The organism is Aliiglaciecola lipolytica E3 (assembly GCF_000314975.1).
GTDB classification, from domain to species: domain Bacteria; phylum Pseudomonadota; class Gammaproteobacteria; order Enterobacterales; family Alteromonadaceae; genus Aliiglaciecola; species Aliiglaciecola lipolytica.
Genome location: NZ_BAEN01000014.1, coordinates 1 through 161740 on the forward strand (window position 1 = coordinate 1; position 161740 = coordinate 161740).

Annotated in this window: 114 protein-coding genes, 1 tRNA gene, 1 pseudogene and 1 CRISPR repeat array; of the genes and pseudogenes, 80 read left to right on the forward strand and 36 right to left on the reverse strand. The window is 41.3% G+C overall.

Annotated elements, in window-relative coordinates; all coding sequences use genetic code 11:
- Window positions 1–35 precede the first annotated feature (35 nt).
- Window positions 36–726: a CRISPR direct-repeat array (repeat unit 28 nt; unit sequence GTTAGCTGCGGCACACGCAGCTTAGAAA).
- Window positions 727–930: 204 nt separating this feature from the next.
- The 4 genes from GLIP_RS21240 (at window position 931) to GLIP_RS01715 (ending at window position 4523) form a co-directional block, all read left to right on the forward strand.
- A complete protein-coding gene (locus GLIP_RS21240) occupies window positions 931–1818 on the forward strand; it encodes a TolB family protein (RefSeq protein WP_008842819.1) in 888 nt (295 codons plus the stop codon).
- A gap of 142 nt (window positions 1819–1960) precedes the next feature.
- Window positions 1961–2788 (forward strand): universal stress protein, encoded by an 828-nt coding sequence (locus GLIP_RS01705; RefSeq protein ID WP_040521631.1) that lies wholly within the window; start codon window positions 1961–1963, stop codon window positions 2786–2788.
- 34 nt (window positions 2789–2822) lie between these two features.
- Window positions 2823–3614 (forward strand): DUF432 domain-containing protein, encoded by a 792-nt coding sequence (locus GLIP_RS01710; RefSeq protein ID WP_008842822.1) that lies wholly within the window; start codon window positions 2823–2825, stop codon window positions 3612–3614.
- 24 nt (window positions 3615–3638) lie between these two features.
- Window positions 3639–4523: a mechanosensitive ion channel family protein gene (locus tag GLIP_RS01715; RefSeq protein WP_008842823.1), complete on the forward strand. Its 885-nt coding sequence runs from the start codon at window positions 3639–3641 to the stop codon at window positions 4521–4523.
- Window positions 4524–4559: 36 nt separating this feature from the next.
- Here GLIP_RS01715 and GLIP_RS01720 read toward each other — a convergent pair whose 3' ends face one another.
- From GLIP_RS01720 to GLIP_RS01730, 3 genes and pseudogenes are all read right to left on the reverse strand, one after another.
- Complete coding sequence (locus GLIP_RS01720; RefSeq protein WP_008842824.1) at window positions 4560–5708, reverse strand: ABC transporter permease; 1149 nt, start codon at window positions 5706–5708, stop codon at window positions 4560–4562.
- A pseudogene (locus GLIP_RS01725) lies at window positions 5705–6642 on the reverse strand (ABC transporter ATP-binding protein). Before GLIP_RS01725 ends, GLIP_RS01720 begins: the two are co-directional and overlap by 4 nt.
- Complete coding sequence (locus tag GLIP_RS01730) at window positions 6639–7637, reverse strand: HlyD family secretion protein (protein WP_008842827.1); 999 nt, start codon at window positions 7635–7637, stop codon at window positions 6639–6641. The pseudogene GLIP_RS01725 and the gene GLIP_RS01730 overlap by 4 nt, the downstream one beginning before the upstream one ends.
- Window positions 7638–8022: 385 nt before the next feature.
- Here GLIP_RS01730 and GLIP_RS01735 point away from each other — a divergent pair, with 385 nt between their 5' ends.
- From GLIP_RS01735 to GLIP_RS01745, 3 genes are all read left to right on the forward strand, one after another.
- The gene (locus GLIP_RS01735) at window positions 8023–9582 is read left to right on the forward strand and encodes a sodium:solute symporter family transporter (protein WP_008842828.1); all 1560 of its coding nucleotides are present in this window, start codon (window positions 8023–8025) and stop codon (window positions 9580–9582) included.
- 115 nt (window positions 9583–9697) lie between these two features.
- On the forward strand, window positions 9698–10111 hold the full coding sequence (locus GLIP_RS01740; RefSeq protein WP_008842829.1) for a CBS domain-containing protein: 414 nt from the start codon (window positions 9698–9700) through the stop codon (window positions 10109–10111).
- A 392-nt stretch (window positions 10112–10503) separates the two neighbouring features.
- Window positions 10504–10941, forward strand: coding sequence for a CC0125/CC1285 family lipoprotein (locus GLIP_RS01745; protein ID WP_008842830.1), 438 nt, complete (start codon window positions 10504–10506; stop codon window positions 10939–10941).
- Window positions 10942–10957: 16 nt separating this feature from the next.
- Here the strand turns inward: GLIP_RS01745 and cynS are convergent, their stop codons facing one another.
- The 4 genes from cynS to GLIP_RS01765 all read right to left on the reverse strand — a co-directional run bounded on the left by cynS (window position 10958) and on the right by GLIP_RS01765 (window position 14796).
- On the reverse strand, window positions 10958–11404 hold the full coding sequence (gene cynS, locus GLIP_RS01750; protein ID WP_008842831.1) for a cyanase: 447 nt from the start codon (window positions 11402–11404) through the stop codon (window positions 10958–10960).
- 10 nt (window positions 11405–11414) lie between these two features.
- Complete coding sequence (locus GLIP_RS01755; protein WP_008842832.1) at window positions 11415–13145, reverse strand: bifunctional protein-serine/threonine kinase/phosphatase; 1731 nt, start codon at window positions 13143–13145, stop codon at window positions 11415–11417.
- Window positions 13132–13998: a formate/nitrite transporter family protein gene (locus GLIP_RS01760; RefSeq protein WP_008842833.1), complete on the reverse strand. Its 867-nt coding sequence runs from the start codon at window positions 13996–13998 to the stop codon at window positions 13132–13134. Before GLIP_RS01760 ends, GLIP_RS01755 begins: the two co-directional genes overlap by 14 nt.
- Before the next feature lie 285 nt (window positions 13999–14283).
- Window positions 14284–14796: a hypothetical protein gene (locus tag GLIP_RS01765; RefSeq protein ID WP_008842834.1), complete on the reverse strand. Its 513-nt coding sequence runs from the start codon at window positions 14794–14796 to the stop codon at window positions 14284–14286.
- Window positions 14797–15031: 235 nt separating this feature from the next.
- On the opposite strand from GLIP_RS01765, the gene GLIP_RS01770 reads away from it, so the two are divergent.
- The 4 genes from GLIP_RS01770 (at window position 15032) to GLIP_RS01785 (ending at window position 23024) form a co-directional block, all read left to right on the forward strand.
- Window positions 15032–16375: a tetratricopeptide repeat protein gene (locus GLIP_RS01770; protein ID WP_008842835.1), complete on the forward strand. Its 1344-nt coding sequence runs from the start codon at window positions 15032–15034 to the stop codon at window positions 16373–16375.
- The gene (locus GLIP_RS01775) at window positions 16348–17523 is read left to right on the forward strand and encodes a FecR family protein (protein ID WP_008842836.1); all 1176 of its coding nucleotides are present in this window, start codon (window positions 16348–16350) and stop codon (window positions 17521–17523) included. Before GLIP_RS01770 ends, GLIP_RS01775 begins: the two co-directional genes overlap by 28 nt.
- A 12-nt stretch (window positions 17524–17535) precedes the next feature.
- Window positions 17536–20721: an Ig-like domain-containing protein gene (locus tag GLIP_RS01780; protein WP_008842837.1), complete on the forward strand. Its 3186-nt coding sequence runs from the start codon at window positions 17536–17538 to the stop codon at window positions 20719–20721.
- A 74-nt stretch (window positions 20722–20795) separates the two neighbouring features.
- Window positions 20796–23024, forward strand: a complete 2229-nt coding sequence (locus tag GLIP_RS01785) for a CHASE2 domain-containing protein (protein ID WP_008842838.1) — start codon at window positions 20796–20798, stop codon at window positions 23022–23024.
- 41 nt (window positions 23025–23065) lie between these two features.
- Here GLIP_RS01785 and GLIP_RS01790 read toward each other — a convergent pair whose 3' ends face one another.
- From GLIP_RS01790 to GLIP_RS01800, 3 genes are all read right to left on the reverse strand, one after another.
- Window positions 23066–24664: an HD family phosphohydrolase gene (locus GLIP_RS01790; protein ID WP_008842839.1), complete on the reverse strand. Its 1599-nt coding sequence runs from the start codon at window positions 24662–24664 to the stop codon at window positions 23066–23068.
- A gap of 204 nt (window positions 24665–24868) precedes the next feature.
- Entirely contained in the window at window positions 24869–25552 is a 684-nt protein-coding gene (locus GLIP_RS01795; protein WP_008842840.1) for a PEP-CTERM sorting domain-containing protein, read from the reverse strand.
- Between the two features lie 253 nt (window positions 25553–25805).
- Window positions 25806–28208 carry a serine/threonine-protein kinase gene (locus GLIP_RS01800; RefSeq protein ID WP_008842841.1) on the reverse strand — a complete coding sequence of 801 codons (2403 nt, stop codon included), beginning with the start codon at window positions 28206–28208 and terminating at the stop codon, window positions 25806–25808.
- 179 nt (window positions 28209–28387) lie between these two features.
- Here GLIP_RS01800 and GLIP_RS01805 point away from each other — a divergent pair, with 179 nt between their 5' ends.
- Window positions 28388–28984 carry an ECF-type sigma factor gene (locus GLIP_RS01805; protein ID WP_008842842.1) on the forward strand — a complete coding sequence of 199 codons (597 nt, stop codon included), beginning with the start codon at window positions 28388–28390 and terminating at the stop codon, window positions 28982–28984.
- A gap of 2 nt (window positions 28985–28986) precedes the next feature.
- On the opposite strand, the gene GLIP_RS01810 is transcribed toward GLIP_RS01805, so the two are convergent.
- The gene (locus GLIP_RS01810) at window positions 28987–29898 is read right to left on the reverse strand and encodes a PEP-CTERM sorting domain-containing protein (RefSeq protein ID WP_008842843.1); all 912 of its coding nucleotides are present in this window, start codon (window positions 29896–29898) and stop codon (window positions 28987–28989) included.
- 878 nt (window positions 29899–30776) lie between these two features.
- Here GLIP_RS01810 and GLIP_RS01815 point away from each other — a divergent pair.
- From GLIP_RS01815 to GLIP_RS01900, 19 genes are all read left to right on the forward strand, one after another.
- Window positions 30777–31385: a DUF4255 domain-containing protein gene (locus GLIP_RS01815; protein WP_008842844.1), complete on the forward strand. Its 609-nt coding sequence runs from the start codon at window positions 30777–30779 to the stop codon at window positions 31383–31385.
- Entirely contained in the window at window positions 31382–32185 is an 804-nt protein-coding gene (locus GLIP_RS01820) for a hypothetical protein (protein ID WP_008842845.1), read from the forward strand. Before GLIP_RS01815 ends, GLIP_RS01820 begins: the two co-directional genes overlap by 4 nt.
- Window positions 32186–32285: 100 nt before the next feature.
- Window positions 32286–34193 carry a phage tail sheath family protein gene (locus GLIP_RS01825; protein WP_008842846.1) on the forward strand — a complete coding sequence of 636 codons (1908 nt, stop codon included), beginning with the start codon at window positions 32286–32288 and terminating at the stop codon, window positions 34191–34193.
- Window positions 34194–34213: 20 nt separating this feature from the next.
- Window positions 34214–34663 (forward strand): phage tail protein, encoded by a 450-nt coding sequence (locus tag GLIP_RS01830; protein WP_008842847.1) that lies wholly within the window; start codon window positions 34214–34216, stop codon window positions 34661–34663.
- Window positions 34664–34689: 26 nt separating this feature from the next.
- Window positions 34690–36765 (forward strand): phage tail sheath family protein, encoded by a 2076-nt coding sequence (locus GLIP_RS01835; protein WP_008842848.1) that lies wholly within the window; start codon window positions 34690–34692, stop codon window positions 36763–36765.
- The gene (locus GLIP_RS01840) at window positions 36765–37301 is read left to right on the forward strand and encodes a phage tail protein (protein WP_008842849.1); all 537 of its coding nucleotides are present in this window, start codon (window positions 36765–36767) and stop codon (window positions 37299–37301) included. Before GLIP_RS01835 ends, GLIP_RS01840 begins: the two co-directional genes overlap by 1 nt.
- Before the next feature lie 39 nt (window positions 37302–37340).
- A complete protein-coding gene (locus GLIP_RS01845) occupies window positions 37341–38819 on the forward strand; it encodes a CIS tube protein (RefSeq protein WP_008842850.1) in 1479 nt (492 codons plus the stop codon).
- On the forward strand, window positions 38816–38986 hold the full coding sequence (locus tag GLIP_RS21855) for a hypothetical protein (RefSeq protein WP_008842851.1): 171 nt from the start codon (window positions 38816–38818) through the stop codon (window positions 38984–38986). Before GLIP_RS01845 ends, GLIP_RS21855 begins: the two co-directional genes overlap by 4 nt.
- Window positions 38979–40055 (forward strand): phage late control D family protein, encoded by a 1077-nt coding sequence (locus GLIP_RS01850; RefSeq protein WP_008842852.1) that lies wholly within the window; start codon window positions 38979–38981, stop codon window positions 40053–40055. Before GLIP_RS21855 ends, GLIP_RS01850 begins: the two co-directional genes overlap by 8 nt.
- A 60-nt stretch (window positions 40056–40115) precedes the next feature.
- Window positions 40116–40775 (forward strand): phage baseplate assembly protein V, encoded by a 660-nt coding sequence (locus GLIP_RS01855; RefSeq protein WP_008842853.1) that lies wholly within the window; start codon window positions 40116–40118, stop codon window positions 40773–40775.
- 7 nt (window positions 40776–40782) lie between these two features.
- Window positions 40783–42639: a hypothetical protein gene (locus GLIP_RS01860; RefSeq protein ID WP_008842854.1), complete on the forward strand. Its 1857-nt coding sequence runs from the start codon at window positions 40783–40785 to the stop codon at window positions 42637–42639.
- Window positions 42636–43037, forward strand: a complete 402-nt coding sequence (locus tag GLIP_RS01865; protein ID WP_008842855.1) for a GPW/gp25 family protein — start codon at window positions 42636–42638, stop codon at window positions 43035–43037. The genes GLIP_RS01860 and GLIP_RS01865 overlap by 4 nt, the downstream gene beginning before the upstream one ends.
- A gap of 6 nt (window positions 43038–43043) precedes the next feature.
- Window positions 43044–45233, forward strand: coding sequence for a putative baseplate assembly protein (locus GLIP_RS01870; protein ID WP_008842856.1), 2190 nt, complete (start codon window positions 43044–43046; stop codon window positions 45231–45233).
- On the forward strand, window positions 45233–47449 hold the full coding sequence (locus GLIP_RS01875; protein WP_008842857.1) for a phage tail protein I: 2217 nt from the start codon (window positions 45233–45235) through the stop codon (window positions 47447–47449). Before GLIP_RS01870 ends, GLIP_RS01875 begins: the two co-directional genes overlap by 1 nt.
- Window positions 47450–49021: a hypothetical protein gene (locus GLIP_RS01880; protein WP_008842858.1), complete on the forward strand. Its 1572-nt coding sequence runs from the start codon at window positions 47450–47452 to the stop codon at window positions 49019–49021.
- Complete coding sequence (locus tag GLIP_RS21245) at window positions 49014–51113, forward strand: AAA family ATPase (RefSeq protein ID WP_008842859.1); 2100 nt, start codon at window positions 49014–49016, stop codon at window positions 51111–51113. Before GLIP_RS01880 ends, GLIP_RS21245 begins: the two co-directional genes overlap by 8 nt.
- Window positions 51114–51132: 19 nt before the next feature.
- Window positions 51133–52548 (forward strand): hypothetical protein, encoded by a 1416-nt coding sequence (locus tag GLIP_RS01890; protein ID WP_008842860.1) that lies wholly within the window; start codon window positions 51133–51135, stop codon window positions 52546–52548.
- Window positions 52545–56792 (forward strand): hypothetical protein, encoded by a 4248-nt coding sequence (locus tag GLIP_RS01895; RefSeq protein ID WP_008842861.1) that lies wholly within the window; start codon window positions 52545–52547, stop codon window positions 56790–56792. Before GLIP_RS01890 ends, GLIP_RS01895 begins: the two co-directional genes overlap by 4 nt.
- 19 nt (window positions 56793–56811) lie before the next feature.
- Window positions 56812–58554, forward strand: a complete 1743-nt coding sequence (locus GLIP_RS01900; RefSeq protein WP_008842862.1) for an eCIS core domain-containing protein — start codon at window positions 56812–56814, stop codon at window positions 58552–58554.
- Between the two features lie 48 nt (window positions 58555–58602).
- On the opposite strand, the gene GLIP_RS01905 is transcribed toward GLIP_RS01900, so the two are convergent.
- Together GLIP_RS01905 and GLIP_RS01910 are read right to left on the reverse strand one after the other, a co-directional pair.
- Complete coding sequence (locus GLIP_RS01905; RefSeq protein WP_008842863.1) at window positions 58603–59538, reverse strand: cation diffusion facilitator family transporter; 936 nt, start codon at window positions 59536–59538, stop codon at window positions 58603–58605.
- Between the two features lie 18 nt (window positions 59539–59556).
- Window positions 59557–59925 carry a DUF3703 domain-containing protein gene (locus GLIP_RS01910; RefSeq protein WP_008842864.1) on the reverse strand — a complete coding sequence of 123 codons (369 nt, stop codon included), beginning with the start codon at window positions 59923–59925 and terminating at the stop codon, window positions 59557–59559.
- An 83-nt stretch (window positions 59926–60008) separates the two neighbouring features.
- Here GLIP_RS01910 and GLIP_RS01915 point away from each other — a divergent pair, with 83 nt between their 5' ends.
- The 3 genes from GLIP_RS01915 (at window position 60009) to katG (ending at window position 63252) form a co-directional block, all read left to right on the forward strand.
- Window positions 60009–60398 carry a Cd(II)/Pb(II)-responsive transcriptional regulator gene (locus GLIP_RS01915; RefSeq protein ID WP_008842865.1) on the forward strand — a complete coding sequence of 130 codons (390 nt, stop codon included), beginning with the start codon at window positions 60009–60011 and terminating at the stop codon, window positions 60396–60398.
- A gap of 55 nt (window positions 60399–60453) precedes the next feature.
- A complete protein-coding gene (locus GLIP_RS01920; protein ID WP_008842866.1) occupies window positions 60454–60792 on the forward strand; it encodes a P-II family nitrogen regulator in 339 nt (112 codons plus the stop codon).
- 237 nt (window positions 60793–61029) lie between these two features.
- Complete coding sequence (gene katG / locus GLIP_RS01925) at window positions 61030–63252, forward strand: catalase/peroxidase HPI (protein WP_008842867.1); 2223 nt, start codon at window positions 61030–61032, stop codon at window positions 63250–63252.
- A gap of 58 nt (window positions 63253–63310) precedes the next feature.
- On the opposite strand, the gene GLIP_RS01930 is transcribed toward katG, so the two are convergent.
- Entirely contained in the window at window positions 63311–63820 is a 510-nt protein-coding gene (locus tag GLIP_RS01930) for a lactoylglutathione lyase family protein (RefSeq protein ID WP_008842868.1), read from the reverse strand.
- Window positions 63821–63918: 98 nt separating this feature from the next.
- On the opposite strand from GLIP_RS01930, the gene GLIP_RS01935 reads away from it, so the two are divergent.
- The 5 genes from GLIP_RS01935 (at window position 63919) to GLIP_RS01955 (ending at window position 71736) form a co-directional block, all read left to right on the forward strand.
- Complete coding sequence (locus GLIP_RS01935; protein WP_008842869.1) at window positions 63919–64809, forward strand: LysR family transcriptional regulator; 891 nt, start codon at window positions 63919–63921, stop codon at window positions 64807–64809.
- Between the two features lie 171 nt (window positions 64810–64980).
- Window positions 64981–66378, forward strand: coding sequence for a glucose-1-phosphate adenylyltransferase (gene glgC / locus GLIP_RS01940; RefSeq protein WP_008842870.1), 1398 nt, complete (start codon window positions 64981–64983; stop codon window positions 66376–66378).
- A 78-nt stretch (window positions 66379–66456) separates the two neighbouring features.
- On the forward strand, window positions 66457–66804 hold the full coding sequence (locus GLIP_RS01945) for a rhodanese-like domain-containing protein (protein WP_008842871.1): 348 nt from the start codon (window positions 66457–66459) through the stop codon (window positions 66802–66804).
- A 388-nt stretch (window positions 66805–67192) separates the two neighbouring features.
- Window positions 67193–70108 carry a TonB-dependent receptor gene (locus GLIP_RS01950; RefSeq protein WP_008842872.1) on the forward strand — a complete coding sequence of 972 codons (2916 nt, stop codon included), beginning with the start codon at window positions 67193–67195 and terminating at the stop codon, window positions 70106–70108.
- A gap of 140 nt (window positions 70109–70248) precedes the next feature.
- On the forward strand, window positions 70249–71736 hold the full coding sequence (locus GLIP_RS01955) for a tryptophan halogenase family protein (protein WP_008842873.1): 1488 nt from the start codon (window positions 70249–70251) through the stop codon (window positions 71734–71736).
- 43 nt (window positions 71737–71779) lie between these two features.
- On the opposite strand, the gene GLIP_RS01960 is transcribed toward GLIP_RS01955, so the two are convergent.
- The gene (locus GLIP_RS01960; protein ID WP_008842874.1) at window positions 71780–73162 is read right to left on the reverse strand and encodes an MFS transporter; all 1383 of its coding nucleotides are present in this window, start codon (window positions 73160–73162) and stop codon (window positions 71780–71782) included.
- Window positions 73163–73629: 467 nt separating this feature from the next.
- Here GLIP_RS01960 and GLIP_RS01965 point away from each other — a divergent pair, with 467 nt between their 5' ends.
- On the forward strand, window positions 73630–74703 hold the full coding sequence (locus tag GLIP_RS01965; protein ID WP_008842875.1) for a LacI family DNA-binding transcriptional regulator: 1074 nt from the start codon (window positions 73630–73632) through the stop codon (window positions 74701–74703).
- Between the two features lie 91 nt (window positions 74704–74794).
- On the opposite strand, the gene GLIP_RS01970 is transcribed toward GLIP_RS01965, so the two are convergent.
- Complete coding sequence (locus tag GLIP_RS01970; RefSeq protein ID WP_008842876.1) at window positions 74795–76720, reverse strand: amylosucrase; 1926 nt, start codon at window positions 76718–76720, stop codon at window positions 74795–74797.
- Window positions 76721–77010: 290 nt separating this feature from the next.
- Between GLIP_RS01970 and GLIP_RS01975 the strand changes: the two genes are divergently transcribed.
- From GLIP_RS01975 to GLIP_RS01990, 4 genes are all read left to right on the forward strand, one after another.
- The gene (locus GLIP_RS01975; protein ID WP_008842878.1) at window positions 77011–77727 is read left to right on the forward strand and encodes an ABC transporter ATP-binding protein; all 717 of its coding nucleotides are present in this window, start codon (window positions 77011–77013) and stop codon (window positions 77725–77727) included.
- A complete protein-coding gene (locus GLIP_RS01980) occupies window positions 77724–78968 on the forward strand; it encodes an ABC transporter permease (RefSeq protein WP_008842879.1) in 1245 nt (414 codons plus the stop codon). Before GLIP_RS01975 ends, GLIP_RS01980 begins: the two co-directional genes overlap by 4 nt.
- On the forward strand, window positions 78965–79744 hold the full coding sequence (gene moeB, locus GLIP_RS01985) for a molybdopterin-synthase adenylyltransferase MoeB (protein WP_008842880.1): 780 nt from the start codon (window positions 78965–78967) through the stop codon (window positions 79742–79744). The genes GLIP_RS01980 and moeB overlap by 4 nt, the downstream gene beginning before the upstream one ends.
- 107 nt (window positions 79745–79851) lie before the next feature.
- Window positions 79852–81603 carry a DUF885 domain-containing protein gene (locus tag GLIP_RS01990; protein WP_008842881.1) on the forward strand — a complete coding sequence of 584 codons (1752 nt, stop codon included), beginning with the start codon at window positions 79852–79854 and terminating at the stop codon, window positions 81601–81603.
- Window positions 81604–81776: 173 nt separating this feature from the next.
- On the opposite strand, the gene GLIP_RS01995 is transcribed toward GLIP_RS01990, so the two are convergent.
- Entirely contained in the window at window positions 81777–82319 is a 543-nt protein-coding gene (locus GLIP_RS01995; protein ID WP_008842882.1) for a nicotinate-nicotinamide nucleotide adenylyltransferase, read from the reverse strand.
- A gap of 184 nt (window positions 82320–82503) precedes the next feature.
- Between GLIP_RS01995 and GLIP_RS02000 the strand changes: the two genes are divergently transcribed.
- Window positions 82504–83157 carry an isochorismatase family protein gene (locus GLIP_RS02000; protein ID WP_008842884.1) on the forward strand — a complete coding sequence of 218 codons (654 nt, stop codon included), beginning with the start codon at window positions 82504–82506 and terminating at the stop codon, window positions 83155–83157.
- Window positions 83157–84386, forward strand: a complete 1230-nt coding sequence (pncB, locus tag GLIP_RS02005; RefSeq protein ID WP_008842885.1) for a nicotinate phosphoribosyltransferase — start codon at window positions 83157–83159, stop codon at window positions 84384–84386. Before GLIP_RS02000 ends, pncB begins: the two co-directional genes overlap by 1 nt.
- A 26-nt stretch (window positions 84387–84412) precedes the next feature.
- Here the strand turns inward: pncB and GLIP_RS02010 are convergent, their stop codons facing one another.
- Entirely contained in the window at window positions 84413–85723 is a 1311-nt protein-coding gene (locus tag GLIP_RS02010) for a M20/M25/M40 family metallo-hydrolase (protein ID WP_008842886.1), read from the reverse strand.
- A 230-nt stretch (window positions 85724–85953) separates the two neighbouring features.
- Between GLIP_RS02010 and gnd the strand changes: the two genes are divergently transcribed.
- Entirely contained in the window at window positions 85954–87420 is a 1467-nt protein-coding gene (gene gnd / locus GLIP_RS02015; protein WP_008842887.1) for a decarboxylating NADP(+)-dependent phosphogluconate dehydrogenase, read from the forward strand.
- A 226-nt stretch (window positions 87421–87646) separates the two neighbouring features.
- Here gnd and GLIP_RS02020 read toward each other — a convergent pair whose 3' ends face one another.
- Window positions 87647–88609 (reverse strand): hypothetical protein, encoded by a 963-nt coding sequence (locus GLIP_RS02020; RefSeq protein WP_008842888.1) that lies wholly within the window; start codon window positions 88607–88609, stop codon window positions 87647–87649.
- A gap of 807 nt (window positions 88610–89416) precedes the next feature.
- Here GLIP_RS02020 and GLIP_RS02030 point away from each other — a divergent pair.
- A complete protein-coding gene (locus tag GLIP_RS02030; protein WP_008842890.1) occupies window positions 89417–91984 on the forward strand; it encodes a TonB-dependent receptor plug domain-containing protein in 2568 nt (855 codons plus the stop codon).
- A gap of 80 nt (window positions 91985–92064) precedes the next feature.
- Here GLIP_RS02030 and GLIP_RS02035 read toward each other — a convergent pair whose 3' ends face one another.
- Both GLIP_RS02035 and GLIP_RS02040 read right to left on the reverse strand, forming a co-directional pair.
- Window positions 92065–92502, reverse strand: a complete 438-nt coding sequence (locus GLIP_RS02035) for a diacylglycerol kinase (protein ID WP_008842891.1) — start codon at window positions 92500–92502, stop codon at window positions 92065–92067.
- A 63-nt stretch (window positions 92503–92565) separates the two neighbouring features.
- Window positions 92566–93219: a dUTP diphosphatase gene (locus GLIP_RS02040; protein ID WP_008842892.1), complete on the reverse strand. Its 654-nt coding sequence runs from the start codon at window positions 93217–93219 to the stop codon at window positions 92566–92568.
- Between the two features lie 209 nt (window positions 93220–93428).
- Between GLIP_RS02040 and GLIP_RS02045 the strand changes: the two genes are divergently transcribed.
- Window positions 93429–95789 carry a zinc-dependent metalloprotease gene (locus GLIP_RS02045; RefSeq protein WP_052154916.1) on the forward strand — a complete coding sequence of 787 codons (2361 nt, stop codon included), beginning with the start codon at window positions 93429–93431 and terminating at the stop codon, window positions 95787–95789.
- 60 nt (window positions 95790–95849) lie between these two features.
- Here GLIP_RS02045 and GLIP_RS02050 read toward each other — a convergent pair whose 3' ends face one another.
- Window positions 95850–98471, reverse strand: a complete 2622-nt coding sequence (locus tag GLIP_RS02050; protein WP_008842894.1) for a bifunctional diguanylate cyclase/phosphodiesterase — start codon at window positions 98469–98471, stop codon at window positions 95850–95852.
- A gap of 340 nt (window positions 98472–98811) precedes the next feature.
- Between GLIP_RS02050 and GLIP_RS02055 the strand changes: the two genes are divergently transcribed.
- The 13 genes from GLIP_RS02055 (at window position 98812) to GLIP_RS02115 (ending at window position 110772) form a co-directional block, all read left to right on the forward strand.
- A complete protein-coding gene (locus GLIP_RS02055; protein ID WP_040521637.1) occupies window positions 98812–99147 on the forward strand; it encodes a metalloregulator ArsR/SmtB family transcription factor in 336 nt (111 codons plus the stop codon).
- Window positions 99148–99160: 13 nt separating this feature from the next.
- Complete coding sequence (locus GLIP_RS02060; RefSeq protein ID WP_008842896.1) at window positions 99161–99631, forward strand: arsenate reductase ArsC; 471 nt, start codon at window positions 99161–99163, stop codon at window positions 99629–99631.
- A gap of 2 nt (window positions 99632–99633) precedes the next feature.
- The gene (gene arsH, locus GLIP_RS02065; RefSeq protein ID WP_008842897.1) at window positions 99634–100350 is read left to right on the forward strand and encodes an arsenical resistance protein ArsH; all 717 of its coding nucleotides are present in this window, start codon (window positions 99634–99636) and stop codon (window positions 100348–100350) included.
- Between the two features lie 9 nt (window positions 100351–100359).
- Entirely contained in the window at window positions 100360–101373 is a 1014-nt protein-coding gene (arsB, locus tag GLIP_RS02070; protein WP_008842898.1) for an ACR3 family arsenite efflux transporter, read from the forward strand.
- Between the two features lie 30 nt (window positions 101374–101403).
- Complete coding sequence (gene arsC / locus GLIP_RS02075) at window positions 101404–101823, forward strand: arsenate reductase (glutaredoxin) (protein WP_040521638.1); 420 nt, start codon at window positions 101404–101406, stop codon at window positions 101821–101823.
- Window positions 101824–101942: 119 nt separating this feature from the next.
- Complete coding sequence (locus GLIP_RS02080) at window positions 101943–103322, forward strand: DUF1800 domain-containing protein (RefSeq protein ID WP_008842900.1); 1380 nt, start codon at window positions 101943–101945, stop codon at window positions 103320–103322.
- Entirely contained in the window at window positions 103319–104479 is a 1161-nt protein-coding gene (locus GLIP_RS02085) for a DUF1501 domain-containing protein (protein ID WP_008842901.1), read from the forward strand. Before GLIP_RS02080 ends, GLIP_RS02085 begins: the two co-directional genes overlap by 4 nt.
- Before the next feature lie 51 nt (window positions 104480–104530).
- Window positions 104531–105238, forward strand: a complete 708-nt coding sequence (locus GLIP_RS02090; RefSeq protein ID WP_008842902.1) for an AraC family transcriptional regulator — start codon at window positions 104531–104533, stop codon at window positions 105236–105238.
- 98 nt (window positions 105239–105336) lie between these two features.
- Window positions 105337–106293 carry a DMT family transporter gene (locus tag GLIP_RS02095; RefSeq protein WP_008842903.1) on the forward strand — a complete coding sequence of 319 codons (957 nt, stop codon included), beginning with the start codon at window positions 105337–105339 and terminating at the stop codon, window positions 106291–106293.
- A 139-nt stretch (window positions 106294–106432) separates the two neighbouring features.
- Complete coding sequence (locus tag GLIP_RS02100) at window positions 106433–107659, forward strand: acyl-CoA dehydrogenase family protein (RefSeq protein WP_008842904.1); 1227 nt, start codon at window positions 106433–106435, stop codon at window positions 107657–107659.
- Between the two features lie 14 nt (window positions 107660–107673).
- Entirely contained in the window at window positions 107674–108714 is a 1041-nt protein-coding gene (locus GLIP_RS02105; protein ID WP_008842905.1) for a phosphotransferase, read from the forward strand.
- 3 nt (window positions 108715–108717) lie between these two features.
- A complete protein-coding gene (locus GLIP_RS02110) occupies window positions 108718–109692 on the forward strand; it encodes an NADPH:quinone oxidoreductase family protein (RefSeq protein WP_008842906.1) in 975 nt (324 codons plus the stop codon).
- Window positions 109693–109812: 120 nt separating this feature from the next.
- Window positions 109813–110772, forward strand: coding sequence for a hypothetical protein (locus tag GLIP_RS02115; RefSeq protein WP_008842907.1), 960 nt, complete (start codon window positions 109813–109815; stop codon window positions 110770–110772).
- A gap of 32 nt (window positions 110773–110804) precedes the next feature.
- On the opposite strand, the gene GLIP_RS02120 is transcribed toward GLIP_RS02115, so the two are convergent.
- From GLIP_RS02120 to GLIP_RS02135, 4 genes are all read right to left on the reverse strand, one after another.
- The gene (locus GLIP_RS02120; protein WP_040521641.1) at window positions 110805–111182 is read right to left on the reverse strand and encodes a DUF3718 domain-containing protein; all 378 of its coding nucleotides are present in this window, start codon (window positions 111180–111182) and stop codon (window positions 110805–110807) included.
- 96 nt (window positions 111183–111278) lie between these two features.
- Window positions 111279–111809: a hypothetical protein gene (locus tag GLIP_RS02125; protein ID WP_008842909.1), complete on the reverse strand. Its 531-nt coding sequence runs from the start codon at window positions 111807–111809 to the stop codon at window positions 111279–111281.
- A gap of 204 nt (window positions 111810–112013) precedes the next feature.
- Window positions 112014–113657 carry a long-chain-fatty-acid--CoA ligase gene (locus GLIP_RS02130; RefSeq protein WP_008842910.1) on the reverse strand — a complete coding sequence of 548 codons (1644 nt, stop codon included), beginning with the start codon at window positions 113655–113657 and terminating at the stop codon, window positions 112014–112016.
- Window positions 113658–113774: 117 nt separating this feature from the next.
- The gene (locus GLIP_RS02135; RefSeq protein ID WP_008842911.1) at window positions 113775–114542 is read right to left on the reverse strand and encodes an SDR family NAD(P)-dependent oxidoreductase; all 768 of its coding nucleotides are present in this window, start codon (window positions 114540–114542) and stop codon (window positions 113775–113777) included.
- A 429-nt stretch (window positions 114543–114971) separates the two neighbouring features.
- On the opposite strand from GLIP_RS02135, the gene GLIP_RS02140 reads away from it, so the two are divergent.
- From GLIP_RS02140 to GLIP_RS02155, 4 genes are all read left to right on the forward strand, one after another.
- Window positions 114972–117032 carry a 3-hydroxyacyl-CoA dehydrogenase NAD-binding domain-containing protein gene (locus tag GLIP_RS02140; protein WP_407638128.1) on the forward strand — a complete coding sequence of 687 codons (2061 nt, stop codon included), beginning with the start codon at window positions 114972–114974 and terminating at the stop codon, window positions 117030–117032.
- A 36-nt stretch (window positions 117033–117068) separates the two neighbouring features.
- Window positions 117069–118250, forward strand: a complete 1182-nt coding sequence (locus GLIP_RS02145; protein WP_008842913.1) for an acetyl-CoA C-acyltransferase — start codon at window positions 117069–117071, stop codon at window positions 118248–118250.
- A gap of 25 nt (window positions 118251–118275) precedes the next feature.
- Window positions 118276–120075: an acyl-CoA dehydrogenase C-terminal domain-containing protein gene (locus tag GLIP_RS02150; RefSeq protein WP_008842914.1), complete on the forward strand. Its 1800-nt coding sequence runs from the start codon at window positions 118276–118278 to the stop codon at window positions 120073–120075.
- Between the two features lie 93 nt (window positions 120076–120168).
- Complete coding sequence (locus GLIP_RS02155; RefSeq protein ID WP_008842915.1) at window positions 120169–121068, forward strand: alpha/beta fold hydrolase; 900 nt, start codon at window positions 120169–120171, stop codon at window positions 121066–121068.
- Window positions 121069–121183: 115 nt separating this feature from the next.
- Here the strand turns inward: GLIP_RS02155 and GLIP_RS02160 are convergent, their stop codons facing one another.
- From GLIP_RS02160 to GLIP_RS02170, 3 genes are all read right to left on the reverse strand, one after another.
- Window positions 121184–121579 carry a DUF3718 domain-containing protein gene (locus GLIP_RS02160; RefSeq protein ID WP_008842916.1) on the reverse strand — a complete coding sequence of 132 codons (396 nt, stop codon included), beginning with the start codon at window positions 121577–121579 and terminating at the stop codon, window positions 121184–121186.
- 400 nt (window positions 121580–121979) lie between these two features.
- Entirely contained in the window at window positions 121980–122375 is a 396-nt protein-coding gene (locus GLIP_RS02165; RefSeq protein WP_008842917.1) for a DUF3718 domain-containing protein, read from the reverse strand.
- 227 nt (window positions 122376–122602) lie between these two features.
- Window positions 122603–123505 (reverse strand): LysR family transcriptional regulator, encoded by a 903-nt coding sequence (locus GLIP_RS02170; RefSeq protein WP_008842918.1) that lies wholly within the window; start codon window positions 123503–123505, stop codon window positions 122603–122605.
- A gap of 150 nt (window positions 123506–123655) precedes the next feature.
- On the opposite strand from GLIP_RS02170, the gene GLIP_RS02175 reads away from it, so the two are divergent.
- The 5 genes from GLIP_RS02175 to GLIP_RS02195 all read left to right on the forward strand — a co-directional run bounded on the left by GLIP_RS02175 (window position 123656) and on the right by GLIP_RS02195 (window position 129991).
- The gene (locus tag GLIP_RS02175; RefSeq protein WP_008842919.1) at window positions 123656–124102 is read left to right on the forward strand and encodes a MaoC family dehydratase; all 447 of its coding nucleotides are present in this window, start codon (window positions 123656–123658) and stop codon (window positions 124100–124102) included.
- Window positions 124103–124336: 234 nt separating this feature from the next.
- Window positions 124337–127033 (forward strand): TonB-dependent receptor plug domain-containing protein, encoded by a 2697-nt coding sequence (locus tag GLIP_RS02180; RefSeq protein ID WP_008842920.1) that lies wholly within the window; start codon window positions 124337–124339, stop codon window positions 127031–127033.
- Window positions 127034–127189: 156 nt separating this feature from the next.
- Complete coding sequence (locus tag GLIP_RS02185) at window positions 127190–127492, forward strand: 4a-hydroxytetrahydrobiopterin dehydratase (RefSeq protein ID WP_008842921.1); 303 nt, start codon at window positions 127190–127192, stop codon at window positions 127490–127492.
- Between the two features lie 197 nt (window positions 127493–127689).
- A tRNA-Met gene (locus GLIP_RS02190) sits at window positions 127690–127766 on the forward strand.
- A 359-nt stretch (window positions 127767–128125) separates the two neighbouring features.
- Window positions 128126–129991 carry a sulfatase-like hydrolase/transferase gene (locus tag GLIP_RS02195; protein ID WP_161602032.1) on the forward strand — a complete coding sequence of 622 codons (1866 nt, stop codon included), beginning with the start codon at window positions 128126–128128 and terminating at the stop codon, window positions 129989–129991.
- Between the two features lie 229 nt (window positions 129992–130220).
- Here the strand turns inward: GLIP_RS02195 and GLIP_RS02200 are convergent, their stop codons facing one another.
- The 6 genes from GLIP_RS02200 to GLIP_RS02225 form a co-directional block, all read right to left on the reverse strand.
- On the reverse strand, window positions 130221–131174 hold the full coding sequence (locus tag GLIP_RS02200) for a transposase (RefSeq protein WP_008842924.1): 954 nt from the start codon (window positions 131172–131174) through the stop codon (window positions 130221–130223).
- Between the two features lie 135 nt (window positions 131175–131309).
- A complete protein-coding gene (locus tag GLIP_RS02205; RefSeq protein ID WP_008842925.1) occupies window positions 131310–132413 on the reverse strand; it encodes an SMP-30/gluconolactonase/LRE family protein in 1104 nt (367 codons plus the stop codon).
- Window positions 132414–133140: 727 nt separating this feature from the next.
- A complete protein-coding gene (locus tag GLIP_RS02210; RefSeq protein WP_008842926.1) occupies window positions 133141–136803 on the reverse strand; it encodes a VCBS domain-containing protein in 3663 nt (1220 codons plus the stop codon).
- A 99-nt stretch (window positions 136804–136902) separates the two neighbouring features.
- The gene (locus GLIP_RS02215; protein ID WP_008842927.1) at window positions 136903–139935 is read right to left on the reverse strand and encodes a TonB-dependent receptor; all 3033 of its coding nucleotides are present in this window, start codon (window positions 139933–139935) and stop codon (window positions 136903–136905) included.
- Window positions 139936–140632: 697 nt separating this feature from the next.
- Window positions 140633–142543 (reverse strand): CHASE3 domain-containing protein, encoded by a 1911-nt coding sequence (locus GLIP_RS02220; RefSeq protein WP_008842928.1) that lies wholly within the window; start codon window positions 142541–142543, stop codon window positions 140633–140635.
- Window positions 142544–142717: 174 nt separating this feature from the next.
- Window positions 142718–144199 carry a sulfatase family protein gene (locus GLIP_RS02225; RefSeq protein ID WP_008842929.1) on the reverse strand — a complete coding sequence of 494 codons (1482 nt, stop codon included), beginning with the start codon at window positions 144197–144199 and terminating at the stop codon, window positions 142718–142720.
- Window positions 144200–144441: 242 nt separating this feature from the next.
- On the opposite strand from GLIP_RS02225, the gene GLIP_RS02230 reads away from it, so the two are divergent.
- On the forward strand, window positions 144442–146067 hold the full coding sequence (locus tag GLIP_RS02230) for a sulfatase (RefSeq protein ID WP_008842930.1): 1626 nt from the start codon (window positions 144442–144444) through the stop codon (window positions 146065–146067).
- A 3-nt stretch (window positions 146068–146070) separates the two neighbouring features.
- On the opposite strand, the gene GLIP_RS02235 is transcribed toward GLIP_RS02230, so the two are convergent.
- Window positions 146071–146781 carry a GDSL-type esterase/lipase family protein gene (locus GLIP_RS02235; protein ID WP_153886242.1) on the reverse strand — a complete coding sequence of 237 codons (711 nt, stop codon included), beginning with the start codon at window positions 146779–146781 and terminating at the stop codon, window positions 146071–146073.
- Window positions 146782–147222: 441 nt separating this feature from the next.
- Between GLIP_RS02235 and GLIP_RS02240 the strand changes: the two genes are divergently transcribed.
- The 8 genes from GLIP_RS02240 (at window position 147223) to GLIP_RS02275 (ending at window position 161670) form a co-directional block, all read left to right on the forward strand.
- Window positions 147223–150924 carry a DUF1592 domain-containing protein gene (locus GLIP_RS02240; protein WP_008842932.1) on the forward strand — a complete coding sequence of 1234 codons (3702 nt, stop codon included), beginning with the start codon at window positions 147223–147225 and terminating at the stop codon, window positions 150922–150924.
- Window positions 150925–150935: 11 nt separating this feature from the next.
- Entirely contained in the window at window positions 150936–152294 is a 1359-nt protein-coding gene (locus GLIP_RS02245) for a DUF1552 domain-containing protein (RefSeq protein WP_008842933.1), read from the forward strand.
- Window positions 152295–152319: 25 nt separating this feature from the next.
- Window positions 152320–153648 (forward strand): L-fucose:H+ symporter permease, encoded by a 1329-nt coding sequence (fucP, locus tag GLIP_RS02250; RefSeq protein ID WP_008842934.1) that lies wholly within the window; start codon window positions 152320–152322, stop codon window positions 153646–153648.
- 8 nt (window positions 153649–153656) lie between these two features.
- On the forward strand, window positions 153657–154178 hold the full coding sequence (locus GLIP_RS02255) for a sigma-70 family RNA polymerase sigma factor (protein ID WP_008842935.1): 522 nt from the start codon (window positions 153657–153659) through the stop codon (window positions 154176–154178).
- Window positions 154175–155869 (forward strand): LamG-like jellyroll fold domain-containing protein, encoded by a 1695-nt coding sequence (locus tag GLIP_RS02260; protein ID WP_008842936.1) that lies wholly within the window; start codon window positions 154175–154177, stop codon window positions 155867–155869. Before GLIP_RS02255 ends, GLIP_RS02260 begins: the two co-directional genes overlap by 4 nt.
- Window positions 155870–156036: 167 nt before the next feature.
- A complete protein-coding gene (locus GLIP_RS02265) occupies window positions 156037–158025 on the forward strand; it encodes a glycoside hydrolase family 97 protein (protein ID WP_407638127.1) in 1989 nt (662 codons plus the stop codon).
- Window positions 158022–160421, forward strand: a complete 2400-nt coding sequence (locus GLIP_RS02270; RefSeq protein ID WP_008842938.1) for a sulfatase-like hydrolase/transferase — start codon at window positions 158022–158024, stop codon at window positions 160419–160421. The genes GLIP_RS02265 and GLIP_RS02270 overlap by 4 nt, the downstream gene beginning before the upstream one ends.
- 1 nt (window position 160422) lies before the next feature.
- Window positions 160423–161670, forward strand: coding sequence for a DUF6786 family protein (locus GLIP_RS02275; RefSeq protein ID WP_008842939.1), 1248 nt, complete (start codon window positions 160423–160425; stop codon window positions 161668–161670).
- Window positions 161671–161740 lie beyond the last annotated feature (70 nt).

Here is a 161740-nt window from a genome sequence, read left to right on the forward strand (position 1 = left end):
AAATCTTTCGAGGGCAACCACCACCCCGCATACAGGTTAGCTGCGGCACACGCAGCTTAGAAAATAAAGGGTTTACCAGAACCACCGAGCAACCAGTTAGCTGCGGCACACGCAGCTTAGAAATCTTAATTAATTAATTAATTGAACACACTGGCTAAAGTTAGCTGCGGCACACGCAGCTTAGAAAGTTAATGCTGAGCTAGGTACGATTTCTTTGATGTTAGCTGCGGCACACGCAGCTTAGAAAATCTCAATGCAATCCAAGCTAGACCACGTATAGTTAGCTGCGGCACACGCAGCTTAGAAACATGGGTAGATAAAGCTATTGCGGCACAACAAGTTAGCTGCGGCACACGCAGCTTAGAAAGACAACGTGGGACAATCAAATGATAATGATAGGTTAGCTGCGGCACACGCAGCTTAGAAAATATATGGCAGCACCTTTAAAAACAGTAAGCGTTAGCTGCGGCACACGCAGCTTAGAAAGAAAAGCAAAACCTGAAAAGAATATTAGCTTAGTTAGCTGCGGCACACGCAGCTTAGAAAGAAAAGCAAAACCTGAAAAGAATATTAGCTTAGTTAGCTGCGGCACACGCAGCTTAGAAAATAGCTAGAGGCTCCTGATATAGTGCAACTCTGTTAGCTGCGGCACACGCAGCTTAGAAATTCAAAAATATTTAAGCTCTACGCTTCAACGAGTTAGCTGCGGCACACGCAGCTTAGAAATGACTTAAAGCTCAAGGCGAACGTTTATTACTGTTTGCTGCCGCAGAAACAGTTTAGAAGTTAACAGAAGTGACAACTTAATGGAGCAATGGACACTCAACTAGACAATTGCTTTTACACAAAGATATGATGAGGTTGCTTTAGCTATTATCACTTCAATATGCCTTTGGACATCAGCGTCAGATTATTGATAAGGAATCAAAAATGAAAAAAACTATGCAGTTATTGGCTTCGTTGTTTGGGGTTGCAATAACGACTGTGAGTGCGCAATCAATACCTGGGGCAGATATTTTTATAGCGGACTTGTCTGTGCAAAATGGGCAACTCAAATTAGGTGAGCTTAAAAATATTAGTAGCCGAAAGGGATATGATAATCAGCCTTATTTCCTAGCGGATAATCAAACGTTGCTTTATACCTCACAAATCGACGGTCAAACCGATATTTTGCGGTACAAGATTAACACTGGTGAAACAGAAAACTTAAGTTCTAGTCCTGAAAGCGAGTATTCGCCTACGCCTATGCCTAATGGCACTGAGTATTCGGTGATTTATGCCGTCGATGGTAAGCAGGAGTTGTGGGCGTATCAGCTTGCGGGCGAGGGCAAGCGAGCATTGTATTCAGGTGACGAATTGATAGGCTATCATGCTTGGATTGATTCTCAACAGGTGTTAGTGACAGTGTTGCAAGAAAGCAGCATGAACTTACAACTATTCGACTCTCAAACACGTACTTTGAGCCTAGTGTATCCGTTAACTGGCGCGAGCCTATATCAGATTCCAGAGAGTCATTTGATGAGCTTCAATACACTTATTGATGGCAAACACTGGTTAATGCAACTAGACACCAAAACGCAGGCAACGCAAAAGTTGGTAGAATTGCCTGAGGAATCACAATATTACACCTGGACTGCCGATGGCAAAGTCATTGTCGCGAGTAACCTGCAACTTTGGTTTTGGGACAGTCAAGTTCAAAACGCAACACTGAGTAAGTTTGCCGATTTTGAAAAAACTTGCCCTGAAGGAGCCAGTCGCATCGCTGTAAATAAGCAACAAACTAAATTGGCTTTGGTTTGTCATGGAGACAAGTTTTAAGTGGTTGCAGTTCAAACAAGACATAACTTTATTCGTTGTTGTTGACCCAGATCAGCTAAATTATTGTTTATTTAGAGTATGTTAAAGGCATATTAGATGACGCTTTAGATGTCTACCATTCATATTAAATAGAGGAATGTTTATGAAACACATTTTAGTTGTTCTAGAAAGGGAAGAGAGCGTTAATCCAATGCTGATCAAAGCGCTTCGGTTCGCGCCACAAAGCATTACCTGTTTATTATTTGTGAGTGGTAAAGAGCCTAGTCTTGCAGAAAAACTGCCAAATTTAATCAAAAGCGAAGTGAATGATGTATGTAAAACCACGATTCTCGTTGAAGCATTTGTCAAAGAAAGTGAAAAAGAAGACCTGCTAATTAAGGTACTAAGTAGCGACAAGTTTGATACGACGTTTATCCATAGACCGCAATTGGGTCGTGAAAAACTCGATTTTTCGCTAATTAAGGCAGCATTGAAAGGTCCAATTAAATCCAGTATTTTCTTGTGTGGAGATAACCGTTGGCGTGGACAACTAAAGCTGTTAGGCACTGTCGATATTTTTACTAGAACGGCGGCACAAAAAGAGCTAAATAACAAAGTACTAAACACCGCTGCACAGGTTGCTATACAATTAGATGCCGAAGTGAAGCTCTTAGGCGTGATTCCGATTCCGCGCATTAAACAAGAGTTTGATATTACCGAACCTGATGAGGTTATGGTGAAAAAAGGGGCGGTCTCAAAAGCTAAGCTTGAAAAGTTGGTGCAGGAAAGTGGTACATTAAGTGATTATTCACTGAAAATAGCCGCAGGTTCGGCCTATTCAGAAATCCCCTCTGTTGCCAGTAAATCCAAATCCAACATCGTCATCATTGGTAATGTCGGCAGAAAAGGCATTAAAGGGTTACTGATAGGTAATACCGCAGAGAAAATTTTAACGCGATTAACGGTTGATGCCTTAATTGTTCGACAATAGATCACAAAACAGCGAGATAACATAAGAACCTTTTATGAAAAAAGCATTACCGTGGTGGGGAGAGTTTAGCTTTACACCGTCAGAGACAAAATGTTGGCGCATTAAAAATCGTCTCATTGCGATCAAACGAGGTAGTCGTGAATGGACTATTTGGAATAACCAGACTGCTACCGAAATGGATCTTGCCATAGCGGTAAATAAACCAAAATCCAGAGAATCCTTTGAAGATATCGAGTTTTCTCGATATTTATTGGGCGATACAACAGACACCTTGATCATAGAGCCTTCGCTAGCCGACAGAGCTGTGGTGGTAAGACCCAACCGCCCGCTGGTGGTAATGCCACAAGAAAAAATCAACCTGTATGTCAGCACGCCTATCTGGGTAACGGTGTTAATTCCGGAGCGTGATGTTCCTATGGCAGATATTCCTTTTTGGCGTCCTTCTGATTCGTGGTTTGGACCATCTACCATGTCTGGCGATTTGTGCTATTCAAAATACACAGATGCAAAATTGGATATAGAACGTTTGGAAAAACGCTCCCACAGGGCATCAACCATGGTCACGATTAAGAATGATCAAGACAAACCGCTTACCATTGAGCGCTTGAATATTCCTGTTCCAGCGCTCAAATTATATGTTAATCAAGATGGTGAGTTTTGGACCGATCAGGTTTCTATTTTGCAACGTTTCGAGCATAACAAGTCTATTTCCCACGTGCGGCATTCTCCCCCGGAGAATATTCAGCTAATGGAACTCGTTTCTGAATCCCGTGAGCTGAGTAAAAAAGCGTCGTTTTTATCTTCTATTGCAAGCTTGGTAGATTAATCGTTACACCTAAAGTTGAGACACATGAAAGAACAATCTGAAACCACTAGTTATCTAGATATGCTGCACATTTTCGATATTACCCAAGCCATTATCATTCTTGTGCTGGGCTATTTTTTAGCGAAATTTCTCAGCAACTTAGTTATGCAATTCAATTTCGCCAATATGACCAATCATGGACAGGTACTGTTAAGACGCGGCATTTTTTATGGCGTCATGGTGCTTATGTTTATCTCTGCACTGCGGGAGCTCGGGTTTGATCTGTCTGTGGTACTAGGGGCAGCGGGTATTTTAAGTGTGGCAATTGGTTTTGCTTCACAAACCTCTGCATCTAACTTAATTAGTGGTTTGTTTTTAATGATGGAGAGACCATTTTCGATTGGTGATGTTATTCGTGTGGATCAAACAACTGGAGAGGTGATATCTATCGATTTATTGTCAGTGAAAATTCGCACGTTTGATAATCTGTATGTGCGCGTGCCTAATGAATCGATGATTAAAACCCAAGTGACCACACTTACTCGTTTCCCTATTCGTCGTGCAGACTTAAAAGTAGGCATAGCTTACAAAGAAGATATTGAAAAAGTAAAAGTCATATTGGCGGATATCGCAGATAAAAACCCACTGTGTTTAAGCGAGCCGGCACCAGTATTTATCCTGCTCGGATTCGGTTCTTCTTCTATCGATATTCAATTCTCGGTGTGGAGTAAACGCGAGAATTTTCTAAAACTGAAAAACGAAATTTACCAACAAATTAAAGTGGCATTTGATCAACATGGCGTTGAAATTCCGTTCCCACATGTAAGTTTGTATTCAGGCGAAGCTTCCAAACCTATCCCAATTTCGTTGACCTCTAATGAGTCTGACAGCGTTCTCGGTGATTCGACAAATAAACTAAATAAGGATTAATTAGAACATCTAATCAGCGTACTCAAGGCCATCGAATTAATCTAAATTTTTCTTAAATCGCATGGAAGCGACAATCAAGCCTACTAGCGTGAAAATAACCAGCCAATAGACATCATAGCTCATGTCTGTAAAAGCGACGTCTTTTAACACAACACCTCGAATTAGACGCATAAAGTGCGTCGCGGGTAACAATTCTGCAATTAATTGTGCGGTTTCTGGCATCCCTTCATAGGGAAACATGAAACCAGACAATAATATTGAAGGTAGCAATACAAATACTGTCATTTGCATCGCCTGCAATTGATTTGTTGCAATTGTTGATATTACTAGTCCCAATGTGAGGCTGGCAGCTATAAACAATATAGTTACACCGAATAAAGACAATAATCCTCCATTTATTGGTACATTAAATACCCAATGGCCCAACCCCAAAATTATAGCTACTTGAATGAGACCAATAAAAATATAGGGAATTATTTTACCTAGCATCAATTCTAATGGTTTGATAGGTGTGGTTATTAACATTTCCATATTACCTTGTTCACTTTCTCGTACTATGGCGGCGGAGGTGAACATAATCATTGTCATGGTCAGTATTATGCCGAGCAATCCTGGAACAATATTCACCGCAGTGCGTTGTTCAGGGTTATAAAATAGGGTCACTTCAAAAGTTGGAGTTGAACGATTGGCGGGCTGACGCAACAGTTCTACTAATGGCATATTCCGTAAGCTTTTAATTGCACTTGCAATCATGGTGTCTGAACCATCGACTACCCACTGTGCCAAAGGGCGGCTGGTTTCCTCGTTGGAAGAAGCGGGTAAGCTAAAACCAATACTAGGACTGCGGGCCAATCTCTGACTTACATCTTTAGGGATAATTAAAATTGCGCGCACTTCTGTGCGTTCCATGGCCTTTTGCGCGTTTCGTAATTCAGTAAATTGCTCTGTAAATTTAACTACTTGGGTTGCCGACACAGTTTGGATTAACACTCTGCTAAGCGTTGTTTGGCTATTGTCCACCACTGCGACAGGAATATGTCGTATATTTGTGTTTATGGCATATCCAAATAGAATGAGCTGTACAAGAGGTATCATAATCACCATACCAAAGGTCATTTTATCTCGTTTCAATTGCATCAGCTCTTTAAAGAAGATCGCCTGAACGCGGTGCATGCTGGCGATCATTGACGACCACCTCCCGTACAAGTGATAAAAACATCTTCCAAGCTGGGGCGTACTTTAGTTAATTTATCACTGGTGATATTGATATGATGCTGTAAGTAGGCCAGAGGATCTTTTACAGAATTTTTAACCAGAACCCGTAGTCTCGCACCCAACTGTGCTGCTGTGATAATTTCAGGCAGTTTGATTAGCTGCTGTTTGAGTTGGCGGATACCGTCGATTTCAATTTCAACCACATGCGCAGCCATTTGGTTCATGAGTTCTTCTGGGCTACCATCAGCGCGTTTACTTCCATTTTCTAATATGGCTAATTTGTGGCAGCGCTCAGCTTCGTCCATGTAATGAGTTGATACCAAAATGCTGGTACCTTGTTCACATAAATCAAACAACTGTTCCCAAAACTCACTTCGGTTTTCGGGGTCTACAGCAGATGTCGGCTCATCTAAAAACAGTAATTCAGGTTTATGTAAAGTGGCGGCAGCTAACGCTAAACGTTGCCGCTGGCCCCCGCTTAATTCACCTGCCAATTGACGTTGTTTTTGGTTGAGTCCGTAGGTTGCCAATAGTTCTTCAATTCTTTGTTTTTGCAAGGTACCTGTGATGTCGTAAATTTTGGCTATGAATTGCAGGTTTTCTTTTACGGTTAGGTTGCTATATAACGAAAATTTTTGTGTCATATAACCCATCTTCAAACGCAATTTGTCAGCTTCAAGCGGCAAATTAAAACCTAGAACGTTAACTTTGCCTGATGTCGGTTTTAACAGCCCTGTTAACATTCGAATTGCAGTTGTTTTGCCACTGCCGTTGGGTCCTAAAAAGCCGTAAATTCGTTTTTTTCAATTTCTAAATCGAGTCCGTCTATGGCTTTTAGTTCACCAAAGTTACGGTTTAATTGCTTAGCCTGAATGGCCAACATTTCGACAGGAGTATTTGTCATGGGAGTTCCACTTGTACAGCGACACCATTAGCGAGGTCAGCATATTTGTCAGGTAATTGCACTTCAGCTAGATACATTAAACGTGCACGCTCTTCTTGATTCAGCGCGTAATATGGGGTGAATGCAGGCTCAATTGAAATCCACCGCAATGTCCCTTCAATTGTCTGCGCTACTCCATCTATGTGCACCTGTAACCTGTCACCGGTTTTCAGGTTAACCCGATAAGGTTCTGGAACGTACACACGTGCATAAGGGGCTTTACCGGCTAGGACTATTGCTACCGGGCTGCCCATGGTCACCCTTTCACCTAAATTCCAGGGAAGGTTATCCAACCGACCATCACGTGTGGCGACGATGGTGAGATCATCGAGTTTTCTATTTTCACTGGCCAAGGCTGCTTGCATGATCGCTAATTTCGCTTCAGCCATTGCTAAATCTTCAGGACGAGTACCATTGGTTAGAATCAGAAGTGCTTCTTCAGCTTCGTGCACAGCTGCCGAATTAGCATCTCTAGTGGCGCGCGCTTGATCTAGTGCGGCTTGACTGACCAACTTTTGCGAAATTAAGTTCTGTGCTCTACTGTATGCAGCTTCACTTTCTGTTAACGCTGCCTTAGCCCCTTCTAATTTAGCATTGGCGGCTGCTACCTCTTCAGGACGAGCTCCATTTCTAAGTTTATTTAAATTAGCTTGCGCCTCTAAAACATATGCTTCAGCTTTTCTAGTTAGCGCACTTTGCAGTTGATTATCCAACTTTACCAACACATCTCCTTTTTGAACCTGTTGTCCCTGATCTACGGGTAATTCGATCACTATTTCATTGGCGGTAGCTGTGTGAGCAATTCTATCCCGTTCTAAGGTACCCAGTGCAAAGCCATTCATATTTTTTTGGCAGCCAATGAGCATGCTTAACGTTAATATTCCGACTATCGAAATGCGGCTCGTTATGGTTTGGGAAATTGCCAAATAGCGTAAGTTGTAAAGCATTCTATGCATGATTTATCCTTACTTTGAACTGAATTTGTAAGCAAGTTGAGTGCGATACATGTGGCTTAATAACTGGATACTGCAACTTGCATTATCGGTTTAAATCGACTTCAAAAAGCAACTGTAAGCATGCGTATCTAATGTATATCCACTAAGCTATTAGGTTTTGCGTCATCCAACTATTACAAAAATTGTTTGATGCTCGATTTCTGAGTTTGCTGCAGCGTGTCTAGAAGCCATTATTTAACCCTTAAAGTTAGAGTACACCTGAATGATTTTTCAATCTAGTTGCTTAGTGGGCAATCGTACATTTCACCATTTGCCAATTCCTTGATAAGGTAAAGAAAAAGGTTATTCCACAACTATTGCATCAAAATTATTAGGGAGAGTTATTTTGTCAGCGTTGGATTATTCGATTGTTGCGGTTTACCTATTAGGGTTGTTAGCCATGGGGCTTGCATTGCGCCATCAAAAAAATCGAGATGATTATTTTCTGGGGGGACGAAGTTTACCTTGGCCTGCACTGTCATTATCGGTTATGGCTACCCAACTGTCAGCGGTGAGCTTTATTTCAGCGCCTGCTTTTGTTGGCTTGCGTGAAGGGGGAGGCTTAATTTGGCTATCCTATGAATTAGCATTACCCATCGCCGTAGCACTTATGCTTTGGCGTCTATTACCGTCATTACATGCTTCAGGCGTGGTGAGTGTTTACGATTATTTAGAAAGGCGTTTCTCTCGCTCAACACGCTTACTAATTAGTTTTGTGTTTCAGCTCAGTCGTTCTGTAGCGACTGCAATCATGATTTATGCTATTTCGCTGATTTTACAAGGCACTATGGGCTTAGAGCAGTGGCATAGCATAGTCTTGATTGGCGTGATTACCCTAATATATTCAGCGCTTGGGGGCATGAAAGCGGTTGTGTGGGGCGATGCAGTACAAATGATCCTAATCTTTGTTGGTGCCTTAACCTGCCTTTGGGTGGCACTTGATCACATTGGTGGTGTAGAAAAAGCACTTATGCTTATCGAACCCCAGCGATTAGTTGCAGTAAAACCCGATCAGTTTGGTTTTTCAGGAAACGATTTTGGTCTGCTACCTATGTTGTTCGGTGGCCTAGTGCTATATGCCTCCTATTACGGCTGTGACCAGTCGGAAGCGCAACGTTCATTGTCTGCTCACAATCTTAGCGACTTACGTAAAATGATGTTAACCGTAGCGGTATGTCGGTTTCCTATTACTTTGGTGTATTGTGCTGCGGGCTTAATCATTGGTGCGTTGGTGATGACAACTCCATCTTTGCAGGCACAAATCCCCGCAGATAATCCCGATTGGATGATGCCCATTTTTATTATCAATTACCTGCCTAGCGGCATTATCGGTCTGCTAGTAGTGGCGATTATGGCAGCGGCGATGTCATCGTTGAGCTCTGCGGTTAACAGTTTAGCAGCGGTTTCGGTTGAAGATATTTGTCGCCTATTCAAACATCAACCGAGTAATGACGCATATCTTAAATACGCTCGTTTGGCCGGGATTGGCTGGGGCTTAATCACATTATTTTTATCTCTCGTTGCTGGCGACATAGCCCCTACCATCATTGAGGCGATTAATAAAATTGGCTCAGTGTTTTATGGTCCAGTGCTGGCGATATTCTTATTAGGAATTTATAGTAAAAAAATTGCTTCGGTCGCGGCAAATACTGGTTTGGCAGCAGGGGTTCTGGTAAACATGAGTTTATGGTTATTTAACAGCCCTATTTTTTGGTTCTGGTGGAATTTAATCGGATTTGTAACCACGATTTCGGTCGGTTTATTAATGACAGTTTTTACTAAACCCACAAGCTCTCACCAACCTAGTGTAAGATTGCTTAAGCTTTCAAATGTACTGATACTAGTCGCTTTAAGTGTGCTGTTAACACTATTTTGCTTCTTTTTGCCTGACATATTAACCGCTTGATAGCTCAACTTGACTATTAAGCGGTCATTTCATGTAAAGGTATTTAGACTCTTAAATTACCTTTGATAATTGTTCGTAAACCTAAATTGGTCCTATCTATAACGGAGAAAGCTACATGATCACAGCTAGTGTAATAGAGTGTATGAATAGAGATTTTGCAAAAATATATGCAGAGATGCCAGTGGCTGAAGCGTCAGCTAACTTGATCAAAAAAGAATCTCTTGGCGGGCCTGTGATTGATGCAAATGGGAAGTTAGTGGGGTGGATTTCTGAGCAAGAATGTTTACAAGTGACGCTACAGGTAGTTTATCACAATACCAGAGTGGCGATTGTTAGAGATGTTATGCGAACAGATGTATTGACTGTGTCAGTAGACAGTGACCCATTAGAAATTGCACAGCAAATGCTTAAATCAAAACCGAAAAGCTACCCTGTGGTGGATGCCAGTGGCAAGGTATACGGTGTATTGACACGAAGACGTATACTCAACATGTTGGATAAAAAACTGCGAGAGCTGGGGCAAAGTTGAGTTGGTTGATTGGGTCTGCAAAATAGCTATAGGTTAAGGCTTGGCTAAGGTATAAATGTATTCAGAAACGAGAATAATTTACTGATAACTATGTAAAAAACTCCCTTTTGCATTTATTACTGAATTTGTGAACTGCCAATTTACAAGGGCTGTGGCCTTATTTGCTGATTTTCAAAGCTGGCACATAAATTGGAATAACATCCTTAAAGAATATGAATTTAATATTGTTTGAGCGACTTAATATGCGCTTAGGCAATTAAAGTAGCCATCTTTAAGGAATGTACATGAACACTAAAATCATACCGTTTGAGATCATCACACGTACTTCAATTTTACTTATGTTAATGAGCCTAGTGTTAGTCGGTTGCGCTTAGGTTAAACCAACTGGGTTTGTGGCCGCAGAATCTTATGGGGATTTAGGATTCAGTGAGAAAAAGCTCAGTGATGATCAATATCAAATTATCTTCAGTGGTAACGCAAAAACTGACACCACTACGGTTAAAGATTATGCACTCCTACATGCAGCTAACCTTACGATTGAAAAAGGGTATAAGTGGTTTGAAATTATTCAAAGCAATACAGATGTTGAAACCAAAGAAGTGAAAAAGGTCGTGCCAGATACCACAGCAAACCCAACGGTGACGTCCAGTTGTGGCGTGTTAGGCTGTACTATCACTTCGGCATCAACCTACCAGGGAGGAGCGGTTGTCTCTGAGCGAGTTGCAGATAAAATCAATGCGACCTTGATGATCAAAATGGGTAATGAAAAACCAGCAAACCCTAATAAAGTCTTTGATGCGAAACAATTAGCGTCGAATCTATCTAACTAATTAATTCGCAATCGGCCTAATATGATTTATAAGGCAAAAACTTTCCTGACAGGACGATATTGACTCTATCTCCTGCAGGATTGTTTTCCCGTTGGATATCCATCGAAAAATCTATAGCACTCATGATTCCGTCGCCAAACTCTTCGTGAATCAATGACTTAATTGTAGTGCCATACACATTTACCAACTCATAAAACCGATAAATTAGTGGATCAGTGGGAACACTTTCAGGAAGTGACCCTTTATATGGAACTACTTGTAACCAAGCTACGTCATTTTCATCTAAGTCGAAAAGCTCGCCAATTTTCTCAGCTTGCTCAGATGTAAATGTCATTTGCCCTAAACAACCTGCCGTTGTCCATTCTTTTGATTTACCAATTAGATCGGCTACTTGTTGCCAACTAACGCCTTTTTTGACTTTTTCTGTCAATATTTTACAGGTCACTTCTTCGCGGTGGTTCATAATGAAATCCTCAGTTATTAAATAATATATACAGTAAATAGACGTTAAATAAGGCCAACAATGCGCTTAAGCATTGCCAAAACTTAAGTGGGTTTCGTTCTAGTAGAGGTGCTTTACTTTGCCTAACAAATTGGGGGTTAGGATGTCGTAAATCATGCAAGAACTCTGACAGTTCGTCATAGCGTTTATATGGATCTACTTGCAAAGCTTTGCGCAAACAGGCATCCACCCAACTGGGAATATGTCGTCGATTATCCAAAACCGACTGGTAGTTTAACTTTCGTTGTTGCGCATATGTGCGCGTTTTGGCCATATGAGTTTCATAAGGAAAACGGCCACTGAGAAGGTGATAAGTTAACACGGCGAGGGAAAATAAATCTGATCGTACCGTGCCCATTTCCCCTAAAAAATACTCTGGTGCCATGTAAAGTGCTGTGCCAGGAAAAGGCAGTGCTAATTTGTCATTCCCAAGCTCTTCGATTCCGGCAACTACAGTAGAGCCAAAATCAATGATTTTTACCGTGCCATTAAGATCTATCATGATATTTTCAGGACGAAGATCTTGATGTAGCATTTCGAGTCGGTGAAAAGACTGTAAACCTCTTCCAACTTGTTCAATTACGTCTCTGACTGTCTCTAGATCCGGATTCGGGTTGTCGACTAACCATTGTTGCAAGGATTGACCTTCAACAAATTCAGACAGGTTGTAGAGATAATTTTTCTTTCGTTCATATTTCGGTGCGGCTAATACATGCACATTATTGATGCGCCGAGATATCCACTCTTCTAAACAAAAGCGTTCTAAATAACCTTCGTCATCGCGTAAGTCGACCGAAGGCGTTTTTAAGACGAGAGGTTGTCCTGATTCGACATCATTCACTAAATAAACATGGCTACGCGCAGAAAAATGCACCTGACGAACAATATTGAAACCGTCAAATTGCTGACTGGGTGTTAACACCGGCGGTAAGGGCAATTCATCTACCCGATCAGTTATCGGGCTTGTAAGGGGAGGGTGTAGCTCTTTCACCTGTAATAACTGTAGTGTGATATTGTCATCACTGCCGTTTTGTAGGGCATGATCGGCCAGCTTTTCGGCCAGATTGTCATTAACTGAAGGATGTTGGGAAAATTGATTCAGTAACCAAGTCGTGTCTATAAAATCATGAAAACCATCAGTAGATAAAATAACAATATCATGTTGTTTCAATTCAAGTTGGTGGTAGTCAACCTCGACGTTTTCTTGCATGCCTAAAGCGCGACTTAAGTAGCTTTTGCCCTCTGCTGCCAAATGTTGATGATCGTTTGTCAGTTGCTCGAGTCTGCCATTTCGACACAAATAAATCCGTGAATCACCGATGTGAAAAATGTGTGCCTTATTGCCTTTAATCACCACCGCGCTAAACGTACACACATATCCTTTATCTGGTTGGTAAGGATGCTCTCCTTTTTTACTATGGGAATATAACCAAGCGTTAATGGAGGCAATTACACGTTTTCCAGACGTTTCAACTGACCAAGCATCGGATGTAGAATAGTAATCGTGAATAAAGCTATTTATCGCTGCTTGACTAGCAATATGGCTTACTGGGCTTGAGCTAATACCATCTGCAACGGCCGCAGCTAAACCTTTAAGTTGTTGTTGAGGCGATGTAGGTGAGGCTACATCGCTAAAATCTTGATTGCTAAGTTTACGGCCAGCATGTGAATACTGACCGTTAATTAGTTTAGCTTGCAGCATTTGGTGCAGTCGTGCCAGTTGCTAATGTTTCTGGTGCAACTTTAGCGACTTTGCGTTTAGAGCCTGTGCGAACATGGGTGCTGTATAGGGTTAGTCCAGTAAAGGCTAAGCCACCAACCAAGTTACCTAGGGCAGTTGGAATTTCATTCCATACAAAATAATCAACAACAGAAAACTCACCGCCTAAAATAATGCTGAATGGGAACAAGAACATATTTACTACTGAATGCTCAAATCCCATAAAGAAGAATAAAAAGATTGGCATCCACATTGCGATTACTTTTCCGCTAACATGGGTAGAAATCATGGCACCTACTACGCCTAAAGACACCATCCAGTTACACAGCATGCCGCGAATAAAAATGGTAAACCAACCAGCTGTGCCGTATTCAGCATAACCAAGGGTTCTTGACTCACCAATGCTAGCTACCTTTGTACCAATTGCACCTGGGTCAACATTGAAACCATAAGTAAATATAAACGCCATTAAAAATGCGACTGTTAGCGCACCACCAAAGTTACCTAAGAAAACTAATCCCCAGTTGCGCAATATGCCTTTTATGGTCACACCAGGTCGTTTATCGAGCCAGGCTAGTGGACATAAAACAAATACACCGGTGAGAAGATCAAATCCCATCAGATAAAGCATACAAAAACCCACAGGGAATAAAATCGCTCCAAGTAGAAACATCCCGGTTTGGACTGCGATAGTTATGGCAAAGACGGCGGCAAGTGCCAAAATTGCGCCAGCCATATATCCGCGAATTAATGTATCGCGAGTCGACATGAAAATTTTAGATTCGCCTGCATCTACCATTTTGGTAGCGAATTCGGCTGGTAGTAAGTAAGCCATAAGTACCCTCGTAATATTTTAGTGATCAATTTTGTTCGCTGTTACTCACGCCAATATTGCTGGCCTTTAGTTTTCTACAGGCAAAAAAAACGTTCAAATTCCTATACAGTGCATAGGAAGTTGAACGCCATTGTTCGAATATTTTTACTGTAGACTCTTCGTTGAGTTAACAATATTAATAAAAGCAAATTGCTTGCCAAAAAATAAAGCTAACTAAATCAATGTCTTAATCATTTCTAGTGTTCTGGGATGAGCTTTATTGGTGCAACAACTCACTGTTTTAAATCATAGTGTTAAAATTGACGTTATATTTTCAAACTGTGATAGGTTTCTTTTAGTGGCGTTATTTGTCATTTCTTGCTCCACTCCACGTTTGCTACTTTGCTCTATGTAGTTTTCCAACGCTATTTTTAATTGTTCTATTTTATTTGCTAAAAAATCTATGTTTTTTTGGTTCTCTGCTGAGCGCGGAACCTGTTTGGAAAGTGCTTCATACTCTTGTTGTTTTGCTTCTAATTCAGCTTCTAACTCATCAATTTTCTGTTTATCTATACCTAATCTATTGGCGAGTAATTGCGCATAACTATTTTGATAAAACTCTTCTGCGTTGGTTTTTGCTAATTCATTCGTAGAGGTAGAGTCGGCGGACAAGGTTTTTTGTTTGTCAGACTGCAAATCATTACCGCTGCTCAACGCAAAAGATTGCCTCTGTTCCTCACTTTTTTCACTAGTTTTTGTCGTGTTACCGTGGCCATAGCGTACTTGCCAGTGGGAATAGTCAGCTGAAGTTACTATCACAAGCAATTTCCTTGAAATGAGTTTAATAAAACAACAGAGCAACTTTCGTACCTAAAACTAGGCGCCGGATACGCACACAAAAGTTAAAGACACTCAATTTTTGGTGAAGAAAGTTCTCGCGAATAGCTGATGAGGCAATTTTTTGCATTAAATTACTAAATAGTTGACCTAACCGTTCCTATTTTACGCTTTATCTATAACAGGTATTTTTTAAGCGCTTTTTGGGTTGGGGAAAATGGATAGTAAATACAATTTGAAAGCTTCATGTTTTGTGCTGCGCTGTTTTTTGATTTTGGGGATAGGCGTCGGGTTTCCGGTTTATGCACAAGTAAATAATCTAGAAACAGTAACTGCAAAATTATATGCATTGTTGGAAGAACAGGAGTTTCAATCGGCTTTCACGTTAGCTCAACAACACAGCGATACGTTCGAAGGAGATGCTAAGTTTGACCTTGGTTATGGTTTGGCAGCAAAAAGCGCAGGACACTGCAATTTAGCATTATATCCACTAGAGCGAGTGGTGCAATTGCAACCTACGTCAGTGGAAGCACGCTTTGCGCTAGCCAATTGTTATTACGAGTTGGGAAATTTGCAGGCGGCTAAATCTGAGTTTAATTATTTATCTCAGTTGCCATTATCAGAGCAAATTAGCGGATATGTTGGGCAGTTTAAGAATGCCATTGAGCGTAGGCAAAATGAAACGACTGGTGGGTGGCAAAATACGCTTCAATTTGGACTAGGGCAGGATTCAAATCCCAATAATGGTGTTGAAAACGAATTTGTCAGCATACCTGTGTTGGGCCAAGTTAGACTGTTTGAGCAAAGTAGAGAAGTTAGCAGCAGTTTTTACAATGTCAGTGGCCAATTTAGCTATTTCTCACCTATCGATAAACAATCAGCGTGGTTTGCTTCGGCAGGGATGTCCTACACCGGGTTTTCGGAATCCCTTGCACTTTCCCGTTCGAATCTAAGTGGACTTGTAGGCTACGTTTCGCAATTACATAAGGTTAACTGGGGAACGCGAGTATTTTATCGTCCCCTTTGGTTAGACGAAGAACACTTTCTGGATTACTTTGGTGTGGTGGGAGATTTAAGCACAGAAGTTTTTGCGGATTCTAAGGTGGGTGCGGAACTTACCTTGGCACGCCTTGATTATGCTGAAATTGAGCCATTAACTCGTCTTCAAAAAAATCTAAGTATTTGGTTTGATACTCCCACTTTTAGTGGCCAAAGCCGCATTTCACTAAATGTTGCTGACGAACAAACCGATGAAACGCGTTTTGATTTTAACTCCCGCAAAATAACAGGTCTTAGCTATCGTTTGGATAGCCAAATCAACTGGCAGTGGTCTTATCAAGTAGCAGTCGATTATTCAAAAATTGAATACGATCAAGCACATCCGCTATTTGCCCAAATTCGCGAAGATACCTTAAGTCAATTAAGCGTCGATTTATATTATCAATGGTTAGAGAACTGGTTGTTGAATGCACAAGTCAGTGTGACCAAAAATGCCAGTAATTTAGATTTGTATGAATACAAAAGGAGCAACGTATGGCTTGGCGCACGTTATCAATTTTAACTAATGCGATGAGAATGGCAGGGGGCACGCTAGCTATTACTAGTATCTTGTGCTTATCAAATTTAGCAAGTGCTGCTCAACAGGATGCAGGCAAAACGATAATGGCTAAAGGGGATGTGATGGCCCATAACGACAATGCTGAGCGTCAACTCGTTAGGCGTTCGCCTGTTTATAAAGCGGATTTAGTCACCACTGGAGACACGAGTACGTCGCAGTTACGCATGATCGATGGTGCGCTTTTATCTATGCAAGCTAATAGCGAATTACGCATTGCTGACTATGAGTTTTCGCCGCAAAACCAGCAAGGTAATGTCAGTATGTCGCTTATCAAAGGTGGGTTACGCACGGTTACAGGGGCTCTTCAGCAGAATTCGGACAATTATCGATTAACCACACCTGTCGCAAGTATCGGCGTTCGGGGGACGCATTTTGAAGCAGAAATGGTCGAGGCTGATCTCTATCTGGCTGCTTGGGATGGCATTATTTTTATCGAAGTAACCGCAGCCAACTCGGGTGAAAAATTTTCGTTGGGGCCGACTTTACGGTATCAATTTGCGATTGTTCGGGCGGATGGCAGTGTGGAGTTTTTATTGCAAACACCGGGGACGTTTTCCGCAGGTCACAGTAGCGAGATCTATGCACAACCAATACAGCAATTTGCTCTGGTCGATGTGTCGGAAGCAGAAAATAATATTTATATAGCCCAAAGCGTGAATCAAAAATACATCGATAATGAACGCTTTGCAGCCAACTGGTTGCCTGATGATCCCCTTGTTGTGTCACGTACAGGCTCAGTAGCGTTTGATTTAGTGGAACAACACTCGGTAGTAAGTAGTTCGGGTTCAATTTCTGATTTTACGATGTCAATTACAGTCGATTTCGATGCTTCTACTGTGCCTACCGGCAACCTGTCATTTGTAGATAGCGGTGGTCAATGGTTTGCTGCCTTTAATGGCTTATTAAATCAGCAGGGTTTGGATGTGGACGTGAACTTTGCTTCTCATGGCAATAATCTCGCGAGCGGTTCTATTGAAGGTCTATTAATTGATCAAGCTCAAGGAATCTTGGGCAACCTTAATTTGGCTGAAATTAATACGCCGTCGATAACCGCAGACGGTGCATTTGAACTTCGCGAAAGTAAACCATAAGGAATGACCAGTATGAATATTAGATTAACAATTGCTGGTGGATTAATACTCCTGCTACTTAGCGGATGTGGCGGAAGCAGCAGTGATAGCGCACCTATCTCATTTAAGGCTGGCAGCCAATCCACAAGTGACAGCGAAGGCCGGTTTGTTTTGCCAACAGCTAACACAATGGTGGATGGCAATATTTTGGTTAGTGTTGAAGTGTCAGATTTAGATGGCTTGCAATCTGTTTACTTGCGCTTCAATGACAGTTCAGAGCAGCTCATATTGTGCACAACTTCGTTGACTGCAAGTGCGACCAATAGTTGTGGTAGTACTACATTTTCACAGGTTGAAAACGGTATTTATCCGGGTAATTACAATGCAGAGCCGGGTCCTTTGCGGATCAGTTTGTGGGTTACAGATTCAACTCAAACAACCACTATGGTGGCAACCACAAGTATCGATTGGCAGCCCAAAAGCATTGAAGGTTTTACGGTTGTACGCAGTACCAGTGGTCAACAAGCGGAAGTGGTTTGGCAGGAAAATCCTGACTTGTTGCGATACAACCTGTATATCGCTACACAAAGCGGAGTAAATATAGAAAACTATCAAACGCTTGATGAAGGGCAGGCCGCTTTTGCACTCACTCAGCCGCCCTTTGTATTTGAAAATTTAGAACCAACTCAAACGTACTACATTTTACTCGCGGGAATTGACGGCAGCGGTGAAAGTGCCCGAGCGCAAGAGTTCATATTATTGCCAAACGATCAAACTAATTTTCCGCCACAAGCAAATGATGATGATGAAACCATTGATGAGGACGAAAGCGCAACGTTTGCGCCTTTGGATAATGACTCAGATCCTGATGGAGATCCGTTAACTCTACTTTCTGCAAATGCAGATTCAGGTCAGGTTACGGTGAATGGCAACGAACTAGATTATCAGCCGCTGTTTAATTTTAATGGACAAGCAACAATAACCTATCAAATTGGTGATCCTTTTGGCGCTACCGACAATGCGCAAATCACCGTGACCATACTCGCTGTAAATGATCCACCTGAAACTCAGGATGATTCAGCTTCAACGACCATTAATGATCCAATAAATGTGGATGTCTTAGCCAATGATAGCGATCCAGATGGTGATAATTTAACCATTACGAATGTCGAAGCAACGAATGGCTCAGTAGATATTGAAAACGATGGGACCTTGACCTATCAGCCGGATCTCGGTTTTGTCGGCATTGACGACGTGGTTTATGAGGTGTCGGATGGCAATGGATTAGATGCGCAAGGTATACTAACAGTGACTGTTTCCAATTCGGATCTGCCACCACAGGCACAAGATGACAGTTATGACATGGTGGAAAACACGGTATTTAGTATTCTAAAAAGTAGCGGTGTTTTACTCAATGATTCTGATCCTAATAATGACGCCTTAACGGTTAATACCATTCCTGTTCAGAATCCGAATTCTGGCGTATTGACACTAAATAGTGACGGTAGTTTTAATTATACACCTAACTCGGATTTTTTCGGTGTCGATACATTTGTCTATGAAGTACTTGATCAAAGTAACCTCAGTGACACTGCGACTGTCACCATCAATGTGCAACAATTACCAGAAGATTTAATCGGTGACTCTACATCTATTTCTGGACAATTTCGCTACATAGGAAGAGGGGAAACCTCGCCAGGAAGTGGTGTCGGTACAGGCTTATATAGAATTGGAGATTGCCTGCAAATAATTGATACTTATTGCAGTTTTGTTGGGACCTACCAAGAAGCCGGTAACAGCGGAAATCAGCCTAATGAGATAGGTTCATATGCAATGGTTATGACGTATCCAGGTACTGGTGAATCGCCGGTTGTAGCTCAATCAAACGCACCGGGCAGTGATATTTTATTTTTTACCGATCTGGGTAACGCATTATTCGAGCTATATTTGTTCCCACCTTCAGGTCAAGTCATTAAATCTGCTTTTCCTGATCCAAACTTTGCCACATTACAAAACTTTGGTGCGTATATTATTCCTCCACTAGATTGTCAGGGCCTACCAAATAATACTGAATGTAAAATTGGTAACGTTGGCTTGACTGTAGATGCGGTACTGACTGCAAATTTGGACGTGTTAGATTTTGTCATTAATGGGTATGCTACCGTTGATGTTAGTAGCGAGCCTGTAGCTCTAGAAGATCAGTTTGTCACTAGTGTTGATCAAGTCTTAGCTGTCAATGCGCCCGGAGTTTTAGATAATGACAACGATGCAGATATTACCGTTATCGGCGATACCTTAGAGCAGCGAAATGCTGTATTAACGGCGCTTAATACACCTGTTGCCATTGCTGCAGATGAGTATCGCCAGTTACTCTATGTGTATGCAGCTAACACCGATTCCGTGTCGGTATATGATCGTTCCGGCGCTGTCAAAGCACCTTTACCTTGGCAGGGAGAAAGCGCAAATGATGCCGACTTAGATGTTGCTCCTGTTGCGTTAACGATGGCGAATGTTGCGCTAAATCAAGGCACACTATTGATGATCAATGGTGAAACCGATAATGCTGAGATTTATGCGGTGGATCCGCAAACAGGCATAGTGCTAGCCCAACTTAATACAGAGTTTGGTAGCAGTCATGTGGTTGGCGGCGCTTACAACCCGATCAGCAAAACATTTTTCCTGTTACAGGACAATGTACCTGTAAACGGCCAAGCCAATCAGGTAGCTGAAATCGACCCCAATACGGGAGAGGTTATCAGTAACTTTTTCTTCAATCAGAACGATTCAATGTTTGATGTTAGCTTTGGTGATCTAGAAATAAACAGTACTACGGGTAATCTGTATTTAGTCAGTAATCTGGAAGGCCGAATCGCTGAATTTACTCAAACCGGTGATTTGGTGCGTTATATCAACCTTCCTATTGAGGTGACAAGCCCTAGTGGTATTGCCATAAACGCTGCTGCGGATCGAGTATGGTTTGTAAACAATACAAATTCCTCACCTATTATTGAAGCACAGTTTTCAAATCTGGGGCAATTTCCCGGAATGGTAGCGACCTTGATCACGCCGACGCAAAACGGCACTGTTACACTTAATTTAGATGGCAGTTTTACTTACAGTCCAGCAGCCGGATTTAGTGGAGAAGACAGTTTTATTTATCAGGTTGAAGATCAAACCGGTAAATTTGCTCGAGCGTCAGTGAGCATAAATGTTCAGTAATATGCGCGATGGGTTACTTTTGAACAGTTTGAAAAAGCGACGCATTTTAAGATCGCAGTTGGCCTTGGTGATTAATGCTGACTAGTTTAACAAGAGGCACCACTAAAAGACGCTGGAAGCATGCACCAGCGTTTTTTTTAATATTGGTAGTTATCTTAATTCAATTATTCGACTGGAGCGTAATTCAGTTACCTAGAGAGCGCATAGATGGTTTAATTTACGATCTCAAAGTGAAGCGGCTACCGCCATGGCCCGAATCGGTAACCAATATACAGATCGTCGATATTGACGAATATAGTCTTGCCGCAGTAGGCCGAATGCCGTGGTCTAGAGAGCACTTCGCCAATCTAACGAGCAAGTTAAGCCAGCTTGGCGCTATCGTTATCAGCTTTGATGTGCTGTTTGCGGAACCCCAACATAATCCTGCTGAAGCTGTTTTAAGCCAACCTGAGGTGTCGGCAAAGTTTGATTCTGCAATGCTCAATTCAATACAAGCACAATTCAATTACGATCAACATTTTGCCGATGCGATCACCACTACTGACGTTATATTACCGACCTTATTTCATCGAGAACTAGACACCAGTTCGGGGCTTGCTTTACAAATTGGCGCGTTAGATTCGCAAGGTGTTTTACAAACACAACCTGATTTGCCGTTGACGATTCCCACCTATCCCGGCTTTGCAGGTGTATTACCTAAATTCGCGCCTGTTGCCAGAGGACAGGGGTTTATGAATTCCTTTGAAGACGCCGATGGTTTTATTCGTCAAGTCGCGTTGTTAGCTCAGGTAAACGGTAAAGTTTATCCATCATTGGCGCTGGAAACATTTCGAGTTTACAGCTTAGTGGATCACCTAATCCCGCAGTGGGAAGCGCTACAAGGCAAGGCGTACTTAACGGGACTTTCAGTCGGAGATCAATTCATTGCGACGGATAACGAGTCTAAGATATACATACCATATCGCGGTACCAAGAGAACATTTCCGTATACTTCTGCTGCAAATGTGCTGTTAGATGAAATTAACGATAATCGTTTTGACCAAGCCGTCGTCTTTATTGGCTCTTCTGCTACTGGTCTCGCTGATTTGCGTTCCACACCTGTAGAATTAGGGTTTCCAGGCGTCGAGATTCAAGCGACGATTTTCGATGCATTGATAACCCCTTCAGAAATTCCTTATCAACCCGAATGGTGGCGTGAAGCCATGTTGTTACAATTATTAGCGATAGGCTTGTTGTGCTTTTTATTTTTCCCGAATCGAACACCGGGCGTAACAACTGGATTGTCTGTCTTATTCTTATCTGGCGTTATCGGCTTAAATTTACTGTTGTGGTTTGGTATGTCGATTTATTTGCCTTTATTTTCACCGCTTCTACTCACTGTTTTATTGTCTTCATATTTTATTAGTCGTGGATTTTTCTTTGAAAATAAAAAGCGCCGTCAAGTTAAAGCTGTGTTTGATCAATATGTGCCACCTGCTCATATTGATCGGATTTTACAAGATCCGGAATCAGTCAATTTATCGGGAGAGAAAAAAGAGCTGTCAGTTATGTTTAGTGATATTCGCAGTTTCACCAGTATTTCTGAGAGTATGCAAGCTGAAGAGTTAAAGCTATGGCTTAATCAGTTTTTTTCGCCAATTACGCGGGTTATTTTAGAGCATGACGGCACCATTGATAAGTACGTAGGGGATATGGTGATGGCGTTCTGGGGGGCGCCTCTTGATGAACCAAAACACGCGAGCAAATCCATAGCAGCAGCCTTTTCGATGCTAGAACAATTAACCATTTTGAATCATACGTTTGCACAGCGACAACAACCCCTAGCGCAGATCGGTATAGGTATTAATACTGGCGAAATGAACGTAGGAGACATGGGGTCAGACTTCAGACGCAGCTATACAGTGATAGGCGATGCGGTTAATTTAGGTTCGCGTTTAGAAGGTTTAACCAAGTTTTATGGTGTAGACATTTTAGTCAGTGAATATACCCAACAACAAGCTTCTGACTATCACTTTTGTTTGGTTGATCGGGTCAAAGTAAAAGGAAAAGTGAAACCAGTTACCATTTATGCACCTCTTGCAAAACAAGTAACAGAAAAAATGCTTGAGCAAAATTTGCAGTTTAACTTAGCAATTGAGAGTTATTTTGCGCAGGAGTTTTATGCTGCTTTAACTATCTTAAAGCAACTTGATGATTTTTCGAATCCTCATTTATTAACTATGTATTTTCAGCGTATTGAGCACTTTGTTGCCAATCCACCGCCATCGGATTGGGATGGCAGTTTCACTCATACCAGCAAGTAACCTTGGCAGTATAACCCCATTGGGATTATTCCAGATTCAGATTAATTAACTGAAAAGCCAGGAATTTTAGTTAAGTCAATTTGGTCCATTTGTTCGGGTTTAAGAAACTCTGCAGCATATTCTTCATACACTTTTTCTTTGATAAACACGTCAAAAAGATCGGGGTCGATATGGTTGTCTAATTTCATGTAGCCCATGATGCGTAAACATTCACTGATTTTTTTTGCATCTTTATAAGGTCTATCGGCTGCGGTTAAGGCTTCGAAAATATCGGCAATCGCCATGATTCTGGCTGGTATCGACATTTGTTCACGGGTTAGTCGTTTGGGATAACCTGTGCCATCCATTTTTTCGTGATGCCCGCCGGCAAATTCAGGAACGCGCTGTAAATGTTTTGGAAAGGGCAGGGTATCAAGCATTTCAACGGTGATATCCATATGGCGATTTATTATGGCGCGCTCTTCGTTATTCAAGGTGCCTCGCGCCGTACGTAGATTGTATATTTCATCGTCGGTAAGTAATGGCATAACTTCACCGTTAACTTGCACATTGTGAGATTTAGCTATAGTAACTAAATAATCTTGGTCTTCTTGTTTCATAAATTCGCCGCCGGTATTGGCTTTTACTACAAAAGCTAAATCTGCGTCTAATTGACTTAAAATAACTTGTAACTCCAACTGTAGCTTTTCAACTGCACCAGATTCTGCATTCATTTTACGTAAGTAATCCAGTTCGATTTGATTTTTAGCTAGTGCAAAGCGGGTTTCGATTAACGCTATTCTATCGAATACCGTTTCCAGCTTTTTAGATTTATCCATCACGTATTCTGGGGTTGCCACTTTTCCGCAGTCATGGATCCATCCCGCAAGATCTAATTCATGCCTATCAGCATCATTCATTGTAAAAGATGCCATGGGCCCTTCATTGTGGCGATGCACGGCTTCTGCAATCATCATAGTTAACTGTGGCACTCGACGACAATGACCACCGGTATAAGGAGATTTCTCATCGATAGCTTTTGCAATTAATCGGGTAAAAGCTTGAAACAGCTCTTCCATATTATCAATGAGTTGCCTATTCGTTAAGGCTACAGATGCCAACGAGGCAAGGGCCTCAACAGTGCGTGCAGTTTCCTGATCAAACGGAATAATATCTGAGCTGCCGTTGTTTCGTGCGTTCACCAATTGTAAAACGCCACTTAAATCACCTTCATGATTTTTCATGGGAATGGTTAATATAGAATGGGTTTGATACTCAAATTGCTGGTCAATATTATTTAGCCGATCTGCGGAAGCGTCCACAGATTGTTGCATATCTTCAATATTGATAATTTCACCAGTCGCGGCAGATTTGGCCACAATCGCGTTTTCGTTAATTTTACCGTCGATATAAATAGGGATGGAATTAAGACTGATAGCACTACCTGAAGAACCACCTAAATGTAGCTTCAGGCTGTCGTTAAAAAGCGTGTCAAATACCAACTCATTGTTGTCGTTTACCGAGTAAATTGTACCACCATCAGCATTGGCTAACTTTTTGGCTGAAAGTAAGATTGATTCCAATAGTTTTTGGGTATTCTTTTCACTAGATAGGGCAACGCTTACGGTTAAAAATTCGTTTAATATCGGGCTAATATTCACTATCAGAATCCTCTTAGTTGATAACCTTATTTATCGCCTTTTCTGGCTTGTTTTTCAACCATTTAAGCGGTTATTTAGGAACTAATTTATAGAGATTTTTAAAGCGGATAAATATGTAGGCGAATAATTAATTTGCGAAGCTAAAAAACAAAAAAACGGTGCTTAAAAAGCCCCGTTTTTACATAATATTTAGTGGCTTTTTATTTAGCTTTTGCGCTTGCGGCTTTTTGCTAACAGACCAAGACCTAATGCTAATAATGCATAACCGGCTGGTTCAGGAATTTCACCTGGATTTTCACCAGCAACAGCCGATCCAAACGTGACATCATCGTAAGCTGTTTGGTTTACAGTACCTCCGAAATCGATTGACAAAGCAGTCCCTGCAAACGTTGCACCAACAGCTGTCCAATTACAAAATTGACCATTTGGATCACCAACGCAGTTATCACTAAATTGCGCTGATAAATCAAGAGTAGCTAGCACATTACCAGTCGCATTTAGGCCGTCATATACAAAAACCTGTGCTGCGGTAGACGAAGAGTAAAAGAACGAAAAGCCAGTATCAAAACCAGGCGTGTAATTTAAAATTGCCGTACCTGTTAAGAAAAATAAAACTGTATCTGCAGATGGTTCGTTCGCAAAGTTACCAGAGCCTCCTGCATCGCCATCAATAAGTCCGAGGGAGTTTGAGCCAAATGAAATATCATAATCGACACCTGAATTACCTTGACTATCAGTACCACCATTATAAAATTCATTGATTGCAGCACTGTTACCGACACCTTCGAAATCTAGTACAATAACATCAGCATTTGCTGCGGATGATGCGGCAAGTAGTGCGCTCGCTGCGATCGTTTTAGCTAAGCTCGATTTATAAAATTTTTGCATATTTTCTTATTCCTTGTGAGTACTTTTAAAGTAAAATTGCCACACTTTCTCTAATGCGAAAAAAGACCACTAAGACAATCGGTTAAAAAGTAAGCACAACCCGTGCCGAGAATTATTTCCTTTACTTTTCAATTTGTTGTGAGTTTTTTAAATTACATTATTTACTAATTTGTTAAGATTATTGACAAAATTAAGTGAGTAAAATTTACCCGGTAAATAATTTATAGATGAGAGTTAACTGAGAACATTTTATCTAATCCAATAACCATTTCATGGTGGGTAAATCTTCACCATTTCGACATTTTTCGATGGCTGAAGGCAGGCGAGTTGCACCATTGTACATATAGCCACTAAGTTGCTTTGTCGCCACAAAAGGCCGCAATAGTTGCTCGGCGATTTCAAAGCTCGTGCATGCATCGGCTAATCGATCTACATCTCGGTACATGTAAGCTAAGATCAAATGGGAAAATGCCCAGGTTGAATATTGAGAAGGTTCGGGTTTAGCTTCTGCCAAGCGTTTTTGATCAGCAACTATCTCAATTTGCTGAGCGATAGCTTGTTCAAAATCGCCCATTTCAGCCAGTAGTTGAGATTTTGCTTCACGCATTTGCATGGCTAGACGAGTGATAGAGGCGTCTCCTTCTTGCAAGGTTTTTAGCTTTTCAGTGGATGCGGTTGCTTTATCTAAAAATTCAACCGATTGATTTTGATCGTGTAAGTTTGCTGCTGCGCCATACGCGATGTAATTTGTCCAAGCCAGCAAATAAAGCAGCATGGGATCATTCGGTTGTTCGGCTTCTAATGCACTTAGTTGACTATCTGCTTTACGAAAATTTTCAATTGCTTCCGCATTATTTCTGTCAATAAAATCAGCCATGGCTAACCAATAGAAGCTGTAGGCTTGATCCTGTTTTGCTATTAGACTTTGCTGCAATGACGGTGGCCATTGCAGTACATCTTGACTTAGTCGATTAGCGTTTTCTCTTAGATATTGTGAATCACCTGCTTGATCCGCTCGTTCCAGATCTGTATATATCAAGTTTCGACGGGCTAGATACCATAATTCACCTCTGCCTGATTGCGGAACTGCATCCAATAATTTTCGGGCATTGGAAATTGTTTGTTGCGCAGCGGCTAAATCGCTGTCATCGTGAACAAGTATCATTGCTTGTGCGGCCATTAACTCGGCTTGGGTTGCATTTACATCGGGTAAATTGGGGGCCGAATTAGCCAACTCTTGCAACATGATCTGGGCTATCGATAAGTTGTCTCGTGAAATATTTACGTCACCTAAATTAGGTTCTGCAGGCACACCAAATATACGCGCTAAACGAATATATCCTTGTGCGGTTTCTAGTTTAAGTTCAGGAGATGCATTTGGCTGTTTACTTAAATTTGCAAGATATTCTTGTCCTCTATTGGCCAAATCTGCACGTATATTGGTATTCCCTGCAACACGTTTTAAATCATCATACAGATCGAAAATTTGATACTTTGCTAATGTTCTAACATCGTCAAATCGAGCCTGCGCTTGTTCCAGGTTGTTTTCAGCCCGTTGATATTGATAAATTGAGGTTCCCCAAGCAGCCAATATCGCCACTACTGCAAACCCTGCAACCAGTGAGGCTTTTGTATGACGCTTAATAAACTTAGAAAATTTATAAGTGTTCGATGTAGAATAAGCCGTCACTGGAAATTGATTTAAATAGTTTTCAAGCTCTACGATAAATGCATTAACAGTTTGAAAACGAAGTTGTGGGTTGGAGGCTGTCGCTTGAGTTATTATTGCTTTCAATTCTTTAGGAATACGACGCTCTTTAAACATGGCTTCCAGTAACTTACCCAAAGAGTAAATATCAACTAAGGTGTTATTACCTTCCCCTGTGGCACGTTCGGGTGCAGCGAAGCCTGGTGTGAAACTCATGCTAGCTAAGGAGTTGGAGACGTTATCATTTTCGGATTGATTGGATGTGGGTTTGGCGATACCAAAATCAATTAATTTTACATCACCAGCTTTATCAACTAGCACATTTGATGGCGTTAAATCGCGATGAATAATCAGGTTTTGGTGTGCGTAACGAACAGCTTCACAGGCTTTAATCAACAGTTTGATGCGTTTCGAATCACTTAAATTTTGTTGTTCACACCATTTGGTTAACGGCTGTCCGTCAATGAACTCCATTATAAAATAGGGCATATTTTGCGGAGTCTGACCACCATCGTAGAGGCGTGCAATATTAGGATGTATGAGTTGCGCTAGGGTTTGTCTCTCGCGTTCAAATCGCTGGATCAGTTGCTCGGATAACACTTTTGTGCGGATGACTTTTATTGCCACATCGTGCTCAAAGTCACCACTGTCACGTTTCCCTTTGTAAACCGCGCCCATACCACCTTGACCAATTAATTGGGTTATTTTGTAAACCCCAATTTTTTCAGGTATGTCGATCGATTCAGAATCAACATCTACCTTTCCGGTGTGCATGACATTTTCTGAGATTGCATCTTTTTCTAATAACTGCAAAACCCGATCTCGGAGTTTAGTATTTGTTCCTGTTTGTGCAGTAACCCATTCTTTTCGTTGTGTATTGGGAATATCCAATGATGCTTCAAACAGTTGCATTGCTTGTAGTTCGAATTGTGTTGATTCTGTGGTCATGAATTCATCTCAGATAACGGTCAATTGGGTTGTTATTGATGTCAGTTTACATTTTTAATTTAGTATAAACATTCGACATATATTATTGATTTTATTATTCTAAACTTAGCACATATGGAATATATGCTATTTTGGTTTCGTTGCAATTCGTAGTTAACCAACTGCCTTTTGGGAAAAATATGTCATTTTCTAACACTCACTCTGGTTCTGTCGATCAATTGTTAATTGCCTGGCGACAAGGCGATGTCAATTCGCGAAACATGCTTTTTGACGTGCTATATAATGAACTAACCCGACTTTCTGCTTTTTGCCTGCAACGCGAAGGCGGAGTATCTCTATCGGCAGGCGATTTGGTTCACGAAGCAGCTATTCGTCTAGTTAATCTTGAACAAATTGAATGGCAAGATAAAGCCCATTTTTTAGCTATTTCTGCACAAATAATGCGTCGTGTTTTAGTCGATCATGCGCGAAAAAAATATGCAGACAAACGTTCCCATCAAAAAGTGACATTGTTAACCAATCATTCTGCAGATAACGATCGCGATGATACCTTCAGCTTATGTTTATTGGACGAAGCACTTAACAAATTAGCCGACATTGATAAGACGCGTGCGCAAATTGTTGAAATGCGTTATTTCGGCGGTGTTTCCATTGAGGAAATTGCCGCCGTTATAGGTGCATCTCCTTCAACAATCAAGCGCAATTGGCGTGCTTCTCGCGCTTGGTTATTGAGCGAACTTGATATGCAGGAGCAATTACCCGATGCCGAAACGTGAAGTTAAGCGCTAAGCTGATGTTTCAATTTACGTCGGGTGAACAACAAGGCTATTCCGGAACCAAATAACAACAAAGATTCAGGTTCTGGTATTTGATTTGGGCCCTCATCATCCGCAGGTAGTTTTGCTAACCCCATAAATTCACCTGAACTTGAATAGGCTTCTACGCCATTAGCAAAGCTCATGTTGAATGACGCTGTGTTCAAAAAATTAGCATCATATGACTCTAAACCATCGCCGTATTCTGTACTGACAATCATATTGGTATATGCAAAAATGTCGTACACTTCATAATCTGATGCTATCTCCACAGAGCCAGAAACACTGGTAAATAGATCGTAGAAACTGCTTTCTGCATCAGCGTCAATCGGATCAAATGCCGAACTGTACTCGTACAAAATAGGAGACGAATCATTAAAGCCGGGCACAAAATTATTCCACGATACTTCGCCCGCAGGGTAAACCGCGATGCCTACGTCATAAAAAATACCTGGCGATGAATCTACGCCTGGAATCAATGGTGCTCCTGCAAACACATCTAAGAAACCTTCAATGTCGAAACCTACATCCCAGTTGCTTCCTGCGCCATTTTTAATAGTGACTCTTTCACCAAAACTACCAAATGTCTGCAAACCATCCAATGTCGTTCCAAATTCAGAAGAATACATCTTCACCGTACCTTCACTTAAGTTAACGGTGGATTCTGAATATCCTGCGACACCTTGGCTTAGTTTGACTTCAGTGGCACCATTTTCGGTAATGCCGTCAATTAATTCGCCGGCACTTACCCGCAAAGCTGGTCTAACAAAGTAAGATAAGTCATCGACCATAACGATAGACATAGCCGGCTGAATAGCGCATGCAGTAAGTAAAACAGCTCCGCTTGCTTTTATAATGTGTTTTCTAAGTTCCATTTTTCTATCCTATTTAAGATAAGGTTTCATACTCAGTTGTTTTACGGTACCTCTGTGCTAAACAACACAATCCTTTCAACTACATTTAAAAACTGAAAAAAACAGCGATCGCATAAACCGCTATTTTAAATAGGCGTAAAAAAATGACTGAGGGGTCAGAAATTAAGCAATTTTGGTTAATTATTTTTGTTTTGTTAAAAATAGAGATGAAAAAGAGGTTTTTATGATGCTCTAATTAATTGACATTGAGCACGACTGAGAATCGAATTAACAGCTCAAACTAAAAACACTTCACCGTCGATGCGACTTTTTAGTCGCGAGAAAGTAACAGAGGTAGTCGCATTTATATCACCATTTTTGCGCTGCGCTTTTCAGTACTACTATTCTTTACATTTAAAAGAAAAATAATTTCTGCGAGTCTGCATTTTACTCACCCAAATCCAACTCGAACGCATGCAAGTAAAAATAAGGCCCTCGTCAATTTCCGACCATCCCGCCCTGCAACAATTGGTTAAAAAGTGATCTAAAAATATCGATGCGGGGTTGCATTAAATGATTAAATGCCTAAAATTTGATCAGTGATAGGTTTTTTAATTTACCGCTTAAGATATAGGTTTTGTGTTTCCTTCCTGAATTTATCTCGTAGTTGATAGCGAATAATAAGAATAAATACCTCAGTGGTATTGTGATTAATAATTACTAAATAGCAGTCAAACAAATCTGTTCAAATCGAGATTAACTTGTGTCTTGAGTGGTTTGGGTAGGTTTGTCGATCGTGAGATTTTCTGAAGAGTCCCATCGATTGGCAAGTCAATCCGGCTTTTGAAGTAGCAGAGCAATTGATAAATGGATGAGTCAATGTTTACGAGTATACTGAAATGGCAGATTTTGCATCTGTAGCAGCAGTCGGCAGCAGTCTAGTTCGCTTTTTAACTCACTGCTTTTCTCAACAGCAGCCAATCCCCGGTGGGTCTAGTACTACTGATACAACGGTTGTGCTTGCTAGAACTGAAGATCTTAACTTAGAAGATAACCCTCTTATATCGCCCCCTTGCTTATCAATATTTCTCTATCGTGTTGATTTCAATAATACCAGTAGAGCTGCGTTTTCGGGTAAAGCGCTGGCAAAAGGCAGGGCATATCTACCCTTAGAATTTCACTTTTTAATGATCCCATGGGGAATTACCGCAGACCAAGAATATCGCATTCTAGGTAGAACGATGCAGTGTTTTGAAGACAACCCATTATTAACTGGGCCTATGCTCGATCCTGTTACCAACTGGGCAGCTAATGACAGTATCCAACTGAGTTTAGAGGATTTATCTACAGAAGATTTAATGCGCATTTTTGATTCGCTCCCAGTGGATTACAAATTGTGTGTTCCCTATATGGCAAAAATGCTTGTTATGCATGGACGTAGACAAGAAGCATTGCGAGAAGTCGGCCTTTCGGAGCAAATCCTTAGTGGTGAGGTGATTCAACCATGACAACCGCACTCATTGATACAGGGATAGTACTAAATAAACGGCTTCTACTTGGCATATTACCTGTTGATGCGTTGACGCGTGAAGATTTACCCTTTGCCATTACTATCGACATTGAACAGCCACTGAGTATTAAATTAAGTAAACACAATTCTGGACGATTTTCGCTGGCTTATCACGCCGATCTAACGTCTCCCATACAAATTCGGATTTTCGATTTACAACGCCGTTATGTGCCACGCAGATTGTCGATTCCGGTGCAGACATTAGCGCAAATATTAAGTATTGAAACGGCGCAACAAGAAAATTATTTGCAATCTCGACAACGATTCCCGGTGTTATTTCCTGGCGCAGCATACCCTATAAACGGACGTGCGACTGGATTGAGGGGCAAGGTGTTGTTCAATGATTTACCCGTGCGTTGGAGCATTGTAGAGCTTCGATCTGCACAAGACGCAACAATCGTTTTGGCTAGAGCTAGAGGGGACGATCGCGGTGAGTTTTTAATTTTAATTCCCCCCAATGCCGTTCCTGATGAAAGCTTAAACCAATCAGTTGCCTTTGAAATACTGGTTTATGCGCGAGCGACAGCCTTGCCAGAAACGAATAACCAACCTCACGACCCATTGTGGGATTTACCTGTGGAGGTAGTCGTGGATGTTCAGCCCAACGATCCAGTTAGCTCTGGAGAAGCGATACCGCCCGAGTATGTGGCGTCACAAACGCCCGTTTCAGTTACCTTTCAATTAAGTCATATGTTATCCAGTCATGATGTTGATGACATCGTTTTTAACCCGCCTTAGGAAGTATGTGAGGGTAATTTGGTTAGCAGTTTATTGATTAATTTAATTAAGAAAACGTATTAAACATCGGAAATTCCGATAGTAAAGGAGAACAAGAGCCATGCCAGAATATCTAGCCCCAGGCGTCTTTGTAGAGGAAGTTAGCTTTCGATCTAAATCCATCGAAGGTGTACCAACCAGTACCACTGGATTTGCCGGAATGGCAAAGTGGGGACCGGTTTGTTATCGAGAGCAGGGTATACAAGGACCGATAAGTTGTGAACCACGACTTATTACCAGTTTTACCGAGTTTGAACGTGTTTATGGTGCATTGGAAAATATCCAAATCGATGATGCCGGTGCAACCGTTCCTAGACTTCCTTATCTCGCCCATAGTGCCAGAGCTTTTTTCGAAAACGGTGGCAAGCGATTATATGTTTCTCGCGTGTTTGCACCTAACACTGGATTTGATTCTGCTGATTTTGATACTGCAGCTGATGCATGGGGGATCGGTCGGGTTGCCGTTTCGATTACTGGTAATCCCGATGCCATTTTACAAGCCCGATGGCCCGGCGAAATGGGCAATATGTTCGTTAAAGTGCTAGTCACCCGAAGTAAAAATATTGCTTATGAAAACGACGACTTAGGTTTGGTACAAGTGAGAGGGGTACAGGCTGGCGCGGTAGTGGAGGTTACGTCAGCTGCTAATTTACCTGCACCGCTCGGTAATGCGCCATTGGACCTTAATAATCTCAGGGTAGTGGCAATCAATTCTGACGGAGTACAAACCTTTATTTCAGGAGCCGATGGCAATCCTGATGCACCAGCAAATGATGATGTTATTCAACTCGTGCAACTGCGTTTTCAGGTCACCATGGGTAGTCAAATTAATGAGTATGCTGATTTGGCGACGGATCCTTCACAAAAACGTTATCTTGGTCGTATTTTCGATATTACAAATCCTGAAGATCCCGATTGCCCGTTTTGGTTTAATTGGCAGCCAACGGCTGGGAACACCATTGCAGCAGCTCAGTTAGCCGCAGATTTGCGTGGTACTGAAGGTGCTGAAGACGTCTATGGATATCGCTTTGAAGGGGGCAATGACGGTGTGCAAGTTAGCCCTGATGATTTAGCGGGTAATGCTGCTGATCCAGATGATGCTAGCTTAAAAGCCACTGGCTTAGAAGCGTTAGCGGAAGTGGAAGATATTGCAATTGTAGCCTTGCCTGATTCCGGAGATATGGGTTCAACGGTCTTGAGCCGTGTGGCAGCGCAAAATCTTGTCTCGCATGCGGAAAGGGCACGCTACCGTATTGCTGTTGTTGATGGACCTATTAACAGTTCGTTAAATGATATTCGGGATTTTCGCGCGCAATTTGATAGCAAATATGCGGCGATTTATTACCCCTGGATTAATATTTTTGATCCCAATGAGCGATTTTCCCAAGGCACGCCGCCACGCCAAATAGCGCTTCCCCCTAGCGGTTTTATTACTGGTATTTATGCACGCAATGACATTGAGCGTGGCGTACATAAAGCGCCGGCCAATGAAGTCATTAGAGGTCTCACGCGTTTTGAATTGAACATCAATAAACCTCGCAACGAAGTGATTAATCCTGAAGGAATCAATGCATTGCGTTATTTCGAAGGTCGCGGGTTTCGAGTTTGGGGGGCACGCACTATGAGTTCAGATCCTGAGTGGAAATACGTCAATGTGCGTCGCTTATTTATCTTTATTGAAAACTCGATTGATCAAAGTAGTCAATGGGCCGTGTTTGAACCTAACAACCGAATCTTGTGGGATAACATCCGGCGTATGGTGGAAGACTTTTTGCTCGTTTTATGGCGCGATGGTGCGTTATTAGGTGCGAAGCCCGAAGATGCTTTTTTTGTTCGCTGTGATCGCACAACCATGACCCAAAATGATTTAGATAATGGACGTTTAGTGTGCTTGATAGGTATTGCGCCGGTGAAACCCGCTGAGTTCGTGATTTTCAGAATTGGTCAATACACCGCTGATGCCAGCTAACTACTAAGAGGAAAATAGACATGGCGACATTTAGAGAAGACCCATACAGCGCCTTTAACTTTTTAGTCTCACTCAATGACGGACAGGAATCTGAATTGGTTGGTGGATTTTCAGATGTCAGTGGCTTAGGTGTTGAAGTGAGTTATGCCGAATATAGAAACGGCAATGAAAAAGTCAACACGGTTCGCAAAATTGCGAATACCTTCAAAGTTGACGACATCACCTTAAAACGCGGTTTAATTGGTTCTACTTCACTGTGGGAGTGGTTAAACAACGTTAGTGCCGGCGCACATGAGCCACGCTTGGTAGTCATTACCTTGTTAGATGAAGCTCGAAATGCGGTAGCTAGTTGGGAGCTTCGTAAAGCGCAACCTAAAAAGTGGACAGGTCCCGCTTTAGCAGCAAAAGGTGGCGGTGAAGTGGCAATGGAAGAGTTAAGTCTCGTTTGTGAAGGTTGCAAATACAGTTAATTAAGCGACACGAAGGAATAAGTTCAATGGCTTTAGGCTTGGCGCTCGGTGCACCTAATATTATTTCCATAGCAGACCAGACTCAGCGGCAGTTGGGACAGGTCAAAATGGATGTGTGTGCGTTTGTAGGCGTCGCACCTAAAGGACCGTCTCGTGCTCATCAAATATCTGTTGATGAAACCTACGATTTGCAAAAAGTGGTTGATAATTGGACATCGAGAGATAGAACGGTTGCTGTAAAAGTCACGAGTTGGCAGCAATTCCGCGATCTTTATGGCGGATTTGAATCACCTTCTCGTTTGGTATATGCAGTGGCTAACTTTTTCGAACAAGGCGGTCAGGAAGCATACATTTGTCGAATTGTGCATGACTATGAAACGAGTGCTGAAAACTTGGCCGGGGTGGCCACCTGTGAGCTGAATAAAATCTATGCAGGTGGAGCCCAAATTAGGTTAAGTGCAAAAAACGAAGGGGATTGGGGAAATAATCTTCAAGCTGCAGTTGGGTTTACATTTCAACCCGTTGAGTTTTTGCTTGATAAAAGCGACTCCACAACACTCTCTTTTGACAATTTACAAGGTCTGACAAAGGGATGTTTATTGCGAGTTGTGAATGATGATGAAACGTCTCCAAGTGACAACTTTTCAGAATATCGTTTTATCGAACATTTTATTCAACACGGAGATCAATTTACGCATTCCACGTATTGGGAATTGGATTTAAGCACTGACGTGTTGCCGGCAAACCCTACTAAAATTGAGTGGGTAAAAAGTCAAATAAGCATTTTGGATTCCATCACCGGTATTCAAGAGTACTTTGATAATCTAGCGCTCAGTCCAAGTCATCCGCGTTTCATTGCTCGGGTGTTGCTGACTGATTCGCAACTAGTCAATCCGCAACAAGACTGGATGTTAACCCAAGTTCTGCCTGAATCTATGGACCCTTATAGTCAAAATCTTAGTCATCTAACAAGTGAGCAGCAATTGGCAATCGAGCCTTGTCAATTTATGGGGGGAGAGGATCGCTTTGACGATATTGAACATGCCGATTTCTTCGATGCCAATTGGGTATTGGGCAATGAGAAAAGTGGCAGTGGAATTCATTGTTTGTCGAATATAAAGGACTGTTCGATTTTAGTTGTACCTGATCTTTATGCACCAGAAGCATTTGAAAAGGTAGATCAAAATGAAAAAGTTGAGCTATTATCGGGAGCTGAATTTGCGCCTTGCTTTGAAGCTGCACAACCACAGTTAGAAGTAGAGCAGGTAAGCCCTAACCTCCCTAAATTATTGCTCGATCCCCGTGTGAACGCCGACCGTGAACATATCATTGCTCTACAACTCCAACTGGTATATTTCGCCGATCAATTGAAAGAATTTGTGGTCTTGTTAGACGTGCCACCGGAACAAACCCCACAACAGATTCTGCAATGGCGTTCCAAGTTTAATAGCCAATATTGTGCCGCCTATCATCCTTGGTTAAAGGTTAATCAGTATGACCAAAACGGCCAAGTTGGAAACTTACCAAAGATCATTAATCCGTCAGCCGTTGCTGCCGGCATTATTGCCGCCACAGAACTACAACATGGGTTAGCTCATGGTCCGGCTAACCGCCAGGCTAAGTCTGTTTTCGCGCTACAAATTCATGTGCCGGATACGTTTCATGATCAACTACATCCACTGGGAATTAATGTCTTTACCCAACAACGAGATGGAGTATGGCTAAGTGGGGCGCGCACAGTGAGTCAACAACCACAATGGCGTCAACTAAGTGTTGTTCGATTAATGGTGATGTTGCGTCGTGTATTGCTTCAACAAATGCAATGGGTGGTATTTGAACCTAACAGTCCGGCATTGTGGTTGGATGTGAAATTTAAATTACAGAGTTTTCTAAGGCAACTTTTTATCGCCGGTGCATTTAAAGGAGAAACCCCAGAACAAGCTTACTTTGTGCGATGCGATGAGACTCTAAATAGTCCGCAAATCGTTGATTCTGGACGTTTGATCGCGCACATCGGCGTTGCACCAGTTGAACCCCTCGAATACATCATATTGCAGTTTAGTCGAGAAGCCGATGGTGCACTGAAAATGGTGAGTAAATAATGGATAGCCAATTTTTACTGTCTAATTTTAATTTTGAAATCACGCTAATTAAAGCGGCCAATATTGAGTCTGGCAGTAATTTAGCGCCTAACCCGAATACTAGCGGGAAAGATGTTTTGGGTGATGGTGGATTCGCCGAATGCAGCGGACTCGAGATTCAGATGGATGTGCAACATATTCAAGAAGGTGGGCGCAATGATGGCGTTATTCAGCAAGTTGGCTTTGCGAAATATCAGAATTTAGTGCTCAAAAGAGGCATGTTTTATAACAAGGACAATAGTTTAGCCACAGACGTTTGGGAGTGGATCCAAGCCGTATTAGGTGGAATACGACCTGTCACGCGTTACGACGGCATGATCAAAGTCTATGGACATCGGAAAAATCAATCTAAACCAGCTCCCATCATTGCCACTTGGGCCTTTGAACGCGCCTTGCCAGTAAAAGTCAGCGGTCCAACTTTGAATGCAAAAAGCGGGGATGTAGCAGTAGAAGAATTGCATTTGGCCCATGAAGGGTTGCGGATGTTATTCAATTAATTAGTTACAAATCGATAATTCAATTTAGGAATGAGATAAGTGAGTAAATTAGTTAAAGCAACATTACAGAAGGTTATGGCTGATGAAGCTGAAACCCCGGATGGCGAGGCTTTTCCCGTACAGTTTAACCCTGCGTCATTAAAAATACGTTTAACTAATCAAATTGAAGGTGGTCGTTCTACGGCTAAGCAAGTTCGTCAACAAACCGGGAATAGTTCACGCACACTTTCGTTAGAGTTAGTTTTTGATACAGCGGACGAAGGTAGTACCGACTCGCCAGTTTCGGTGCGTGATAAAACTAAGCAGTTAGAACAATTTATCTCTACCCCACAAAATAACCCTGATCCGCCGCCAAAATTAAAATTTCATTGGGGCGATTTAACCGTCGTAGGCATTGCCGATAGTATCGATGTGAGCTTGGAGCACTTTGCCGCTAATGGGTTTCCTTTGCGTGCAAAAGTTAGCTTAAGTATCAAGGAACAAGATCCAACCATTGTCTTCAAACCGGCAGATCGGGGTACCGGAAATGCACAATCACCCGGAGCAAATGTTGGTTTACCCGGGGCTGGGACTAATCTCGGTTTTTCAGCAGGCATTAGTGTTGGTGCCGGAATTGGGCTAAGTGCAGGTTTGGGTGTGGGCGCAGGAATCGGTATCAGCGCTGGAGTAGGAATATCCGCCGATGTGAAAGTGGGTGTGGCTCTAGAAGGAGAAATGGGCGCAGAGTTCGCTGCCAGAATGGGCGTAGAACCAACCGCTTGGCGTGGTTTAGAAACCGATAATAGCAGTGGTAGCAGCTTGAATGCAGGTAGTCAGGTTGCTTTTAGCAGTGGTTTAAACACTCAACCAGGAGTAGGTACAAAAAGTGGTGTTAATGCGGGATCAAATGTGACCAGTAATGCCGCTTCTGGCCTGAATTTGTCGACACAGAGCCAGTCAAGTAGCAGTGTCACTGGGTTGGCAGGCAAGTCCCCAAAAAATGCTGATTCTGCTGGTAAAGCGATGTCTAGTTTAGGCGGAATTGGAGCTACTATTAATGCGCTTAAATTTGAGAAAAGTCAGCAACAAACAAGTACGTCTACTGCGGCATTCGGACTAGATCTAAAACAAATTACACAACTAAATAATCCAAGTGCGGTCAGTGTTTCTCATCGAAAATCAATTAGTCGTGCTCCATTAGTTAGAACACCGAACGACAGCAACGAAGCCGAAAATATCGAAGCAATCGGTCAAGAAAATCTACTGGATAAACGGGCAATGACGTTCGCCCAAGGCATACCCTTGCAACCGTTATTCGGGGTAACCCGTACTCAGAATATCTTTGCTGTGTATTCCCATCGTGAACAATCCATTACTTCTCATGATCAAGGTGTGCCATTTAGTTCAAATGCCACTATTCCTGCGTGGATTGCGCTACCGCAAAAAGACCGGGTACGACAATCCATTGATAGTTTATCAACAACCATGTTTAAGCCGGGCCACGCTTGCGGATGTCATAGCAATGGAGCAAATAAATGACTGCTTATATTGATCGAATTGTGACCGAAGTGGTGGTTCAAAACGAGCGAGAACAAGGCCAAGAGCAAGTGGATTCGCGTTTTATTGAGCAACAAAAAATAGAAGCCGCAATGAAAGTGCAATATCGCAAATCTCAACGAACACGTGCGGAAGGCATAGATGATTGACGAATTGTTTTTTAACGCCAAGCCTGCTTTCAATCTTGATGGGGAAGACATTAGCGAGTTAATTCGGGATGTGGTGTACATGAGCGTGAAAGAAAGTGTTGATGGATTGAAAACCTTAGAAGCCAGATTCACTGCTATTGGGCCCATGCAAGGCCGAAACGTTGAAAGCTTACTGTATTTGGACGGGCGTTATGTGGATTTTGGTAAGCAGGTGAAAGTCGCCATTGGTGCAAGTGGTAGGCAACGCAATATTTTTGATGGCTACATAAGCGCGTTGGAAATTCATTTTGAAGAAGGCCAAGAGCCTGAGTTTAGTTTTTGTGCTGAGGATAAATTGATGGACTTTCGCATGATCCGCAATTCAAAAACCTTTGAACAAATGAATGATCAACAGATCGTTGAAGAGATTGCGGGTGAGCATGGCTTAAATAGTGAAGTGGATGCAAATGGACCAACCTACAACCAAATTCAGCAATGCAATATGAGTGATCTGGCTTTTTTACGCGAACGCGCACGTTTACTACAAGCAGAGGTGTGGGTTGAAGGCGATACTTTACATTATAAGACCCGTGACAAGCGCAGTGGTACGAGTATGACGTTGATACGCGGTACTGATTTGATGCAGGTCAGCGTGAGCGCAGATTTAGCACATCAAAAAACCAAAGTGCATATAGCGGGATACGACGCTACTGAAGCCCAGTCTATTGATGAAACAGCAGAAGAAGATGTGGTTAATGGCGAGATTGGCAGAGGGCGTTCAGGTGTGTCCATTTTACAAAGTGCGTTTGGCGAGCGGATCAGCAAACGGGTGATGGAAGTGCCATTGAAGGCGGAAGAGGCGAGCGCTTGGGCTGCTGCCGAAATGCAACGCAGAGCGCGACAGTTTGTGACACTCAATGCAGTGGCAGTAGGTTTGCCTGATCTAATAGTCGGTAGCGTTTTGAATATTGAACAAGTGGGTGAACCCTTTTCAGGGGACGGTTATTACGTCACGAAACTCGAGCACCAGTTTACGCTTGCGCACGGACATCGAACGCACTTTGAGGCTCAACGAGCATTCATTAATTAGTTAGTTGGCAAGATGTTAATTTCATAGCTGGAGGACAGTGATGTTTTTAAGGAGTGGTAAATGACAAATCAATATGCACCGGATGGTGGTAGACAGCGCTATTTTGGAGTGTATCCGGCCATAGTGTTAAATATTGTTGATCCAGAGAACTTAGGCAGAGTGTCAGTTAGCTTTCCTTGGTTAAGTGATGCAAATGTTGAAGCCTGGAGTACGTTAACCACACCTTATGCCGATGATGAGCAAGGGTTGCAAATTATGCCAGAAGTGGGTTCTCAGGTGATCGTCGCGTTCGAAGCTGGCAATTTGCGCAGACCATACATTATCGGATCTTGCTGGAATGGTTCAGCCGTACCTCCAGAACAGCCGCAAGATGCCAATAATATTCGAACTTTAAAAACACGCTCTGGAAGCGAGCTTACCTTTGATGATACTGACGGTGCGGCAAAAATTACCTTAAAAACAGCAGGTGGCCACGAATTACTGTTAGATGAAGCATCAAGCGCGATCACCTTAACTCATTCGTCAGGACACAAAATTGAATTTTCTGCATCTGGTGCGATTGAGATTACCGCCAACTCAACCGTAGAGTTAAATGCAGCAGCGTTTAACGTACATGCTCCAGTCGCGAATTTTGACGGCATTATAAATTGCACAACGATGATAGCGAGTGCCGCTGTGGTTTCACCATCTTATACGCCTGGTGTAGGAAACTTATGGTAATGCAACTATGTTAGATAAAGCTGAACATCCATGGAAATTGGTAGGCCCTTGGTATCGCAACCAATCATTAGGTGGCTACGTTGCCAATGCGCCGAATAAGCTGGCAAAAAATCGTCATTCAGCACCAATTATTCAAAAATATGCAGATGCAAATTTCGTGAATACGTTAGTGCAAGAGCCTCAGCACTCCTTACGATTCAATAGTGAAGATTTTGTGCATCCGTTTAGTCACGATCCTAATCAGGTTATTACCCCAATAGAACGAGCTGAATCGAATTCTCCTTTAAAACTGTTTTTAGACACGCATAGCCGGTTTTATGTGGTGGTATGTGAATTACATTGTGATGTGGCGGGTTTTCCAAGGGTAGAGCGCGATAAGGTTTGCGAAGCAGGTTTTGTGGTAAGACGCAGAGTGCCTATTATTAACCCTGCATTGAAAAATAAAGTAAGCAGCTTGTTGGCACAGCGCAGTCAACTGCAAAATGACCTCAACAAAATCAATATTGATCTAAAAACTGCGCGGTTAAAACAACCGAATAGCAATACCGATATTGGTGGATTATTAAAGTCTCAAAGTGCGCGTATTTTTTCGGGATTGCACACTGGCAATGCGGAAAGTTTGACAGCAAAACTTTCCGATACGATAGCACAACTAAACCAGTTGACTGTTAACGGTGATATTAACATTGAATTGCAAGGCTGGCATGCTAGCGAACTCAAAGGTGTAGGCAGTTGGCAGCCTGTTGAGGAAACACCTGAGCAAGTTGAAGAACAGGTGATACCCATGTATCCATTGATCGCCGACCCAACCATTAAAGACCATTCCGCAGCCAATAAAACCCTTTGGTTTGGTGTCATCCCTACGAGTTTGGCCGATGTGGATGCAAATAATAATCCACGATTTGATGATGCTGACTTATATGAAATTCGCTGTTTCGTGCGCCGTCACCACAGTCAATTTCCTATCCAAAAAAATAAAACTGACTGTTGTGGCGACGTGATTTGGAGTGAAGCCACCGAAGGTTACCAAGTAGCCGCCCACTTTGATCTAGATGGTACCAGTCATCGACCGGTGAATATTAAATTACCTGATTTACCCGCGATCCGTAATCAGGTCAATAATGCTCCTGCCGGACGGGGAGCTAATGCACGAATAATTGCACCGCCTGATTCATCTTTAAATTTTGCCACTGATAATATGGATATGCCAGAGGGAGGAGAGCCGTTAACGCGCGCTGGGCAACAAATCTGTTTCTTCTCGATTCTGCTGTTTTTTATTGTCGCCATGTTTTTGTTTCGGCTGTTTTTACCTATCTTACTTTTCATTTTCAATCTGTGGTTCTTATTGAAACTAAAATTTTGCATCCCACCGTCATTTCAATTCGACGCGGGCTTGGTGGCTGATTTGAGTTTTGATGGTTCGTTTGGTGTTGATTTTGACGCATCCATTGATGCTCATGTGCAGTTAATGGCTGATTTTAGCGCTGATCTGGCGGTTCAGATGTCGATTGAAGGCCCCGATCTGGAAGCAAAGTTTTCCCAACCAGGTTTCAGTATCACTGTGAATAAGGGCAAAGAAAATCAAAAAATATACATCAGTGCTGAGCAAATGGAGGGCGACTTATCTCGCATGATTGCCAACGGCATTAATGCTAGTGATGACATGCGTAATGAAATGGTAAATGGCGGCAGTGGACCCGGTTTGAATGCCAGTTTATCACTCAACGAAATGGCCGGCATTTTTATCGCCATGCAAACTGAATATGAAGATAGTCAACATCCTGAACTTGAAGGGCAATTGAATACACCTGAGCGAGGTTTGGTGTATTTCCAAAAAGTTGAACCTGCTAAGGAGGCCGCATGAGTCAGGCTTCGCCATTAAAAGCTTTTTTAGGAAAAGGTTGGTCTTTTCCGGTATATCCGAGCCAAAACGATAAAACCATCAGTTACGTCGAAGGTGCTGAAAAAGTGCGCCAGTCAATCTGGATGATTTTGCAGACAGAACCTAAAGAACGGATTATGCGGCCAAATTTTGGTTGTGGTTTACGTCGCTATTTAATGCAGCCAAATAATGCGTCAACCTGGGCGGGAATACAGCGTGATATCGAAAGAGCTTTGATTCGCTGGGAGCCTAGAATCAAGTTGGAAGAAGTAAAAGTGCAGGGGGCAGACGACCCTTCAGTCGCCATGATTAGCATCCGGTATTCGCATGTACAGGACGGTAGTCGTGAGAATCTCGTTTTCCCATTTTACCTGGAGTAGCTACGGATGAGCTTGAATAAACCTATTTTAGATGACCGTTCATACCAGCAAATTCGTGACGAATTAATCGCGCGAATTCCTATTTATGCGCCGGAATGGACCGATCATAATCCTAGCGATCCAGGTATTGCATTAATTGAGCTGTTTTCCTATTTAACTGAAAACTTACTTTATCGTTTTAACCAGATTCCAGATGCCACCAAAATGGAATTTCTGCGTTTATTGCAGATACCGTTACACAGTGCATATCCATCAAAAGCCATGCTGACTCTTTCAACAAAGGAACCGCAAGGTGTAGCCGCTAAATTATCCAGTCAGGCTAGTGCAGGGGATATCAAATTCACCACGTTACAAGAAGTGAATGTTTTACCCGTAAGTGCAGTGGGTGTTTTAAAAGTACAAGATCAAATCCCCGATGAAGATACGGAGCAGGGTATCTTCTACCAGCAGGCAGCAGCGAGCGTCGATGCAAGCAATACGATTCCTTATCATACAGAAACCATTTGGCAAGATGAGCCCGGTGTATCCAGAGATTTGAATAGTTCGGTTGATGGCATTTTGTGGGTAGCGGTGTTATCCGAAAAAGCCAACGAAACCGAATTAGTTAAGCAACGTTTGTTAGCACATCCAAAGGGACCACTGTTAATTAATATTGGTTTTGTCCCTGAGATAACATTAGAAACGGATCTTGATCATCACAGCATTTCTTTTGCTAATCGTTTTCGTTGTCCGGGTGAGGGAACGCAAGTAACCGGAAAACCGGTTAGCTGGCAAATATCAACAGGGCGCATTAATAGTCAAAACCAACCCATTTATTACCCGTTGCAAGTGTTAGGAGATACCACTGAAGGACTCGATAAAGAAGGGGTGGTGAGAGTGCAGTTACCCACCGAAGAACACAATATGTCGGTGTATCAGTTAGATGACCCTAATATGCAAGGCGTCGGGGATTTCCCGCCTACTTTAGATGATGAAATGCAGGCTAGAGTAATTTTTTGGTTGCGTGCTTTTCGGAATGATGACAGCTCTATTGGCAAAGTGAAATATGTAGCCGCAAACGCGACTCAGGCCGAACAAGCAGTTGATGCAAAAGCCGAATTTATTGGCACCGGAAATGGTCAACCCAATCAAGTTTATAGCCTAAACCATGCACAAGTGCTGGCCAATAGTTTGTTGCTACAAGTAGAGGAACCGCAAGGCTGGGTTGAGTGGCAAGAGGTAGAGGGCTTTTATTCAAGTCATGAAAGTGACAGGCATTTTATGCTCGATAAACAAGCCGGACAAATTCGTTTTGGTACTGGGATTAATGGCGCAGTCGTGCAAATTGGTCAGCGTATAAGAGTGATCCAATATCGATATGGTGGTGGCCGCAGCGGTAACGTAGCAGCAGAAGCAATTAATAAACTGGTAGGTGTTCCATTAGCTAAAGTTGTGAATCCTTTGGGCGCTTATGGTGGAACAGATGCAGAAACACTGGAAGCTGCATTAGAGAGAATTCCAAGCGAGTTACGTCGGCGTAATCGGGCCGTGACACGCTCTGATTTTAAAGAACTGGCACTGCAAGCGCCTGGTGCTGATTTGGCGCGTTCAGAAGTATTACCCCGCTATCATCCTGCTTTACCTCAATTAGAATCTGCCGGCGTAGTCAGTGTTGTGGTGTGGCCTAAAGAAGACAAACACAACCCTAATGCCCCCTTGCCCAATAAAAACCAACTTCGTAGCGTCTGCCAATATTTAGACGCAAGACGGTTAGTGACTACTGAAATGTATGTGTTGCCGCCCAAATACGTACCTATTGCTGTTGCCGTGGGGGTGAAAGTTAAAAATGGTTTTGGTATTGATGCGGTGCGCCATTGGGTTGAATTAGCCTTGCGTCAATTTTTAGCACCGCTTCCCCCATACGGCCCGGGTGGACAAGGTTGGCCTCTAGGGCGTCGTGTTCACGGCGCAGAACTTGAAGCCGCTGCTCATCAAGTTGAAGGGGTAGAGTATTTAGAAGGGTTACAACTGATTGGCTGGGATAATAACGGCAATGAAATTGCAAATACGGTTAATTTACAAAAAAACGAGGTACCCGAACTTATCGGCATTAGCGTGGAAAACGGTCCGATCACCCTAAATCCTGGCGATATTATTTCGCCAAAAGAGACTGACGCGGTAGTTATACCTGTCCCTGTTATTAAGGACGTGTGCTGATGACAGAATTTGCAATGTTAGCAGGCGTAGATCAGTGGCTACGCTCAGCCCATGAAAACACCAGTGTAGATTTGCATGAGCAAACAGTGCAATTGGCATGGCAACATGAGGAATTGCAAGAACCCAAAGCCGAAACAGTTAGCCCGGCTGGCTTAGCCTTTGACCCTTGGTGCCGGGTTTATCATTCGTTACCTGAAAATAATGATATTGAGAAACTACTGTGGTCTGAAAAGCGCCAGCCAGAGCGGGCTAAGTCGTTATTTACTGCTGAGCATTATTATCTTGGCGAGTTTACTAGCACGCAAAAACGCACAGACATTAGTCGACCAGTAGGGTTGGCAGTGGATCGAAAAGGACGACTATTTATTGCTGATAGTGGTAATCAACAGATTCACATTTTTGATTTAGTTGAAAATACCTTAATCCGTACCTTGCATTTAGATGGGGTACCGAGTGTTGTGCGCAGCGATGGCCAACAGGTTTTTGTGATAGTTTCTTCAGAAACTGACGATACACAATTTGATGATACCAAGTTAATTAAACTTAATGCGACTCAGCTTCCACAAAGCGTCGCCCTTGCATTGCCAACTGAAGTTAAAAAATTCAGTTTGGATAGCGTTGCGGTAAATCAACAAGGACGAATTTTTGTCCTGTTAAATGCAGGAACCGAAGATGCTTTAATATGGGCCATCGATGGCCAAAATGACATCATTGATGTGCCATTCGCTACTGACGTTTTAGCCGCTCAGGATGACGTAATTGTTGTGGCTGGCGCGGTAAATGGCGATTTTCAACGCTTTAGAATAAGTCCAAATAGTATCGCACAAATGCCGCATTTAAATGCGCGTTATTATGACGGCAGAGGAATAGCATTAGATCCACTGGGTAATATTGCTTATTGGTCACACAAAGGGTTAATGAACGCCACCGTGGCTAAAATTAAATATGTCAGCCATGGGAGGTTTATTAGTTTTCGACTAGACAATCAGGAAATGCAGCGCCGTTGGGGACGCATTTTTATCGATGCCTGCCTCCCCGTGGGCACGCAACTTAAATTAGGCTATATCGTCAGTGATGAGCACCTCAGTGGCACGCAAATCCCTGCAACACCGCCACAAAATTTTGGCGAGTATGAGCTGATCAGGCCTGATTTGACTCCACCTCTACCGTCCCATTTAGCACTGAATAACACGGATGTTAGGCAATCATTGCATCGCCGTAGCCAGCATCGCGAGTTACCTTGGTCTTTTACCGACGAACCTTGGCGGACATACGAAGCGCCAGTCAATGCGCCTGCTGGACGTTATTTGTGGTTGGTCATCGATTTATTCGGTAAATCACATTCATCACCTAAAATTAAAAATATCCGCGTGGAATATCCTGCTGTGGATGTTTTACGACGCTTGCCTCGCGTTTTTGCTGAACAAGGTGCTGCAAGTGACTTTCTACATCGTTATTTAACCCTTTTAAACAGCAATTTTGACGAATTAGAGAAGCGTTCAAATGAGCGTCACCAACTCCTCGATCCTTTTGCTGCTCCCAATGCTTCCTTGCCTTGGCTAAGTAGTCTCTTAGGCATGGAGTTGGACGCACGCTGGTCGCACGAAGCCAAACGACAAATTATTAAAGAAGCTATGTGGCTATTCAAATTTCGCGGCACGTTAGCTGGCTTAAAACGTTTTATTGAAATATATCTGCAGCGCGACATTACCATTGTTGAACATTTTCAAGTACGTGGGTTAGGTGGCGCGATTGTAGGAGAAGATTCGGGAATAGCCTCTAATTCTATCTTAGGAGCGGGTTTTCGCATTGGCGGTAAATTAGGTGAGGCAAATGCTCACTCAATCGCCCAACAAGCGCATTCAGACGAACTGCAAACAGAAGTGTCTTTGGTTGACGCAATAAGCTTACATGCCCACAAGTTTAGCGTCATTGTTCCTATGCTTTTAAATGATGAAATACGTTCAGTTATCGAACATATTCTTGATCTTCACCGGCCTGCGCATACTGTGTTTGATATTTGTTCAGTCGACTCCGGAATGCGTATAGGCACGGGGTTGCATCTAGGAATGTCATCGGTAGTCGGCCAAAGCTCAGGTTTTGGTCAGGTACAAATAGGCAAGACCGTTTTAGGAACCACTGATGTATTAGGGCAGGCAAAAAGCGGTATGACTGTAGGAAACAGTCAGATCGGGTTTGACTCTAGGGTGGGCTAAATGAACATTCAAATAAAAGAAGTGTTACGCCGTTATCATTTGAGTGAAACAGAGTCTCATCAAAAGGCCAGATTGAACTTACTTACCGAGCAGTTATTTCGTGAGTATATTGATTTAGCGTTAATCAGTAATGGTCTAAGTGATAAAGACATTGTGTGTATACGCACTTGGCATGTGCCGATTGTCTTTGACCCTAATAAAACAGACATTGAAGTTTTTCAAAGTTGGTTGGCAAAATTAGACGCTACTTTAAAGCAACTTTTCGCCCAGCCTGATCCCTCAAATTGGATAAGGTACAGTTCAGAAATCGATGTACTCACATCAATTCCTATCATGCTTGCGAGTCGTCAACTAGACGATGTTTGGGCGTGGCAGCAAATGGGTATTGTGCGTGATGACAATATGGATTTTGACTCTGCGAAAAGTGATTGGTTGGCGTATTTAGAAAGAAACCCAACTACATTAAAAGCCGTGTTCATTGCATTGGCCGTCGACGGACGGGTAAAGATGCTATTCCAACATCAATTTTTAGATTTTTACGATGCAGTGCGCTTGATTGACAAAATACTTGAATTCAAACCCGATTGGTCATTGTTGTTATCTCAAGTCAATATCCAGTGTACTGGTAATTGGCCAACTTTACTTGCCCAAGTGTCGCTAAATCAGCTTTCCCAAAACAACAGTATTTCTGGTTCTCAAGCACTAGTGGGCGAGACTTGGTTGGTTTTTTATTCAATGTTGAAATCAAGTAGTGGCCACAAAAATGATGCAACAAAGGCAATAAATACAAAGCCAATAGATGACATCAAATGTTTGGTTTTTTCTGCACTGTTATCTGATTGGGTGAAATCTGGCTATCGCTTGGAAATAACCAATAATGCAAAATTGATCTCTTTTGCTGTGATGCGTATTGAACAAGTAACAACAGCACTATCGAGATTCACAGAACCTGCCCCCATGTCTGCTAATTCAAATTCTTCAAGTCATAATGAAGATTTGCAAAGTCAAGATGAAGCTGTGGACTTATTGTTCACTGACATCCCAATTATATCGCAATTATCACCCACAAATGTCTTGTTGCTGAGTGAATTTGCTGGGTTGTTATACATAATAAATCTACTCAAGCGCCCGGTTTGGCAAGCACAACTGGTTGCATTATTAGAGCATGGCGATTCGCCTAGCGTGTTATTGCGAGCTCTCGCTAAACGATTATTACGTTCTGTCAGCGATGACCCGGTTATTGATGTGTTTAGTGGCGAAATTACTCAAATTCAAAAAGACAACAAGGTAAGTGATCCGCTTAACCAAAAACAAATCGATGCACTTGATGACTTTGTGCAGCAATTGAAACAAGAAATAATTCATATGTTAGGCGATCGGACACCGCGAAACGAACAACAAATATTGGATTGGTTGTGCCGTCGCAAAGCCCGCATTGACTATCAACCAGGCTGGGTGAACGTTACCTTTGAACTCGACAGCATAGATACTCAAGTGCGCGCTGCTGGATTAGATTTAAATCCAGATTACGTGCCTTGGTTGGGATATGTGGTGAAATTTTATTATGAATAAGCCACTCACGCACCTGATAGACGAAAACTTGATTCCACGTTCAGATAACAGTGATTATTCAGAATTCGGTTTTGGTAACACAAATGTTTATTGTGCAAAGAGTAGAGCGGCGGTCTTACATCAAGTCGCGTTTTTGTGCAGTAAATTAATTGCATTGTTAGAAAGTCGATTTACTCAAGATGATACCGAGCTTCAAGCTGGATTAGTATTTTTGCACGATTATCTGAATTTAATTGAGCAGCATTTAATTTCGCTAGAACCATCAAGTGCAGTTGAATCTTTGTCTACTTTATCTGTGCAGACTACTACGGATATGAGTGCTGAAACCGCGCTAGAAAGATTAACCCAACAATTAAAGTTATCTTTAATTGAATTGCAATTATTGGTGCTAGCAGGGATGGCAGAAGAGCATGAGGGCTTTGCTAATCTATTTAGTCAATTGCATCCCAGTCGACTACCTTATCCTACACCAGCATTGCTGGCTCAGTTGGTATGTAAGCATATCGAAGATCGACAGGCGTTAGCTTACTGTCTTAACGAATCAATCTTAATTAAAACCCAGTTAGTAAAACTGCGAGGTGAAACACCGACCTTTAGCAGATCAATCCACATGGAATCTGGTGTTTGGTATGCATTAAACAGTGCCAATTCACTATTCTCGCTCCATCAACCCGAAAAAATTCATTGCTGTTTTGAAGGCTTAGATAAATGGCTAAACGAAACAAGTGCTAACCATGCCAAGCATTGTCTGGTGAACAAGATGGATGCACTCATTTTAATTAAAAGCTCAGAAGTCTATGTGGGATTAAACCGTGCACTGGCACTTTTAGAAACGACCCAAAATAAGCCGTTAATATTGCGTGTTACTGACAAACATAGTGACAAAGATTTTAATGATTTTGCCTGCCAATGCTTAATGTCAGGCAGTATCCCAGTATTGTTATGCGCAGAGCTGCATCCACTAAACCTGGCGTTATTACCCCAACTTTGCCCTACAGTGATTATATGTAGTGTAACGAATGTCCATTTAGTCGCGAATACAAAAATACAGATAGAGCTTACCATTCAACGGCCAGCGCACACTGAAGCCATTTCGATATGGCAGAAATTATTACCTGAATACGCAGATAATGCGGCGCAATTAGCTTCTTGGTTTCCACTTGACCCTTATCATGCGCAACAGCGCGTGACTACATGGCGTTCTCTTCAGGTCGAAAAACATTCTCCCGGCAATTCCGATCTCGCAAGTGTATGCAAACTCTTTAAACACTACTCAGGCGCATCGCTGCCACAAGGCATTAAACGCATTACGCCGCAATTAGGCTGGTCTGATTTGGTTTTGCCTGACGATAAAATTCAGCAATTAAAAGAAGCAACTACACGATTAAAACTACAACACAAAGTGTTAGATGAATGGCGGTTTTTACACAATCGCCGCGGAGCAAAAGGCGTTCGTTTGCTTTTTTCAGGCGTGCCAGGCACCGGAAAAACCTTATCTGCAGAAGTGTTAGCCAACGAGTTACAGGTAGACCTTCTGATTGTTGATTTAGCCGCAGTGGTGTCTAAATGGGTTGGGGAAACAGAAAAAAATCTTGCCAGTGTGTTTAGCTATGCAGAGCAATCTCAAGCGGTTTTATTGTTCGATGAAGCCGATGCCATTTTTGGTCGACGCACAGAAGTGAATGATTCACATGATCGCTACGCAAACCTGGAAACGGCATACCTACTCACCCGACTTGAGGCTTACGATGGGTTGGCAATATTGGCAACAAATTTTCGCAATAACATTGATGTGGCTTTCATTCGTCGCCTCGATTTCATTATTGATTTTCGCGAGCCAAGTATTCCTGATAGAGAACACTTATGGCGTTGTCATGTGCCCAACACAGCACCGTTAAATCAAGATGTTAATTTTACTCAGTTGGCCACGCTATTTCCGTTGGTAGGCGGAGAAATTAGAAATGCTGCTGTGGCTGCGGCCTACTACGCGGCCCAACAACAGCAAGATATACAACAAGCGCACTTTATTATGGCTATTCGCAAAGAGTTTGAAAAAACCGGCAAAGCCTTTAGAGAAGTGAACCTAACATAAGGATTATTGGAGAAATATTGTGAGCGCAGAAGCAATAGTGAATCAAACATCGGGCAGTGCCGGTTTAGCTAACCAAATATTGCCGGTGGATCCGTTTCGATCTCTGTATGTACATTTTGGCATGCTGTTGGGCGTCGATGATTTTCAAACCTTAGATGCCTATCATCGCGGTAAGATGTGGTATCACAACGCTTGGTTGCACGGTGAAGGAGTAGTGTGGGGTCTCGATGTGGTGTTGCCACACATAGATGATCCAGAATCAGACGAGATTGAGTTTTCTGGCGAGATAAAAGTATCGGCAGGTCTGGCGATGGATGGCGTTGGCAGAGAGCTGTTACTTGAACACGCAGCTTGCCTTAATCTTGCAGCTTGGTATGCAGCCAATCAAGATGACGTAGAATTACAACAAGTCATCGAAATAGATGAAGAAAGTGGCGATATTATATTCGATGCACACGTGACATTGGAATTTCAAGCCTGTTTGAGTCGTCAAGTACCAGCGTTAAGTGAGTCTTGTGATGCTAGTAGCACCTCAACAGCCTATTCTCGGGTTGTTGAAACGGTTAAAGTGATTTTAAGACCGGGTGAATACCAATCACCACATAACACTGATTATTATCGTCTAAATTTATTATTCGGCTTAGCACAGCCCAGAGAAGATGAGGATGGTGCTATTTTGGAGAGTGATGCTGATGTCCTTGCGGCTAAAGCAGAAATTCTCGCTGCCGACGAAAATGACAAAGCCGCACTGTGCCAAAAATGGTTCACACATTTTGCGGTGTTAGATGGTATTACTCTCAAACCTGACACTACGATTGGTACCACACAATTTGCTAGTTTTCCGCAACATACGCCAGCCAAAGTGCTGCTGGCAAATCTAAAAGGACTGCGACTACACAAGCAAGACGATGAATGGCAACTCATCGCTGGCGATGTTGATCCATTTGTTCGACCTTATTTATTGCCGACATCTGCTATTCAAAACTTATTATGTGGTGCAATTCATCCCGATGCTGAAATAGGCGAGAGTACACCTGATGCTCCTTCTGGCGATGCCGGTGGTCCTAGAATTGATGCTGAAAGTGTCACTATGCAAGGTACTGAATTGATTAAAATGAAGGTGGTCGGGTCACCACTGATGAAAGCAAGTGCAGATGCCAAAGGCATAACAGTGAGCGCATTTGATACCCGAGATGGTTGGGTTTCATGTGATATCAAACAGGTTACATATGATACCAGCGATAATAGTTTACACGTAGAGCTGCGTGATGCACCTGCTGGGGTTCTTGTTCGACTTATTGTTAAGGGGACGGGAGAAACACCCATATTAGGTCGTAATCGAATCCCGTTAGCAGGCGGTGTCGATAGCCCTGCTGGTACTGCCTATCAAGGCAATGATTTCATCTACATGTTTAAAACTAGGAGCGGATCATGAGCAGTCTTAACATTTCTAAAGTAGGTCAAAGTGCGTCTAATTCCGATGCTGGACACAATGTTATCGACAGCGCTAGTTCTTTGACTCGCTTAAACTATTTTGACGGTAAGTTTTTACGCGCCCCAGATTTACAACTTGAGCAATCTGCGTTGCTGAATCAAATTCGATTATCCAATCAATCTGCCGGCGGAGGCATTGTGAATGGATTTGACTGTGTGCTTGCCTCGGGGCAAAAAATAGCGATCAGTGCGGGTCTTGGATATGACTGGCAAGGCCGCGCACTGGTCTTGAGTCAAGATATCGAAATTGGGATTAATACATTACTCACTCAAGCTGCAACAACATCAATTAGCAGCGAATTAAAAAGTGAAGTACGCAGTAGCGATTTTAAAACCTGTGAAATAAGAGCTGCAGATTCTGGATCAAACAATGTGTTAAGCAAACAAGAGTTGTATTTGATCGTTGTAAATCATTTAGAGGCATTTTGTGGTGAAGAAGACGTATACGGTAAGTTGTGTTCTGAAGCTTGCATAAGCAGTACGCAACGAACTCATATAGTGGAAGGGATAAATATTCGAGCTGTGCCTTTTGCGCTCACCGAGCCACTTAAAGATTCGACACAAGTTACTATGGCACAGAAGCACCTGCGTTCACGCACTGTGTCAGCTTATTTCGAGCAAGAAAAAAATACCATTTCGTCGTTGATTAGCCAACAAGGACTTAATGCTGCAACTTGGTGTCTAGGTGCAGAAGCATTAAGTGGCGAAGGCATTGCCATTGGTATGTTATCTAAGGTAGGGGAAACCGTCGTATTTTTAGATGCCTGGGGTGTGCGTAGAGAGCGAATTGTACCGCCTCCTCAGCAATATTGGGCAGCGCGTATGGGAATGCGCAATTGGCAAATATATTTGGCGCAGATACTTCAGTTTCAATGTCATTTGCGAGACTGTTTAGGTAAATTTGATCCACTAGATCCTCCCTTGACTAGCGATCCTTGCGCGGATGAAAAAGCGTTAATTAAGACCGCAGCAGTAGACATGCAGCAATTGCTTTCTTACTACACTGACGTGTCAGCGAAACTCACGCAGATTGAGCGGCTTCCTCAGGCCAGTAAAGAATCGCAAGTTAACATTGCTACCTTGGACGTCGAAGCTTTAAGGGCCAGTATTGATCGATTACAGGCGGTCGGGAGTAGTCGGGTTAGTCAACAATTATTGATTGATTGCGGCATCGTTGAATTGCCTAGCGCCGGTTATCTTCCGGTGGTAGCAGACTCATCTATTTCGATAAACCAACAAGTTCGTCAACTGATGGGAAGAGGTGTCGATTTGCGGTTTTGTGCGGTGCGGGCAGATTATGTGCATCATGCACTTGAAGAAGCTCAGCATATGCAGCGCATTTGTTTGTTATCCGGCTTGGATAATCAGGCGAACATACAAGAAGTAGATATTCTTGTCCCCGAAGGACAGCTAAGCCAGTCTGAAAAGCCGGTTAAGCAACCGGGTTTTCAAGCACATCTTGATTCAACTGATGCGATGCTGGGGATGATGTTGCATTTGGTTGCTGATGCATTTAAAGATAGCTTAGATAAAAATAGTATTCGCGACGAAATGGTGATGCGATCTGCGTCCATGGGTCGCAATGTCAATGTCAGTGCGGTGAACGTTTCCGCTGGTAAACTCGATTTTGGTAAAGATATGACGGGCGCTGCTCGAGCTGAAAACCAAAATGGTAACTTAGGCTTTTATCTAGCCACAGAAAACTCTGCCTCTACAAGTGTTGAAGGACAAACGATAAAAACCGACATTAACTTGTGGGGACAAATGCAATCCAATCAGGATGTTTTTGCACTGTCGGCTGGTGGCAGAGCACAAGTGTCAGCGCGGTTTTTAATGGAAGCAAGTTTATTATATTCGGGCAACGATCGTGATATTGCATTGGATACGATTGTAGAACTGAATATTAGTGGACAGCTAATTATCGAAAAAGTGACGCCACGGGAAGGTACAACTAAGCTTTTTGGTCGTTTTGTTGGCGATAGCATTTTGCAATACACAACTACTCAGAATGGTGTACCTAAAACCCAAGTCTCCAGCGCCAGTTTAAATGATGACATTGTGTTGAGCCGTCAACTTACAGAACAGGGTTCTGCCATTGAAATTAGTATTCCAAGCCCTTCACTTTTTGGTAATTCGGATTTAGTAGATATGACTTACACTCAAGCGTGGAACGCTGCGGGTGAGTGCGAGGTGGTTGGCCAACTAACTACATTGGTGGAGGGAAAACCACAACAACGAAACTTTTTATCTGGCAAATTTATTCCAGACGATAACGCGTTGTCGCCCGGCAATCCATTTTACAATAAATCATTGGTCGCCTTAAAACAGATCGCGGGTGCACTAAACAATCAAGGGTTTGTTGAAACTGCTAGCCACCTATTGTTCCCACCGCCAGTGAGTGTGCCCAGCGAATTGATCGTTAAAGGTCAATATCCATGGGTTTTATTTCATCGAAGACGTTCTAAAGTGTGTGAAGGGGCCACCATTCCGGATGTTAATTTGGCATCCCGAAAATATCAAATTTATTTGCTAGAGTTAACAGCTGATGTAGATCTAGATAAAATATTTGCTTCATTAGAGCGTGGTTTTGAATCAACGGTAGCAAATGCTAAATCCATTGTTGAGGTAGAGTTTTCGGCCAGTTCAGCGGCAATTAATAGTGCGCACAATTCACTGCAACAGGCATGGAGAAGTGCCGTAGGCAGTAACGCACAAGTCGTGATTGCAGCGATTGCAAGTGGCGGAGATGTGGTCAATGAAGGTGATGCATTGGCAACCTCAAGAGTGAATAGTACTAATGCGGTGCTAGACGATGTAAGCGATTTTAAAACTGAATTACCCATAGTAGTAAAACAAACCTTGCCTACTGGTATGAGTGCCCAAGGACGCGATGGCGTTATTGTCTACTTTGCGCAACAACAACAAGATCAAGTCGAAACCGACTGTCATGCCGTGTATCAAGTACTGACTTCTGATCCCGATGCTATACCGCGCAGAATCAGTGACGCAGTGGCTAAATATCAACCCGGTTCAACTAATGTTACGTTGGACGATGTATTTAATTCTGATATTGCCAGGAAGTTAGACGTTAAACCCATGTTTAAATCAAAGACTGGGGATTTCACTTCAGAACAACAAGTGAGTAATGTCAAAAAAGTGTGGGAAGAAGCTGGAAATTATTTGATAACCCACGCTGGAGCCTTTCATCCTCAAGAGGATACGACATCAGCACAAGTGACTCTCAAACAAACCGAATCTATCGTAGATGTGTTAGGCATGTTAGCTGACAAGCCAGAGGATAATATGGCGACCTTTGCTATTCCTGGCGGCATGTTAGGTGAGTGTCAAAAAGCCACTGTTTTAGTTAGTGCTACACAATGTCATGAGGTCTTTTTAGTCGCTTCTTCAGCTTTGGACATAGAATTAATTCCAGGAGAGCAAGTAAATGAAGCCGAAAGTGCCGCGCTAGATCTAATTTTAGCTGAAGCCGATTCTGGAGTTGGACGTAATCAAGCAGCTTACTATCGACTCAATGCACTGCAATATTACTGGGATTCAATAAAAGTGGAAGCGGGCTCACAACAATTGTTTGTGAATAATTGGCAAGCACATCTGAGTCAAAACGTGGCTTTACAAGAAATGTTAAATAGTGCCAGTGCTATCTCGGTCTACTCTAGTGTAAAACCAAGTTTAGGAGAAGATGGAAGCCCTGAGCATATACCCAACGCTGACAATGCCAAAGCACAAAATGAGGTGCTCGCAGAATTGATGAGTCTGGGCGATGCAACGAATCATTTTGCACTCGCCAGTAAGCGCACATCTTTTCCAAGCAATTGTGCAGTCATTAGTTTTGTCATCTTAACACCCGGCCAAATAATCGGAGCAATTCCAGGCGATTTAGCCAAAATTGTTAGATTCGATGACAATAATGAGGTAGTCAAAGACGAAAAGTTTAATGCCGCTGTAAAGGAGTTGATTGAAAAAGAGACCCAAATAAAAACCATCGAACTGGTAAGCAAAGACGGTTCTGATGCAGCGGTGAAAGTCGCTGATACACAAGCCAGAGCACTCAAAAAAGTGCTACAAGCTGAAGGATTAGCCACACGAATGGCTACCATCAATGCTAGAGCACCCACTAGCGTGGAAAAGAACATGGAAAATAAACTGTTCTTAACGCGCAAGTGATTCTTCTGGAGGCAGGCAGATGTTAAAAACTCGTCCAAGTAATAACAGCCAGAATATTGATAATTCAGGTCACGCAAGCAAAAAAAATATTGCGTCCTCGCAGGTGGCGAATAGCAGTAATAAAGACGGTAGCGTAGAGCAACCGTCTGCACCGCTAATGAATCATCAATGGACACGTCTGATACAAAATGGAAGTACCGGGCCCACAATTCAGCGTAAGTGTGAAAGTTGCGAACAAGACGAACAAGATGCTTTGGCTTTACAACCCAAATTGCATATCGGCCCTGCAAACGATACGTATGAACAGGAGGCCGATACAGTCGCTGATGTGGTTATGCATAAGCCGGGCGTTAGTGTAGGCAATATATCGAGCTTAAAGCAGCGACAAACCTCCGCAAAAGCAGAAAGTTCAAATCATGACACGAGTCAGAAATCTACCGGGGATAGCAGTGGACTAGGTAATTACGTCAACTCACTTAATGGCAAAGGTCATGGAATGTCTAGGGTTGAAAATCGATTTTTCTCCCAGCGTTTTAATCGCTCATTTGACGACGTCCGTTTACACACCGATAGTGAAGCTAATCAGGCGGCTAAAGGAATACAGGCTAAGGCGTTTACTTATGGCAATCATATTGTGTTTAATCGCGGCGCTTATCAGGTAAACCAACCTAAAAGCATGCATTTAATGGCGCATGAACTTACTCACGTCGTCCAACAAGGTGGTGCGAATGGTACGCTCAACAAAAAGCCAATCGATGCCGTCAGCCATATTCAAAAAACACCAGAAGGAGAACTCACCCCCGAACAAGTAGGGCAAGATCCTGGTTTGTTATTGTGTTTTATTCTTTGTGAAATAGGTGTACCGCCTTCGATCTGGAGAACTGTGACAGGAATGGTATTACAGGCGGTTTGGGAGGAATATAAAGTACGCTATTCACAAGCTCAGGCGAATGTCGCATTTAGACGATTTCAGTTGGCGTTTAACGCGTATTCTCCGATCAAAGTTATCCAGTTTATTTTAACCTTTGCTGTTCAGGGTAAAATAGGTCTTATCCCTATTAGAGCCGCGGCCGCTACTGCCATTAAACGTAGATTAGAAGCAATGCTGATCGCGCGGGGAGCTACAACTGCTGGTTTAGTTGCCGCCGAACAAATTGCCAGAAAAGTGGTGATTGTTATTGAAGTTGCTATCGCCGCAGGATGTGGTTTGTATTGTGGTTCGATGGCATTGGGTCGTGCAATAGTGGCACTGACTGAAGCTGCTGCAGAAGGTATTGTTGCATTTGCTGAAGGGCTAGAAACGGCTGGCGAAATTATGGGTTCTATTGTCGGGGGGATCGCGACCGAATTATTTGTACGTCCAATATTTACCAGTTTAGCAGTGGCGGATATTTACAATTGGGATTTGGCTGGAATGCCGGGGTCTACTCGAGCTGATATGTTAGTGATGGGATGGTATTTATCCTCTCAGCTAAATGGTGAAGATATGGATACGTTACTTACCCAAATAGCCAAACCAATAAACCAATATCCTAATGATTTTCAAGACTTAATTTTTCAAACTATGGCTGAGATTGCCAGTGAACGGGATGAATTAAATGAAGAACCATTAGAGTTCACGCCTTACAGTATTCTCCGTCAGAGCCCCATTGTGTTTATACGGTTATTAAACGAAGAGGGGTATCTGCTTTTTAATCAAGATCCAAATGATGTAGCCGACGCCATGATTTATGGTGGTGATGAAGCGGAAACACAGGACTAGCGACTGCAATAAGATGGCATTTGCCTACAACTCCTAACGACAGAACTTTTATTTGTCTCTACATACTTCATCTGAAAATTCAAATTCGATTGTCGTATGCGCCAAGCCAAAAGGTGATAGCTGCTCATTTAAGTCTGCTTTTAGCGCTTTCATTTGTTGAATCCCAATCTGCTCATTTAACACTAAATGCGCAGTCATAACGTGCTTTTCGCCATCCAATGACCAAATATGTAAGTGGTGCACATCATCTATGCTATCAGGTGACATAAGAATATCTTTTACGTTGTCATGGGTAGACTTGTCGGGCGTAGCTTGTAAAAAAAGCACTAGTGTAACTTTCAGGTTTTTTACCACGTTAATGAGAATGAATAAGGTAAATGCAATAGATAAAATCGGATCTAAAATTGGCCACGGTTTAAACATTAACACCACAGACACTATCAATACCGCTACCCAACCCAGCACATCTTCCATTAAATGCCAATTCAACACCCGTTCATTGAGCGTTTCACCTGCACTTAGTTTAAATGCTGCATAACCATTTACAGCGACACCAAAAATGGCTAACACAAACATACCTTCTGTTTGCGGCATTTCCGGATTACTAAGTCTGGGAATTGCTTCGAACAATATCCAAACTGCCCCAACGATCAATATCAGACTGTTGAGTAACGCTCCTAGCAATGAAAAGCGTCTAAACCCGTAGGTGAAAACGGGGTTAGCATCTTTTTCACCTAATTTATTTAGCCCCCAAGCTGTGCCAATCGCTAAACTATCACCTAAATCATGCACAGCGTCAGCCATAATTGCGGTACTGTTAGTTAACCAACCACCAATGAATTCAATAATGGTAAAAGTCACGTTTAAAAAGAACGCCCAACCAATTCTTTCTGAGGCAGTATGGTGATGGGCATGACTATGACCGTGAGAATGACCGTGAACATGAGCGTGAGAATGACTCGAATTGTGGTTGTGGTTTTCCATTCAGTTACTCTTTGATTTTCAATCTGAGATCTTTTGTTCTATCGCATCAATGATGCGTTTATTTTGCGCAGATATTGGCATAGATGTAAAAGGACCAACATTTGCCCCGCCAGTATTGCCGGAGGGTAATAACCCAAAGCAAGTTTTGGTTAAGGCGCCGAAAATACGCAATATTTGCCCGAAAACTTCCACAATATCTCTTTTTTCGAAGCCATGCTTTAGCATCAAGTAGTGTACTAAACAATGTAAGTACGTAGACTTTTGCCCGATAACATGAGCGTCTTCTAATAAATTAAAGGCCTGCGCATGATTGCCAACCATGTTAGCTTGTTTGGCTAATTGAATTTTGTGTAGCACATGAGGCTTTGCATGTTTTGTATACTGCATAGATTATTTTGACCACGTTGATGGTTAATGGAATACAGTGTAAAGTCTATACCTACTATAGAGTCAAGAGGGCAGAGGCGAAAATGAAGATAGGTGAGCTCGCAAATAAATCTGGCTGCTCCGTGCAAACTATCCGTTTCTACGAAAAGCAAAAGTTACTCAAACAGCCACTGCGAAACACCAGTAATTATCGCGAATACGATCTAAATGCGTTGAAGCAGTTAACCTTTATTCGTCAATGTCGCTCACTTGATATTTCGATTAGTGAAATACAGCAGTTGATTGCAATGCGTTCACAGCCAGATAAAAGTTGTAAAACAGTGAATGATATGGTCAACAGTCATATCCAAGAAGTTAGTGTTCGTATCAGCGAATTGGAAAATTTAAAAGTTGCTTTATCCGAGATCGCATCTGCTTGCTCCGATGGACATTCAGTGAGTAACTGTGGTGTATTAAAAAAGCTTGAAATTTAATAGTTTCAATATACATTGCCAATGAATATTGTTGCCCAATAAAATAGGAATTTGAATGAAAAAAATAGAAGCGATTATTAAACCTTTTAAACTCGATGATGTAAGAGCTTCTTTAACCGAAGCCGGTGTATCTGGGCTTACGGTGACAGAGGTGAAAGGGTATGGCAGGCAAAAAGGACATACAGAAACGTATCGTGGCGCAGAATATAATGTGGATTTTTTACCGAAGGTAAAAATAGAAGTAGTTGTTCCGGACGCAGATGTTGATCGTTGTATTGAGGCGATTATGGAAGTTGCCGCGACTGGAAAAATAGGCGACGGAAAAATTTTTGTTACGCCAGTTGCTCAGGCTATCCGAATTCGTACCGGAGAACAAAACGACGAGGCGGTCTAATAGTTTTGGATTCTATTTATAATATTAGTTTTCAGTGTAAGCAGAAAATAAGTTCTGCTTACACAGCTCGTCGCAAGCTCTAACTGCTAAAAATACTTTTCTCAAGATAAAATGTTATCAGATTGTAAAAATAGATTGGACTAATCTATTTTTCCTATAATTTCTCGCTCCTTATTACGTAGATTTAAGTCTATAGTTTCCTCGATTACCCGTATAATAGTCATTCAGGACAAAACTATGCTCAAATCTAAATTACCCGTGCTCACTGCGCTAAGTCTGGTTTTTTCTGCCTTTAGTGCAACTCAAATCAGCGCTGCTGAAACGCAACAAAATATGCACTTTTGGTGGCCAGATAAACTCAATCTACAACCCTTACGCCAACAAGATCCGCGGTCAAACCCGTATGGTGAAGATTTCAACTACGCCGAAGCATTCAAAACCTTGGATTTGGATGCGGTAAGAAAAGATATAAAAGACGTTCTAACGAACTCACAACCTTGGTGGCCTGCTGATTATGGGCACTATGGCCCATTCTTTGTGCGCATGGCGTGGCACAGTACTGGTACATATCGAATGTCAGACGGGCGAGGCGGTGGTGCTGGTGGACAACAACGTTTCGAACCACTCAATAGTTGGCCTGATAATGTTGGTTTGGATAAAGCGCGAAGGTTACTTTGGCCTATCAAACAAAAGTATGGACGCAAAATTTCTTGGGCCGATTTAATGGTGTTAACTGGCAATGTTTCCATGCAATCAATGGGGTTCAAAATATTTGGCTTTGCCGGTGGCCGAGAAGATGATTGGGAGCCTGACATGGTGTTCTGGGGGCCGGAGACAACTTGGCTGGCAGACGAACGCTATAGCGGTGATAGAGAGCTTCAAAAGCCGCTTGCGGCAGTTCAAATGGGACTGATTTATGTTAATCCGGAAGGCCCCAATGGCAATCCAGATCCTTTGCTTGCCGCAAAAGATATCAGAGAAACTTTTGGTCGTATGGCAATGAACGACGAAGAAACCGTGGCCCTCATTGCTGGTGGGCATACGTTTGGTAAGGCACATGGCGCTCACAAACCCGAGGAGTGTTTAGATGCCGAACCTGCTGCGGCTGGTATTGAAGAGCAAGGTTTTGGATGGAAAAATAAATGTGGGAAAGGACATTCTGAAGACACCATAACCAGCGGATTGGAAGGGGCTTGGTCGGTCAATCCTACGGCTTGGACGCATCAATATTTAGATAACCTTTTCGGCTTCGAATGGGTCAAAACGAAAAGCCCAGCGGGCGCTACTCAGTGGATACCTAAAGACAACGGCGGGGCAAATATGGTCCCTGATGCCCACGACTCTACTAAACGTCACGCGCCTATTATGTTTACAACCGACTTGGCTTTAAAGTTCGATCCAAGTTATCGAAAAATAGCAAAACGATTCCATGAAGATCCCAAAGAGTTTGAATTAGCTTTCTCTAAAGCCTGGTTCAAATTAACCCATCGCGATATGGGACCAAGAGCACGTTACATAGGAGAAGATGCGCCAAAAGTAGACCTAATTTGGCAAGATCCGCTGCCAGAGGTTGACTACAAACCTATCAGCGAACGCGACGTGAAAAAGCTCAAAGCGGCAATCATGGACTCAGGTCTTTCTATTTCTGACCTAGTTAGAACTGCATGGGCGTCTGCTGCTAGTTTCCGAGCAACTGATATGCGTGGGGGAGCTAACGGCGCAAGAATTCGCCTTGCACCACAAAAAGATTGGGAAGTGAATAACCCGCAAGAATTAGCACGGGTGTTAAGTCAATTAGAGGACGTGCAAACGAAATTTAATAAAAAGTTAAGTCGTGGCAAAAAAGTCTCATTAGCTGATGTGATAGTGTTAGGTGGCGCAGCGGCCATTGAAAAAGCGGCTAAAAATGCGGGTTACACCGTGGATGTGCCTTTCACACCGGGACGAGTCGATGCGACACAGGAATTAACCGATGTCGAAGCATTCGAAGTGCTTGAATTACATGCAGATGGTTTCCGAAATTACTATGCGCAAGATAGTGCTTATTCTCCTGCTGTGATGTTGGTTGACAGAGCTAATACGTTAAATCTCACGGTCCCTGAAATGACCGTACTAGTGGGCGGAATGCGTTCGCTAGGCGCAAATGCAGATCTGAGTCGTCACGGCGTATTAACCGACAATACAGATAGTTTAAGCAACGACTTCTTTGTCAATCTTTTGGATATGTCGACAAAGTGGTCAAAGTCAGACAATCAGGCAGGGTTGTATGAAGGACGGGATTGGGCTTCTGAAAAATTAAAGTGGACAGCCACCCCAGTTGATCTTGTATTTGGATCTAATTCTGAACTTCGCGCTGTTTCTGAAGCGTTTGCTTCTAATGATGCGAAGCAACAATTTGTAGATGACTTTGTTAATGCGTGGAGTAAAGTGATGACGGCCGACAGATTTGATGTGAAATAAATCAATGACGTCAAACCAAGAACGGCAACACTAATGTTGCCGTTTCTTTTATTTAGATTTAATTATATGCACCACTTGAATAAATAAGTTCATAACTGTGACTATAAATTTCTAAAATATTTCCGAACGGGTCTTCCATGTAAATCATGCGGTATGGTTTTTCGCCGGGATAATAGTATCTTGGTTCTGGCATGCGTTTTTTGCCGCCTGCTGCAACGATTTTATCGGCTAAGCCTTCTACATCAGGATCTTGTACACAAAAATGGAATATACCAGTTTTCCAGTATTCGAAATTGTCCTCGGGATTCTGCTGGTTATTGAATTGGAAAATTTCTACGCCAATTCGGTCTCCTGTGGATAAATGTGCGATCTTAAAACTTTTCCATCCAGCACCAAATACATCAGTACACATTTCACCAATTGGACTGGTGTCTTCTTGTATTTCAGTTGGTTCCATAATTAAGTACCAACCTAGGGTTTGGGTATAAAACTCAACCGCTTTATCAAGGTCTGGCACAGATATGCCTATGTGTGAAAAAGAGCGAGGATATTGTTTAGTAAGGCTCATTAAATTTACTCCGTAAGGTTATGTTGAATACATAGTACAAAGTATTTTTGATTGTGATAAATTATCAATAATTATTATTTTGATAACAAAAAATTATCATGTTAAATCCCATTTGGTTAAACACATTTAAAACTTTGATAGAAACACGTCATTTCACGCGGACCGCTGAAATTTTACATATGACACAGCCCGGTGTTAGCCAACATATTCAGAAGTTAGAAGAGGCGTGTGGCTATAGTTTAATAAAAAGGCAAAACAAAACATTCGACTTAACGTTGCAAGGCGAGCTCTTGCATAAATATGTAATAAAAATGCAGCGTCAAGAAGCTGAATTTATGGAAACCTTAAATGCGAATGATAAAACCTCGGGAGACTGCTTTATTTCCTGTTCGGGATCGTTAGCTACTTTATTATTTTCTGACTTTATTGCATTACAGTGTCAGTACCCGAATTTAGTTGTGCACCTTGAAGCCGCGCCTAATAATCGTATCTTGCAACAGATCTTAAACGGAGAATCTGATTTAGGCATAGTGACTCAACGGCCAGACTCATTGTTATTTTCTGATGAAATTATAGGACAGGAAGAATTAGTCATGGTTTTTCCGAGCTCAACGACGATAACAAACACCAATTTAGTAACCACCATGATGTCGCTAGGTCTGATTCGTCATCCTGATATAGACCATTATTTGCGTTTGTATTTAGCCCATTGTGAGCAACAAGTTTTGACGAACTTTGATGTGAGGAAAATCAAAACCAAAGGATACGTCAACCAGATTCAACAAATTTTGCTGCCGGTTAGTAAAGGACTAGGGTTTACGGTTTTACCGCGCTCCACAGTGGAGAGCTATGCAACACCTGAGCAATTACATATTTTCGATATGAGTCATGTGGTGGCAGAAACCCTATATTTGGTTACTAAACATAAGCGTGAATTGCCAGCTAGGTTTGAATTAATTAAATCCAAAATTAAACATGTCTTAAACTAAAATCATTGACTACTGTGCATTAAGAATTATAACTGAGTTACAAATTGTATAAAAAACTTCACATTATTTTTAGATTATTTGACTAGTATCAATGCTAGCTTCTGAAAAGATGCTTTAATTATTAATGTGGACAGGTGGTTCGTCCTATTAAATTCAATAGTGAGGTAAACCATGTCATTTGCAACACACTTAAATATGTCTCGAATTATCGATGATACCTTTGTGGTCTTATTGGCCGGCGGAAAGGGGACTCGACTCCACGAATTAACTGAATCACGCTCCAAGCCCGCGCTAGAGTTTGGATGCAATCATCGCATCATAGATTTTCCATTATCAAATTGTGCCAATTCAGGTCTTAAAAGAATCGGTGTGGTCACCCAGTATAAAGCGCAGTGTCTAATACGTCATTTAGTAAACGGTTGGTCGAATTACCATCGTGGATTTAATACGTTTCTGGAAATTATGCCCGCTTCTCAACAAGTTAATAATGATTGGTACAGTGGCACAGCTGATGCGCTTTATCAAAATATTGATTTTCTAAAATCCACACAAGCAAAATTTATTTTAGTATTGTCTGGCGATCATATTTATAAAATGGATTATCGTACTTTACTAACTAAACACGTTGAATCAGGTGCGGATATGACGGTGTCATGCTGCGAAGTTCCAAAACATGAAGCAGCTGGTCAATTTGGTGTTATGAACGTGGACGCTGAAGATAAGGTTATTTCTTTTGAAGAAAAACCGTCTAATCCTAAAGTGCTAAAAAACTCTGCAGGGATGGTTTTAGCTTCGATGGGAAATTATGTATTTAATATTGATTTTTTGGTGCAACAACTCGAAAGAGACGCAAAAAGTGTTGTTTCAAAACACGATTTTGGCAAGGACATAATCCCTAAACTCATTCAACAATTTCATATTCAGGCACAACGGTTCCATTCACCAGATAATGTTAAAACTGACTATTGGAAAGACGTAGGAACCTTAGATGCCTATTGGCAGGCAAATATGGCTTTGTTAGAGCAAAATCCCAGTGCAAAAGTGCATGATGTAAATTGGCCAATTTGGAGCAGTCCGAGTTGCAATGCGCCAACACATTTTAGAGGTGGCAAATTGGGTGGTATTGCGAATATTAAGGATACGCTGCTTGCCAATGGCGTTACACTAAATGAGTGTACAATCAGTCGTTCATTGTTGAGTCATAATGTGACGGTTGAAGCAGGCGCTAATTTAACAGGTGCAGTGATCTTACCGAATGTGAAAGTGGGTAAAAATGTTGTATTAAATCATTGTATTATAGATCAAAATTGCGAAATTCCAGCCGGAATAAAGATCGGATTAAACCTACATGATGATGAACATCGTGGCTTCAGGATCAGTCAACAGGGGGTTGTATTAGTGAATCAAAAGATGATTGATAATTTAACCCGCAAACAACCTAAAAATAGCTTTCATCGACCCCATAGAGAGCAACTCCCTAAAAACTCAATGCAACAAACGCTCTCCCAATCCACCCTCAATTATGACGTCGAGAGTACTAACGAAAATAACTCGCTTTCCATGTTTTGACGAGCATCATCAAGCGGCTTTAAAATTTGAAGTAGTCCTTTAGTTGCAATAGTTTGAATATATTTGATAGGAGGAGTAATGCTTAAAACGATCTCAACCCTATTACAGGAAGTAAAACAAAATGTGCGTATGGTGACTGCAAAAAATGCTAAAGCGGAACAATCGCAAAATAATGGGCATATCATTGACGTGCGTGAACCTGAGGAGTTCCAAGCCGATTCAGCACTAGGGGTGATCAACATTCCTCGCGGTTTATTGGAAGTGAAAATGCTAGAACTTGAACCTGACCCTAACCGCGCAATTTATTTACACTGTGGTACTTCTCTTCGCGCAGCATTGGGAGCAGAGCAACTCGCGCGAGTGGGTTATCAAAATGTCAGTGTTATTACCTGTCCATTGGAAGAAATAAAAAAGGTCTGCTGTTAAAAGCAAAACACCTTTAAATTAGCGTGTTTAATTAACCGTAAACAGGCCATTAATCGAAAAGTACACTTAAGTGTACTTTTTTGTTTCTTGTCGTTTTTATCGATGTTTTATGTAGAGTTAATACAAGCAAAAACGCGTCTTTATAGCAGCAACATTCCCACTTTTTTGCAACCAAATTTCAATATTTGGTTGAGATAATATGCTTATGGCACTCAACTAAATCATTTAAGTGAAATCGCTTTCTTAATTCCTAAATGTTATAAAGGTTGGGTTTTATTGCTATCTTAATCAATTAAGAAAAAACTTGATTTAACAAAGTTTGTTAATTATTATTAACATTAGCGTAACACCTACGCGCAACAATTAGAGTTGATAAAGGGCACACATAATGATCACTAAAAAAATTTTTAAACCCGCACTGCTTTCTGTCGCTGTTTCAGCAGCAATGTGTTCGGGTCAGGCACTTGCACAAGATGCAAGTGCGCAGGACGATAATGTTGAAGTAATTGCTGTAAAAGGTATTCGCGGTTCATTGATTCGCGCACAAGCAGTAAAAATGGATAACAGTTCCATCGTTGAAGCAATATCTGCTGAAGATATTGGTAAGTTACCCGATTCATCCATCGCTGAGTCATTAGCACGTTTACCCGGTATGGCTGGTGAGAGAGTTGGCGGAAGAACATCAGGTATTTCAGTACGCGGTTTTAAAGAAGATTTTACGGGTACGTCGCTCAACGGTCGTGAATTGATCGGTATAGGTGATAACCGTGGTGTGGAATACGATTTGTATCCATCAGAAATCATGACAGGTGCCACCATTTATAAAACAACTGATGCAACTTTGATGGTGCAGGGTATCGGTGGTACGGTTGATTTACAGACTGTAAGACCACTGCAAGCTTCTGAAACTCTTACCATTAATGGTAATTATGAGATAGCTGGTCGTGATTCAGACAATCCTGAATTTGATAATAAAGGGCACAGGTTGTCGTTGTCTTTTGTCGAAAAGTTTGCCGATGACACGATCGGGCTCGCGGTTGCGTTGGCTACCACTGAGTCACCCAATAACCAACGTAAATATGGTGTTTGGGGTTATGGCACAAATGATGACGGACAAATAACACCTTCAGGGCTTGATACACAGGCTATTAGCTCAGTGTTAGAGCGCGATACTATTTCCGTGGTTTTACAATTCCAACCGACAGACGATTTGGATATTGTAGTTGATGCTTTAGATATTAGTTATTCAGACTCTGGCGTAATTCGTGGTTTTATCGAACCATTCAATGTGGGAACCGTTACCGGTAGCGGCATTAATACGTCAGGTACACAAATTGAAGCTAACCCTGTACTTCGTACTGACCCAGCGCAAAAAGACGGTGATTTACAAGTATTGGGTTTGAACATTGAATATCACCTAAACGACAGCTGGTCAGTTGAATTAGATGCCGCCAAGAGTGAATCATCTAAGCGTGATCTACGCGGCGAATCTTATGCTGGTTTAGCGCGTTCAGGCACACTGACTAATGAAGAGCTGGGTTCTCGTGAATTTGTTATGAGCCAAGATGGTGTGTTTTTCACAAGTTCTACTGGCTTAGAAGCCTTTTCAGATCCTACTGCACTGCAATTAACTGGTCCTCAAGTGTGGGGTGGTGGTCTTGCTAATTTAGCCGATGAGTTTACCTACGACGATACTAGTATCGTGCAAGCAAATGGTAACCCTTATGACTACTTTAATGGTCAAGATGGTTTCTTAAACTACGCGGATTTTAAAGAAGAACTAACCACCATTAAGCTAGAAGCAACTGGGTTATTAGACGGTGAGGTTTTCCATCAGGTTACTTTTGGTATCAATTATAGTGACCGTTATAAAGACAAAGAAAACAAAGGATTCTTTGCTAAATCAAGCGCTTTCCCATTATCTACAGCCATTCCAACCGAGTACTTGTATGACGGCTTAGCTGATTTGACTTGGGCTGGCCTAGGTATGGTTGTTGCCTATGATGGCTTCGCACCTTACAACGATGGAACTTATACCCAATACGACGCAGGCTTGTTGGAGCCTGATCGCTTAGGTGATACTTATGTGGTTGAAGAAGAAGTCACTACCTTGTATGCAAAAGTCGACTTTGGTACTGAAATTGGTGATTTTCCGGTAACCGGTAATGTTGGTTTGCAATATGTGCAAACTGACCAGTCTTCATCAGGTTACACTGGGGTTGTAGGCTCTAATTTTGCAGTGTGTGATGCAAACGGTGATGGTCAAATTGACAGTGATTGTTTAGTGTCTGTTAGTACAGATTACAGTCATGTTTTACCGAGCTTGAATGTTACAGTTGAAGTGGCAGATAACCAGTTTGTGCGCTTTGCGGCTAATAAAGCCATCAGCCGTGCACGTATCGATCAAATGAAAGCCTCTGCTTTTGTGAAGTTTGATCAAAATATTGATTTGATTGCTATTCCAAACACCATTGAAGATGTGAATGAGTATGGGTCGCCCTGGTCTAAGTCGGCAGGTAATCCGTCATTAAAACCGTTAGAGTCAAATAACTTCGATATTTCTTATGAACATTACTTTGAAGACGAAGGGTATTTATCTGCGGCATTATTCTACAAAGATTTAGTCAATTTAACTCGTGATGGAAGCTTCTTAATCAACTTCCGTAATGACGAGACAAATGAAGGCGCTGATTACTTTATCCCTGGATTCCATGACCGTATCATTGACCGTGACGGAACCTATGGCCCCGCTGGTATTGTGTATGAAGAGGGTGACTTAGTCACACCACCGGATTATGGCACATTCTCGTATTTTGAAGATGGCTTAGAAGGATCTGTTAAAGGATTGGAATTGACGGCTAATCTGCCTTTCAATATGTTTGCAGATGCACTTGATGGATTTGGTATTGCAGCTTCAGCTACCTTCATTGATGCTAAGCTAGATGATGGTTCACCTATTGTTGGTCAATCTGACAGAACCTACTCGTTAACCGCATACTATGTGTTAGGTGGCTTTGAAGTACGTGTCGCAGGAACAGATCGCTCCGAATTCAGCACGTATCAGCGTGGTGGTTCTAACAAAATTGATACTGCAACTCGTAATGCTGTGACCTTGGTAGATGCGCAAATCAGTTACGATTTTGAAGACTCTGATATTGACTACTTACAAGGTTTACGGATTTCATTGCAAGGCACTAACTTAACCGATGTAGATGAAGAAAACATTGATGATAACGGTATTGTTACCTTGCGTCGACAATTTGGTCCGTCATACATGTTGAACTTCAATTATTCATTTTATTAATTTAAATTGATTTAAGTAATTTAACTAACCTCAAAAGTTTCACGGCTTTTGAGGTTTTTTACATTTAGGCTATTTGCTTTTAAAGTGTTAGTTATCACAATGAGTCTGGAACAGATTCACTTTAAATAAAGGTTATAGGCATGCAAAAAGCAGTGCGTAAAGTCGTCATCGCTGGCGGCGGAACTGCCGGTTGGATGACAGCCGCTTTACTTCGAAAAGTGCTACAACAAACAATTGAAATTGAATTGGTAGAATCTGAAGCGATTGGCATCGTTGGAGTAGGTGAAGCCACTATTCCGCCGATCCAAATATTTAATCAATATCTTGGCTTGGATGAAAAAGAATTTTTAAGAGAAACCAAAGGGACTATTAAGCTAGCCATTAAATTTGAAAACTGGCGGGTACAAGGCGAAAGTTACTATCATACTTTTGGCGCGCCTGGTGCAAACATTGGATTTTGTAGTTTTCAACACTTTTGGTTAAAAGCCAAAGAAGCAGGTAACGAACATACTTTATGGGATTATGATTTAAATTACTTGGCTTGTGAGCAGGGTAAATTTAATAAAATTAATACCCAAAATCCAGTCTACGATATGCAATATGCATATCATTTTGATTCCGGTTTATATGGTCAATACCTACGTAAATTAGCTGAAAAAGCCGGTGTAAAACGTACTGAAGGCATTATTGCGCAGGTCAACCAAGATCCCCGTTCAGGTTTTATCACCTCACTTGAACTTAACAATGGTCAAAAGATTGAAGGTGATCTGTTTATAGACTGCACTGGTTTAAGAGCGTTATTGAGCCGTAAAACATTGGGCGTAAAATACGAAAGTTGGGACCACTTTTTGCCTGCCGACAGTGCCATTGCTGTGCCCACCGAACGTTTTGAACACACCGTTCCCTATACGCGAAGCATTGCCCATGCGAATGGCTGGCAATGGCGCATCCCGCTTACCCATCGAAATGGTAATGGTATCGTTTATAGTTCTAAATATTGCAGCGATGATGAAGCAATGCAGACACTGATGGGGAATTTGGACTCTAAGCCATTGGACGAGCCTCGGAAAATACAATTTGAAACTGGCAGAACAGAGCAACAGTGGCATAAAAACGTAGTGGCCATTGGCTTATCCAGTGGTTTTCTTGAACCTCTAGAATCAACCAGTATTCACCTGATTCAGTCTGGGATTGTTAGGTTGCTAAAAATGTTCCCTAATCAAGGGATAACACCCGCTATGGTTGAAATGTATAACCAGGAGTCGAAACAGGAATTTGAAACTATCCGCGATTTCATTATTTTGCATTATCACGTGAATCAAAGAAACGATTCTGATTTTTGGAAAGATTTACGCAATATGGATATTCCACCGCGTTTACAACAAAAAATTAATGCGTTTAAAGAGTCCGCAGCTATTTTTAATGATAATAACGATATCTTTCGGGATGCGTCTTGGTTACAAGTGATGTTAGGGCAGGGTATAAACCCGACTGATTATCATCCAGCCGCAAAGGTGCATGGTGACAAAGCGTTACTGGATATAATGCACAAAATTTACCATGCTAAGCAGCAACCTTTAACCAAAATGTTGCCTCACGATGAATTTTTAGCCCGTTATACGGGCTAATTTAGTGCTCAATCATTAGACGCATTATCAAGAACCACCGAGCTTAGCGCTCGGTCATGGTTCTTGCTGTTGCTTCTGATTCCAATACTTCTCCAGTTTGTACATTTACTGACTTATCTTTTAGACGCGAAGCGAAAAATGCCGCCAGCAGCATACAAATACCGCACAATACCAGCGCATTTCGAGGATCGCTTTGCAGCAGCGAATCGTAGAATAAGCCGACAGTAAACATACTGATGATTTGCGGTAAACAGATAAACGCATTTACCAGCCCCATATAAACACCAATTTGCTTGGCGGGTACTGAATCAACGACGATGATGAAAGGCATCGTCATAATACCAGCCCATCCCATACCTACTAAAACCATGGCAGCGTAAATAAAATATAGGTTGGAAGTGAATAGCATGGATACAAAGCCGATACCGGCCAATCCAAGTAATAGCGCATAGGTGTTTTTCTTACCTAATTTTCGCACTATAGAAGGTACCAAAAATGACATACAAAGGGTGGTAACATTCATGACAGTTAGCGCTACGCCGCCTCGAGCTACCCCTTCAATGAATAAATCAGATTTAGGATCTACCGCATTAAAACTATGGCGAGCGATAGATAAGCCAAGGTATTGCCACATCAAAGGTAAACCGTACCACGAAAAGAATTTAACCCACCATAACCGTCTAACCTCATCGGGCATGCTTTTCACTGCACCAATAATATCTTTTATAGCGCCTAGCATGGCATTTTTATTCTTACGTTCAGCTAAAAATTGCTCTAAATCTTCGGGAGGATCTTCTTTAGTGGTGAAAGCAGTCCACGTCATGGTCGTAACCATTGCTATGACCCCAATCACGAACGAATATTTTACAACATCAGGGATGGCATTAATCGCGCCTTCTTCAGACACACCTGATACCCCTATTGCAAGCATGATAAGTGGCATTAACCCAGCAAGAATTTGACCTGCAGCGACCATAAAGGTTTGCACTGCATAGCCTATGGTGCGTTGAGGAGAATTAAGTTTATCACCAACTAATGCGCGGTAGGGTTCCATCGCGGTATTCATACCGGCATCCAGAATCCAAAATAAACCTACTGCCATCCATAAATAGGGCACATAGGGCATGAACATAACAGCGACACTACCGACTAATGCACCTATTAAAAAGAATGGTTTGCGTCGGCCAAAGCGGGTCCAGGTTCCATCACTTAATGCTCCAATTAATGGCTGAATAAGCAAGCCCGTAATGGGGCCGGCCAACCACAAAATCGGTAATTCGGATTCCACTGCACCGTGGTAACGGAAAATAGGACTTAGGTTGGCTTGTTGTAAACCGAACCCGTATTGAATCCCCAGGAAACCAAAACTCATGTTCCATATTTGCCAAAAAGACAAGTTTGGCTTTTGATGACTGTTTTGCGACATAACGTACTCTTTAGTTTTAGTGAGTCAGCGCTAAAAATAGCTTTTGAATGACATATGTTAATACTATGTTAGTTTAATCTTAATGGTTTAAGTAGATAAAAGCTAGAAATTATTAAGGCAATTTTCATTTTGTTTACGAGGATAAAGAAGTGAATTTTGATATATGCAGCAATCCATTTTTTCGTAAAATACGATTAACCGTTAAAATGGGAACTAATAATCGCTTTCTAGATTTTTTCTAATCATATCAACGTATTGATTTTTAATGACTAATCAGGTTTTAGCTAAAATTCCACGGATTTGTGTTCGAGATTGAAGTCGATATGAAAATATAAAAAACAGAAAAATTTAACTTTTTCTTATAGCTTTAATTTAATTAACCTTTAAGATTGTTAAGTAAATATTAAGATCTCTCTAAAATTTAAGATATCGATTAAGACGTATTCAAGAGAGTTCTATATTAGAATATGCAACAACTAGAATCGAACGGAGTAGTGCAGGTGAGTAGAACGAAAAAACTAAATCTTAAGCAAGTTGCGGAAGAATTGGGTGTGTCAACTGCCACTGTGTCTAATGCCTTCAACCGTCCTGATCAATTATCCGCAAAATTACGCGAACGTATCTTACTTGAAGCTGCAGAGTTGGGTTATCACGGTCCGAACTTGGCCGCTCGAACGTTGCGGCGAGGTGAATCAGATGTCATAGGTGTGATGTTGTTAGATTCACTAACCTATAGTTTGTCTGACCCAGTTGCCAATCAATTGTTGCAAGGTATTGCTGAAGTATTAGTTGAGCGTAACAAGCATATGTTGCTGCTATCTAGTCGAATTGAGGCTGGCCAACAACGTGGAGCAGAATCCTTACCTGACGGCTTTATTTTATACGGAGCGATTGATCAACATTCCTTTGATTTCATTCTTAAAACAGGTAAGCCGGTTATCGTGGTCGATTCTGAATATAAAGAAACGGCCTCTGTGAATATTGATAATCAAAATGGTGCATTTCGAATCGCTGAATATGCGATTCATGATGAAAATGAGAAAGTTGCCATTTTAGGTCTTCGTTTGATAAACACGGATAGAGTATGTCGATTGACCGAGGCTGACTTGGCACAAGAGTCACAAGAAGTCTCTCAGGCTCGTTTAGCGGGGTATCAAATGGCTGCCGAGCAGAAAAACTGCCATATTCCAGCGGCCTCGATGTGGCATATTCCTATTAATGACGCTGAGCTTGCAGAGATTGCGGCCCGTGAAGCTTTGACGGTGAACCCACGGCCTACGGTGTTATTATGCATGAGTGACATCATTGCGTTAGCTGCGATTCGCGTGGCTCGTGAATTGAATATTCGTGTGCCAGAAGAGCTCAGTATTACAGGCTTCGATGATATACCAGAGTCGGCACGTTCAGAGCCGCCAATCACAACGGTTTGTCAGCAAAGTATCGAAAAAGGGCGTATGGCTGCTCGTCTATTATTGGACGGAAAGGCGAAAGAACACCTCGTGTTGGAGACTCGGTTAGTGGTGCGAGGAAGTTGCAGATAGCAATACTTTTGCCGTCAAAAAAAGGATGCACAAATTATAACGCTGTGTACTATTACAGAGCGCTATAATTTAGTGAGTCAATCAAAAATAGTTATTCTGCTGTAAGCCACATTACCTGATAAGGTGCTAACACAATATGGTTTTGATCAGCGCAGTAAGTTGTTGCGGTCAAGTGCTCCATACACACATCTGCATTAAGTAATCCTAAGATTTTGCCGTTAATAATTTGCTCATGCTCACTAAAGTTATTTATCGCTAAAAAAGTAGCATCTTGACTTTTACGCGTATAAGCAAAAATATGCTGGTTTTCGGTTGCCTGAATATGCGTATTTGCATCACCCAAGACCACTAATTGTTTGCGAAGCTCAATTAATTGGCGCAATCTATTTGAGACCTTGTTGGCCACGCTTGTAGTGCATTTCGCGTCGTCAAGGGCGTGTTCGCTTAACGCGATACGATGGACCCAACGATCATCATGCATTTTGTCTTGTTGCTGACGATAACTGTAATCGTTTAACAAGCCAATTTCGTCACCTGAATAAAGCAGTGGAATTCCACCAATAGACATGATGACAGCGTTTATTAGCTGAATTCTGCTTAAGGCATTTTCAATTAAATGCTGATCGCCGAATTCAATTGCTTGTTCGAGACCAGTAAGCGATGCCATTGAACCACACACTCTGCAATCACCGTTGCTTGGATTTTCGCCAAATGCGACGCCTTTCGCAAAACTACCAGGAAATCGACCTGTATAGAATTGATTTAAGAATTGACGGTGATCGTTACCATTTATTCCTAATTGGTTGGCAATATCATCATCAAATGTCCAGCCAATATCGTCATGGCACCTAACGTAATTTACCCAACTACATTTTGGTGAGATCTCAAAACTTTTTTGCATAGAAGCCGTCAACAATCTCGTTTTACGTGTGGCTAAACTGTTCCACAGCAATGCCATCAATAGAGGATTGTATGAGAGCTGACATTCTTTGGGATCAATATATTTGAGCACTTCATCTGGATGCACTATGGCTTCGGACTTAAATACCACAGCAGGGGCGGAAATTTGCAAGCAGCAGTTAAACGCTTGAATAAGTTTATGTGCTTTATCTTGGTTTTCACAGCTAGTTCCCATTTCTTTCCAAATAAAGGCAAGTGCGTCTAAACGCAGTGCTTCACATCCTAAATTTGCTAAATAGAGCATTTCATCGGTAATGGCATTAAACACTGCTGGGTTGGCATAATTTAAGTCCCATTGGAAATTATTGAAGGTGGTCCATACCCACTTTTTAGCGTCTTCATTCCACGTGAAGTTTCCACGTCGTACCTGAGGGAATATTTCGCGTAAATGTTGTTCATATTGGTCGGGAATTTCGCGATCATCAAACATGTAGTAGTAATCTTGGAATTCACGATTACCATGCTTAGCAGCTTCGGCCCACTGATGTTCGTCAGATGTGTGATTAAATACGAAATCTAACACTAAGCTAATATTTTCGTTTGCCAGCGCTTTCGCTAGCGCCTTTAAGTCTTTGGTCGTTCCTAACTTTTCATTTACCTTACGATAGTCAGATACAGCATAACCGCCATCACTGTCACCTTGAGGAGAGTCGTATAAAGGCATTAAGTGCAAATAGGTAATGCCTAGTGACTTCAAATAAGGAATTTTGGCTTTAAGTTCAACCAAATCATTGGCAAATAAATCGACATAACATGCCATACCTAACATGTTTTCATTTTTGTACCATAAAGGATCAGATAAGCGTTTTTTATCTTTTGTTTTTAACGCGCCGGAACGTTGGCCATATCCTTTTGCCAAACACGTGACTAATTCTTGTAAGTAAAAATGGCAGTCGTAACGATCTCCATAAATATCGATAAAAAGCGCAAATAATCTGGGGAATTGGCTATTTAAACGCTGCTTAAATGTTTGCGTATCGGTTTTATTTAACATCGACAAGTCAATCACATTCATGATGCGATTTAACGCGCGTTCACATTCAAATTCCAGATTCATAATTTGCCTTGATAAAAATCGATCTAATTCGTTTAAGATTAATTGCTTTCAGGATATTAACCCTTGCGATGCAGATATTCAATAATAAAGTACTAACAAATAAATAACATCCTGAGGTTATTATGGTTATTGTCTTAAACGATTTAGTTTTCGGTCAAAAATATAACTTTGAAATCACATTACTATTTAAAATTCTTGTTGACGCTCAAATTGGCCAATTAGCAATTGTTTCTGTGGTAATGACAAGATAGAGTTAGTTCAAACGACATTAGCTAACAATAAAAGACGTTATGACCCATTCTGGAGCAGCTATAGAGTTTGACAATGTTACTTTTCGCTATCCTCAGCAGCGATTTGCAAAATCAAGTGACGCTAAAGATCTCGCTATTAAGATTAATAACTGGCAAGTAAGTACAGGACAAACCATTTTTGTATCGGGTGATTCAGGCTCGGGCAAAAGCACACTGTTAAATTTAATTTGTGGCACTTTGACACCAACGACCGGCACTATTTCTATTTTAGGGCAGCGTTTTTCAACCTTATCGGAACAAAAACGTGATCGATTTCGGGCTCAGCATATTGGCGTGGTGTTTCAGCAGTTTAACTTAATCCCGTACCTTACGGTGAAACAAAATATTGACGTTGCTGCTTATTTTGGAAAAGGTCGTAAGGCTACGTCATCAAAAGAAATTGATGATTTATGTCAGCAACTTAATCTTGCGACGGAATTACTTGAAAGACCAGCAAGCCAACTCAGCGTTGGTCAGCAACAAAGAGTGGCTATCGCTCGCGCGTTAATAAACCGGCCTGAATTATTAATTGTCGATGAACCAACTTCAGCATTGGATGCATCTGCACGGGATGGCTTTATCCAATTATTGCTTAACTGTGTCCAACAATACGAATTTACCTTAATTTTCGTGAGTCACGATCTAAGTTTGGCGAGTCATTTTGAACAACATATTAAAATTGCAGACATTAATGAAGTGCTCGAGGTGAGAGCATGATTACCACTATTGCAGTTCAAAGTTTAAAGCATAGATTATCAGCTGTGTTGCTGACCATGTTATCTATTGTGGTCAGCGTATCCTTGTTACTTAGTGTAGAACATTTAAGGATTCAAACTAAAGCCAGTTTTGGACGCACAATTTCGGGCGTTGATTTAATTGTAGGTGCGCCCACTGGCCAATCAAATTTGCTGCTATATTCGGTGTTTAGGATAGGTAACCCAACCAATAGTGTGTCGTGGGAAAGTTATCAAACGCTGTCAAAACTCCCCAGTGTTAAATGGATAATCCCTATCGCATTGGGGGACTCCCATGAAGGTTTTCGAGTATTAGGTACTAATACCGACTATTTCAAACATTTTCAGTACGGCAATAAGCAATCATTAAATATAGACAAAGGCAAAACATTTGATGCGCCTTTTGATGCGGTAATTGGCGCTGAGGTAGCTGAAAAGTTAAACTATAAACTCGGTGATGAAATCGAAATGTCCCATGGTTTAGGCGAGGTAAGTTTTACCAAACATTCAGAATCTCCCTTTGTTGTTACGGGCATTCTCGCATCCACAGGTACACCCGTAGATCGCACAATTCACGTGACCTTAATCGGGTTAGAAGCGGCACATATGAATGCCACAGAAATACACAAAATTCACGAATCCATTGCTGCAGGTGAAACAATCGATGTTGAGATAGATAGCGTGACCGCAATGTTTATTGGGTTGCAGGCAAAGATGCAGGTTTTCCAATTACAACGCGCTGTTAATCAATATAAAAAAGAACCTATGCTGGCCATAATGCCAGGCGTTGCATTTGCAGAATTGTGGCAGTTGGTCGCAAATGTGGAAAATATTTTGTTATTTATATCTGTACTAATTTTATTTTCTTCGTTACTTGGTTTAGCCACCATGCTGCTGACAACTGTTAGAGAACGTCGACAGGAAATGGCCGTGTTACGGGCAATTGGTGCACATTCTTGGGTCGTGTTCTTATTGATCCAAATGGAGGCGTTGTTATTGAGTTTAGGCGCAAGCATCATTGCAGTATTGTTGGTTTGGGCAGGCTTCCAGTTTGGTTCAACATGGCTAAGTGCTGAATATGGTCTGTTTATTGAAAATACGGTTTTGGGAATACGTTCAATTGCAATTATTGGGATTGTTAGTGTAGCCACATTTATAATTGCCTGTGTGCCAGCATTTAGTGCGTATCGACAGTCATTGCAACAAGGTATGAGTAATAAATGATCGAGAATACGCCTCCCAAACAATTAAGCCATAAACTTGCGATGCGTTACTCTCGACAAGTCATGTTGCCTGGGTTCGATTTAGAAAAGCAAGAATTGTTGTTATCTAAAAAAGTACTCGTCATTGGGGTAGGCGGATTAGGTTGTGCTGCAGCTCAATATCTAGTGGCTAGCGGTATTGCACAGATTACTTTGGTCGATGACGACAAGGTCGATGAAACAAATTTACCACGTCAAATTCTACACGGTGAGTCTGATGTAGGAATGAATAAATGCCAGTCAGCAAAAAACAAGTTAGCCAAGCTTAATAGCGCGGCTAAAATCTCAACTATCGAAAACCGTTTGCATGACGACGAACTTGAGCAAGTCTTAATAGCACATGATATTGTTATTGATTGTAGCGACAATCTAGCCACTCGAAATCAATTAAACCGTGCCTGTTTACAGGCTCAAAAACCGTTAGTCTCTGGGGCGGCAATTCGTATGGAAGGCCAAATTTTTAGCATGCAACCCAGTGCGAAAAATGCGTGTTATGGCTGTTTAAGCCGGCATTTTGGTGAACAATCTCTTACCTGTAGTGATGCCGGTGTAATGTCTCCATTAGTAGGTGTCATTGGCTCAATGCAAGCTTTAGAAGCGATCAAAATAATGGTTGATTACGGGCAACCATTAAATAATCAATTGATGTTGTTTGATGCGATGACCTTGCAATGGCAGAGGTTTAGCGTGCCTAAAAGTGCTGATTGTAAAGCATGCGGACAGGTAAATTCTGAATAATTGTGTGACTCGAATACGATGCCATTGTAGCACTGGCTTGATCTTTCAAAAGCAACTACACTGGCCAACATACGGCCTCAAATTAGGTTAATTAAGCTGGAACAGACATGCCTACAAACACGTTACCTCGATTGATATTTTTGCTAAGTTTTTATGCCCTTTTTGCCCAAGCAACTCCCGATACAAATACTAAAATATTTCAACAAATATTGGACGAACATTGGCAGCACGAAAATCGGGAGCAATTGTTCTTTCGCAATGATCCGGATGCGTTTAGGATGAATGGAAAGTTGCCGGATATGTCGCAACAGGGAAGAGAAAGAAGACAGAAGTTTAATCAAAAAATCATCCAACGTCTTGCCGAGGTAGATGTTTCTCAACTTTCAGAAAATCAACAAGTTACCTATAAATTGTTTGCTTATGAAAGACAAGCAGAAGCGAAAAGCTACCAACAACTTGATCGCTATTTTCCGCTAAATTATTACTCCGGTTATCACAGTTATTTTGCTGGCGCACCGGCAAATATGTCATTTTTAACGTCTGAAGATTACGAAAACTATCTAGTGAGTCTGGCTGACTTTCCGCGCTATAACCAAGAATTTATTGATGATTTAACAGAGGCAGTGAAAAAAGGGTATGTGCATTATTGCGAGACCTTTAGAAACTATGATAAATCGATTAGCAAACATATTGTTAAGAATGTTGAAGACAGTGTTTTTTGGGCGCCGTTGGCCAATATCCCAACCAATATAACTCAACAGAATAAACTGCATTATCAACAAAAAGCCAAACAGCTTATCCGTGATGAAGTGATTCCTGAGTACCAAAAATTCTATGATTTTTTTACTCAACAATATATGCCCAACTGTCGTAAAAAAGCCGGAATAAGTAGTGTTGACGGTGGCTCTGAATATTATAAATATCTAATTGAGTATTACACAACAACCGATCTGAGTGCTGAGCAAATTCACCAAATTGGTTTGGATGAAGTTGCACGTATTAAAAAAGACATGTTAACCATAATTGATGATGTTGGTTTTCAGGGCAACTTTAACGAATTTATTGCATTCTTGCGTAGTGATGAGCAATTTTATACCGATAGTGCACTGGATATGATTGAAAAAGCCAGCTACATCAGTCGCAAAATGGCTGGACAGTTACCTAAGTGGTTCAGTGTATTGCCACGCACAACATTTGATATTAAATCGAGCCCCAATGGTGGTGCATATTACGTCGCATCGGATGGCAGTGGAACAACTGCGGGCACTTACTTTTTAGATACCCAAGATTTACAAAGCCAACCCTTATACACCCTTGAAGCATTGACATTTCACGAAGCAGAGCCAGGACATCATTTCCAAAGTTCAATTGCACAAGAAATCGATATGGCAAATTTTAGAAAAAAACTGTACCACTCAGCTTATGGAGAAGGATGGGGTTTGTATTCAGAGCGGCTAGGTAAAGAAATGGGATTTTACCAAGATCCATATAGTGATTTTGGGCGCTTAACCTATGAAGCTTGGCGTGCTTGCCGACTGGTAGTCGATACAGGCATTCATGCTAAAAGTTGGACGCGGCAACAAGCGATAGATTATTTAGCCGAAAATACAGCATTGAGTATGAGTGATGTTGTTGGTCAAATTGACCGTTACATAAGTTGGCCCGCTCAGGCATTGTCTTACAAAATCGGTGAATTGAAGATTGTAGAACTTCGAGAGTTGGCGCAAACGCAACTGGGCGAACAATTTGATGTGAGAAAGTTTCACGACCAGATACTTAAGAATGGCAGTTTACCGCTGGATTTACTTGAACAGCTAAGCAAAGACTGGATCAGTGAACAAAAAGCAAAACAACATTAACTAGCTGGCAATGTCATTGAAATGGGGAGTTAGTGTAAGTTTGTACTATTGCGGTCGCTCCTAGTCTTTTTTTGTAGCTAGTAGCGACACGCTATGCGGGCTCTATTGAACGATTAAATAATGCGTACCCTAGATTGATTTCAACTATAAATTACTTCAGCTTGTGGGTTGATTTACTGCTGTGATTCGCATAAATAGAGTCCATGGGTATGAATATAGTCAGCCACACCTTTTGGGACTTGCTTATCAATTTCATTGCGATTTAACAAGTTGTTGCGTACGTCTGTCGATCTTACTTCCACTCGCTCAGGGACAACAAGAATATTCCAGTTTTCGAGAATTTCTTGAGATTTATAAAACTTGTGCCAATTTTTGTGATTATCGGGTCCCATCACAAACGTGAGCTTTGCATCTGGATAATATTCTGATTGCAAATAAGACATTAGATCATAAGTGTAGATAGGATTCGTGCCGTCACTTAGTTGATCTTCAATGGGGAATACTTCAATCTTAGAAATAGAAAGCTGGTCTGCAAATAATCGTAGCATAGCGATTCTTTGCTCATAAGAAATCATCTTTTTAGAAAACGCGTGAGCATATGACGGAACCAACAATATGCTGTCGAAAGCTGGTTCATGGGAGTTAATGTATTCAATTGCGTCTTGATGCCCAAAAGTAGGCGGATTAAATGCAGCACCAAAAATCGCTATATTCATATTGCGGGTTCCAGAAGAAACAAAAATATTGTTGTTTATAGTTAGTTAAAGTACTTCTCTATTGAGCCATAACTTTGGCAAAAAGTGTAGTAAAAACCGTTTAAAATTATATGCATAGGTTTCCAAATGTTGGAAAAATGTATATAGCGTAAGTGTAATATTAAAATTTGAGGTTAAGCTGTTAATGAAATCAAAAGTTGCATCAATCAACGTGGATCCTCAAAAAGGTTTTACACCTATTTGTCCAGATGAGCTACCTGTCGTGGAAGGTGATCAAATTGTTCCTGAACTTCTCGCGCAAAATGCCTTGGCAGATTTGATTATCGGTAGTAGTGATGCTCATTGTGAGCAAGCTTTATTTGTCGTTGATGATGCAGATGAACAATTTAAACCCCTAGATTATCCAAATACTGACTGCACATTTAAGATCCATTGTCGCCCCGGCACCAAGGGATTTGAATTGCTCGATGGTTTACCAGCAGCAACTGAATATGACTTTTTTGTGTGGAAGGGGGTGGCACCTGATCTTCATCCCTACGGGGCTTGTTATCATGATTTAGCCGAGAAGTTATCTACTGGGTTGATTGAGTATTTGGTATTTCATCAAGTAGACAAAATCATTGTTGGAGGATTGGCTACAGATTTTTGTGTGGCAACCACGGCCAAACAGCTACAAAAAAGTAAACGGTTTGATGTGGCGATCAATTTAGCAGCTTGCCGCGGTATTTCACCTGAAGGTGTGGCAGAGCAGCTTGATTTAATGCAAGAGATGGGCATAACTGTTTTAGAAAACAGTCAAGCAGTAAAAGTTTGGATATCAGGGCAGGGCATCTCATAATGAATTTCCCTAAAGCCGCCGCAAGACGTAATTCGTTATTTAGAAAAAACCTTAATTTTTCTGCGTTAGATAACGACTACTATAAAATGAATATGTGGCAATGCTTCATGCATCAATATCCCTATATTGAAGAGGCGGAATATCGTTTTTTTATGCGTAGTGATGTGGACCTCCGCCCATATAAAGCAGAAATCCAGCAAGAGTTACAAAAACTAGACGGTTTGAAGTTTACTGACGACCAGATTCGTTGGTTAGAGAAAACACCATGGTATACCAAAGATTTTATTGAGTGGGCCAGAATGTGGTCTTTTCAAAGTCGTTTTTTATACATTTCAGAACAAAATAACCAATTGTCGATTGTCGCACGCGGACCATTAATGCATATCCATAATTTTGAAATGCCGGTGCTTTCTACTGTTGCTGAGGTTTATAATCGCAGAAACTATCCGCAAAAATCATATGAAGATGTGCGAAAGCCGCTGTTTGCTAAAATTGACTGGCTAAATCAGCAGCATCAAAAACATGATTTAACCGGCCTGACCTTGGCTGACTTTGGGACTCGCAGACGCTTTAGCTATGAAACACAGTTAACCGTGGTGGATATGCTAAACACAAAATTGCCTGATTTCTTCATTGGTACCTCAAATATGCATATTGCCAAAGAACTGGGTGTTAATCCTATCGGCACTATGGCCCATGAAATATTTATGTTGTCACAACAGGTAGGGGTGCAGTTAGCTCATTCACAAAAACATACATTGGAATGCTGGGTTAAAGAGTTTCGAGGACAGCTAGGTTATGCATTGACGGACGTGATTGGTATGGATGCATTTGTCAGAGACTTTGATTTATATTTTGCTAAGTTGTTTGAAGGTTTGCGCCAAGACTCTGGATGTCCATTTGAATTTGGCGAGAAAGCGATAAAAATGTACAAAGATTTGAAGTTGGACCCGACCACCAAAACGGTCATATTTAGTGACGCCTTAGACTTTGAGAAAATGCTAGAGTTGTTTTTACACTTTAGAGGACGGATCCGCACATCTTTTGGTATAGGAACGTTTCTCTCCAATGACGTAGAGGGTGTTGTACCACTGAATATGGTGATGAAACTCGTTAAAGTGAATGATCGGCCCGTTGCCAAAATATCTGACACCATCGGTAAAAACTTATGTGACGATGAGAACTTTGTTCGCTATCTCAAAGATGTTTATAACGTCACCTGGGCCTGATCCAATCTAGTCATGTTTTGTAAACTTTATTTACTATTTTGTTGCTGGGCCAATCGATAGATTAATATCGCTGCTTTATGCATGTTTTTGGCGAAGCTTGTCATATCGGCCTGTTCGTCTTTAGTGTGACCTCCAGCACCCATCAAACCTAATCCATCTAACGCCATTTCTACATGATCAGCGGCAAAGGAAATATCTGCTGCACCAGCATTACGTGGGTTAACCGCGACTACTTTACCGTATCCTAACGATTCACTGACATCGCTGTACCAGCTGAGCAACTGATAATTTTTTTCAGTAGGTGCCATGGGAGGGTATCCATTGCCAATCGTTAATGTTGCATTGGTATGCAGTAAATTCTGTTTTACGATTTTTTGCATCGTACTTTTTGCAGTGTCTAATTCTTGCGGCGTTAATGCTCTGATTCCGCCTTTTACAATAACGTGTTTGGCAACGACATTATTTTTGCCAAACGCCGTCCCGTTAGCAGTTTGTTGATCAAAAGTGGTATCCGTTCCGCCTAGAATTATGCCAGGATTAAACGTTAAATTACCTAAATGTGCCAGTTCCTGACGAAATGCATCAAGAATACGAGCGGCTTCAAAAATCGCCCCGTAGCCAACATTTTCACTAAATATTTGTGATGAATGTGCGGCCCTTCCAGTTACATCTAGTTGCCAGTCGATTGAGCCTCTGCGAGCGACCACTGCGGTCTTGATATCACTATCTCCATCTTCAAAACCTAATGCTATATCAGCCCATTTGGCTGCGTCGATAATGGCTTTTTTTGAGGCAGACAAGGGTTTACCGCTGCGCTCTTCATCTCCTGTCATTACTATTTTTATACTTACGTCGTCGAGTATTCCAAGGTTTTTAAGTGCGCGCATTACTTCGATGATGATCACGTCACCACCTTTCATATCGGTAATGCCAGGGCCTGCGACTTTATTGTCTGCAAGTGTTTGATACTCCTGAAAGCTATCATCTTTGGCAAATACCGTATCTAAATGACCTATCATTAAAATCTTTGGTCCTTTATTGCCATAACTCGCTATCAAATGGCCAGCACGATCGAATTCAGCACCACCCTGCCAGTGTGTTGTAAAACCTATCTCATCTAGTTCCTTTTGAAATAATTGTCCTACTGATTTCACACCAGCAAAATTCATCGTTCCGCTATTAATATTGACGGATCTTTTGAGTAGTTCTTGTGCTTCTGGTAGTTGCTCATTTAGCAACGCAACTATCTCGGATTCCACTTGAGCATTAGATTGGTTGGCAGATGTAGCTGCGGTAAACACAATGAGAAAATACAGGAATGGTGTTATACGATTCATAATAAACCTTAATTATATTGCTAAGTAGCAGCATAAAATTTGCCGAAAGTAATGTCTAGCGCTTAAGAAAACGTTCTTAACTGAATTTTTTTATAAAATGTTCAAGTATCGAACTATAAAAACGCTGCATATTCCTGTAAATTACGCGCACTTTTTGTCAACTTCTAGGCCTTAGTCAATACTGCGTGAAAGTCGTGGTAGCTTGACCAGCAAATTCAACGAGGAATTACATGAAAACACTTTCTGACATAGCCGTAGTAGGCTTAGCCGTCATGGGCGAAAACCTGATTTTAAATATGGCCAGTAAAGGTTTTACTGTTACTGCTTACAATCGTTCGTATAACAAAGTGGAAAACTTTTTGGCTACACGTGCTAAAGACAAGAGCATACGTGGTGCGGATTCGATTGATTCACTAGTTGCTTCTTTATCTTCTCCTCGCAAAATCATGTTGATGGTCAAATCCGGTCAACCAGTCGATGACTTTATCCAGCAGCTTATCCCACATTTAGACAAAGGCGACATCATCATTGATGGTGGTAATAGTCAATTTGAAGATTCAAATCGTAGAACGGCGATGCTAGCTGAAAAAGGATTGTTGTACGTTGGTACAGGTGTGTCTGGTGGAGAAGAGGGGGCATTGTTAGGCCCGTCAATTATGCCAGGTGGAAACCCACAAGCCTGGCCACATGTTAAACCTATATTCCAAGCTATTTCGGCTAAAGTGAAAGATGAAAACGGTGAGTTAACTATTCCTTGTTGCGACTGGGTTGGAGAAGGTGGCGCAGGTCATTTTGTCAAAATGGTTCACAACGGTATCGAATATGGCGATATGCAAATTATCTGTGAAGGCTTTATTTTAATGCAGGATTTGCTAGGCATGAGCACTGACGAAATGCAGGCTGTGTTTAAGCAGTGGAATGAAACCGAATTATCTAGTTACCTAACTGAAATAACTGCAGATATCTTAGGCTTCAAAGAAAACGGTGAACCGCTTGTAGACAAAATACTAGATACGGCTGGCCAAAAAGGCACGGGTAAATGGACAGGCATCACCGCCTTACATCTTGGGGTTCCACTAACGCTAATTGGTGAAGCTGTTTTTGCACGTTGTTTGTCGGCGATTAAAGGTCAGCGTGTGCAGGCGGCTAAACTAATTTCTGGCCCTAATGCAGAATTCAAAGGTGATAAAGAGGCATTTTTAGAAAGTATCCGTCAAGCTCTATTGGCTTCAAAAATAGTCTCGTATGCACAAGGTTTCGCCGTACTGCAAGAAGCAGCGAAAGAATATAAATGGAATTTGGATTACGGCAGTATCGCTATGATGTGGCGCGAAGGCTGTATCATTCGTTCTGTGTTCTTAGATAATATAAAAGCAGCCTATGATAATAACCCTGAGCTAGACAATTTATTGTTAGATGATTACTTTAATAAAGTCGTTGAAAATGCTCAGCAAGGATGGCGAGAAGTGGTAGCTACTGCAGCATTGCAAGGTGTAGCAGCACCATGTTTATCTTCGGCACTTAGCTATTTCGACGGTTATCGTACTGAAAATTTGCCAGCTAATCTTTTACAAGCGCAACGTGATTACTTTGGTGCACACACTTACGAACGTAAAGATAAACCTCGTGGTGAGTTTTTCCACACTAATTGGACTGGGCGTGGCGGTGATACGGCATCCACAACCTATGATGTATAAGGTTTGATTTATCTGAGAAAGGCTGCATTTGCAGCCTTTTTTGTGTGGGTTTCACTAGTCAGTAAAATGGGTTTTAAGCATAAAAAAACGCCACCAACTTGAAGTGGGTAGCGTTTTAAGAAACTTAAATCAGTTATACTGTATATCGTTAAACTGTTTCTGTAGAACTTTTCACGTTTAGTGCTCCTTCGCCAAAATTTAAACAGTTATTGGCGACAAAAATAGACTATTCGGATGTGATCACTAGTATATACCCGAAGCCAGGCAGTAACAAGTCTCCTTGCTTTGCTAAGGTCCAAGTTTGGTAGCCTTCTGCACGCAGCCCTTCTTTAATACTTTCGGTAAACACCCCTAAACCACTTTTAACTAAGCGCAACTTGTACCCATTGTTAATTCGAGCCGATACTATCGCACCCTTAACATAACGACTAATTGAGACGTTAATATAAGGTTCAGTACTAAGACTCTGTTTATAACGAATAGTTCGTCTTATTCGCACCTTCGCTTTATTCTTATCTATAGGTACTGAAAGTGAATACACATTGTCTTTGTTCTTGGTGAAAAGTGAGTCTTTATTGCTTTGATGAACATTTTCCAACTCCAGGTCTTCTATGGTGATAGCTTCACCCTCTAAAAAGGTGGAAAAATTTTGCAAAAACGTGCATTCATCTATTTTAGGATTAATGACAATATTGGCATCAAATGTGTTCATAATTGTTATGAAACCGTCTTTACCAACATGGATATCGTATGAGTGGTCATAATCCTCAAAGTGATACTCTAACTCGTCATCAAAGAATGCTTCATTCAGTTTTTCTGCCGCCATGTCGTATATATCAGGCAACACATCTTTCAGTCTCGAACATGTAAGAACCGACCAACGCTTAGGAACATCTACAATTTCGCTCAGCTTTTTAGGATCGTTGAAAACTTCAAAAACTTGCTGTTGAAAAATACTGGTAAATTGTGCGGATTTCATAATACTTGCAAAAACACCCGCGCCTAGAATGGCACTAGAACCTTTTACCAGAAAATCGCTGATAATAATTGCACCATTGAATGAAAGCTGTCCAATTAAAATACCAATAATAAGTGTTGCAAGTCCTCCCCAAAAAAGTACGGCAACAACACCTGTAGTCAGTGTAGATATAAAAGGTTTATGAGAATGTAATGGATTGGTATTGCCCATAATAACGTCCCTGAATAAATTGTTTTGGGTGCAATTAATAATAACAACATCTGCTATTTACGCCACTTACTCGAAAAGGGATTAGACGTGATGTAAATGTACTTTTGAAGTTTATTTATTTTTATAAGAGGAGGATGCGATATTTGGTATGAATTAAGCGGTAGATGGAGTGTTGTTTTATATTCTGAAGCGTAAACTACCTATGAATAGTTTTATTGTGTCGCATTTTAGTTTTAACTTTGTATTTCAATTAGACATCCAGTGTCAAATTGCCATGGGTTATAACGATGTGACAACTGAAACGCTTCTCCCCAATTTTCCAGATAATCTGGACCTTTTCGCCCCGCTTCCTGCGGGGCTTTTTTATGTCTTATATTTTTTGCTTTGGCAATATAGCAAAAATCCCGTCAAAGTTTATGTGTAAAAGAGCTAATAAATATTCGATTTTCAACATGGTTAAACAGTATAAATTCATTTAAAAAACAAATAGATAGGTGTTTGCAAACGATTGTTTTTTTGCGTTTTGTGGATATTTATGCGCTTTTAACGTTAAGTGGTTGATGAGTAACTTGCTATTTTTAAAGGATTTTTTTTAGCTAACAGTGTTGTAATTTTACCGAGACCCATCTATAACTAATACTGTGATCGCGCGACAAAAAATCTAAAATACAAAATAAATCGCTGATCTAGCATGAGAAAATACGGTATCAGTGCACTGATAAGCACTTAGCCGTTTCGCATGTCAACGTCAAAAAGTTTTTGAATATATGACGGAAAATCCAAAAAATTATTATATGGGAACAACACATGAAAAATAATTTATCTAAACTATCTTTGAGTATCAAAATGGGTTTAGCGGCATCTGCTGCGTTATCCATGACTTTCGCTATGCCAACCATGGCACAAGAAGCGGCAGTTGATAATGCTAATGTCGAAAAAATTGCGGTCGTAGGTAGTCGTGGTGCGCCGCGCTCTGTTGGTGATTCACCAGTACCAGTTGATATTATTGGTGGTGATGAGCTTTCTAAAAATGCCTCTACTGATATGCTGGATATGTTAGTAGCTGCAGTACCTTCATTTAACGTGCGTGCGCAACCTATTAGTGATGCAGCTTCGCTTATACGTCCGGTTAACTTGCGTGGCCTATCTTCTGACAGTACGTTAATTCTTTTAAATGGTAAGCGTCGTCATCGTGCTTCTGTTATTGCATTCCAAGGCGGCGGTGTAAACGACGGTGCTCAAGGCCCTGATATTTCTGTAATACCTAGCGTTGCGTTAAAGCAAGTTGAAGTGCTACGTGATGGTGCTGCAGCGCAGTACGGTTCTGATGCGATAGCTGGGGTTATGAACTTTGTTTTGAAAGATGCCTCTGAAGGCGGCTCGATTTCTATTCGCCAAGGCTCTTATTATGAAGGTGACGGTGATTCTACTGTTATCGACGGTAACATCGGTTTACCGTTTACCAGCGATGGTTTTGCTAACTTTAGCTTCCAGTTAAAAAATGCAGATGCAACTAGTCGCAGTGTGCAAAGACCTGATGCACAGGCTTTGTTTGACGCCGGTAATACTGAAATTAAAAATCCAGCGCAAATCTGGGGTAATCCTGAAATAGAAGACGATATTACTTTATTTGGTAATATTGGCCTTGATCTAGGTGACGATAAAGAGTTCTATTTATTTGGTAACTATTCAGAACGTGATGTAACCGGTGGTTTCTATTATCGTAATCCTCACAATCGCGGTAACGTGTATTCTGTTGATGGCGGTGAAACCTTGTTAGTTGGTGCTGTTAATGGTGACCAAAGCAGTTGTGCTGTAGTTCCTGCAAATGTTCCCAATGTGTTGGATACCCAAGAATATATGGACATGGTTGCAGATCCCAATTGTTTCTCTATGAATATGGTACCGGGTTTTGCGGGCGGTTATACACCACAGTTTGGCGGAAATATTACAGATACGTCTTTAACTATGGGAACAAAAGGCGAGATTAAGTCTGGTTTCTTAGCTGATTGGTTTTTTGACTTAAGTGGCTCTGTTGGTCGCAGTGAATCACGCTTTAACTTAAAAAATACCCTAAACCCATCTTTAGGTTTAGATACACCCACTGAATTTGAAACGGGTGCGTATATTCAGCTTGAAAAAACCTTTAACTTTGATTTAGTTAAAGAAATTGAAGTAGGTGGTGCACCTCTTAATTTAGCAACAGGTCTGGAATGGCGTGAAGAGAGCTTTGAAATTGTTGCGGGCGAGCAGTCTTCTTGGGAAGCGGGTCCTTATGCAGATCAGGGCTTCAACATTGGTTCTCACGGATTTAAAGGGTTTGGTCCTGAATCTGCTGGTGTGAATACCCGTCGAAACATGGGCGCTTATGTAGATATTGAAAGCTACGTAACCGAAGATTTCTTGTTAGGTGCAGCACTTAGATATGAAGACTTCTCTTCATTTGGTGACACATTAGACTACAAATTGACTGCTCAGTATGTTGTAAATGATACTTTGTCATTGCGTGGTTCACACAGTACAGGCTTTAGAGCACCAACTGTTGGGCAAGCAAATGTGGTAAATACGCAAACTTCAATTGTAAACGGTGATTTAATTCAGACCTTTATCGCGCCGCCGACTGATCCATTATCGTCGTTTTATGGTGGTAAAGAGCTAACTCCTGAAGAATCTACCAGTTTTGCATTTGGTGCTGTAGTTGAAACCGGAGATGTATTCTTTACGATTGATTACTACAATATCGAAGTTACTGATCGTATAGCACAATCAAGTCAAATTACTGTGGAAGCTGAAGATTACGCTGAACTTAGAAGTTTAGGGGTGCAAAATCCTGAACTTATTTCAGCCGTGACTTATTATGCTAACGATTTCGATACGACAACTCAGGGTCTAGATATCGTCGCTAATTATTCGCTTAATTTGTTTGAAGGCGATACGACTTTAAGCCTAGCGTATAATTGGAATGAAACTTCAGTTGATTCTTTTAATCCTGAAACCACAGACGAAGGTAAAGTACGTCGTTTAGAAAGAGGGATGCCGGATCATCGTGCAACCTTCACATTCTCGCAAAGTTGGGATGATGTGAGCATGTTCGTTCGTGCAAACTACTTTGGTGAGTACTATGCAACTCACGCAGATGATACGTCTGAGTGGGGTTCTGAGATTGCTGATTCAGCGGTGACAATCGATGTTGAAGTTAGCTATTACATCAATGATTCATTCACCATCTCTGCAGGTGCCAATAACTTGTTTGACCAAGAAGCTCAGAAGTTGAAAGATGGAACGCTTGGTGAGCTAGGCGCTGTATATTATGAAAGTGGTCCTTTCGATTACAACGGTGGCTACTATTATCTGCAAGGTAAATATAGCTTCTAAACTTAGATTATTATTGAATTAATCGAGTGAAAAGTTCAAAGGCCTCCAACTGGAGGCCTTTTTTTATGCGCGCTATTAATTTAAAAAATTTGATGCAAAGTTACATACCGCCAAATGGCTTCTACCCAAATTACGGTTAGTATCGTCAACGAAATAAATACCGCTGAAGAACCCATGTCTTTCGCACGTCCAATTAAGGCGTTATTTTCAAGTGTGACGGCATCGGCAAGGGCTTCGATTGCAGAGTTGATGATTTCCGCAAATAATACAAACAGTAGGCTAATAATTAATACTACTAAATGTTGTATTGATGAAGATAAAACAAACGCAAATGGCAACATTACACAGGCCATTATCAATTCTTGTCTAAACGCAGATTCATGTCGCCAAGCGAATATGAATCCACGAATAGAACACTGCATTGCTTTTAGAATCCGCAATACACCTTTTCCATTCGGCTTATTCACAAGTACATGGGGTGATTCTAATTTCGCTGTTTGCGGAATCTTGTTTTTCATCTTAAATCATAACTTCTTGTTTAATTAAGTTCGGTTTTAGCAGTGTGTTAAAAGCATTAGTGTTTATACAGGATAACGTTTTTGTAATCCGTCATACACGCAATCACTATAGTTCGTTAGGGAGATATCCAGCTCATTTAGAATTTCTACTAAGTGCTCATTGTCTTCACGGTTATTCCAAATTTTATGGTAGTTACCTTCTTTGTAACCGTTATCCTGCCTGAAAAAATTAAGCACGTTTTTTCCAACATATTGGCGATACAGTTCCTGGGAATCCATTTCAGCTTGTTCTAACACTTTGATAAATAAAGGCACTGAAAATCGCTTTGCAGCACATAATCCGGCCATCAATTCTAAATTTTCTAAAATGTCTTGGTTATTAAACGCATATTCTTTGCCATCGAACGTAACTGACTGGACACCATTATTCAATTCACTTGCAATGGTGTTGGCTGAGGACTCTATGTTGCCATCAAAGTCGATAATGATAGCGGAAAGAGCAAAGTGCCATATATCCACTAATTCCATTTGCAACTGTGGAAGGTCTTTTTGTTGCGCTTTCCACCATTTCCAACCATGATGTTCAATTCCTTCTACCGCTTCAATCATTGCCGCTCTAAGGTACTGATAACCGGCAGTTAACCACTGCGCATTAACCTTTTGATTCATTTTGGCTTGAAGGTTAAGCATGGTATTAAGTTGAGTAGAAGTAAGCATAGTAGTCCTTGTCTAAAATAAGCGAGTGCATAGTGTACTTGTTTTGTGATAATCGGCATAGCCTGAAACAGACTAATCTTAATTACAATATTAACCTGAGAGAGTTTGAAATTTCCTTTCGTCAAATTTTGTCGGAAAAGATATTTGTCAGAAATAAAACCAAAAAAATTTAGGAGACAGATGTGAAAAAATACGTAGTTATTTGCTTAATGTTGTTTTCAACATTTGCGTTTTCCCAGAGTAAATCGATAACCGAATTTACAACTGGAATGCAAGCTAAGCAGGGGTTTTATACCGTTTATTATCAACAAGATAGTGGGAAGTTATTTTTACAGATAAACGATTTTGGTCAACAGGTTTTGTTCCAGAGCAGTTTACCCCAAGGGATTGGCTCTAACGATATTGGCTTAGATCGTGGACAATTGGGTGACACACGTTTAGTGGTTTTTGAACGCTTCGGCGACAAAGTATTGCTTAAACAATTAAATACACAGTTTCGTTCTACTTCTGACAATGCAGCAGAAGCGGCAAGCATCGATGAAGCATTTGCTGACTCTGTGATTGCTGGATTTAGCATAGTCGCACAACAAGATGGTGCTGTTTTAGTCGACTATACAGATTTTTTGTTATCAGATATTCATGGCATCTCAGCACGGCTTGAGCGCACTAAACAGGGGAGTTTTAAGGTCGATACAAAACGCAGTGGTGTTTATATGCCGCGGACAAAGGCATTCGTAGATAACACTGAAATGGAAGCACTGGTTACTTTTGGTGGCTCTAAACCCGGTGAATACGTACAACAAGTCACACCTTCACCAGATAGCATTAGCGTGCATTTGCATCATTCTTTCATCCGACTTCCAGATGATAATTATAAGCCTCGCGCATTTAGTCCAAACTCGGGTTTTTGGAAGATGACCTATCAAGATTATTCAGTGCCAATTGAACAATCGATGGAACAAAGAATCATTCCTCGACATAGGTTGGAAAAGAAAAATCCAAACGCGGCAATCAGTGAAGCGGTTGAACCTATCATTTACTATTTAGATCCTGGTGTGCCTGAGCCAATCAAAAGTGCGTTGTATGATGGAGCTATGTGGTGGAATCAAGCCTTCACTAAAATAGGTTACAAAGATGCATTTCAGGTGAAAATGTTACCTGAAGGTGCTGATCCGATGGACGTAAGATACAACGTAATCAATTGGGTACATCGTGCTACACGCGGTTGGTCGTATGGTATGTCAGTACGTGACCCTAGAACCGGAGAAATTATAAAAGGTCAGGTCACCTTAGGCTCGTTGCGAGTTCGTCAAGATTATTTAATTGCGCTAGGGTTAACCAGTCCATTTAAAGATGGGCAAAGCAGCACAGAAGCACAAAAAGAAATGGCGTTAGCGCGTATTCGACAGTTATCTGCCCATGAAGTTGGTCATACATTAGGTATATCCCATAACTTCGCGGCTAGTGCTTATGGTCGTGAATCCGTTATGGATTACCCTCATCCTACCATTACCGTAAAAGATGCGAAGGTAGACATTTCAGATGCGTATGCTGTAGGAATGGGTGCATGGGATGAGCACGTTGTCGCGTACGGCTATCAGGATTTACCTGACGATGTAAACGAAGCCGATTATCTGGAGCAAACAATTCAAAAAGCACTCACATCAGGATTAACCTATATCAGTGATCGAGATGCGCGTCCAAGTCATGCTATTAGCCCAATAGGCCATCTTTGGGACAATGGTGAAGATCCTGTAGTAGAATTAAACAACTTAATCGAAGTGCGCAAAACGGCCTTAGATCAATTTGGTATTAATACTTTGCCTGAAGGTGAAACGCTTGCTTCATTGCAAGAAACGCTAGTGCCAATTTACTATCTCCATCGTTTCCAGTTAGATGCAGTAGCTAAGCTTATTGGTGGGCTACATTATAGTTACGAAAGCAAAGGCGATTTTTCCAAACCTAAAGGTGTTTCCTATGTTGAACAAGATCAACAAATGGATGCATTAAATGCCATGATCTCTACACTTTCTCCACAGTTTTTGCATATTCCCGAAAACATTACGGCTTTGATTACGCCAAAAAGTTATGGTGAAGCGAATACAAGAGAAAGCTTTAAAGGTCGCAACGGCTTAGGCTTTGATCCTGTTAGCGCGGCAGAAGCGGGAGCAGGGTATACTCTAAGTTTATTGTTAAATCCAGAAAGGCTAAATCGTTTGATAAGTCGGCCTATCAACAGTCGCGATCAGTTGACCATTGCTGTTTTGTTGGAACATTTATTTGATGAAACAATTCAGAAAAAATCGAGCAAATTTGCTGCAGATGTTAAACAACGCGTTGATTACGTCGTACTAAATAGTGTTATTCAAGCTATGCAAGCCAAAGAATTAGCACCAGAAGCCCAAGGCGCATTATTAGCTGGCCTAATGGATTTACATACGTGGCTGAATAAAAACTCACGCTATGGCCAAAATAAAGTGATGGCCAAACAGTTGGATTGGTTTATGGCGACCGGTGAATGGAAAGGGAATTTCGAAGTGAAATCTCTGCCTCCAGGATCGCCAATATAAAACTTAGATTTAAGGTGAAAAGACATCGGCTTTTCTAATGAAAAGTCGATGCGCTTTAATTTAATTAATCTTATTATGCTGCAGCCAAGCATCATCTGCTTTCCAGCTTTTTACCCAAGCTGGAATTTCTACTGAAGCCATAGGGCGGGCAATACCATAGCCTTGAGCCAGTTCACATCCTAATTTTAACAGAGCTTCACCATGAGCAACGGTTTCTACTCCTTCTGCAATAACCGTGCGTCGGAAAGCTTTTGCTAAGCCCACAACGCCTTCAACTATAGCTAAATCGTCTGTGTCTTCTAACATATCTCTTACGAAACTTTGGTCAATTTTTATGAGGTAGGCAGGCAAACGTTTAAGGTAGGTTAGCGAGGAATAGCCGGTGCCAAAGTCGTCAATTGCAAATTTAACCCCGAGTTCCTGACATGCACTCATGGTCGAGGATACTTGCTTTGTATCCTGTAATGCACTGGTTTCCAAAATCTCTAACTCTAAACAATTTGGTTCAACTTCTGAGTAATCTCCAAGAATGGTTGCTAATCGAGATGTAAAGTTGTCCTGTTGAAGTTGATGAGCACTTATATTGACACTTATTGGCAGATTTATACCCACTTTGCGCCATTCGATTATCTGATCCAACGCTGTTTTTATAACCCATTCGCCCAATCTTAAGCTGACTTCATGACCCTCAATAATAGGTAAAAACTCCAACGGTGGAATAATTCCATTAATAGGATGGTGCCAACGTATCAAGGCCTCAAACCCTGTCACTTCACCTGTGCGCATATTTACTTTGGGTTGAAAGTGCAGCACAAACTCCTGTTTTTGAATCGCTGTACGAATATTGTCAATACTTTTGCGCTGTGTGTTAATAGCTGTATCTTGCGCAGTATCAAATAAATGATAGGTGTTTTTACCCGCCTGTTTCGCAATATACATAGCTTGATCAGCGTGCCGCATCAATTGCTCTGCATCAACGCCATCTTGTGGGTAAAGCGTGACTCCGATACTTGCGGATACCTGCATTAATCTAGTAGACACGGTTATGGGGCTGGCTGCTGCTTTGAGCAGGCGACTTATTATAAGTTCGGTGTCTTCGAATTTTTCTAAATCCACCATAACGGCAATAAATTCATCACCGCCTATCCGAGCCAGAGTGTCGCCTTCACGTAACGCATCTTTCATACGTTGTGACACCGCAATGAGAAGTTCATCGCCAACACTATGTCCATAGGTATCATTGATGGCTTTAAAGCTATCCAAATCCATAAATGCCACTCCTAGTGACTTATTATGACGTTGGCATTGCACCATGGCTTGATTTAATCGATCAGCCAGTAGTACTCGATTAGGCAAGTTTGTTAATAAATCATAGTGAGCTATTCGCTCCAGTTGGCCTTGGTTAGCTTTTAAGTCTGAAATATCAGTCGACAATGAAACGTAATGCTGAATTTCCCCTAGCGCATTTTTAACCGCGCTTATTGTCAACATTTCTGGATATATTTCACCATTCTTTCTGCGATTCCAAATTTCTCCACGCCAATGTCCTTGGTTAAAAATAGTGGACCACATTGTTGAGTAAAAATCAGAAGAGTGTTCATTAGATTGCAGGATTCTGGGGTTTTTTCCTAATACTTCTTCGTGTGAATAGCCGGTGATTTTGCAAAAAGTATCATTGACTTCAATAATGCTAGCATTGGCATCAGTTATCATTATGCCTTCATTGGCATGTGTAAATACACTAGCGGCACGTTTTATTTTTTCTTCTGCTTGTTTTTTCTCTATGGCGATACTTGCCAAGCTTGCAGCCTGTTCAATTATTGTTAAGTCAGCGTCTGTGGGGTAATTTATATCGCGGTGATAAATCGCAAATGTGCCCAGCACTGTTCCTTTCGAAGAGCGGATGGGTTCAGACCAACAGGATCCTAAGCCTGCCTTGTTGGCTAGGTCTTTATATTGGGCCCAATAGGGATGTGTATTAATGTCACTGACTATAACACGTTCATTTTTATAAGCAGCCGTGCCGCAAGACCCGGCAGATATACCTATTTCCTCTCCTTCTATAGCCTTACAATAGAATTCAGGTAAGCTTGTTGACGCGCCATGTAATAAGTGTCTTCCAGACTCGTCCAAAAGCAACACACTGCACATCATTTTCGGGTTTTCGGCTTCGACAACTTTGACAATGGCAATGAGAATATCTGGAAGCTCTTTTCCGCTGGTAATTAGCTCTAATATATGAGTATGAGACTTTTCACGTAACTCGGATTGTTTGCGCTCAGTGATGTCATGAATCACACCAACAATGAAAGGTTTGCCATTAGGTGCTAAAAACCGATTCTTTTTGGTTAAAATTGTTTTGGTTTTTGCTCCATTGGTCGTTAACGTTTCCTCGCAAGTAATTTCTTTTCCTTCTTGAAGTACTTTTCTATCGATAGCTAAAAAATGTTCGCGCTCGCTCGGTGTCACCTCTTCGGCTAGGGTTTTACCGATAATTTGATTCCTTGCTAATCCAAAAATATTACAAAAAGCGTCATTTACTAACAGTAATCTACATTCTTCATCTTTAATAAAAATTGGGTCACCGGTTATATTGAAAACGGCATCAAGATAGTTCTCAATATCATGGGTGTTCAAATCAATTTGATTGAGCTGGTTATTGCTTTTATTCCGCTCATACATCACGTATCAAACCTCCGATAGTCGATTGCCGCAAAATTCATCAAACTTTTTTGAATTTTTAGTTTTTGATTCAGCATTGCGGTATCGATATAAAATGATAATGAAAGATTATGTTCTATTTTGTCTTTAAATCGCGAAATTACATCTACAGAGTATATAAGAAACTCCTACATCTATCCTTTTTTTTACCAGTTGAATGTGAATTTATTTCAACGCAATCTAACACGCACAAATGAGTAGATTGGTTTATTGCAAATCATTTAATTAGTTTTCTAAACTGATTGACATATGTTTTTTCATATATATGATATTTCACATATATGAATAATCGAATGTGAATATGGATCCACTTAAATTTTTTAAATGTCTTTCTGACGATACCCGCCTTAAATCCTTGTTGCTTATTTCTAAGTTTGGTGAGGTCTGTGTATGCGATTTGATGGATGCGCTTTGCCTAGATCAACCTAAAATTTCTCGCCATTTAGCGGAGTTACGCAAATGCGGTATTTTACTGGATGACAGGCGAGGTAAGTGGGTGTACTACCGTTTTCACCCAGAATTGCCAGAGTGGGCTCGTGCGGTAATCCAACAATCAGCCGAGCATAACCAATCCTATTTTGAAGAGGCGAGCACGCGTTTGCACGCTTCACAAACTGGCAAATCTACTTGTTTATAATTAGGGATTAGCAATGAAAATTCTATATATATGTACGCATAACAGATGCAGAAGCATTCTGTCAGAAGCAATAACCAATCATTTAGCCGGCGATTTAATCATTGCTAGAAGCGCAGGTAGTCAGCCTGCTGGAATAGTCCATCCTTTGTCGCTTAAATATCTACAAGAAGCGGAAGTACCTAGGGAAGGCTTGCAAAGTCAATCTTGGGATGAGTTTGAGGACTTTAAGCCTGACGTAGTTATCACTGTCTGCGATTCTGCTGCCGGCGAAAGTTGCCCGGTGTGGTTTGGCAATTCAATTAAAGTGCATTGGGGACTTGAAGATCCATCTAAAGTTGATGGAACCGAGCAGGAAATAGCGACTGCGTTTCGAACTTGCATTAGTGAAATAACAGTGCGAGTCAGAAAATTAATGTTATTGGCTGAGCAAAATCTTGAAAAGGAACAATTGAAATCAGCGCTAGCCGAGTTAGGAGCTCAGTAGTTATGCTTCAAGATATTTCCTTGCCAAACATTGATGAAAAATGTCTGCATAAACCAACTTATGAAGAGGCGGTTGGATCACCTGCACAGCACGCACCACGAATTTTGTTGCTCCACGGCTCAATGCGCAAACGTGCGTTTAGTCGTTTGGTTGTTGAAGAAGCAGCTCGTTTATTAATTCACTTTGGTGCTGAAGTGAAAATTTTTAATCCTGAAGGTTTACCCCAAACCGACACTGAAGATGAACATCATCCAAAAGTGAAAGAGTTACGTGAATTGATGATGTGGTCTGAAGGTCAAGTATGGTGCTCACCAGAAAGGCATGGGTCTATGACCAGTATTTTTAAAAGCCAAATTGACTGGGTGCCATTAAATATTGGCGGTGTGCGTCCAACCCAAGGAAAAACCTTGGCTGTCATGCAAGTGTGTGGCGGTTCACAATCATTTAACGTGGTAAATCAACTGCGTGTTTTAGGTCGTTGGATGCGTATGGTGACTATACCTAACCAGTCTAGCGTGGCAAAAGCCTTCTTAGAGTTTGATGAAAACGACAGAATGAAACCGTCAGCATATTACAACCGAATTGTTGATGTAATGGAAGAGTTGGTTAAATTCACCTTGTTATTGCGAAACAACAAAGACTTCTTTGTGGATCGATATTCTGAACGAGTGGAGTCTGTAGAACAACTTAGTCAACGTGTGAATCAAAGGTCACTTTAGGAAATCAACATGGGGTTATTCGAGCGTTATTTATCAGTTTGGGTTGGTTTGGCAATTATTGTCGGTATTTTGGCAGGCAGCTTTGCACCTGAAGCATTCGCTGTAATCGCGAGTTTTGAATATGCTCATGTGAATTTGGTTATTGCTGTGTTGATCTGGTTAATGATCTATCCAATGATGGTGCAAATTGATTTTTCTTCGATTAAAGATGTGGGTAAAAAACCGAAAGGTTTAGTGCTCACACTAGTTGTTAATTGGTTGATTAAACCCTTCACAATGGCGCTGCTAGGCTGGTTGTTTTTTAAAGGCTTATTTGCTGATTGGGTAGACCCTCAAACCGCCACGGAATATATCGCTGGCATGATATTGCTCGGTGTCGCGCCTTGCACAGCAATGGTATTTGTATGGAGTCAACTGACTAAAGGCGATGCAAATTATACCTTAGTGCAAGTATCTATTAACGACATCATTATGATATTTGCATTTGCGCCATTGGCTGGTTTGTTACTTGGAGTGACAGACATTACAGTGCCTTGGGATACGCTTTTCTTATCTGTTGTTTTGTATGTCCTGATCCCCTTAGTGGCAGGTGCGTTAACCCGCAGAAAACTGGATAAAAGTGACGACCACTCTAAACTTAATCAGTTTCTAGCGACTATGAAACCTTGGTCGATTATCGGTTTATTAGCTACGGTAACACTACTTTTTGGTTTTCAATCTGAAACCATTTTGGATAAACCTGAAGCCATTTTATTAATTGCTATTCCGCTGTTAATTCAAACCTACGGCATATTTGCGATAGCCTATTTCATGGCTAAAAAGATGAAGTTGCCGCATAACGTTGCTGGACCAGCTTGCATGATCGGCACATCAAACTTTTTTGAACTAGCCGTTGCTGTTGCGATTTCGTTATTTGGTTTACATTCTGGCGCTGCTTTGGCAACTGTTGTAGGTGTGTTAGTTGAAGTGCCTGTGATGTTGTCGTTGGTATGGTTTGTAAATCGTACGCGACACTGGTTCTAATCCTAAATTAATATTTATAAGAGGCTAATGATGATAGTTATTTATCACAATCCAGAATGCGGTACGTCTAGAAATGTATTAAAAATTATAGAGGATGCGGGTTATCAGCCAACTATTATCGAATATATTGAAGAAGGATGGACCCAGGGGCAGTTGTTGGGTCTATTTGCGGCTGCCAATTTAACGCCACGCGAAGCCTTAAGAACAACTAAATCACCTGCGAAAGAGCTTGGTTTACTTGATGAGTCAGTATCAGATGAATCAATTTTACAGGCGATGTTAAAGCATCCTGTTCTGGTTAATCGGCCAATTGTTTGTTCCAACAAAGGTGTCAAGTTATGTCGCCCTAGTGAAGTGGTTCTAGACTTACTTGATAAGTGGCCTGCTGGACCTTATAACAAAGAAGATGGAGAGCAAATTTTAGATGCGCTGGGTAAAAGGGTGGTTTAACCGAAATAAGTGACTTGTTAAATGTAAATGTTTTGTAATTAAACTTGTGTTAAAGCTAACTGAGTTTTAAGTTGCAGGTTATCTGAATTGTTAAACTATTTTCTCAGGTCACATATATTATGTCTTCCAAACGCGCATATATAGCTGCAAATCGATTTGGTTATGGTGCTAATCAGCGGACCATAGAGCAAATACAAGGCGATCCTTTAGACTGGCTAGTTGCTCAATTGAGTCCTGATAGCATCTCGAGCGAAATGCATACGTTGAATATTCAATGGGATAGTAAGCAGGCTGCACAACAGTTAACACTGTACAGACAACAAAGAAAACAAGAAAGAAAAAAGCAAGTATCGGGTCAGGTCATTTCCCAAGAAAATATGATGGCCATTAGTAGCGACGGTATTCGAAAAAATATCACTAAGCATGTATTTCAATCCGTTTCCCACGTAATCTCACAGCAGATTGTCTCGTCACGCCCCTTTTTCTGGCGTCTAGTCGATTTTTTCTCGAATCATTTTAGCGTTACTGCAAACGGACTCAACATGCGTGCTTTAGCTCAAACTCTGGAACTAGAGGCCATTGCTTCTAATTTATCCGGCAACTTTTCGGATATGTTAATTGCTGTAGAAAGTCATCCTGCTATGTTGGTTTATTTAAATAATGAGCAATCAGTGGGTCCAAATTCTAAGATCGGTAAACGAAGCAAAGGGAAAAAAGGGCTGAATGAAAACTTAGCGCGTGAAATTTTAGAATTACATACCCTTGGCGTAAATGCCGGTTATAACCAGGCTGATGTGACCGAATTAGCCAAAGCTATCACGGGATGGAGTTTGTCTCAGCAAGGGGTGGAGGGCTTTGAATTTCGCAAGCAAGCTCATGAGCCGGGCAGTAGAGACGTGTTTGGCAAAACGTATGCCGCGGTTGGTGTACAGCAAGGTAAACAAATACTCTTCGATTTGAGTAACAGTCCTCATACCGCAAAATTTGTTTCCGAAAAACTGGCTAAACACTTTATTAGTGACAACCCGCCAACTGAGCTAGTTAATGATATGGTGAAAGCGTGGTTAAAAACCGCGGGAAGTTTGCCACATGTCGTTAATGCAATGCTAAAAAATCCGCTGAGTTGGTCATTTAGTAATGCGAAGTTTAAAACGCCCCGCGAATTTTTGGTTTCCACCTGCCGAGCTTGCGAGCTTAATGAAATTCGACCCGATTACGTTAAAAGTTTAACAATTTTAGGCCAGCAGCCGTTTTCAGCTGGTTCTCCCGCAGGCTTCAAGGATAGTCAAGAATATTGGGCAGGACCGAGAGCTATGATGGGCAGAATCGAGTGGGCCGACCATGTTAGTAAATTTGTTAAATCGCCACCTCTGGATATTGCCAGACAAGCATTGGGTCCGTTTCTGCATGAACGAACCATAAAAGCAATGTCGCGCGCCGAAAGTAAACGTCAGGCTATTTCTTTAATGTTATTGAGTCCGGAGTTTCAAAAACGATGAACTTAAATAGACGTAATTTTATAAAAGCAGGTGTCGCGGGTTGGGTTGTTTATCAAACCATGGCTAGTGGAGCATTAGCAAGTTCTCTGAAACCTTCTACCAAACACAAAAAGGTGGTTTGGGTGATGTTACGTGGCGCTATGGATTCATTACATGGAGTGTTACCTGTAGGCGATCCTGATTTTATGGCAATTCGCGGTGATTTGGTTAAGCCGATAGTTAATCAACTACTTCCACTAGAACAGGGATTTGCTCTGCATCCGGCTCTTAAAAATTGTCACAGTTGGTATCAAAACCAAGAATTTTCGCCTGTTGTTGCTGTAGCTTCTGGATATCGAGAGCGCTCTCATTTTGATGGCCAAGATCAAATGGAATCTGGTTTAAATACGACCGATCATGAAAATGGTTGGTTAGCGAGGGCGGCGAATCTGGCCCATGGTCACGGATTAGCAATTTCGCAAACCGTGCCCATTGCGTTACGTGGTGATGACGCTAGCCAAACTTGGTACCCATCACATTTTGCCACTACTGAAGATGACCTGATTGATCGTCTACGTACTCTGTACGCTGGAAACGAAGAGTTTTCTGGATTATTAGAAAGCGCAGTTACCAATAGAGACATGTTGGAAATGAATGGCAAAGATCGCACTCGGGCTAATTTTTCGTATTTGGCTAAACAGTGTGGTGAGTTGTTAAATCGAGATAATTCCGCCAATTGCGCCATGCTGGAGTTAAATGGTTGGGACACTCACAATAACCAATTTTCACGATTGAGTCGGCAATTTGAAATACTCGATAATGGACTGGGAGAATTAAAGACAGGCTTGGGCGAATCGTGGAACAAAACGGTTGTAATTGTCACAACAGAGTTCGGCCGCACGGTCGCTATAAACGGCACAAAAGGCACCGATCATGGCACCGGCTCAGCCATGTTTTTATTAGGAGGGGCAATAAAAGGCAAGCAAGTTTTGGGCAAGTGGCCGGGCTTGAAAAAAGAGCATTTATTTGCAAACCGTGATTTAATGCCAACCACAGATGTGAGAAGTTGGATGGCAAGTGTTCTGCATCAGCATTGGGGTTTATCGTTGGCTGATTTGAATAACGTTTTCCCTGATGTAACGCCAATTGCTCAATCAATTGTTAAATCTTTATCCTAAGGTTTAAAATTAAGCCAGTTCAAATTAATACTAAATGGGGTGAGCTGTATTTTGCAAAGTACCTTGTCCATTCGTGCATACAGCCGTCAAAAAGTGCAGCATGCTCATGATTTTAATCAATTGGTTTTACCCTTACGCGGGGTGATAAATATCGCCGTAGGCGATTTTAATGGCAAAGTCACACCGGGTGAGTGCGTGGTTGTCAAAAGCAGTGAAGTGCACCAATTTACAGCCGATTCGGAAGCGCGTTTTGTCGTCGCTGATATGCACTTTTTACCCGACAATCTCCTTAATTCTAGCACCCGCGTATTCACTATTAACCAACCATTATTTCGCTTTCTGAGTTTTCTGGAAGCCCAGCTAGAATATCAGGTTAATAAAGACTTAGAAGAAACCTGTTTCGCTACTTTTTATGCATTACTTGGTGAACAACGTATTTTTAAATTGTTAGATCGCAGAATACGAGAAGTTATCGCTTACGTTGAAGCCAATTTTGTTGACGTTTTAACAATTAACACCTTGGCGAACGTGGCTTGTTTAAGTCCTACTCAGTTTAAAAAGTTATTTAAACAACAAATCGGTCTAACCGCATCACAATATTTGGTTAAGTTTCGCATGGAAAAAGCGCAAGCACTCCTTATCCATACAGACTCGCCGGTGCAAATCGTTGCAGAGCAGGTCGGTTATACCGATTACACTGCTTTTAGTCGGCGTTTTACCCAATATTTTGGCTTACCTCCCTCTAAGATCGCCCGCTAGTTGCGTCCTCTCGGCAGTTAAAAGCGTCTTATCAGCAAAGTGGAAGTTGGTTTTTCAGAATACAATCTCACTTTATTTAAATACATCTTGGATTAATAATGCGCTGGAAAAGTGATATTTCAGGTGGTGTACTCGCCATCATAATAGCGAGTGTTTTGTGGGGCACAACTGGAACTGCAGCTAGTTTTACACCTAGTGTAAATCCGCTGGCTACAGGCGCTTTTGCGATGGGAGTTGGGGGTGTTTTGCTGTTACTGAATGCACGTAAAAGTCTTTTCGCAGAAAGAAATATACTCGTCGAAAAACCTTTCATTTTGATGCTCGGGGCCATGTCTATTGCCATTTATCCATTGGCATTTTATACCTCCATGAAATGGTCTGGTGTGGCGATTGGGACAGTCGTATCAATTGCCACTGCGCCGTTTTTTTCAATGATGATGGAGCGTCTTATCAACAAAAGATCAATAACCTTGCAATGGGGGCTTAGTTTTTTGTTGGGTACTGTAGGAATTGTTTTATTAGTACTAGGAAAACAAAAGAATATAAATCTGAATAACGACCTGACACTGCAGTATTTAGGTGTGGTTTTAGGCGTTGTAGCAGGGCTTACATATGCAACTTATTCTTGGGCTGCCAAACAACTGATTGAACATCAAGTGAGCTCAAAATCTGCGATGGCAAGTATGTTTGGTATCGCTGCCGTATTGCTTCTGCCCACTTTATTTTTTACTGGTGATAATTTATTTTCGACAAAAATTAATACATCAGTGGCTCTGTATATGGCAGTCATTCCCATGTTTTTAGGCTATTTATTATTTGGTTTTGGTTTGCGCCATGTTCAAGCTAGTGGTGCAACTTTGATTACATTATTAGAGCCAGTGGTTGCGACTGTGCTGGCGATACTTATCGTTGGTGAAGAATTTTCTAGAGTAGGCTGGTTAGGGATGCTTTTTATCGCCCTTTGTTTGTTTTTGCAAGCGGTTAGGCTACCTATAAAATCTAAATTATTAATCGACGAACATTATGTACCAACAAAAGAGCCTAAATCACTTTAATGACAAGTTTTTGAAACATAAAATTTTGGTACGTTTTATTTATATACAAGACTAATACTCCAGTATTCGAATAATTAATTAAACTTATAGTCCTATTCAAACTACTATTTTTGTAATCTTAAATAGAGGACATATTTTTATGCATTTTGACTATTCGCCAAAAACTCAAGCATTGCTCGACCGTCTCAACCAATTTATGGATGAGCATATTTATCCTGTGGAACAGGAATATATTGAACTTGTCGACAACAATCCTCAGCGCTGGACTACGCCGGCTTTAATGCACGAGTTAAAAGAAAAAGCCAAAAAAGCGGATTTATGGAACCTATTTTTACCTGAAGAATATTTACCTTACGGCGCTGGCCTGACAAATCTGGAATACGCTCCACTGTGTGAAGCGATGGGACGCGTATTGTGGAGCCCTGAAGTGTTTAATTGCAGTGCACCCGATACAGGTAACATGGAAGTTTTATCTAAATATGGTAGTGAAGCCCATAAAAAACAGTGGTTAGAGCCATTACTTAACGGTGAAATTCGCAGCGCATTCGCAATGACCGAACCTGCTGTTGCATCTAGCGATGCTACAAACATTGAAACTGCAATTGTACGCGATGGCGATGAATACGTCATCAATGGTCGTAAGTGGTATACCAGCGGTGCTATGAATACCAATTGTAAAATTATGGTGGTTATGGGGAAAACCGACACCTCAGCGGAACGCCATAGACAGCAGTCGCAAATTTTAGTACCTATGGATACGCCAGGCGTCACTGTTGTGCGACCAATGAAAGCGATAGGCTTTTATGATGAACCAATCGGTCACGCCGAAGTGTTATTCGAAAATGTGAGAGTCCCAGCAAGCAATTTACTCGTAGGCGAGGGTGAGGGATTTGCAATTGCACAAGGACGGTTAGGACCTGGTCGAATTCACCATTGTATGCGTTTAATCGGCTGTGCCCAGCGGGCATTGGATTTGGCCTGTGAAAGAGTGGAGCAGCGTATCGCGTTTGGTCAACCGTTAAGTAAACAGCAATCTGTAAGAGAATCGATTGCTCAAATGCATTGTGATATTGAACAGGCTCGATTATTAACGTTAAAAGCCGCCGACAAAATGGACAGGTACGGAAATAAAGTGGCACGTGACATTATCGCTGCAATCAAAATCGTTGCCCCGAATATGGCGTGCCGGGTAATTGACCAATCTATTCAAATGCATGGCGCGGCAGGGACCAGTCAAGACTTTGTACTCTCCGCAATTTATGCCTACGCTAGAACAATTAAATTAGCTGATGGTCCGGACCAAGTGCATATGATGCAATTAGGTCGCAACTTAATCAAAGATCACGTCGGCGCAAATAAAAAATAATTAATGAGGTCAGGGTGTCTAAAGTAGATCCAGTGAAACAATTAAATCTAGAAGAACTTAAACGTTATTTTCGCGCGAACGTAGCAGATTTTTCCGGTAAGTTTAGCGCGGAAAAATTTAGTGGAGGACAGTCTAACCCTACTTTCAAAATTAGCGCAGGCGAAAATACTTATGTGCTGCGAAGGCAACCGCCGGGAAAATTGCTTAAATCTGCACATGCTGTAGATCGAGAATATAAAGTCATCAATGCATTACAAAACAGTAAAGTGCCTGTAGCAAAAGTATTTCACCTATGTGAAGACACAAGTGTGATAGGCAGTATGTTTTATGTAATGGAGTATGTAGACGGCGCTGTGTATTGGAATAGTAGCCTTCCGGAAATAGACAGCAATGCTAAGCGAAATGCGATGTATCAACAAATGAGTCAGGTGCTCGCAGATTTGCACGCGGTTGATGTTGATGCCGTAGGGCTTAGCGATTATGGTCGTCCGGGAAATTACTTCGAGCGTCAACTTAGTCGTTGGACTAAACAATACATGTTGTCGGAAATCAATCCAATTCCAGACATGAACAAGTTAATTCATTGGTTGGAACAAAATATCCCAGCTGATGATGGGCGAGTGTCTCTGGTGCACGGTGACTATCGCTTAGACAATTTAATGTTTTCAAAAACGTCAGAAAATATCATTGCCGTATTGGATTGGGAGTTATCTACTTTAGGCCACCCCTTGGCTGACCTAGCTTATCAATGCATGCAGTTACGTTTGCCCGCACATATTGGACACTCCAGTGGACTAGGGGGAGTTGATAGACATTCTTTAGGCATTCCTAGTGAAGCCGAGTTTGTAGCTTGGTATTGCCAGCGAGCAGGGCTAGGTTCGATTGATAACTGGTCCTTCTATCTGGCGTTTAGTTTTTTCCGCTTGGCAGCCATTGCACAAGGTGTAGCTAAACGTGCGCAAGAAGGTAATGCATCCAGTGAGCAAGCAAGCAAAGTCGGCGCAATGGTGCCTCCACTGGCTAGAATGGCCGTAAATTTAATCGAGGAACAGTAAATAATGAAAGCTATTGTATGTAATGAATTTGCCAGTGTAGACAATCTTCGATATCAAGACATGCCAGATCCTAAAGCAGCTAAAGGTCATGTGGTTGTTGATATTAAAGCGTCAGGAGTAAATTTCCCCGACGGACTATTAGTGCAAGGATTGTATCAGCTTAAACCCGATTTTCCCTTTATACCTGGGGGAGAAGTGGCTGGTGTGATCAGTGAAGTTGGCGAAGATGTACCTCACCTAAAAGTTGGACGAAGGGTCATTGCGCTATGCATGTTAGGCGGTTACGCAGAAAAAGTAGCGGTTCCGGCAACCCATGTTTTACCAATACCTGATGAAATTCCAGATGAAGAGGCAGCGGCACTGGTTACAGCCCACGCAACTGCCCATCATGCGCTTAAACAGCGTGCCAACATCCAACCAGGTGAAACTTTAGTGGTAACCGGTGCGGCCGGTGGAACTGGTTTAGCAGCGGTGCAAATAGGCAAGGCGATGGGGGCAAAGGTAATTGCTGTATGTTCAACCCAGGAAAAGCTTGATATCGCCAAACAAAACGGAGCAGACGTACTGATCAATTATTCTGAAAATGATCTAAAAACTGCGCTTAAGGAAGCCACAAATGGCAAAGGCGCAGATGTCGTTTACGAATGTGTTGGTGGTGATACTTTCCACGCTTGTTCAAGAAGTATGGGATGGAATGGACGTTTGCTTGTGGTTGGATTTGCAGGAGGCACTATTCCAGAATTTCCGGTTAACTTAGCGCTAGTCAAAGGCTATTCTGTCATCGGTGTATTTTGGGGCTCGTTCACGCAACATCAGCCTAAAGATTTCCAAGATAATATGAAGGAGTTATTGACTTGGTATTTACAGGGTAAAGTGAAAGTCATCGTGGATGAAACTTTGCCTTTAGAACAGGCTAAGGACGCGTTGAAAAAAGTGTTAGGACGGAAAGTAAAAGGGAAAATGGCACTTCGGCCTTAACCTATTTCGTTTAACTGAATATTGTATTCGAAACAAATTAGAACGCAGTTGAAATCCTGCTTGAATCAATTCAGATGAAATAATACACTGCGGCCTCACATCTTTGGGGCCGTTTAATCCATGTTTGTATTCGTACGCCACCGCATTATTTTATTGCTATCAGTTGTAATCGCTATTAGCGGTTGCACTACGCAAATAAGTTATAGCCAAGAAGAACTTAATGAAATTGAAAGGCATAACGATTTACTCGGTAATGCAGAGCAATTTGTACATGCTAATCTGTACACGGGCATGATCCATGTGCGCGCCACAAACCTGCGGGATTGGAATCAACTTTTAATTACCTATTCTTGTACGGCAGAGTCAGAGCATAAGCAACTAGACAAATCTTATCAAAATAATCACCCGGTATTTTCTGATGCGATGAAGATTTTGGCAGAAAGAGAAAATCTCTTTATGCTTGAATCTGAACAGGCTGTACTAACCGATATTTCACAACTCGCTTATCGATTATTTAGCATTAGTTATGCAAAAGGTTACGCCCGTCAAATTGAGTTAGCTGATCAAGTTTCCCCAGGCATTCGTGATGAATTGTGTGATGGTAATATTGGAGATGTCGATCCTAATTTTTTAGGTTACCGCAATACGGTTGTGTGGCACTCTTTCGAAACGCCTTTGCTGCAAAATAACAATGGATTAGTTGCACACGCTGAAAACGGTGATCGTGCTTTTCAAATTCTACTTGAACAACAATACTTGCAATTTGATGCACTGGTTTATAGTCATGCTTATCAACGAACAGACGCTTATCAAACACTATTCTTTGAAGTAAACAAGTTTGAAAATGTACAACAATATGGTGATCAAGTTAGCCAAATGTCGTCGCTTCTAGCAGGTACTGAACAGCATAATAAGCATAATGATTTTGCCTATCTGGTATTATCATCTGGATATCACTGGGGCATGATGTCTATTTTGGCTTTGTTAGAAGAAGAGTACCCACGGGTACATGAGCTTAAAAAACAACAGGCGACTCAGTTAATCGAAAGTACCCTAACTGAGTTAGATAAAAACGTATAAAAATCATAGTGTACCTGCAACGAATAGTGGATTCAGATTCTATTGGTCAAGGTTAAAGAAATAGGCGTGTCAGACAAGTTTTTTTCATCAATCCATTGTTGTAAAGTTCGGCCATCTGGCTCCGGCGATAACAACGTCGCTCTTGGCAGTTTGTGAATCAAAAACTTTCCAGTTTCATTGGCATTATTGAGCAGAGCAGTCCGGATCAAACTATTGCCAGCACAACTGATCCCTGAATAGTAATGTTGCAACTTTAACCGATAATTCTTCTTAACTTTTTGGATTTTTTCACGTAGTGCAATAGGATCATTAGCAATCACAAGAGTACACATATTGTGTAAAGCATTGCTGATATTTGTATTAGCACTTGCTGCGGAAAATAGATTAATGATGAACGCACAAAACAACATAATTATCACTTTGAACAAACTGAACCACTCCCTATCCAAGTATCTGTATATGTAATGCGTTATCCGTTATTTATAGCCACTCAATTAGATAAAATATCAGTTGCCTGATGAATGTTTAAGCTTACGTTTGCGCAGTGCAAACAAGCCAATCAAAATGAGTAGAATTGGGGGAGCGGTTGACACCGCCGTCGCGTGTGTCATAAAGCTTAGAAGAATGTAATCATCAGCGAACCAAGTCGTTCTATTTATATCTAACGCCAATTGTTCACCATCAAAATCAATATCTCTGGCATCAAATCCGATTACAGTAGAAAACACACTGTAGTCAGATGCATTAAAAACATTAGGTTGTAAATTAAATGAAAGTACTTCATTTGCGCCTAATCCTAAATGGCTTTTTAGATTTCGAATAAGTATCGAATCTGTATCAAAATCAACTTCTAAATAAGCATTTCCAACCAATAGTAAGTTAAATTCAGCTGCATCGCCTTTAACTGTGGTGATTGAACTATCACAGTCCCAAATAATAGAAGGTTCAATATCACAGGATACTTGCGTGCCAATCAGCGAAGCGTTGGCAGTTAAAGTGGTAAAAAGCAAAAACATCATAGAGATAAATTTTTTCATTCTTTTACGATCTCAATAATTCAATGGTTGGCAATTAAGCGTTTGATTAGGTTATATAAACGAATTTGGAGAGGGGATAAATCTGATTCACAATACAAGGGTATCTGACTGAATACTTAATGTGGGTTTGGGGTAATTACAAAAATGAATCAGGAGGCAGTAAGCCTCCTGAATTGGTTTGTAAATGAATCGATTTAACCAGATTTACTGTGGAAATTGATAGTCTTCGTATTTTTCACGTAGCGCTAGTTTGTTTAATTTTCCGGTCGCCGTGTGAGGAAGTTCATCAATAAAAACCACATCGTCTGGAACCGCCCATTTATGCATTTTTTGTTGTAAATATTCAATGATTTCTGCACTGCTTAAATTTGTGTTTTCGGCGGGAACAACAATTAGCAGTGGCCGTTCTGTCCATTTAGGATGATAACGACCAATCGCTGCGGCTTCTGCAATCTGAGGGTGATTGATTGCAGCGTTTTCAATATCGATGGAACTGATCCATTCGCCCCCTGATTTAATTACATCTTTGGTGCGATCGGTAATTTGTAAGTAACCTAATGGATCAATTGTGGCAACATCGCCGGTATTCATCCAGCCATCACTATCCACGGGACAATCTTTGTCTCCAGGGGTTTGCGACATGCCGTAATAACCAGTCGCAATCCATGGACCTTTCACTTTAAGTGCTCCAAAGGCAACACCGTCCCAAGGTAGCTCATTATTTTGTTCATCAACAATCTTCATTTCTACACCAAACACGGATTTACCTTGTTTCAAGCGCAAATCAATTTCTTCGTCGTCGGTGAGATTCTCCATGCCCGGTGATAGAACAAAAACAGTACCCAGCGGGCTCATTTCGGTCATCCCCCAGCCTTGTTTTACGTCAGTCTGATAGTCAAGTTTAAAGCGTTTGATGATATTTCTTGGGCATGCAGCGCCGCCAGCTGTTACACATTGTAATGTTGGTATTTTGTTGCCGGTTTTATCTAGATAATCCAATAAAGCCAACCAAATTGTCGGTACTCCGGAGCTATTGGTTACGCCTTCGGTTTCAATCAAAGAATGCAGCGTTTCGCCATCTGCCATTTTGGGGCCAGGCATGACGAGTTTGCTACCCACCATTATTCCCGCGTAGGGGATCCCCCACGCATTGACATGGAACATAGGCACTATTGGCATAGTGACACTGTTGCAAGAGGCGTTTGTGATGTCTGGTAAAGAACCAGCATAGGCATGCAACACGGTTGAACGATGAGAATATACTACGCCCTTAGGATTGCCGGTTGTCCCTGAGGTGTAACACATGCCAGCTGCGGTATTTTCATCAAATTCAGGCCATTGATAATTGTCGTCGAATTGATCTAATAGCTCTTCATAGCAAATAAGGTTTTTAAGTTTTGAATCCGGCATGTGTTGCTTGTCGGTCAACACCACAATTTTTTCTACGGTTTTAAGGTGGCTATGTAATGCCTCGACCAAAGGCATTACGAGAACATCGACAAACAATATTTTGTCTTCAGCATGATTGATAATGTAATTAATTTGCTCAGGAAATAGTTTAGGGTTAATCATATGGCAGACTAATCCACTTCCTGACACACCATAATATAATTCAAGGTGGCGATAATCATTCCAAGCTAATGTGCCAATTCTGTCGCCAAACTGCACGTCCATTGACGCTAATGCATTGGCTAATTTCCGAGAGCGTTTCGCAAAGTCAGCATACGTATATCTATGTCTTGGATTATCTGCGGTGACAGACACAATTTCACGATGGGGAAAGTTTTTATCGGCGTGACGCAAAATTGATGAAATCATCAATTGCGTGTTCATCATTAAACCTTTCATATATCAAATCCTATTATGCTTACCAAATTGTAGTTTAAATAACTGAAATATTGTTCGTTATGAGTTGTGTAATATTAGGTTCAGCCGACATTACGTTACCCATTGCAAGCGTGTCTATTACCAAGCACTAACGGCACCATCTATAGCGATTGTTTGTCCACTCATGTAAGAGTTTCCTGGAGACAATATCAGTATCATGGTATTCACTATTTCCTGCGGATCAGCTAGCCGTTTCATAGGGCAACCTTGGGCTAAACGTTGTTGATTTTCTGGGGAATCGAAACCGTCTGTGGCGAGTATGTTGGTTGGGCTATAAAATGGGCAAATTGCATTGGCACGGATCCCTTTTTTAGCATACTCAACTGCCGCTGTGCGCGTTAAACCTACCACAGCATGCTTGGCGGCAGAATAGGCAGCTCCTTTGGGTGCTCCGCCAATACCCGCCATTGAACTTAAATTAAGTATGTGACCTGAGCCTTGTTTTAGCATGGCTTCAATTTGGTATTTCATACCAAACATCACACCATTGACATTCACCGCCATTTGCTTGTCCATCGTGGCTTTTTGCATTTGATGTAATGGGGTTAATGAATGGGCTATTCCAGCATTATTTACCCCGATATCTAGTCTTCCAAAATTTTCGATTGCAGCATCGACCATAGCTTTGACTTGCTCTTCTTGACTAACATCGCAAAGCATCGAGATAACTTTATTTTCATTCGTTTGCAATGTCGCAACGGTATTCGCTAGTTCGTCGGCGTTAATGTCGCTTATGACTAGATTACACCCTCGTGCTGCTAAACCTTGAGAAAGTAAGCGACCAAAACCGCTGGCCGCGCCCGTTATCATTGCCACTTGACCGCTAAAATCGAGAAGTGAGTCCAAAATATTACCTGCTATTACACGTTGTGAATTTAATGTTATGTCGTTTTTTACTCAATCAACTCAAATTTCGAGCTCTCATTTTTGATATTAGGTGAGGACTTAAGTCAACTAATAGCAAATAAGCAAACATGAATTTTGTGTTAACGACATGTAAAGGATAGTCGCTAGAAAATCAGATGCATTAGCTAAAGTCAACATCTAAGAATCACGTGTTTACTGGCAGTGTCGATGAAATTCAGCGAAATCAACAGATACCCAATATATCAATTTGATTTATTTGTAGCTATAAAACCAATAAATTTGGATGATTGAGCAAGCTGTCCTAGTATCAGTGAATTAACGATTTTAAAAGATTCAACTGAGGATTTTATGAGCGCCGAACAGTCAACTGTTGTTGTAAGTCAAAACCAAGGTGAAACTGCATTAATCATGATGCAAAACGCGCCAGTGAACGCATTATCCAAAGCTGTCCGAGTAGGGTTAATCGCAGAAATTGAAGCCGCATTAAACAATGCAAATGTTAAGGTTATCGTTATTTCTTCGCAATTAGGATTGTTTTCAGGTGGCGCAGATATCAGCGAATTTTCCTCTGGTAATTTACAACCAAACTTACCCGAAGTGCTGGATTTAATTGAGAATGCTAACAAACCTGTGGTTGCAGTTTTAAATGGCCCAGCTTTTGGTGGTGGTTTAGAACTGGCATTAGCCTGTCATTATCGCATTTCGTTCGCCGACAATAAGGTAGGTTTACCTGAGGTAAATTTAGGCATTTTACCGGGGGCAGGCGGGACTCAACGTTTACCTAGGTTAACCGGAGTTGCACAAGCGCTGGATATGATTGTTTCAGGTAAACCAGTTAAAGCGGCTGCTTTAAATGGGGTTTTTGATTTAATTGTTGACGATCCAGCTAAACTCATGAGCGAAAGTCAGGCATTTGTGGCGCAACTGATTAATGATGGTTGTGAAATTAAGCGTGTTAAAGATATCGAAATAGATACTGAAACAGCGCCGAGCGAACTGTTTAGTCAATATCGTCAAGGAATTGCTAAACAAGCGCGCGGTTTCTTCTCGCCAGAAAGATGTATTCAAGCGGTAGAAGCGGCTGTGACATTGCCATTAAAAGACGGTCTTCAAAAGGAAGCTGAACTGTTTATGGAATGTATGCGGTCTCCCCAAGCCAGAGCACAACAGCACTTTTTCTTTGCCGAAAAGGCGGCTGGACATGTATCCGATTACGATAAGTCCACTCCAGTGCGAGATATCAAGTCTGTCGGTATTATCGGTGCAGGGACAATGGGGGGTGGTATCGCGATGAATTTTGCCAACGCGGGTATTCCCGTGGTCATGTTGGAACTAAAAGCTGAAGCGTTGGAAAAAGGTCTTGGGGTTATTCGTCGCAATTATGAGAATTCCGCTAAAAAAGGCAAGCTTAGTCAGCAAGATTTAGAAGATCGCATGGCGCTGCTGCATGGCACTACTGAATATTCAGGTCTTGCAGATGTTGATTTAGTCATCGAAGCTGTGTTTGAAAAAATGGACGTGAAGAAACAAGTCTTCACGCAGCTTGATGCCATTTGTAAAAAAGGCGCTATTCTCGCATCTAATACCTCCACATTAGACATAAATGAAATAGCAGATTGCACTTCCCGACCAGAAGATGTCATCGGCTTACATTTCTTCAGCCCCGCTAATGTCATGAAATTGCTAGAAGTGGTGAAAGGCGAAAAAACGTCTGCTGATGTCATTAAAACCAGCATGCAATTGGCTAAGAAAATCCGCAAAGTCGCCGTCTTGGTAGGGGTTTGTTTTGGTTTTGTTGGCAACCGAATGATCGAACCCTACGGCCGAGAAGCCAATCGAATGATGTTGGAAGGTGCTGATCCCGAACATGTTGATCGCGTTATCTACGATTTTGGTCTACCTATGGGCCCCTTCACAATGGGCGATATGGCGGGATTAGATATTGGTTATTTTGTTCGTCAATCTCGTAAAGAACATATTGCTCACGACCCCAGTTACGCCGTGGTTGCAGATCGTTTAGTTAAAGATGGCCGCGCTGGCCTGAAAGTTGGTAAAGGCGTTTACTTATACGAAGCAGGAAACAGAAAACCAATTCCTGACCCTACTGTAGCCCAGATTGCAAAAGAAGAAGCGGAGAAGCTAGGTGTTAAACCGCGTAAGCATAGTGATGAAGAAATATTAGAGCGTTGTATTTTCACCCTGATTAACGAAGGTGCACATATTTTGGAAGAAGGGATTGCCGCAAAATCCAGCGATATAGATGTTATTTATGTGTACGGTTATGGCTTTCCTGTTTTCCGCGGAGGCCCTATGCAGTATGCCGATGAAGTGGGGTTAGATAAAGTCTATGCGGCAATGTGTAAATATCGTGATGAGTTAGGCGAATATGGTAAAGCTTGGTTTGAACCCGCCCCTTTGTTAAAGCGACTTGCTGAACAAGGTAAACGCTTTGCTGATTTTGCCAAATAAATTCAGTTATAAACTTAAAGAATTCGAGGATATTTTATGAAAGAAGCGGTCATTGTTTCGACAGCACGCACGCCAATAGGTAGAGCTTATAGAGGCGCATTCAATAATCTAGAAGCACCAAGTTTAGCAGGGCATGCAATCAGTGCCGCTGTACAACGAGCTGGAATCGATCCGGCGAGTGTCGATGATGTCATTTTAGGTAGTGCATTAACGCAAGGTTCTGGCGGCATGAATATAGGCCGCTTAGGAGCACTAGCTGGAGGGTTGCCGGTATCCGTAGGCGGTATGACATTAGACCGTCAATGTAGTTCAGGTATGTACGCCATCGCTACCGCGGCTAAACATATAGTGACAGATAACGTGCCAGTGATGGTGGCAGGCGGACTAGATTCTATTAGTTTAGTGCAGAACGATAAGATGAATATGTATCGCGCGGTTGATAAAGCTTTAGTTGCGAAACACAAAGATATTTATATGCCAATGCTGCAAACTGCCGAAGTGGTTGCTAAGCGATATGGTATCGGTCGTGAAGAACAAGACGAATACGCATATCAAAGTCAAATGCGCACAGCTGCGGCTCAACAAGCGGGCAAATTTGATGACGAAATCGTGCCTGTGACCGCTACTAAAGTTGTGGTCAATAAAGAAACCAAAGAACAGAGTTTCCAAGAAGTCACTTTGTCAAAAGATGAGGGGAATCGTGCGGATACTACGCTCGATGGCTTAGCAAGCTTAAAACCTGTGATTGAAGGGGGTTGCATAACGGCGGGTAATGCAAGTCAGTTGTCAGATGGTGCTTCAGCCAGCGTAATAATGGATAGCAAATTAGCCCAACAGCAAAATCTTACGCCACTAGGGGCTTATCGAGGCATTGCCGTTACCGGATGTGAGCCGGACGAAATGGGGATTGGCCCTGTGTTTGCCGTGCCTAAGTTACTCAAACAACATGGTTTAAAAATACAAGATATTGGCCTTTGGGAGCTGAACGAAGCCTTTGCCGTACAAGTTTTATATTGTCAGAAAAAATTAGGCATTCCAGCTGAGCTGCTTAATGTAAATGGTGGTGCAATTTCAGTTGGTCATCCTTATGGAATGAGTGGCGCTCGCATGGTGGGGCATGCGCTAATTGAAGGCAAACGTCGCGGTGCAAAATATGTTGTATGTACTATGTGCATAGGCGGTGGCATGGGTGCTGCTGGGCTTTTTGAAGTGTACTAAAGAATTAATAAAGGTAGTTAGAAATATGCAAAATTATAAATCGCCAGTACGAGATACCTTGTTTGTGATGAATGAGTTACTCGGATTCGAAAAGCATTATGAAAAATTGGGTTTTGAAGATGCTAGCCCCGAAATGGTTGAAGCTATTGCTGCTGAAGCGGCTAAATTTACTGAAAACGTTTTAGCGCCTATCAATGCTGTTGGTGATGAAATAGGTTGTAAGTGGGACGATGGGGTAGTGACCACTCCGCCGGGTTTTAAAGAAGCCTACAAAACCTATTGCGAAGGCGGTTGGCCTTCAATGACTCATCCAGTTGTATACGGAGGACAGGCTTTACCTTATTCTTTGTCTTCCTCAATTGCTGAATGGATGTCTGGTGCGAATCACTCGTGGGCTATGTACCCAGGATTGAGTCAAGGTTGTATTGCCACAATTAAAAGTCATGGTTCCAAAGAACAAAAAGATATGTTCTTACCTCCCTTAATTGAAGGTCGCTGGACAGGCACAATGTGCTTGACTGAATCTCATTGTGGTTCAGATTTAGGGATGTTGAAAACCAAAGCTGTTCCTAATGATGATGGGACTTATAGTTTAACTGGCACAAAAATATTTATTTCCGCCGGAGATCACGATTTTTCCGACAACATCGTTCACATAGTGTTGGCTCGTTTACCAGATGCCCCTGAAGGGACTCGCGGTATATCTCTATTTGTTGTACCAAAATTCAATGTCAATGCGCAAAGTGAAGTTCTAGATCGCAACCAAGTCACTTGTGGTTCTATTGAACATAAAATGGGCATTAAAGCGAGCGCCACCTGTGTCATTAATTTTGATGGTGCAAAAGGGTATTTAATCGGACCGCCAAACCGTGGTTTGAATTGTATGTTTACCTTTATGAATACTGCAAGAATTGGTACAGGGCTAGAGGGACTTGCTGGCACTGAAGCTGCGTTTCAGGGAGCTTTAGCCTATGCGAAAGACCGATTGCAATTTCGCTCACCAACTGGGATTGTAAACCCGGATGGGCCAGCGGATCCGATAATTGTTCATCCTGACGTTCGTCGCATGCTACTTACACAAAAAGCGTTTGCCGAAGGCAACCGAGCGCTAGCGATATATTGTATGCAGATGGTGGACTTGACTCTTTATAGCGAAAATGAAGAAGAAAAGCAGGTTGCAGAAGCAAAACTTGCTTTGCTAACCCCAATCGTTAAAGCGTTTTTAACCGAAACTGCGCAAGAAGCAACGAGTTATGGTATGCAGGTTTACGGCGGTCATGGATACATAGCAGAGTGGGGAATGGAACAATTAGCTCGTGATACACGTATTTGTACCATGTATGAAGGAACAACAGGCATACAAGCAATCGACTTGCTAGGCCGCAAAATTCTGGGATCAAATGGTGAGCTGTTAAATGTGTTTATCAAAGAAGTACAAGACTACTGCAGAAGCGTTCGTGACAAATCACAATTCAACGCATGGTCGAATTCTATTGAATCACATATTGATGAATGGGGGCAAATGACCCAAGAGATTGCGAAACGTTCAGCAAGTAATCCAGATGAAGTAGGCGCTGCCTCGGTGGACTATCTGATGTATTCTGGTTACATCATTGTAGGTTACCTGTGGTTAAAGATGGCTGTTGTGGCACAACAAAAACTAGATGAAGGCACGACAGAGATTGCTTTTTATGAAGCTAAGCTGAAAACTGCAGGTTTTTATTTTGCTCGTCTATTGTCACGCACTCGTTCACATGCGTCAGCAATTGAAACCGGCGCTGAGAATTTGATGAGTATGCCAGTAGACTATTTTATGATTGAATAATTGATAGGCTTGTTTTTCACTGTTTAGTGGTACATAAAGCGGATGAAACTTCATCCGCTTTTTAATTTTAATAGCATAGATTTGAGGGGACCCATGCAAAGTAAACAAGCACAAATTGATAATTGCTATATTCATTACATCGAAATTTGTGACTGTAAATCGCCAAAAGGCACTATCGTATTTTTACATGGTTTCCCTGAAAACTGGCGAACCTGGCGACATCAATTACAGTATTTCTCTAAAAACTACCGAGTAATTGCCCCTGACTTACCAGGCTATAATCAATCTTCAAAGCCGCATGAAATTGAATTTTATCAGGTTACAAATTTAATTGATGTGATGAGTCGCTTCATACGCTTTGTTGCCGAAGACAAACCCGTTACTCTTGTTGCACACGACTGGGGAGGCGCAATTGCTTGGCCTTTAGTCGCTTTTCACGCAGAGCTTTTTAGTCGCCTAGTTATTTTAAATGCCTCACATCCTAGTACTTTTACGCGTGAAATGATGAACAACCCACAACAGCGCGAAAATAGTGGTTATATCCATCAGCTAATTGCTAGCGATGCGGTGGCCAATATTAAACTTAACGATTATAAATTTTTATTAGAAATGTTTTTAGATGAAAATGGACAGTCAGTATTAACGCCAAATGAAATTATAGAGTATCAGGAAAGTTGGCGGATGGCGGGTACTTTGGATGCCATGCTCAATTATTATCGAGCGATGCCGCAATTAGCGCCAACCCACACCAATGGACATGCAAATGGACCTGTGACTGAATTGCAGAATATGAAAATACCCAATATTAATATTAAGGTGAATACTTTAGTGTTATGGGGAATGTTAGATTTAGCCTTTGTGCCTGAAGTGTTAGACGGTTTGCAAAGTTATGTTCAAGATTTAGAAATAGTTCGTTTTAACAAAGCAAATCATTGGTTGCATCATCAGTTTCCTGAACTGGTTAATGCCCAGATAGAACGCTTTATTGGCTAAATAATTCTTTCTTGAGTAAAACGAAAAACAGCCTCAAAAGAGGCTGTTTCCCGAGGACGTAGGCAGCGCCCTGCCTACTTACCATGTTGAACTGGTTCAGTTCGGTGTTCGGTCCTTAGATGCGATCTTTAATCACAGCTGAGATAGGAGAGGCGTCTAGGCCATTCTCTGCAATCCAGGCTTGTAATGTTTTGCCGTCTGCTTCTGGTGATGTAAGATCAGACTTAGGCATTTTTTTCACCATTAGTGTGCCTGTTTCGATAGCATCAGCAAGCATCGCAGTACGAATTAAGCTGTTGCCTCCACACGATACACCAGAGTAATAATCTTTAAGTTTCATTCTGTAATCAGATTGTACTTTTTTCATCTTCTTACGAAGCTCACCTTTATCATCGGTTTGCACAATGGTGCAGATGTTTTGCAAAGCATCATTAATATTTGCTTGCGCAGTACCGGTTAGTAATAAAGAAGTTGCTGCGATGGCGATAGAAGTTTTAACAATTTTCAACATGGTTAAATTCCTCGTTAGTTAAATGTTTAGGTTCTCGTTTCAACAGTTCTAATTAAAAACTATTTAAGTGAAGGTTAAAATCTGGCAGTCAATACTTAGGTATTTCAAGCTATACCTAAATCGTGATTATTTGAATTAAGTTATTGATATTTAGTTGTTATTTTAAATTGTAAAGTGTTGGTTTCTGCGATGTCAGCACGATTTTGTCAGTTGAATATTACAATTTAACAATACGGCGAGAGCGAATAGTCGAAAATATAAATAGAAAAGACCCTAAAGCCAAAGTTTCACTGGTAGCGCTTTGAATAACGAAAAACAGCCTCAATAGAGGCTGTTTTCCGAGGATGTAGACAGCGCTTGTCTACTTACCATGTTGAACTGGTTCAGTTCGATATTTATTTTAGATACGATCTTTGATTACCGCTGAGATTGGAGATGCGTCAAGGCCATTTTCTGCAATCCAAGCTTGTAAAGTTTTGCCGTCTGCTTCTGGTGTGGTTAAATCAGATTTTGGCATTTTCTTTACCAATAGCGTGCCAGTCTCGACGGCGTCAGAAAGCATTGCTGTACGGATCAAGCTGTTACCGCCACAACTTACACCAGAGTAATAATCTTTAAGTTTCATTCTGTAATCAGACTGCACTTTTTTCATCTTTTTGCGAAGTTCGCCTTTGTCATCGGTTTGCACAATTGTGCAGATGTTTTGTAAGGCATCATTAATATTGGCTTGTGCTGTGCCAGTTAGTAAAAAAGTAGTTGCTGCGATAGCGATAGACGTTTTAACAATTTTCAACATGGTTAAATTCCTGAGTATATTTAAAGTTTTGTCTGCGTTTGACGGGGTTGATTAAACCCGTTATCGATGGGCATTGAAATCTATTGGTTAATACAAAGGTATTAGATGTGATAACTAGTAAACATGGCTGAAGCAATTGTTTTTAAAACAAAAATTATTGTGAATTATAAGAAAGGACTCATCCAATTCCTAAACCAAGTTTAGGAATTGGATAGAATTAATCATTGTTAATGAGGATTGAACTGTTTAGCTACCTCTAAAATTTGTTCACGCATCCAAATATGTGCAAGGTCATGATCAGCACTGACATGCCAATATAGATAGTGTTCAACCGGTGGTACGTCAAAAGGTAATTCGTAAAAAGATAAATCGTAATGTTTAGCAAGATGATAGGGGATACAAGCGATTAAATCGGTTTTGACGATAATGCTAGGCACGGTCAAAAAGTGTTGTCCACGCAATACGATTCTGCGGCGTTTACCAATTTTGTCTAGAGCCAATTCTATGGGCCCAGGATCACTGCGACGATTGGACACATTTATCTGTCCTAATCGTAAAAACGTTTCTAAATCTATGCCGTTGCGTAAATCAGGGTGATTCTTCCTGGCCATAACCACAAATCTATCTTGAGCAAACTGATGTTTACACAAATGCGGGTCGGTAAAAGTAGAAGAATCTGCATAAAAATCGAGACTGCCGCTTGCCATCGCTGAAACAACAGCATTTCGAGACAACTCAAAATTAGTTATGGATATTTTTGGCGCTCTGGTATGCAAATTTGCCAGTAATCTGGGCATTAGGCTAGCTTCAAATAAGTCTCGTGTTGCAAAATGAAAGGTTTTTTCGGCTGTTTCAGGATTAAAGGTATGACTGTCCTGCACGCTTTTTCGTAGTAGTGACAAAGCGTCTCTGGCTGGGCCAATAATATTTTGCGCAACGGGTGTTGGCGTCATGCTGTGACCCGTGCGAACAAAAAGCGGATCATTTAACATGTCACGAAGGCGTGCAAGTGAATTACTCACCGCTGGTTGAGTTATGCACAATACATCGGCAGCTTTAGTTAAGCTTCCGGCTGTATAGATAGCGTCAAAAACAGCGAATAAATTCAAGTCAATTCGATTCAAATTCATAAAGATCCTATATTTACAATAAATTTAGCTAAACGAAGTTTTTATTAGAAATCATGATGGAAGATTATACATAACATTCATTTCATTAATAGTATTCAGGTTGATAATATTTTATTAAATTGTTAATTAATGTGTAAAAAGAGGTGAAGTATGGCGAAAGAATTGCTTGAGTTAGAGGCTGGTGAAGAACTAGGTATCACAAAGTGGATTAGCATTGATCAAAACATCATCAGTCAATTTGCTGACGTTACCAACGATCAACAATGGATCCATGTAGATGTAGAACGTTGCAAAAAGGAAAGCCCATTTAAAACACCAATTGCACACGGATTACTTTCAACTGCACTAATGCCAAATGCGTTTTATCAACTGATTTCCTTGGATTCAAATACTCAGACGTTGTTGAATTATGGTGTCGATAAGTTGCGTTTCTTAGAACCGGTTAGGGTAAATGATAAAATACGTTATCACGTGAGATTAGACTCCAGGACAGTTAAATCAACTGGTGTGCTCTACCGGTTTAATACCCAAGTTGAAATAGAAAATCGCGATAAACCTGCAATGATTGGTACATTTCTGATGCTTTTGGTTGAGTAATCTCCAATTTACCTACCTATTGACTGGTAGGGCCATCGATTAAAAAAATATTTACATATAAATAACGGTAAATTTACATATTGCCAATCTCCCCCTACTATTTGTGACAGGCTTCGAGATTTTGTAAGCCAAACACAAAAAATTAAAAACTATCAGGTGAGAGTGTTGGTTATTCTGCATGCTGTTTGGTGTTGATTTGACCGTTACGATTCACATTGATTTAGGGGACACTCAATGAAACTCAAAACACGTATAAGTGCGATAGCGGCAATAGTCTCATCGCAGTTTTTAGTGCTACCTCAATTAGCCGTTGCTCAGGAGCAACAGGCAAATGAAGAAGTAGAACTAATTATGGTAACGGGTAGCTTCGTGCGACGCTCAGAAAATTTCGAATCACCCTCACCATTGGCGGTTATAGACAGCGTAGCAATAGATGCTATTGGTGCAAAAAATATCGCTGACATTACCCAAACACTAACAATTAATACTGGCTCACAGAATAACCCAGATGCATTTACTCAAAATGCGACAGCGGGAACCTCAAATATAAACTTACGGGGTTTAGGGGTCGCTTCAACACTAGTGCTATTAAATAATCGCCGCCAGGTAGTTAACGCACAACCAACTAACGATGGTTTAAACTTTGTAGACACAAGTTCATTGGTGCCTATGATTGCAATCAATCGTATGGAAGTAGTGAAAGATGGAGCATCTGCCTTGTACGGCTCTGATGCGGTAGCAGGTGTTGTAAACTTCATTACCAAGCGTAACTATGAAGGCGCGATGATGAGTTTTGACTATCAAGATGGCGCGCATGGTGACAACAAAGAGTACGTTGTCCAAGGCTTATGGGGTGCTAATGGAGATAAAGGTAATGTCATGGCCGCCATTAGTTATACAAATCGCTCCCCCTTATTTATTAGTGATCGTCGTTTGAGTCGACCTCAGGATGATACGAGTGCTTTGGGGAATCCTGGCTCGTACTTCCTTACTATTCCTGGCGTAGGTGCGTTACCCATTATTGATCCCTATGGTTGTGAAGAGTTTGGGGGATACCCTGATTTACGTGCTCCAAGTGGTACCATTCCAGGTTTAGAAGTAGGGCTTTGTGGTTTTGACTTTGGACCTTATTATTCCTATGTTGCTGATGAATCGCGAACTAACATCTATGCTCAAGCCACTTATGAGGTTAGCGATGATTTAACTTGGACCACGGAATTCGGTTATGCCAGAAATCGAGCAGAACGGGGTGGTGCGCCTAGTTTCCCAATATTAACTTCTCCGATTGTTCCTGCTGACCATCCACAAAACCCATTTGGTGCTCCGGTGGCATTTTTTGGACGCGCAGAGGGAAATGGCTTTGACGGTGATCCGGCACAAACTGAATCGGATACATTTCGATTTAATACTGCTTTGCAAGGCATAATGGATGATGGCTTTTGGGAAGTTAGTTACACACGCGCTGTGAATGACTTCTTATTTAAAGTGCCAGATGTATTAAACACTGAATTTAATTTAGCTTTAAATGGCTTAGGTGGCGGACAGTGTAATCCGTTAACCGGCACGCCGGGCGAAGGTGATTGTGAATATTTCAACCCTTTCGCAAATTCATACACTACTGCACCTAACTCTCAATATGTAGTTGATTCATTTACTGGTGAAGAAGTCATCGACTCAAGAGCAGATTTAGAAGTATTCGAAGGTTTTGTATCGTTTGAAGCGTTCGAAATGGGTGGGGGAGCGGCATCTGTGGCTCTTGGCGCACAATACCGTGAAGAAAAACTATCTCAAGATTACGATTCACTGGCTAACCAAGATAGTTTTACCTTTGTTATCGGTAACCCAGATTTTGAAGGCTCGTTAGATGTTTGGGCTGCATTTGGTGAGTTAGCCTTACCTGTTACTGAGAAGTTAGATGTACAAATTGCTGTGCGTTACGAAGATTACGGCGGTGCTATTGGAGATACAATTGATCCGAAATTGGCATTTTCATATCGTGCAACGGATAACTTTTCATTACGAGGTTCTATTTCTACTTCGTTTAGAGCGCCAACCGTATTCTTACGAAATGGTGGAGCAACTTCGCTACAACAACTTATTGACCCCGTACAAGGCGCGCAAGCATTTGTTGCCGTGCGAGCTGAAGGTAATGAAGATCTGACGCCAGAAGAATCAACGGCGTATAATGTCGGGTTTTCATTTGAGCCGGTAGATGATTTATCTATTGAGTTGGACTATTGGAATTTTGAGTTTAAGAACTTAATCATTCAAGAAAATGCTCAGGCTATTTTGAATACCGATCCTACCAATCCAGACCGTGTTATCAGAGCGGGTGATCCTTTAACTGGTCCGGTACTGCAAATTAACAGCACCTATGTTAATGCAAGCTCGCTGGAAACAGCAGGTTTAGATTTTGTAAGTAGTTATAAAATTGAAACGGATGGAGCTGGTACGTTCACCCCTTCAATCAATGCGACCTATATTACTAAGTACGATTTAGCTGATCCCCAAGCTGGAAATGTTGATGGGGCAGGTAGACGTAACTTTACGAATATCGGTGTGTCTTCACCGGAACTACGGATGAACGTTGGATTGAACTGGAATACCGGCGTACATGCTGCAAATGTATTTGTGCGTTACATAAGTAGTTATGACGATGATCAAAACTGTAGCGATGGTACATTAGCTACCGGCGGTGTATGTGCTACAAACAGTTTTTATGAAATAGATAGCCATGTCACAATCGACGCCCAATACAACCTAGATTTAGGTGCATTGTTGGAAAGTGATATGAGTTACGTGTTGTCTATCGGTGGAATAAACATTACTGATGAAGAACCTCCACAGTTATTTACTAACAGTGGTTTCGATTCGAAAGTACATGATCCTCGTGGTCGACAAATCTATGCAAGATTAGCGGTTGAGTTCTAAGCTCAACGCAGTGTAATAAAATCCCCGATATCGTTCGGGGATTTTTTTTGTAAATAACCCCTTCCGGTATTTTAGATAGTATTTTGATACAAACCTTTCAATTTACCGAGTTATTTTCGACACTGATAATTCATTCATCAGCTAAGGCGATAAAAAATGGCAGAAAAATATTCAAAACAACAAATAATGGATGCTTTATTAGATCTTAATGCGGGTAAAAGTGATGAACAAAAATGGCAAATCGAAGATGATAAATTGGTTAAAACCTATAAATTTAAAAACTTTGTTCGCGCTTTCGGTTGGATGTCGCAGGCGGCTATCTGGGCAGAAAAACTAAACCATCACCCAGAATGGTTCAATGTCTACAATAAGGTTGAAGTTAAATTAACTACCCATGATGTAGGTGGAATTAGTGAATTAGATTTTAAATTAGCTGGGAAAATGGATTTATTTAACTAGTGTTTTATTGGTAAATGTACCGCAATAGTACGTTAAACAAGCGTTGTGCGTTGATTTTGACCAAACAGTCTAAAATATTAAACTTTTATTGCATTTATTTGCATATCCTCCTTGCACAGTGCAAATGGCTATGTATAATACGCACCACTTGAGAGGGAAGAGAAACAAATCACTTCCCAAACAACACCAGTTTCAAGCGCGGGATGGAGCAGTCTGGTAGCTCGTCGGGCTCATAACCCGAAGGTCGTAGGTTCAAATCCTGCTCCCGCAACCACATTCAAGGCCTCGATTATTCGAGGCCTTTTTTGTTTGTGTTTTAGAATAGCGATGCATTTGCTGCAGTAGATGTAATCCACAACGCAAAACGATTACCTTTGAGATGTTTACATCGAAACGTCGAATGGGTCGGTCGTGCTCTTACTCAACTTCTCAATATTTCTTTTTTAGTTTAACTGGTCAGTTGCAAGAAATCTGTCGAGATAAAACGTCTTAAATATTTACTGCTTTTAATGAGTTGAATTGTCATAACGTTAGAGGCTCCTTGTCAGGTTAACCCCTGCCAAATCGTTTTCTATATCACCTCGTTGTCAATTTATGACAATTTGCTTAGCCGATTCGCAAGGATTTATTCTCATGACAATAAAGCACTTTCATATGATTACTAGGCTTGTAGTCATGGTGAGTCTATTTTTTTGCACTTTCTTTACTATAGCGAAAGATGGTAAGCATTCGCCACGCCCCAACATATTGTGGATCGTGAGTGAAGATAACAGCCCAATGTTAGGTGCATACGGTGATGAATTTGCCACGACACCAAATCTGGATAAACTTGCCAACCGCGGTATTGTTTATGACAACGCATTTGCTAATTCGGCGGTTTGTGCACCAACTCGATTTAGTTTGTATACCGGAATGTACGCCAATGCGTTGGGCACTCATAATATGCGTAGTCGGTATGCCATACCGGATTTTATAAAGCCCTATTCTTTTTACTTAAAGCAAGCTGGTTATTTTGTCACTAATCACAACAAAACGGACTTCAATTACAAAACCAACGATCAGAAATATTGGGATAAAGGAAATTACAAAAATAGCCCAAAAGGACAGCCTTTTTTTCATGTAGAAAACATAGGTATTTCTCACGAAGGGCAAATTCATCGCAAAAAAGCAGAATTACTCCACGATCCGAACGCGGTGAGTTTACCACCGTATCATCCAGAAACTCCTGAAATTCGTTATGATTGGGCTTTGTACTATGATCGTATATCAGAAATGGACAGCCGAGTACGTAAATTATTACAAGATTTAGAAGACGCAGGATTAGCTGACAACACGATAATTTTTTACTTCTCAGATCACGGTGGCGTGATTGCCCGCAGCAAACGCTTTTTATTTGATTCAGGCACTAAAATACCGTTAATTATGGCGTTTCCTGTCAAATTTAAGCATTTAGCCCCTCAAGATATGGGCAGCCGAAGTGATGTGATGGTCGATATTGTTGATCTTGCTCCTACTATACTAGAGCTCGCTGGCGTTGAGCCGCCAGCCCATTGGCATGGCAAGAGCTTATTAAATAGCGCTCGCGATATCACTAAACAAACCGCCTATTTGTATCGCGGCCGTATGGATGAACGTATTGATATAATACGTGCAATACGCGATAAGAAGTTTAAATACATTCGTAACTATCTGCCGCATCGTAAATATGCTTTGCACTTAGAATATTTATGGCGAGCAGCTTCGATCCGCTCTTGGCAAGCAGAATGTTTAGCAGGGCGCTGCAACTCTGCACAACAACAGTTTTGGCATCCCAAACCCGTGGAAGAGTTATACAATACAGAAAGTGACCCTTGGGAAGTCAATAACCTTGCAAATAAACCGGAATATCAAAATACATTAAACGCAATGCGCCAACTATTAGCTGAAAAAAACCGCCACTATAAAGATATTGGATTTATTCCAGAGGGAGAGTTGGTGGAAAGAACAAAAGATATAACCGCGTATGAGTTGGTTAATCACCCAAGCTTTCCCATTGAACGTGTGATTGAAACGGCTGAAATTGCGAGTTTGGGCCAAACGAAATATCAAAGTTTGTTAGCCTCGCGCTTAAACGACAATGAAGCCGCCGTCAGGTATTGGGCTGCAACAGGCTTTACTATTTTAAATCAGGCTTCAGAGCAAGAAACCCAAAGCTTAATAAACTTGCTTACCGATCCATCGGCTGATGTGCAAATTGCGGCAGCCGAAGCATTGCTTAAATTAAACATAATCGAACAGCCCCTAAATGTGCTGCAAACCCATATTAGCCAATCACCGGAAACAATCGCATTGCATGCAGCGAATGTGCTAAACGAAATTGGCTTACAAGCAACTCCTGCACTTGCTACCATGCAACAAGTAATTATTGACCAAAAAGCACGTTCTAAAAGGTTAGGCTTACGGGTAAACTATCTGCTGAATGCATTAGAATTCACAGTTAAAAACTTATCAAAGAACTAGTTTGCTATCGGTTAAATCATGGACAGGCATCTTTTAAGATTGTGGTGATAGTAGCCTTTAATTCTTGTCGGGCTAAAGTAAGCGCGTCAGTTCTCATCTATTATTGGTAAATGTATCTGGCAATCATCTTCTTGTGATGAATTATCGTCAATAAGGTGAATTTGGTTGGGAGTTAGGTTTGTCTCTTGTGTAAAGACACAAATGAAATAAGTGACTTTGACGCAGAGCTTTACCCAGCAGAACTTTTTTGCCGACGTTTTCGTTTGTATCGTTTTAACGTGCTTGATTGTCCGGCTGCCACGCTAAAGGTAGTTTCAAACGCCAGAAACATATCTTGCCACATTTGTTTATCCAATCCTAAGCGCTGTAATATGGGCGATGCCGCAATATCAATTGCACCACGCTTGTTCGGTGTAATGATGCGACCGGATAGATCAACCAATTTGAGATATTCAATCAAATCGAACATCAGTCCTAGCGGTTGTGGTTGTGTTGGACTGCCAACAAAAGGCATCAAAGTAGATGGTTGATTCCCATTTTTAAAATCATGAATGCGGCGTTTCACACTAGTATGTTCGGAAGATTCAGGTGTGCTGGCAATTTTGGCTCTAATGGGATTCAAATCTACATAAACCATACAAGCGGCTAATGCATGCTCATCCAATAGTGCTTGTGATTTGAACCGTCCTTCCCAAAAGTGGCCTGTACAGTTATCTTCATGGTTTGCATGTCGGGCGATAGGCTCATTCAATTCGCGCATGAACCAGCTAATATCGGCTAATCGACTTCGATAGACTGCCAAAGTAGATCGCAATGTGATTAGTTCAGCCTCTGTAAGCATTGGTGCTTGTTTCCCGGTAAAGGTTTGTGAGAGGAGGGTGCCTTTGTGCAGCTTGTGCCAGCGCATAGCAATCTCTTTATCTGTCCAAAACTTTGCTTTTTCAGAATTGACATGCAATACCACATGGGTATGGTTACTCATGACAGCAAAAGCACACACTTCAATAGCGAAGACGGTGGTTAAGAATAACAATCTATCCTCTACCCACTGGCGGCGATGCTCGTAGTTTTTGCCGGTCAGTTTATCTTCCCCGCACAAATAGGCCCGTCGAACACAGCGTGAAACACAATGATAATAAGGGGTATCAGATAAACTGATTTGTTGTTTCCTTGCTAGTGGCATCATTCATTCCTCGAAAAAGCATACTTAAGCATAGCTGAATTGGTTTTTCAGGGAGTCTAGTTTGTGGCTGTCTATGAATGAATAACTGTTAACAAATCACGACCAAACGGCTTCAGATCTATTAAGTTCCTTTTCTTATTCGGAATTAGTAATTTTTTGGTAAGCAACACGGTCACCTGAAAACGAGCCAAACCACAATTCATCTTCAAGCTCTAAAACCATAGTCACATTAGTGAATTGTTGTTGCGCGTTAGAGCTGGCCAGAGTCGTGATTTTCATCGTTTTTGGTTCAATGGCGATGGCCATGAATGAGCGTGGGCAACTGGCTAATTCCATAAAATCAAATTGTTCGTTTAATTTAACGTGACCACAGTTTTCATCATCAATTTTCATACCCGCAGTCACTAGTTTTCCCGATTTTCCCCAGCGAATATTATCAGGTACAAAACTCAAACGACCAGTGCTCCGCAATAGCTTTGCAGGATTAGTATTAGAAAATGCCATGATTTTTATTTCACCAGAAGACGCGATGTAAAACTCAGAACCATCCTCAGAAGTTTCTATGCCATTTGCATAAGCGATTTCAGTTCCTTCGACAACTTCAAAACCTTTATCACCAGGCGACCAGCGATAAACTGCACCTGTAGGCACACCTTTGAATAGATCATTAATAGTAAAGCCGATTAAAGGAATTGTGACTAATAAGGTCCCATCCTCTAGAGAAGCCACACTATTGGCTTCAAGCCCGTCAGGCGTAAGAACACAACCAATCCACACCAGCTCTGGCTTGTTAGAGTGTATATTTACCTCAAACACTTCTATTGCTTCGCGCTCACCGTGACCCACTGCATATAGAGTAAATAAATTATCGCTGACCTGGCGGATATTGAGCCCATGGGTAGTAAAGTTATTCGTATCAGGAGAGCCAGGGCAGTCTCTATAAGTTTGCATGTTCTGCTTCGCTTTAGACTCTTTAGAAGGATACAAATGTTGCAATGCCTTGGTCTTAGTATTGATTGCGTAAATTGCAACATTGCCGGCAAAACCACTGCTTACTAACCAATCAGAATTCGGAATAGAAACTAAGTCTTCAGGGCTATTAAGCCCACAAACATAAGAATAGCCGCCGTTTTTTTCGCAATTATTGGTGTTTGCTCTAGCGGGTACAAAACCTGATGTAAACAGAATTAATATGATGATCAGGTTCGAGCAAGTAAAGTTAAACAGTGTAATTCTCATAATGTTAATTCAAAAGAAACAAGTACAACTGAGAGTAGTTCTGCTTGAATCGTTATTCAAATAACTAAAACAAAAATCATTAGAAAATTGAAAGTCAAGGACAGACATCTTCAAAGTTTTGAGTATTTGGACTTATATTTAGCGCTAAGTGATTCACTTTACTTGTGCAATAAACTCGGTTAGTGATGTGTCATTGTTTAGAGCGTTAGTTTGCGGAATTCTTTAGCCGACATTCTTGCCTAAATCGTTTTAAAATGCTTGATTGTCCAACATCCACCCTAAGGATGGTTTGAAACGCTTAAAACATAAATTGCCATATTTTTTCGACCAATCCTAAATCCTGTAAGTTGGACTATTCAATCAAATCGAACCTCAGTCCTAGCTTTTTTGCCTGTCTAAGTGGATTCTGTTGACGAGTAAAAGAAAACTGTGGCTGTCCATGTTTAAAAAAGGTTAGTGGCTGTCCATTACTAGAATCAAAGAAAACTGTGGCTGTCCATTACTAGAAATAAAATCTCATAAGCAGAGTAGGGTGGCTGTCCATTACTAGAATCTACTGTTTGTGGCTGTCCATTTAAACTATTTAAACATTCACTCTTTAACAGATAAAAAAAGCCCCGCTGAGCTTTTCAACTCGCGGGGCTTTTTAATTCAATTCTATTAGTTTTTACACTAAATCGTATTCTCTGTGATTAAAAAAGCTGAACACAGAGAACACAAACACGTGTTACTCAACACCTACGACAGCTTCAGATGTAGAGCCGTTATATGGTGAAGCTGCATTATCTTCATCAAGAGAGTCACCTTCAGCATAAGATTCGAAGTCATCAGAGAACACTTCTGTTGTTCCTGCTGTATCAGAATATATAGCTAGGTTGTCTACCGATACAACACCAGTTGCTTCTCTAGTTCCACTGTTATCACCAAATCTAACAGCAACATGAGTAACGCCACCTATTGAATTATTGTCTGGAGTAAATCCATTTGCAGTTAGCATAACACCATCAACTTCAACAGTGACTAGTGGATTAACCTCTAGGTTACCACCGGGATATTCCCAAGTAATCACAACATTCATGAATTGGTCAAGCACAACTGTGCCCGCTGAAACATCTACATCACTCGGACTGCGAACACCAAAACTATCATCTTTGATGCGAAGGTCTAAAATCGCCCCATCGTTGTTGGTAGCTGAATTAAAGAGTGTGATAAATGCATCACCATCACCAAAGTCGTCGTCCAGACGTTTTATTGCTACTTCAAAGCGCCCCTGTGCCAAAGGACCATCGTCATCTAAGGCATATCGAAGCTCCCCGGTATCTGAGGCATCAGTATCGCGAATTTCCGCAAGCTTATTGCCGTCAGTTCCTGGACCACCCACACTACCAATTGTCTCAACTGTAGCTTCAGATGTATTTGAGTGGTACGGAGAAGCAGGATTGTCTGAATCTAACGAATCGCCGTCAGCATAAGATTCAAAATCATCAGAAAATACTTCGGTTGTTCCAGCTACATCAGAGTAAATGAATAAGTCATCTAATGTGAATTTACCCGTCGCGTCTATAACACCGCTGTTATCGCCAAATCTAAAGGCAACGTGTGTAACACCACCAATAGAGTTATTGTCAGGTGTAAAGCCTTCGGCAGTAAATCGAACTCCATCAACTTCAACAGTGACTAGTGGATTAACTTCTAAGTTGCCGCCTGGGTATTCCCAAGTAATCACGATGTCCATGAATTGGTCAAGAACAACTGTGGCTGCTGAAGCATCTACATCGCTCGGACTACGAACACTAAAACTATCATCTTTAATACGAAGGTCTAAAATAGCCCCATCGTTGTTGGTAGCTGAATTAAATAGCGTGATAAATGCATCACCATCACCAAGGTCATCATCTAGACGTTTTACAGAAACTTCAACTCTACCTTGAGCAAGTGGGCCATTGTCACCAAGCTCATACCGTAACTCTCCAGTGTCACTATCATCTGTGTCAATAATAACGGCAACGTTATTAGCACCCGTATCAACAACTACAGTACCTGTGATGGTAATCACTAGTTCGGCCGTTGTTCCATCAACAGATTCTATTGTGATGGTGTCTGTTTCACGTTCGCCCACTTCAAGTGCTGCAATAGTTGGATTAGCAGTATCAAGCGTGTACGTCCATGAACCGTCTTCAAGTATCGTAAACATGCCATAAGTGCTCATGACCGAGGATTCAACGATAAACGCTTCACCTTCATCAGGGTCAATTACACTTACCGTACCTGTTAATGCTACATCCGTATCACTTGGCACTGTTGCCGTTAAATCGAAGAAAGCAGCAGGGGTAGGTTCAGCTGAGTCACTAGCAACATCAAATACCACTACTTCTGAATAAACAGCTAAACCGTATAGGCTGGTGTCACTAGTTAAGGTTTCGCCTTCCATGTAATTTTCAAAATCATCTTCAAATACGCTTGTAGTACCATCCGTATCTGAATACACCATAATGTTATCTACATAGAAAGAACCAAAAGGAATTGTTCTGCTGTTATCACCAAATCTGAATTGGATAACTTGAACACCATCGGCAAACCATTGATTTAAATCTGTGAAGTCTGGGTCAACAACCGCGGCTGTTGAGAAAGAACCTCCACCAATAACTTGGCCGTCGATAGAAACAGTTAATTGCTCTGTCGCATCTAAATCCCATTCAATTTCGACATTATAAAACTGCTCTTCAACAAAAGGAGCGGTAATCATGATGCCTGGATAATCTGCACTGTCGGTGTTACGTACTAAGAAGCGAGGATCGATAGGATTTCCGTCACCGTCAGTTTGGCTTCCCTGAATTCGTAAATCGATTAGAGATTCACTAGAACTTCCTGATGAACCGTAAAGAGTTATGTAAGCATCTTTGTTATTGCCATCGCTACCCAGTGCAACATCTTTTGAGAAAGAAGCACTAAGCTTACCCTGACGTAAATTGTCGACGCCAAATCTTATTTCACCGGTATCATCACCAGTATCTGAAATTTTAACGACTTGCGTTAGAGCAGCAACACGCACATTAATTTCAGCAGTAGTACCATCAACTGTTTCGATAGTAATGATATCGTTAACTGAACTACCTACTTCAAGGCTAGCAACGGTATCATTTGTTGTATCAACCGTATAAGTCCAATCACCTTCAGCAGTAAGGCTGAACGTTCCGAAGTCTAGAACTACATCTGATTGCGCAATGAAAGCGTCTTCTTCAAAGTTTGGATCTGTGACAGTAACTGAAGCTGTGTATGGGTCAGTTTCAGTATTTTGTATAGTAGCGCTTAATACACCACCTATGATTGCTGCTACAGGGTCGTTATTGTAGCCAACAGCCGCTCCGATTGCGTCAAGTAGACTTACGTCAACATCACCAGCAACTTCTGAAGTGGTCTGTAGGTTCTCTTGTGCCATTTCAAATGCATCTAAAGTAGCTTCTGAATATGTACCATCAGCAATATCGGCTACCAGATCAGCTAAAATTGCAGCCAAATCTTTATCCGCATTGTCTGCATCTAACTGTGACAATAGCGCTAATACCGAACCATATCTATCTGCGTTTTCTGCACCATCTGCACCAAGTGCATCAACACCTACTGTAGTCGGTGCTACTTCTGTGGCATCAAAGCGAATGCCAAAACGAGCATTAATCGCTGCAATTGCACTAGCAAAACCATTTAAATCAGAGCCTGCAGATTGAACGGCCATTTCAGTCAATGGGGAGACAATATAGGTTGGCGCTGGTTGCACCTGACCATTTGCATCAATGGTATTCTCAACTACATTTACTACCGCTCTTAAGGTAGGCGCATCTAACGTTTCGCCCGTTGATTCGTCGGTATAAGTACCACCAGTACATGAAACTAAGCCATTACCTTCAAAATGCACGTTAGTAAAGGTTACTGAGCCTGTATCTGCGGTAGTCGCAGAGGCTTGCGCAGGCGTAACTGCAGCACCACTGTCATCTACGGCATAAATGTCGCAACTTGCACCACTAACGGGTCCTTTAACAACGTTAGCAGTTACATCTAAAGTTGGGTTAATTGTTGGTGTAGATGCACCCACACCTTCAGTAAAACCTGCGTTATCGGTGTAATTAGCAGAGACTGAGACAACAGTGCCTTCATCTGCTTCGGTAATTGTGTAAGTATCGCCAGTTACGCCAGTTGACCAAGCGTAAGTGATCGGGCCATCAATTCCATCAGCATCGGTAACGGTTGCTGATAAAGTTGCACCGGCAAAGAAATCAGTACCGGAGATTGCGACACTCCCGCGAGTATTGCCATCCAACTCAGCCTTATCATCATCGGTACAACCAACCAAGGCTGTTGCGATAATAAGGGGTATAAGTTTTTTGTTAAACATGCTTTCTACTCCTGAAAAAATTTTCTTCTTAAATATTGCATAGTTAGCAAACAAAATTGGTTAATTGTTATGTATGTTCTAACTATGCATTATGCTCGATTAATATTTAAAGCTAACACCTGCGAATAAACGAGGGCCGTAGTCGTTCACTTCACCTGTGTTGCCAATCGTGAAGAAGTCCTGAGATTTAGGCTCACTGAACAGATTAATTGCACTAACTTTAATACGAAACTGTTTGTTTATTTTGTATGAAGCACGAGCTTCCCAAACACCAGCTTCATCAACAAAACGAAGTCTCGTGCCGTCAGTTGTGTATGGTTGGAAGTACTCGCTACGATATTTGTAGATAAGTGCGGTATCGAAGTCTCCGATTTGGTAGTACACTTGACCACTGAATACGTGCTCAGAAAAACCTGGTACGTTGCCTGGTTCAACGATGCCTTCAGTCAGTTGAGTGGTTACACCATCTAGGTCGGTAACAAAGGTATCACCGTAAAGACTATCTTCGAATTCGTAGTCTGAGTCAGCGTAGTTATAGCCAATCTTCACACCCAAACCATTATCCCAACGGTAAGCTAGTGACATCTCTAAACCATAAAGATCACTACTTTCATCAGTGGTTACCGAGTTTGTGATAGGTAGACCAACTTCAACACCATCAATCACAAAGGTCTCTAGTTGAGTCTGCTGTTGGAAACCACCATTAAATTGCTTGTAATAGAAACCTAAAGCAAAAATTGAATCTTCGTTAGGATACCATTCAACCGCAACGTCATAGTTCCATGACATAAGTGGTTTAGTACTTGGGTTACCAGAACCATTTACACCAGTTAACAATTCTTCTCGAGTCGCTGCTTCTGCTTCGTCATCGGTTTGGATAGTGCGGTCATAACTTAGGTCGGCGGGATCTACGCGAGACATACCGCGGTAAATACCCGCTCTAAGTAGAATGTCTTCGCTGTAATCAATAACTAAGTTGAAACTTGGTAATACTTCAGTGTAATCACTTTCTGCGACAGTACGGGTGATATCACCTGCAACTGATGAACTCCACAAATCGGTTAATGGATCTTGTGTGAATACGTAACCTTGTCTAAAGCCAACAGAATTAACTTCAGTCTTAACAACACGTACACCAAAGTTACCACGAATGAATTTACCCATCATTTCAGTGTCGTAGTTAGCCATTAGGTATGCGGCTGTGGTTTTTTCAGTTACATCGATTGTCCCCTGATTTTCATACTCTACATCAGGATAACCGAATGCGACACCGGCCGAAGCGGCTACCGCTTGAGAGAAACATACGTTGTCATAGGTTGCCCAAGAGTTGCCTGTACCACTGCTAATAACATTGCCTTCACTATCTACATTGGTAACGATATCACCATCAGACACTCTCGATAAGAAGTCGGATTCAGGGAAGTCAATTTGACAGCTTTGCAATACGTCGATTGCGTTTGCTGATGTTTCATCTAATTCAACTTCTGTTCTTGTACCGTTGCCGTTACCACCACCATATTGAATGAACGAAAGTTCAGATACACGTAAACCACCCTGGATGCTAGTTAGCGCATCACCATTTAATGCGTAATCGAAGTCGACACGAGCAGAGGTTATTTCGTTATCACGCACGTTTTCACGATCCAGACGAGTACGTAGGCTATCCGTAAAGTTCGAAATATCAGTTACGTCAAAGTCAGTGAGGGTAAAGTTAGGAATTTGCTCTCCCATGTCCCAAAAGAAAGACTGATAACCTGCAGTTCTGCCACGGTTAGATATTTGCAATTCTTCACGTTTTGTTTGCGAGTAAGAAATGTCACCACGAATGGTCAGTTGGTCGTTTACATAGTGCTCGACATTTAAACCGTAACCACGATAGTTTTCTTCACGAGAGAACTGCTCACCAGCAGATTCAATACGGTCTTGACCTTCCCAATGCAAAATACTGCCTACGCTGTTGGTAATTAGGTTTTCGCCTGTTACGCCAGGAGTAACGCGTTTTTGTAGGAAGATTAAGTCGTGACGTGCTTCAGCTTGGTTACGATCTGATACTTGTGCATCAAAGTTGATATCCCAAGCTTCAGATGGTTGAAATTGAACAGCGAAGAATAAAGCATCTCTCTCATCAGACGTTTCGTTCTGACGGAAGCTACGACTAGACCCCGTCCATGCGTATGGTGTGCCAGAATCATATGCACGACCTGTTTCTGGGTCGATTGCGGTATTGTAACCTTGGTTGCTGCTTCCGTTAACTTGGTCTTCACAGTCTCCAGCAGTTCCGCGGAAAAACCCTTCGTTCATATTACTAGGGTCATTTAAACAAGCCCATAAAGATGTACCTGAAGGACTAGAGCTACGATATTCCGCTTCTGGCTGACTGATATCTTGACGTTGCCAACCTACAGATATACCTATAGCTGCACCATTGTCAAAATCGAATTGGTCAACATAACTCAATGTACCACGGTAGCCTAAGTCACTTTGAAGTGAGTTTTCGACGTTTGCTTGGTCAGGGTTGTAGTTAAATTTAGCTTCGGCTTGGAAGCTTTGCTTTCCGTAATCCAAAGGTCTAAGGGTTTCTAGTGTAATGACACCAGCAACACCACCTTCAATCATAGACGCGTCTTGTGTTTTATATATGGCTACTTTCTTCATTAGCTCTGAAGGGAACTGAGAGAAGTTAACCGAGCGGTCTCCACTACCGTTTGTCGCTTCGCGACCATTGATGTGAGTGGCGCTTAAGAAGGGGCCTAAACCACGAATAGTGATTTCAGTCGCACCACCATTTTCTCGGTGAGAGGCAGCACCTGTAATTGATTCTAAGGCCTCACCAATGGAAAGTGCAGGTAAGTCACCAATATCTTCAGCAGATAAACCGTCAACGACCGTTGTCGCTTCACGTTTTATGGCAATTTGATCTTGAATTGTTTTTCGGGTACCTACGACGTTAATAACTTCGACGTCGTCAGCATTTTCGTTTTCAGTTGGTGCATCTTGCGCGATTGCTGAAAGTGAAAATGAGCCAGCTACAGAAGCAAATATTGCAGCTTTTACCCATTTAGCGATTGGGCTAAGAGTAAAATGCTCTTTCTGATAATTTAATTTCGTGTTGTTCCCTGATATCAACGACATATCTAGTTCTCCGTTGTTTTTTGGTGTGGTCATATGGTTGCGGATCGCTTGTTATATTGATGTTGCCTTATTGTTACAAATGAATATACTCAATAAAAACCAATATATCAACCAATCATTAACAATTATGTTACCAAAGGTGTTAACAATTGTAATACCAATTTTGCTACCAATTGCGGTGCAAGTTTCGAGGGTTAATCTGTACAGTAATAACGAATAAAAATTTGTTTGAAAATTATATGGTTAAGATTATGAAGCATTGTTCAGTGTAGGTAACTGTGTGGAAAAATGCGGTATTAATGTTTTTGTCAGAACGTAGAAATATTCTGCTAGTTGGCAGTTATTTTGTTATTAATTCTTTACACAATTAGATTTCATATTGGGTTTTTACGACAGGAAGAAGAACTAACCTTATCAACGGAACAGTTGATAATTGGTGAGTACGTTTTGACAACCAATTTGCTAGTTTGATTTGTAAGTCAGGGAAGGGAAGTTATTAAATAATCTGGTAAAGCGTAATTGGGGCTTTCTACCTTACTACGCATTAAGCTCAAGTTGACATTTACACTCCGACAATTCAAAGGTGTGGTAAGTCACTGCTGAGGTTGTGACGTAGCTGTTTTGATTGGTCATTTATGCGAATTTAAGCCGCAATAAATTATTATTACTATTGACCTGAACCTTGTTCGTCAATACTTCAACTTTGCAGATGTTTTGCAATAACTTTCTTGAGATCAATCAGTTCAAATGGTTTGGGTAAATGTTCATTAAAACCAATTTGCAAATAATGTTTTACTTCACTCGCTAATACATTAGCAGTTAGTGCGATGATAGGTATATTTGTATTTTGTTTGCGGATAGCAATACATGCTTCTTTTCCGTCCATTACAGGCATTTGAATGTCTAGGAATATTAGGTCAGGTAAATGCTTTTCTATACTTTCTACTGCCAACTTGCCATTCTCTACAATCTCTAAACTTATATCGTAAGGTTCCATCATAGCTTCAAAAATGGCTTGGTTAATTTCATTGTCTTCGGCCAACAATATTCGTTTTCCATTCAAGATTTCATCTATTTCTAGATCTTCTACGTGGGTTTTTATTATTTCTTCAGCTGGATTGAGAGGGATAAATACATGGAAAGTAGAGCCGATTTCTAATTCACTTTCGACGCTGATGCTACCTCCCATTAATTCCACCAAATTTTTAGTGATGGGTAATCCTAAGCCCGTTCCGCCAAACCTGCGAGTCGTTGACATTTCCGCTTGTTCAAATCGGGAAAAAATCTTTTTGATTTGAGATTGGTTTAAACCTACTCCCGTATCTTTGATACAAAAATTGATACCCGTGCCTTCCTCATCGCTCTTCAGTGATAGCTTGACTGACCCCTTTTGCGTAAATTTGACAGCATTTGAACATAAATTTAACAATATCTGATTAAGCCGGACAGGATCCCCTTTCCAAAAATCGTGGGTTAGTTGATTATCAACGGTAAATTCAATTCCTTTTTCACGAGCGACAGGGAATAAGTCGGAAAGGATAATTTCAAGCAATGCGGACATTTGAAAACTAGTATTTTCAATATCCAGCTTTCCTGATGTAATTTTAGAAAAGTCCAAAATATCATTAATAATCGTAATTAAATTTTTGCAAGACTGCATAGATCTTCTGAGAATACTTTGTCCTGCACTGGAAATTGTTTCTCTTTTTAGTAGTTGAAGACCACCATAAATGCCATTCATAGGGGTGCGAATCTCGTGGCTCATATTTGCCAAAAATTCACTTTTAGCTTTTTCACTAGCAACCGCTTGTGACTTAGCACTACTCAGCTCTTTCATTGAGTTATGTAGATCTCGACTCATCGTTCTTAACGTTTGTGCGAGAACGTATATTTCCTTTACTGCCTTGTTAATAATAAATGTTTGTTCATTTCCCGAAGAATGCAGTTCCGCTTGATTGGTGAGTGATAAAATCGGTTTAATAACCCTACGTTTCATGATCAATGTTGCAATAAAAATCAATAGAAACAGCAGCGTGATAGCCAAAATAATAGCAAATAGACCTATGTTTTTGTCGGTAGCGTAAAGTGATTTCCGCTTTGCCAGTAAGTTTAATTCTTCTTTGTCAAATGCAGACAATAAACTGCGAATTTCAACCATAAGGTTTTTACCAAGATCGCTATTGACAATCTGAAGAGCGTCTTCCTTTTTATTTTGCTCAACCAAATTGATGGTAAGTTGGAGTTCTTCGAATTTTTTGTCTATCAAAACAGATAGCGATAAAAGCCTTTCTTGTTGGTTGGGGTTATCGGCCGTTTTTTGCATTAACGTTTCCAGTCCGTTAATCGCTTTTTCTGTGCCTTGATAATATGGGGTCAAGTAACTGGGGTTTGACGTAAGAAGATAGCCTCTTTGTCCTGTTTCGGCATTGTTAACATCGACTAAAAGTAGATTGCTTAAACGCAACACTTCGTAAGTATGAGTAATCCATTGCTCACGGTTATTGGCAGAATTTTGACTTGAGACTACTACCGTAATATTGATTATTAAGGCAGCAATAGACAAGATGAAAAAGATAGTTGCCGCTTTACTTAGCGTCATTTTACTCATTAAAGAGCATACCTCACTGGAAAAGAGTTCTAAATCAAAACATGAGATTAGCAGGTTAATATCAATGTTGCGACAGTGCGACAAAGGAATAAACGCCCGCTTACTTTAAAAAACGGGCGTGTGATTACTCTAGATGAATTCAGCAAGATATTCGCTAAAATTAATTGTGGCTAACTAGTTCCTCCACCAACGATTAATCTTTTGGGGATTCTCCATCGGCGGAACACGTTGATCTGATCCAACAATATTGACATCACCTAGTTCTCGCTTGGCTTTCAATATATCTTTATCAAATGAAGCGACAATGTCAGGGTGCTGGTCAGCAACATTGATTGTTTCGCCTCTGTCAGTCGCGAGATCAAATAGCAAAACGTGGTCAAGCTCAGTAAGCATTCGGCCACCTTGGGAGCCTTCATGCCAAAATGGTTGATCTGCAATAGTGCGGGGCAGGTGCAGTTTCCACCTGCCTTTGCGAATAGCCTGCAAATTGGTGCCATTATAGTAGTACAGCACATCATGAGGTGTGTCGGTAGTTTCTCCACGCAGAACACGGATTATATTTTTTCCATCAATGGTGCGGTCTTGTGGCATTTGTGCGCCAGCAATATCGGCAAATAGTGGAAATAGATCCATTGAAGTTAGTGTGGTTTTAGAGTCTTGTCCTGCTGGAATTACACTTGGCCATTTCAGCATTGCTGGCACGATATGGCCTCCTTCCATCGTTGTATACTTAACACCAGCAAGTTCACCATTATTCCCAGCATAATTTGCACCATTATCTGAGGTAAAGATAACTAACGTGTTCTCTTCTAAATTAAGTCGTTTCAAAGTGGCTAATATGCGTCCTGTGCTGTAGTCCATTTCGTGAATAAAATCACCGTATTTTCCCTTTTCTGAAGTACCCTGAAACTCTTTGCGAGGAAGGTGTGGAGAGTGAACAATGTTATGCGCAAAATACACAAAAAATGGACCATCTTTTTCTCGTTCAATAAAGGATATTACTTCATCAGTATAACGTTGAGTTACTTCCTCTAACTCTATTTCTTCTTTTACGGCTTCATGACCTCGATACAAGGTTTGATTATCTTTAAGAATAGGGTATCTAGGGTCATTTTCACGTGCTTTGTAATAATTCCCTAACAAGCCAAGGTGTTCATCAAAACCTGCATCAAGTGGATGTGAACCTTTCTGTTGAAATCCCAAATGCCATTTACCTACCATTAAACTTCGATAACCTGCGGGTTTTAACATTTCAGGAATCGTTATTTCATCTGGGTGCAGACCAAAGTGACTTGAGACGTGTTTTTCGCTAAGCGGATTAACGGCTACTGGCATTCCGTTTCGCATTGGATATCGGCCAGTTAATAAAGATGCGCGCGAAGGACTACAAACATTGGCCGGAATAAAAAAGTCACGACTGGTAAAACCCTCTTGGCCAATCGAATCAATATTTGGCGTTCTAATCCCATCGGCGCCAAAAGAGCTGATATCACCGTATCCAAGATCATCTGCAAATATGATGACAATATTGGGTTTTAGTGCAGCCTTCTGCACAGAACCTTTGTTGCTTTCGGTGCTTGTTTCTTTAAGCGTCTCACAGCCGGAAACAAAGGAAGCTAAAATAAGCATAAGACATAAATTTAATGTATTTTTCAAAGTAAACTCCAATGAGTATCCAGTCTTGTTCTAATCATTTTTAGTCTGTCATTAATAAGTACGAGTCTTCAAAACGCCACCCAACAAACTTTTGTTAAATAAGAACGTTAACATAGTTTTAATTTGTATAGCTGTTATAGTATATGTAAAAATACATATTGTATATATTGTGTTAACAATTGTTTGTTTCAACAGTTGAAGTCTACAATCATGACTTTGCCAGCTTAGGGGTTAAAAAGTAAATGCGTTCAAAAGTTCATATTGAAGTGTTGGGAATGAAAACTAAAAAAGTGTTTAACCTGCACTTTAACTGTATTGCATGCGCTAAGAAAATCTCGTTGTTAACGTTCCTTTTCAGCTTTTTTCATGTGCAAATAAATGCAGAAGAGTTGTCGAATAGGCCTGAGCAATCGCCAAATATTATCTTCATTATGGCGGATGATTTAGGCTGGCAAGATGTAGGGTTTACTGGAAGCAAGTGGTTTGAAACGCCTAATTTAGATAACCTTGCCAGTCAGAGCCTCGTGTTTAATAACGCCTACATGTACCCAACTTGCTCGCCTTCAAGGGCTGCGTTGATGACCGGCCAGCATAGTTTCCGAACTGGTGTTTACATGGTCCCCGTTTTGGAAAAGGGAACGGCAGAAAATAATATCTATTCGCGCTGGACAGTCACTCACGAAAATCCGATGTATTCAGAATTTTTGAGTAAAGACGGCTATAAATTGAGCCACATTGGTAAGTGGCACTTAGTCGGTCCTTATCCCGATAAAGAGCAGCAATATCCTTTTGAAACTCCGCTGAAACAACCTGCTAACGGAGACTTCAGTTGGCTACCTGCTCACTTAACAGCAAAAATACAGCAATTTTATCCCATTGGGCGTGGTTTTGACGAAAACATTGGTGGCTCTTTTTGGGGAGATCCAGCGCGCGGCTATCCGCAAGGTTACCGATCTGAAAGTGGTGGATATAGAGCACCATTTAATAATCCGTTTATTCAGACTAAAGATTCTGATGAGTGGTTGACTGATAGGTTAACTGATGAAGCGATTGATTTTATATCGCGACATAAAAAGCGGCCATTTTTTATTAATTTAAACTACTATTCCCCTCATCGTCCTACCGTTTCGCGCAGTGAAGATTCGTTGCAGCACTTTTTAGACAAACCTGGCGATCCGCAAACAGGGCAAGGTGATACTGATAATATCAAAAAGAAAACCAACATAGCGGCCTATGCCACCATGATTAAATCAATTGATCAAAATGTTGAGCGACTTATTAAGTATTTAGATGAAAATAACCTTCGAGAAAATACCATTATTATTTTCACGTCAGATAATGGCTTCAACAGTTTTCAAAGCGTAAATAAAAACTTAAGAGGGCAAAAAGGTAGCTTTTATGAAGGGGGCATCCGTGTACCTATGTTTATAAATTGGCCGAATTTTGTCAAACCGGGTGAAACCGATATGCCAGTGTCTGGTCTTGATTATTTTCCGACATTTATGGAGTTGGCAAATATTGATGCGGCAGGTTTGGTGTTAGATGGCGATAGCCTAGTTCCGCTATTATCTGGAAACAAGATGCCAGAACGCTCAATTATTTGGCACCTTGCTAGTGAGTACAAGAATAAACCTGCTACCGTTATCAGGCGGGGAGAGTGGAAACTAATTCAGTACTTGTTAACGGATGAAGTGGAACTATACAATTTAGATAAGGATATGTATGAAACTAATGATTTAAGTTCATCAAATCCGAAAATCGTTAATAAGTTAGTCAAGGAACTTGCACAATGGCGACAGCAAAATCACGTGCCTGTGCCGCCTAATGCAGTTGTTGATTCACCTGAGCAACCTCAGTCGCTCAGGTAGGTATCACAACAAGTTTTCAATCATTGGTTCAATTGCTTTGGCCCAATGTTCATATTGGTCTTTATTGGGATGTAATAAGTCCTTCATTACGTCGCGACTTAAATTTCCATTCGCATCTAAAAAGACGTGATTAATGTTTAAATAATGAACTCGATCACCATCATCATATTCTTGAATGATGTTATTGACTGTGTCATTTATTTTTCTAAGCGGAGAATCAGGCGTTTCTCCACGTGGAAAGATGGCCAATAATAAAACCTGAGTGTCAGGTAACTTGCGAGTTATTTCTTTTAAAATCGCTTTGATGCCCGAAGCTGTGTCTTCTGGAGAGTCTTGTCGGTGACCTGTATTATTTGTACCTATCATTAATACGACTAATTTAGGTTGAATGTTATCAATTGCACCATGTTGAAGTCGCCACAAAACGTGTTCAGTTCTATCACCATTAAAACCAATGTTTAGTGCGTTTCTAGGCGCGTAATACTGCTCCCAAATAGCTTTGCTTTTATAGTCAAAAGCATGCGTGATGGAGTCACCTATGAATACCATATCCACGCTTTGCATTTTTTGTTTTTCGACTAACTTTTCATCATGCCTTGCGACCCACCACTTTTTCGGTTGTTCGGCCGCTTGGACCGACAGTGGCTTATGCTGTGGCACAGCCAGTTCATTGTTATCTTGGTTTGTTGTGCCGGTGCACGCTACTAAACTCATTATCCATACTATTAAAATTAACCGCTGCGTATACATTAGGCGTGATCCTTTGATATTTGTCCATAGTTAGCAGAACTAGTTCTGCTAGCAGGTGTATGTATTATATATAAAGTATTGATGAACTCTTAAAAAGAATACTACAAACAACTAACGAACTTGTATTTTTTTGATTTTATAAGATTCCTATATGCATGATCAGATGATCAATATTGGCGACGTTTAAAAACTCATTTAATTTTATTTCGCGTTATTTGTGGGCTTTAGACGGGGTTTTTCTAATTGTAAGTACATTTTAATTGGTTTATTTGACTAAAAAGTAAATTTTTAGATGCAAAACTTTAAATAATTTGAAACACTTCGTTTACATAGGACATTATATATAAAAGATTTTGAATTTTTGGATGTTTAACGTGTGTATCAATATTGAAGTTTGGAGGTCGTGTGACGCTTTTTCGCGCTATTAAGCCAGTATGGGTGTTAACTCTAATGGTTTTGATTTTGCTGGGCATTGCGGCAACAGTGCCAATTAACGGTGCTTCAGGAGATGGCGTCAGTCGATTTATCGGTCGCTTTCATATTCTCGTATTACATTTTCCCGTAACCCTACTGTTACTCGCTCCAGCGCTGTCTTTATATGCATACTTTACCCGTAACGCCGCATTCAAACCCTTCGTAAGGTTCCTATGGTGGCTGGGCTCAGTGGCAGTTTTTATCACTGTTTCCATGGGCATGTTGTTAGCGGCAAATGAAGGGTTTGAGATAGCTGAAGTCAGGTTGCATATGTTAGGCGGTTTGAGTGTGGCTATTTTGACATTCTTCGCGACTGCGTTACTGACTAGTTCGACGCCTAAAGCTTGGTATAAATTTGCTTATGTTTCGGTATCTGGTGCACTTGTGATAGGGCTCTTCGTGACCGCGCATGCGGGCGGTAATTTGGTTCACGGCGAATCCTATTTAGTGCGTTTTGCACCTTCACCTATTGCACAATGGTTTCAGACTAAACAGCAAACTGAATTGACGGTGGTCGATGATGCCGTGTACAACGATCAAGTGCGTCCTTTGCTAACTCAATACTGTTTCGGTTGTCATGGTAGTGATACGCAAAAAGGAGGCGTGCAATTGGATGTGCTTAATCCTGATTTTGTGGTTGGAAACGATGCTCCTCATTGGCATGCTGCTTTAGATATGATTAATTCAGGAGAAATGCCACCCGCGAAGAAAAAACAACCTTCTGCAGAAGAAAGAAGAGTTTTAGTGGATTGGATGACAAATGGTATCCATTTAGCTAAAGAAGCGAAAAAAGGAAAAAGCCAACAAACAATCCGCAGATTAACTAAGCAGCAATATCAAAATACATTGGTTGAATTGACGAGCGTGGATGCTAATTTCGCTAGCCTCTTGCCTGATGATCCACTATCTGAAATTGGTTTTAGTAATAATGCGGAATTACTACAAAACTCGACGCTACATTTAGAAACATTCGAACAAATTGCACGGCAAGCATTAGATAAAGCAATTGATCCTGCCGATAAGCCGGAGGTTGTGCATTACCGCATGCATTTTGGCAAAGATATAGGGGTGGGAGAGAAGCATAGTAAGTCTTCGGGCTATCTTGACGTGCCATTGCCAACTAAAGACTTTTACGTCGAAGTTTTGGATGAGAATGGCCAGCCAAAATCTGAAGCTGAGTTAGGTGATTTAAAAAAATACTTTAGTGCCAGTTTGCGAGGGTCAGACAAACGCCGTTTTAAGGCTGAATCTGGGCACCTATCTTTGTTCTCGGCTAAACCGCATAAAGAAATCAATGAGCCAGGCAAGTTCGGCTCTTGGCACGGTCCATCTCCAAACTTAGCCATGCAGATTAAACGTTACTTTCCATCAGAAGGGGAATTTATCCTGCGAATTAAAGCGGGCAAAGGTAGCTCCTTCAAAATTCCAGTTACTTTTGCGGCAGCCTTACCTAATTTGTTGCCAATCACTTCATTAGATGAGTATAAGCAACCTAAAGTGACGTCTGAAAAAAGCGTTGTGATGACTGCTGCCACTGGGAATAGTAGTACCAATTTAGTGAAAAGCGGCCCACAGTCAGACTTGGTCGTGTTAAAAGAAAATGAAATGCAAGGCTTTGAAAACTTCAAAGTAAAATTGCCTACTCAACAACAAGCGTTTTATGAGATAAACCTTGTCCATCCAGAAATGGCAAAAGGTGAACAAACTGAAGTTGAAATTCAATTTGGTAAAACTGCTAAATTTGCTCATCAATTAACCTCAACTGGTCGCGCACAAACCGGTGAAATGGTGGTTTCTAAGTTAGGAGCTGCGATGCTTAAAGGGGATGCCCATCAGGTAAAATTGAATGTCGGACAAAACTTTCCCGGATTTAGTCACCTAATCTTGACTAAAACAACGTTGAACGAATCAGAAGCCAAAAAGTTCGAAAATCCATATTTTGTCAATCAAGTGAATACTCATTCTTCACCAGTTGTAGTGCCTTTTGTAGGGTCAAGAACAGATGACGGCATGGATTATAAAAACCTCAAACATGTTGAAACAATAAAAAGTGAAGAAGGGCACAGCGAGATTTATAGTTTTCGCGGTAGATTGGAAAATTTCCCATTGCCTAGTGTGGATGCTGAAGGTGATCAATGGGTTAGTGGCAGCTTAAAAGTGGGTCTTTGGAATGGCGATATGATCAACCAAGAAGCTGATGCTGGTTCGGTAATCAATGTGGACTACATTGAGTTTGAAGCGCCTTACATTGAGCAATGGCCAAGTCGTTCTCATCGTCAAATATTTGTAGACTCCGACTTGGATAAATCCAGTCCAGAGTATGCCAGATTGATTATTAAAGAGTTTGCTAAACGCGCTTATCGCAGACCAGTAAGTGAAAGTGAGATTCAACCGTATTTTGAGTTTTGGCAAGCTATTGCACCAGAATTTGAACGTTTTGAAGAGAGTATAAAAGAACCTTTAGTTGCAATCTTATCATCAACCAGCTTTCTGTACATGGCGGAACCTAACGATTCATTTGAAGCGCCTGACAAAACGTCAGAGGTTGTTAATGACGCCCCCAATCAACTATTTGAATTATTGGGTATCGGCTCGGTACAAGCTAGTGAAAACCATCATTCTTTGGTTACCGATTATGCACTAGCGAATCGCTTGTCTTATTTCCTATGGAACTCACCACCCGATCAAGAGTTGTTATCATTGGCAGCTAAAGGTGAGCTGCGGAATGAACTGGATACGCAAGTTAAGCGGATGCTTACCGACACCCAAAGATTACAGCGGTTTGTCACTGTGTTTGCGCGTGAATGGCTACGTTTAGATAGGCTTGAAAATCAAACGGTAGATGTTGAATCGTTTCCAGATTTCAACCGCTTTGTCAAAAAAGATATGGCGATGGAAACGACCGAATTTCTTACTTATTTGATTCAGCAGGATCTAAGTGCATTAAACATAATTGAATCGGATTTTGCCATGCTAAATCAAAATCTAGCTGAATTTTATGGGCTTGAAGGCGTGACGGGACCCACTTTCAGAAAAGTGACATTGGATGAATCGACAGGTCGAGGTGGTTTGCTTGGTCAAGGTGCATTTTTGACTGGTCACGCTGATGGCGTTCACAGCCACCCAGTCAAACGTGCTGTATGGTTAAAAGCGAAAATTATGGGGGTTGAGCCTCCACCTCCGCCACCAAATGTTCCGCAACTTGATCCTGATACCCCTGGTTTTGACAAATTAACACTAAAACAGCAGCTTGAATTGCACAGAGACAAAGACTCCTGCAGAGATTGTCATGCCAAAATCGATCCCTATGGTTTAGTTTTTGAAAATTATGATGCTGTTGGCAGGTACCGTGATAGTTATAAAGGGGCAGTAGTTGATTCTTTGTCGGTATTACCAGATGGCATTGAAGTTAACGGATTGGGCGAAATCAAAGGCTACTTGCTAAATGCTAAACAAGATCAAGTTGTAATGTCATTGGTGAAACATTTATACGCCTATGCACTGGGTAAAGAAGTTAATTTCCATGATGAAAGTGAGCTAAATGACTTGTTGGAAAAAGTGAAAAATGAGGATTACAGCATGCAGTCAGTCATTTTATCTATTATTCAAAGCCCTTCATTTAATCAAGCATAAGGAGATTAACTATGAGCACTATTAGACCATTTCGTTTAAATCGACGTTCATTTTTAAAAGGTTTAGGAGTCACAGCTTGTCTACCTTACATGGAGTGTATGGCGAAGGAAGGAAGCATGTCAGGGCAGCGAGCTCAAGCGCCGAAGCGTTTAGCGTATATTTATGTACCTAACGGTGTGAGCATGCCGGGTGAAGACTCTGAATTTAAGCAATGGAACTGGTTTCCTCAGGGTGAAGGCCATGATTATACGTTCACAAATGTGCTGCAATCATTAACCCCATTTAAAAAACAACTTTCAATTTTAGGTGGCTTAAGCCATCCAAAATCTAGGCGCTTAATGGGGCATATTGCCGGAGATACTTTTTTAACTGCAGGGGATTTACGCGGAGAGTACAAAAATAGTATTTCGGTTGATCAGTTTGCCGCTTATACCAAGAAGCAAAATACGCGTTATCCTTCTTTAGTACTGTCAACAGATGGCGGCGTAGGATTCAAATCTCGAGGGGCGACTTTATCTTACAATAGTCAGGGAAATCCTATTCCATCTGAACATAATCATCGGCAAATATTTGAACGTTATTTTTCGGTTGATGGCATAGGTTCTACTGCGCAGCGAAAGCAAGAATTGGCCAGAAAACGCAAAATTGTAGACTTAATTTTAGAAGACTCAAAACGTTTACAGCGCAAGTTAGGTGTGAATGACAAGCACAAACTTGACCAACATATGACCAATTTAAGTCAGCTCGAAGAACAAATACAACGCAACGAAACTTGGCTTGATGTGCCATTAAAAGACTTTAGCGCAGATCATATAGATTTTGCCGCAGATGCCAATATCAACCCTGAAGCTTACATACGCACAATGATGGATCTCATAGTTTTGGCATTTCAGCTTGATTTGACAGAAGTCGCGACTTACATGATGGCCCGAGAAGATGGTATGGGATTAGGCGATGCGTTTCCTAAACTTGCTTTGGGCTTAAAAAAAGGTCATCACAAAATTAGTCATGACAAAAGTAAAGGTCATTGGCAGGAGTGGGGACAGTACGACCAATGGTTGGCTGGGCAATTTAGTTACTTTTTAGAGCGTATGCACAATACGCAAGATGAATTTGGTTCGTTATTAGATAATACACAGGTTCTGTACGGCAGTGCTTGCAGCTCAACTCACAACGCACGTAATTATCCTTTAATACTTGCTGGTGGCAAAAATATGGGGCTCAAACATGGTCAATACCACAAATTTTCAGAAAAAGTGCCATTGTCCAACTTATATTTAACTATGCTGCAAGCTGCGGGGGTTCCTACCTCACGTTTCGCGGATAGTCTTGACGATCACAACACGATGAATGATCTGTTTTTAACCTAACAATAAAAATAACCGAGAAAATACGATGCAAACTGAAGCTAATGTAATCCAAGACGATCCCGTATCGGCAATACCTGTTAATACTACGAATTCTGCACCTTTAATTGGGCGCGGTCTATTGCTCCCATTTATATTAATCACCGCATGTTTTGCGTTGTGGGGAGCGGCTAACAACATGACTGATTTGTTAGTTCCTGCATTTCAAAAGGTGTTAGGTATGACCCAGTTGCAGTCCTCTTTTATTCAATCCGCTTTTTATGGTGCTTATTTTGTCATGGCGCTTCCAGCGGCAATATTGATACAAAAATACAGTTATAAAACTGGAGTGATGACAGGATTAAGCATATATGCCATAGGTGCATTGTTATGTTATCCCGCTAGCCAAGCAATGAGTTTCGAATTGTTTCTAATCGCGTTTTATGTGTTTGCTTCTGGTTGCGCTGTACTAGAAACCGTTGCTGCCCCATATATTTTATCAATGGGCTCTAGTGAAACCGCCACTCAGCGTATTAACTTAGCTCAAGCGTTTAATCCTGTAGGCGTACTAATGGGCGTGTACTTAGGAAAAGAAGTCATTTTAAAAGGGCTAAATACAGCTACAGACGAGCAAAGAGCAAGTATGTCTGCTTCAGAACTTCTTGGTATTCAAACGCAAGAACTGGGCAATGTGGTAAGTGCATATCAAGTAGTCGCGCTTGTTGCCATCTTACTTGCCGTTGTGGTGTTTATTGCAAAGTTACCGGTTGCTAAGTCTTCGGACAATTTTGGTAATTTAAAAGACTCATTTAATCGATTGAAGAAAAATACCACTTGGAAATTTGCGGTTGTAACCCAGTTTTTTTATGTTGGTTGTCAAATTGGCGTTTGGACATATGCGATTAAATACATTATGGATAATCATCCAGAAGTTACTACAGCAGCTCAGGCTGGAGAATATGTGTTTTGGGGATTGTGCGTTTACACTGTGTTTCGATTTGTGTGTACCGGATTGATGAGTTATGTGCGTCCCGCAAAGCTACTTTGTGTAATGGCAATGTTAGCCATAACAATGGTTTTAATTGCAGTGTTAGTCGGTGGCACAATCGGGACTTTAGCGCTATTAACTTGTTTCAGCTGTATGTCTTTAATGTTCCCAACCATTTATGGTTTGGGACTGTCTGATGTGGGTGAGGATCGGAAGTTAGGTGGTTCATTTATCATAATGGCGATTCTGGGCGGTGCTGTGTTAGTACCATTGCAGGGATGGGTGATTGATATTACCGAGAGTGTCAACATAAGCTATTTGATTCCTCTTAGTTGTTTTAGTGTGGTATTCGTATTTGCTTGGTTAACCAATAAAAAGCTTGAGTCCTAACTTGGGATATGGATAAACAAAAAGCATTGTTTTCAGTTTTTATTCGTAAATACCAAGTAGGTTTACGTGCCTTTATTCGCGGTTTAGGTGTGCACTCTGATGCGGTAGATGATTTAGCGCAAGAAACGTTTTTAGTGGCTTATCGGGAAATGGATAAATTCGATCAAGAGCTCGACTTTGGTTTTTGGCTTCGCGGAATTGCTAGAAATTTAGTGCGTAATGAATTTCGTAAGGCTAATCGTCAAACGCGCATTCTTAATGAGAAGTTGAGTCAATTTTTAGTTAATGAATTTGAATTTAACTATGAACCGTCCGACTACAATGGTGATGAAATCGCGGCCTTAAAAGCCTGTATATTAGAATTACCGGATACAAGTCGCCAATTGATTGATTATAAATATGCAAATGAACAAAATTCCCGTGAAATTTCAGAGCAAATAGGGATGACAACCACGGCTGTTCGATTAGCACTAATGCGCATTCGCGAAAAACTGAAAGCCTGCATGGCTTATAGATTGAGCCTGACATGAGTGATTTGAAATCGCAAAAACAACGATTTGAGCAATTACTTGGCCAATTGTTAGATAACGCAATATCTGCCAGTGAGGTAGACGAGTTACTATGCTTAGCGCAACTTTCTGATGAATTTAAATTTAGTTTGCGAGCGCAGTTAGAGATGGACTTTCTATTAACTCAAACTGAATCTGCAGAGGCAAAGGAAGGCATCTTTGTTGCCAAAGTTCATGACGCATCTAAGCAACTGTTACAACATAAAGAATTTGAAAAACGAATACTTCAGGCAATAGAAGATAACCCAGAAGGAATAAGGGCGACACAAGATAAGGCACCAAAGAAAAACAATATTTCTGGATTGAGTCGGACTTGGAATTGGACTGCACTCAGTATCGCTGCCTGTGCAGTCTTAACCTTTTTCTTCTTCCTACACATTGATGAGCCAGAAAATTACTATCAGCCTAGCGTGATGTTAAACGAAGTGAATGATAATGGTGTGGCAGTAATTGTAAATGTGGTAAATAACTCTCAACACTTTAAGGCCGGTGAATCAGTTATCCCCGGTAATCTCCAATTGCTCGATGGTTTTTTAGAATTGGAGTTTTATCATGGTGCTCGATTGAAAATTGCAGGTCCTGCTGATTTGGATATTATCAATGAGCAACGCGTTATGTTGAGACATGGCAAAGTTATGACCGATGTTCCTTATGTGGCAATTGGTTTTACAATCGATACGCCCAACTCTGAAGTGATCGACTTAGGAACGGCAATCGGCGTGTCGGTTGATCATAGTGGAAAATCTCAAATCCATGTTTTTGATGGCCTGATAGAAACCAAAGATAAGCAAGGAGAGACCTATCGTCTGGCGAAAGGAGGTGCAATATCGCAAGGTTCACCTTTGGCCTCTGAATGGCAATTAAAAAATGCAACGTCGAGTCTTTTTTCTGAGTTTTCTAACATCAACGATTTAACGATTACTGCATCCAATAGACAACAGAGAAAATGGCACGAAATGAAGCAGTGGGTATTAAAAGATGAAAGTTTAGTCGCTTATTATGACTTTGAAAAAGACCTAAACTTACCTAGGCAACTGACAAATATTGCGCATACCAGTGAAACGTTTCATGGCGCTATTGTAGGTGCTAATTGGGCTCAAGGCCCATGGAATGGAAAGTCGGCATTAGAGTTTAAAAAAGCCAGTGATCGTGTACGGGTCGATATTAAAGGAGAATTTGATCAGTTCACCCTGACCACTTGGATCAGAATTGACAGCTTGGATCGCAGATTCAATTCTATTTTGCTGACGGATAATTACAACGAGGGGGATATTCATTGGCAACTGGGGCATTTAGATGAGCAAAACGAGGGTAAGTTAGTACTGGGATTAAAGCATACTAAAGATGCAGGCTCGAATTATACCTATCAACCCTTTTATTCTGTGTCTGAATCAGGTACTTGGTATCATCTTGCCACTACTGTCAATCAGAATACGCGCCAAGTTAAATCATACATCAATGGCAAGTTAGTGATGGAAAAACACCTCAAACATAGGACGAAATCCTGGCATATCAATAAAGCTTCTATCGGTAATTGGGACAGTACACTTAATATATCTCCGTTGCGGAACTTAAACGGTTCAATTGCCGAAATGATGATATTCTCACGCGCACTCAGTGACGATGAAATTAAAAAAATCGCGCTTCAATGATGACAATCGTCAATCTTGACTAAAGATTTTCTCTCAATAAGTTTAAATGTATTTTTAAATATAAAATTACTTCACAATGGCTAATGTTATTTGTTAGTATCTTGTTTAGTGCACTTTTATATATTGTTAAATTCAGCAGAACCTGCTGATTATTGTTGAGATGAGGAGTGGTTTCATTGGATTCTATCGTTAACCGCCGCTGTATGTCGGTGCTTGCTATGACTTGCAGCTTGATGTTGGGTTTAAGTTCGTGTGCAAAGGACTCTGAGCAATATAAGAGTGCAGATCAGGAACACTATTCAGCAACTTCACCCGATGAGCGTATTGGCTTAACTGTGTCATGGGATACGCAAACCTCTCCACAATATAGCGTTACATTTAATAATACATCAGTACTTTTGCCTTCAAACATTGATCTATTCATTAAAGGGGAGCAGAAAGAGGAGCACGATTTAGTTTTACTTTCTCAAGAAGAGGTAGACGAAACGTATGCTTTACCATGGGGGCAGTTTAGCCATTCTCGAAATCAATATACGGGCGTGAAATTTCAGCTTGTCAATAAAATAACCAATGAGCCTTTAAGTGTTTTAGAGTTTCGCGTGTTTAATGATGCAGTTGCATTTAGGCATGTATTTGAGTCTATAGGTGAGTCTAAAAATCAAATATTGTTAGAACAAACCCACTTTAATTTTGCTCAAGATGCTTCTACCTGGAGCTACAATGGTATGAAGCCGAATAAACATATCAAAAGTATTGCTTCTAGTGCCGCTGAGCAAATCATGATTCCTACGGCAGTTTTCGGGGAAAAGTTACCTGCGATGGCGATCCAGGAAGCCAGCCGTTTTGAGACTGAAATTATGCAGCTCACAACTTTGTCTGGTCGTGCTGAGCTTGCAGTGATAAGTCAGCCTCTAATTTCAAATGCGCTACCTTCATCAACTGCTTGGCGAGTATTGCAAATAGGTGACAAAGCCGGTGATTTACTTACTTCTCAATCCTTAATAAATTTATCTCCAGCTAATCAAATTGAAGATATTTCCTGGATAAAACCGGGAAAGTCTCTGTGGGACTGGCGAGTTCGCGGTGATCAGTATGGCGATCATACTTATGCGTTGGACAATGAATCATTGCATCGCATGATTGATTTTGCTGCTAAAAGCAATATGCAATATGTGATGATTGATGCAAATTGGTACGGTCCTGAACATCAAGCCGAATCAGATCCTTTTACCGAGATTGACGGTCTAAATATTAAGGATTTAATCAATCAAGCAAACCAAAAAGGTATTGGGTTTATTTTATATTTGAATGATAAAGCCAGCGTGAACTATGACTTAGACAAGCTGTTTGAAACTTGGGCGAGCTGGGGAGCTGCTGGAGTAAAGTATGGGTTTATGAAGCTAAGTGGTAGGGAAAAAGTATTAAAGACCCTCAATATTGTCGAATTAGCAGCTAAACATAAGCTGTTGATTAACTTTCATGATCAGCCAATCGTTCCGAGCGGGTTGCGACGTGCATGGCCTAATTGGCTTACACGAGAAGCGGTGCATGCCCAAGCGGACGGCTTACATACTTTTACGCCAAGTGGTTTTGTTGAGATGGCACATGTTAATGCGTTGGCAGGTCCATTAGATATGTCGAATGGTTTTTTTAAACTGAACGGTTTAAAAGAGAGTCGAAAGTACGTTAGAAGTGATGTTAATTCAACGGTTGCCGGCGAGGTTGCTCGGGCACTTATTATCTTTTCGGGTTTAATTATTTTTCCCGATTCCCCTGAAGAATATTTACGAAAGCCTGACTTATTTGAATTCTTCCAACACATGCCTGCGACTTGGGACGAGTCTAAAGTACTGTCCAGCAACATTGAGCACCACGTAGTCACTGCTAGGAAAACTGGTGAGGATTGGTTTGTCGGTGCAGCGATTAATGAAGAGGGGGGAGAGTTACCACTTCAACTGGATTTTTTAGCTGATAATCACATTTACACAGCCAAAATTTATGCGGATACCGCACAAACTCATTATCTAACGAATCGTGAAGCATATGCAGTGCGAGCGATCGAAGTTAAAAAGGGAGATGTAATCAAAATGTCACTTGCTCCTGGTGGTGGACAAGCAATTTGGCTTAGCCCTGTTTCAAAAGGAACCAAAAAATGAAGGTACTATCAATTGTCGCGGTAATGGTCTTATCCATTTGCATGTTGTCTGCATGCAACTCAACCAATTCAGATAAGAAAAAGCTTAATGTTCTACTTATTTTAGTAGATGATCTTGGTTGGGCTGATGTAGCAGCCTTTAACCCAAATACTAACTATTCGACACCAAATATGGATAAGTTAGCAAATCAGGGATTGCTCTTTACTGATGGTTACGCCGCTAGCCCCGTGTGTAGTCCAACACGAGCATCGCTACTCACTGGTCAGCACCCAACGAGGTTATCTACTACCGATTTCTTTCGTGACCAAAGTCGCAAACATAGATATAGAGAAGGGAAATTTAAACCTGCTCAATTCGAAGAACAATTACCTACCAATATTTCAACTATTGCCAGTGTTCTTGGTGATGATGGATATCAGACTGCCTTCTTAGGGAAATGGCACTTGGGCCAAACTGAAGATGGATGGCCAGAACATTTTGGCTTTGACGTAAATATTGGTGGGCATGTAGCTGGCGCTCCTCGTGGTGGCTATTTTTCTCCTTACAATAACCCTCGTTTAGAAAGTGGCCCCGACGGTGAATATTTAACTGAAAGATTAACTTCAGAAGCCATCAACTTGCTCGAAGGTTACGCACAAGGAGAATCTCCATTTTTCATGATGATGTCTTATTATTCTGTTCATACTCCTTTAGATGCGCCAAAAGAAACTATAGATAAGTACGCAAGTAAATTTGCTGGAACTGATCCTGAATCGGAGTTTGTACAAGTTGAACAAATTTGGCCTACGGATAAACCGAGATTAAATCGAGTGAAGCAAACGCATGCAACTTATGCAGCTATGGTTGAAAAGGTAGATGAAAATATCGGTCGGCTGGTTGATTCACTCAAAGCTCAAAATTTAGCCGAAGATACTATCGTTATCTTGTTGTCTGACAATGGTGGTTTATCGACGGCAGAAGGGTTGCCAACATCAAATTTGCCTCTTCGCGGTGGAAAAGGGTGGCTATATGAAGGTGGAATTCGGGTGCCATTTGTTATTAGTGTACCCGGCTCTAAATCAATGGGTACTTCAACTTCAGTTCCGGCTACCAGTACAGATATTGCAGCGACTTTGTACGACATTTTGGGTATAAACGATAACAATATAAAGCAATTGGATGGCGATAGCTTGAAGGCCGTCATCAATGGAGAGTCGAATGTTGCTGAACGTCCTTTGTATTTCCATTATCCACACTATTCTAATCAAGGAGGGTTCCCAGGAGCCGCAATTCGACTTGGCGATTGGAAACTACTTGAACGGTTTGAAGACGGAAAAGTTCAGCTATTTAATCTTGCGCAAGACCGAGAAGAATCAAATGATTTGGCGTTAGAGTATCCTCAAAGAGTCGCAAAAATGAAGGAGATGCTACATCGCTGGTATGAGGATCAGGATGCAAAATTTTTAAGACCAAACCCGACCTTACCTGAATATGGACAGCCATGGAAACCCGCCCAAGACGCATCCCAAAAAATCGTTATTTCGCACTCAGATTTGAATGGTATCGGCATTGAAGAAAATGTTATGCGCCGTGACCCAAGTGACATCATTAAAGTAGGTGATTTGTACTATGTCTGGTATTCAAAAGGTAAAGTATCTACTGGTTATGACGCAACGGTTTGGTATGCCACTTCTGAGGATGGCCGTCATTGGACTGAAAAAGGTGAAGCATTAGGAAAAGGAACTAAAGGAAGTTGGGAAGGTGCAAGTGTCTTTACACCGAATATTCTTGTTGCCGAGGGTAAATATTGGCTATTTTACACGGGTACATCTAAAACCTATAAGCAGCCCTTTAGTCCTGACTCAAAAATCGGAATTGTGGTTTCAGATTCACCTGACGGTCCTTGGCAACGTTTTAGTAATGCCCCTGTTTTGGTAAATAGCGAGAATAAAGACGATTTTGATAGTCATTTAGTTGATGATTCTAGTTTGATTATTCGCGATGGAAAATATTGGCTTTATTATAAAGGTCGGCAGCTAGGAAAAAGCCCTAAACATACACAAATGGGTTTAGCTATTGCTGAAAACCCAGAAGGACCATATATCAAAGTGCCGAACAATCCTGTTATTCCTGGGAATCACGAAGTGTTTGTATGGCCGCAAGGAACTGGAGTGGCAGCGATGATTGGCGAACGCGCGCCTGAGGAAATTCAAGATTCTATAATGTATGCCGAAGATGGTATGAATTTTATTAAAACACATGAAGTAATTAATCACCCATGGGCCGCCGGGGCCTATCGTCCAGAAGCGTTTACAGATAGTGACTTAGGCGAGATGCCACTTTGGGGAGTTGAAATAGGCAGAGCAAAAAAAGCGCTTCCTTTTATTCATCGATTTGATGTGACAAAGGAAAACTAATATGAAAAAAATGCAATTTATCACGTCAGCATTGGCTTCGGTGGTAGCTTTAACGTCACTTATTGGATGCGATACCAGTAGTGGCAATTTTGCCGATGATGTCTCGTTTATGCAAAAACACACATCTATTGTTGTGTTGCAAGATGGAGAGGCGGCAGTTGCTGTTGCACCACAATATCAAGGACGTGTCATGACCAGTACTTACGATGTCAAGTATGGTCCAAGTTTTGGGTGGATTAACCGTCCGGTAATTGAAAAAGGTTTTTTATCGGACGAAGAGAAGAAAGGTAAGCTGGAAGAACATATTTATATTTTTGGAGGAGAAGAGCGATTTTGGCTTGGACCTGAAGGCGGCCAATATGCACTATTTTTTAAGCCAGGCACCAAATTCGAGTTTTCTGACTGGACGACGCCGCCTGTTATTGACACAGAAGCCTTTGAATTGGTTTCGAAAACAAACCGTTCTGCTACGTTCGAGCATAGTACTGAACTGATTAATTACAGTGGTGCAATATTTAAAGTTGAAATTGAACGCACTGTAAAGCTACTAGATGCGCAAGAGGGGGCTAAACTACTAGGCGTTGAACTAGATAAAAATTTACAAATGGTGGCTTATGAAACGGATAATCGCATAATAAATGCAGGTACCAATACTTGGGATCCGGAAACTGGATTGCTCTCAATCTGGATGTTGGGCATGTATAACCCGTCTCCAAAAACGACAGTGGTTATTCCATTTGAAAGTGGCTCGGAAAAAGAATTAGGCACTAAAGTTAATGATAGTTATTTTGGCAAGGTCCCAGCCGAGCATTTACGGGTTGAATCAGATAAGCTGTTTTTTAAAGGTGATGGTACGCGGCGCGGAAAAATAGGTATTAGTGCTAAACGCTCTAAAGGTATTGCAGGTAGTTATGATGCCGCGGGTAAAGTACTTAATATTGTGACTTATAATCAACAGGATGCGCCCTATGGTTTTGTTAATTCTATGTGGGAGCATCAAGAAAATCCTTATTCGGGTGACGTTATTAATTCCTATAATGACGGTTCACCAGAACCAGGAGTCGCACCATTAGGACCATTCTACGAGTTAGAAACCTCTTCGCCTGCAGCTGCATTAAAACCGGGTGAAATGATGAAACATGTACAAGCGACTTTTCACATCCAAGGATCGGAAGAAGAACTTGATGTGCTTTCACGTAAGTTGCTTGGAACCTCATTGGAAAGTATTAAAGAGGCGTTTAAAAAATAAATACATTTCAGGCTGCTGACTGCTTGGACAGGCATCTTTTCAGTTTGTAGCTTGCTATTTGGACAGGCAT

Coding starts and splice junctions, on each gene's coding strand:
- GLIP_RS21240 (WP_008842819.1), top strand. CDS start 931: ATGAAAAAAACTATGCAGTTATTGGCTTCGTTGTTTGGGGTTGCAATA.
- GLIP_RS01705 (WP_040521631.1), top strand. CDS start 1,961: ATGAAACACATTTTAGTTGTTCTAGAAAGGGAAGAGAGCGTTAATCCA.
- GLIP_RS01710 (WP_008842822.1), top strand. CDS start 2,823: ATGAAAAAAGCATTACCGTGGTGGGGAGAGTTTAGCTTTACACCGTCA.
- GLIP_RS01715 (WP_008842823.1), top strand. CDS start 3,639: ATGAAAGAACAATCTGAAACCACTAGTTATCTAGATATGCTGCACATT.
- GLIP_RS01720 (WP_008842824.1), bottom strand. CDS start 5,708: ATGATCGCCAGCATGCACCGCGTTCAGGCGATCTTCTTTAAAGAGCTG.
- GLIP_RS01730 (WP_008842827.1), bottom strand. CDS start 7,637: ATGCATAGAATGCTTTACAACTTACGCTATTTGGCAATTTCCCAAACC.
- GLIP_RS01740 (WP_008842829.1), top strand. CDS start 9,698: ATGATCACAGCTAGTGTAATAGAGTGTATGAATAGAGATTTTGCAAAA.
- cynS (WP_008842831.1), bottom strand. CDS start 11,404: ATGAACCACCGCGAAGAAGTGACCTGTAAAATATTGACAGAAAAAGTC.
- GLIP_RS01755 (WP_008842832.1), bottom strand. CDS start 13,145: ATGCTGCAAGCTAAACTAATTAACGGTCAGTATTCACATGCTGGCCGT.
- GLIP_RS01760 (WP_008842833.1), bottom strand. CDS start 13,998: ATGGCTTACTTACTACCAGCCGAATTCGCTACCAAAATGGTAGATGCA.
- GLIP_RS01770 (WP_008842835.1), top strand. CDS start 15,032: ATGGATAGTAAATACAATTTGAAAGCTTCATGTTTTGTGCTGCGCTGT.
- GLIP_RS01775 (WP_008842836.1), top strand. CDS start 16,348: ATGGCTTGGCGCACGTTATCAATTTTAACTAATGCGATGAGAATGGCA.
- GLIP_RS01780 (WP_008842837.1), top strand. CDS start 17,536: ATGAATATTAGATTAACAATTGCTGGTGGATTAATACTCCTGCTACTT.
- GLIP_RS01785 (WP_008842838.1), top strand. CDS start 20,796: ATGCTGACTAGTTTAACAAGAGGCACCACTAAAAGACGCTGGAAGCAT.
- GLIP_RS01795 (WP_008842840.1), bottom strand. CDS start 25,552: ATGCAAAAATTTTATAAATCGAGCTTAGCTAAAACGATCGCAGCGAGC.
- GLIP_RS01800 (WP_008842841.1), bottom strand. CDS start 28,208: ATGACCACAGAATCAACACAATTCGAACTACAAGCAATGCAACTGTTT.
- GLIP_RS01805 (WP_008842842.1), top strand. CDS start 28,388: ATGTCATTTTCTAACACTCACTCTGGTTCTGTCGATCAATTGTTAATT.
- GLIP_RS01810 (WP_008842843.1), bottom strand. CDS start 29,898: ATGGAACTTAGAAAACACATTATAAAAGCAAGCGGAGCTGTTTTACTT.
- GLIP_RS01815 (WP_008842844.1), top strand. CDS start 30,777: ATGGCAGATTTTGCATCTGTAGCAGCAGTCGGCAGCAGTCTAGTTCGC.
- GLIP_RS01820 (WP_008842845.1), top strand. CDS start 31,382: ATGACAACCGCACTCATTGATACAGGGATAGTACTAAATAAACGGCTT.
- GLIP_RS01825 (WP_008842846.1), top strand. CDS start 32,286: ATGCCAGAATATCTAGCCCCAGGCGTCTTTGTAGAGGAAGTTAGCTTT.
- GLIP_RS01830 (WP_008842847.1), top strand. CDS start 34,214: ATGGCGACATTTAGAGAAGACCCATACAGCGCCTTTAACTTTTTAGTC.
- GLIP_RS01835 (WP_008842848.1), top strand. CDS start 34,690: ATGGCTTTAGGCTTGGCGCTCGGTGCACCTAATATTATTTCCATAGCA.
- GLIP_RS01840 (WP_008842849.1), top strand. CDS start 36,765: ATGGATAGCCAATTTTTACTGTCTAATTTTAATTTTGAAATCACGCTA.
- GLIP_RS21855 (WP_008842851.1), top strand. CDS start 38,816: ATGACTGCTTATATTGATCGAATTGTGACCGAAGTGGTGGTTCAAAAC.
- GLIP_RS01850 (WP_008842852.1), top strand. CDS start 38,979: ATGATTGACGAATTGTTTTTTAACGCCAAGCCTGCTTTCAATCTTGAT.
- GLIP_RS01855 (WP_008842853.1), top strand. CDS start 40,116: ATGACAAATCAATATGCACCGGATGGTGGTAGACAGCGCTATTTTGGA.
- GLIP_RS01860 (WP_008842854.1), top strand. CDS start 40,783: ATGTTAGATAAAGCTGAACATCCATGGAAATTGGTAGGCCCTTGGTAT.
- GLIP_RS01865 (WP_008842855.1), top strand. CDS start 42,636: ATGAGTCAGGCTTCGCCATTAAAAGCTTTTTTAGGAAAAGGTTGGTCT.
- GLIP_RS01870 (WP_008842856.1), top strand. CDS start 43,044: ATGAGCTTGAATAAACCTATTTTAGATGACCGTTCATACCAGCAAATT.
- GLIP_RS01875 (WP_008842857.1), top strand. CDS start 45,233: ATGACAGAATTTGCAATGTTAGCAGGCGTAGATCAGTGGCTACGCTCA.
- GLIP_RS01880 (WP_008842858.1), top strand. CDS start 47,450: ATGAACATTCAAATAAAAGAAGTGTTACGCCGTTATCATTTGAGTGAA.
- GLIP_RS21245 (WP_008842859.1), top strand. CDS start 49,014: ATGAATAAGCCACTCACGCACCTGATAGACGAAAACTTGATTCCACGT.
- GLIP_RS01895 (WP_008842861.1), top strand. CDS start 52,545: ATGAGCAGTCTTAACATTTCTAAAGTAGGTCAAAGTGCGTCTAATTCC.
- GLIP_RS01900 (WP_008842862.1), top strand. CDS start 56,812: ATGTTAAAAACTCGTCCAAGTAATAACAGCCAGAATATTGATAATTCA.
- GLIP_RS01905 (WP_008842863.1), bottom strand. CDS start 59,538: ATGGAAAACCACAACCACAATTCGAGTCATTCTCACGCTCATGTTCAC.
- GLIP_RS01910 (WP_008842864.1), bottom strand. CDS start 59,925: ATGCAGTATACAAAACATGCAAAGCCTCATGTGCTACACAAAATTCAA.
- GLIP_RS01915 (WP_008842865.1), top strand. CDS start 60,009: ATGAAGATAGGTGAGCTCGCAAATAAATCTGGCTGCTCCGTGCAAACT.
- GLIP_RS01920 (WP_008842866.1), top strand. CDS start 60,454: ATGAAAAAAATAGAAGCGATTATTAAACCTTTTAAACTCGATGATGTA.
- katG (WP_008842867.1), top strand. CDS start 61,030: ATGCTCAAATCTAAATTACCCGTGCTCACTGCGCTAAGTCTGGTTTTT.
- GLIP_RS01930 (WP_008842868.1), bottom strand. CDS start 63,820: ATGAGCCTTACTAAACAATATCCTCGCTCTTTTTCACACATAGGCATA.
- GLIP_RS01935 (WP_008842869.1), top strand. CDS start 63,919: ATGTTAAATCCCATTTGGTTAAACACATTTAAAACTTTGATAGAAACA.
- glgC (WP_008842870.1), top strand. CDS start 64,981: ATGTCATTTGCAACACACTTAAATATGTCTCGAATTATCGATGATACC.
- GLIP_RS01945 (WP_008842871.1), top strand. CDS start 66,457: ATGCTTAAAACGATCTCAACCCTATTACAGGAAGTAAAACAAAATGTG.
- GLIP_RS01950 (WP_008842872.1), top strand. CDS start 67,193: ATGATCACTAAAAAAATTTTTAAACCCGCACTGCTTTCTGTCGCTGTT.
- GLIP_RS01955 (WP_008842873.1), top strand. CDS start 70,249: ATGCAAAAAGCAGTGCGTAAAGTCGTCATCGCTGGCGGCGGAACTGCC.
- GLIP_RS01960 (WP_008842874.1), bottom strand. CDS start 73,162: ATGTCGCAAAACAGTCATCAAAAGCCAAACTTGTCTTTTTGGCAAATA.
- GLIP_RS01965 (WP_008842875.1), top strand. CDS start 73,630: ATGCAACAACTAGAATCGAACGGAGTAGTGCAGGTGAGTAGAACGAAA.
- GLIP_RS01970 (WP_008842876.1), bottom strand. CDS start 76,720: ATGAATCTGGAATTTGAATGTGAACGCGCGTTAAATCGCATCATGAAT.
- GLIP_RS01975 (WP_008842878.1), top strand. CDS start 77,011: ATGACCCATTCTGGAGCAGCTATAGAGTTTGACAATGTTACTTTTCGC.
- GLIP_RS01980 (WP_008842879.1), top strand. CDS start 77,724: ATGATTACCACTATTGCAGTTCAAAGTTTAAAGCATAGATTATCAGCT.
- moeB (WP_008842880.1), top strand. CDS start 78,965: ATGATCGAGAATACGCCTCCCAAACAATTAAGCCATAAACTTGCGATG.
- GLIP_RS01990 (WP_008842881.1), top strand. CDS start 79,852: ATGCCTACAAACACGTTACCTCGATTGATATTTTTGCTAAGTTTTTAT.
- GLIP_RS01995 (WP_008842882.1), bottom strand. CDS start 82,319: ATGAATATAGCGATTTTTGGTGCTGCATTTAATCCGCCTACTTTTGGG.
- GLIP_RS02000 (WP_008842884.1), top strand. CDS start 82,504: ATGAAATCAAAAGTTGCATCAATCAACGTGGATCCTCAAAAAGGTTTT.
- pncB (WP_008842885.1), top strand. CDS start 83,157: ATGAATTTCCCTAAAGCCGCCGCAAGACGTAATTCGTTATTTAGAAAA.
- GLIP_RS02010 (WP_008842886.1), bottom strand. CDS start 85,723: ATGAATCGTATAACACCATTCCTGTATTTTCTCATTGTGTTTACCGCA.
- gnd (WP_008842887.1), top strand. CDS start 85,954: ATGAAAACACTTTCTGACATAGCCGTAGTAGGCTTAGCCGTCATGGGC.
- GLIP_RS02020 (WP_008842888.1), bottom strand. CDS start 88,609: ATGGGCAATACCAATCCATTACATTCTCATAAACCTTTTATATCTACA.
- GLIP_RS02030 (WP_008842890.1), top strand. CDS start 89,417: ATGAAAAATAATTTATCTAAACTATCTTTGAGTATCAAAATGGGTTTA.
- GLIP_RS02035 (WP_008842891.1), bottom strand. CDS start 92,502: ATGAAAAACAAGATTCCGCAAACAGCGAAATTAGAATCACCCCATGTA.
- GLIP_RS02040 (WP_008842892.1), bottom strand. CDS start 93,219: ATGCTTACTTCTACTCAACTTAATACCATGCTTAACCTTCAAGCCAAA.
- GLIP_RS02045 (WP_052154916.1), top strand. CDS start 93,429: ATGTTGTTTTCAACATTTGCGTTTTCCCAGAGTAAATCGATAACCGAA.
- GLIP_RS02050 (WP_008842894.1), bottom strand. CDS start 98,471: ATGTATGAGCGGAATAAAAGCAATAACCAGCTCAATCAAATTGATTTG.
- GLIP_RS02055 (WP_040521637.1), top strand. CDS start 98,812: ATGGATCCACTTAAATTTTTTAAATGTCTTTCTGACGATACCCGCCTT.
- GLIP_RS02060 (WP_008842896.1), top strand. CDS start 99,161: ATGAAAATTCTATATATATGTACGCATAACAGATGCAGAAGCATTCTG.
- arsH (WP_008842897.1), top strand. CDS start 99,634: ATGCTTCAAGATATTTCCTTGCCAAACATTGATGAAAAATGTCTGCAT.
- arsB (WP_008842898.1), top strand. CDS start 100,360: ATGGGGTTATTCGAGCGTTATTTATCAGTTTGGGTTGGTTTGGCAATT.
- arsC (WP_040521638.1), top strand. CDS start 101,404: ATGATAGTTATTTATCACAATCCAGAATGCGGTACGTCTAGAAATGTA.
- GLIP_RS02080 (WP_008842900.1), top strand. CDS start 101,943: ATGTCTTCCAAACGCGCATATATAGCTGCAAATCGATTTGGTTATGGT.
- GLIP_RS02085 (WP_008842901.1), top strand. CDS start 103,319: ATGAACTTAAATAGACGTAATTTTATAAAAGCAGGTGTCGCGGGTTGG.
- GLIP_RS02095 (WP_008842903.1), top strand. CDS start 105,337: ATGCGCTGGAAAAGTGATATTTCAGGTGGTGTACTCGCCATCATAATA.
- GLIP_RS02100 (WP_008842904.1), top strand. CDS start 106,433: ATGCATTTTGACTATTCGCCAAAAACTCAAGCATTGCTCGACCGTCTC.
- GLIP_RS02110 (WP_008842906.1), top strand. CDS start 108,718: ATGAAAGCTATTGTATGTAATGAATTTGCCAGTGTAGACAATCTTCGA.
- GLIP_RS02115 (WP_008842907.1), top strand. CDS start 109,813: ATGTTTGTATTCGTACGCCACCGCATTATTTTATTGCTATCAGTTGTA.
- GLIP_RS02120 (WP_040521641.1), bottom strand. CDS start 111,182: ATGTTGTTTTGTGCGTTCATCATTAATCTATTTTCCGCAGCAAGTGCT.
- GLIP_RS02125 (WP_008842909.1), bottom strand. CDS start 111,809: ATGAAAAAATTTATCTCTATGATGTTTTTGCTTTTTACCACTTTAACT.
- GLIP_RS02130 (WP_008842910.1), bottom strand. CDS start 113,657: ATGAAAGGTTTAATGATGAACACGCAATTGATGATTTCATCAATTTTG.
- GLIP_RS02140 (WP_407638128.1), top strand. CDS start 114,972: ATGATGCAAAACGCGCCAGTGAACGCATTATCCAAAGCTGTCCGAGTA.
- GLIP_RS02145 (WP_008842913.1), top strand. CDS start 117,069: ATGAAAGAAGCGGTCATTGTTTCGACAGCACGCACGCCAATAGGTAGA.
- GLIP_RS02150 (WP_008842914.1), top strand. CDS start 118,276: ATGCAAAATTATAAATCGCCAGTACGAGATACCTTGTTTGTGATGAAT.
- GLIP_RS02155 (WP_008842915.1), top strand. CDS start 120,169: ATGCAAAGTAAACAAGCACAAATTGATAATTGCTATATTCATTACATC.
- GLIP_RS02160 (WP_008842916.1), bottom strand. CDS start 121,579: ATGTTGAAAATTGTTAAAACTTCTATCGCCATCGCAGCAACTTCTTTA.
- GLIP_RS02165 (WP_008842917.1), bottom strand. CDS start 122,375: ATGTTGAAAATTGTTAAAACGTCTATCGCTATCGCAGCAACTACTTTT.
- GLIP_RS02170 (WP_008842918.1), bottom strand. CDS start 123,505: ATGAATTTGAATCGAATTGACTTGAATTTATTCGCTGTTTTTGACGCT.
- GLIP_RS02175 (WP_008842919.1), top strand. CDS start 123,656: ATGGCGAAAGAATTGCTTGAGTTAGAGGCTGGTGAAGAACTAGGTATC.
- GLIP_RS02180 (WP_008842920.1), top strand. CDS start 124,337: ATGAAACTCAAAACACGTATAAGTGCGATAGCGGCAATAGTCTCATCG.
- GLIP_RS02185 (WP_008842921.1), top strand. CDS start 127,190: ATGGCAGAAAAATATTCAAAACAACAAATAATGGATGCTTTATTAGAT.
- GLIP_RS02195 (WP_161602032.1), top strand. CDS start 128,126: ATGACAATAAAGCACTTTCATATGATTACTAGGCTTGTAGTCATGGTG.
- GLIP_RS02200 (WP_008842924.1), bottom strand. CDS start 131,174: ATGCCACTAGCAAGGAAACAACAAATCAGTTTATCTGATACCCCTTAT.
- GLIP_RS02205 (WP_008842925.1), bottom strand. CDS start 132,413: ATGAGAATTACACTGTTTAACTTTACTTGCTCGAACCTGATCATCATA.
- GLIP_RS02210 (WP_008842926.1), bottom strand. CDS start 136,803: ATGTTTAACAAAAAACTTATACCCCTTATTATCGCAACAGCCTTGGTT.
- GLIP_RS02215 (WP_008842927.1), bottom strand. CDS start 139,935: ATGTCGTTGATATCAGGGAACAACACGAAATTAAATTATCAGAAAGAG.
- GLIP_RS02220 (WP_008842928.1), bottom strand. CDS start 142,543: ATGAGTAAAATGACGCTAAGTAAAGCGGCAACTATCTTTTTCATCTTG.
- GLIP_RS02230 (WP_008842930.1), top strand. CDS start 144,442: ATGCGTTCAAAAGTTCATATTGAAGTGTTGGGAATGAAAACTAAAAAA.
- GLIP_RS02235 (WP_153886242.1), bottom strand. CDS start 146,781: ATGAGTTTAGTAGCGTGCACCGGCACAACAAACCAAGATAACAATGAA.
- GLIP_RS02245 (WP_008842933.1), top strand. CDS start 150,936: ATGAGCACTATTAGACCATTTCGTTTAAATCGACGTTCATTTTTAAAA.
- fucP (WP_008842934.1), top strand. CDS start 152,320: ATGCAAACTGAAGCTAATGTAATCCAAGACGATCCCGTATCGGCAATA.
- GLIP_RS02255 (WP_008842935.1), top strand. CDS start 153,657: ATGGATAAACAAAAAGCATTGTTTTCAGTTTTTATTCGTAAATACCAA.
- GLIP_RS02260 (WP_008842936.1), top strand. CDS start 154,175: ATGAGTGATTTGAAATCGCAAAAACAACGATTTGAGCAATTACTTGGC.
- GLIP_RS02270 (WP_008842938.1), top strand. CDS start 158,022: ATGAAGGTACTATCAATTGTCGCGGTAATGGTCTTATCCATTTGCATG.
- GLIP_RS02275 (WP_008842939.1), top strand. CDS start 160,423: ATGAAAAAAATGCAATTTATCACGTCAGCATTGGCTTCGGTGGTAGCT.